This is a genomic window from Cupriavidus sp. D39, from assembly GCF_026627925.1.
Classification (GTDB): Bacteria; Pseudomonadota; Gammaproteobacteria; order Burkholderiales; family Burkholderiaceae; genus Cupriavidus; species Cupriavidus ulmosensis.
The window spans coordinates 1,252,095-1,480,278 of sequence record NZ_JAPNLE010000009.1; the positions used below are offsets into that span (position 1 = coordinate 1,252,095).

Annotated in this window: 191 protein-coding genes and 30 pseudogenes (1 of these 221 running past the window's edge); 72 read left to right on the plus strand and 149 right to left on the minus strand. The window is 64.4% G+C overall.

The window, feature by feature from the left end:
- From tadA to OMK73_RS17690, 4 genes are all read right to left on the minus strand, one after another.
- Positions 1-434 carry the 5' portion of a tRNA adenosine(34) deaminase TadA gene (gene tadA / locus OMK73_RS17675; protein WP_267603189.1) on the minus strand. It extends 172 nt beyond the left edge of the window, so the window shows 434 of its 606 coding nt (coding positions 1-434); its start codon is at positions 432-434; its stop codon lies beyond the left edge, outside the window.
- A gap of 77 nt (positions 435-511) precedes the next feature.
- Positions 512-988, minus strand: a complete 477-nt coding sequence (queD, locus tag OMK73_RS17680; protein WP_267603190.1) for a 6-carboxytetrahydropterin synthase QueD — start codon at positions 986-988, stop codon at positions 512-514.
- 67 nt (positions 989-1,055) lie between these two features.
- Positions 1,056-1,703 (minus strand): 7-carboxy-7-deazaguanine synthase, encoded by a 648-nt coding sequence (queE, locus tag OMK73_RS17685; protein ID WP_267603191.1) that lies wholly within the window; start codon positions 1,701-1,703, stop codon positions 1,056-1,058.
- A gap of 299 nt (positions 1,704-2,002) precedes the next feature.
- Entirely contained in the window at positions 2,003-2,953 is a 951-nt protein-coding gene (locus tag OMK73_RS17690; protein WP_267603193.1) for a LysR substrate-binding domain-containing protein, read from the minus strand.
- 214 nt (positions 2,954-3,167) lie between these two features.
- Here OMK73_RS17690 and OMK73_RS17695 point away from each other — a divergent pair, with 214 nt between their 5' ends.
- The gene (locus OMK73_RS17695; RefSeq protein WP_267603195.1) at positions 3,168-4,370 is read left to right on the plus strand and encodes an MFS transporter; all 1,203 of its coding nucleotides are present in this window, start codon (positions 3,168-3,170) and stop codon (positions 4,368-4,370) included.
- A gap of 31 nt (positions 4,371-4,401) precedes the next feature.
- Here OMK73_RS17695 and OMK73_RS17700 read toward each other — a convergent pair whose 3' ends face one another.
- Positions 4,402-4,890 carry an MFS transporter gene (locus tag OMK73_RS17700; RefSeq protein ID WP_420715544.1) on the minus strand — a complete coding sequence of 163 codons (489 nt, stop codon included), beginning with the start codon at positions 4,888-4,890 and terminating at the stop codon, positions 4,402-4,404.
- 386 nt (positions 4,891-5,276) lie between these two features.
- Positions 5,277-5,783 (minus strand): DUF1993 domain-containing protein, encoded by a 507-nt coding sequence (locus OMK73_RS17705; protein WP_267603199.1) that lies wholly within the window; start codon positions 5,781-5,783, stop codon positions 5,277-5,279.
- 414 nt (positions 5,784-6,197) lie between these two features.
- On the opposite strand from OMK73_RS17705, the gene OMK73_RS17710 reads away from it, so the two are divergent.
- Positions 6,198-6,950 carry a response regulator transcription factor gene (locus OMK73_RS17710; RefSeq protein ID WP_267603201.1) on the plus strand — a complete coding sequence of 251 codons (753 nt, stop codon included), beginning with the start codon at positions 6,198-6,200 and terminating at the stop codon, positions 6,948-6,950.
- Positions 6,951-6,960: 10 nt separating this feature from the next.
- Here the strand turns inward: OMK73_RS17710 and OMK73_RS17715 are convergent, their stop codons facing one another.
- Together OMK73_RS17715 and OMK73_RS17720 are read right to left on the minus strand one after the other, a co-directional pair.
- Positions 6,961-7,116 carry a hypothetical protein gene (locus OMK73_RS17715; RefSeq protein WP_267603203.1) on the minus strand — a complete coding sequence of 52 codons (156 nt, stop codon included), beginning with the start codon at positions 7,114-7,116 and terminating at the stop codon, positions 6,961-6,963.
- A complete protein-coding gene (locus OMK73_RS17720) occupies positions 7,103-7,699 on the minus strand; it encodes a nitroreductase family protein (protein ID WP_267603205.1) in 597 nt (198 codons plus the stop codon). The genes OMK73_RS17715 and OMK73_RS17720 overlap by 14 nt, the downstream gene beginning before the upstream one ends.
- Before the next feature lie 326 nt (positions 7,700-8,025).
- On the opposite strand from OMK73_RS17720, the gene OMK73_RS17725 reads away from it, so the two are divergent.
- The 3 genes from OMK73_RS17725 (at position 8,026) to OMK73_RS17735 (ending at position 9,535) form a co-directional block, all read left to right on the plus strand.
- A complete protein-coding gene (locus tag OMK73_RS17725; RefSeq protein WP_267603207.1) occupies positions 8,026-8,382 on the plus strand; it encodes a type II toxin-antitoxin system Phd/YefM family antitoxin in 357 nt (118 codons plus the stop codon).
- On the plus strand, positions 8,382-9,008 hold the full coding sequence (locus tag OMK73_RS17730; protein WP_267603209.1) for a zeta toxin family protein: 627 nt from the start codon (positions 8,382-8,384) through the stop codon (positions 9,006-9,008). Before OMK73_RS17725 ends, OMK73_RS17730 begins: the two co-directional genes overlap by 1 nt.
- Before the next feature lie 125 nt (positions 9,009-9,133).
- On the plus strand, positions 9,134-9,535 hold the full coding sequence (locus OMK73_RS17735) for a hypothetical protein (protein ID WP_267603210.1): 402 nt from the start codon (positions 9,134-9,136) through the stop codon (positions 9,533-9,535).
- A gap of 16 nt (positions 9,536-9,551) precedes the next feature.
- Here OMK73_RS17735 and OMK73_RS17740 read toward each other — a convergent pair whose 3' ends face one another.
- From OMK73_RS17740 to OMK73_RS17755, 4 genes are all read right to left on the minus strand, one after another.
- On the minus strand, positions 9,552-10,523 hold the full coding sequence (locus OMK73_RS17740; protein WP_267603211.1) for a tripartite tricarboxylate transporter substrate binding protein: 972 nt from the start codon (positions 10,521-10,523) through the stop codon (positions 9,552-9,554).
- Between the two features lie 96 nt (positions 10,524-10,619).
- Positions 10,620-10,946 carry a DUF4387 domain-containing protein gene (locus OMK73_RS17745; protein ID WP_267603213.1) on the minus strand — a complete coding sequence of 109 codons (327 nt, stop codon included), beginning with the start codon at positions 10,944-10,946 and terminating at the stop codon, positions 10,620-10,622.
- Between the two features lie 56 nt (positions 10,947-11,002).
- Positions 11,003-12,364, minus strand: a complete 1,362-nt coding sequence (locus OMK73_RS17750) for an acyclic terpene utilization AtuA family protein (RefSeq protein ID WP_267603215.1) — start codon at positions 12,362-12,364, stop codon at positions 11,003-11,005.
- 172 nt (positions 12,365-12,536) lie between these two features.
- A complete protein-coding gene (locus tag OMK73_RS17755) occupies positions 12,537-13,580 on the minus strand; it encodes a sigma-54 interaction domain-containing protein (RefSeq protein ID WP_267603216.1) in 1,044 nt (347 codons plus the stop codon).
- On the opposite strand from OMK73_RS17755, the gene OMK73_RS17760 reads away from it, so the two are divergent.
- Genes OMK73_RS17760 through OMK73_RS17775 form a run of 4 tightly spaced genes read left to right on the plus strand, consistent with a single transcriptional unit; the run spans position 13,579 to position 15,176 of the window.
- Positions 13,579-13,938, plus strand: a complete 360-nt coding sequence (locus OMK73_RS17760; protein WP_267603217.1) for a hypothetical protein — start codon at positions 13,579-13,581, stop codon at positions 13,936-13,938. The genes OMK73_RS17755 and OMK73_RS17760 overlap by 2 nt on opposite strands.
- Before the next feature lie 46 nt (positions 13,939-13,984).
- On the plus strand, positions 13,985-14,701 hold the full coding sequence (locus OMK73_RS17765) for an ABC transporter transmembrane domain-containing protein (RefSeq protein WP_267603218.1): 717 nt from the start codon (positions 13,985-13,987) through the stop codon (positions 14,699-14,701).
- Positions 14,698-14,853, plus strand: a complete 156-nt coding sequence (locus OMK73_RS17770) for a hypothetical protein (protein ID WP_267603219.1) — start codon at positions 14,698-14,700, stop codon at positions 14,851-14,853. Before OMK73_RS17765 ends, OMK73_RS17770 begins: the two co-directional genes overlap by 4 nt.
- A gap of 17 nt (positions 14,854-14,870) precedes the next feature.
- Positions 14,871-15,176, plus strand: coding sequence for an ATP-binding cassette domain-containing protein (locus OMK73_RS17775; RefSeq protein WP_267603220.1), 306 nt, complete (start codon positions 14,871-14,873; stop codon positions 15,174-15,176).
- Between the two features lie 88 nt (positions 15,177-15,264).
- Here OMK73_RS17775 and OMK73_RS17780 read toward each other — a convergent pair whose 3' ends face one another.
- From OMK73_RS17780 to OMK73_RS17825, 10 genes are all read right to left on the minus strand, one after another.
- Positions 15,265-15,759: a cupin domain-containing protein gene (locus OMK73_RS17780; protein ID WP_267603221.1), complete on the minus strand. Its 495-nt coding sequence runs from the start codon at positions 15,757-15,759 to the stop codon at positions 15,265-15,267.
- 301 nt (positions 15,760-16,060) lie between these two features.
- Positions 16,061-16,555 carry an OmpA family protein gene (locus OMK73_RS17785; RefSeq protein ID WP_267603224.1) on the minus strand — a complete coding sequence of 165 codons (495 nt, stop codon included), beginning with the start codon at positions 16,553-16,555 and terminating at the stop codon, positions 16,061-16,063.
- 109 nt (positions 16,556-16,664) lie between these two features.
- Positions 16,665-17,444: a S1 family peptidase gene (locus tag OMK73_RS17790; RefSeq protein WP_267603226.1), complete on the minus strand. Its 780-nt coding sequence runs from the start codon at positions 17,442-17,444 to the stop codon at positions 16,665-16,667.
- 22 nt (positions 17,445-17,466) lie between these two features.
- Positions 17,467-17,952: an RT0821/Lpp0805 family surface protein gene (locus OMK73_RS17795; RefSeq protein ID WP_267603229.1), complete on the minus strand. Its 486-nt coding sequence runs from the start codon at positions 17,950-17,952 to the stop codon at positions 17,467-17,469.
- 311 nt (positions 17,953-18,263) lie between these two features.
- Positions 18,264-19,724, minus strand: a complete 1,461-nt coding sequence (locus tag OMK73_RS17800; protein WP_267603231.1) for a serine/threonine protein kinase — start codon at positions 19,722-19,724, stop codon at positions 18,264-18,266.
- 10 nt (positions 19,725-19,734) lie between these two features.
- Complete coding sequence (locus tag OMK73_RS17805; RefSeq protein ID WP_267603233.1) at positions 19,735-20,535, minus strand: protein phosphatase 2C domain-containing protein; 801 nt, start codon at positions 20,533-20,535, stop codon at positions 19,735-19,737.
- Positions 20,536-20,605: 70 nt separating this feature from the next.
- Positions 20,606-22,324, minus strand: coding sequence for a trypsin-like peptidase domain-containing protein (locus OMK73_RS17810; RefSeq protein ID WP_267603236.1), 1,719 nt, complete (start codon positions 22,322-22,324; stop codon positions 20,606-20,608).
- A gap of 577 nt (positions 22,325-22,901) precedes the next feature.
- The gene (locus OMK73_RS17815) at positions 22,902-23,312 is read right to left on the minus strand and encodes a putative toxin-antitoxin system toxin component, PIN family (RefSeq protein ID WP_267603239.1); all 411 of its coding nucleotides are present in this window, start codon (positions 23,310-23,312) and stop codon (positions 22,902-22,904) included.
- On the minus strand, positions 23,305-23,556 hold the full coding sequence (locus tag OMK73_RS17820; RefSeq protein WP_267603240.1) for a type II toxin-antitoxin system Phd/YefM family antitoxin: 252 nt from the start codon (positions 23,554-23,556) through the stop codon (positions 23,305-23,307). The genes OMK73_RS17815 and OMK73_RS17820 overlap by 8 nt, the downstream gene beginning before the upstream one ends.
- Positions 23,557-23,731: 175 nt before the next feature.
- Positions 23,732-24,205: a MerR family transcriptional regulator gene (locus OMK73_RS17825; protein ID WP_267603241.1), complete on the minus strand. Its 474-nt coding sequence runs from the start codon at positions 24,203-24,205 to the stop codon at positions 23,732-23,734.
- A 68-nt stretch (positions 24,206-24,273) separates the two neighbouring features.
- On the opposite strand from OMK73_RS17825, the gene OMK73_RS17830 reads away from it, so the two are divergent.
- Positions 24,274-25,509 (plus strand): NADH:flavin oxidoreductase/NADH oxidase family protein, encoded by a 1,236-nt coding sequence (locus tag OMK73_RS17830; RefSeq protein ID WP_267603242.1) that lies wholly within the window; start codon positions 24,274-24,276, stop codon positions 25,507-25,509.
- A gap of 504 nt (positions 25,510-26,013) precedes the next feature.
- Here the strand turns inward: OMK73_RS17830 and OMK73_RS17835 are convergent.
- Positions 26,014-27,024 carry a CBASS cGAMP-activated phospholipase gene (locus OMK73_RS17835; protein WP_267603243.1) on the minus strand — a complete coding sequence of 337 codons (1,011 nt, stop codon included), beginning with the start codon at positions 27,022-27,024 and terminating at the stop codon, positions 26,014-26,016.
- A 354-nt stretch (positions 27,025-27,378) separates the two neighbouring features.
- Here OMK73_RS17835 and OMK73_RS17840 point away from each other — a divergent pair.
- The 3 genes and pseudogenes from OMK73_RS17840 to OMK73_RS17850 all read left to right on the plus strand — a co-directional run.
- A pseudogene (locus OMK73_RS17840) lies at positions 27,379-28,576 on the plus strand (GGDEF domain-containing protein); the annotation flags it as partial.
- 166 nt (positions 28,577-28,742) lie between these two features.
- Positions 28,743-30,028: pseudogene (locus tag OMK73_RS17845) on the plus strand (IS4 family transposase).
- A 38-nt stretch (positions 30,029-30,066) separates the two neighbouring features.
- Complete coding sequence (locus OMK73_RS17850) at positions 30,067-30,264, plus strand: diguanylate cyclase (RefSeq protein WP_324291816.1); 198 nt, start codon at positions 30,067-30,069, stop codon at positions 30,262-30,264.
- 81 nt (positions 30,265-30,345) lie between these two features.
- On the opposite strand, the gene ftrA is transcribed toward OMK73_RS17850, so the two are convergent.
- Entirely contained in the window at positions 30,346-31,335 is a 990-nt protein-coding gene (ftrA, locus tag OMK73_RS17855) for a transcriptional regulator FtrA (RefSeq protein WP_267603246.1), read from the minus strand.
- Between the two features lie 265 nt (positions 31,336-31,600).
- Between ftrA and OMK73_RS17860 the strand changes: the two are divergent.
- From OMK73_RS17860 to metC, 5 genes and pseudogenes are all read left to right on the plus strand, one after another.
- Positions 31,601-31,947 (plus strand): annotated as a pseudogene (locus OMK73_RS17860) (DUF3088 domain-containing protein).
- A gap of 194 nt (positions 31,948-32,141) precedes the next feature.
- The gene (trxB, locus tag OMK73_RS17865; protein WP_267603248.1) at positions 32,142-33,143 is read left to right on the plus strand and encodes a thioredoxin-disulfide reductase; all 1,002 of its coding nucleotides are present in this window, start codon (positions 32,142-32,144) and stop codon (positions 33,141-33,143) included.
- 130 nt (positions 33,144-33,273) lie between these two features.
- On the plus strand, positions 33,274-33,405 hold the full coding sequence (locus OMK73_RS17870; RefSeq protein WP_267603249.1) for a DUF6356 family protein: 132 nt from the start codon (positions 33,274-33,276) through the stop codon (positions 33,403-33,405).
- 67 nt (positions 33,406-33,472) lie between these two features.
- Positions 33,473-34,699 (plus strand): pyridoxal phosphate-dependent aminotransferase, encoded by a 1,227-nt coding sequence (locus OMK73_RS17875; RefSeq protein WP_267603251.1) that lies wholly within the window; start codon positions 33,473-33,475, stop codon positions 34,697-34,699.
- A gap of 5 nt (positions 34,700-34,704) precedes the next feature.
- Positions 34,705-35,883: a cystathionine beta-lyase gene (metC, locus tag OMK73_RS17880; RefSeq protein ID WP_267603253.1), complete on the plus strand. Its 1,179-nt coding sequence runs from the start codon at positions 34,705-34,707 to the stop codon at positions 35,881-35,883.
- 151 nt (positions 35,884-36,034) lie between these two features.
- Here metC and OMK73_RS17885 read toward each other — a convergent pair whose 3' ends face one another.
- Positions 36,035-37,321, minus strand: coding sequence for a transposase (locus tag OMK73_RS17885; protein ID WP_267600424.1), 1,287 nt, complete (start codon positions 37,319-37,321; stop codon positions 36,035-36,037).
- A gap of 191 nt (positions 37,322-37,512) precedes the next feature.
- Between OMK73_RS17885 and OMK73_RS17890 the strand changes: the two genes are divergently transcribed.
- The 4 genes and pseudogenes from OMK73_RS17890 (at position 37,513) to OMK73_RS17905 (ending at position 40,987) form a co-directional block, all read left to right on the plus strand.
- Positions 37,513-38,313 carry a transporter substrate-binding domain-containing protein gene (locus OMK73_RS17890; RefSeq protein WP_267603256.1) on the plus strand — a complete coding sequence of 267 codons (801 nt, stop codon included), beginning with the start codon at positions 37,513-37,515 and terminating at the stop codon, positions 38,311-38,313.
- An 81-nt stretch (positions 38,314-38,394) separates the two neighbouring features.
- Positions 38,395-39,054: an amino acid ABC transporter permease gene (locus tag OMK73_RS17895; protein WP_267603258.1), complete on the plus strand. Its 660-nt coding sequence runs from the start codon at positions 38,395-38,397 to the stop codon at positions 39,052-39,054.
- A 52-nt stretch (positions 39,055-39,106) separates the two neighbouring features.
- Positions 39,107-39,832 carry an amino acid ABC transporter ATP-binding protein gene (locus OMK73_RS17900; protein WP_267603260.1) on the plus strand — a complete coding sequence of 242 codons (726 nt, stop codon included), beginning with the start codon at positions 39,107-39,109 and terminating at the stop codon, positions 39,830-39,832.
- Between the two features lie 106 nt (positions 39,833-39,938).
- A pseudogene (locus OMK73_RS17905) lies at positions 39,939-40,987 on the plus strand (D-cysteine desulfhydrase).
- Between the two features lie 132 nt (positions 40,988-41,119).
- Here the strand turns inward: OMK73_RS17905 and OMK73_RS17910 are convergent.
- The 6 genes and pseudogenes from OMK73_RS17910 to OMK73_RS17935 all read right to left on the minus strand — a co-directional run bounded on the left by OMK73_RS17910 (position 41,120) and on the right by OMK73_RS17935 (position 46,645).
- The gene (locus tag OMK73_RS17910; RefSeq protein WP_267603262.1) at positions 41,120-41,491 is read right to left on the minus strand and encodes a type II toxin-antitoxin system VapC family toxin; all 372 of its coding nucleotides are present in this window, start codon (positions 41,489-41,491) and stop codon (positions 41,120-41,122) included.
- Positions 41,488-41,684, minus strand: a pseudogene (locus OMK73_RS17915) (type II toxin-antitoxin system VapB family antitoxin). The gene OMK73_RS17910 and the pseudogene OMK73_RS17915 overlap by 4 nt, the downstream one beginning before the upstream one ends.
- Before the next feature lie 420 nt (positions 41,685-42,104).
- A complete protein-coding gene (locus OMK73_RS17920; RefSeq protein ID WP_267603263.1) occupies positions 42,105-43,700 on the minus strand; it encodes an AMP-binding protein in 1,596 nt (531 codons plus the stop codon).
- Positions 43,701-43,834: 134 nt separating this feature from the next.
- On the minus strand, positions 43,835-44,737 hold the full coding sequence (locus OMK73_RS17925; RefSeq protein WP_267603264.1) for a bile acid:sodium symporter family protein: 903 nt from the start codon (positions 44,735-44,737) through the stop codon (positions 43,835-43,837).
- Between the two features lie 118 nt (positions 44,738-44,855).
- Positions 44,856-45,611, minus strand: coding sequence for a class II aldolase/adducin family protein (locus tag OMK73_RS17930; protein ID WP_267603266.1), 756 nt, complete (start codon positions 45,609-45,611; stop codon positions 44,856-44,858).
- 32 nt (positions 45,612-45,643) lie between these two features.
- Positions 45,644-46,645, minus strand: a complete 1,002-nt coding sequence (locus OMK73_RS17935) for a 2-hydroxyacid dehydrogenase (protein ID WP_267603268.1) — start codon at positions 46,643-46,645, stop codon at positions 45,644-45,646.
- 173 nt (positions 46,646-46,818) lie between these two features.
- Here OMK73_RS17935 and OMK73_RS17940 point away from each other — a divergent pair, with 173 nt between their 5' ends.
- The 4 genes and pseudogenes from OMK73_RS17940 to OMK73_RS39290 form a co-directional block, all read left to right on the plus strand.
- The gene (locus tag OMK73_RS17940; RefSeq protein ID WP_267603270.1) at positions 46,819-47,829 is read left to right on the plus strand and encodes an AraC family transcriptional regulator; all 1,011 of its coding nucleotides are present in this window, start codon (positions 46,819-46,821) and stop codon (positions 47,827-47,829) included.
- A gap of 728 nt (positions 47,830-48,557) precedes the next feature.
- Positions 48,558-48,989 (plus strand): annotated as a pseudogene (locus tag OMK73_RS17945) (IS1634 family transposase); the annotation flags it as partial.
- 177 nt (positions 48,990-49,166) lie between these two features.
- A protein-coding gene (locus tag OMK73_RS17955) for an IS3 family transposase (RefSeq protein ID WP_420715652.1) occupies positions 49,167-50,610 on the plus strand; the annotation gives its coding sequence in 2 pieces (ribosomal slippage) (positions 49,167-49,504 and positions 49,503-50,610; 1,446 coding nt in all).
- Positions 50,607-50,741, plus strand: a pseudogene (locus OMK73_RS39290) (integrase); the annotation flags it as partial. The gene OMK73_RS17955 and the pseudogene OMK73_RS39290, both read left to right, overlap by 4 nt.
- Before the next feature lie 614 nt (positions 50,742-51,355).
- Here OMK73_RS39290 and OMK73_RS17960 read toward each other — a convergent pair.
- Both OMK73_RS17960 and OMK73_RS17965 read right to left on the minus strand, forming a co-directional pair.
- Positions 51,356-51,766 carry an alpha/beta hydrolase family protein gene (locus OMK73_RS17960; protein ID WP_267606654.1) on the minus strand — a complete coding sequence of 137 codons (411 nt, stop codon included), beginning with the start codon at positions 51,764-51,766 and terminating at the stop codon, positions 51,356-51,358.
- 104 nt (positions 51,767-51,870) lie between these two features.
- Positions 51,871-52,515 (minus strand): annotated as a pseudogene (locus tag OMK73_RS17965) (alpha/beta hydrolase); the annotation flags it as partial.
- 214 nt (positions 52,516-52,729) lie between these two features.
- On the opposite strand from OMK73_RS17965, the gene OMK73_RS17970 reads away from it, so the two are divergent.
- On the plus strand, positions 52,730-53,584 hold the full coding sequence (locus tag OMK73_RS17970; protein WP_267603274.1) for a helix-turn-helix transcriptional regulator: 855 nt from the start codon (positions 52,730-52,732) through the stop codon (positions 53,582-53,584).
- 27 nt (positions 53,585-53,611) lie between these two features.
- Here OMK73_RS17970 and OMK73_RS17975 read toward each other — a convergent pair whose 3' ends face one another.
- The 3 genes from OMK73_RS17975 to OMK73_RS17985 all read right to left on the minus strand — a co-directional run bounded on the left by OMK73_RS17975 (position 53,612) and on the right by OMK73_RS17985 (position 56,453).
- Positions 53,612-54,760: an acetamidase/formamidase family protein gene (locus OMK73_RS17975; RefSeq protein ID WP_267603276.1), complete on the minus strand. Its 1,149-nt coding sequence runs from the start codon at positions 54,758-54,760 to the stop codon at positions 53,612-53,614.
- Positions 54,754-55,422: a c-type cytochrome gene (locus OMK73_RS17980; RefSeq protein ID WP_267606421.1), complete on the minus strand. Its 669-nt coding sequence runs from the start codon at positions 55,420-55,422 to the stop codon at positions 54,754-54,756. Before OMK73_RS17980 ends, OMK73_RS17975 begins: the two co-directional genes overlap by 7 nt.
- An 83-nt stretch (positions 55,423-55,505) precedes the next feature.
- Positions 55,506-56,453 (minus strand): Bug family tripartite tricarboxylate transporter substrate binding protein, encoded by a 948-nt coding sequence (locus OMK73_RS17985; protein ID WP_267603278.1) that lies wholly within the window; start codon positions 56,451-56,453, stop codon positions 55,506-55,508.
- A 318-nt stretch (positions 56,454-56,771) separates the two neighbouring features.
- Between OMK73_RS17985 and OMK73_RS17990 the strand changes: the two genes are divergently transcribed.
- Positions 56,772-57,545 (plus strand): alpha/beta fold hydrolase, encoded by a 774-nt coding sequence (locus OMK73_RS17990; RefSeq protein WP_267603280.1) that lies wholly within the window; start codon positions 56,772-56,774, stop codon positions 57,543-57,545.
- Between the two features lie 192 nt (positions 57,546-57,737).
- Here OMK73_RS17990 and OMK73_RS17995 read toward each other — a convergent pair.
- The 4 genes and pseudogenes from OMK73_RS17995 to OMK73_RS18010 all read right to left on the minus strand — a co-directional run.
- Positions 57,738-58,121, minus strand: a pseudogene (locus OMK73_RS17995) (heme-binding protein); the annotation flags it as partial.
- A gap of 168 nt (positions 58,122-58,289) precedes the next feature.
- Positions 58,290-59,359 (minus strand): annotated as a pseudogene (locus OMK73_RS18000) (porin).
- Between the two features lie 310 nt (positions 59,360-59,669).
- Positions 59,670-59,810, minus strand: a complete 141-nt coding sequence (locus OMK73_RS18005) for a hypothetical protein (protein WP_267603282.1) — start codon at positions 59,808-59,810, stop codon at positions 59,670-59,672.
- A 664-nt stretch (positions 59,811-60,474) separates the two neighbouring features.
- Positions 60,475-60,654, minus strand: coding sequence for a hypothetical protein (locus OMK73_RS18010; RefSeq protein WP_267603284.1), 180 nt, complete (start codon positions 60,652-60,654; stop codon positions 60,475-60,477).
- A gap of 200 nt (positions 60,655-60,854) precedes the next feature.
- On the opposite strand from OMK73_RS18010, the gene OMK73_RS18015 reads away from it, so the two are divergent.
- The gene (locus OMK73_RS18015) at positions 60,855-61,349 is read left to right on the plus strand and encodes a helix-turn-helix domain-containing protein (protein WP_267603286.1); all 495 of its coding nucleotides are present in this window, start codon (positions 60,855-60,857) and stop codon (positions 61,347-61,349) included.
- A gap of 382 nt (positions 61,350-61,731) precedes the next feature.
- Positions 61,732-67,240: pseudogene (locus OMK73_RS39295) on the plus strand (trifunctional serine/threonine-protein kinase/ATP-binding protein/sensor histidine kinase).
- A 41-nt stretch (positions 67,241-67,281) separates the two neighbouring features.
- On the opposite strand, the gene katG reads toward OMK73_RS39295, so the two are convergent.
- The 3 genes and pseudogenes from katG to OMK73_RS18035 all read right to left on the minus strand — a co-directional run.
- Positions 67,282-69,486 carry a catalase/peroxidase HPI gene (gene katG / locus OMK73_RS18025; RefSeq protein ID WP_267603288.1) on the minus strand — a complete coding sequence of 735 codons (2,205 nt, stop codon included), beginning with the start codon at positions 69,484-69,486 and terminating at the stop codon, positions 67,282-67,284.
- Positions 69,487-69,690: 204 nt separating this feature from the next.
- Positions 69,691-70,080 (minus strand): response regulator transcription factor, encoded by a 390-nt coding sequence (locus OMK73_RS18030; RefSeq protein ID WP_267603290.1) that lies wholly within the window; start codon positions 70,078-70,080, stop codon positions 69,691-69,693.
- A 226-nt stretch (positions 70,081-70,306) separates the two neighbouring features.
- Positions 70,307-70,468 (minus strand): annotated as a pseudogene (locus tag OMK73_RS18035) (porin); the annotation flags it as partial.
- A 5-nt stretch (positions 70,469-70,473) separates the two neighbouring features.
- On the opposite strand from OMK73_RS18035, the pseudogene OMK73_RS18040 reads away from it, so the two are divergent.
- Positions 70,474-70,884, plus strand: a pseudogene (locus OMK73_RS18040) (cytochrome d ubiquinol oxidase subunit II); the annotation flags it as partial.
- 162 nt (positions 70,885-71,046) lie between these two features.
- On the opposite strand, the gene OMK73_RS18045 reads toward OMK73_RS18040, so the two are convergent.
- Entirely contained in the window at positions 71,047-71,523 is a 477-nt protein-coding gene (locus tag OMK73_RS18045) for a Dps family protein (protein WP_267606422.1), read from the minus strand.
- A gap of 217 nt (positions 71,524-71,740) precedes the next feature.
- Between OMK73_RS18045 and OMK73_RS18050 the strand changes: the two genes are divergently transcribed.
- The 4 genes from OMK73_RS18050 to OMK73_RS18065 all read left to right on the plus strand — a co-directional run bounded on the left by OMK73_RS18050 (position 71,741) and on the right by OMK73_RS18065 (position 75,732).
- On the plus strand, positions 71,741-72,343 hold the full coding sequence (locus tag OMK73_RS18050) for a hypothetical protein (RefSeq protein WP_267603292.1): 603 nt from the start codon (positions 71,741-71,743) through the stop codon (positions 72,341-72,343).
- A 64-nt stretch (positions 72,344-72,407) separates the two neighbouring features.
- Positions 72,408-73,610, plus strand: a complete 1,203-nt coding sequence (locus OMK73_RS18055) for an MFS transporter (protein WP_267603294.1) — start codon at positions 72,408-72,410, stop codon at positions 73,608-73,610.
- 40 nt (positions 73,611-73,650) lie between these two features.
- Positions 73,651-74,763: an alkene reductase gene (locus tag OMK73_RS18060; RefSeq protein ID WP_267603297.1), complete on the plus strand. Its 1,113-nt coding sequence runs from the start codon at positions 73,651-73,653 to the stop codon at positions 74,761-74,763.
- A gap of 270 nt (positions 74,764-75,033) precedes the next feature.
- Positions 75,034-75,732 carry a hydrolase gene (locus OMK73_RS18065; protein ID WP_267603299.1) on the plus strand — a complete coding sequence of 233 codons (699 nt, stop codon included), beginning with the start codon at positions 75,034-75,036 and terminating at the stop codon, positions 75,730-75,732.
- Between the two features lie 221 nt (positions 75,733-75,953).
- Here the strand turns inward: OMK73_RS18065 and OMK73_RS18070 are convergent, their stop codons facing one another.
- Both OMK73_RS18070 and OMK73_RS18075 read right to left on the minus strand, forming a co-directional pair.
- Positions 75,954-76,127: a zinc-binding dehydrogenase gene (locus OMK73_RS18070; RefSeq protein ID WP_267603300.1), complete on the minus strand. Its 174-nt coding sequence runs from the start codon at positions 76,125-76,127 to the stop codon at positions 75,954-75,956.
- Between the two features lie 112 nt (positions 76,128-76,239).
- Entirely contained in the window at positions 76,240-76,962 is a 723-nt protein-coding gene (locus tag OMK73_RS18075) for an alpha/beta fold hydrolase (protein WP_267603302.1), read from the minus strand.
- Between the two features lie 61 nt (positions 76,963-77,023).
- Here OMK73_RS18075 and OMK73_RS18080 point away from each other — a divergent pair, with 61 nt between their 5' ends.
- Entirely contained in the window at positions 77,024-77,503 is a 480-nt protein-coding gene (locus OMK73_RS18080) for an MFS transporter (protein WP_267603304.1), read from the plus strand.
- 170 nt (positions 77,504-77,673) lie between these two features.
- On the opposite strand, the gene OMK73_RS18085 is transcribed toward OMK73_RS18080, so the two are convergent.
- The 10 genes and pseudogenes from OMK73_RS18085 to guaB form a co-directional block, all read right to left on the minus strand.
- Positions 77,674-78,192 carry a TMEM175 family protein gene (locus OMK73_RS18085; protein ID WP_267603305.1) on the minus strand — a complete coding sequence of 173 codons (519 nt, stop codon included), beginning with the start codon at positions 78,190-78,192 and terminating at the stop codon, positions 77,674-77,676.
- Between the two features lie 8 nt (positions 78,193-78,200).
- Complete coding sequence (locus tag OMK73_RS18090; RefSeq protein ID WP_267603307.1) at positions 78,201-78,914, minus strand: YoaK family protein; 714 nt, start codon at positions 78,912-78,914, stop codon at positions 78,201-78,203.
- 47 nt (positions 78,915-78,961) lie between these two features.
- A complete protein-coding gene (locus tag OMK73_RS18095; RefSeq protein ID WP_267603309.1) occupies positions 78,962-79,588 on the minus strand; it encodes a hydrolase in 627 nt (208 codons plus the stop codon).
- Positions 79,589-79,875: 287 nt separating this feature from the next.
- The gene (locus tag OMK73_RS18100) at positions 79,876-80,178 is read right to left on the minus strand and encodes a UBP-type zinc finger domain-containing protein (RefSeq protein WP_267603311.1); all 303 of its coding nucleotides are present in this window, start codon (positions 80,176-80,178) and stop codon (positions 79,876-79,878) included.
- The gene (locus OMK73_RS18105) at positions 80,175-81,827 is read right to left on the minus strand and encodes an FAD-dependent oxidoreductase (protein ID WP_267603313.1); all 1,653 of its coding nucleotides are present in this window, start codon (positions 81,825-81,827) and stop codon (positions 80,175-80,177) included. Before OMK73_RS18105 ends, OMK73_RS18100 begins: the two co-directional genes overlap by 4 nt.
- Before the next feature lie 99 nt (positions 81,828-81,926).
- Positions 81,927-82,307 (minus strand): OsmC family protein, encoded by a 381-nt coding sequence (locus OMK73_RS18110; protein ID WP_267603315.1) that lies wholly within the window; start codon positions 82,305-82,307, stop codon positions 81,927-81,929.
- A 565-nt stretch (positions 82,308-82,872) separates the two neighbouring features.
- Positions 82,873-85,077: an OsmC domain/YcaO domain-containing protein gene (locus OMK73_RS18115; protein ID WP_267603317.1), complete on the minus strand. Its 2,205-nt coding sequence runs from the start codon at positions 85,075-85,077 to the stop codon at positions 82,873-82,875.
- Positions 85,078-85,422: 345 nt separating this feature from the next.
- Entirely contained in the window at positions 85,423-87,042 is a 1,620-nt protein-coding gene (guaA, locus tag OMK73_RS18120; protein WP_267603318.1) for a glutamine-hydrolyzing GMP synthase, read from the minus strand.
- Positions 87,017-87,627: pseudogene (locus OMK73_RS18125) on the minus strand (hypothetical protein). Before OMK73_RS18125 ends, guaA begins: the two are co-directional and overlap by 26 nt.
- Before the next feature lie 149 nt (positions 87,628-87,776).
- The gene (guaB, locus tag OMK73_RS18130) at positions 87,777-89,240 is read right to left on the minus strand and encodes an IMP dehydrogenase (protein WP_267603323.1); all 1,464 of its coding nucleotides are present in this window, start codon (positions 89,238-89,240) and stop codon (positions 87,777-87,779) included.
- Between the two features lie 122 nt (positions 89,241-89,362).
- Here guaB and OMK73_RS18135 point away from each other — a divergent pair, with 122 nt between their 5' ends.
- Positions 89,363-90,331, plus strand: a complete 969-nt coding sequence (locus tag OMK73_RS18135; RefSeq protein WP_267603324.1) for a DMT family transporter — start codon at positions 89,363-89,365, stop codon at positions 90,329-90,331.
- A gap of 117 nt (positions 90,332-90,448) precedes the next feature.
- A complete protein-coding gene (locus OMK73_RS18140; RefSeq protein WP_267603326.1) occupies positions 90,449-90,955 on the plus strand; it encodes a DUF4124 domain-containing protein in 507 nt (168 codons plus the stop codon).
- 101 nt (positions 90,956-91,056) lie between these two features.
- Here the strand turns inward: OMK73_RS18140 and OMK73_RS18145 are convergent.
- Together OMK73_RS18145 and OMK73_RS18150 are read right to left on the minus strand one after the other, a co-directional pair.
- A pseudogene (locus OMK73_RS18145) lies at positions 91,057-91,409 on the minus strand (RnfH family protein).
- On the minus strand, positions 91,402-91,839 hold the full coding sequence (locus tag OMK73_RS18150; RefSeq protein ID WP_267606423.1) for a type II toxin-antitoxin system RatA family toxin: 438 nt from the start codon (positions 91,837-91,839) through the stop codon (positions 91,402-91,404). The pseudogene OMK73_RS18145 and the gene OMK73_RS18150 overlap by 8 nt, the downstream one beginning before the upstream one ends.
- Positions 91,840-92,089: 250 nt before the next feature.
- Here OMK73_RS18150 and smpB point away from each other — a divergent pair, with 250 nt between their 5' ends.
- Positions 92,090-92,542 (plus strand): SsrA-binding protein SmpB, encoded by a 453-nt coding sequence (gene smpB / locus OMK73_RS18155; protein WP_267603329.1) that lies wholly within the window; start codon positions 92,090-92,092, stop codon positions 92,540-92,542.
- 59 nt (positions 92,543-92,601) lie between these two features.
- Here smpB and OMK73_RS18160 read toward each other — a convergent pair whose 3' ends face one another.
- From OMK73_RS18160 to ppsA, 3 genes are all read right to left on the minus strand, one after another.
- On the minus strand, positions 92,602-93,534 hold the full coding sequence (locus OMK73_RS18160; protein ID WP_267603330.1) for an SPFH domain-containing protein: 933 nt from the start codon (positions 93,532-93,534) through the stop codon (positions 92,602-92,604).
- Between the two features lie 65 nt (positions 93,535-93,599).
- Positions 93,600-94,025: an NfeD family protein gene (locus OMK73_RS18165; protein ID WP_267603333.1), complete on the minus strand. Its 426-nt coding sequence runs from the start codon at positions 94,023-94,025 to the stop codon at positions 93,600-93,602.
- A gap of 140 nt (positions 94,026-94,165) precedes the next feature.
- Complete coding sequence (gene ppsA, locus OMK73_RS18170; protein ID WP_267603334.1) at positions 94,166-96,550, minus strand: phosphoenolpyruvate synthase; 2,385 nt, start codon at positions 96,548-96,550, stop codon at positions 94,166-94,168.
- 268 nt (positions 96,551-96,818) lie between these two features.
- On the opposite strand from ppsA, the gene ppsR reads away from it, so the two are divergent.
- The gene (gene ppsR / locus OMK73_RS18175; protein ID WP_400091293.1) at positions 96,819-97,727 is read left to right on the plus strand and encodes a pyruvate, water dikinase regulatory protein; all 909 of its coding nucleotides are present in this window, start codon (positions 96,819-96,821) and stop codon (positions 97,725-97,727) included.
- Positions 97,728-98,387: 660 nt separating this feature from the next.
- Here ppsR and OMK73_RS18180 read toward each other — a convergent pair.
- From OMK73_RS18180 to rpsB, 16 genes and pseudogenes are all read right to left on the minus strand, one after another.
- Entirely contained in the window at positions 98,388-99,170 is a 783-nt protein-coding gene (locus tag OMK73_RS18180; RefSeq protein WP_267603335.1) for a TrmH family RNA methyltransferase, read from the minus strand.
- Positions 99,167-99,877 (minus strand): ribonuclease HII, encoded by a 711-nt coding sequence (rnhB, locus tag OMK73_RS18185; protein WP_267603336.1) that lies wholly within the window; start codon positions 99,875-99,877, stop codon positions 99,167-99,169. The genes OMK73_RS18180 and rnhB overlap by 4 nt, the downstream gene beginning before the upstream one ends.
- Positions 99,877-101,081 (minus strand): annotated as a pseudogene (gene lpxB / locus OMK73_RS18190) (lipid-A-disaccharide synthase). Before lpxB ends, rnhB begins: the two are co-directional and overlap by 1 nt.
- Positions 101,082-101,095: 14 nt before the next feature.
- Positions 101,096-101,899 (minus strand): acyl-ACP--UDP-N-acetylglucosamine O-acyltransferase, encoded by an 804-nt coding sequence (gene lpxA, locus OMK73_RS18195; protein WP_267603338.1) that lies wholly within the window; start codon positions 101,897-101,899, stop codon positions 101,096-101,098.
- Between the two features lie 102 nt (positions 101,900-102,001).
- Complete coding sequence (fabZ, locus tag OMK73_RS18200; RefSeq protein WP_043346934.1) at positions 102,002-102,451, minus strand: 3-hydroxyacyl-ACP dehydratase FabZ; 450 nt, start codon at positions 102,449-102,451, stop codon at positions 102,002-102,004.
- Positions 102,366-103,553, minus strand: a complete 1,188-nt coding sequence (gene lpxD / locus OMK73_RS18205) for a UDP-3-O-(3-hydroxymyristoyl)glucosamine N-acyltransferase (protein ID WP_267603342.1) — start codon at positions 103,551-103,553, stop codon at positions 102,366-102,368. The genes fabZ and lpxD overlap by 86 nt, the downstream gene beginning before the upstream one ends.
- 34 nt (positions 103,554-103,587) lie before the next feature.
- Entirely contained in the window at positions 103,588-104,115 is a 528-nt protein-coding gene (locus OMK73_RS18210; RefSeq protein ID WP_267603343.1) for an OmpH family outer membrane protein, read from the minus strand.
- A 37-nt stretch (positions 104,116-104,152) separates the two neighbouring features.
- Entirely contained in the window at positions 104,153-106,486 is a 2,334-nt protein-coding gene (gene bamA / locus OMK73_RS18215; RefSeq protein ID WP_267603345.1) for an outer membrane protein assembly factor BamA, read from the minus strand.
- Positions 106,487-106,584: 98 nt separating this feature from the next.
- Positions 106,585-107,975: pseudogene (gene rseP, locus OMK73_RS18220) on the minus strand (RIP metalloprotease RseP).
- A 140-nt stretch (positions 107,976-108,115) separates the two neighbouring features.
- The gene (gene ispC / locus OMK73_RS18225; RefSeq protein WP_267603346.1) at positions 108,116-109,291 is read right to left on the minus strand and encodes a 1-deoxy-D-xylulose-5-phosphate reductoisomerase; all 1,176 of its coding nucleotides are present in this window, start codon (positions 109,289-109,291) and stop codon (positions 108,116-108,118) included.
- Between the two features lie 11 nt (positions 109,292-109,302).
- Positions 109,303-110,124: a phosphatidate cytidylyltransferase gene (locus tag OMK73_RS18230; RefSeq protein ID WP_267603347.1), complete on the minus strand. Its 822-nt coding sequence runs from the start codon at positions 110,122-110,124 to the stop codon at positions 109,303-109,305.
- Positions 110,125-110,161: 37 nt separating this feature from the next.
- Entirely contained in the window at positions 110,162-110,935 is a 774-nt protein-coding gene (locus tag OMK73_RS18235) for an isoprenyl transferase (RefSeq protein ID WP_267603348.1), read from the minus strand.
- 53 nt (positions 110,936-110,988) lie between these two features.
- The gene (frr, locus tag OMK73_RS18240; RefSeq protein WP_043346946.1) at positions 110,989-111,549 is read right to left on the minus strand and encodes a ribosome recycling factor; all 561 of its coding nucleotides are present in this window, start codon (positions 111,547-111,549) and stop codon (positions 110,989-110,991) included.
- 120 nt (positions 111,550-111,669) lie between these two features.
- Positions 111,670-112,380: a UMP kinase gene (gene pyrH / locus OMK73_RS18245; protein ID WP_267603350.1), complete on the minus strand. Its 711-nt coding sequence runs from the start codon at positions 112,378-112,380 to the stop codon at positions 111,670-111,672.
- A 305-nt stretch (positions 112,381-112,685) separates the two neighbouring features.
- Complete coding sequence (tsf, locus tag OMK73_RS18250) at positions 112,686-113,564, minus strand: translation elongation factor Ts (RefSeq protein ID WP_267603351.1); 879 nt, start codon at positions 113,562-113,564, stop codon at positions 112,686-112,688.
- Between the two features lie 263 nt (positions 113,565-113,827).
- A complete protein-coding gene (rpsB, locus tag OMK73_RS18255) occupies positions 113,828-114,571 on the minus strand; it encodes a 30S ribosomal protein S2 (RefSeq protein WP_043346950.1) in 744 nt (247 codons plus the stop codon).
- Positions 114,572-114,965: 394 nt separating this feature from the next.
- Here rpsB and map point away from each other — a divergent pair.
- From map to OMK73_RS18270, 3 genes and pseudogenes are all read left to right on the plus strand, one after another.
- A pseudogene (map, locus tag OMK73_RS18260) lies at positions 114,966-115,782 on the plus strand (type I methionyl aminopeptidase).
- A gap of 67 nt (positions 115,783-115,849) precedes the next feature.
- Positions 115,850-118,435 carry a [protein-PII] uridylyltransferase gene (locus tag OMK73_RS18265; protein WP_267606424.1) on the plus strand — a complete coding sequence of 862 codons (2,586 nt, stop codon included), beginning with the start codon at positions 115,850-115,852 and terminating at the stop codon, positions 118,433-118,435.
- A gap of 23 nt (positions 118,436-118,458) precedes the next feature.
- Entirely contained in the window at positions 118,459-120,396 is a 1,938-nt protein-coding gene (locus OMK73_RS18270) for a pseudouridine synthase (RefSeq protein ID WP_267603354.1), read from the plus strand.
- 82 nt (positions 120,397-120,478) lie between these two features.
- Here OMK73_RS18270 and OMK73_RS18275 read toward each other — a convergent pair whose 3' ends face one another.
- Positions 120,479-121,600 carry a hypothetical protein gene (locus OMK73_RS18275; protein ID WP_420715545.1) on the minus strand — a complete coding sequence of 374 codons (1,122 nt, stop codon included), beginning with the start codon at positions 121,598-121,600 and terminating at the stop codon, positions 120,479-120,481.
- Positions 121,601-121,792: 192 nt separating this feature from the next.
- Between OMK73_RS18275 and OMK73_RS18280 the strand changes: the two genes are divergently transcribed.
- The gene (locus tag OMK73_RS18280) at positions 121,793-122,737 is read left to right on the plus strand and encodes a LysR family transcriptional regulator (protein WP_267603356.1); all 945 of its coding nucleotides are present in this window, start codon (positions 121,793-121,795) and stop codon (positions 122,735-122,737) included.
- Positions 122,738-122,765: 28 nt separating this feature from the next.
- Here the strand turns inward: OMK73_RS18280 and def are convergent, their stop codons facing one another.
- Genes def through smc form a run of 4 tightly spaced genes read right to left on the minus strand, consistent with a single transcriptional unit; the run spans position 122,766 to position 130,357 of the window.
- Positions 122,766-123,299, minus strand: coding sequence for a peptide deformylase (def, locus tag OMK73_RS18285; protein ID WP_267603357.1), 534 nt, complete (start codon positions 123,297-123,299; stop codon positions 122,766-122,768).
- Entirely contained in the window at positions 123,296-125,437 is a 2,142-nt protein-coding gene (gene ligA, locus OMK73_RS18290; protein WP_267606425.1) for an NAD-dependent DNA ligase LigA, read from the minus strand. The genes def and ligA overlap by 4 nt, the downstream gene beginning before the upstream one ends.
- A gap of 46 nt (positions 125,438-125,483) precedes the next feature.
- Positions 125,484-126,845 (minus strand): cell division protein ZipA C-terminal FtsZ-binding domain-containing protein, encoded by a 1,362-nt coding sequence (locus OMK73_RS18295; protein WP_267603358.1) that lies wholly within the window; start codon positions 126,843-126,845, stop codon positions 125,484-125,486.
- The gene (smc, locus tag OMK73_RS18300) at positions 126,842-130,357 is read right to left on the minus strand and encodes a chromosome segregation protein SMC (protein ID WP_267603359.1); all 3,516 of its coding nucleotides are present in this window, start codon (positions 130,355-130,357) and stop codon (positions 126,842-126,844) included. The genes OMK73_RS18295 and smc overlap by 4 nt, the downstream gene beginning before the upstream one ends.
- A 532-nt stretch (positions 130,358-130,889) precedes the next feature.
- On the opposite strand from smc, the pseudogene OMK73_RS18305 reads away from it, so the two are divergent.
- A pseudogene (locus OMK73_RS18305) lies at positions 130,890-131,680 on the plus strand (ferritin-like domain-containing protein).
- Between the two features lie 33 nt (positions 131,681-131,713).
- Here the strand turns inward: OMK73_RS18305 and OMK73_RS18310 are convergent.
- Positions 131,714-132,691, minus strand: a complete 978-nt coding sequence (locus tag OMK73_RS18310; RefSeq protein ID WP_267603360.1) for a DMT family transporter — start codon at positions 132,689-132,691, stop codon at positions 131,714-131,716.
- A 202-nt stretch (positions 132,692-132,893) separates the two neighbouring features.
- On the opposite strand from OMK73_RS18310, the pseudogene dapC reads away from it, so the two are divergent.
- From dapC to prmB, 6 genes and pseudogenes are all read left to right on the plus strand, one after another.
- A pseudogene (dapC, locus tag OMK73_RS18315) lies at positions 132,894-134,110 on the plus strand (succinyldiaminopimelate transaminase).
- A 78-nt stretch (positions 134,111-134,188) separates the two neighbouring features.
- The gene (dapD, locus tag OMK73_RS18320; RefSeq protein ID WP_267603361.1) at positions 134,189-135,016 is read left to right on the plus strand and encodes a 2,3,4,5-tetrahydropyridine-2,6-dicarboxylate N-succinyltransferase; all 828 of its coding nucleotides are present in this window, start codon (positions 134,189-134,191) and stop codon (positions 135,014-135,016) included.
- A gap of 176 nt (positions 135,017-135,192) precedes the next feature.
- Entirely contained in the window at positions 135,193-135,552 is a 360-nt protein-coding gene (locus OMK73_RS18325; protein WP_267606426.1) for a hypothetical protein, read from the plus strand.
- Between the two features lie 38 nt (positions 135,553-135,590).
- Entirely contained in the window at positions 135,591-135,938 is a 348-nt protein-coding gene (locus tag OMK73_RS18330) for an arsenate reductase (RefSeq protein ID WP_267603363.1), read from the plus strand.
- Positions 135,939-136,179: 241 nt separating this feature from the next.
- Positions 136,180-137,331 (plus strand): succinyl-diaminopimelate desuccinylase, encoded by a 1,152-nt coding sequence (gene dapE / locus OMK73_RS18335; RefSeq protein WP_267603365.1) that lies wholly within the window; start codon positions 136,180-136,182, stop codon positions 137,329-137,331.
- A gap of 25 nt (positions 137,332-137,356) precedes the next feature.
- Complete coding sequence (prmB, locus tag OMK73_RS18340) at positions 137,357-138,250, plus strand: 50S ribosomal protein L3 N(5)-glutamine methyltransferase (protein WP_267603366.1); 894 nt, start codon at positions 137,357-137,359, stop codon at positions 138,248-138,250.
- 92 nt (positions 138,251-138,342) lie between these two features.
- Here prmB and OMK73_RS18345 read toward each other — a convergent pair whose 3' ends face one another.
- Both OMK73_RS18345 and OMK73_RS18350 read right to left on the minus strand, forming a co-directional pair.
- Entirely contained in the window at positions 138,343-139,422 is a 1,080-nt protein-coding gene (locus tag OMK73_RS18345; RefSeq protein WP_267603367.1) for a M14 family metallopeptidase, read from the minus strand.
- Positions 139,423-139,517: 95 nt separating this feature from the next.
- Positions 139,518-140,330: a hypothetical protein gene (locus tag OMK73_RS18350; protein ID WP_267603368.1), complete on the minus strand. Its 813-nt coding sequence runs from the start codon at positions 140,328-140,330 to the stop codon at positions 139,518-139,520.
- A gap of 256 nt (positions 140,331-140,586) precedes the next feature.
- Here OMK73_RS18350 and OMK73_RS18355 point away from each other — a divergent pair, with 256 nt between their 5' ends.
- Complete coding sequence (locus tag OMK73_RS18355) at positions 140,587-141,744, plus strand: Bcr/CflA family efflux MFS transporter (protein ID WP_267603369.1); 1,158 nt, start codon at positions 140,587-140,589, stop codon at positions 141,742-141,744.
- 74 nt (positions 141,745-141,818) lie between these two features.
- On the opposite strand, the pseudogene OMK73_RS18360 reads toward OMK73_RS18355, so the two are convergent.
- From OMK73_RS18360 to OMK73_RS18395, 8 genes and pseudogenes are all read right to left on the minus strand, one after another.
- Positions 141,819-142,630: pseudogene (locus tag OMK73_RS18360) on the minus strand (M55 family metallopeptidase).
- Between the two features lie 11 nt (positions 142,631-142,641).
- Entirely contained in the window at positions 142,642-143,718 is a 1,077-nt protein-coding gene (locus OMK73_RS18365; protein ID WP_267603371.1) for a P1 family peptidase, read from the minus strand.
- 25 nt (positions 143,719-143,743) lie between these two features.
- Positions 143,744-144,661, minus strand: coding sequence for a glutathione ABC transporter permease GsiD (gene gsiD, locus OMK73_RS18370; protein ID WP_267603372.1), 918 nt, complete (start codon positions 144,659-144,661; stop codon positions 143,744-143,746).
- 11 nt (positions 144,662-144,672) lie between these two features.
- The gene (gene gsiC / locus OMK73_RS18375) at positions 144,673-145,593 is read right to left on the minus strand and encodes a glutathione ABC transporter permease GsiC (protein ID WP_267603375.1); all 921 of its coding nucleotides are present in this window, start codon (positions 145,591-145,593) and stop codon (positions 144,673-144,675) included.
- A gap of 154 nt (positions 145,594-145,747) precedes the next feature.
- On the minus strand, positions 145,748-147,301 hold the full coding sequence (gsiB, locus tag OMK73_RS18380) for a glutathione ABC transporter substrate-binding protein GsiB (protein ID WP_267603377.1): 1,554 nt from the start codon (positions 147,299-147,301) through the stop codon (positions 145,748-145,750).
- Positions 147,302-147,363: 62 nt separating this feature from the next.
- A complete protein-coding gene (locus tag OMK73_RS18385) occupies positions 147,364-149,253 on the minus strand; it encodes a dipeptide ABC transporter ATP-binding protein (protein ID WP_267603379.1) in 1,890 nt (629 codons plus the stop codon).
- A gap of 92 nt (positions 149,254-149,345) precedes the next feature.
- Positions 149,346-150,299 (minus strand): isoaspartyl peptidase/L-asparaginase family protein, encoded by a 954-nt coding sequence (locus tag OMK73_RS18390; protein ID WP_267603380.1) that lies wholly within the window; start codon positions 150,297-150,299, stop codon positions 149,346-149,348.
- A 5-nt stretch (positions 150,300-150,304) separates the two neighbouring features.
- Entirely contained in the window at positions 150,305-151,303 is a 999-nt protein-coding gene (locus OMK73_RS18395) for a MurR/RpiR family transcriptional regulator (RefSeq protein WP_267603381.1), read from the minus strand.
- Between the two features lie 303 nt (positions 151,304-151,606).
- Between OMK73_RS18395 and OMK73_RS18400 the strand changes: the two genes are divergently transcribed.
- Positions 151,607-153,553: an ATP-binding cassette domain-containing protein gene (locus OMK73_RS18400; RefSeq protein WP_267603383.1), complete on the plus strand. Its 1,947-nt coding sequence runs from the start codon at positions 151,607-151,609 to the stop codon at positions 153,551-153,553.
- A 97-nt stretch (positions 153,554-153,650) separates the two neighbouring features.
- Here OMK73_RS18400 and OMK73_RS18405 read toward each other — a convergent pair whose 3' ends face one another.
- From OMK73_RS18405 to alr, 6 genes are all read right to left on the minus strand, one after another.
- A complete protein-coding gene (locus tag OMK73_RS18405; RefSeq protein WP_183031231.1) occupies positions 153,651-154,136 on the minus strand; it encodes a disulfide bond formation protein B in 486 nt (161 codons plus the stop codon).
- A 164-nt stretch (positions 154,137-154,300) separates the two neighbouring features.
- Entirely contained in the window at positions 154,301-154,837 is a 537-nt protein-coding gene (locus OMK73_RS18410) for a DUF2867 domain-containing protein (RefSeq protein ID WP_267603386.1), read from the minus strand.
- Positions 154,838-154,909: 72 nt separating this feature from the next.
- A complete protein-coding gene (locus OMK73_RS18415) occupies positions 154,910-155,521 on the minus strand; it encodes a GNAT family N-acetyltransferase (protein WP_267603388.1) in 612 nt (203 codons plus the stop codon).
- A 24-nt stretch (positions 155,522-155,545) separates the two neighbouring features.
- The gene (locus OMK73_RS18420; RefSeq protein WP_267603391.1) at positions 155,546-156,127 is read right to left on the minus strand and encodes a hypothetical protein; all 582 of its coding nucleotides are present in this window, start codon (positions 156,125-156,127) and stop codon (positions 155,546-155,548) included.
- Between the two features lie 77 nt (positions 156,128-156,204).
- Positions 156,205-157,566: a DNA repair protein RadA gene (gene radA, locus OMK73_RS18425; protein ID WP_267603393.1), complete on the minus strand. Its 1,362-nt coding sequence runs from the start codon at positions 157,564-157,566 to the stop codon at positions 156,205-156,207.
- 130 nt (positions 157,567-157,696) lie between these two features.
- Entirely contained in the window at positions 157,697-158,812 is a 1,116-nt protein-coding gene (alr, locus tag OMK73_RS18430; protein WP_267603395.1) for an alanine racemase, read from the minus strand.
- A 450-nt stretch (positions 158,813-159,262) separates the two neighbouring features.
- Here alr and lplT point away from each other — a divergent pair, with 450 nt between their 5' ends.
- Entirely contained in the window at positions 159,263-160,582 is a 1,320-nt protein-coding gene (lplT, locus tag OMK73_RS18435) for a lysophospholipid transporter LplT (protein WP_267603397.1), read from the plus strand.
- Between the two features lie 24 nt (positions 160,583-160,606).
- On the opposite strand, the gene OMK73_RS18440 is transcribed toward lplT, so the two are convergent.
- The 4 genes and pseudogenes from OMK73_RS18440 to tsaB all read right to left on the minus strand — a co-directional run bounded on the left by OMK73_RS18440 (position 160,607) and on the right by tsaB (position 164,039).
- Positions 160,607-161,773, minus strand: a complete 1,167-nt coding sequence (locus tag OMK73_RS18440) for a DUF1853 family protein (RefSeq protein ID WP_267603399.1) — start codon at positions 161,771-161,773, stop codon at positions 160,607-160,609.
- A complete protein-coding gene (locus OMK73_RS18445) occupies positions 161,748-162,689 on the minus strand; it encodes a uracil-DNA glycosylase (RefSeq protein ID WP_267603401.1) in 942 nt (313 codons plus the stop codon). Before OMK73_RS18445 ends, OMK73_RS18440 begins: the two co-directional genes overlap by 26 nt.
- On the minus strand, positions 162,686-163,171 hold the full coding sequence (gene rimI, locus OMK73_RS18450) for a ribosomal protein S18-alanine N-acetyltransferase (RefSeq protein ID WP_267606427.1): 486 nt from the start codon (positions 163,169-163,171) through the stop codon (positions 162,686-162,688). The genes OMK73_RS18445 and rimI overlap by 4 nt, the downstream gene beginning before the upstream one ends.
- 101 nt (positions 163,172-163,272) lie before the next feature.
- Positions 163,273-164,039, minus strand: a pseudogene (gene tsaB, locus OMK73_RS18455) (tRNA (adenosine(37)-N6)-threonylcarbamoyltransferase complex dimerization subunit type 1 TsaB).
- A 195-nt stretch (positions 164,040-164,234) separates the two neighbouring features.
- Between tsaB and OMK73_RS18460 the strand changes: the two are divergent.
- A complete protein-coding gene (locus OMK73_RS18460; RefSeq protein ID WP_267603403.1) occupies positions 164,235-164,504 on the plus strand; it encodes an acyl-CoA-binding protein in 270 nt (89 codons plus the stop codon).
- A 39-nt stretch (positions 164,505-164,543) separates the two neighbouring features.
- Here the strand turns inward: OMK73_RS18460 and OMK73_RS18465 are convergent.
- Together OMK73_RS18465 and OMK73_RS18470 are read right to left on the minus strand one after the other, a co-directional pair.
- Positions 164,544-166,012: pseudogene (locus tag OMK73_RS18465) on the minus strand (DHA2 family efflux MFS transporter permease subunit).
- Positions 166,009-166,479, minus strand: coding sequence for an SRPBCC family protein (locus tag OMK73_RS18470; RefSeq protein WP_267603406.1), 471 nt, complete (start codon positions 166,477-166,479; stop codon positions 166,009-166,011). The pseudogene OMK73_RS18465 and the gene OMK73_RS18470 overlap by 4 nt, the downstream one beginning before the upstream one ends.
- Before the next feature lie 81 nt (positions 166,480-166,560).
- Here OMK73_RS18470 and OMK73_RS18475 point away from each other — a divergent pair, with 81 nt between their 5' ends.
- Both OMK73_RS18475 and OMK73_RS18480 read left to right on the plus strand, forming a co-directional pair.
- Complete coding sequence (locus tag OMK73_RS18475; RefSeq protein ID WP_267603408.1) at positions 166,561-167,277, plus strand: SGNH/GDSL hydrolase family protein; 717 nt, start codon at positions 166,561-166,563, stop codon at positions 167,275-167,277.
- A gap of 153 nt (positions 167,278-167,430) precedes the next feature.
- Positions 167,431-167,874, plus strand: a complete 444-nt coding sequence (locus tag OMK73_RS18480; protein WP_267603410.1) for a VOC family protein — start codon at positions 167,431-167,433, stop codon at positions 167,872-167,874.
- Positions 167,875-167,930: 56 nt separating this feature from the next.
- Here the strand turns inward: OMK73_RS18480 and OMK73_RS18485 are convergent, their stop codons facing one another.
- Together OMK73_RS18485 and OMK73_RS18490 are read right to left on the minus strand one after the other, a co-directional pair.
- Positions 167,931-168,266: a helix-turn-helix domain-containing protein gene (locus OMK73_RS18485; RefSeq protein ID WP_267603412.1), complete on the minus strand. Its 336-nt coding sequence runs from the start codon at positions 168,264-168,266 to the stop codon at positions 167,931-167,933.
- Positions 168,267-168,271: 5 nt separating this feature from the next.
- A pseudogene (locus OMK73_RS18490) lies at positions 168,272-168,628 on the minus strand (type II toxin-antitoxin system RelE/ParE family toxin); the annotation flags it as partial.
- Between the two features lie 320 nt (positions 168,629-168,948).
- Here OMK73_RS18490 and OMK73_RS18495 point away from each other — a divergent pair.
- Genes OMK73_RS18495 through OMK73_RS18515 form a run of 5 tightly spaced genes read left to right on the plus strand, consistent with a single transcriptional unit; the run spans position 168,949 to position 175,709 of the window.
- On the plus strand, positions 168,949-170,217 hold the full coding sequence (locus OMK73_RS18495) for an acyl-CoA dehydrogenase family protein (RefSeq protein ID WP_267603414.1): 1,269 nt from the start codon (positions 168,949-168,951) through the stop codon (positions 170,215-170,217).
- Positions 170,214-171,461, plus strand: a complete 1,248-nt coding sequence (locus OMK73_RS18500) for an acyl-CoA dehydrogenase family protein (protein WP_267603416.1) — start codon at positions 170,214-170,216, stop codon at positions 171,459-171,461. The genes OMK73_RS18495 and OMK73_RS18500 overlap by 4 nt, the downstream gene beginning before the upstream one ends.
- A complete protein-coding gene (locus OMK73_RS18505) occupies positions 171,458-172,810 on the plus strand; it encodes an LLM class flavin-dependent oxidoreductase (RefSeq protein ID WP_267603417.1) in 1,353 nt (450 codons plus the stop codon). Before OMK73_RS18500 ends, OMK73_RS18505 begins: the two co-directional genes overlap by 4 nt.
- 53 nt (positions 172,811-172,863) lie before the next feature.
- Positions 172,864-174,240 (plus strand): LLM class flavin-dependent oxidoreductase, encoded by a 1,377-nt coding sequence (locus OMK73_RS18510; RefSeq protein ID WP_267603419.1) that lies wholly within the window; start codon positions 172,864-172,866, stop codon positions 174,238-174,240.
- Positions 174,237-175,709 (plus strand): flavin-containing monooxygenase, encoded by a 1,473-nt coding sequence (locus tag OMK73_RS18515; protein ID WP_267603421.1) that lies wholly within the window; start codon positions 174,237-174,239, stop codon positions 175,707-175,709. The genes OMK73_RS18510 and OMK73_RS18515 overlap by 4 nt, the downstream gene beginning before the upstream one ends.
- A gap of 121 nt (positions 175,710-175,830) precedes the next feature.
- Here OMK73_RS18515 and OMK73_RS18520 read toward each other — a convergent pair whose 3' ends face one another.
- The 3 genes from OMK73_RS18520 to OMK73_RS18530 all read right to left on the minus strand — a co-directional run bounded on the left by OMK73_RS18520 (position 175,831) and on the right by OMK73_RS18530 (position 178,836).
- Positions 175,831-176,271, minus strand: coding sequence for a DUF1772 domain-containing protein (locus OMK73_RS18520; RefSeq protein WP_267603422.1), 441 nt, complete (start codon positions 176,269-176,271; stop codon positions 175,831-175,833).
- Positions 176,272-176,504: 233 nt separating this feature from the next.
- Positions 176,505-178,091, minus strand: coding sequence for a malate synthase A (gene aceB, locus OMK73_RS18525; RefSeq protein WP_267603423.1), 1,587 nt, complete (start codon positions 178,089-178,091; stop codon positions 176,505-176,507).
- Between the two features lie 43 nt (positions 178,092-178,134).
- A complete protein-coding gene (locus OMK73_RS18530; RefSeq protein WP_267603424.1) occupies positions 178,135-178,836 on the minus strand; it encodes a haloacid dehalogenase type II in 702 nt (233 codons plus the stop codon).
- Positions 178,837-179,098: 262 nt separating this feature from the next.
- On the opposite strand from OMK73_RS18530, the gene OMK73_RS18535 reads away from it, so the two are divergent.
- Positions 179,099-180,052 (plus strand): LysR family transcriptional regulator, encoded by a 954-nt coding sequence (locus OMK73_RS18535; protein ID WP_267603425.1) that lies wholly within the window; start codon positions 179,099-179,101, stop codon positions 180,050-180,052.
- Positions 180,053-180,184: 132 nt separating this feature from the next.
- Positions 180,185-180,619 carry a universal stress protein gene (locus OMK73_RS18540; protein WP_006161942.1) on the plus strand — a complete coding sequence of 145 codons (435 nt, stop codon included), beginning with the start codon at positions 180,185-180,187 and terminating at the stop codon, positions 180,617-180,619.
- A 107-nt stretch (positions 180,620-180,726) separates the two neighbouring features.
- On the opposite strand, the gene OMK73_RS18545 is transcribed toward OMK73_RS18540, so the two are convergent.
- The 22 genes and pseudogenes from OMK73_RS18545 to OMK73_RS18650 form a co-directional block, all read right to left on the minus strand.
- Complete coding sequence (locus OMK73_RS18545) at positions 180,727-181,476, minus strand: M48 family metalloprotease (RefSeq protein WP_267603426.1); 750 nt, start codon at positions 181,474-181,476, stop codon at positions 180,727-180,729.
- A gap of 359 nt (positions 181,477-181,835) precedes the next feature.
- Positions 181,836-183,131, minus strand: a complete 1,296-nt coding sequence (aceA, locus tag OMK73_RS18550) for an isocitrate lyase (RefSeq protein WP_267603427.1) — start codon at positions 183,129-183,131, stop codon at positions 181,836-181,838.
- A gap of 351 nt (positions 183,132-183,482) precedes the next feature.
- On the minus strand, positions 183,483-184,430 hold the full coding sequence (locus OMK73_RS18555; RefSeq protein WP_267603428.1) for an alpha/beta fold hydrolase: 948 nt from the start codon (positions 184,428-184,430) through the stop codon (positions 183,483-183,485).
- 96 nt (positions 184,431-184,526) lie between these two features.
- The gene (locus OMK73_RS18560) at positions 184,527-184,928 is read right to left on the minus strand and encodes a gamma-glutamylcyclotransferase family protein (RefSeq protein WP_267603429.1); all 402 of its coding nucleotides are present in this window, start codon (positions 184,926-184,928) and stop codon (positions 184,527-184,529) included.
- A 2-nt stretch (positions 184,929-184,930) separates the two neighbouring features.
- Positions 184,931-185,592: pseudogene (gene rraA / locus OMK73_RS18565) on the minus strand (ribonuclease E activity regulator RraA).
- Positions 185,540-186,804: pseudogene (locus OMK73_RS18570) on the minus strand (MFS transporter). Before OMK73_RS18570 ends, rraA begins: the two co-directional pseudogenes overlap by 53 nt.
- 118 nt (positions 186,805-186,922) lie before the next feature.
- Positions 186,923-187,753, minus strand: coding sequence for a LytR/AlgR family response regulator transcription factor (locus OMK73_RS18575; protein ID WP_267603430.1), 831 nt, complete (start codon positions 187,751-187,753; stop codon positions 186,923-186,925).
- A 73-nt stretch (positions 187,754-187,826) separates the two neighbouring features.
- The gene (locus OMK73_RS18580) at positions 187,827-189,017 is read right to left on the minus strand and encodes a sensor histidine kinase (RefSeq protein ID WP_267603431.1); all 1,191 of its coding nucleotides are present in this window, start codon (positions 189,015-189,017) and stop codon (positions 187,827-187,829) included.
- A gap of 43 nt (positions 189,018-189,060) precedes the next feature.
- Positions 189,061-189,486 (minus strand): terminase, encoded by a 426-nt coding sequence (locus OMK73_RS18585; protein ID WP_267603432.1) that lies wholly within the window; start codon positions 189,484-189,486, stop codon positions 189,061-189,063.
- A complete protein-coding gene (locus OMK73_RS18590) occupies positions 189,483-189,689 on the minus strand; it encodes a LiaI-LiaF-like domain-containing protein (protein ID WP_267603433.1) in 207 nt (68 codons plus the stop codon). Before OMK73_RS18590 ends, OMK73_RS18585 begins: the two co-directional genes overlap by 4 nt.
- A 229-nt stretch (positions 189,690-189,918) precedes the next feature.
- Positions 189,919-190,865: pseudogene (locus tag OMK73_RS18595) on the minus strand (CysB family HTH-type transcriptional regulator).
- Positions 190,862-191,986, minus strand: coding sequence for a sulfate/molybdate ABC transporter ATP-binding protein (locus OMK73_RS18600; RefSeq protein WP_267603434.1), 1,125 nt, complete (start codon positions 191,984-191,986; stop codon positions 190,862-190,864). Before OMK73_RS18600 ends, OMK73_RS18595 begins: the two are co-directional and overlap by 4 nt.
- Positions 191,983-192,921: a sulfate ABC transporter permease subunit CysW gene (cysW, locus tag OMK73_RS18605; RefSeq protein WP_267603435.1), complete on the minus strand. Its 939-nt coding sequence runs from the start codon at positions 192,919-192,921 to the stop codon at positions 191,983-191,985. The genes OMK73_RS18600 and cysW overlap by 4 nt, the downstream gene beginning before the upstream one ends.
- A gap of 1 nt (position 192,922) precedes the next feature.
- A complete protein-coding gene (gene cysT / locus OMK73_RS18610) occupies positions 192,923-193,867 on the minus strand; it encodes a sulfate ABC transporter permease subunit CysT (protein WP_267603436.1) in 945 nt (314 codons plus the stop codon).
- Positions 193,868-194,051: 184 nt separating this feature from the next.
- Positions 194,052-194,762, minus strand: a complete 711-nt coding sequence (locus tag OMK73_RS18615; RefSeq protein ID WP_267603437.1) for an RBBP9/YdeN family alpha/beta hydrolase — start codon at positions 194,760-194,762, stop codon at positions 194,052-194,054.
- Positions 194,763-194,830: 68 nt separating this feature from the next.
- A complete protein-coding gene (locus OMK73_RS18620; protein WP_267603438.1) occupies positions 194,831-195,661 on the minus strand; it encodes an EAL domain-containing protein in 831 nt (276 codons plus the stop codon).
- 41 nt (positions 195,662-195,702) lie between these two features.
- Positions 195,703-195,918 (minus strand): TOBE domain-containing protein, encoded by a 216-nt coding sequence (locus tag OMK73_RS18625; RefSeq protein ID WP_006161487.1) that lies wholly within the window; start codon positions 195,916-195,918, stop codon positions 195,703-195,705.
- Positions 195,919-196,132: 214 nt separating this feature from the next.
- A complete protein-coding gene (locus OMK73_RS18630) occupies positions 196,133-197,008 on the minus strand; it encodes an ATP-binding cassette domain-containing protein (protein WP_267603439.1) in 876 nt (291 codons plus the stop codon).
- A gap of 26 nt (positions 197,009-197,034) precedes the next feature.
- On the minus strand, positions 197,035-197,844 hold the full coding sequence (ssuC, locus tag OMK73_RS18635; protein ID WP_267603440.1) for an aliphatic sulfonate ABC transporter permease SsuC: 810 nt from the start codon (positions 197,842-197,844) through the stop codon (positions 197,035-197,037).
- 9 nt (positions 197,845-197,853) lie between these two features.
- Positions 197,854-199,017: an FMNH2-dependent alkanesulfonate monooxygenase gene (gene ssuD / locus OMK73_RS18640; RefSeq protein WP_267603441.1), complete on the minus strand. Its 1,164-nt coding sequence runs from the start codon at positions 199,015-199,017 to the stop codon at positions 197,854-197,856.
- Between the two features lie 12 nt (positions 199,018-199,029).
- On the minus strand, positions 199,030-199,170 hold the full coding sequence (locus OMK73_RS18645; protein ID WP_267603442.1) for a hypothetical protein: 141 nt from the start codon (positions 199,168-199,170) through the stop codon (positions 199,030-199,032).
- Positions 199,171-199,237: 67 nt separating this feature from the next.
- Positions 199,238-200,245, minus strand: coding sequence for a sulfate ABC transporter substrate-binding protein (locus tag OMK73_RS18650; RefSeq protein WP_043347114.1), 1,008 nt, complete (start codon positions 200,243-200,245; stop codon positions 199,238-199,240).
- Positions 200,246-200,763: 518 nt separating this feature from the next.
- On the opposite strand from OMK73_RS18650, the gene mchS3 reads away from it, so the two are divergent.
- The gene (mchS3, locus tag OMK73_RS18655; RefSeq protein ID WP_267603443.1) at positions 200,764-201,204 is read left to right on the plus strand and encodes an MchS3 family protein; all 441 of its coding nucleotides are present in this window, start codon (positions 200,764-200,766) and stop codon (positions 201,202-201,204) included.
- Between the two features lie 86 nt (positions 201,205-201,290).
- Here the strand turns inward: mchS3 and OMK73_RS18660 are convergent, their stop codons facing one another.
- Positions 201,291-202,250 (minus strand): LysR family transcriptional regulator, encoded by a 960-nt coding sequence (locus OMK73_RS18660; RefSeq protein WP_267603444.1) that lies wholly within the window; start codon positions 202,248-202,250, stop codon positions 201,291-201,293.
- Positions 202,251-202,441: 191 nt separating this feature from the next.
- Here OMK73_RS18660 and OMK73_RS18665 point away from each other — a divergent pair, with 191 nt between their 5' ends.
- From OMK73_RS18665 to OMK73_RS18675, 3 genes are all read left to right on the plus strand, one after another.
- Entirely contained in the window at positions 202,442-203,416 is a 975-nt protein-coding gene (locus OMK73_RS18665; protein ID WP_267603445.1) for a Bug family tripartite tricarboxylate transporter substrate binding protein, read from the plus strand.
- Between the two features lie 92 nt (positions 203,417-203,508).
- Positions 203,509-204,735: a CaiB/BaiF CoA transferase family protein gene (locus OMK73_RS18670; protein WP_267603446.1), complete on the plus strand. Its 1,227-nt coding sequence runs from the start codon at positions 203,509-203,511 to the stop codon at positions 204,733-204,735.
- Positions 204,736-204,749: 14 nt separating this feature from the next.
- Positions 204,750-205,520: an enoyl-CoA hydratase/isomerase family protein gene (locus OMK73_RS18675; protein WP_267603447.1), complete on the plus strand. Its 771-nt coding sequence runs from the start codon at positions 204,750-204,752 to the stop codon at positions 205,518-205,520.
- A 433-nt stretch (positions 205,521-205,953) separates the two neighbouring features.
- On the opposite strand, the gene OMK73_RS18680 is transcribed toward OMK73_RS18675, so the two are convergent.
- Complete coding sequence (locus OMK73_RS18680) at positions 205,954-206,652, minus strand: peroxiredoxin-like family protein (protein WP_267603448.1); 699 nt, start codon at positions 206,650-206,652, stop codon at positions 205,954-205,956.
- Between the two features lie 162 nt (positions 206,653-206,814).
- Between OMK73_RS18680 and OMK73_RS18685 the strand changes: the two genes are divergently transcribed.
- Positions 206,815-207,708 (plus strand): LysR family transcriptional regulator, encoded by an 894-nt coding sequence (locus OMK73_RS18685; protein WP_267603449.1) that lies wholly within the window; start codon positions 206,815-206,817, stop codon positions 207,706-207,708.
- A gap of 13 nt (positions 207,709-207,721) precedes the next feature.
- On the opposite strand, the gene OMK73_RS18690 is transcribed toward OMK73_RS18685, so the two are convergent.
- From OMK73_RS18690 to OMK73_RS18715, 6 genes and pseudogenes are all read right to left on the minus strand, one after another.
- A complete protein-coding gene (locus OMK73_RS18690) occupies positions 207,722-208,687 on the minus strand; it encodes an LLM class oxidoreductase (protein ID WP_267603450.1) in 966 nt (321 codons plus the stop codon).
- A 365-nt stretch (positions 208,688-209,052) separates the two neighbouring features.
- Complete coding sequence (locus tag OMK73_RS18695; protein ID WP_267603451.1) at positions 209,053-209,688, minus strand: glutathione S-transferase family protein; 636 nt, start codon at positions 209,686-209,688, stop codon at positions 209,053-209,055.
- Between the two features lie 31 nt (positions 209,689-209,719).
- Entirely contained in the window at positions 209,720-210,349 is a 630-nt protein-coding gene (locus OMK73_RS18700; protein WP_267603452.1) for a glutathione S-transferase family protein, read from the minus strand.
- Positions 210,350-210,445: 96 nt separating this feature from the next.
- Positions 210,446-211,746, minus strand: a pseudogene (locus tag OMK73_RS18705) (sulfatase).
- The gene (locus OMK73_RS18710) at positions 211,743-211,988 is read right to left on the minus strand and encodes a tripartite tricarboxylate transporter substrate-binding protein (RefSeq protein ID WP_267603453.1); all 246 of its coding nucleotides are present in this window, start codon (positions 211,986-211,988) and stop codon (positions 211,743-211,745) included. The pseudogene OMK73_RS18705 and the gene OMK73_RS18710 overlap by 4 nt, the downstream one beginning before the upstream one ends.
- Complete coding sequence (locus tag OMK73_RS18715; RefSeq protein WP_267603454.1) at positions 211,969-212,721, minus strand: Bug family tripartite tricarboxylate transporter substrate binding protein; 753 nt, start codon at positions 212,719-212,721, stop codon at positions 211,969-211,971. Before OMK73_RS18715 ends, OMK73_RS18710 begins: the two co-directional genes overlap by 20 nt.
- A 299-nt stretch (positions 212,722-213,020) precedes the next feature.
- Between OMK73_RS18715 and OMK73_RS18720 the strand changes: the two are divergent.
- Positions 213,021-216,469, plus strand: a pseudogene (locus OMK73_RS18720) (pyruvate carboxylase).
- 28 nt (positions 216,470-216,497) lie between these two features.
- Here the strand turns inward: OMK73_RS18720 and OMK73_RS18725 are convergent.
- From OMK73_RS18725 to OMK73_RS18740, 4 genes are all read right to left on the minus strand, one after another.
- Entirely contained in the window at positions 216,498-217,658 is a 1,161-nt protein-coding gene (locus OMK73_RS18725; protein WP_420715546.1) for an acyl-CoA dehydrogenase family protein, read from the minus strand.
- Positions 217,659-217,752: 94 nt separating this feature from the next.
- A complete protein-coding gene (locus tag OMK73_RS18730) occupies positions 217,753-218,601 on the minus strand; it encodes an FAS1-like dehydratase domain-containing protein (RefSeq protein WP_267603455.1) in 849 nt (282 codons plus the stop codon).
- Positions 218,602-218,644: 43 nt separating this feature from the next.
- Complete coding sequence (locus tag OMK73_RS18735) at positions 218,645-219,463, minus strand: HpcH/HpaI aldolase/citrate lyase family protein (RefSeq protein ID WP_267603456.1); 819 nt, start codon at positions 219,461-219,463, stop codon at positions 218,645-218,647.
- A gap of 41 nt (positions 219,464-219,504) precedes the next feature.
- Entirely contained in the window at positions 219,505-220,683 is a 1,179-nt protein-coding gene (locus OMK73_RS18740; protein WP_267603457.1) for a CaiB/BaiF CoA transferase family protein, read from the minus strand.
- A 283-nt stretch (positions 220,684-220,966) separates the two neighbouring features.
- On the opposite strand from OMK73_RS18740, the gene OMK73_RS18745 reads away from it, so the two are divergent.
- Entirely contained in the window at positions 220,967-221,890 is a 924-nt protein-coding gene (locus OMK73_RS18745; RefSeq protein WP_267603458.1) for a LysR family transcriptional regulator, read from the plus strand.
- A 40-nt stretch (positions 221,891-221,930) separates the two neighbouring features.
- Here OMK73_RS18745 and OMK73_RS18750 read toward each other — a convergent pair whose 3' ends face one another.
- From OMK73_RS18750 to OMK73_RS18760, 3 genes are all read right to left on the minus strand, one after another.
- Positions 221,931-223,400 carry an aldehyde dehydrogenase gene (locus OMK73_RS18750; protein WP_267603459.1) on the minus strand — a complete coding sequence of 490 codons (1,470 nt, stop codon included), beginning with the start codon at positions 223,398-223,400 and terminating at the stop codon, positions 221,931-221,933.
- A gap of 79 nt (positions 223,401-223,479) precedes the next feature.
- The gene (locus OMK73_RS18755; RefSeq protein ID WP_267603460.1) at positions 223,480-224,076 is read right to left on the minus strand and encodes a thiamine pyrophosphate-dependent enzyme; all 597 of its coding nucleotides are present in this window, start codon (positions 224,074-224,076) and stop codon (positions 223,480-223,482) included.
- A 4-nt stretch (positions 224,077-224,080) separates the two neighbouring features.
- On the minus strand, positions 224,081-224,614 hold the full coding sequence (locus OMK73_RS18760) for a thiamine pyrophosphate-binding protein (RefSeq protein ID WP_267603461.1): 534 nt from the start codon (positions 224,612-224,614) through the stop codon (positions 224,081-224,083).
- Between the two features lie 145 nt (positions 224,615-224,759).
- Here OMK73_RS18760 and OMK73_RS18765 point away from each other — a divergent pair.
- Positions 224,760-225,688: pseudogene (locus OMK73_RS18765) on the plus strand (LysR family transcriptional regulator).
- Between the two features lie 28 nt (positions 225,689-225,716).
- Here OMK73_RS18765 and OMK73_RS18770 read toward each other — a convergent pair.
- Together OMK73_RS18770 and OMK73_RS18775 are read right to left on the minus strand one after the other, a co-directional pair.
- Complete coding sequence (locus tag OMK73_RS18770; RefSeq protein ID WP_267603462.1) at positions 225,717-226,679, minus strand: Bug family tripartite tricarboxylate transporter substrate binding protein; 963 nt, start codon at positions 226,677-226,679, stop codon at positions 225,717-225,719.
- A gap of 266 nt (positions 226,680-226,945) precedes the next feature.
- Positions 226,946-227,944: a tripartite tricarboxylate transporter substrate-binding protein gene (locus OMK73_RS18775; protein WP_420715547.1), complete on the minus strand. Its 999-nt coding sequence runs from the start codon at positions 227,942-227,944 to the stop codon at positions 226,946-226,948.
- Between the last annotated feature and the right edge of the window lie 240 nt (positions 227,945-228,184).

The window sequence follows — 228,184 nt, forward strand, 5'->3', positions numbered from 1 at the left end:
AGCATGCGCGAGCACTCGTCGGCCATCACGCCGCCGGCTATGGTGGTCTGGTGATTGAGCTGCGCCTGCTCGAACAGGTTGAGCACGCTGCCCGCGGCGCCGGTCTTGGGGTCGGTGGCGCCAAACACCACGTGACGAATCCGCGCGTGCAGGATCGCGCCGCTGCACATCACGCAAGGTTCCAGCGTCACATAGAGCTCGCACTCCGGCATGCGGTAGTTGCCGATCACGCGGGCAGCGGCGCGCAGCGCCTGCATTTCAGCATGAGCGGAAGGATCGACCGAGCGGATCGGCAGGTTGTGGCCGCGCGCGATGATGGTGTCGTTCCACACCACGACCGCGCCCACCGGGACTTCGCCGGCGGCTTCGGCCAGGCGCGCTTCGTCCAGCGCGGCCTGCATATAGCGGCGCTCGCGCTCCAGCGCAGGATCCATGGAAGGATCCGGCCTTTCCAGGCTTGCCTCGGACGGGAGGGTCGGCGCGGTCATCGCGGCTGCATCATCCCGGCGGGTCAGTCCTGCGCCGGCAGGCTGAAGGCGGCGCTGACCTCGGCCCAGCAGTTCGGGGTCTCGAACAGCACCAGGCGGGTGAGCTGCAACTGGTGGCCAAAGCAATCCTTGAACACCGGGGCGAGCATGTCGAAGGCGATCTGCGCCAGGTTCTCCACGGTCGGGATGGCATCGAGCACCACCGTCTTGTGCCCGTCCATGGTCTGCAGGAAGTTCAGCAGCGCGGTATCGCCGCGGTAGATCAGGAAGGCGTGGTCCCACTTGGACACCAGGTGTTCCGTGGCCAGCGCCTTGATGTCGCTGAAGTCCAGGATCATGCCCTCGTCCGAGGCGCCGGCGCGATGCAGCACCTCGCCCGACAGCGTCAGGTCCAGGCGATAGCGATGGCCATGGATGTTGCGGCACTGGCCGCCATGGTTGGGGATGCGGTGGCCGGAGTCGAACTCCAGCCGGCGGGTAATGGAAACTTGCTTGTTCATGTGGACCAATGGGTGCCCAGGTGTGCCGGTGCGTACCGGCGCGATTTGCACGATTTGCGCGATTTGCCTACCGGATGCCGAGCAGCTTGTGGGTCTGCAGCGAAAGGCGCCAGAGCGGACGGCGCTGGCAGAACTCCACCGCCAGCGCGGTATTTTGCCGTGCCAGCGGGCCATCCATGGCCTGCACCAGGAAATAGCGGAAATCAAGGCGCTCGTATGCGGCGAAATCCTGCCCATCCTGCGGGATCACCACCTTGAGCTCGTCGCCGCGCGTGACCACCAGCTCGGCGCCCATCTTGGGGCTCACGCAAACCCAGTCGATGCCGTCCGGCACCGGCAACGTGCCATTGGTTTCGATGGCGATCTCGAAGCCGCGCGCATGCAGCGCGTCGATCAGGGGCGCATCCAGCTGCAGCAGCGGCTCGCCGCCCGTGCAGACCACCAGCGGGCGCCCGGCGGCGCTGCTCTCCACGCCTTGCGGCCACTGGGCCGCCACCTTGTCGGCGAGCGCCTCGGCGGTGCGGTACTTGCCGCCCTCGGTGCCGTCGGTGCCGACAAAGTCGGTGTCGCAGAACTGGCAGACCGCGCCGGCACGGTCTTCCTCGCGCCCGCTCCAGAGATTGCACCCGGAGAAGCGGCAGAACACGGCTGCGCGGCCCGCGTTGGCGCCTTCGCCCTGCAGTGTGTAGAAGATTTCCTTGACGGCGTAAGTCATGCTGGCTGGTAAAGCTGTAGTTAGCTCTTGTAGGTGGTGCTGTGGGTGGTGCGGTGATGCAGTCATCATGCGGCGCGGCATGCCGGCCTTGCCGTGTGGCAGCCAGCGCATACAGGCCTCGGCCGGCCGGTACACGGCGCGCGGCGAATGCCGGACGGGCAACTGGCGACGAGTGGCAACTTAATGGCCGCGACTTAATGGCCGCGACTTGATGGCCAAAAAACAGCGCAAAAACCTGCGGCTAACTCGCTATTTTCGCACAGGAGTGCAATCCGCTCCAGCCACCTCCTTGATTTCCCCTATTGCCAAGGCCCAGCCCAAGCGCTGGCCTTTGCCCGCGCCGGCCTAAAGTTGTGCCCAGGCCGCCTCGCGCAGCTTCCCCCGACAAAATCCAGGAAGCTCGCGATACGCGCCGAAAGCTGGGTGTTGAGGTAGTAGACCGCGTTGATCGATTGCCGTTCGTCGATGGTGTACCCCATCAGCACCTGCACCAGGTCGCCACGGCGCCGGTCCGCATCGGTCATGAAGTCCGACAAGCAGACCAGGCCCTCGCCCGCCAGCGCCAGTTGGCGCAGGGTTTCGCCGCTCGATGCCGACAGATGCGGCGCGATCTGCACCTCTTCGCCCACGGCGCCGCGCAAGGGCCAGCGATTGAGCGATTCGGGCTGGGTGAAGCCGATCAGGCTGTGGCCGGCAAGGTCCGCCACGCTTTCCGGCCGACCCCGCGCCTTGAGATAGGCGGGGCTGGCCAGCACGCGCATGCGGCTGCTGGCCAGCGGGCGGGCATGCAGCGTGGAGTCCCGCAGCGCGCCGATGCGGATTGCCACGTCGGTGCGATGCTCGAGCAGGTCGATGATCTGATCGTTGGTATTGAGCTCCAGCTCGATTTCCGGATACGCCCGGCGGAATTCCCCGATCAGCGGCACGATCACATGCAGCATGAAGGGTGACGCCGCATTCACCCGCAGCCGCCCCGCCGGCCGCTGGCGGCGCACGGCCATCTGCTCTTCCGCCAGTTCCACCGAGGCCAGGATGGCGCGCGCGTGGGCCAGCAGGGCGTCGCCCTCCTCGCTCAGCGCCAGCCGGCGCGTGGTCCGGTGCAGCAAGGTGGTGCCCACCTTGTCTTCCAGGCGACTGAGCGCGCGGCTGATGCCGGAGACGGTCTGCCCCAGTTGCTCGGCCGCGGCTGTGATGGAGCCGCTGTCCACCACGGTGGCGAAGGCCTGCAGTTCTTCGAGTGTGATCTTCATTGTTGAATATTAAGCAAACACTCGCTGGAAATCACCCTATTTTCTGCAATAAAGCTTGGCCGACGACTTGAGCGCCCCGCCGGCGCGAATGGCCAAGCACCCGAACCGTTCTTGAGTATTTATCAAGTATCTTATCCAGATACCCCACTTAATCAGCAAGAAAGACAGCGGCAAACTGCGCCCATTCCATTACCGGACGCACCTGGAGCCCACCATGCCCATTGCCCTGTTCTCACTGACCATCAGCGCGTTTGCCATCGGGACCACCGAATTCGTCATCGTCGGCCTGATCCCCACCATCGCCGCCGATCTACACATCACGCTGCCCTCGGCCGGCCTGCTGGTCAGCCTCTATGCGCTCGGCGTGGCCATCGGCGCCCCCGTGCTGACCGCCCTCACCGGCCGCCTGCCGCGCAAGGCGCTGCTGCTGTCGCTGATGGCCCTGTTCACGCTGGGCAACCTGCTGGCCTGGAAGGCGCCGGGCTATGAATCGCTGATCCTGGCGCGCATCCTGACCGGCCTGGCTCACGGCGTGTTCTTCTCGATCGGCTCCACCATCGCCACCAGCCTGGTGCCGAAGGAAAAGGCCGCGAGCGCCATCGCCATCATGTTCACCGGCCTGACCGTGGCGCTCGTCACCGGCGTGCCGCTGGGCACCTTTATCGGCCAGCATTTCGGCTGGCGTGAGACCTTCCTCGCGGTATCGGCGCTCGGCCTGGTCGCCTTTGTCGGCAGCCTGATGTTTGTCCCGGCCAATATCCGCCACGGCGCCCCTGCCTCGTTGCTGCAACAGGCCAAGGTGCTGGCCGAGCCGCGCCTGCTGCTGGTCTATGCCAAGACCGCGATCGGCTATGGCGGCTCGTTCATTCCCTTCACCTTCCTCGCACCCATCCTGCAAGACGTCTCGGGCTTCAGCGCCGGCGCGGTCGGGCTTGTCATGGTGGTGTACGGCGTATCGGTCGCCGCGGGCAACATCTGGGGCGGCCGCCTGGCCGATCGCCACGGCCCCATCGCCGCGCTCAAGATCGTGTTCCTGCTGCTGTCCATCGTGCTGTTCGCGCTGTGCTTCACCGCACCGCACCGCTGGCTGGTGGTAGCGACCGTGCTGGCCTGGGGCGCGTTCGCCTTCGGCAATGTGCCGGCGCTGCAGGTCTATGTGGTCAAGCAGGCGGAGCGCTATACGCCGGGCGCCGTCGATGTGGCATCGGGCCTGAATATCGCCGCCTTCAACCTGGGGATTGCCGGCGCGGCCTGGGCCGGCGGCCTGATCGTGACCCACATGGGCCTGATGCATACGCCGTGGATCGGCGCGCTGGTGGTGCTGGTGGCGCTGGGCCTGACCGCATGGAGCGGCCGCCTGGACAGGCTTGAAGCGCAACCCACGGCTGGTGGCAAGCTAGCCGCTGGCGGGGCCTGAGCCCTCATCGCTAGCCTCAGGCCGGCCGGGATCACGTCTTTGCCCGTACGTAGCCCGCCCCGATGCCAAGCCCGCCCATCCAGAAACCCACCGCCAGCCCGATATTGATGACCGACGTATGCACGGTATTGACCAGCGGACCGGGATGGGCGGCCCGCATGGCGCGGGCCGCCATCGCCGGGTTCATTGGCACGCCGGCCAGGCCGATCAGGATCAGTCCGGCCACGCTGACGACCTTGTTGTCGGCAAAGCCCGCAAAAACGGCCAGGGTGATCGCCAGAACAATCAGGCCGCCCAGCAGGATGGGCCTCGTGTACCTGTCGGCAAATCGCCCCACGATGGCGTTGCCGACCACGTTGGCGATGCCATAGACAACCAGCAAAGCGCTCACGGCGCCGGCCGAAAAGCCCGCCAGCTCCGTGAGCGCCCGCCCTCTCCCACAAGTGGGAGAGGGGAGCAACCCGGCGGTAAAGTAAAAGCATCCGTCGGTGTAGCCGTGATTTCCGCCCCCAGGCGGCAATCACCTGCCCGCGATGCGCAGCGAGCCGTCAAGGTTTTCATCTCCCGTTATGGGGCGCCTCGTCGGCAGGCAAAAAGAGCGGAAAAGAGGGACCCATGTTTGAACATCGCCTTAAGGCGATGTGAGTTTGGGTCCCGGCCGCTCTTTTTGCCTGACGACGAGGAGTCTTTCGCCCCATCCGGGTCGCCTTCTTTGCCTACATTCTTGGCGAGACAAGAAAGTAGGTCGCCTCCCCGCAGGGGAGGTGAAACTGCCTTTGACGTTAAGCTTTTGACGTTAAGCAGTTGAATTTGCAGTGAAGCAGCGCAGATGGTGAACAAGTAAGCGCTCGAGGGCCAACGCCACATCCAACGGCCGCAAGCGGCCACCCTTCCGATCAGTGTCGATCAGGACAGGCCGAGATAGTCGCGCTTGCCGATCGGCACACCCTTGTGGCGCAGGATGTCGTAAGCGGTGGTCACGTGGAAATAGAAGTTCGGCAGCGCAAAGCCCAGCAGATAGGACTTGCCGTCGAACGTGACGGGCTCGGGGCGCAGCTTGAGCTCAATGGTGCGCGCCTCGCTGCCCTCGAGCTGGGCGGGCTGGATGGTCTTCAGGAAGGCCACCGTCTTGGCGATGCGCTCCTGCAACTCCGGGAAGGTGGTTTCGGTGTCGGCAAACGACGGCATCTCGATGCCAGCCAGCCGCGCCGCGCAACCCTTTGCGCTGTCGCTGGCGCGCTGCACCTGCGCCCGCAGCGGGTCCATGTCCGCCACCAGGCGGGTCTGGATCAGGTCGGCGGGGTCCATGCCCTGCGCCTGCGCGAATGCGGCGCCCTTGTCCAGGATGGCCGACAAGCTGCCGAAGGCCCGGATAAAGGCCGGGATCGATACTTCATACATCGAGAGTGACATGGGGGTGTCCTTGGAGTGGTGATTGCCAGACGCGGCGTCCCGCCACCCCGCAAACTGGGCCTGGGCGGGATGCGCGACACGGCGAGGATAAACCTTCCGGCGGTTTCTCGCCGGCCGGCTGCTGGCGGCCCCGGACATGCACAGCCCCGCGAGCAGGATTGAAGTCGCCGGATACATCTCCATGTGATATTTACAAATGCCTCGTGCACGCTTTACAAGGGCGGTGCGGATTTGTGGCCGTGGCGACCCTCCCCGCCGGGATCGCAAGCGCAGCCTGCCGGTGCTGCAAGACGCCTTCGGCGCAACCTGCAGCAAATGGCACGCTCTTTGCGGTGCAGGTGTTGGCGTGAAACAAATAAAGCGGCGCAACAGCAGCCGCATCATCACCACGTAGCACGTAGGGGAGCGTTGCACATGCACACCAGCCTAGAACCGGTCCGACAGCGCCGGTCGTTCGATGTCGTCCTGATCGATACCAACCCACTTGTCCAGCTAGCGTTAAGACAGATTCTCATCAGCATCCCCGGCATCGACCGAGTGGATTGCATGTATCCCGATGCACTGGCGAACTTCCACGCCCACGGCAGCCTCCTCGTGCCAACCGACCTGCTGGTGCTCGGCCTTAGCCACGACAGCGACGGCGGCCTTGGCCTGCTGATGGACGCATGCCGGTTCATCCGGCCGCGCGGCATGCTCATGCTCACGGAAGACACGCCGCTGGGCTGGGTGGACCAGGCGGCCGGCGACATCCCCTTCGCCTGGCTACCGAAGTCGGCATCGCTTGCCTGCCTCGACACAACCGTTCATCGCCTGCTCCAGGCAGGCGCGCAGCCACCCGCAGCCATTGCGCCTCGCGTGCTGCCGATGCCTTTACACCGCGCGGCCCTGCCCCCACCACTCATGCTGCAGGCGCCGGCCGACAACCCGGAGCATGAAGAAGCGCGCCAGCTCGGGCTCACGCTGCGGCAATACCAGATCCTGGTGCAGCTGGCACAAGGCTATCCATTCAAGACCATCGCGCGGGCGCTGCACCTTTCCGAATCCACGGTCAAGACGCATGCCCAGACCATCTACAAGCGCCTGGGCGCCACCAGCCGGAGCGGCGCGGTGTATGCTGCCCGCCAGCAAGGCGCTACCTTGCAAGTGCTTGAACGCGCGAGCGCCTGAACCAGCCATCTCAACCGCGCGCGCCCTCCCCGGCGTGCCGCCCGCTCACGATGCCGGCAATGCGTAGCCGCTGGCGCAGCGCCAGCAACGTTACCAGCGCCATGGCCATCGCCAGCGCGAGCAGGATGCCGCGAAGGTCGCGCCTGGAAGCCTCAGGCCGGCCCATGCCACTCGCGTACAAACCCCTCGGGCGCCGGCCGGCTGGCCGGGCGCACGGCTTCCTTGGGTGTACCGACATACAGGAAGCCAACCAGCGTTTCCTCGTCGCCAAGGCCTAGTGCCTGCCGGACGCCTTCGTCATAGCTGTTCAGGCCGGTCGCCCAGAAGCCGCCGTAACCCAGGATATGCAGAGCGTTAAGCATGTTCATGGTGGCCGCGGCCGTCGCCAGCAACTGCTCGATTTCTGGCACCTTGTGCCCGCGCTCGAGATGCACGCCCAGCGCGATCAGCATCGGCGCGGCCATGGCCTTGACCCGGAAGCGCTCGCCATCGCTTTGCGGATCGCGAGCCTGCGCCGCCCGCACGAACACCTCGCCGAGCGCGGCGCGCGCCTCATCGCGGATCACGATAAAGCGCCACGGCTGGAGCTGGCCATGATCCGGCGCCCGCAAGGCCGCCTCGAACACCAGGTCCAGTTCCTTCGGCGATGGCGCGGGCGCGCCCAGCGGCCACGGCGACTGCCGCGACAGCAGGAATTCAAAGGCCATCTTCTGCGGGCCGGAAAGCGCCAGATCGATATCGGCCGACATGACATCCTCTCTATTGGGTTCTGGCACGCTCGGCGCGCCAGTCATTCCTGGACGCTCGCTTGCGCCTACAGGGTTTCCGCGCTGCGCACAAAATGCATGGCCTGCGGCTGCTCGACCAGCACGCACTGCTTGCCCGTGCGCGTCGGGCATAGCGGTCAGGAGCGCGTAGCCAAGGTCCTGATATTGCCGATCGATAGATTATAAATACGAATCATTGCCAATACGTGTGCTTTGTCGGGCATGCGGCGTGTCGCTGAACCATGACCATGTATCCAAATTTCCCAATTTGGGTAAAATGGTCCATATGGACTATCAAGGAGATGGTTATGGCCCTACCCGTCACTACCGATCTGCTCGGCGAGTTGCCGCGTACACCGGCCTCCGAGGTCAAGAAGCATGGCTGGCGTGGCGTCATGCGAACAGTATCCCATCACGGCAAGGTGCTCATCACCAACCACAACGACCCCGAAGCCGTCATCCTTTCCACCCGCGAGTACACCGCCATGGTGGAGGCGGTTCGGGCCGCCCAGGCCAATGCCCCGGCCACGCTTGAGGCGCTGCGCAAACGTTTTGACGAGCGCCTTGCGTCTCTGGACGCCAACGACGCCGGCGACCGTTTGCGCGCCCTGGCCGGCCAACCTGCCCGGCTTGATGGAAAGGTGAAAGCCGGAACCGGATACTGATGGCGCGGCCGGTCCTCTACGTGCTGGCCGGCGTCAACGGCGCAGGCAAAAGCTCGATAGGCGGTTACCTCCTCGCTCGCGCCGGCCTTGCCTCGTTCAATCCCGACACCTTCGCACGTGAATTGCGGGCTGCCACGGGATGCGCGCAGGAGGACGCCAATGCCGCGGCCTGGCACGAAGGCGTGCGCCGCCTGGATCAGGCCGTCTCCGAGGAACGTACCTATGCGTTCGAAACAACCCTTGGGGGTAACTCGGTCCCGGCAAGAATCAGAGCCGCCACGCAGTCGCACGACGTGATCATCTGGTTCTGCGGGCTCGCCTCTGCCGATCAGCACGTCGCGCGTGTCAAGGCGCGTGTGACGATGGGCGGGCACGACATCCCCGAAGACAAGATACGTGAACGCTGCACTACCTCACTGGCCAACCTGATCGCGCTGATGCCCCACCTGGCGCATCTCCAGGTCTACGACAACAGCATCGACGCCGCGCCCGGCGACGCCGTGCCCGACCCCCGCCTGCTGCTGGAAATGTCCTACGGCAAGCTATCGTGGCCAACCTCGCCGCAGGACCTGAGGCGAACGCCCGAATGGGCCAAGCCTGTCGTCGAAGCGGCGCTCGCACTTTGATCATCCTGGCTGGATAGCCTGCCCCGCCTGCCTCGACCATCGATAGAGCCAGCGTTCGGTGGGCCTCATGATTTAAGATAACCCCTATCCCCTCCGGATGAGGCGCGCATCGCCTCGACGACGACATGAACGTTCCCTTCCCGATTCGCAAGGAGTGTCCGCCAGGCGCCTGCACATGCGGTCGCGAAGCGCTGCTGGACGACCCGCAATCCGACATGCGGATCCTCAGGCTCACCCAGGAAGAGGAAAAGCGGCTGATCGCCCGCCTTGAAAGCCTGTCGAGCCTGTCCGACCTGAAGGACATGGAAAGGCGCATGCATGCGCAACTGGGCATCGTGCTGACGATCGCGCCCAGCATCCACGAAGTGCGCACCGTGCGCGGCATCAGCATCCAGGTGGAGGAGCAAGCCGGGCTGTGCCGCAAGACCAAGCAGGCGATTCCCGCGGCTATCCGCCGTTGCCTGGAGACAAACCCGGATATCGCGTACGCGATCCTGAACTCCCACGACTTGCTGGACGGCGCCTAGGGCTTCTCCCCACCTATCATTCCGCCACGATCTTCCTGTCGCTGGCGATGCGCTTCCACTGCGCAAGATCCTGCCGCATGCGCGCGCCGAATTCGGATGGACTCATTGCCTTGGGCACTGAGCCGTCCGGTTCGAGCACGACACGCACATCCTGCGACGCGGCGATCTCGTTGATCTCCCGGTTCAACCTCTGCACCAGCGGCGCGGGCGTGCCGGCCGGTGCAAGGACACCAACCCAGATCTCGATCCCGTAGCCTGGCACCGATGCGGCCAGCGGCGGCAAGTCGGGAAAGGCCGCATTCGGCCGCTGCGAGGTTACCGCCAGCGCCCGTACCTTGCCGGACTTCAGCTGGGTCACGAGCGAGCTGTAGTTGGACATCATGACATCGATCTGCCCCGCCGCCAGGTCGATCAGCGCATTGGAAGCCCCCTTGTACGGGACATGCATCATCTGGACTTTCGAGATGTCGCACAGCAACTCCGTGGCCAGTTGCGCCAGGGAGCCTATCCCCGCCGAGCCATAGGTCAGCGCGCCCGGTTTCGCGCGCGCCGCCGCGATCAGCTCGGCCGGCGACCTGACCTGGGTCGAGGACGAGACTGCCAGCAACAACGGCCCCTCGGCGACCATGGACACCGGCGTGAACGCGGCTAGCGGATCATAGGGCGAGCGAGGCTGGGTGGCGGCAGCGGTCAGGAAGGTCGACGACGTCAGAAGCAGCACCGACCCGTCCCGTGGCGCCTTGGCCACCGAGTCGGCACCAACGACGCCTGCGGCCCCGGGCTTGTTTTCCACGATGACCGTAGTCCCCAGGCGCTTTGCCAGCCCCGGCGCGATCGCACGCGCGATCACGTCGTTGCTCGCCCCCGCCGAAAACGGCACGACAATTCTCATCAAAGGCGGCAATTTGGCCTCGGTCTGTGCCACCACCGTGGTTACCGCGGACATCGCGGCAAATAACAGCGCAATGCGGGCTAACGTATTTCTCATTCGGCGCACCTATCTCAGTGGGTAGAGCAGCATGGATGTCAGGAGCCGGACGCCGGGTGCCAGCCCCGGGTCCCGTGGAATCCGCCAATATCCGGCCTAGGCAGGAATATCAAGGTCCAGCAGCGGCGCGTACTGCTGGGCACCGAAGATGTCGCCATCGCCGGCGCTGCCGCTGGGCCGGGTGCGATAGATCGTGAACTTGATGGCGTACGCGGGATCGTACTCGACGAAATCCGAGATCCGTTCGACCGGAATCCCATATAGCGCGGCCATGCTTTCCCGGCTCAGCACGCGCGAGCGCTTGACGCGTTCGTACTCGGCCGCCTCGCGAAAGATGATGTCGAAGGTGATCTTGTTGACCCCTGCGTTCTTGCTGCGGATCGTCTTGGCGAGTTGATGCAGTTTCTGCGTTGTCTTTTGCATTGTCTTTTGCATTGTCTTTTGCGTTGTCATATGCGTTGTCATATGCGGCTCCAGGCTCAGACGCCAACTTCAATGAGATGGGTGGGGAACAGCGCCATGGGGTCTTGCACTTCCACCGTGTGGTTCAGCGTCCAACGGTAGGCCGCGCTGGCGTGCAGGACTTCATCCAGCGGGAACGACACCGAACCGGCCGTGCCTTTCACGTCGGGCAAGCGCGCATAGAACATCTGGCGCAAGCCGATCATCGTCACCTCCTCGGCCATCTCACGGGTCGGGGCGACCCCCTGCACCAGCACGCAAAGCTCGTGCCCCGGCCGGTCGCGCAGCGGCTCCAGCTCGCCCATCACGCCATCGCGGCCGTACACGTTGTAGTGCAGTTGATAGCCGCCGTCGCCGAAACGCGCGCGCACCTGCTCGCGCGCCCATGCAATCACCCGGTCCACGTTGGCAATGGTGTAGGGGTCGCGGATGCCGCACAGGCCAACGAAGCGCTCGCCCACCTTCCCCGCCCCCTCCAGCTTGACCCGGACCGTTTCCGCCTCGATAAAGCGCGAACCCGTGATGCGCGTGGCGCGTTCGCCGGCCTGCTCGTACCGGCAATGCGTCATGTCCAGCTTGCCCCCGGCGACAAACTCCTCGTACGGATTGGAGCGCTCGTACATCGCATGGCCGGATACCGAGGCTACGGTGCAGCGCTGCTCGGGATGCATCGCCGTGACACGGACATCCTCGAACGAGATTTCGCCCATCACGGTTTCCTTGCCGCCATAGGGCTCGGCGCAGAACGACGCGCACTCGAGCACCTTGCCCAGGTAATAGGAATGATCGGCGGAAAAGCCGTGGTGCAGCGCCGGCGCGGCAAAGACCGCGGCATCCGAACTGCGCCCGCCGATGATCACGTCGGCGCCCTGGCGCAGCAGTTCCACATAAGGATGGACACCGGCCATGGCGACGATACGGTCGGTCGCGTCGAGCTCGCTTTCGGTCAGGTCGGCAAAGCCGTCAAGCCCGCGCACCTCGCTTCCCCGCCGCATCGTCTCGCGCAGGAAAGCCTTGTCCACCTCGGAATAGAAGTAGCCGACCCGGAACTTCTTCAGGCCATGCCTGGCCGCCAGTTCGCTGATGATCCGCACGAACAGGTCCACGCGGCTGTTCGAGCCAGTATCTCCGGCCGAGCCGATAATCATCGGCACGCCGAGTCGGCGCGACGCCAGCAACATTTGCTCCAGGTCGTGGCGTTGCCACGCTTCGGGACTCGTCGAGGTGTCCGATCCGAGCGGCACGGGACCCACGTCATCGCTTCCCGAATCGGCCGCGATGTAGTCGAGGCCCGCCTCCACCCCCAACCCAAAGCTCTCGGTACGCAACGGCGCGAAGCCGAGATGGCCATTAGGGCAAATGATCTTCAGGGACTGCATGCAGGGTTCTCCAGATGGTGTCTTCCCCAAGCCGGGCTTGACAGATCACTTAGAGCAGGTTGCATGCCATCCTGCAGCGCAAAGAAATACCTTTATTTTTCAATAAGTTAGAACATGACAATCCACATACCGCGTGATTTACACGCATTTCGCGGCACAACTTGCGCGAGTCTCACGCGCCCTCCTCGCCGCTTCCAGCGGGCGGGGCCAGCAAGCCCAGCTTCATCATCTGGTGCCGCAGCGCGTGTCGGCTCAGCCCCAGCCTCTCGGCCGTCGAACCGAAGTTCTGCCGGCATGAGGCCAGCGTCTGCTCGATCAGGGCGCGCTGGAAGCGCGCAGTGGCTACGTGATAATCCTGCGCCGGCTCGGACGCCCCATGGCCATTGAATGCAACTGGCAGCGCCGCCGGATCGTCCAGCGCACCGGTGGGCCGCGCCACGTCCCGCAGGATTCGCGCCGGCAAATGATCCGGCCGGATGCAATCGCCTTCTTCGAGCAGGCAGATGCGTTCCAGCAGGTTCTCTAGTTCACGCACATTCCCCGGCCACCGGTACGCCCGAAAAATACGCTCCACCTCCGGATCCAGCCGCCGGAAGTGGCTGCCGTACTGCGCGTTGTACTTCGCCAGCGCGTTGCTCACGAGCAGGAAGATGTCATCGCCGCGCTCACGCAGCGGCGGGATATTGATGGCGATCACCTGCAGCCGGTAGTACAAATCCTCGCGAAACTTGCCGGCCTTGACCTCGCTCAACAGGATCTTGTTGGTCGCGGCGATAAAGCGGGCGTCCACGCTGATGGGACGCACCGCGCCGACCCGGCGGAAACGCCGCGTGTCCAGCAGCGTCAGGATCTTGGACTGCATCACCGGATCCAGCTCGCGGACTTCGTCCAGGAAGACCGTGCCGCCATTTGCCGCCTCGATCAGCCCCTCCTTCCTGCTGACCGCGCCAGTGAACGAACCACGCTCATGGCCAAACAGCTCGGACTCGAGCAACTGGGCAGGAATCGCCGCGCAATTGATGTCGATGAACTCGCGCCCAGCCCGGTTGGACTGCGCGTGGAGCATGCGCGCCACCAGGCTCTTCCCCGTTCCGGTCTCGCCATAGATCAGCACGGTGCTAGCCTGGCTGCGCCCAACGCGGGCGACCAGTTCACGCAGGGCGACGATGGAGGGGTGCTCCCCAACGAGCTGCGGGCGAGAAGGTTCGTTCATCATGGGGTTCGAGAGCCGGCGCCGGGGGCGGGGACGTCCCAGCGGCCGGCACGTTGAGGTTGGTGATCTGCGCGGAAGATTAACCTATTCCGGCGAAACGCCAGGCCGCCGTCAGAGGTTCTTTCACGCGCGCGCCGCTGGCCGCCGGCAGGCAATAGGGATAGTTTCTGTCACCATCCTGGCGCTGCACGATTTCGACCTTGATGCCGAACCTTTGGCGAACCAGCTCGAATCCCCCGAAAACACCGTTGCGCGGCCCGAGAAATCGACGCGGGTGAAACAAATTTTCCCGATCCGGCCACTAGCACTACCGTTGCGGGGAGCGGGCCTGCAGCGGCTGGCCCAGACTGACCGGCATTGATCCTGCAAGCCCAACAGGCCTGCCTGCGCCTATCGCGAGAACACAAATGCCGACCTCCGCAGCTCCCCTCCGCCGGCTGCTTTGCCTGGCGGGTACAGAAAAGAAACGATTGCTCGCCGCCCTGCCGCTCACGGTAGCCGCCGCCGTCCTGGAGCTGCTGCCCTACTGGATACTGTACCGCGCCATCGCGCTGACACTGCTGGCCGACGACGCGCCGGCGGCCAGCGCGCTGTACCGGTTGGCGGCCTGGCTAGCGCTGGCGCTGCTCGGCAAATATCTGTGCTACACCGCCGCCTACGCCCTGAGCCACCAAGCCGCCTACCAGTTGCTAGCCTACCTGCGGCAGCAGTTGGCGCGACGCCTGTCGTGGTTGCCGCTGCGTGACTTGCAGAGCTTTCGCTCTGGCGAGCTCAAGCGCATTCTGCTGCAGGATGTCGAACAGCTGGAATCCTTCATTGCCCACCATACGGTCGAATTGCTGGCCGCGCTGGTCACGCCGCTGTGCGTCGCACTGCTGCTGTTCCGGACCGACTGGCGGCTAGCGCTAGCTGCTCTGGCCACAGTGCCGCTGGCGGCGCTGGCCTCGGCGCTGCCGCTGCGCCGGATGAACGCACACTTCGAACGCTACACCCGTGCCGAAGCAGCGCTCAATGCCACCCTGGTCGAGTATGTGCGCAATATGCCTGTAATGAAGGCCTTCAATCAGGACGTCATGCGCTTTGAGCAGCTGCGTCAACAGTTGCACGACTATTACGCGCGATGATGCTGGGCGCCGGCATGCTCAAGCCGCTGCTCAAGCTGACCCAGTTTTTCTCGGACTTCCAAGCGGTGCGAACCAGCCTGGGGCGCATCCTGCCGCTGCTGGATGCGGCAACCGTGCCCCCGGCCCAGAGGAGGAGCTGCCGGCGCCGCTGAATGTCGAACTGCGCGCCGTGTCCTGCGCCTATGGCGCGCGCCAGGTGCTGCACACGGTCGATCTACAGTTGCCGGCGGGCAGCGTCACGGCGCTGGTCGGCCCCTCGGGCGCCGGCAAATCCACGCTGGTGCATCTGCTGGGCGGGCTGCTGCAGCCGTCGCAGGGCACGATCACGCTCAATGGCATCGCGCTCGACACGCTGTCCGATGCGCAACGCTGCCGACTGATCGGCGTCGCCACCCAGGAGGCCTTTCTGTTCCAGGGCACTTTGCTGGAAGAAGCGGGGCTTGTCGAGGCCATCGGTGATGCCCAACGTGCTTGAATGCTCGCTCATGGCAGCGCGCCAGGCACCCAGTTGCTAATCGCGTTGCCCGGGCGCAGCGAAGCCGCCGGCGCAGCGCCCGGGGCGTTCACCGCTTAGCTGCAGGATCATCCTTAGGGTCGATGTAGTTGATGTCGAGCGGGCCCGAACCGTGGATCTGGATGACGGTCGGCGTCTTGGAAAACGCGTAGTGGTGGGCCTTGCCCGGCAAATAGTGGAAGCCGCCCGTCTTCAGCGCATGTCCTTGAGCAACGTCCATCTTGTCGCCTGCGCCAAGATAGAGCGTCCCCGAGATAACAGTCAGATACTCGGATTGGGTGTGCCAGTGCGGCGGCACCTTGTAACCCGCCGGCGTCTTGAGCCGAATCACGAACGGGCCTTCCTTGCCGGGGTCGCCATAGAGCACCGCGAGCTTGGCACCCTTGGGCAGCGATTCGGGTGCATCGCCCCATTTCATCGCGGATGGATTGACCATCTCCATCCCGGCCATGGCAGGCTCTTCGGCGCATGCCAGCATGGCGGTGCCCAACGAAAGCAGCAGGCCCGCCGCCAGCGGCGCAAGCTGCAGGGAACACGTCTTCATGTGTCTTCTCCTTCTTGTCTCGGCGCCTGCCCGGGGGCGGCAGATAGCGGCCGCCACATCGCTTCCGAGGGTGCCTTGCAATCATCGTAGTCAAGCGCGCCGCGCTTACAAGCAAACCACGACATAGAGCGGCAAATCCACCGATGCCGGGAGCCGGCTTCAGCCGATGCATTCCGATCGCTGAGGCGCCGATGAATCCCTCGCGATCAATCCTTCACGGTGACGATGGTCACGCGACGATTCTCGGGCGCAGCGGGGTTGTGCAGATTCAGCGGCTCGGTAGAGCCTTTGCCGACCGGCGTCAGACGGTCGGAGGCAACGCCCCCTCCAGGGTGAGGTACTCCACCACTGCCGCGGCACGGCTCTCGGAGAGCTTCAGGTTGGCATTTGCCGAGCCGCGTGGGTCCGCATGCCCTTCGATTCGAAACTTGTATGGCGAGAGCTTTACCGACTGCAACCCGCGAGCGACCTTGCCAAGCGCGGCCCGCGCACCTTCGGTCAGTTTCGACGAATTGCTGTTGAATGTGATCAGCAAATGCGTGGATGGATCTTTTGTCGGGCTACCGGCCTCCTGCGCCGCATAGACATCGCGGTGCATGATGCCGAGCGTCTCATTCCTGTCGGCTGCGTCTTGCGGGGTCAAGGCATTGGTGATCGCTTCCTCGCTGATATCCTGTTCCCGCATGATGTTATCGCCGGCGCGAGCGGCAGGCCAGGCAGCCACGATGCAGAGCGCCGCGATCGACATGCGTAGCAAGCGGTGCACACCAAAAGTGACATGGGTGATCTTTGCCATGTTGGATCTCCAGGTATTTGGGCGTTTCCACGCCAGTGCGACGCGCCATCACGATCGGCGCCAATCATTATCGGTTTCCAATAGCATGCTCCAGGTCCGTCAAGGACTCCTATTCCAGGCATTGAACGAGAGCCGAAATCTGGCGAAGCCTTGCGCCTGGCTTCATTTCCGGAGCCTGAAGGATGGGAGGCGTCGGCGCGCCTGGCCTCGCGTCGAGGAACCGTGCAAGGTCCTGAGCGCGAACCGCGACGCTGAGTTCAGGGTTGTTCGTGTATCGGCCCACGATCATGCCAAGCAGTGCCCCCTGTGCGTCGACGACCGGGCCTCCGCTGTTGCCTTCATGCAAGGCGGCGCGCAGTACCAGAAGGCGATGGCCCTTGGGCTGAGCGGTGCCGTGCACGTATCCACGCGTCATGACAGGCACAAGAGGCGACGACGGCGTGAGACCAAAGCCAATCGTATAGACCGACATGCCCTGATGGACCGATATGGCGAGAGGTCGTGCAGCCGTCTTCACGGCGCGGTTCGTCGCGAGTAGCGCCACGTCCAGTTGCTCGTCGATTGCCACCAGGGATGCAGGTATGCTCGTCATGTCGCGTGGCCAGACGTTGATCCGCTCGCAACCGCGAACGACGTGCGCGCTGGTGAGCATTTCGCCTGACTGGGTCACGAAGAACGCCGTGCCACTGCGAAACATCCCTTCGTGGCTTTTGTCCTTTCCGGCGGCGCGGCTTGCATGCGTTCGGGCGCCCGCAGCTTTCATGTCGCCGCCGAGATGCCCGATATCGAAGACCTCGGTACGCTCCGCTCCCCAGCACGCAGGCCAGATGCCGATCGTCCCCATTGCCAATAGCAGGCACAACAGTGAGGAGCGTTCGCGTCGGTACATGGACAGATTCGGGAAATCGCTATTAGCTGGCAAGCTCCCACTCACCGTTTGCGTTGCGACACGCCCGTGAAGTCTGTTCGTACGACTTTCCTTCCTTCACATAGGTCTCGGTAAATTTCCGGCACGTCTGGGCAGTTGGAGACTTCGTATATCCGCTGAGCGGTTTGATGGTGCCGGAATTCCCCGTCTTCGCGTTATGCCAGGTCCTTGGCTGGTTGTTCTCGGCAGTCTGCAACGCATGTTTTAACGCGGCCTGGCGCGCTTCGCGGTCGCGTTCATCCATCTCCCTGCCGATGATGCCGCCAAGCAGCGCACCGGCCATGCCGCCCGCGACAATGGCGCCCGCATTGCCATGGCTGAAGAGACCACCGAGCGCAGCGCCAGCCCCAGCGCCAATCAGTGCGCCCGACGTGGTCTTGTTCATGCCTGTCGAATCGCCTTGCGCACACCCTACAAGAATCGCGCTGGTCGCCGCGGCGCAGCCAATTGCTACAGTCAATTTGTTCATTGCATTCTTCCTTCGACAATCAGGCGAGATCGCTCCCAATAACTACATTGCCCAGACACCGGCTCGAGCGCGTCGTGCCTCCTGCTCGGCAGTGGCATATCGCGCCGGCGCACCGTCCCTTGTGCGAGCCCAGCCGTTTCTAAGGGCGTGCTCACCAATGTCTTCTCCATCCGCGAAGCACTGGAAAGCCTTGTCTTTTGCAAAACACTGAAGCTGGTTGCCCTTGCCCTTGAGGTAACGCTGCATAGCCTGGGCTGGCTTTCCGTCTTCACCGTGTATGGAGGAAAGGTTGACAATCTTTCCCGAGACGATCAGCGCTCCCGAATCGAGCACTTGGGCGACATTTCCCTCAAGGTCTGGCTTGGCTTGCCGCGATGCCGGATTGCTACCGTTCGGTCCTGCCGGGGGGACGACGGATTCGCTGGGGCCGGAGGCGTTGGAATCAGAGCGATCGGTGGCAGGTTGATCGGCTGCTCCTGTACGGGTGGCTCGGGCACGGTAATCTGCTGCGGCACATTTGCAGTCGACGAGGGCGACGCGGGCGAGGGTTGCGGATGCCGCGTCAGTGCCATCAAGAGTATGCCCGCACCAATGACCAGGCCGGCGGCAGCCGCGCCGAGGCCGACAACGCGTGACCGCGGGCGCGCTAGCACCGGATCCGGCTTGATGTTCGTGTTGTAGGTTGGAGGATGCGCAACTGGTCGGGATTGCGATTCGTTTGCAGCCGGCGCAGATGCCGGGGGTGCCGCAGTGCTCGCAGTGCCCGCAGTGCTTTTAGCGGAATCCACATGGCTGCGCAGTCGGGCGCCTCTGTTCACGCTCGGGTTCGCCATCGTGTTCACGCTCGGGTTCGCGCTTGTGTTCAAGCCTGTGTTCACGCTCGCGACACGGGTCGCCTGAAGATCGAGCGCGCTGTACGTCTGAAGCACTCCTTCGCGCACGATATCGGGCGCGTCCGCAAGCAGCGGCGAAGCCCCCAATGCGCGGCCAAAGTCCTCTACCGTGTAGAACCGCTCCTCAGGCACCTTGGCAAGCGCCCGCATCAGTGCGTTTTCGACGCCGGGATCGAGGTCCGGACACAATGCGGCCAGAGGGGGCGGTACCGTCTCCACCTGCGCGCGGATCAGCTCATAGTCGCTGGTCGCGTTGAAAGGCAGTCGCCCGGATATCAGCTCGTACAGAACCGTCGCAAGGCTATACAGGTCACTGCGGCCGTCGCCCTCGTGGCCGCGCAATTGCTCCGGCGAGGCGTAAGCCAGTGTGCCGACGACATCGCCTTGTTGCGTGAGGCGTTGCGAGCCCTGAATGCGCGCAATGCCGAAATCCATGATTTTCAGCGTGCCGCTTTCCGTGAGCATCAGGTTAGACGGCTTGATATCCCGGTGAATCACGCCCATCTTGTGCGCGTAGCGCAAACCCATGACGGCCTGAATGATGACCGCGAGGCTATCCCGCACGGGAAACCTGCCAATGCGCTGCAGGATTGTCTCAAGCGTGTGGCCGTGAACAAGCTCCATCACCATGCACGTGGTGTCGCCATCCCTGAACAGCGCATACAGCGTCGTGATGTTCGGATGATTCAGCTTGGCAAGGCTGGTCGCCTCCGAGCGAAAGCGGTCCAGAAAGCCCTTGTCGAGGCTAAGTTCAGGCCGCAGGGTCTTGATGGCCACATCACGCTCGAGCTCGGTATCGAAGGCGCCATAGACTTCGCCGATCCCGCCACGCCCTAGCAGGGTGCGAATTTCGTAGTGGCCTATCTGCCTGACTGACATGGCGAATCCATCAACCCGTTACGTTCGGGGGGACGTTGGTCTCGCGCGTTGAGCGAACTGACGCGCCACGCCTCGTCGGTTGCCGCTGCAAACTGCAGATGGCGACCGACGCGTTATCCAGCCCTCCTGCCATGCGGGCGAGCTCAATCAGTTTTTGACAGGCGTCGACCGGCTCAAACTGCATGATCACCGACGCAATCGTCGCGTCATCGATCTGGTCGCTGATGCCGTCAGTGCATAGCATCAGGACATCGTCATGTTCGAGGGGAAACCCATCCGGTGAAACGGCTGGCTCATATTCCGGCGCTCCGAGTGCCCGCAGGAGTACATTCTTGTCGGGGTGTCTGTTTGCCTCTTCTGCTGTGAGCAGACCCTCGCGGAACATCTCGCCGACCAGGGAGTCGTCTTCAGTCAATTGCCGAAACTCGCGTTGGCGCAGCAGGTAGATCCGGCTATCGCCGATGTGGGCGATATAGGCCAGGTCGTTGACAATGGCAACCGCGCTACAGGTGGTTCCCATGCCATCGCAGCTCGGCTCGGCGGCGACATGTTCCCCAATAGCCTGATTGGCAACGAAAAATGCCTTCTTCAGCGCCTCCGTGGGCAGGCCCGGATCGCGGTAATACTCGTGAAGCACCGTGCGCAGCGCAATCCGGCTCGCCACTTCGCCTGCCGCATGCCCCCCATTCCATCCGCCACCACGGCCAGCGCGCCGGCATGCGCAAACGGATCGTCCTCGCGGGGAATCATGCAGCCAACCGCGTCCTCGTTCTGGCCGCGCACGCAACCTACGTCGCTTAGCATCGCGCACCTGACCATAAGGCGGGATTGATCTGCTTTACGAGCCTGGTCGGCGCACATGGCAAGCTTCCCCGTTGGACTCAGTTAAGGAGCAAATCAAGTCCGTACTTGATCGGGACCGCGAAAGTCACCCGTTCGTCGCCCATCGAGCGGGAATAGGTAAACAGCCCGATCACCTTGCCGTCGCCGTCGAACACGGGGCCGCCGCTATTGCCATGGCCTGTCGCGGTCACGGTAAGCTGGTAGACATCACCCAGGTCATCGTAAGTCTGGACATTCTTTTCAGACTTGACCGTGTCGCCGACCTTCGCGATGATGCCTTCCGTGACCGTAGGCTGAGGAATCAGTTCGACGAAATTGGTAATATTGCCGCCTTCACTCGATTGAACGAGCGCGTGCTTTTCCTCGGATATGCCTGGATAGCCGAGCACTGTCACCCGCTCGCCCACGCGCGGTCGTGTACCCACCGATGCAAGGTTGATCGTGGGGAGTTTGCGCGTAGCGTCAATCTTGATTTCCGCCACGTCCGCTTCGGCCGACGCCTTGACAAGACGCGCCTCGATGCTGTCCCGCGTATTGGGGAAGCGTACCGACAAGCTTTCGTTGCGCCCCTCGAGGAGGGCCAGGGACATGGTACCGAGCGCCATGCCTCCTGGTGCCGCGAAGTTCGGCCTGATCAACCTCACCGCGTGGTCGAAATCCCAGCCTTTAAGCTGTCGATAGGCCTTTGGGTTGATTCGCGCCATGGTGATTTCACCCTGGCCGCCCGTCGAGATACGAATCAGTATGCCGCCATTCGAGTCGAAGTCCATCCAGCCCGGCACCTTCCATCCTTGCGCGACGTGCTTGTTCGTCAGAATGAAGCCCTGGTCCTTGACCACAAAGCCACTGCCACGTCCCCCTACCTCGATCGGAATGCCGCGATGATCGTCGTCGTCGGTCGTCAGCCAGCGCTGGACCGGATTGTTGTCGATCTGGAGATAGCAGGGAAGTCGCAGGTTCTCGACGATGCAAATACGCTGATAAATGGGGCGGCCCGTATTCTTGTCAACGATGTGCCAGCGGGCCTCCACGACCACCGTTGCCTCGCCGAATTCTGCGACGATTGCCTCAGGACTCCTGCCAAACAGAATGCCGAAATGCGCAAATGCGCCGACGACGATGGCTGCAAGCACGGCTGCGACGCCCGCGCCGATGATCAGCCTGCGCCCGGTGGAGCGCCTTTCCTGATTCATCATCCGCAGCACGGTCTCTTTGCCCACGCGATCATCCGTGGCCGGAGTCGGCTCCGCGCGGACTGTGTCCGCCGGCGGCTGGCCGCCCCGGGTTTCCTGCATTGCCCCCGTGTGCGCGCTGGCCCGCCCTGTCGCGGGAACAGCGGAGGCAGGCACAGCCGTGGGAGAGCCCACGCGCGTTTCAGCTAACGCTTTCGCGCTCAAGCGTGTCGGTGCGGGAGCAGGAACGGGCCGAGGTTCCAGATCGAACGTCAGACGCGGTCCGCCTTCGCCCAGTTCGATGGTGTCACCCGGCTCCAGTAGCGTCTCATCATCGACCCGGCGGCCGTTAAGGAATGTGCCGTTGCTGCTGCCCAGGTCGACCAGCATGTAGCGGGCCGGATCGTCTTTCTTGATTTGAATGGCAGCATGCTGACGACTCACCAGATCGTCGCGTTGCGGGTCAAAGACGACGGTGGCGGTCGGATCGCGACCCAGAATCAGTTTATCGAACCGGTCTACCTCGAATTGCTCGATTTGATGGGCCTTCGAGCCGGATAGATGCGTGATGATGATGCGTCTCATCCCGGTCTCCCTTATGGTTGCCGGGTGGCTTTTTTAAAGCCATCGATATCGCAGGGCTTGTCGCGGCCGATGCTGCCCCTTGTCTTTCTTGTCTTATGCGCAAGCGTGGGAACGATCCTCTGTTCAGCAGCCGAAACGCTGTCGCGGGATTGCGCCCGTGCCGACATGACGTGAAGCGACAAAGCCTCGCCCCGTCCCATCGCAATGGAACGCAGGCGTAACACGGACAAACGCGAGGACCGCCAACGCATTGCGCGCCCCTGAACAGTGCCGGCAGGCGTCTCGTCTGAGAGCACTGTTGGCAGCCTTCCCCCGGGCACTCGAAATGCGCTTTTTGGCGCTAGATGTGACGCTAAAGTGGTTCTTCTCGAATGAGTATAGGTAATGCGGAATAGGTTCGCAAAAGTGCGAACCACCCTGGAAAATTACTGCTCGCGAGGTGTAATGGAAGTCTCTTGGCCGTGCTCGGCTATCTTCAGTACGGACATTTGGCCGACCTGCTAACGTCCTTGAACCGTGCTCGACGAACACGCAGGTGAGCTCGTCGCCAATGTATAGCACCGCCGCTCCTGCATTTTTACGGCCGCAGGAGAAACACTGCCGGACTCACGATATCGACGCCATGGAAAGGATGCAGGACCAGCAAATCCGCATCCCCCGTTACGATGACTTCGGCCTCGCCGTTGAGCGCTACGTGGAGGAACTTGTCATCCTTGGGGTCGCGGCATGCCGCGACCCGATGGCTGATCGGGACAATTCGCGCAACCCCTCCCAGCAACCGCAGGAAATGCTGGCGATCCGCGATAGAGACATAGCGGTCGAACTTGGGCCTGGCCAGGACTTCAGCCAACTCGCCCAGCGTCTCCTCGGACAACAACAAAACGCCTGATGCCAGCGCATGGTCCACCGCCTTTGCCGCCACGCCAGTGGGAACGAGCAATCGGCTGATCAGCGCGTTGGTATCCAGTACCAATCGGCGATCATTCATCACTGGCCAGCAGCTCCGCCAGTTTCTCCTCCGTCACGCCTGCCGCGGCAGCCGAGGCCCCGACCACATCGCAAAACCTTTGGAACTCTGCCACATTCAGCTGCGTCAAGCGCTGATATTCCTGCATGGACATGACCACGGCAACGTCTCGCTTCTGTCGCTGAATCACGATCGGTTCGCGAGCTGCCGCTTCGATCACACTAGCAAGGGCCTGCTTGGCTTCGCTCGCTGTTACGGTTCGCATGGGCACCTCCAATCTGTACGTTTTGTACAAATTGTACTCTCAACTACCATCGCTACCGATCAAAATCAACAGGTATGAAAAAAGCCTGCGGACTCGTGGCTTAGCGCTTTCAGCCCTGAGGGCGCCCTGAACACTTGAAAATGCCTTAAAAGTTACTCACAAGCGCTTCGGGCATTTAAGCGTGGCTCGCCGGCCGCTTCCGCCCGGCAAAATCATGTGTCGGAGCCGTTCGCTTCGAGCGACGGCTCTTTGCTGCGACAGGCGCCGACGATTCGAATTGGTCGACCTTGAAGCACCGCCCCGCCGCCCATTCAGCCTGAAGCGCGTCGCGTATCTGGTGCAGTTCCGCGCACTGCCCGTCCAGCTTCGCGCGAAGTTCGTCGATCTCGCGCAAGCGTTGGTCGATTCGCTCCAGCAGCCCCTCCTTCGAGAAGCCTTTCATTGCCTCGACCGCAGCGCGCATCTCCTCAAGCGAGAAACCGAGCCGCCGCGCCAGTTGAATCTGCCTCAGCCGTTCCGCTGCGGCGTCGTCGTAGATACGGTAGCCATTCGGGCCACGGCCTGCCTTGGGAAACAGCCCGCTCTGTTCGTAAAAGCGGATCGCGGACGTCGTCATGCCGGTGCGCGCCGCGAGTTCGCCGATCTTCATCGTGCTTGACCTTAAAGTGGGCTTGAAAGTTAGTATAGGCGCATCGTACCCGCCGAACAGGTTATCCGATGACAACTACGCTTTTCACTCCGCTGACGCTGCCCAACGGCAGCGCCCTGCCCAACCGCATCGCGAAAGCCGCGATGGAGGAAAACCTCGCCGACGCAGGTCAATTGCCCGGCGCGGCACTGTGGCGTCTCTATGCCGCCTGGGGTGCCGGCGGTGCGGGTCTGCTGATCACCGGCAACGTGATGATCGACGGAAGAGCGCTGACCGGTCCCGGCGGCGTCGTGCTGGAGCGGAACACGCCACTCGAACCGTTCAAGCGGTGGGCGGCCGCCGCTCGCCAGCATGGCGCCCGGATATGGATGCAGATCAATCATCCGGGCCGCCAGGTTCTTGCAGCGCTGGGTCACCAGGCGTGGGCACCGTCCGCCGTTGCGCTCGACCTCGGCCGGCACAGCAAATTGTTCGCCGAACCGCGCGCGATGACGACGGCCAAGATTCACGAGGTCATCGAGCGCTTCGCCGACACGGCCGCGGCGGCCGAAACGGCCGGATTCGACGGGGTGCAGATCCACGCGGCACACGGCTACCTGATTTCGCAGTTCCTGTCGCCGCTGACCAATCGGCGCAACGACGAATGGGGCGGCTCGCTGGAAAACCGGGCCAGACTTCTGCTGTCCGTCGTGCGTGCGGTACGTGCGCGAGTTCGGTCCGGATTCTGCGTCGCGGTCAAACTCAATTCCGCCGACTTCCAGCGGGGCGGATTCTCCGAGGACGAAGCCCGGCAAATCGTGCTGTGGCTCAACGACCAGGCCGTTGACCTCGTCGAACTGTCCGGCGGAAGCTACGAGAGCCCGGCGATGCAAGGCCGCACCGCGGACGGCCGCTCGCTGGCCCGCGAAGCGTATTTCCTGACGTTCGCCAGCGACGTTGCCGCCATCGCGGCGATGCCGGTGATGACGACAGGCGGCATTCGCCGGCAGTCGATCGCGGAAGCGGTACTGCACGAAGGTGTCGACGTCGCCGGGATGGCGAGCGCGCTGGCGTCCGTACCGGACCTACCGAATCGCTGGCGCGACGGTCAGGCTGTAGACGCATCGATCATCCAGGTCCGATGGCAGGACAAGGCAGCTGCCGGACTCGCGACGATGGCGCTCGTCAAGCGTCGCTTGCGCGCGATCGCCGCAGGCGGGCACCCGCGGCGCTGTTACTCGCCGGTCTACAGTCTCGTGCTCGACCAGATCCGGACGCGCAAATTGACGCGGCGTTACCGTGAGTGGAACGACACTCGTATCTGAGCATCGCATTGGCGGCGAAACTCGAACTCGCTCAACCATCGACCCGCGCCGAGCAATGTCACCCTCGCCCACCATTCAAGTCATCAAATGGGATGCCACCTCAGCGGCGTCCCGCTCGTTTCCGGCTCACCGCTGTCACCAGGCCATGGTGAACAGGTGCAGAAGAATCAGCCATGCAGATTCCAGCTTCGTGGGCGCGTAAAGCGCATTTGGGATGCCGAAGGGGTAGCGCTGCGGACCCAGCGCCGTTCACGCTGCGGCAGGCTCGAAAAAGCTCGCCTTTGGCTAGATGGCCCACTGGAGCCCGAGGGGCGTGTCATGGGGCCAGGCTCGCCAGTTATTCCTCGACATTTGAAGCGCACGGTTACCCCAAACTGGAAGAAAACACGCCGCTCAACAAATAGCCTCCGCGTAGCATGAATCGGCGATCATCATCTAACGGCCCACCCCGGGCCCGCTCCTGCGCCACCGCGCCTGCGGGCGCGACGTATTTGCTGTGGCGGCTTAGCTTGTTTGATTGGTACGTTCTCCGTAGTAGAACATTGGTAGCCGAGCTATATGGGTGAGGAAGGATCGGCAGTCTTCGTTTCCGATGCAGATCTTGGAGCGTTCAGTCGCGGCGCCAAGCAATACTTCCTTCGCAGCGCCGTCAGCCCTATCAAGCGCGACCGCACGCGCGCGCTGGTCGGTGAGATCGTCATCGACGAGGAAATAGCGCTTGGAGAGCAGATGCGCAAGCATAAAATCGCTCAGCGCCTCCTGCACCGATATCGACAATCCAAACACTCTCTTTGGCATATTTGCCGGATTGACGCCTCCCCAGTCATATGTCCCACCCTCCCGGTTTCGACGTGGGTTGACGGTGAATTTCGATGACATGGTACCGACTGCCATCACGTGAATGCGGTCTGTCGATTGTCCCAAGGAAGACTGCGCTTCGTGAACCGCCAGCATGCCAGGCGCATTGGCGTAAAGACCGCCGTCAACGTATTGATTGTTGTTGAACGTATATCGTGGAAAGTATGCGGGCGCCGCGCTTGTCGCCATGGCCACATCTACCAGCCGGCATTTGTGATCTCGCTTGAAATCCGGATGATGCGGGGTCTTGAAGATCTGCGGCCTGCCAGTCGAGTAATTGATTACCGGTATGATGACCGGATGCCTGCATGCTCCGAGGACCTGGTCGCCAAATATCTTGCTGTCGCAAAGCAGCGACTGTAACGGCGCGGAAGAAAATGGTGCGCGCCAGATTCCCGCCAGGGACCAGCGTCGCTTGAAGATCGTTCCCCCATGGTTGGCGAGAAGTTCGACAATGCGCTGCGCAGGGATTTCCATCGCGATGGCCAATGCCAGAATGCCACCGATCGATGTGCCCGTTACAAGATCGAACCGAGTGGCGATTGGCGCGCCAATCTCGTCCTCGAAGTCAGCCAGCAACTTGGCCGTATACAGGCCGCGAAAGCCTCCGCCTGACAGCGCCAAGATCTGAAACCGTTCTGAGCCTGCAGTTGTCATTCGGGACCTCCTCGCTGGGATTTCGACGACACGTCTCAATCACGTCACGGGACTGTGCAGTAAGAAGCATATAGTCATTCATGGACGACAGCGGTAGACGACACTGGAACGGCTCAGGATCTTTACGTCGAGACAGGGGCGTCGACTGACGCTGGCTTTTTGAACAAGCCTTGGCATTCCTCCTTTGGAAACGTAATCGAGATGAGGCTTTCGTTAATATCTGATGTTACGTTAATTTAACGCTCGGTCACCGAGGAATTGCAAGTATATATTGTCAAGCATGCGCGTACCGTTCCCTGGAGGCGGATCGCCATGAGCCATACAAGACCAGCCGATCCTCCCTGGAGAAGGTCCATGAACGTGAGCGCAACAATCGATGAACAAGGCGCAACTATCCGCCTGGTGACCAAGACCTACGCACGGTTTCTCGTCCTTATATTTGCACTAGTTCCAGCGTATCTGGTTGCCTACCTTTTCTTCTTTCAAGATCCTACGCTGAAGTTAGAAAACCACCTGTTTCACGAAGTCGCAATCGCTGCAGCAACACTCGAGGGCCTGTTCGTCACGTACGTGACATGGCGCTGTTACATGTCCTCGGGGAGTCCTTGTTGCGCTGGATGACCTTGGGCTTTCTCGGCTTTGTGCTGATCTACACTCTGCATGGGGCGTTCACCGGATTGGCTCACCACAATATCTGGCTGTTCCTGCTCTATGGACCAGCTTCACGTCTCGTCATGTCCATACTGTTATTTATCGGCCTGATTTCATTCGGACGATCGCCAGATGCCGTCGAGAAACGCTCTAACTTAAAGTACTGGTGCACGTGGATTGGTGCGTTTCTTTTGATTGACATAGCGGTCGCTTACCTGGCTAATACAGCCATTGCGGGCAGCCTGTGGGTGCGACTGTCCATGGAAGGGGCGCGCTAGTCTGTTCCGTCTTGAACGTCGCGGTCCTGCTGATTCGCCGAATCCGCTCGCCACTCATGCTGATTTTTGGCATTGCGATTACTGCATTTGCGCTATCTTCGCTCGCATTTATCCTCGGTCGCCCCTGGAATCACATGTGGTGGCTTGCTCACGCGATCTTTGCCGGCGGCTTCTTCTTTCTGAGCTATGGGATCATCCAGGCGTTCCACACAACGCGCTCGTTCGCGACGATCTACAGTCAGGAGGAAATGATGGCTCGCCTGGCGGTTGCCATGGCACGAACAGAAGGCGCGCTTCAAGAGCTGCAACGAACGAATCAAAAGTTGGAGCATCTGGCCGCCACTGATCCGCTCACTGGCGCAGTGAACCGACGCCAATTCATCAAGCTTGTCGAAACTGAGATTGCGCGCGCAAAGCGGGACGGGGCGCCGTTCTCCGTCCTTGCGCTCGATCTGGACCATTTCAAATCCATCAATGACCACTACGGGCATCAAGTCGGCGATGAGGTACTACAAGGGTTCGTGCACAAATGCCTCGAAGCAATTCGCCCCTATGACGGCGTAGCGCGAGTTGGGGGAGAGGAATTCATGGTCTTGCTTCCCAAGGCCCCGCTTGATGCATCTCCTTATACAAAAGTCCAGCGTCCTGACCGGGCGCAGTGCGACCAGAATTTGATGGGACTTGGGCGGGAGGGGTTGTAAACTCGTGCGGATTCGCGTTTACTCCTGGCTTTTTTGAGCGCGAATGAACAACGAGTCGGGGGCATGGGTGGACGAAGAATTTGAGGCGCTGGATCTTGGCGATCCAAGGCGGGACCGACGGGCGAAGGGGCTGCTGAAGCGACTGGCTGCGAGGCCGACTGCGAGCATTCCTGGCGCATGCGAAGACTGGGCAGAGACCATCGCTGCCTATCGATTTCTCGGCAACGAGGAAGTCGAGTGGACAGACATGATGCAGCCGCATTGGGAGCGCACGGCAGGGCGGGCGCGGCAATTCCCGGTGGTGCTGTGCATTGCAGACACAACCGAGTTGAATTTTAACGGCCAGGAGATCGATGGGCTCGGGCCCTTGAGCTACGAAGCGCAGAGGGGATGTATCTGCATCCGACCTACGCTGTGACGCCGGATCGGGAACCACTCGGTGTGATCGACGCCTGGATGTGGGCCCGGGAGCCGCTGGATGCAAACGGGCAGCGGGTTGGTATTACAGAGAGCGTACGGTGGACTGAAAGCTACGAACGCGTTGCAGAACAGGCCGCGATGTTGCCTGAGACTCGCCTGGTCTACGTGGCGGATCGGGAAGGCGATATCGCTGCGATGATGGAGCGTGCTAATGAGCTCGGCAATCCTGCAGACTGGCTGATACGTTCCCAACACAACCGCAGCCTTGGTGAGGCAGGCAAGCTGTGGGACACGGTAGACGCCAGCGAAGCTCTGGGAGAGATCGGCTTCATCCTGCCGGGGCGCGCAGGCCAAAAGGCGCGCGAGGTCAAGCAGGAGTTACGTGCGCAACGCGTGAAGCTGCCGGGTAAGACGGGGCCAGCCGTCACCTGCATAGTGGCCCAGGAGATCGGCGCTCCGGCAGGCGTTACCCCTGTCGTGTGGCGACTGCTGACCAACCGGGAGGCTCAAGATACAGATGCCGTCGTCGAGCTGATCGATTGGTATCGAGCCCGGTGGGAGATTGAGATGTTCTTCAATGTCCTGAAGAACGGGTGCAAGGTGGAAGCTTTACAGTTATCCCACATGGACCGCGTGGAACGGGCCCTGGTGTTTTACATGGTGGTGGCGTGGCGCATTGCCCGACTGATGCGTTTGGGCAGAACCTGCCCTGACCTGGACGCGTCGCTATTCTTTGATGCCGATGAGATACGAGGCGCGTATCTACTCGCGAAGAAGGCGCGCCCAAAGACGCCCGTCACGCTCAATCAAATGATCCGCTTGATCGCGTCACTGGGTGGTTTCCTGGGCCGCAAGTGTGATGGCGAGCCCGGCGCCAAAACGATCTGGATCGGCATGCAGCGAACCATGGATGCTGCGTTCATGATCCTGGCGCTACGGGCTGAGGACTCATGACTTCTGTATAAGGAGATGCGCTTGATGTAGGCCTTTCAATCGGCGAGCGAATTCGGTCAACCATAGAGAACGCTGTGTTTGACAGCGAGCTTGGGCGTAGTGTTGGCATCACGGTCAGCATTGGGGTGTCCCAATTTGGGCGCGACGGCAATACGATCGACACGATCTTTCGCGCGGCCGACGAGCGGCTTTACCGCGCGAAAGACGAGGGTCGCAACTGCGTGATTGCCCTATAGAAATTGTTTGAAAGCCGCTGTTGGCGAGGAAAATCGTGCTGCGCTCCGCTCACGATCTCTCGCTACAACTCGGATAGGTAATCAGTGTGCCTCGGATGCGCTGAACCGTCGCCTGTAGTAACCCGGACTGGTTCCAAGCCGAGTCCTGAAATGATTGCGCAAGGTGGCTGCAGCACCAAAACCGACTTGCACGGCGATTTCATCCACGGATAAGCCGGTCTCTTCGAGCAATGCCCTGGCCCGGCCCAGGCGCTCGGAAAGCAGCCACTCCCCTGGCGGCATCCCCATCGTACTGACAAAGTGCCGCTGAAAGGTTCGGGCACTCATCGCCGTTTGCTTTGCCATTCTGACAATCGACCAGCCCTCGTCCAATGTTGCGCGCACCGCGTCCACCAAGGGTGCCAGCGAAGAGCCGCTACGCTTTGAGACCGGCTCGTCGATGTATTGGGCCTGCCCGCCTTCGCGGTGGGGTGGCATGACTAGTCGGCGTGCGACCTGGTTGGCTGCGCGCGGGCCAAGGTCCCGGCGAATCAGGTGGAGGCACAAGTCGATTCCCGCCGCACTGCCGGCAGACGTGAGGACATCGCCGGCATCGACGTAGAGCACGTCCGCTTCCACGTGGACGTCCGGATATCGCGCCGCGAGTGCTGCGGCATGACGCCAGTGCGTAGTCGCACGCTTTCCGTCGAGCAATCCTGCTGCCGCCAAGACAAAGGCGCCCGTGCAGATTGACATGACGCGCGCCCCGCGTTTGTTCGCCTTCCTCAACGCGCGGCAAAGTTCCGGCGGGACGTCCGCTTCGATACCGCGCCACCCCGGGATGATGATGGTCTTCGCTTTGGCCAGGAGTTCGAGGCCACCGTCAGCCTGTACCTGGATGCCACCCGAACCGCGCAAGCTCCCCGATTCGGCGGAACAGGTCATGAAGCGATACCAGCTCTCGCCCATTTCAGGTCTTGGCAGACCGAACACTTCAACGGCGCAGCCGTATTCAAAGAGGCTCAGGCCGTCATACACGACGACGGCGACCAGTCCTGCGTTGACAGACGAATGTGATTTGGTCTTTGGCATGATAGGGACGGAAATTGGCTTTGATGCCACTAGCGATTGATTTTGCCCCATCTGCTCCACGTCTCGCAAGACTCTCCCCCGTGTCTGTTGCGTGTGCTGCGGTCCTGATCGCCACCGCTCCTCTCAGGTTGGCACGATCTTTACGCAAATTGTCGCTCGCGCCACTAGTGGGTTCAATTTGCGCCGCTTATCCTGTGGTCGGTGGTTCGCGGTACGGCAAGCGACGCGCGTCCGCCAGCAATTTCAACCCGCAGAGAGAGTGAAAGTGAAAGACAAACTATTCATGCTTCGCCCCGGCTTTTTTCAGGCTCGGAAGGTCCGTTCTATTGTGGAGATTCCGTTGCCGTTGAAGGCCTGCTCGGTTTCTTCCCGCAGTTGCGCAATGAAGTTGATGTCGAATACATCGATGCGCCCCGCCCTCGCATGGCAATTGTCGAACTGATCGGCGAGGCGAACCAGTCTGCCCCGGTCCTGGTGCTCGGCCCCGGGCGGGCGCCGGTCGATGACAGTGTGGAGATTCACGTACACGGTCAGACGCGTTTTATCGATTCGCCCGACCATATCCGTCGATACCTGTCGTCGCAGTATGGTGTGGCGCGTCCCGCCTCCTGACTACAGGCCAACCCGGTTCATGCGTGAAGAGGCCTTCCATGCAGCCCCGGCGCGCCATCGCAACCATTGCGATCGGCGGCATCGTCTACCGCAACAATGCGGTACCCATGCGTGGCGGGCCTCGACTTCGACCCTGTTCGGTAATCGGTTCAGGCAATCGCCTGAAGTCTCTTGAATAAGCTACGGATTCTCCAATGTCTTCGCCCAAGCATGCCAAGGTCCTGATTCTCGGTTCCGGCCCTGCCGGCTATACCGCCGCCGTCTATGCAGCGCGCGCCAACTTGTCGCCGGTGCTCGTCACTGGCTTGGCGCAAGGCGGCCAGCTGATGACCACGACCGATGTCGAAAATTGGCCGGCGGACGCAACGGGGGTGCAGGGCCCCGAGCTGATGCAGCGCTTTCTCGACCACGCGGAACGCTTCAACACCGAGATCGTGTTCGACCACATCCACACGGCAAAGCTCGACGCGAAGCCGATCCGCCTGATCGGTGAATCCGGCGAGTACACCTGCGATGCGCTGATCATCGCGACCGGCGCATCCGCACAGTATCTTGGCCTGCCGTCCGAGGAATCCTTCATGGGCCGCGGCGTGTCCGCCTGCGCGACCTGCGATGGCTTCTTCTACCAGCAACAGCATGTGGCCGTGGTTGGCGGCGGCAATACGGCAGTCGAGGAAGCGCTGTATCTGGCTGGCATCGCGAAGAAGGTCACGGTGATCCATCGCCGCGACAAGTTCCGCGCCGAGCCGATCCTCGTCGATCGCCTGCTCGAGAAGGAGAGGCAAGGCGCCATCGAGATCAAATGGAACCACGTGCTCGACGAAGTGAATGGCGACGCGGCCGGCGTGACCGGCCTGCGCCTCAGGCATGCGCAAACCGGCGAGATCGCTGACCTCGCGGTGCAAGGCGTCTTCATCGCCATCGGCCACAAGCCGAACACCGATCTCTTCAAGGGCCAGCTCGAGATGACGAACGGCTACATCATCACCAACGGCGGCCTCTGCGGCAACGCCACGGGCACGAGTGTGCCGGGCGTGTTCGCGGCAGGCGACGTGCAGGACCACATCTACCGGCAGGCGATCACCAGCGCCGGCACGGGCTGCATGGCAGCGCTCGATGCGCAGCGATATCTGGAAAGTACGCCGGGGCCTGCATTTCTTCATGGCTCCATCCCAGTAGAAAATTCGTCTAATTAGAAGCGCGATGGCGGGAGTAATTGGAAGCCTTTTGCGGGAGTCGAACACTATGATTTCTCTCACAAACAGCGCGAAACCGGCTTGCCAATCCAGGACCAGACAACGCGCAATACCAGATCACGCCCCCACCATGAGAACAATATTCCGGCTCTCCAAGGCGCATCCCGCATCGGTAGGCGAGCGCTATCCGCGGCATATGTCGTCGCCGCTTTCGTTTGGCGCGTCGCTGCTGTTCGCTTCGATGGCGTCGCGTCACCGATAAGCAATCCCCCTTCGACAACAACATGACAAGCTCACTAGCGTCTTCCCTGCTACGCCCGGTCCCCTATATGGGCGTGATCCACGTCGTTCACGAAGCCGTCAAGCTCGGCTTCCGGAACGGTCATCCCGACTGGTGCAACCTCGGCCAGGGGCAGCCTGAAATCGGGCCCATGGCAGGCGCGCCGGAACGGCTGGCTTCACTGCAGTTCGACGTGGCCGATTGCGCCTACGGGCCGGTCGGCGGCATCGATGCCCTGCGTCAGGCGGTCGCGGACGATTACAACCGTCGCTATCGTCGCGGCAACGCATCGCAGTACACGAAGGACAATGTCGCGATCGCGTCCGGTGGGCGGCTTGCGCTGTCGCGCCTGCTCGCCACTCTTGGAGAAATTCGTCTGGGCCATGTCGTGCCCGACTACACCGCCTACGAAGATCTGATCGCTTACCACCGCCATCGCTTCACGCCGGTCACGCTGCCGGTGGGGCCCGAAGACGGCTTTGCCATCCCGGCGCAGGCGCTCGAGGGAATGATCGCCAGGGAAAAACTGGACGCGCTGCTGTGGAGCAATCCCAACAACCCCACGGGCGCCGTGGTGCGAGGTGAAGCGCTGGCGCAGTATGTGGCGGCGGCGCGCGACACGGGCTGCTGGATGCTGCTCGACGAATTCTATTCGCACTTCGTGTTCGAAGATGACCACGCCCCCGCGGACCAGCCGGTGTCTGCCGCCGAGTTCGTCGAGGACGTGGAGACGGACCCGGTCGTCATCGTCGACGGCCTGACGAAGAATCATCGTTACCCCGGCCTGCGCGTAGGCTGGGTGGTGGGGCCGACAGACGTGATCGACATGATCAGCCGAGCGGCAAGCGCCATCGACGGCAGCCCGCCGACGATCGTGCAACGGCTTGCCGTGCAGGCGCTGCAACGCGACCGTGCGGATCAGGAGACGTCCGCATTGCGGGAAATGTTCGCCAGGAAGCGCCGCATCATGCTCGACGCGCTGACCGAAATGGGTGTCGAAATCCCCTGCCCCGGCAACGGCACGTTCTATCTGTGGGGCCGAGTGCATCGGCTGCCCGCACCGCTGAACACCGCGGACACCTTCTTTACCGAGGGTCTCAAGCGCAAGGTCATGACCGTGCCCGGCAGGTTCTTCGACGTCAATCCGGGCAAGCAGCGAGCGACCGAGTATATCGACGCAAGCTGGGTGCGCTTCTCGTTCGGCCCGCCCGAGTCCAATCTCCGCATGGGACTGGAGCGCTTGGGCGACATGGTCAACAGCGCCAGGCAAGGGTAATCCGGATGTCCCCCGATACCTACCTCTCGCACGGCGTCATCGATCCGGACGATTTCGGCGGCGTCGTCAATCCGCCGGTTTTCCATGCGTCGACCGTGACGTTTCGCAATCTCTACGACATGGAAGCGCGCGGGCGCGCCATGTCGGGCGCCGACACGGATGTCATGTGGTACGGCCGCAAAGGCACGCCGACCACCTTCGCGTTGCAGAATGCCTTGGCGCAACTCGAAGGCGGGCACCGTTCGCTGCTGGTGTCGTCGGGCCTGGCGGCGTGTACGAGCGCGATCATGGCGTTCGTCAAAGCCGGCGATCACATCCTGGTGAGCGACAGCGTCTATGGCCCGACGCGCCACTATGTCGAAACGGTACTGGGCCGCTGCAACGTGTCCGCGACGTTCTACGACCCCACGCTTGGGTCCGACATCGCGGCCTTGTTCCGTCCGGCCACGACCCTCGTGTTCGCCGAGTCACCGGGTTCGCAGACGTTCGAAATGCAGGACATTCCTGCCATTGCGAAGGTCGCGCACCGGCATGGCGCGGTCGTCGTCATCGACAACACGTGGGCCACGCCCTTGTTCTTCAAGCCATTCGAGCACGGCGTGGATGTCTCCGTGCATGCGGGGACGAAATACATCGTTGGGCATTCGGACGCTTTGATGGGTGTGATCACGGCCAACCGTGAGTCATGGAACACGGTGCGCGACTATGTCTTCGCCACTGGTCAGCACGCAGGCCCGGACGACGTTTATCTCGCGCAGCGGGGCTTGCGGACGATGGCCGTGCGCCTTGAGCGGCATCAGCGTAGCGGACTGGCCATTGCCGATTGGCTGGCGGGCCGCCCGGAGGTGGCCCAGGTGTTGCACCCTGGGCTCCCTGGTGCGCCGGGCCACGCACTCTGGCGTCGGGATTTCACGGGGGCTTCAGGATTGTTCAGCGTCGTACTCAAGCCCGGATATGGGCGTGAGGGGTTCCGCGCCTTCATCGACCACCTGAAGCTGTTCCGCCTGGGCTTTTCCTGGGGCGGATTCGAGAGTCTGGTGATGCCCTTCGATCCCAAGGAGGAGCGCCTCGCAGCCGCCTGGCCGTATGCCGGCCAGGCATTTCGATTGCACGTGGGCCTTGAGGCCAAGGAGGATTTGATCGCCGATCTGGAAGCCGCGTTCCACCGACTTGTCGGGCAATAGCGTTGCCCTTCAAAAAAATATCTATTCCTATATTGGACTCAACATTAGACATGCGAATGGCTGCCTCACCGGCTGCGAAGGTGGTCGTCAACGAGGCGATTTGGCAATGGAAACAGCGATGAGACGCCGTCAGAAGCGCGCGCGGGCAATCCTACGAGGTCGGTCGCGTGTCGTTGCGTGGCGTTGGCCACTGGAATTTCTGGGACTTGCGATTCAGGCCATCGCGAAACGCAAGTCCGGTAAATTCCATGCGCAGCCACTGCGTGACCAGACCGGCCGTGACGGGCTGATTCATGCGCCATGGTGCGACCGCGTTCATCGGGAAGGTCTCGACAAGCACCAGACTCAGCAGTTGGTTCAAAGTCCAGGCCATCGAGCGAATTTGCATCCACAACTCCAGCACGGTGCGCGATTGCTGCCAGAGATTGCTCACGCCGAACCAGCGCTTGAGATTGTGAAACAGCGGTTCTATGCCCCAGCGGCGCGCGTACAACTGCACGATCTCCTGGGCGCTCAAGTCCGTTTCGCTCGCGAGCAGCAGACGGGGCTTGGTCCAGGCCTGTTTCTTCGCATCGAAGAACTGGCACCAGACGGCACGCACCAACGCGCCCTTGAGGAAGCGCGCGCGAGCCTCGGCAGAGCGCAGGCGAACCTGCTGGTCTTTGCCATAGAGCGGCATGCGCAGTTCGATCGCGGGCAGTGCTTCGATGGCCTCGGCGTTCAGGCGCTCGCCATAGATGCGCTTGCGACCACGTCTGGGTGTGGTTGGCGGTGGCGGCACGAGAAACAGCGCGGTGTCGATGCGCGCCTGTCCAATCACGTGCATTTGTCTGCGCAGCAAAGGCAATACCAGGCGGGCGCGCATGAACCACGAATCGAACAGTACGCGCACCGGCTTGTTGGCCACGCCCGCCAGAGAGCGGACCAGCACCAGCGCGATTTTCAGCTTGTTGCGGTTGCCGGTGTTTGGCACCAGCCGCGAGAGAATTGGCAGCACCAGGTTGACCCCGCCGTTGCCCAGCGCGCTCACGCCCAGCGTAACCCAGCACTGGGCCCGTATGAATTGCGGCCGATTGATCTTGCGGCTGTGGTCGTGGCGATACGCGCAACCGGGCGCCTGCTCCGAGGAGCGCGGCACCAGCGTATCGTCGATGACCAGTGTCAGCACATCGCATGGCAGCACTGTGAGCACCAGCAAGAACAATTGGCGGGCCAAACGCACGGTGCGCAAGCTGCCGCGCCCGAGAAGCTTGTAGTAGGTCGTCCAGTGCCTGCGTCGCGCGATGGCGCTGATAGCGCGCGTCACCCAGCCTTCTGGCGAAACCATACAGCCGCACAGCAGCTCGACAAAGCTCCCGCGAGAGCGAATTGGCACGGCCAGAAGCAGAAGGTTGATCCATTCGGACAGACACAGTCGTACACGGTTGGACAAAGACATGGGCAATCGCAAGAGGACCGAAAACGATCCTCATTGGCCGCCGCGCTGCTTGCGCTAAAACCCGCGCAAGCAGCGCGGCGGCCACACGATCATTGCCCCATGTCAAGCATTTTTCGATTTCTTGAATCCGTTTCCAACCCGCTCGTTGAGCGGGCCTGAATGTCTAAAGTTGAGTATATTGGAGACAAGGCATGAAATCCCTGAAGTTGCTGTTGCAAAGCGCGTGCATCGCGACCCTCCTGAATGTCACGGCGCCCGCCGTGCACGCTGAAGATCTGCTGGATTCGGTCAAAGTCAGCGGTGTCCTGAAAGTCGGCATGGAGGGCACTTACCCACCCTTTGGCTATCGCAATGCCGACGGTCAGCTCGACGGCTTTGACGTGGCCGTGGCCAAAGCCGTGGCTGACAAGATGGGGCTCAAGGTCCAGTTCATCACCACCGAGTGGAGTGGCATCATTGCCGGCCTGCAAGCCGGCAAGTTCGACGTCATCGTCAACCAGGTGGGCATCACGCCGGCGCGCCGCCAGGCCCTGGATTTTACCCAGCCATACGTCTTTTCCGCGGTCCAGGTACTTCAGCGCAGCAATGACAAGCGCGAGTTCAATTCGCTTGAAGAACTGAAGGGAAAATCCGTCGGCGTCACCCTGGGCAGCAATTATGCCGAACTGGCGAAATCCGTGCCGGGTATCCTGGTGCAAACCTATCCGGGTACGTCGGAAAACCTGCGTGACCTAGCGGTCGGGCGCATCGATGCAGCCCTCAATGACCGCCTGATTCTGCCGTACCTGATCAAGAACTCCAAGATGCCGCTACGCACTGGCGCGCTGCTCGCTGGCACGAAGCTTGAGATGGGCATCCCGTTCCGCAAGGGCAATCCCAAGTTTGCCAAAGCCATTGACGACGCACTGTACGCGTTGCAGCAGGATGGCACATTACGCAAGCTGTCCATCGAGTGGTTGGCTACCGACGCCAGCAGACCCATCGCCCAGTAATCGCTGCCACTCCGGCCGGCTCGTTCCATCGCTGCAGGCATGGGCCCGGCCGGCCACGCGGCCTCTGCTACGGATTGAATCATGGAATCTCTTGATCTAGTTATTCATGCATCGCCTGTACTCCTGCACGGAGCGGCGATCACCGTGAAATTTGCCTTGGCGTCGATGGTGTTCGGCCTGCTGGTCGGGATCGTGGTCGCCATCATGGGTATCAGCACCAGTCCAATCCTTGGCGGCATTGCCCGCACCTATGTCAGTGTCATGCGCGGCACTCCGCTGCTGGTGCAGATGTTTGTCGTCTACTATGGCCTGCCAGACCTCGGCATTTCCCTGGATCCCACCAGCGCCGGCATTCTTACCCTCACGGCCAATGCCGGCGCGTACCTGTCGGAAAGCATGCGCGGCGCGATTCTCGGTATCGGCAGAGGGCAATGGAGCGCAGCGCACAGCCTCGGACTGAGCCATCTGCAGACGCTGCGTTACATCGTCTGCCCGCAGGCCTTGCGGCTTGCCGTGCCAAGCCTCGGCAACACGCTAATCAGCCTGATCAAGGATACGTCGCTGGTGTCTGTCATCACCGTGACAGAGTTGCTCAGGTCGTCCCAGGAAATCATCGCATCAACGTTCCAGCCGCTTCCCTTGTATCTGTCGGTAGCAGCGATCTACTGGCTGTTCAGCACCGGATTGTCATGGGTACAGCGTCGCCTCGAGGCGCGTCTGACACTGCCTGTGACGCGTTGACTTAACGGGTCGGAACCCCGAAGAAAGCAATCTGCAAGTAGGAGACAAAACAATGATCGCGCTCGAAGGCGTATCGAAGTGGTACGGTCAGTTCAAGGTGCTTGATGCGTGCAGCACCCAGGTAGAAAAAGGCGAGGTCGTGGTCATCTGCGGCCCGTCCGGATCAGGAAAATCCACGCTGATAAAAACGGTCAACGGCCTCGAGCCGTTTCAGCAGGGCCGGATCAGTGTGGACGGTGTGATGGTCGGCGATCCGAAGATCAAGCTCGCCCAGTTGCGTGCGCGGGTTGGCATGGTGTTTCAGCATTTTGAGCTGTTCCCGCATCTGTCCATTCTCGACAACCTGTCCCTGGCGCAGGTCAAAGTGTTGAAACGCCGCAAAGAGGAGGCACAGGAGAACGGCATGCGGCTGCTCGAGCGCGTCGGCCTGAAAGCGCATGCGCGGAAATACCCCGGGCAGCTTTCGGGCGGGCAACAACAACGCGTTGCGATTGCGCGCGCGCTGTCGATGGATCCGATCGCCATGCTGTTCGATGAACCGACATCGGCGCTCGATCCCGAAATGATCAATGAGGTGCTGGACGTCATGGTCGAACTCGCACGCGAGGGCATGACGATGATCTGCGTCACCCATGAAATGGGGTTCGCGAAAAACGTCGCCAGCCGCGTGATTTTCATGGATGGCGGCGCCATCGTCGAAGATACCGGCAAGGAGGCCTTCTTCGGCGACCCGAAGTCGGCCCGTGCGAAGGAATTCCTCGCAAAGATTCTGCATTGACTCACACCACCTTGCATGAAGGCGGGGAAGTCGAGGGCCATCAAGGTCCCCGCTGACAACGCCCGCCGCCGCCCCGTCTTGGTCCACCTCCCCCAAAGTCGAAACCATGAAGATCTCGGATCACCTTGCCTCCTTCTCCCGCCTCGATCTGGTCGGCGCGGCCACGCCCTGCAAAAGCTTGATCGCCTGTCCGGGATGCTCGGGCGCGATATCTACATCAAGCGGGATGACACCACGCCACTTGCGTTTGGCGGAAACAAACTGCGCAAGCTTGAGTTCCTGGCGGCAGACGCCTTGCGCCAGGGCGCCGATACGCTGGTAACGGCCGGAGCCATACAGTCGAATCATGTCCGGCAGACGGCCGCGCTGGCGGCCCGTCTTGGGCTACGCTGCAGCGCTTTGCTGGAAAACCCGACCGGCACGGCAGATGGCGACTACCTGCACAGCGGCAACCGCCTGCTGCTCGATCTGTTCGACGCGCAGGCCGAGCCAGTTGCCAGTCTCGACAACGCCGACGCACAGTTGCAAGCCCTTGCGGAACGGCTGCGTAGCGAGGGCCGCAAGCCTTATGTCATCCCAATCGGCGGGTCCAATCCGCTGGGGGCATTGGGGTATGTACGCGCCGGCCTGGAGCTGGCCCAGCAAGCCGAAGCGATGGGTCTTGCATTCTCGGCGGTCGTGCTGGCGTCCGGCAGTGCCGGAACCCATGGCGGGCTTGCGTTAGCGCTCGCACACGCGATGCCGGATACACCGGTCGTCGGCGTTACCGTGTCGCGCAGCGTCGCGGCGCAAACGCCGAAGGTGGCTGGGCTGATCGAAGGTACTGCTACGCTGCTCGATGTCGAGGTGCCGGCAGGGCTGAAAGTCGAGCTGTGGGACGAGTACTTCGCACCTTGCTATGGTGAACCCAACCAGGCTGGGCTGGAGGCCATCCGCATCCTGGCCGGTACCGAAGGGGTGTTGCTCGATCCCGTTTATACGGGGAAGGCGATGGCCGGCCTGCTCGATGGTGTCGCGCGCCGGCGCTTTACCGGCTATGGCCCGGTGTTGTTCCTGCATACCGGAGGTGCGCCGGCGTTGTTTGCGTATCGCAATGCAATCGACATGGAAATACGGACAGCGGCTACGACGATCCCAACGACGTCTGCGTTCTGACCGATGGCACACTAGATCTCGATATAACGAGTCTTTCTCAGTTGAAGCTGATATTTGCCTTCCGCATAACATCGCGCCAACGAGCGATATCCGCCTCCAAGGTTGCCTGAAACTGCGCTGGTGTATCGAGTACTAGTGCGCGAGCACCGCACCGAGATTGAATTCATCGGCAACTTTCTTCAATCGCCTGTCGCGCGTCCAGATGGTGATGCCGGGTTGTAGCCGCGCGGACGCCAACAGTGACGTGTCGACATATCCGATTTCACGATTGAACAAACCTTCGCGCTCGATCAGATAGAACGTCTCCTCCGGCGTTGCAACTGGCGCGCGCGGCAGATCGAGCAACGCGCCAAGCACGACATCACGGTCACGCAGACTACCGAGCGAAATCTCGCCTATGACATATGGATGAGCCAGCACACGCTCCTTGGTAAGCAGGCTAATCAGCATTGGCTCAGAAGCGTTGATGTGGTCAATCCAGACCGACGTGTCGACAAGAATCATTCGACGTCCTGCCGGCGACGCGGTGGCCCCTTGATGCCCGGTTGGCTACCGCCAAGATTCGCAAGTCGTTTCGCGGCTTCACGCTGGATCAAGGCCTTTAGCGCTTCGCGCACGAGTGCCGTTTTTCCTCCAGGCCTGTATAGGCTTGAGCCTTGGCGATCAAATCGTCATCAAGCGCAATAGTCGTACGCATGGAAGCCTCCGTAGGTGTAAGCACCAGTTATAGCATCGTTTGATGCTTACAGTAGTGCGCTTTGTCATGTCGTAATGAGCGCATTTTGCCGCAACATTCCGATGCAGTTGCACGCGAGAACTGCGAAAACCGCCAGCGAACACAGACGAGATATCGCGTACTCGGAAAGATGAGCGTGCCATTCAGTGGGTGGGGCGCAGGCCTTCACCACATCTTTCTCGACGAGAGCGGCAATTTCTTCCGGCTGCTGGGCGTTCGTCTGGGCAAAGACAGCGACGCTGCGTGACGCGCGCGCGGCGGCCTCGTCGGTGGAGGGGCGCCCAGTGTCGACGCAAACGCGCCGCCACGATCAGTGCCCGGGTAAGATGGATGGCCCTCTGACGGGTTTCCAGTCCGCGACGATACTTCACCGGCTCGACGTCAGTTCCGCAGTTCGCGGCGCAACACCTTGCCGACGTTGGACTTGGGCAGGCTGTCGACAAATTCGATCAGCTTCGGCACTTTGTATGCCGTCAGCCGATCGCGACAGTACGCGGCGAGCGTGTCGGCATCCAGCGCTGCATTCGCGGTCTTCACCACGTAGATCTTGACGGCCTCGCCGGTCTTGCCGTCGACGACCCCGACGCAGGCGCATTCCGCCACACCGTCGCACCCGCTCACGATCGCCTCGATTTCATTCGGAAAGACGTTGAACCCCGATACGATGATCATGTCCTTCTTGCGATCGACGATCTTCAGGTAGCCCGCCGCATCGATCACGCCTACATCACCCGTGCGGAAGTAGCCGTCGCTGGTAAAGGCAGCGGCATTCTCTGCCGGCTTGTTCCAGTAGCCACGCATCACCTGCGGGCCCTTCACGCACACTTCGCCCGCCTCGCCGTCCGTGGCTTCCGTGCCGTCGTCACGCAGCAGGCGGACATCCGTCGAAGGCACCGGCAAACCCGTGGTGCCGTTGAAGGCATTGATGGTTGGCGGATTGAAGCTGACGACCGGGCTGGTTTCCGATAAACCGTATCCCTCGCGGATGACGACGCCGGTCAGCGCCTTCCAGCGCTGGGACGTGGCCGGCACGATGGCCGCGCCGCCACCGGCCGCCAGGCGCAGCGCGGAAAAGTCGACCTCGCCGATGCGCGGATGCAGGGTCAGGCTGGCAAACAGGGTGTTGACGCCGGTAAAGACCGTGCAGCGCGCGGCCTTGAGGACGTCAATGAAGGCATCCATGTCGCGCGGATTGGGCACGAGCCAGTTGTGGGCGCCGATCGAAAAGCAAGTGAGGAAGTTCACCGTTAGCGCGAAGATGTGGTACAGCGGAATCGCCGTCACCACGACCTCGCCACCCGGGACAAGGTTGTCCGGCGAGATCGCCTTGAACTGCATGACGTTCGCGATCAGGTTGCGGTGCGAGAGCGCCGCGCCCTTGGACAGGCCGGTGGTTCCACCCGTGTACTGCAGGAAGATCAGGTCGTCGCCGGTCACTGCCACACGCTCCAGCGGCAGGTTCGCGCCTTGCGCCAGCGCCGCTTCGAATCCGACTGCGCCGTCGATACCGCCCTGCCCGGCTGCGCCGACGAGAATGACTTGCCGGATCGCCGTGCGCGGCATCACTTGCGCCACCGTGGCCGCACCGCCACCGAACACGATGATGGTCTTTGCCCCGGCATCACTGAGTTGATGCCCCAGTTCGCGCGCCGTATAGAGCGGGTTGACGTTGACCTGGATCGCGCCTATCCGCGCGATCGCGATCAGAGCGATCGGGAATGCGATCAGGTTCGGCAACATCACGGCAACGCGGTCGCCCTTGCGCACCCCTAACTCCGACTGCAGGTAGGCCGCCAGTGCCCGCGACTGCTGATCGACATCGCGATAGGTCAGCGTCCGCCCGAGGCAGGTAAATGCAGGGCGCGCGGCATGCTCGCGCATGCCCTCGTCGAACAGCGCCACTAGCGATGGGCAGGCGTCGGGATTGATCTCGTGCGGAATGGCGCCATAGCTGGCGAGCCACGGTTTTTGCTTCATGTTGTTTTCAGTCTCCTGTTTGGGTGATGGCCAGGTAGATGCCTTGCCGCGTTGCCAAAGCATGCCCATAACGCCCACAATCCCGTTGTTACATCACGTCAGAGTTTTGTCATTTGCCGACAGCCGTGCGATTTTCACCTTTGACTTGCCGAAGAAGCGCACTTCGCGATCACAGCGCTACCGGCGCCCTTACGCACCACCCACCAGCCGAACGCCGTCGCGGTGAAATACATCAACAGGCTGTAGACCGCGGCCGGGAGCGACATCGTGCCGTTCTTGAGCACGACCAGCGCCAGGTAGATTGCCAGCGCGCCGTTGTGGACGCCAATCTCGAACGCGATGGCGCGGTTCTGCCCTTCGGTCAGGCGGACGGTCTTGCCGATAAGGTAGCCGACCAGCAGGCTCGCCAGGTTGAAGACCAGGCACGCCGCGCCCACGATCTGGAAGTTGGTGGAGATCACGACCCATTCCTTCACCACGATCGACACGATCAGCAGCACCAGAATCAGCGACGACGCGATCTTGACCGGCTTGTCCATCGTTTTCGAGAAGCTCGGCAGCTTCGCATGGATGAACATGCCGATGGCCACCGGCGCGAGCACCAGCGCGATGACTTCCATCGTCTTCTGGAACTGCAGCGGGATGTAGGCCTGACCGCCCATGAACTGGCTGAGGGCGAAGTTGACGATGGTCGGGATCGTCACGATGGCCAGCACGCTGTTGATGGCGGTTAGCGAGATGTTCAGCGCAACGTCGCCCTTGAACAGGTGCGAGAACAGGTTGGCCGTGGTGCCGCCTGGCGATGCGGCCAGCAGCATCAGGCCCACCGACAGTTCGGCCGAAACGCCGAAGGCCTTGCAGATGAAGAAGCACAGTGCGGGCAGCAACAGCGCTTGCGCCAGCAACCCCATGGCGATGGCCTTGGGCTGGAAGAGGATGCGCTTGAAGTCTTCAAGGCGCAGGTGCAGGCCCAAGCCCAGCATGATGATGGCCAAGGCCACCGGGAGTGCGATCGTGGACAGCGCGCTTTCTTGCATGAGTGTCTCCTGGTTATCGTTATGTAGCCGGGCCTTGCGTTATCGAGCGCAGCAGACTTTGCGTGGGGTTCGCGCTCATCGTTGTCTGCGCATCGTTGCCGCAATTCCATGCAAATGCTTAGTTCTTGTAGCTGGGGTCGATCCGGTCCAGCTTGCGCAGCACTGCCGGCCAGGCGATCTGCGCACCCTGCCCGGAGGTTCCCGTGCGGACCACTTCCTTTACGTTGCGCTGAATGTTCGGGTCAACGCGAATCAGCTCTCCGCCGGCCTGTGCCGAGATCTGGATCTGGCAGCAGGTCTCGAGGAAGTACATGGACACGAATGCCTCCGCCACGCTAGCGCCCACCGTCAGCAGGCCGTGGTTGCGCAGGATGAGATAGTTGTTGTCGCCGAGATCGGCCTGGAGCCTGGGCTGCTCGTCGGGGCGCAGCGCAATGCCTTCATAGTCGTGGTACCCAAGGCTGTGCAGCACCAACGTGGATTGCTGGGAGATCGGCAGCAGGCCTTCGCGCTGTGCGCTCACTGCGACGCCGGCGCGGGTGTGCGTATGCATCACGCATTGCACGTCGTGGCGCGCCTCGTGGATGCAACTGTGGATCGTGAACCCGGCGGGGTTGACCGGGAACGGCGACTCGTGGAGTTTGTTGCATTGCGCATCCACCTTGATCAGCGACGACGCGGTGATCTCGTCGAACATCAGCCCGTAGGGATTGATTAGAAAGTGATGGTCCTTGCCTGGAACCCGCGCACTGATGTGGGTGAAGACCAGATCCGTCCAGCCGTAGAGGGCTGTCGCGCGGTAGAGCGCGGCGAGTTCGACGCGCAGTTGCCACTCTTCGGGGCTGGTGTGGGCTTGGAGGGAAGGGGTGTTCATGCCGGGTCCAAATAGTTGATGAGCAGTAAAAGTCAGGATTGAGCCGGCGCCTGTGCCTCGGGGTTGAGGCAATTGGCCAACGGCGCGCCGCGCAGCGCGCCCACCAGGTTCTGGAAAGCCTCGCGCGTCATTTGCTGGTGTGTCTCGTGCGTGGCCGCGCCGAGGTGAGGTGTCAGCACGACGTTGGGTAACGTCAGTAATTCGGGGTGCACTTTCGGCTCCCCCTCGGTCACGTCGAGCCCGGCGGCGGCAATGCGGCCCTCGCGCAGTGCGGCGGCCAGGGCCGCGTCGTCGACGACGCCGCCGCGTGCGGTGTTGACCAGCACGGCGGTCTTTTTCATCAACGACAGTTCGCGAGTGCCGACGAGGTGGTGGGTGGCGGGTCCATAGGGCACCTGCACCATCACCGCGTCGCTTTGGGCGAGCAGTTCGTCAAGCGGCAGCCAGCGCACGCCGAGCGCTGCTTCCTCCTGCTCGCTCACGCGGCGCCGGCTGTGGTAGAACACGTCCATGTCGAAGCCCCGGCCGCGCCGGGCCAGCAGCGCGCCGATGCGGCCGAGGCCGATGATGCCCATGCGCCTGTGGTGAACGTCCTGGCCGGGCAGCGGCGAGAGTTGTCCGACCCAGCGGCCGGCACGCACGAAAGCGTCGGCCTCCACGATGCGGCGCGAAGCTGCAAGCAGCAGGCCGAAGGCCATGTCGGCAGTGGCGGCGCACACCGCGCCGGGCGTGTGGGCCACCCGGATACCGCGCGCGGTGCAGGCCTGCAGGTCGATGTGGTCGAAGCCCGCGCTGATCGTGATGACGAGCCGCAGCCGCGTGCACGCCGCGAGCAGCTTGGCATCGATGCGATCGCCGGGGATCACGAGCACGCAGTCGGCATGCTCGAACAGCGGGGCCAGGTCGCCACCCTCCTCGCGCTCGGCGGGCATACGGACCTCGCCGAGTTCGCGCAGGATCGCCAGCGAGGCGTCAGGGAAACGCCGCGACAGGGCGATGAGGGGCTTGTGCGCGGTGGTCGTGCCAGCGTTCATTTCAAGTCCTTTCTCGGGCGGGCCTTTTGAGGCTGGGTGGCGGTGGCTTCGGCATGCATCGTTGTCTCCTTCAGGTAGTGGGTAGCGCTGAATGCAGGCCAACGATAGGCGCATTCCCGATTGCGGGCTTGATTCTGAGTGACAAATTCTTGATCCCATGCGACACTTCGCGGATGACGGTTCACCACAACCTCGTTCGCGCCGCGGCATTGGAGCGTTACTCGTCCCTGGTGCAGTCGCTCGGCGGAGAACCGCACGCGTTGCTCGCCAAAGCAGGCCTCGACGAAAGCTCGCTCAACGACCCGGATCGGTACCTGCCCTATCGAAACGTGCTGCAGGCCATCGAGATCGGCGCCATGGAGTTGGGCGTGCCCGACTTCGGACTGCGCCTTTCCGATGCGAAGGACCCCAGCTTTCTGGGGGTGCTGTGGCTGGCCATCCAGTCGGCCCGCAGCGTTCGGGACGGCATGCTGATGGCAGGCCGGCACATGCACTACCATGCGCCGGGTATTGCCATTGAGGTGCGCGAGGCCCATGGGTCGTCGCACGAGCAGGTCGGACTGCGCTTCCTGCTGCCGGACCTGCCGCTGCTGCCGCAGGCAACCGAGCACGCAGTGAGTCACATCTGCAAGGTAGTTCGCGTACTGTCGGACGGGAAGGTAGGCCCTGCGGAGGTTCACTTCCGCCACGCGCCAGCGGGCAGCAAGCGCCAGTACCGGGAACACTTGGGGCTGGTCCCCTGCTTCCGGTCAACGTTCGACGGCATCCTGGTGGAATCGGTCGCGTGGCGCAGACAGCTTCCCCGACAGAACGATCAGCTCCAGGCCTTCGTGGAGCGCTACCTCGTCGCGGCGGCGCCGCGGGCAAAGACTTCGCTGATCGACCAGGTGCTCCAGGTCTTGCGCACCCAGATGAGGCTGGGACCGGTCAACCTCGTGGTCGTCGCGCGCGTGCTGCACCTGCATCCGCGCACCCTGCAACGACGGCTCCAGGAGGACGGGCAGACCTTCGAGAAGCTGAAGGACACGGCGCGACGCGAACTCGCCGGCCAACTGCTCGCGCAATCGGACATCGGCCTTTCGCAGGTGGCGCAGTTGCTGGACTTCGCGGACCAGTCCGTGCTGACCCGAGCCTGTCAGCGCTGGTTCGGGAAGCCACCGTCGGTTGTTCGTCGGGACTGTTAGAGAAGACGCTCACGGCGAGTACCTACGAAGATATCGTGTCCAGAACCGGTTCAAGGTCTGCCCTGTTTGGCGATCGGCGTTGACACAGCAAGTTTTCTTAAGGAATCTATTCAAGGAGCCACATGACCGCAACAAAAGCGTGCCCGATTGTTTTGCGCAGTCGTCACGGTATCGTACATATCCTCGCATTCAAGCATCCGGCCGCAGGCTACCAGTTGGCAAAGGGCACTATTGAGCAGGGCTCCGCCGGAGGCGGCAATTCGCGAGCTCTGTGAAGAGTCAGGGATCTGCGACGCTCACGTGGTTTCAGATCTCGGTCTTTGGAACGCTTCCTATTGGGAACAAATCTGGTCTTTCCAATTGTGCGAGTCAGTGGCGAAATTGCGCGACGAGTGGACCTTCGAGACTAGCGACGACGGCGGCCACATGTTTGAATTTTATTGGCACCCGCTGCAGCGGGACTTGCCCGAACAATGCCACCCCTCTTTCAATCGGCTTTACGCGAGATTCGTATTCGAATCGGAACACTAACTAGGTCGGCGTTGTCCTCGATTCCGCAGTTGTAAATAACCTCTACTAATCCGAAGTTTGAGGGCCTGAAACGCAGCTAAGCAAGAGATGGCGCGCCTTTGCGCCATTTTTTGCGTCCTATTTGTTCCCATGTAAATCGTTCAATGTTTGGTGAGATTTACCTTGAATTGCAGGCCTCGTTGGCTATGCTTTAGCCCATGTATATCGAGACCGTCCCCAATCGCAAATCCCCGCCCGCGATCCTTCTGCGTGAGGGCTATCGTGAGGGCGGCAAGGTCGTCAAACGCACCCTCGCCAATCTGTCGCACTGGGATCCGCAACTCATCGAACACTTGCGCATCTTGCTCAAGGGCGGCATCGCCGTTGCGTCAACCCAGGCGCTGATGAGCATCGAGCGGTCGCTGCCGCATGGCCATGTGGCCGCCGTGCTGGGCATCGCCCGGCGCTGCGGCCTGGCCAAGCTGCTTGACCCGGCACCCGCCCCGGTGCGCTCACTGGTGCTGGCCTTGGTGGTGGCGCGCGTGTTGGCGCCGGGCTCCAAGCTCGCCACCTGGCGCATGTTGCAGCCGGAGTGTGCAACCCATTCGCTGTCGCAGGTGCTGGGACTTGGCGCGTTCGAGGTCGAGCGGCCCCCCGTGCCAATATGACGTGCGTCACTTATCCCTGATAGATTAGTGAGCAACGAGGTAGGTATGACCGTCAACAATTCATCCAAGGCAACGATGGCCGCCGTCAGAAATGTGTCCGATCCGGGCGCAACGCAAGGAGCCCGTAGGGCGACTGAAGAGGCGCCCGGATCGGCGACGCTGGCGTCAGCGTCCGGCACCGATTCAGAGGTCGTTGCTCGCGCTCGGCGCAGGCAATTTTCCAACGCCGACAAGCGCCGCATACTGGAGGCGGCTGACCGCTGCACCAAGCCCGGAGAGATCGGCGCGCTGATGCGCCATGAAGGCGTGTACTCGTCATCCTTGAGCACGTGGCGGCGCCAGCGCGAGGCTGCCGAACTGGCTGCCCTTGCCCCACAAAAGCGCGGACCCAAATTCGACGAGACTCGGGCCGAGGCGCGGCACATCGCGCAGCTCACGCGCGAGCGCGATAATCTCAGGAGGCGACTCGACAAGGCGCTGCTGGTGATCGACGTCCAAAAAAACTTGCAGCCTTGCTGGGCAATCCGATCGACGACGACACCGACAAGCCGTAATGGCGGCTGTGCAAGAGCTCACTCCGGCCCTGGGCGCGAGCGCGGCCTGCCATGCCCTGGGCGTGCCGCGCGGCACGCCTGCCCGGCAGCGGGCCCACCTGCGTCGCATGGCCTTCATCGGTCCACTGCCACGGTCCACTGCCAGGCCCCGGCCACCGTTGGCTCTGGATGCCCTGGAAAACCAGGTGCTGCTGGACACCCTTAACAGCGAGCGCTTCGCCGACACCGCGCCGGCGGCGATACACGCCACGTTGCTCGACGAAGGCCGCTACCTGGGCTCGGTGCGCACCATGTACCGGTTGCTGGCAACCAATGGCGGCTCGCGCGAGCGACGCAACCAGCTTGTCCATCCGGCCTACGTCAGGCCTGAGTTGCTGGCGCGCGCGCCTAACCAGGTGTGGTCGTGGGACATCACCAAACTCAAAGGGCCAGCCAGGTGGACGTGCTTCCACCTCTACGTCATCCTGGACATCTTCAGCCGCCATGTCGTGGGCTGGTTGATCGCCGGGCGCGAGAGCGCGGAGCTCGCTGAACAGCTCATCGCCGACAGCGTGGCACGCCACGATATCGCCCCCGGCGTGCTCACGCTTCATGCCGATCGCGGTGCCAGCATGCGCTCTAAACCGGTGGCCGCGTTGCTGGTCGACCTGGACATTACTAAAAGCCACAGCCGGCCTCACGTATCTGACGATAATCCCTTCTCGGAGTCGCAGTTCAAGACGATGAAGTACCGTCCGGACTTCCCCGCGCGCTTCGGCTGCATTGAGGATGCGCGCGCCCACTGCCAGGCATTCTTCGCCTGGTACAACACCGTGCATCGGCACTCGGGCATCGGATTCATGACGCCGCACAGCGTTCATTATGGGCTCGCCCAGGAGTTGCACCTCACCCGTCAGGCAGCACTCGACACAGCATTCAGGGCGTCCCCAAACAGGTTTAAAGGGCATCGCCCTGAACCACCGCGGCTGCCCACAGCAGTCTGGATCAACCCGCCGCCATCGGAGGCCATTACCCCAAACACACCACAGCCCGGCACAGTAAATTCATGAGGCCAGGTGACGCAAAGTCATTGACACGTTCCGGCCCGTCGCCTTGGAACAAGGGAAAACTTTCCGGGCAGAAGCCGCCACTGAAACTCAAGGAGGTTCGGGCGATCCGCACCAGGCTGCATATCGCGGCATGGCAAGGTTATGAGGCAGCCAGGGTACGCGAATACCTGAGCGGCACGGCGGACGAAGCGGAGGTCGTAGCGCAGGAACTGCAGGTCAGTCGGACCGCATCCACTCGGTGCCTTCGTTCGTCATTGGCAAGCATCGCGTGAGCGGCGGTCAACCACCTGAGTATTTAAGCGGGGTGATGCAGGCCGCGGCCGCCAAAGCCGGGAATGTGTGAATGGCTGCCGGGGTCTCCTACCTGCGCCAAACATGGCCGATGCAGCACCTCCGTAGCCGGAGAGTTGCAGCCAATCCCGCCAATGCGCCGGGACAACGCTCCAGAAGCTGGTCGGCGGAGTGTCGACGAATCCACAAATGTACCCGCAACTAGTGCTTACCCCAGAACACTCCAGCGAATCCGAAGGTATCATGGCCTCTTTGCAAACGTTTGCAATACTAAGGTAACCGCCTCATGAGTGAGTCCTCATACATAGCGCATCCGTGGCCACCCGCCAGCCCTGCCGCGCATTGGCATCGCAGGTGCGTGCGGTCCGCTCCAGGCGCTTGGAGCCGACATACATGGCCTGTATGCCGGCTCGTGAGGCTTGCTAGGCGAGGGGTGCCGAAGCGCGGATCGCGCTCAAAGCCGCTCGATAAACCAGTCGCAGATCAAGCTCAGGGCAGGTTCTGGCCGGTCGAGCTGGACATGCGCGGCGCCGCCTTCTGCTTCGGTATAGACGCGCAGCTCCTTGTGGCGGGAGCTCGCCTCGGCAAACAATTCCTGCGCCTCGATGAGTGGCGTTTGCCGGTCGTGTTCGCCATGAACGATCAGGAAGTCGCAAGTAATGTTGGAGGCGACCCCCTTCAGGCGGAACTTCTCAAGCTTCTCGAAGGCCTGGTCCCAGGTCTGCACGCCCATGATCCGGAGGAAATGCTTCCCGGTGGTGCCCAGCGCGGCATTGGCATCGAGTTGCTGGATGCCGGCGCCCTTTTCATATCCGACACGGCGCTGCCAGCAAGCGTAGTAGTCATAGATGGCCGCCCATGCCACGCAAGCCTTGATCCGCTTCTCGAAGCAAACGGCGCGCGGAGCGTAGTAGCCCCCATCGAGGCCGCCATCAACCCGATGCGATCCGCGTCCACATCGTCCCTGCCCGATACATAGTCGACCACTGCCGACAGGGCCACTTCGGAGTCATGCCGCGCTACGAGACCCTTCACCCGAAGGGTGGCGCCCTGACCCGGGCCGTCAAAGCCAAGGCAATTGATGCCGCGCGCAGCGAGCGCACGTGCAACGTAGAACATTTCCTCCTTGGTGCCGTCGAGGCCGTCGTGCAACAACACCGTGGGCGCCCGACCGGTCACGTTCTGGGCTTTGACGAAGTATGCCGTGATAGCCGAATTCTCGAACGGAATATCAAGAATCTCGACCTGCGGGGAACTAAGCTCGGCAAATTCCCTGAAACAGTCAAGATGCTTGCCATAATAAATTGGCGCGCGTGCATCGTCCGGATCCAGGAACGCTTCCGTCCATTGGTAGTACTGCGCGGCGCGGAAATAAGCCTCCCGCGCGGTGACCGAGTGCCCCTTGCCCGCCGCATCCCGCGCTACGCCTTCGACTTGTTCGGAAAGCGTGTGCCACGCCTTGTGCCACGCCTCGGTATCACCCGCGGCACCGGCTTTCGAAGCTTCGTGCAGATTGCGGCAGACCCAATCTATCTCTCCAAAGATGCCACCGCCCGCCATGCAGCGCAGCACCGAGAGCGACCACATATAGTTGCCGGGAAAATACTGAAACATAGTTCCTCCAATTAATAACTCATTTTTAAATACCGCACAATCCGTAATGCTCTATCTATTTAACAACCTTACTATTTCCGTCTTGCCCAGGAATCGCTTCGACGGTTAAACTTTAAACGAACACTAAATTATCAGCATAACCAAAGCATCCCCCGGTTACCCAATCGTCCCAAGATGGCGAAGGCACACCAACGAGGATTCAGGAGACACATCAATGGCCAAGGACCGGCTCATTCGCATCGTTCATGGCAGTTTCGGACGCGCCACGCTTCATCTGATCGAAGGGGCGCTTGTCGCACACGCTCACGCCGAGTTTCATCTGATTTTCAAGCTGGGCGGCTCGGACGCTCTCTTCAAGGTGGACGACAGCACGGTCACGGTGTCTGAGGACCGCGCACTGCTGATCAATCCATGGTCGACACACGCCAAACTGGATCAAGGCCCCGAACGGTCCCTCCTGCTGGCGCTCCTGCTCGACCCCGGCTGGCTTGGAACCACCCTGGATATTGAGAACGCAGCAACCGGTCTGCAGTTCAGGGAGCTCGCCGCTGGAGTGGATGGCGAGATAGCGACGGCACTCGCCGCGCTCAGCGGCTGCCTCGCGCACGGTGAAACCAATGCGACCACAAGCTGCGAGGAGGCCGTGGCCCAACTGGTAAGAGCAATCTCGGCACGATATGCCAAGCTTCGTTCCATGACCGAGGTCCTGGCCACATCAAAGCCGCTTGACTATCGAATCAAACGCGCGGCGGAGTTCATTCGGAACCATGCATGGGAGAACCCGAATGTAGAAACCGTGGCGAATGCAGTGGGCATGTCGCGAAGCCGTCTTTTTGATCAGTTCAAGGCTTGCATGGGGATCTCGCCCCAGCAGTACCTCGACTGGGTTCGCGTGGGCCTTGCCACCCGGCTGCTGACAGAGCGTCACACGAGCATCGGCGAAGTTTCGCACCAGTTGGGCTTTAGCGCACAAAGCCACTTCACGCGCTTCTTCGTCCAGCATCTGGGGATCAGCCCGTCGGAATTCCGTCGTACGGGCATTGTCGCTGGCGTGCAGTCCGGGCAGTAGTGCGCGCCAGCCATCTGCAACAGGCTGTCAGGATCGCAGTGAATCCGAGATCTTCTGCCTGATTCGGGGTTCGAACACGGATTTCGGAAGCATCCCATGCACGGTTTTGGCCGGGATGGAAGTGTAATTGCTAGCCGTCTGGTTCGAATACTGGGTAATCCGGAAGTTCGCGGCGATACTGGCGAGCGAGTAGACATCCTGCGTGTCCATGCCGGAAGCTTCGCTCAACCAGCTGATCATGTGTCGCAAACACGCCGTCAGGGCACCATCCAGGTTCTTGCCGAATCCCAGCGCAATCCAATGTGAAGGCGTCTCTGCCATTGGCAGGGCGAGGGCATTTCGCTTGTGCAGAAAGTATTGGATCTGCATGTCCTCCATCGCGGTTTCAATCGCAGTCTGATTGACGACGCCATCGCCTTGCGCCGCATGAGAGTCTCCTGTCCAGACCATCCCGCCCGGGCGCTGCACCGGCAAAAACAGCGAGGTTCCCTCGACGAGTTCTCGCAACACCAGGTTGCCGCCATACGGTCCGCTGAGGATACCGCTGACGGGCTCGTCTGAAGCGGGCTGGACTGCCATGACGCCTTGAAACGGGGCGAGCCTGATACGAATGCCCGGCGCGAATTCTGTGTACTTGCGCGACTCGTCAAACTCAAAGTAGCGCAGGTATGGTTTGCTAAAGTCGTTCGGCAGCGCGCCTACCCCTTTGGGCGCCGAGTTCCAGCCCCACCCAATCGGGCGCAACCGGACCATGTGACATTCAATCACGTCTCCAGGCATGGCCCCCTTGACTTCGACCGGACCAATGTTCGAGTAGGGTCCTTGCGGAAACCGCTTGCGCACGGGTTCCCGCTCCTCAAAGCTCATGCCGTACCTGGCGCCATTGGCCCAGTTCACCCAGGTATTCGGGTATGCGACCAGATCACCCGATTCGACCGTTGCTACTGGCGCGACCTTCGGATCCAGTATGCCGACTCTCACGGTCTCCGATGTCGAGACGATACGATGAATCCTGCCTGGCTTGCGTACCGGAAGTGGGGAACCAACCGCATTGTCCGCCAACGCATTTCCCTCGGGCGACGCTGTGACGGATGCCTGAGCCATTGTCTTTGCCGATCCCACACCGATTCCTGCGACGGCTGCCGCCTTCAGTAGTTGCCTTCTGTCGATCAACATCTTTTGTGCTCCTCCTTCTGAGAATCTGAATCTCTGGCTTTCACCTGATCGCCGGCTTTCCGGCTCATTGAAGTTGCGCGACGTACTGAGCAACAGCCTCGATCTCTCCATCGCTCATCAATGGCACGATCAGGCTCATCAAGCTTCCCCGGTCCGCCTCGCATGCCCGTCCTCCATGCGTGCAGTTGCTTCTCCACGTACTCGGATTGCTGGCCACCGATCCTCGGAAAATCGGGAGCAATACCCTCACCGCCGGGCCGATGGCAAGAGACACACGCCGGCAATCCATTTGCTGGATTACCCTTCCAATAGATCACGCGACCAGGTTCGACCAGGTCCGCCGAGACTGGTTGACTTCGTGCTGGCGGCCGATGACTGAAATAGCGGGCGAGATTCTGCATTTCATTGTCATTAAAGGGTTCCATCACCACGCGCATCACTTCGTTGTTACGTAGCGGCTTCTCACCAGCGGTCCCCTTGAATTGCCGCATCTGCTTAAGCAGATAGTCCGCATTCTGTCCCGCGAGGCTGGGATACGCCCCTTGGTGGCTTTGACCGCCGACGCCGTGGCACGCCGCACATACCTGCTCTGCAACACGCCGTGCATCCGACAGGTCCCATGCTCCGGATTCAGGTTCACCCCGGGCCTGTGAGATGAGCACAAGCAAGGCCGCGATCAAGGCAGCGTGGGTTCGGCGTGTCGGACGGCGTCTCACAATGATGTCCCCTCGGAAGATTGACTGGCTCAATTCAGATAGGCGCCTGTTTTGGCGACAATTCCCCTGGCACGCTCGGTCTCGCTGGACAAGCGACTGGATAAGGCGTTGGAGCCAGACTGGCTGAAAGTGATATCCACACTCAGTTCAGCCATGTGTTTGCGAACTTCAGGATCATTCATGATGTTCCTGGTTGCTTCGCGCAACCGGTCTATGACCGGCCCGGGAGTACCCTTGGGCGCGAACAATCCATACCAGACCGTGATGTCGTAACCCGGGATGGCTTCGGCAATCGTCGGCACATCGGGCATGGACTTCAGGCGACTTGGTGTCCCGACTGCGAGCAGCCGCAACTTGCCGGACTTCACATGCGGCATGTACTCCAGCAATGGGCCGGTTGCCAGATCAATGTGGCCTGCAATCATGTCATTGATGGTTGGACCGCTACCCTTGTACGGAATATTGGTGATGTCAACGCCAGCCATCGTCTTGATCATCTCGAGCGGGTAGCTCGTGGGTCCTCCGTAATTCACCTTGCCTGGATTTGCCTTGGCAAATGCAATCAGGTCGGGAACAGACTTGTATGGCGTGTGTGGATTGGTCACCAGTACCAGCGGAGATTCCCCAAGCGGGGCCACGGGTGTCAGATCTCGCGTGACGCTATATGGAAGCTTCCTGTAGAAGGCAGCGTTGACCGCATGAATGCTGTTGAGAATTCCAATCGTCTGCCCGTCTGGTGCGGCTCGCACAATTGCCTCGGCACCGATGTTTCCACTTGCGCCGGGCCTGTTCTCAACCACGACGGGTTGGCCGAGCACATTCGACAACCGCTGCGCCAGCGTTCTGGCCAGCACGTCATTGATGCCGGCTGGAGGGAAGGGAACGATGAAGGTAACGGGCTTTGCAGGCTTCCAGCTTGCCGACGCAGGTTCGGCCGCCGATGCCGCGCTCTCACTGCCAGGCAGGACTCCGAGCATTGCGGCGGCCAGACTTGCGAGTATGGCTAGCCTGGCTGATGCCACCCGAAGCGCCGGGGTATTTAGACTCAACATATGATCGTGTCTCCTTGATTTCGTGATGCCAGCACGCACCGGTTACGTCTTGCTCCCTACTTTACCGATCCGACGGAATGGCGTTTTCCTTACCGACTAGCCATTTACCAGGAAGTCCATCATTTTTGCCTGGCAGGCTTTCCCGGACATTTACCGAATCCTCCGCAAAATGCGTCGGGTGCGATCGCATGCAACGACTCCTGGTGCAGGATTGAGATCCGTCCATCAAGAAAGGGAAGATAAATGGATACGAAAGACCTCGTTTTAGTTGGCCATGGACCCATACATGTCATCGCCTTGCATGGCTGGTTTGGTCATGCGCGAAGCTGGGGACATTTTCCAGGTGAAATCGATGTGGAGACCTTCACCTATGCTTTCATCGACTATCGGGGCTATGGATCCCGTCGCGATCGGGAAGGTACCTTCAGCATTGGCGAAATTGCCAAGGACACGTTGGCCCTTGCAGATGGGCTTGGATGGGACCGCTTCGCATTGCTCGGCCATTCGATGGGTGGGAAGGCCATGCAGGCCGTCTCCGTCCTTGCCCCCGAGCGCATTACGGCAATGGTGGGTATCACACCTGTTCCACCGACGCCTGTCGAGTTCGATGCTTCCACGCGAACGTTGTTCGAGAGCGCCGCCCGCAGCGTGGAAGCCAGAATCGGGATTATCGATACCACCACGGGTAACCGGCTTGGGCGGGCATGGCTCGCGCGAATGGCACAGGATTCCATCGCGCACTCCGAGGTCGCGGCGTTTGCCGCCTACTTTCAGGCATGGGCAGACACCGACCTGTCGGGGCGCATTGCGGGCATCGAAATTCCCACACTGGTGCTGGTCGGGGAACATGATCCGTCGCTGACCGCGGCGTTCATGGAAGAGACCTACGGCAGGTTGTTTCTGAATGTGGAAATCGAGGTCATTGGTAATGCGGGTCACTACCCCATGAACGAAGCGCCAGTCGATTTGGCCACGCGAGTCGAGAGCTTTCTTGCCGGCTTGGCTGGTAGGATCTGAGGCGACAAGCGCCGGCCGCATACTGAACGGCCGGCGACGTACCCGAAGGCGGGATTCGCAACGTCTGCCCCTATGGGGTTTCCGTTGCACCGATCGCGGCGATGCCACGCCTGCCCGCCTCCTCGTCCATGTCTGACGCCCCCCGCTGACGCCAACAGCACCAGCCAATTGACCGCCGATATAGATCCCGAGCGAGCCTTGCGACGGTAAAAGAGGACCACCATAGACGAGGGAACTCATCTGCCCGAAGACAATAGGATTGGCTCGATAGCGCTGCGCCAGTTCGGCACCAGATGCTCCGCCGGTGGCCGCTGTCGCCAACGCCTTGCCGCGAGCGACATCGAATGTCGCAAACGGGGCTCCGTCCATCCGCACGCCAGTCACAAAGTGGCCTGCTGCATCCACGACGACAATGCTGACGGGTGTCTTCTTCTGCCCGGCGAACTGCGCCGCGGCACTAACGAGATGACTTGCTGTTTCCAGGCCAAGTCCCTTTCCTTGTACTGCTTGCTCTGCGCAAGCCGGAAGGGAGCCGCACAACTGCAATGCAGCCGCCGCCAGCACTAGGTATCGCATCGTTCGTCCTCCCCAACGGGCAAGGCTGCAGAAGGGAGCAGCCGATCAGCATAAGAACTCGCAAAGGCCGAATGGGCGGCTGCAGGAGGTATCGCCCAGTCGGCCACGCCAGGGCAAACTATCGCCCCAGTTGCAAAAGGTGTTTTATCAGATCGTCCAATCTTTGCATCAGAACAGTTGGCGCATGCCAAACATCACGCCCTGCGGGTTGGATGCACCAGCGGGTGACACGTCATTGGGGAAGTTTGAGAACGTGTAGTTGGCCTGACCCTTGTTCCAGATCTTGCTGGCATTTGCGTATAGTGTCGTGCGCTTGGACAGATTATGTTGGTAGCCCAGGGATGCCTGGTCGCCCCGGTTCGACGTACCAACCGTGCGCTGCATGCCATACGCCAGCAGCACCAGCCCGCTTGGACCCACAGGTACGGAAACGCCGACATGGTAGCCGCGGTCCTTGATCGTAGCCTGCCCCGGATTCCAACGTGTTGCCTGACGCCCGTTGACGAATACCTTCAACCACGGGAACTCATACGTTCCCCCGATTGCGCGCTCGTCCCGATCGGCATTCGCGACGCCGCCAATGCTGTAGGTTCTCTCATAGGCCAGGCCGAGCCAGAGCGGCCCTCTGCCATAGGTAAGTCCGACCGCCTTCAGCCAGTCAGCGTCGCGCGGTGGCGCGGTGCGCTCGGCCCCGAGCGAATAAATCAGACTAGCTTGAAAGCCCGCCAGCTCGGGGCTCTCATACCGGATGGAATTGTCGGCGCGGGCAGTAAGGCTACTGCCCGCGGGGCCGCTGTTCTGCAAACGCCCAAGCGGGCCATACGGCGAGAAGCCAAAGGCTGACGCCTGCCCCTCGATGTAGTAGATAGGGGTATTCTGCCGGCCCAATGTCACCGCCCCCACTGCGTGCTGCTCAGGCCTACCCAGGCCTGCCGGCCAAACAGCCGGCCACCTTGTTGCACGGTACCCGAGTCCAACGCGAGCCCGGTCTCCAGCGTAAACACGGCAGACACGCCGGAACCCAGATCCTCCTTGCCACGCAAGCCCCAGCGGGATTGGTAAAGGCCGCCGTCCTCCACGCGCGTGGCGTGCTTATCGCCAGACTTGACGTACTCAATGTACTGATCGGCCACGCCATAGAGCGTGACTCCACTCTGTGCGCTTGCCAAACCCGGCGTGACAGCTGCTCCCGCCAACAAAAATGCTCCCAGCTTCTTCATGCTCTCTCCTTGTCCCATCCACCGTGCGCAGCGGTGTGGTAGTTCGCGCGGTCAATTGCCGCGCTGCAAGGGTACGAGCAAGAAGAAAGGAGGTATTAACCCAATCGTCCCGCCAATTGCAGTCAAGTCCGGAAAGGCGCTGGGGCAGGCAAGAAGCCCAGCGAAGACGTTAGTTGCGTTTTTCGCAGGCAGTGTGACACCGGTAGGTGAACGGCCAATCTCGACTTCGGCTCTGCGGCGGCGCCCGGCACTTTTTGGCAAGCAAATCCCTCCCGCAGACCGCAAGGACCCGCGAAGAGCAAGCAGGTGCGGCCTTCAGGGCCGCACGCTAGAGATTTTTGCTCAGCTCATAGTTATACGGATCGCTCGAGAATCGTTGCGATTGTTCGGCGCTTACAACATGACTTGCACAGCCCAGCACGCCAAGAGTCAGTGCGCTGAGAATCGCTGCCGCGAGAATTCTTGTCATGATTTTCCTCGGCCGGGAGTGCCCTTGCGGGCGGGAATTCCGAACTTAATTCTAGTCGTTGCCGTTCCTGATGCGACGCCGCCTGCTGGGCCTGCGCAACGCACTGCCACGCCGCATGCATCGCTTGCACCGGTGTATGCGCCGGTCATCGAGTGCTGATCCAAGCGCACCGCTGGGCGTTCTACACCAAAGCACCAGATTTCTGCATACAGCAGCCAGGGCTGTCATTGATCAGCCTTGCAGATGCCAATTGGGTGATTGGATTTCGTCGCGATGACGCTGCACACGCTCGGTTACTTCCCAGATTTGCGCCGATTGGCAGAATTGTTGCCGGATTCCCGCAAGCCACACCAATAAATTGCGTCAAACCCGAATTACCCCAGTTGGGTACAGACATCCTTGTACGCTGCGGCCCGGATGCCTGCCCGCCCTGCCGCATCGCCCCGGTGACAATGTATGCAGACCAAGCATGCCGGTGATAGTATCCACGTCCAGAGCGTTTCCTGATGGCAGACGACCCACAAATCGATAGCCAGCCGGCATCATGCATTGTTAGTAAAGCCAGACGCCTTGTCGTGTCTGACTTGGTGCAATGACCTGGACTCTCCGCATGCGATTGCCCATTTCCAACCAAGAAGCTGCCGAGCGGGCCATACAGCGCGACTCATTGGGCTGCATGGCGCAAGCATTGCTCCTCGATCAGGCGCTCGCTGCCGGAGATCTTTGCTTTTTTCGCAAAAGCTCGGCGGTCGAGCACGTAAGTCAGGTGGTGACGCCAGCTTCCGGACGTGGATTTCTGGCAGGCGTGTCGCTGGTGGATGGGCATCGCCGACGCATCTTCCATCAGAATCGCGCAAGCACGCATGCGTTTGAAGCAGGCTCCGTTTACTTGCGCAACTTCCAGGATGACTACAAGGCCGATCTCTCCGGCACCTTCGATTTCGTACTGATCGAACTCCCTCCCTGTTCATCGAGCGGACAGCCCTGGAATTGGGCTGCCCCGCAAGTCTCGAGTTGCGTCACGCCGCGGCGCTGCGCGACCCTGTGCTGGCGCATCTCGCCCAGGCACTCCTGCCGGCTCTCGACGGTGCCCACGGTGCAAGCCGATTGTTTATCGATCAACTCGGACACGCGATCGGGACACATCTGGTCGAGCATTATGGAGCCGTCAACCCCGGGCGCATTCGTCCAATGGGCCGGCTTTCTTCCCGCATACTGGCGCGGGCGCAAGAGTATCTCGCCGCACGGCTGGACGACAGCACCGTGTCCATTGCCGAAGTCGCCGATGCCTGTCAATTATCCCGAAGCCATTTTTCGCGGGCGTTTCGCCAGAGTACTGGCAAGACGCCGCATGAATGGCTGCTGGAGCGTCGCCTCGAGCGCGCGGCGGCGCTCCTTAGCACCACGGAGCTTCCGATCGCAGGTGTCGCCGCTTCATGTGGCTTTGCCGATCAAAGTCATCTCACGCGCAGCTTTTCCAAAAGTCTTGGCCAGACTCCGGGTAACTGGCGACGCACGCAGCAGGACCTCATGCCCTGATTTTCCCCTCTGGACTCCATTACCGCTGTCTTGCGCACAATAGAACAAGGAAGAGCACAGAAATTCAAGCCAGCGGGCAGGCACCCCACGTACATTGCCGTTGACGCGGCGTTCCTCCGGCACTGAGTAGATTCGGCTGGCGCGCGTCACGCACGCCAAGGGGAGGGCCGAGCATGACTGCGATGCTAGCGACGTTCGCCCGGGTCCTCGCCATTGCTGGAAGCATGGGGGCACGAGCCGCACGAGAGTGCCACATCCATTCCGTCTGCAACCATCTGTTCAGCGCCGCCCGCCTCGAAAGCGAGCCTTCTGCCGCCGGCTATCCGGCGCACCGTGGCGGCATGCCCGCATCTACCACCGAACCAAAGGTGGGGCACGGCAGATGAAGCCATCGTTCCGCTTCTGCGTCGAGGGGGATGTCCGTTCCCGGGTCCTGTGGAAGGATAGCGACCGTGTTCTCGGCCGCTGGATCATCGAACTCGACGGCCGGCAAACGCCTGTTCTGGCGGTCTGGCCCGCTACCGAGCGCCCGACTTCCTCCAATCTCTCCCGCCTCACGCACGAATATGGGCTGAAGGAGGAGTTGGATGGGACATGGGCGGCCCGACCGCTGGAGCTTGTGCGCGAAAACGGTCACACAGCACTGCTGCTCGAGGACCTTGGTGGCGAGCCGCTAGCCGGGCTGCTGGGTTCTCCCATGGAGTTGGGCCGCTTCCTGCGCCTGGCCATCAGCATCGCCGCGGCCCTGAGCCAGCTCCATCGGCGACGCCTGATTCACAAGGACCTCAAGCCAGCCCACATCCTGGTGAACGATAACCTTGGGTCGGCCCGGCTCACCGGCTTCGGCGTTGCCTCGCGCCTGGCACGCGAGCGCCACGCGCCAGGTCCGGCCGAGGAGATTACCGGCACGCTGGCCTATATGGCCCCCGAGCAAACCGGGCGCATGAACCGGCCGATCGATGCCCGCAGCGACCTTTATGCATTCGGCGTCACCCTTTATCAAATGCTGACTGGCGTATTGCCATTCGCTACCGACGACCCGATGGGCCTGGTGCACTGCCACCTGGCCCGGCAACCGATGCCGCCAGCGCAGCGGATCCCGGGTATCCCGGAATTGCTCTCCGACCTGGTGCTGAGGCTGCTTGCCAAACCAGCAGAGGAACGCTACCAGACGGCGGCAGGGCTGGAAGCTGACCTGCGGCGCTGTCAGGTCGAATGGGAGAACCGGAGCCGCATTGATGCGTTCCCGCTTGGCGCGCATGATGTGCCCGAGCGGCCGATGACCCCGTCGCGGCTCCATGGACGTGAGCGCGAAATGCAGGCGCTACTTGCTGCCTATGATCGGGTAATGGCAGACAGCGCGCCGGAGCTTGTGCTGGTTTCGGGGTATTCCGGGATCGGCAAGACTTCGGTCGTACATGAATTGCGCCAGGCCGTGGTCTCCCGTTATGGACTTTTTGCATCGGGCAAGTTCGATCAATTCAAGCGAGACATCCCCTATGCCACGCTGGCACAGGTGCTGCAGAGCCTGATTCGCCCACTGCTGGGCAAGAGCGAGGCAGAGCTCGAGCCGTGGCGCCAGGCACTGGACACGGCGCTGGGGCCGAATGGCGCACTACTGGCGCCCCTCATTCCAGACCTCGAGTTGATCCTGGGGCCGCAGCCGCCTGTAGCAGCCTTGCCGCCAAGGGACACGCAACATCGCCTCCATCAGGTATTCCAGTGCCTGCTCGGCGTCTTTGCCCGGGCCGAGCACCCCTGGTGCTCTTTCTCGACGATCTGCAGTGGCTGGATACGGGAACGCTCGATCTGCTCGCATACCTTGCGACTCAATCAGAGATGCGCCATCTGCTGCTCGTCGGCGCCTATCGTAGCAATGAGGTAAAGGCCAGCCATCCGTTGCTACAGCGATTGTCGGCCATACGCCAGGCCGGTGGGCAGGTGCGTGACATCAAGCTTGCCCCGCTTGGGGTGACCGACGTCGGCCGGCTAATCGCCGATGCCCTCCGCTGCCCGCCGGCGCGCGTTGCTGCCCTGGCTGGTCTCGTACAGGCCAAGACCGCTGGCAATCCGTTCTTCGCCGTACAGTTCCTCACGGCCTTGGCGGACGAGGAGTTGCTCGCCTTCGATCAACGGGTCGCGGGCTGGTCCTGGGACCTTGAGCAGATTCTGGCCAAGGGGTTCACCGAAAATGTGGCGGACCTCATGCTCAGCAAACTGGGGCGCCTTCCAGAGGGGACGCGGGATGCACTGCAGCTGTTGGCCTGTCTTGGCAACGACGCCACGACCGCGCTGCTGACGATAGTTCATGGCGGAGACCAGACTCTCCTTGAGGAAGCGCTTTGGCCGGCGATTCACGCTGGGCTCGTGGTGCGCCAGGAGGATACTTGCCGCTTCCAGCACGACCGCATCCAGGAGGCCGCCTACCGGCTGATCCCCGAGGGTGCGCGGCCGGCGGCACACCTTGAAATCGGCCGGCGACTGGCCGCGGGCACGCCGCCAGAGGCAGTCCCGGACCGCATCTTCGAGATCGTCGGCCAACTCAATCGCGGCGCCGCCCTGATTCACACTACCAGGGAGCGCGAGCAAGTGGCCGAGCTGAACCTGCTCGCTGGCGAACGCGCCAAGGCCGCAACAGCCTACGCCTCGGCGCTGAGCTGCCTTGCCGCCGGAACTGCCCTCCTGCGGGGAGACGCCTGGAAGCGCCGACCCGAGCTGGCTTTCGCGCTCGATCTCCACCGCGCCGAATGTGAGTTCCTGACCGGCGCCTTGCCCGTGGCGCAAGCGCGCCTTGCCGACCTCGCGGATCGAGCCCGCAGCCTTCCTGACCTGGCTCACGTCACCCAGCTTCAACTGGAGCTGTTCCTGGCCTGCGGCCAGCGCGCGCGCGCCGTCGAGGTGGGCCTCGACTACCTGCGCCGTGCCGATATCCACTGTCCGGCACAACCGAGCAAGGAAGACGTGCAGCGTGAATACGGCCGGATGTGGCAGCTGATTGGCAACCGCCCCATCGAGGCGCTGCGCGACCTGCCACTGATGACGGATGCGGTCTCCAGGGGCACGATGGATGTCCTGACGGCGCTCATGCTGCCAGCCTGGTACACGAACGTTGACCTGGGCTCCCTCATCATCGGCCGGATGACCAACCTCAGCCTTGAACATGGCAACTGCGACGCATCGTGCCTGAACTATGCCTGGCTCGGCCTGCTCCTGGGACCGCAATCCGGCGACTACGATGCCGCATTCCGCTTCGGCCGTTTAGGCGTGGACCTGGTGGAGCAGCACGGACTGGACCGCTTCAAGGCCCGCGTCTACCAGGCGTTCGGGGGCCACGTCATGCAGTGGACTCGCCCGATTCGGACCGCGCGCAGCCTGGTGCAACGTGCTTTCGACGTGGCGAGCAAGCTCGGCGACCTCACCTATGCGTCCTTCGCGCGCAACAATCACATTACCCAGATGCTCGCCATTGGCGAGCCGCTCGCCGAGGTGCAGCGCGAAGCCGAGGCCATGATCGACTTCGCGTACAAGGCGAGGTTCAGCCTGGCTGTAGACAGGGTCACGCCCCAGCTCCAGTTGGCCCGCTCGCTGCTCGGACGAACTCCGGTCTTCGGTACATTGAGTGATGCCGGCTTCCATGAGGAGTCATACGAGCGATATCTTGATGAGCCTCCGGGTCCCACGCTCGCCACCTGCTGGTACTGGGTCCGCAAGCTGCAGGCTCGCTGTCTTGCAGGCGATTATGCAACCGCATTGGCGGCGGCAGATCGGGCGGAGCAGCTGCTGTGGACGTGTCCATCGTTCTTCGAGCAAGCGGAGTACCACTTCTACGCCGCGCTGGCGCGCGCCGCTCACGACATCTCGCTCGCGGAGCCAGAAAGGATCCGGCATATCAGGATCATCAGCGACCACCATCGCCAACTCCTGCTCTGGGCGGAACATTGTCCGGAGAATTTCCAGACCCGCGCCGCATTGGTGGGTGCCGAGCTCGCACGCCTCGAAGATCGCGAAACCGATGCGATGAACCTCTACGAACAGGCGATCCGCAGCGCGCGAGACAGTGATTTCATCCATAACGAGGCGCTCGCTAACGAACTGGCGGCGCGCTTCTACGCTGCGCGGGGCTTTGAGAAGATCGCCAGGGTCTACCTGCAGGATGCCCGCCACGGCTATCTACGTTGGGGCGCCGACGGCAAGGTTCAGCAACTTGACGGGCTCTATCCACACCTTTGCGGCGAAGAGAGCGCGCCTGCGCCGACTGCGACGATTGGCCTGCCGCTGGAACGCCTGGACCTTGCCACGGTAATTGCCGTGTCCCAGGCGATCTCGGGCGAAGTGGTGCTGGACAAACTGCTCGACACGCTCATGCGCAGGGCGCTCGAACAGGCAGGCGCCGAGCGCGGAGTGCTGGTCCTTTCCCGAAGAACCGATCTGCGCGTCGTTGCCGAAGCCACAACCCGCGGCGATGCAGTCACCGTTCAACTGCTCGACGAGAGCGTTTCCGCGGCGGTGCTGCCTGTATCGATGCTTCACTATGTGCTGCGCGCCCGGGAAAACATCATCCTTGACAATGCGACTACCCAGAACGCGTTCGCTGACGATCCGTACATCCAGCGGCGACACGCCCGTTCGATCCTGTGCCTGCCATTGCTGACTCAGGCCAAGCTGATTGGCGTACTCTACCTCGAGAACAACCTTGCCCCGCGCGTCTTTGCGCCGGCCCGGACCGCGGTACTGAAACTGCTCGCATCGCAAGCTGCAACCGCGATCGAAAACGCCCATCTGTATCGCGATCTCGCACAACGCGAAGCGAAGATCCAACGCCTGTTGGAGGCCAACTTCATAGGCATCTTCATCTGGCACCTCGACGGCCGCATTCTTGAGGCCAACGACGCGTTCCTTCACATGCTGGGCTACCACCGCGACCATCTCGTATCGGCCAGCCTCAATTGGGCGGACCTGACGCCTCCGGAATGGCATGAGCGCGACGCCAGGCTGGCGCAGGAGTTCAGGCTGACCGGGAGCGTGCCGCCGCCGTTCGAGAAGGAGTTCTACCGCAAGGATGGCAGCCGCGTACCCGTGCTGATTGGGTCCGCAAGCTTCGAAGAGAGCGAGGATCAGGGTGTCTCCTTCGTGCTCAACCTGACTGAACGCAGGCGCGCCGAAGAAGCGCTGCATCATGCGCAGGCCCAGCTTGCTCACGTCACGCGGGTAACAACGTTGAGCGCACTGACAGCATCGATCGCCCACGAGGTCAACCAGCCACTGGCCACCATCATCACCAACGCCAATTCGGCTCTGCGCTGGCTCGCCCGCCAGCCTCCCGATCTTGGGGAAGTGCACGATGCGGTGGAGAGCATTGTCCAGGCCGGGCATCGCGCCGGCTCGGTGATCGGGGGATGCGTGCACTGTTCAGGAAGACGACTGCTGTCAGTGTGGCGCTGGACTTGAACCGACTCATCGAAGAGACCAGAACCCTCGTCCACTGCGAGGTGATCCGTCATCAAATCCTGGTCCAGACCGATCTGGCCGCCGACCTCCCGCAGGTCGTGGGAGATCGGGTGCAGTTGCAGCAAGTATTGCTAAACCTCTTGATGAACGGCATCGAGGCGATGAAGGACGTGACCGACCGCCCCAGGGTGCTGCTGATTCAGTCCCGGTGCGACGCGGCCGGAGCCGCCCTGGTCGCGGTTCACGATACAGGCATCGGGCTGGAACCACAGGCTGAGGAGCGAATCTTCGACGGCTTTTATACAACGAAGACGGAAGGCCTGGGCATGGGTCTCACGATCTGCCGAATGATCGTCGAAGCGCACGTAGGCCGACTGTGGGCAAGCGCGGTTGCGCCTTTCGGCTCCGTCTTTCAGTTCACCCTGCCACCCGCGCACAATTAGAGCGCCTGCGCGAGTGACAGGGATGACGAATCTTGCAATCGTCAAGCCAAGTCGAACCGATCAAGATTCATCACTTTGACCCATGCGGCGACAAAATCACGAATGAACTTCTCCGCGGCATCGTCGCTTGCGTAAACTTCCGCAAGCGCACGAAGCTGTGCATGCGAACCGAAGATCAGATCGACGCGCGTACCCGTCCATTTCCGCTCACCGGTCTTGCGGTCATATCCGTCGAACACCTCGCGGGAAGGCGAAAAGGGCCTCCATTCCGTCCGCATGTCGAGCAGGTTTCGATAGAAGTCATTGGTCAATGTTTCCGGCCGATCAGTCAGGACCCCGTGAGCCCCCTCCCCCGCGTGAACGTTCAGGACGCGCAGCCCACCGATGAGAGCGGTCACCTCGGGCGCGGTCAGCGTCAGCAATTGCGCCTTGTCGATCAGTAGTGCCTCGGCAGGAATGCTGTTCTTCCCCTTGAGGTAGTTGCGGAATCCATCGGCAACCGGCTCGAGCGCATCGAAGGATTGCACGTCGGTCTGTTCCTGCGACGCGTCCATGCGTCCCGGCGAGAATGGCACCGTCACCCGATGGCCAGCCCGTTCCGCCGCGAGCTCGATGCCCGTGCCACCGGCCAGCACGATCAGATCCGCCAAGGAGATCTTCCTGCTCCCCGACTGGGCGTCGTTGAATTCGGACTGGATGCCTTCCAGGACCTTCAGCACGTTCGCCAATTGCGAAGGCTGGTTGGCAGCCCATGCCTTTTGCGGCGCCAGACGGATGCGGGCACCGTTGGCCCCGCCCCGTTTGTCCGAGCCACGGAAGGTCGATGCCGATGCCCAGGCCGTCGACACCAGTTCGGCGACCGACAGACCCGACGTTCGGATCTTCTGCTTGAGCGCCTCGATGTCGTTCGCGTCGACCAACGGGTGATCGACTGCCGGGATCGGGTCTTGCCAGATCAGCGCTTGCGCTGGCACTTCCAGGCCAAGGTAACGGGCGCGTGGTCCCATGTCGCGATGGGTCAGCTTGAACCAGGCACGCGCGAAAGCTTCCGCAAACTGTTCAGGATTCTCCAGGAAGCGCCGCGAGATTTTCTCGTAAGCCGGATCGAAGCGCAGCGACAGGTCGGTCGTCAGCATCGTGGGCCGCAGCTTCTTCGATGCATCATGCGCGTGCGGAATCGTCTCGTCAGCGCCCTTGGCTACCCACTGATGTGCACCGGCCGGGCTCTTGGTCAACTCCCAGTCGTAGCGAAACAGGTTCTCGAAGAACCCCATGCCCCATTTCGTCGGTGTCGTGGTCCATGTCACTTCCAGACCGCTGGTGATGGTGTCGGCGCCCTTGCCGGTGCCGAATGCGTTCTTCCAACCCAGCCCTTGCAGATCCAGATCCGCGGCCTCCGGTTCCGGCCCGACGTTGGTGGCAGGCCCTGCTCCGTGCGTCTTGCCAAACGTATGCCCTCCGGCGATCAGTGCGACGGTTTCCTCGTCGTCCATTGCCATGCGACCGAAGGTCTCGCGAATATCGTGTGCGGCTGTAATCGGATCGGGCTTCCCGTCCGGGCCTTCCGGGTTCACGTAGATCAGACCCATCTGTACGGCTGCCAGCGGGTTCTCAAGGTTGCGCCCGTTATCGGCGTGGCCGCTTGCGGCATCGCGACCGTAGCGGGCATCGCCGCCAAGCCAGGTTCGCTCATTGCCCCAGTAGACGTCCTGATCCGGCTCCCAGGTATCCTCACGGCCACCGGCGAAGCCGAAGGTCTTGAATCCCATGGTCTCAAGCGCCACGTTACCGGTGAGGATCAGCAGGTCTGCCCAGGATATCTGATTGCCATACTTCTGCTTGATTGGCCAGAGCAGGCGACGGGCCTTGTCCAGGCTGACGTTGTCAGGCCAGCTATTGAGCGGTGCGAAGCGCTGTTGCCCGCGTCCAGCTCCTCCCCGGCCGTCACCGATGCGATAGGTGCCCGCACTATGCCACGCCATGCGGATGAAGAGTGGGCCGTAGTGTCCGAAATCCGCCGGCCACCAGTCCTGCGAGTCGGTCATCAATGCCGCCAGGTCCTTCTTCACCGCAGTGAGGTCGAGACTCTTGAAAGCCTTGGCGTAGCTGAAGTCCTCGTCCATCGGGTTGGACTTGCCGGAATGCTGGCTTAACAAGTCCAATCGCAACTGACTCGGCCACCAGTCGCGATTCGTCGTACCGCCGCCTGCGGCATGGTTGAACGGGCACTTCGCTTCGTGAGACATGCGGGATTCTCCTATGTCGGAGGCACCAGACTCTCGATCTGAACACGAGAGATCAGGCACCTGTCTGCTGGGAACTGTCACCACGCCGTTGCGGCGGGCTCGGCTAATGAACCCGGGAGGTTCAATAAACTGGAATGTGAAACGGGACCCGCGTAGCCGCGATGGACGCTCCGGATGGAATCTGGGGCCTGCCTCTATGCCTGCCTAAGGGGCAGACTCGCCATGGCGTACCTGCAAGACCTGCTCGATGCACCGGATGATGTCTGTATCCTGAAACGGCTTTTTTAGAAAGCAAGCCGCGCCGGCTGCCATGGCACGTTCCTCGGATCCCTCTTCGGCAAAGCCCGTCATGAAAATGACCGGCTTGTCGAAGCCGCGCGCACGCAATCCGTCATAGAGAGCAAAGCCATTCATTCCGGGCATCACCACATCCGTGATCACGCACGCGATCCGGTCAAGCGCGGCGAACTGCAAGAGATCCAGGCCTCCTGCGAATAGCTCCGCTGAGAAGTCATAGGAGCGAATCAGCCTTCCCATGGCATCTCTGACAGAAGCGTCGTCGTCAACGATAGCGATCACCGCAGTGGCAGTCACACTGAATCCTCGCGTGGTCTTTGCGGTGACCGGACATGGCCGAAGCTTTGTGCACCGCTCGCATTCAGCATAACCGCGTCCGGCGCGACGCCAAATAGTACTGAAGTATTGCCCAGGCTTCTCTGACGCCACTCTTGATCTACCGAACCCATCCATTCGTCTCGCGAGCCGGATCGCCCAAGTGCACGAAACGCGGCAGCCGAGGGCTTCGATCGCCGCTACCAGCCTAGAAGTTGTGCCGCATGCCTAGCGCAAAAGTCTGCGGATCGGCGCCGGCGCGAATGCCTAGCTGATTGATCGCAAAATCATAGATCGCATTTTTCTTGTTCTCGATCCGGCTGTAGTACGTGAACAGTGCCGTGCGTTTTGACAACGGATACTCGTACCCTCGGTGTGGCCGCGGGATATGCGCTGCTGCGTTCGACCTATCTGCTCAAGAAGGCAATCGACCCTGTCGATGCCATCGCGCGCCGATGGACCCTGATTGCATTGCCCGTGACCGTCATCTGCGGGCTGGTCCTTTCCGCGGCTACGCTGCATCTGAGCCTGATCGGCACCGAACGCTGGCACCAGCATAGCGTGCTGGCCCCGCTCTGCGTGCTCGGGCTGATTGGGGCGCTGGCGGTATCCTGCATCGCCGGCACGACCTGGACAGGCGGCCGGCGCGGTCCGTCCCGTGGCGCGGTGTTGCTATTCCTGGTGTCGTTCGGCGGGCTCGCCATCAGCCTGTTTCCGTACATCGTGCCAGGCAAGCTGCTGCTGACCGATGCGGCATCCGATAGTCAGACACTTGTATTCATGCTGATCGGCATCGGCATGCTGCTGCCCGTGATGCTTGGCTACAACCTCTATCAGTACCATGTGTCTCGCGGGAAGGTCTCAGCCTCAACGGGCCAGCCTCCCTGCTCGCGACGGGCTGGCCGCAAGGCCAGCCCGTTTGCTTTCCCGCATCGCAATAGACGATGCCTATTTCACCGCTTCCGCGAGGAACCAGGCGCGACGCTGCGCCTGGTCGATCCAGGTTTCAAGCAAACCGGCGGTAGCCACGTCGGCGTGTTCGTCGCAAGCATGGTGTGCCTCGAGCATTGCCGCCACCAGCTTCAGGTTATCGGCATGCAGCTCGCGCAGCATCGCGTGCGGCGACACCGACTCCTCATCGTTGTCACGCAGCCGCTGCAGGCGCGCAATACCGCCAATCGAACGCAGCGTGGTGCCGCCGATCTTTCGCACACGTTCGGCGATGTCGTCGGTAGCGGCGAAGATCTGCGCCGCCTGTTCGTCAAGCAGCAGATGGTAATCGCGGAAATGCGGGCCGGACATATGCCAATGAAAATTCTTGGTCTTCAGATAGAGCGCGAAGACGTCCGCCAGCAGTCCGTTCAGATGGTCGGAGAGCTCGGTGACGGCAAGTCCAGGGTCAGAATCGGTAGAAGCGCGTTGCATGGTGACTCCTGCAGAAGGATAGAGGCGGGCAAACGGAGGCCCGGCTAGAGCATAGCCCAGGAGATCCTCGCGGGTCTTGTCAGTAAGCCGATGGCTTTCGCAAATGCATTGCGCGTTGGCGCCAGTACTCATACTTTGATCTGATACCGCCCCCGACTGCATTCCCCTAGGATCAGGCTCGGCCCATGGTCCACATGCAAGACGAGGCCCACACCGCATGCGTAGCGAAACGAGTCGCCGGTTGCTGAATATTGCCGCCTGTACATTGGCGATGATCATCTTCGTGATCGATGCATTCACGCCGCTTGATATTGCCGTGGCGGTGCTCTATGTGCTGGTCATCCTGATGGTGGCGCTGACCGGATCGGAGCTGGCCACGCGCGTCGCCTCGGCTGCGTCTCTGTTGCTCACCATGGCTGCGTATCTTCTGTCGCCAAGCCATGGCGCAGGACATGGCCAGGAAATGCGTAGCTTCTTTGCGCTGCTGGTCATTGGCGCGACCACGCTGCTGGCGCTGCGAAACCTTGAGGACATGAGCGAGCTGCAGCGCGCCAAGGCAGCTCTGGCGCGCAGCGAGGCCTTTCTGGCCGAAGCCCAGCAACTCAGCAAAGCAATGCGCAGCCGTACGCCAGGATCGGACTTGCAGGCTCTTCGTCGATGCTTCCCATCCTTTGGTTTGCCTGTCGCCATCCCACCCACATGGAATGGCAAAGCGATCGACCCACGGCGTGGCGAGTGCTGCATTTATCGATCGAAAATCAAGCCTAATCGGGACGGAGGCGTTGCGTGGCGTGCAACGCTGACTTGCATCCCGTTGTGATTCAACTTGCGCTTTCCAGCGCCTAAGCTTCGGACATCGCAACCTGACACCCAAAGCCATAGCCATGGAAACCACAACCTCCCCCGTCTTCAACAAGGTCGGCCATGCCGCGGCGCCGATGTCCAGTGCGTTGATCGCGCTTTTCTCGCTGTGCGCCGGCGTGCTGGTCGCCAACCTCTACTACGCCCAGCCGATCATCGAGCTGATTGCACCGGCCGTTGGCCTGTCCGCGCAAAGCGCCAGCGTGATCGTGTCGCTGACCCAGATCGGCTATGCCGTCGGCCTGTTCTTCCTGGTGCCGCTGGCCGACCTCCTCGAAAACCGTCGCCTGCTGACGATCAGCGGCGTAGCCGCAGCCATCAGTCTCGCGGGAGCCGCCACCTCGTCGCAGCCAGGCGTGTTCCTGCTGGTGTCGCTGCTGCTGGGCCTGAGCTCGGTCAGCGTGCAGATCCTGATTCCGCTCGCGGCACACCTTGCACCCGAATCGCTCCGCGGGCGTACCGTGGGAACGATCATGGGCGGCCTGCTGTCCGGCATCCTGCTGTCGCGCCCCCTGTCGAGCATGCTGGCCCAGTACTTCGGGTGGCGCGCGGTGTTCTACATCGCCTCCGCCATGACGCTGGCCACGGTGGCGATCATCACCACGACGCTGCCGCGCCGGGTGCCGGAGCATCGCACTACCTACGCCAACCTGCTGGCCTCGTTGTGGCATCTGTTCACGCGCTACCCGGTACTGCGTCAGAGGGCGCTGTACCAGGGGCTGCTGTTCGCCGCATTCAGCCTGTTCTGGACTGCAGTGCCGATGGAGCTGACGAGCCACTACGGCCTGTCGCAATCACAGATCGGCATCTTCGCGCTGGTCGGGGCACTCGGCGCGGTGGCGGCTCCGATCGCTGGCCGGCTGGCTGACGCGGGGCACACACGCATCGCCTCATACGTTGCGATGATCGCGGCAGCCGTTAGTTTTATCCCGGGAATTGTCGGTGGCGCTGGCGGTCTGTATCTGCTCGCACTGACCGGCATCGTGCTCGACTTTGCCGTGCAGATGAACATGGTGCTGGGTCAACGTGCGATCTACGCACTCGATGCCAACAGCCGCGGCCGTCTGAACGCCCTGTACATGACGGCCATCTTTGCCGGTGGTGCGGTGGGGTCGGCAGTTGCCAGCGCGCTCTACACGCATATGGGCTGGGCCGGCGTCGTCGCGACTGGCAGTGGTCTCGCCCTGGCGTCGCTGGCAGCCCTGGCGCTGGCTTCCCGACGCTAAGACCGTTCCTTATCGAAATCCGTCAACAGGAGTCCTTGTCATGACATCCCAACTGTTTGCTCCCATCAAGATCGGGCAATTGCATCTGAACCACCGGGTGGGCATGGCGCCGCTGACACGGTCGCGCGCAGGCCAGCCGGGCAATGTGCCCACCGCCATGAACGTGGAGTACTACCGGCAACGCGCCTCGGCCGCGCTGATCATTACCGAGGCCACACAGATCTCCCAACAAGGTCAGGGCTATGCGTGGACGCCCGGCATCCATACGACGGAGCAGATCGATGGCTGGCGCGCCGTGGCCGACGCCGTGCATGCCGAAGGCGGCAGGATCTTCCTGCAACTGTGGCACGTGGGTCGCGTCTCGCACCCATCGTTCCAGCCCGGCGGCGCGCTGCCGGTGGCGCCCAGCGCGCTGCCGGTGCCCGGCAAGACGTTCATTGTCGACGCGGACGGCAACGGCGTGTGGGGCGAAATCCCGACGCCGCAGGCACTGACCGTCGAGGGCATCGCGCAGATCGTGCAGGACTACCGTCAGGCCGCGCGCAATGCCATCGACGCGGGCATGGACGGCGTGGAGATACATGCGGGGAATGGCTACCTGCTGGATCAATTCATCAACTCGGAAAGCAACCATCGCTCCGACGCCTACGGCGGCAGCATCGAGAACCGCGCGCGCCTGCTGCTCGAGGTAGTCGATGCCGTGACGGCGGAGATCGGCGCCGATCGCGTGGCCGTACGGCTTACGCCGATGGGCCGCTTCATGGGTATGGGCGATGACACCCCAGAAGCCACGTTCGGCTACATCGCGCTTCGTCTCAGCGACAGGTCGCTGGCGTATCTGCACCTGGTGGAGCCCGCGATGGTCGGCACGGTCAAGGACGAAGTCGCCGATCCGCGCTGGGACAGCATGATCCGCACGATGCGTGCGGCATTCCAGGGTGTGCTGATGCTGGCGGGCGGCTACGACGGCGCATCCGCGGAAAAGGCGATTGCCGACGGGCGTGCCGACATCATCGCATTCGGACGGCCGTTCATCGCCAATCCCGACCTGCCTCATCGAATCAGGACCTCGGCTGCGCTCAACACGCCGAATCCGGCCACGTTCTTCGGCGGAACAACCGTTGGCTACACCGATTATCCGGCGCTTGTCTGAGCGCGGTGGGCGGCGGGAGCACGGATCATGCAGATGGTCCTTGTCACGCAGCGCCTGGCAGCGGTCATGCTCCATGCCGGTCTCCCGCCCGTATCCTCACCTCCGAAACATCAATTTTTTTGAACAACACTGACAATCATGACTGGCTTGTCGCGCACTTCCGATCGCTATAGTTCTGCACATGGACAGCGCGACAACGCCACCGAGCAAACAAAGCGCCGCCATTCCAAAACGCAATATCATTGAATTATTTTCATCCGAGAGAGCACCATGTCGAACGCCAAGCTTGAAGTCCTGACCCCGCGCAACAGCCAATTGATCATCATCGACCACCAGCCCCAGATGGCCTTCGGTGTGCAGTCGATGGACCGCCAGACCATGAAGAACAACGTCGTGGGCCTGGCCAAGGCGGCGAAGATCTTCGAGGTGCCGACCACCATCACCACGGTCGAGTCTGAATCGTTCTCGGGTTACACCTACCCCGAACTGCTCGACGTCTTCCCCGGCAAACAAACGCTGGAGCGTACCTCGATGAACTCCTGGGACGACCAGAAGGTGCGCGACGCGCTGGCCGCCAATGGCCGCAAGAAAGTGGTGGTGGCCGGCCTGTGGACCGAGGTCTGCAACACCACGTTCGCGCTGTGCGCGATGCTGGAAGGTGACTACGAGATCTACATGGTGGTCGACGCTTCTGGCGGCACGACCAAGGAAGCGCATGACTACGCCATGCAGCGCATGGTCCAGGCAGGCGTGGTGCCAGTGACCTGGCAACAGGTCATGCTGGAGTGGCAACGCGACTGGAAGAACCGCGAAACGTACGACGAGGTAATGGCCGTGGCCAAGGAGCACTCGGGCGCATATGGCATGGGCGTCGATTACGCCTACACGATGGTCCACAAGACCGCGCAACGCACGGCAACCCCGCACGAATCGCTGGCGCCCGTGCACGCGCCGGTCATCGAACGCTGATTCAGGCGCGCCGTCAGTCAATCCCGGGAGCACACAACATGAAACCAGCTCGAAGCGTGGTCAATGGCGCCCTGCTGCTTGGATGCTGGCTGGCGATCAGCACCTCAAGCGTAGCGGTGGCGGCGATCGTCGCACAGACGCTAATCACTTGATCGTACGGTCAGCGGGGGAAGCCCTCCCCGCTGATATCCCCTTGCACCTGACCTGGCTCGTGCTTGGGATCAATCGACTACCGAGTCCATCGTCAGAATGATCCAGCCGACATTGACCGCCGACTCCATTCGACGATGTGCATCCGCTGCGCGGGCCAAAGGACATGCGCTATCCACAACCGGAACCAGGCGCCCGTCTCCTTCGAGCCGCTCGCTCCAGTGTTCGCGAAAACGTCGCACCATTGCATGCTTCGAATGGTGTGATGCAATTTTGCATCAGTCGCGATGTCATGTTTTCCGCCTCACGGCCGGCTCGTAGAAATCCTCGGGCGCTGTACACCCGTATCGGAAGCGATCAGGTCTTCAGGAAACCGAGGATATCGGCATTGATCTCATGAACATGGGTCATGACGATGCCATGCGAGCCGCCCGGGTACACCTTCAGCGTTGCGTTCGGAATGAGCTTCACTGACTGCTGCGCGGAGATCTCGATTGGCACATTCTGGTCGTCGTCGCCGTGGAGAATCAGTGTCGGCACAGAAATCCTCTTCATGTCCCCGGTATAGTCGACCTCGGAGAATGCCCGAATGCAGTCGATCTGCCCCAGGATGCCGCCAGACATGCCCTGCAACCAGAATGCGTCAACTGTGCCTTGGGGAACACTGGCGTTCGGACGATTGATACCAAGGAACGGGCCAGCGAGATCTTTGAAGAACTGCCCGCGGTTGTCAGCCAATGCCTTCCGGATTCCGTCAAATATTTCCTTGGGCACGCCAGCGGTTGTGGGGGCTACCGAGCCGACCAGAATCACCTTCGCGACACGTCCGCTGCCATGACGACTGACGTAGCGTGCGATCTCGCCACCGCCGATCGAGTGCCCGACCAACGTTGCGTCCCGTGCTGCGGCGTGCCGTGATTGTCCAGATACGAAGGCGCGGAGCAAAAGAGGCGTCGCACAGGGAACAAACGCCGTTCGATCAGCGAATTCCGCCAGCGCGGCACCAAAGTGCCCGAGCGCAAAGCCGGGCAGCATCTGGATGCGCAGCCTTCCCGTGGGTGTGGCGCGAAGTTCGCGCATCTGGTCGGTCAGATCGTTGACGCGTCCGACGACTTGCGCGCATTCGCGATGGAACGGCGCGTTGATCGCTTCGCTGATGCCCCTTGGTGGTGTGCTCGGCAACCTGTGCGCTGGCTGGCTGATGGACCGATGGACGGCCCGGCGCACCATCACCCTCGCCTTCCTGCTGACTGGTGTCCTTGTGCTCATTGCGGGTCAATGTGCCGGCCACCCCATGCTGCTGGGCATCCTGTTGTTTGCCTCCGGTACTGTCGTGACGGCGCCTGTAACGTCCATGGCCTCGTACGCAGCAGTGCTCTACCCCACCGAAGGCCGCGGCACGGGGGTCGCCTGGATGTTTGGCGTCGGGCGATTCGGCGGCGTCGCAAGCGCTTTCGTGGGCGCCACTCTGCTGGGGCTCGGCTGGACCATCGGCGCTGTCTTCAGCTTGCTGATTGTTCCATCGCTGATCGCGGCATTCGCCTTATGGGCCATTGGGCACAGTCGATCCAGTCGCGCCGAACATGGAGAAATGAGCCATGAGACGGCAAATCAACGCTGACAGCTAGTCGCGCATGTGATGGGTGCGGAGTTCTTCTCCTGAACTACTGCAAGTGGAGTAGACAGGTTCAAAGAACTACAAAACGCTCACTTATGGCTTCTTGCCCTCTTTCCCCAAAAGATACCTTTCGATTCGCGAATCGGGAAGAAACCAAAATGCAGCCATCGCAATTAGAATAAGTGTTGCTGCAATGCTGCTAAAAAACTTACCACGATCGCCAGTGCGTAGACAACCAGAGATAATCTCCCCTTCAGATCTTTGCCAATCGCACCTGCGAGGGAGGAGCCCTTCCCCTCCAATGCCATGATGACACGTTGCAATACCCAATAGGATACGGCACACATGAACAGCACAAAGGCATACAACGCGGTTGGAACTTCCGAGAATTCTGACTTTCCAGTCCAGGTGGTGGTTATGGGAATCATCGTCAACCAGAACAACAGATTGAGATTGGCCCACATGACCTTTCCATTGATGCCGCGCACCATCTGGAACAAGTGATGGTGATTATTCCAATAAATTCCGACGTAAATAAAACTGAGCACATATCCGAAGAAATGATGGGCCTCCGCTTGCACTCCGTTCCAGTTAAATTCGGCGGGAAGCTGAATCTGATACAGCATCAGCGTCAGGCTCACCGATATGACACCATCACTGAAGGATTCCAGTCGGCTTTTGTTTATGACCATGGCCTCCCTCAGATTAATTGTTTACGAAAGGACAGGCTGGCCAGATACAAAATTACCAGCGCGAAAGGCAGCACGCTCCAGAATCCAACACGCATGTAAAGCACGGCACCAAGAAACGCGCCCAGGACGAAACCAACTACGATGCTCCCGCTTTTCAGCACGGCCACCCCATGCTCTCGGCTGAGCGTGCGTACGAAATTCGATAAATCGATACCGAACTGAGTGGTATTGCCAGTCATCATGGTGCTGGGGCTGATGTGCTTGATCAACGTCTTGCTCGCCGTATTGCGGATTGCCAAGGCCATCAGGCCCAGGCCGCCGGTCAGCGCCAGTTCGCCCGCGTCGGGGTCGCGAAGCGGATCGAAGTACAGGCCCACCAGCATGAAGCCCAACAGGAACACAGCCTCCGCCACGAACAGCCAGCCCAGGGTCTTGTGGGACTGGCTACAGCGGTCAATCCACATTTTGGCAAACATGACCGTGGCGATAAATAACGGAATGGCCCCCAGTTTGATCCACATGCCCGCCCCTCCCTTCACGAAGGCCGCGCCGGCCAGCACCAGGTTGCCGGTCACATGGGCGGTGAAAAAACCGAGCAAAGCGATGAAGCCTATGGTGTCGATGGCCCCTCCCACGACGGTGAGCAGCACTGCCGTGCGGCATTGCGCCCACAAGCTGATGGCAGAGTTGTCGTGGGGCTGCGAATCGCTGATGGCTGTCATGTCGTATACATCCTGCAAATAGCGTTAATCGCCTGAATTGAGGGCAATCATGTCGGTTTGATCATGTCACGCGCATAGGCGAGGCCCGTGCCATACCCACCACCATGCTCAACCACGATCGAGCGCGCCTTCTCATATGTGTCATGACGAGTCCAGTCCCTCTGGAATTCGAGAAGGAGTTGGAGCCAGGAAGTCATCACTGCGCCAGCGGAAGCCATCCGTCGCAACGCAAGGTCATGGCTTGTTGGTGTCAGTCCACCGCAAGCATCGGCAACGACGTGCACTTGATATCCCTCGGACAGCGCAGAAAGAACCGGGAAGCTCACGCAGGCCTCCGTCAGCATGCCCGCGATGATCAGCGTACGCTTTCCGGTAGCCGTAATCGCGTCGCGCACCGCATCATCTTCCCAAAGGTTCATGTTGCGGCGTTCAATCGGCGTGACGTTTGGCAGCACTTCCCGAAAAGCCGGCATCAATGGGCCGCTGTACACCTTCGACGCCGAAGTGGAGACCACAACCGGCAAGTCAAAGGCGACCGCCGTCTTCGCGACGGCAAGGCCATTACTGCGCAGAATCTGGGGGTCTTGAGAACCCGCAGCGAACGCAAGGCCTGCCTGTTCATCAACGAGGATCAATGCGCAATCGGCGGGTTCGAGCAACGGTAGTTTGGACATGGGAGTTCTCCTGTTCATTTGAGACTGCGATCCTGTGACAATCCGCAGCCTTCGCCACGAGTTAATTCAATTAGATTGACGTTGTTTGACGGCGTTTTTTGTCATTTCGACGCCATGGGGCTAACTACAGCAGCGAGAGCTTCGCCAAAAGTGATTGATTCGCGCACACATTATTCAAATATTTTGAATTTCGAAGTTCGTGAAACGGACGCTTCGGAGTGCGGTGAGGGATGCGACTGCGCACCTGCCAGACCCTACGCGTTCATACAAGCCCGATTAGCGCTCCGTCAGACGAACCGTGGGATGGGTCCTCGCTGCGGCGTCTGGCCCGGGAGCACGATCTCTTCCCGATCAATGTAGCACCACCCCCATCCCTCAGGGGGGTCATATCCCTCAATGATTGGATGTCCGGTTTTTTCGAAATGCGCGCGGGCATGCTTGAGAGGAGAGTTATCGCAGCAGCCAACGTGACCGCAGGTTCGGCACAACCGAAGATGCACCCACGGGCTGCCCACCTTGAGGCATTCTTCATAACCCAGGGCGCTTGGCACGACATCACGGATCGTATCCGCATGGTCACAGGTCTTCATGCCACCTCCTTTGTCAGTTTGCTGAGGTAACTGTGGATCTGGGAGATGGCAGCGGCACCATCGCCGACCGCAGCGGCAACTCGCTTGGTCGAGCCAGCGCGGACGTCGCCGATTGCAAAGACTCCAGGCATGCTGGCCTCGAGAGATAAGGTCGATGCGCCAGTAAGAATGAAGCCCTTGTCATCCGTCGCAATCGAGTCGTTGAGCCAGCAGGTATGCGGCGTCGCGCCGATGAACAGGAACAGGTGGCAGATATCGTAGTGCGTCGAGGTGCCGCTGGCGCGATCGCGAACGGTGGCGCTGGCGAGCGTGTCGCCAGTGGGGGCGAGTCCGGTCAGATCCGTACCGACATGAATCTCCACGTTGGACAGTGCCGAGATGCGGTCGATGAGGTAGCGGGACATCGTCTCCGACAGGTCTCGCCGGACGAACACGTGAAGCCGCTTCACGTGTGGCGCGAGAAACACGATCGCCTGGCCCGCCGAGTTGCCGCCGCCGACAAGAGCGATTTCCTTGCCAGCACACAAGCGGGCTTCGATCGGGGATGCCCAATAGGAAACTCCGGAGCCCTCGAAATGCGCGAGACCGGCAATGTCGGGGTGTCGGTAGGCGGCACCTGAGGCAATCACGATAGTACGCGCGGCCACTGTCGAGTCGCCGGATAGCTTGAGCGTCAGCCGATCCTCGTGGCGATCGAGCCGCCCAACGCTCACAGGGATGGCCACCTCAGCCCCGAATTTGAGGGCCTGGGTGAATGCGCGGCCAGCCAGCGCCTGTCCTGAGATGCCTGTAGGAAAGCCAAGATAATTTTCGATTCGCGCCGACGCGCCGGCCTGGCCGCCCATGGCGCGCTCGTCCAGAACGATCACCGAGAGGCCCTCCGAAGCGCCATAGACCGCTGCGGCCAACCCGGCCGGTCCCGCGCCGACGATGGCGACGTCGTAGGTCTTCTGCTGCTCGATCTTGGGGATGATGCCGAGACAGGCCGCCAGCTCCCGCTCATCGGGCCGCTTCAGCACGTTGCCGCTAGGGCAGACCACCAGCGGCAGGTCGGTGGGGAGAAGCGCCATCCGCTCAATAAAGCTGCGCCCGCCGCCATCGACTTTGGGATCCATGACGTGGTTGGGATAGCCGCAGCGGGTCAGGAAGCCCTGGAGGCGCAGAAGATGCGCATCGTCTGGCGCACCAATCAGGATCGTGCCCGAGCCGCCGTGTTCGATCAGCCTGACACGGCGCAAGATCAGCGCGCGCATGACGATCTCACCGACCTCCGCCGATCCGATCATCAGGGCTCGCAAATGCGGCGGATTGAACGGAAGCAGCGTAGCGCCATCAGGACCGGCTCGCGCCGAGGCGATCGACGCACGGCCGTCAATCTGGCTGACCTCTCCCGTGAACTGCCCTGCTCGATGGGTGGTGATTGGCGTTTCCTCGTCAAGACCATCCCGGCGCTGAACGTCGATCGAGCCATCCAGCACGAGCCAGACGGGCACATTCCTCTCCCCCGTGGCGAAGACAATCTCACCCGACGCAAAATACCGCGGCGGACCGCTTGCGAACCGGCGCGCCGCCTCAACCTGGATCGGTGTCAGGACGGGGAATATCTGGTGCCTGCGCTCTCCGACACCGTCTGTCTGCTGCTGGATCATATGAGCGTTCTCCTCTCGAGAGCGGCGTCTTGAGGGTTCATTGCCACGAGCCGTCAGCTTCGGGAAGGTCGGCGGTTGTCTGCGTGAACCAGATCAGCGTCACGCGAGGTGAGTTTCGATCGGCAACCCGGCTCTCAACGTCTTCGTGACGGGCGTGCGCTCGGCAATCTCCGCCAGACGCGTTTTCTGGCTGTCCTCCAGCCCCTTGATCACAAGCGTCCGCTCGATGCGGAGCTCGTCTGCCCCAAGAAGCCGCAGGGAAACTTCGAGCGACTCAAGGACCCAACCTTTGCGTTCGGCATACATCTTGAGCGTGATGGCGGTGCACGCTCCCAAGCTTGCAAGCAATAAATCGTAGGGGGCCGGTCCAGCCCCTTGTCCGCCGAGCGCGTGGGGTTCATCGGCCGTGATTGCGTGGCCCGATACGACGATGTTCGTGCGATAGGGCGTCGATCCAATCTGCGCGGTGCCGTGTGTCATGGTTCCTGTCTCCACTGCACGATGGGGATGTGGGATGAGCTTGTTTTGCTAGAGTATTCTCGCAACGCGTCTGATATATCAATCAACCTTTAGTATGGTCGATCGGCTCCGCGGCATCTCGGGATACTCAAATTCAAGAAGCGCGGCGTTGCTGGGATCGAAGCTGGCATCACTCATGGCCACTACACCTTTGGCGCATTGAATCAGGCGTTCCAGAGCGACGTGCTGTCGCTGGCAGCCGGGATTGCACGGGAAGCGCAGGTCATGAGCGAGCTGGCGGCAGGCCATAGGGAAGAGGCAGGCTGAAGCGGGGGCTACCGGCAAGAAGACCGATCCCGAGCGCCGTTCGGCGCATTCAATTCGGGCTGGCCAGGCGTGCGCGGCTTCCTGGCCGGCTCCATAAACGCTTCATAAGACAAGCAGACCTTGTCAGTAGGCGCCCCTCAGAGATACGGGTGTAGATTGAGACCGCCGTACACGTTGCTTGTTGGAAGCCGTCCTCTGTCACCGCGATCCAACGCCGCCCCCTGAACGGCATCATCGCATCCAGCCATGACTCGTAACCCTAGCTGGCTGTAGCCGCCACATTGGCCCGCGCCTTATGCAATTTTTTGTAACTGTCGATCAGGCGGTGGTGCCTATCGAAACCCTTCAGTTTCATACTCGTTGGCGTTAATCCGAAGAAGCGCACGCTGCCGTCCACTGACCCCATTACCGCGTCCATCCGAGCGTTGCCAAACATCCGACGGAAGTTGACCGCGTAGTCGTCTAGTTCCAGGTCGTCATCGAGCAGCACCTCCAGCACCACATTCAAGGCCTGGTAAAACAATCCGCGCTCGACCGTGTTGTCGTTGTACTGCAGGAAGGCTCCTACCAGCTCTTGCGCCTCCTCCAACTGCTGCAGGGCGAGATGAATCAGCAGCTTCAACTCGAGAACTGTCAGCTGCCCCCAGTCCGTATTCTCGTCAAATTCGATGCCGATCAAAGTGGCAATATCGGAGTACTCATCCAGCTCACTGTTATCCAACCGCTCAAGCAGATCCTCCAGGCCGGCATCGTCCAGGCGATGCAAGTTCAAAATGTCGGCGCGGAACAACAGCGCCTTGTTTGTGTTATCCCAGATCAAATCCTCTACCGGGTAAACTTCCGAATAACCAGGCACCAAAATCCGGCAGGCTACGGCACCCAGCTGGTCATACACCGCCATGTAAGTCTCTTTGCCCATGTCTTCGAGAATGCCGAACAACGTTGCGGCTTCCTCGGCATTGGAGTTTTCACCCTGGCCAGAAAAATCCCACTCAACAAACTCGAAATTCGCTTTGGCGCTGAAAAAGCGCCACGACACCACACCGCTGGAATCGATGAAGTGCTCAACAAAGTTGTTTGATTCCGTCACGGCGTTACTGACAAAGGTGGGCTGAGGTAAATCGTTCAGGCCTTCAAAACTGCGCCCCTGCAGCAATTCCGTCAGACTCCGTTCCAGCGCCACTTCGAAGCTTGGGTGCGCGCCGAACGAGGCAAAGACACCGCCTGTCCGCGGGTTCATCAAGGTGACGCACATCACCGGATAGGTCCCGCCCAGCGACGCGTCCTTTACCAGCACCGGAAAGCCCTGCTCTTCCAACCCCTGAATTCCGGCCAGAATGCCGGGGTATTTCGCCAGCACTTCGTGCGGCACATCAGGCAATGCGATTTCACCTTCCAGAATTTCGCGCTTTATCGCCCGTTCGAAAATTTCGGAAAGGCATTGCACCTGCGCTTCAGCCAGCGTATTACCGGCACTCATGCCATTGCTGACGAATAGGTTTTCGATCAGGTTGGATGGAAAATACACCACTTCGCCGTCCGACTGCCGCACATACGGCAGCGAACAGATACCGCGCTGTACATTGCCGGAGTTGGTGTCGTACAGATGCGAGCCATGCAACTCGCCATCGGAATTATAAATTTGCAGGCAGTATGCATCCAGAATTTCAGCCGGCAGCGCATCCTCCGGGCCAGGCATGAACCAGCGCTCGTTCGGGTAATGAACAAACGCCGCATTGGCGATGTCCTCGCCCCAAAACGTACCGCCATAGAAATGGTTGCAGTTCAGGCGCTCGATAAACTCCCCTAACGCCGACGCCAACGCGCTTTCTTTGGTCGCTCCCTTGCCATTGGTAAAACACATCGGCGAGTGCGCATCGCGGATATGCAGCGACCACACATTGGGAACGATATTGCGCCACGAAGCGATTTCAATCTTCATGCCCAGATCCGCCAAAACGCCCGACATATTGGCGATGGTTTGCTCCAACGGCAGATCCTTGCCCACAATATAGGTGCTGGCGTCAGAAGCCGGCTTCAACGCCAGCAACGACTGAGCATCGGCATCCAAGTTCTCTACCTCTTCAATGACAAACTCGGGTCCGGCTTGCACCACTTTTTTCACCGTACAACGCTCGATAGAGCGCAAAATACCTCGGCGGTCCATGTCCGAGATATCCGGCGGCAACTCAACCTGAATCTTGAAAATCTGTTGGTAACGGTTTTCCGGATCAACAATATTATTCTGCGACAGGCGGATATTTTCGGTAGGAATATTGCGGGTTACGCAGTACAACTTCACAAAGTAAGCGGCACACAAGGCCGATGAGGCCAGAAAATAATCGAAGGGACCAGGCGCCGAGCCATCGCCCTTATAACGGATAGGCTGGTCGGCCACTACCGTGAAGTCATCGAACTTGGCTTCAAGACGTAGTTTATCGAGAAAGTTGACTTTAATTTCCACGGGAGAATTCCAAAAATGGTGCTAAAAATGATGTAGCCGCTACTATCTGCCGCCACGCCGGTGCCGTGCAATGCATCGATGCTTTCCACAAACGCTGCCGCATACGGATAATTTGACAGGGGAACGCCACGGCGCAAGACATGGCTGGAACCGGCGAGCTTCCATGTGCCATGGCGATATCCACGGCAACGCCAAGTGCAGTTGTACCAAACTGAATCGCCACGAGTTCCTCCAACACTCTCCAGAATGCGAGAACTACCAGGCGACAATCCGAAATATAAAGCCCTGTAAAAACAGGGCTTTAATAGTCAATCAACTAGCGAATAATGTTTCCCAACGGGAATTTCACTCCCACTCGATCGTCGCCGGCGGCTTGCCCGACACGTCATACACCACGCGATTCAAACCACGCACCTCATTGATGATGCGGTTCGAGCACCGCCCCAGCAGCGCGTACGGCAAATGCGCCCAATGCGCCGTCATGAAGTCCGTGGTCTGCACCGCACGCAGCGCCACCACGTAGTCATAGGTGCGGCCGTCGCCCATCACGCCAACGGACTTGACCGGCAGGAACACCGCAAACGCCTGGCTGGTCAGGTCATACCAGCTCTTGCCCACTTGCGAGGGCTCGCACATGCCGGCGGCGGCGTCTTGCTCGGTGGCCACCGTGCCACGCAGCTCTTCGATGAAGATCGCATCTGCGCGGCGCAGCAGCTCGGCGTAGTCGCGCTTGACTTCGCCCAGGATACGCACGCCCAGGCCCGGGCCCGGGAACGGATGGCGGTAGACCATTTCCGGCGGCAGGCCGAGCGCCACGCCGAGTTCGCGGACTTCGTCCTTGAACAGGTCGCGCAGCGGCTCAAGCAGCTTGAGGCCCAGCGTTTCCGGCAGGCCGCCCACATTGTGGTGGCTCTTGATGGTGGTGGCCTTCTTGGTCTTGGTGCCACCGGATTCCACCACGTCGGGGTAGATCGTGCCTTGGGCCAGCCACTTCGCGTTGGTCAGCTTCTTGGCTTCGGCCTGGAACACTTCGACGAACTCGCGACCGATGATCTTGCGCTTTTGCTCGGGATCGGTCACGCCGGCCAGGTGGCCGAGGAACTGCTCGGAGGCGTCGATGGCGATGACCTTGGCGTGCAGGCGGCCGGCGAACATGTCCATCACCATCTTGCCTTCGTTCAGGCGCAGCAGGCCGTGGTCGACGAACACGCAGGTGAGCTGGTCGCCGATGGCGCGATGGATCAGGGCCGCGGCCACCGACGAATCGACGCCGCCGGACAGGCCGAGGATCACTTCTTCGTCGCCCACCTGTTCGCGGATCTTGGCGACGGCTTCGGCGATATGGTCGTGCATGACCCAGTCAGGCTTGGCGCCGGCGATCTTCAGCACGAAGCGCTCGAGCATGTCGCGGCCCTTGGCCGTGTGCGTGACTTCCGGGTGGAACTGCACTGCATAGTAGCCGCGCGCTTCGTCGGCCATGCCGGCGATCGGGCAGCTCGGCGTGGAGGCCATCAGCTTGAAGCCGGGCGGCAGCTCGGCAACCTTGTCGCCGTGGCTCATCCAGACCTTGAGCATGCCGTGGCCTTCGGGCGTGGAGAAGTCCTCCAGGTCCTTGAGCAGCGCGGTGTGGCCATGCGCGCGCATCTCGGCGTAGCCGAACTCGCGATGGTCGCTCCATTCCACCTTGCCGCCCAGCTGCACGGCCATGGTCTGCATGCCGTAGCAGATGCCCAGCACCGGCACGCCGAGGTCCCACACGGCCTGCGGCGCGCGCAGCTGGTGGTCTTCGTAGGTGCTGGCGTGGCTGCCGGACAGGATGATGCCCTTGGGCGCGAACTCGCGCACGAATTCGTCCGTGACGTCGTTCGGGTGGATCTCGCAGTAGACGTGCGCTTCGCGCACGCGGCGGGCGATCAGCTGCGTAACTTGCGAGCCGAAATCAAGGATGAGGACTTTGTCGTGCATGATGGGCGGATGGCGTTTCGTCCGGTGCGGGCTCGGTCATCACTTCGGTGCCCGGACCATAGCCGGGCGGTGGCGTGACACTCGGCTCGCGCCGGTATTCGGGTGATTGCGGCCGGCGTGCCACGGGGCGGCGCCGGCATCCTTGTTTTGCGTTTCTTTTTGCAGCTCCCGTTGTTCACGTTGCTCGCGTTCGCGCACGCGTACGCGCTTGGCGGCCGGGATCTGCACCGCGGCGAAGAAGGCCAGCATCGCGGCCAGCACCGGCAGCCAGATCTTTCCGGCGCCCTGCACGGGCAGGTCGAACATGAGCATCCACGCCACGATCAGCACCGCGCTGGCCAGGTTGACCTGCCCGACTGTTCGCGCCACCGCCACCGTGAGCTGCCCGTTGACGGTCGCCTGCCACAGGAGCAAGGCCAGGCCGATCAGGGCCACGCCGAGCAACTGCCCGTACATGGCGGGCTGCGGCTGCGGCAATTGCAGCGCGCTGTAGAAGGTCGTGAAAGGCGACAGCAGCATGACGATGCCGAGCAGCAGATTCAGCAATGCGTCCAGGAACAGCACGGCACGCAGCAATACTTTCATAAGAACTCCTCCGGCCTGGCGCGGGGCCTGGCTTGGGGGCGGCGCCGGTCGGCGCAGCCGGCGCGCGGCTGGCAGGACATCCGGGTCCCGCGCAGCCGCCAGTTCATAGAGACCTGCCTGGTCGACGCACTTGTTCGACTCAGCCCGACTTAGTCGATGTAGTAGTTCGGCGCTTCCTTGGTGATCTGCACGTCGTGCACATGCGACTCGCGCATGCCCGCGGCGGTGATCTGCACGAACTCGGACGTCTCGTGCCAGTCGGCGATCGAGCTGCTGCCGCAGTAACCCATGGAGGCACGCACGCCGCCGCACATCTGGTGGATGATGGCGGTGACCGAGCCCTTGTAGGCCACGCGGCCTTCAATGCCTTCGGGGACCAGCTTGTCGACGTTGGCGGTGTTGTCTTCCTGGAAGTAACGATCTGCCGCGCCGTCTTTCATCGCGCCGACCGAACCCATGCCGCGGTAGCTCTTGAAAGAACGCCCTTGGTACAGGAACACTTCGCCCGGTGCCTCTTCGGTACCGGAGAACATGCCGCCCATCATGACCACATGCGCGCCGGCAGCCAGTGCCTTGGCGATGTCGCCCGAGTAGCGGATGCCGCCGTCGGCCACCAGCGGCACGCCGGTGCCCTTGAGGGCTTCGGCCACGTTGGAGACCGCGGTGATCTGCGGCACGCCCACGCCAGCGACGATACGGGTGGTGCAGATCGAACCCGGGCCGATGCCAACCTTGACGCCGTCGGCGCCATGATCGACCAGCGCCCGCGCGGCCGAGCCGGTGGCGATGTTGCCGCCGATCACCTGCACCTGCGGATAGTTCTGCTTGACCCAGCGCACGCGGTCCAGCACGCCCTGGCTGTGGCCGTGGGCGGTGTCTACCACGATCACGTCCACGCCGGCCTTGACCAGCAGGTCGACGCGTTCATCGTTGTCAGGGCCCACGCCGACTGCGGCGCCTACGCGCAGCTGGCCGCGGTCATCCTTGCTGGCGAGCGGATGCTCCACTGCCTTCTGGATGTCCTTGACGGTGATCAGGCCGTTCAGCTCGAAATCCTTGTTGACCACCAGCACGCGCTCGAGGCGGTGGCGGTTCATCAGGCGCTTGGCGTCCTCCAGCGAGGCGTCTTCGCCCACCGTGACGAGCTTTTCGCGCGGGGTCATCTTGGCGCGCGCGGGCGCGTCGAGTTCTTCCTCGAAACGCAGGTCGCGGTTGGTGATGATGCCGACGACCGTCTTGCCTTCCACCACCGGGAAACCGGAGATGCCGTATTGATGTGATAATGCAATCACATCACGGATCTTCATGTCTGGGGGAATCGTGATGGGGTCACGCAGCACGCCGGATTCGTAGCGCTTCACGCGCGCCACTTCCCGGGCCTGGTCGGCCGGCTTCAGGTTCTTGTGGACGATGCCGATACCACCGGCCTGCGCCATGGCAATCGCCAGGCGGGCTTCCGTGACGGTATCCATGGCGGCGGATACCAGCGGAATGTTCAATTCGATCGAACGGGTCAGGCGGGTACGGAGCGAAACATCCCGGGGCAGTACCGACGAATAGGCCGGCACGAGGAGCACGTCATCGAATGTGAGTGCTTTCTGGACAAGACGCATAGCAATTCCTCTAGGCGCAAAACCGAATTATACAGGAATGGCACGTTTCTTGACGCGCCTGCGAGTGCCCTTGTTCAAGTCTGCTATGCTCTTTGTCTTTTTTCAGGGATAGGCAAGCAACAATGGGTATCGGCGTACTGTGCGGCCTGCTGGCCGGCGCCTTCTGGGGCATGGTGTTCATTGCCCCCAAGCTGCTGCCCGTATTCTCCCCCTGGGAACTCGCGATCGGCCGCTACCTGGCCTACGGGCTGGTCGCTTTCATCGCCGCGGTGCCGCTGATGAAGCGCATTGCGCGCAAGCTCACGCGCGCGGATTGCCTTGCACTGCTACGCCAGGCCTTCACCGGCAACCTGCTGTACTACGTGCTGCTGGCGTTTGGCGTACAGCTTGCCGGCGTGGGCCCCACCTCGCTGATCATCGGCATCCTGCCCATCTCCGTCACCATCATGGGCCGGCGCGACCATGGCGCCGTGCCGCTGTCGCGCCTGATCTGGCCGTTGCTGGTGGTGGCCGCCGGCATCGCCTGCATCAATATCGACCTGTTCTCCGGCGCAGGGCACGCGCATGGCGCTGCCGCGGGCGAGGCGGTGCGCAGCGTCTGGCAACGCCTGGCCGGCGTGATGTGCGCGGCCGGCGCGCTGGTGTGCTGGACGCTCTACGCGGTCGATAACGCACGCTACCTGCAGCGCAACCCGCAGTACAGCGGCAATGAATGGTCCGCGCTCTATGGCATCTCCACCGGCGTGGTGTCGGTGGTGCTGGCGCTGCTGGCATTGCTGGGCTGGCTGGTGGCCGGCGACAGCCTCGCCGCGGCCAGCGGCGGGCGCGACTGGCAATGGTTCTGGATGGTTAACGCGGCCGTGGCGCTCGGCGCGTCGCTGATCGGCAACAACCTGTGGAATATCTCCAGCCGCCGCCTGCCGCTCACCTTGTCGGGCCAGATGATCGTGTTCGAGACGTTGTTCGCGCTGGCGTATGGCTTTGTCTTCGACCATCGGCTGCCACGCCCGCTGGAAATCGCGGCCATTGTGTTGCTGATGATTGGCGTGGCCTGGTCGGTGCGCTTGCACGCTGTCGACAAGTCTGCCTAAACTAGCGGCCAATCCCGGCAGCCAAGGGCGCGCGAGTCACTCGCGCAGTGGGGTTCCAGCCCTGCGCGCCCTGCTGCCGCACTTGTCACCGCAGGCTGCCTCCCTACACGCCAAGCCATGAAACGATCGACCGCGCTCTTCAATCTCGCCACGCTGGCCGCCCTCGCCTGCCTGTGCCAGGCTGCCACCGCCCAGACGGATTCGCAATGGCAGTGGCGCGACGGCAATGGCCGCATGGTCTACAGCGACGTGCCGCCGCCGCCCTCGGTGCCTGCCGCCAGTGTGATCAAGGCCCCCGGACGCTTTGCCGGCAGCTTGCGCCCGATCGAGCCTGGCGGCTCGCCAGCGGCGGGAGCTGGCCCAGCAGGCGTTGTTGCAGGCACCCAGCCCGCGCCGGCCGCGAAGGGCGATGGCAAGGTAAAAGCGGAGTCCATGGCAAGTGCCGAGGAGGCCTTCCAAAAGCGCCGTGCCGCGCAGTCGAAGCGGAAGCGGACCAGGCCGCCAAGGACCTGGCCGCGCAGGAACGCCAGGTGCGCTGCGCGCAATCGCGCAACTATGCGACTTCGCTGCAGCAGAACCGCCGCATTGCCGTGCCAGCGCCAGACGGCACGCCGCGTCATCTGAACGATGACGAGCGGCAGGCCGAATTGCAACGCGTCAACGCCAGTCTCGAGCAAAACTGCGCCTGAGCGCCTGAGCGCCTGCGTACTCCGTGCCGGCGCCAGTCAGCCGCCACGTAGCCATTTCAGCCCTTCGCGCGTGCCGCCCTTGCGGGTCTTCTGCACGCGCCGGTTGCGCGCCGACTTGGGATCGGCCACCAGCGGGCGATAGACCTCGATGCGGTCGCCGGCCCGCACCAGGGTGTCCGGTGTCTTGAGCTTGCTGAAAATGCCGACCCGCATGGTGGCGGGATCCACCTCCGGACAAGCCTGCAGCAAGCCTGAAGCGGCAATCGCGGCGACAATGGTGGTGCCGGGGGCACCTCGAGTTCCTTCAGGAAGGCGTCGCCAGGACGGGCGTAGCAAACCGAGATACGCACCGCAGGTGCAGTGCCGGGGATGCCGGCCTCGTCAGCCATTGCCATAGACCACTTCGGCACGCTTGACGAACGCGTCGACAAACGTATTGGCGATCATGTTGAACACCGGCCCGATGATTTTCTCCAGCAGGAAGCTGGAGAACTCGTAGTGCAGGTGGAATTCGATCTTGCAGGCATCCTCGCGCAGGGGCGTGAAGCGCCAGGAACCGCTGAAGGTCTTGAAGGGCCCGTCCTCGAACACCATATCGATCTTGGTGGGCCGCTCCTGCGTATTGCGGGTGTGGAAGTACTGCTTGATGCCGTTGAAGTGGATGTAGATCTTGGCGTCGAGCATTGTCTCGGTCTGCTCGAACACCTCCACGCCACCGCACCAGGGGAGGAACTTGGGATAGTCCTCGACTTGCGTGACCAGGTTGTACATCTGCTCGGCGGAATGGCCGAGCAGCACGGATTTATGGACGTCTGCCATGTAGTGGGGAATCATGGCCCGCGCGAAGCGCCGCCAGCGCCATGACGCACTGCGGAATCCACCGGAGCGGGCCGGTTTGCTAGAATCCCGATTTTAGCCCACGCGCGCGCCGACGGCACCCCGGACGCGCACGATAGCGCTCAAACCACGGCCTTATGGCCTTGCGTGGCCCTGCAGCGTCGCCGCAGCGGCTTTCCCCTTCGTTTTTGGTGTTTGTTTTACTTATCTCCATTTCCACTATCCGGACCGCATGACCATCGCAGACAACAAGAAAGCCTTTTTCGACTACTTCATCGAAGAGCGATATGAGGCGGGGATCGTGCTCGAGGGCTGGGAAGTCAAGGCGATCCGCGCGGGACGCGTGCAGATCAAGGAAGGCTACGTGGTCATTCGCGACGCCGAGCTGTTCCTGATCGGCGCCCATATCAGCGCGCTGAACAGCGCCTCCACCCATATCTCGCCCGATGCGGTGCGCACTCGCAAGCTGCTGCTCAAGGCCGAAGAGATCAAACGCCTGATCGGCAAGGTGGAGCAGCGCGGCTTCACGATCGTGCCGCTCAACCTGCATTACACGCGCGGACGCGTCAAATGCGAGATCGGCCTGGCCAAGGGCAAGAAGATGTTCGACAAGCGCGAAACCGAGAAGAACCGCGACTGGCAGCGGGAGAAAGCGCGGATCATGAAGGGCGCCGGAAAAGAGTAATAGACCGAGGCAGCCTGGCAGCACGCCGCAAGACTGCCGCCTCGCTTCATCGCCCTTCTTCAAGCCCCCTTCTGCTGGCCTTTGACGATCTGCAGCGCCGACGCAATCATGGTGCTCATGTCACCAAGGTTGCCCGGCACGATCAGCGTGTTGCCCTGCTTGGCCAGACTGCCGAAGGCGCTCACGTACTCCTCCGCCACCTTCAGGTTCACCGCCTCCATGCCGCCGTCCGTGCGGATGGCATGTCCGATCTTCTCGATGGCCTGCGCGTTGGCCTCCGCCACCGCCAGGATCGCAGAGGCCTCGCCCTGCGCCCGGTTGATGGCCGCCTGCCGCTCGCCTTCGGACTTCTGGATGGCGGCCTCGCGCGCGCCCGTGGCCAGGTTGATCTGCTCCTGGCGCTTGCCTTCCGACGCGGCGATCAGCGCCCGCTTTTCACGCTCGGCGGTAATCTGCGCCTGCATCGCGTGCAGGATTTCCTTGGGCGGAGTGAGATCCTTGATCTCGTAGCGCAGCACCTTCACGCCCCAGCTCGCGGCGGCCTCGTCCAGCGCATTGACCACGCTGTGGTTGATGTACTCGCGCTCCTCGAAGGTCTTGTCCAGCTCCAGCTTGCCGATCACCGAGCGCAGCGTGGTCTGCGACAGCTGAGTGATGGCCACCACGAAATTGCTGGATCCGTAGGACGCTTTCATCGGGTCGGTGACCTGGAAGTACAGCACGCCGTCCACCTGCAATTGCGTGTTGTCCTTGGTAATGCAGATCTGGCTCGGCACATCGAGCGGGATTTCCTTCAGGACATGCTTGTAGGCCACGCGGTCGATGAAGGGCAGCACGACGGTCAGCCCCGGCGTCAGCGTGGCGCGGTACTTGCCGAGGCGTTCCAGCACCCAGGCATGCTGCTGCGGCACGATCTTGAAGCTTTGCGCCACCAGCACGATGACGGCGACCAGGATCAGCAGGGGCAGCAGGCTGCCGAAGAATTCGAACATGGGACCTCCGTGACGGGGTTGAAAAAAACGAACGGCGAGAAACCGGTGGAAATCGAGGCTGCGCCCTACCGCGGGCTGACGAAGAGCGTATTGCCGCGTACCTCGACGATGCGAAAACGCCCAGGCGCTGCCGGGCCGGCCGCCTGGAGCTCCACGTCCCAGTCGGTGCCGCGGTAACGCACCCGCGCCCGCCCGGCCTCGCCCCAGGCCGGCACCTCAAGCTCCTGGCCGATATCCGGGTTGACGTTGGGGTCTCGTTCCGCCGCGTCGCGCTTGACGCGCCCGTAGCGGGACCGCCGCAGCGCGACAAAGCCGGCTAGCGCCACCAGCGCCGCCATCAGGGTCTGGGCGGCTGCGCCAAGCCCGGCCAGCGCACCCAGGCCGCCCACGGTGGCGCCCAGCGCCACCATCAGCAAATACAAGGTGCCGAGCCCCAGTTCCGCGATCACCAGCACCGCGGCCAGCGCAAACCAGATGTAGTACGGCGCCATATTTCCCCTCCTTGCTTACCTGCTCACCTGCCTTTGTCCTGGCCACGGCCAAGACAAAAAACCCCGCAGCGCCAGAGCGCCTGCGGGGTTCGGAACACCTGGCGCAGGGCCGGTGTACCGCTATTGTGACGTCAAATGCCTCAGGAAGCCAGTTGCTTCCAGGTATCGACCACCGAGTCGGGGTTCAGCGAGATCGATTTGATGCCTTCCTTGGCCAGCCACAGCGCAAAGTCCGGGTGGTCCGAGGGGCCCTGGCCGCAGATGCCGACGTACTTGTCCAGGCGCAGCGCAGTGGAGATGGCACGCGACAACATGAACTTGACGGCCGGGTCGCGTTCGTCGAAGTCCTTGGCCAGCAGCTCCATGCCGGAGTCGCGGTCCAGGCCCAGCGTGAGCTGGGTCAGGTCGTTCGAGCCGATCGAGAAGCCGTCGAAGAACTGCAGGAACTCCTCAGCCAGGATCGCGTTGGACGGCACTTCGCACATCATGATGACGCGCAGGCCGTTCTCGCCGCGCTTCAGGCCGTGCTTGGCCAGCAGGCCGATGACCTTCTCGGCCTGGCCAAGCGTGCGCACGAACGGCACCATGATCTCGACGTTGGTCAGGCCCATGTCGTCGCGCACGCGCTTCATGGCCTTGCATTCCATCTCGAAGGCTTCGGCGAAGTCTTCGGAGATGTAGCGCGAGGCGCCGCGGAAACCCAGCATGGGGTTTTCTTCGTCCGGCTCGTAGCGCGAGCCACCGATCAGCTTCTTGTACTCGTTGGACTTGAAGTCCGACAGGCGCACGATGACGGGCTTCGGGTAGAACGCCGCGCCGATGGTGGCGATGCCTTCGGCCAGCTTGTCCACATAGAACGCACGCGGGCTGGCATGGCCGCGGGCCACGCTTTCCACGGCCTTCTTCAGGTCGGCATCGACTTGCGGGTAGTCAAGGATGGCCTTCGGGTGGACACCGATGTTGTTGTTGATGATGAACTCGAGGCGGGCCAGGCCAACACCCTGGTTCGGGATCTGGCAGAAGTCGAAGGCCAGTTGCGGGTTACCGACGTTCATCATGATCTTGACGTCGATTTCCGGCATTTCGCCGCGCTGCACTTCAGTGACCTCGGTTTCGAGCAGGCCGTCGTACACACGGCCTTCATCGCCCTCGGCGCACGACACCGTCACCAGCGTGCCGTCCTTGAGCAGGTCGGTGGCGTCGCCGCAGCCGACCACGGCCGGCACGCCGAGCTCGCGCGCGATGATGGCCGCGTGGCAGGTACGGCCACCGCGGTTGGTCACGATGGCGGCGGCGCGCTTCATCACCGGTTCCCAGTTGGGATCGGTCATGTCGGCGACCAGCACGTCACCGGGCTGCACGCGTTCCATTTCGGACGGGTCATTGATCACACGGACGCGGCCGGTGCCGATCTTCTGGCCAATGGCGCGGCCGCTGGTCAGCACGGGCGCGGTGCCCTTGAGCTTGAAGCGCTGCTCTGCCTTGCCCGCGGACTGGCTCTTCACCGTTTCCGGGCGCGCCTGCAGGATGTAGATCTTGCCGTCGCGGCCGTCCTTGCCCCACTCGATGTCCATCGGGCGGCCGTAATGCTTCTCGATGATCATCGCGTACTTGGCCAGCTCCGACACATCGGCGTCGGTGATGGAGTAGCGGTTGCGCAGTTCGATGGGCACGTCGACGGTCTTGACGCGGCCGGCTTCGCCCGGCGCGGTGAATTCCATCTTGATCAGCTTGGAGCCGATCGAGCGGCGGATGATGGGGTACTTGCCCGCTTGCAGCGTGGGCTTGAAGACGTAGAACTCGTCCGGGTTGACCGCGCCCTGCACCACCGTTTCGCCCAGGCCGTAGCTGGAGGTGATGAAGACGACGTCGGGGAAGCCGGATTCGGTGTCGATGGTGAACATCACGCCCGCGGCGCCCACGTCCGAGCGCACCATGCGCTGCACGCCGGCGGACAGCGCGACGATGTCGTGCGCGAAGCCCTTGTGCACGCGATAGGAAATGGCACGGTCGTTGTACAGCGAGGCGAACACGTGACGGATCTTGTCCAGCACGTCGTCGATGCCGCTGACGTTGAGGTACGACTCCTGCTGGCCGGCGAACGACGCGTCCGGCAGGTCTTCGGCCGTGGCCGAGGAACGCACGGCGAACGAAGCCTCGGCGCCTTCGCGCTCTTCGGCGCGGGCATAGAACTCGCGGATTTCCTTTTCCAGGCGGGGCTGGAACGGCGCTTCGACGACCCAGCCGCGGATCTCGGCACCGGCTTCGGCCAGGGCCTTGACGTCGTCGACGTTAAGGGCCTTCAGGCGATCGGAAATGCGTTGGGTCAGGTTGCTGTGGGCGAGGAAGTCGCGAAAAGCCAGCGAAGTGGTGGCAAAGCCGCCGGGCACCCGCACGCCAGCCTCGGCCAGCTGCGAGATCATCTCGCCGAGCGACGAATTCTTGCCGCCCACGGTTTCCACATCTTCCTTGCGCAACTGCTCGAACGGCAGCACGTAGGCGCCGTCAATTGCCGGGTTGTTCATAAAAGCCTCAAAACAAAGTAAGAAACCTGTTGCTGACGCCCGGAATATTGTTGGAGTTCTGCTACCGGACGGATCGCTTGGCTAAACAGTCCCAGCGGCTCACAATCGGTATGCGATCGTGATTGCTGCAGCGCACATTGTTGACAATTCGTGGCCGAATCGTTGTGCCAACAGCGCTGACGGAATTGCTTAGCGAAAAGATCGCCGCTATTCTACCGTGCCGCACCGCACTTTCGCGGAGCGCGGATTCAAAAATAATTGTCCATACATGTCCCTGCCCGACGCTCCCCAGCCCGATGCTCCCGCTGCGCCCCTTGCGCCGCAGCAACCCCAGGAACCGAGTAAAGAGGAGCGCCCCGCCATCCGCACGGTCTTTATCGTCTCCGATGGCACCGGCATTACCGCCGAGACCTTCAGCCACTCGATCCTGGCCCAGTTCGAGATGCGTTTCCGCAAAGTGCGCATGCCATTCGTCGACACGCCCGAAAAGGCGCACATCGCGGTGGGCAAGATCAATGAGGCCTTCTACGCGGAAGGCGTGCAGCCCATCGTCTTCACCACCCTGGTCAACCAGGAGTCGAACAAGGCGATCCGCCGCGCCAAGGCCATGATCCTGGATATGTTCCAGACCTTCATCGAGCCGCTGGAGAAGGAGCTCGGGCTGAAGTCCACCCATGCGATCGGCCGTTTTCACCAGAACGCGGACACCGAGGCCTACCAGAACCGTATCGAGGCGATCAACTTCTCGCTCGCGCATGACGACGGCCAGTCGCACAAGAACCTGGCCGAGGCCGACATCATCCTGGTGGGCGTGTCGCGCAGCGGCAAGACCCCGACCAGCCTTTACCTTGCCATGCAGTATGGGCTGAAGGCGGCCAATTACCCGCTGATTCCCGACGACTTCGAGCGCGGCAAGCTGCCCACCGCGCTCTACGCGTTCAAGAGCAAGATCTTCGGGCTGTCGATCAATCCGCAGCGCCTGGCCGAGATCCGCAACGAGCGGCGCCCGGGCAGCAAGTACGCAGCGCCGGAGAACTGCCGCTACGAGGTCAACGAGGCCGAGGCCATGATGCGCCGCGAGGGCATCAAATGGCTGTCGTCCACGCACAAGTCGATCGAAGAGATCGCCACCACGATCCTGCAGGAGATCAAGGTGGACCGCGACAGCAATTATTGAGGAAGCATCGAGCCGCGGATGAAGCCAGCGGGGCAGAGGGCGGGCGTTGGATGTGGCGTTGGTCCTCGAATGCCTAGTTGTTCGCCATCCACGATGCTTAACGTCAAAAGCTCAAAAGCTTAAAATCAAAGGCAGTTTCACCTCCCCTGCGGGGAGGCGACCTACTTTCTTGTCTCGCCAAGAAAGTAGGCAAAGAAGGCGACCCGGATGGGGCGAAAGACTCCTCGTCGGCAGGCAAAAAGAGCGGCCGGGGGCCAAACTCACATCGCCTTAAGGCGATGCTCAGACATGGCCCCCTCTTTTCCGCTCTTTTTGCCTGCCGACGAGGCGCCCCATAACGGGAGATGAAAACCTTGACGGCTCGCTTCGCGTCGCGGGCAGGTGATTGCCGCCTGGGGGCGGAAATCACGGCTACCACAATTGGTTGATCTTTCCGCCGGTTTGCTCCCCTCTCCCACTTGTGGGAGAGGGGCCGAGGGAGAGGGCGGGCGCTCGACAGCGCTGTCATGCGCTCAATTGCTGATTCCAATGGCAATCGCCACGGGCCAGGCGCGAGATCGCGTCCTTGACGAATGCCCGCCCTCTCCCCCGCCCCTCATCCGCCGCGCGGCAGAGGGGAAAAACCTCGGGCCAATCCTTCCACGCACCTGGCACCTGGTATCAGCCCTGCCGCCGCTGCCGCACCGCCTCGAACAGGCAGATCGCCGTGGCCGCGGCCACGTTCAGCGATTCCAGCCCGCCCGGCTGGGGAATGCCAACCGTGCGGCTGATCTTGTCCATCCACTCCGGGCTCACGCCCGCGCCTTCATTGCCCACCACCCAGCCGACCGGACCACGCAGGTCGGTGTCGAACACGGCTGCCTGCGCGTGCGAGGACGTGGCCAGCAGCGGCACTGCCAGACGCGGCGCCAGCATGTCGAGCGTGCAGTGCTCGACGATGTTCAGGTGGAAATTGGCGCCCATGGCGGCGCGCAGGGTCTTGGTCGACCAGGCGAAGGCGCTGCCGGTGACAAGAAAGGCGTGCTGGATGCCCGCGGCCGCGGCGCTGCGCAGGATCGAGCCGACGTTGCCGGCATCCTGGACGCCGTCCAGGATGATGCAATCGGTGTCGATATGCGACGGCAGGTGGCCGGTGGGCGTGTCGATGACCAGCATCAGGTCGATGCCGTTGACCACGCCGGCGATCTGGTCAAACAAGGCATCCGCCAGCAGCACCACGCGCTCGGGCTCGATCTGCCTGAGCAGCGCCGCCACTTCGGCATGATCGTAGTGCCGCTCGGACACCACGCACTGCACCGGCTGGCCCAGCGCGTCCAGATAGGCTTGCGCCAGGTGCACGCCATCGAGCACCGAATGCCCCGCCTTGCGGCGCGCATGCGTGGAGCCGGTCAGCGCCTTGAGGTGCTTGAACAGCGCGTTCTCGCGCGAAGTGACGTGCTTCACAATTGCGGCTCCGGGAATGCTGGCACCGGGGCGGCGGCAACGGGTGCGATGCGCCCCAGCGCGATGGCTTCACGCACGGGCGCAAACGAGCGCCGGTGGTGCGGTGTGGCGCCGAACTCGGCCAGCGCTGCCAGGTGCTGCGGCGTACCGTAGCCGGCGTGGGCATCGAAGCCGTACTGCGGGTACGTGGCGTGCAGCATCAGCAGTTCGCGGTCGCGCGCCACCTTGGCCAGGATGGAGGCCGCCGAGATGGCCTGCACCTTGGCATCGCCCTTGACGATGGCCTCGACTGCAAAACGCACCTGCGGGCGGCGGTTGCCGTCCACCTGCACCAGGTCCGGCTCCAGGCCGGAATCGGCCAGGCCATGCACGGCACGCTGCATGGCCAGCATGGTGGCATGCAGGATGTTGATGGTGTCGATCTCTTCCACCGACGCCTGGGCGATATGCCAGCCCAAGGCGCGCTCGCAGATCTCGTCGAACAGCGCCTCGCGACGGCGCGCGGTCAGCACCTTGGAGTCCGCCAGGCCCTGGATTGGACGAGCCGGGTCCAGCACCACGGCGGCGGCATAGACCGGGCCGGCCAACGGGCCCCTGCCCGCTTCGTCCACGCCGCACAGGTGGCGGACCTGCGCGCCGGCGCCGGTCAGGTCGAAACCGAGCTGGGCCGAATCGCCCTTGGCGGTGGCTGTGGGTCGGCGCGCCATTACACGCCCCTCCGCTGCCGGATCAGGTCGGCGACCACGGCCGAAGCGATCTCGGCGGTATTGCGTTTAAGCGTCTGGTGCATCTGGGTGAAATGGTCGCGCAGGAACGCGGTGTTGCCTTCGTCGTTCAGCTGCAGCAGCGTCTCGCGCGCCAATGCCTCGGGCGTGGCGTCGTCCTGCAACAATTCGGGCACGACAAAACGCCCCGACAGGATGTTGGGCAGGCCCACATAGGGCAGGTAACCCTGCCGCTTCATGATCTGCGCGGTCAGCCAGGGCACCTTGTACGAGATCACCATGGGCTTCTTGTACAGCGCCGCCTCCAGCGTGGCGGTGCCGCTAGCCAGCAGGATCACGTCGGCGGCTTCCATGGCCAGGTGCGACTGCCCGTCGATGACGGTCAGCGGGATCTGCGGGTACTGCTGGTGCAGGCCCGCGACGATCTCGCGCAGCGGTGCGCTGGCAACCGGCAGCACGAAGGCGAGATTGCCGTCCATGCTGTGCATGCGTGCCATCGCCGCGAAGAACGTCGCGCCCAGGTTGCGCACCTCGGACTGCCGGCTGCCGGGCAGCACGGCCACCACGCGAGGCCCGGCCGGCAGGCCGAGCTTCTCGCGGGCGCCCTGCGTGTCCGGCACCATCGGGATCACGTCGGCCAGCGGATGGCCCACATAGGTGGCGGGAATCCCGGCGCGGGCGTAGATCTCAGGCTCGAACGGGAACAGGCACAGGATGTGGTCGACCGCGCGCGCGATGGTGCGGATACGCCCCCGCGCCAGGCCCAGATCGACGGGCTGACGAAGTGCACCACCGGAATGCCGGCACGGCGCAGCGGTACCTCGAGCCCGAAGTTGAAATCCGGCGCATCCACGCCGATAAAGCACAGCGGCGGCTGCGCCAGCAGCTTTTCCTTGATGGCGCGGCGCGTGGCGAGGATCTCGCGCAGCGAGCCCAGCACCTCCACGTAGCCGTTGACCGAGAGGGTGTCCATCGGCCATTGCGACTCGAACCCCTGCGCCATCATGCGGGGCCCGCCGATGCCGGCATAGCTGACTTCGCCGAGGCGGGCCTTGAGCCCGCCCATCAGCAAGGAGGCAAGCAGGTCGCCTGAGTTCTCGCCAGCCACCATGGCGATGGTGCCGCGATTGCCCGCGCCCGCCGCGACCGGCGTGGCCTCCATGGCCGGTAGGACACCGTCGACCATGGCTGTATCCGGCTTCAGCGCACAATGCCGCGCTGCGTGGCGGCAATGAAGTCTAGGAAACCCTGCAGCGCTGCCGTGGCGGTGCCTTCGGCCTGCGCGATCAGTTGCGCGATCTCGTTGCGGGCGGCTTCAAAGCTCAGGTCGGACTTGTACAGCACCTTGTAAGCCTGGCGCAGGGCCGCGATCTGCGCGGCGTCAAAACCGCGGCGGCGCATGCCTTCCACGTTGATGCCGTGCGGCGTGGCCTTGTTGCCGCCCTTGTCGCCAGCGGCGATCACGAACGGCGGCAGGTCCTGCACCAGTGCCGAGGCGCCACCCAGCATGGCGTGCGCGCCGATGCGCACGAACTGGTGCACCCCGCTCATCCCGCCAAGAATGGCCCAGTCGCCCACCTGCACGTGGCCGGCGATCTGCGCGTTGCTGGAGAACACCGTGTGGTTGCCCACCTGGCAATCGTGCGCGATGTGCACGTAGGCCATGATCCAGTTGTCGTCGCCGATGCTGGTCACACCCAGGTCCTGTACCGTGCCGGTGTGGATGGTGGTGAATTCGCGAATGGTATTGCGATCGCCGATCACGAGCCGGGTCGGCTCGTTGCGGTACTTCATGTCCTGCGGCGTGCCACCCACCGAAGCGTACGGCCCGATGCGGTTATCCGCGCCAACGGTGGTATGCCCTTCGATGGTGGTATGCGCACCCACCTGGGTACCGCTGCCAAGGCGCACGTGGGGACCCACGATGGAAAACGGCCCGACCGTCACGTCGGCTGCAAGCTCGGCCTTCGGGTCGACCAGTGCGCTGGGATGGATTTGCGTCATGCGTCCTGTCCTATGGTCTGAGATGAAAAGATTGAACGGTCAATACAGTGAGCCAATACGTCCAGGACCTGCCTTCAGGGCGTAGCCCTGATGACTGGCTTGTTAGTCGGCTTGTTTGACGGTGCACATCAACTCAGCTTCGCAAGCCACCTTGTCGTCGACGGTGGCAAATGCCTTGAACTTCCAGATGCCGCGAATATAGCGTTCAACCGATACGGTCATGTGCAGCTGGTCGCCCGGCGTCACAACCTGCTTGAAACGTGCGCCGTCGATGCCGACGAAGTAATACAGCGAGTTCTCCTTGCGCTCCATGTCGGCGCCAAAGGTCAGCAGGCCGGCCGACTGCGCCAGCGCTTCGAGGATCATCACGCCCGGCATCACGGGGTGACCCGGGAAATGGCCCTGGAAGTACGGCTCGTTCATGGTGACGTTCTTCAGCGTTTTGATACGCTTTTGCGGCTCCAGTTCAAGCACGCGGTCTACCATCAGGAACGGGTAACGATGCGGCAGCAGCTTGAGGATCTTGCGGATGTCGATATCGACGGCGTTCATGATTTTTCTCTTCGGTATGCGGGATAGAATTGCCGGCGTCTTGCCCTTGCAAGCGCTTCTCAAGCTGAATCACGCGGTCGCGCAATTTGCTCAGGCCTCGCAAGGTGGCTGCGGTGCGCTCCCACTCGCCATGCGGCTGAACCGGGAATACGCTCGTGAAATGCCCGCCGGGCTTGGGAATGGATTTAGTGATCGAAGTGCCACCGGAAACCGTGGTGCGGTCGGCGATGTTCAGGTGGCCGGCAAAGTTGGCCGAGCCCCCGATCACGCAGAAGCGCCCGACCTTGGTACTGCCGGCAATCGCCGCGCAGCCTGCGATCACAGTATGCGCGCCGACCCGCACGTTATGCGCGATCTGTACCTGGTTGTCGAGCTTGCAGCCGTCCTCGATGACCGTGTCTGCCATGGCACCGCGATCGATCGCGGTATTGGCGCCGACCTCGACGTCATTGCCCAGCACGGCGCGGCCGGTCTGGGGAATCTTGACGTACTCGACGCCGCCCGGGCCGATATCCGGCGCAAAGCCGAAGCCATCCGCACCCAGCACCACACCGCTGTGCAGTATGCATCTCATGCCCACCACGCATTGGTGATAGACCGAGACATTGGCGTAGATCAGCGTGTCATCGCCGATCTGCGCCCCCGCGCCGACAAAGCCGTTGGCCAGGATGCGCACCCGCTCGCCGAGCCGGGCCCTGCTTTCGATCACCACGTTGGGGCCGATAAAGCAGGACGGCGGCACCACGGCGTCGGGCGCCACGCTGGCGCGCGGGTCGATGCCGGTACGGTGGTCGGTGTTGGCGCGGCGCTCGAACCCTTGCGCAATACGGGCAAAGCACACGTAAGGGTTACGTGCCACCAGCCAGTTGCGGCCGTCGGCCTGCCCTTCGGCCCGGATGCGCTCCAGGTCGGGCGCCGACACGATGACGGCGCCGGCGCCGGAGGCCAGCGCCTGCGGCAGGTACAGGGGATTCGAGAGGAACGAGAGCTGGTCGGGACCGGCCTGGTCGAGCGGCGCGAGGCCGCGCACGGCGAGGTCGGGATCACCCACAACCTGCGCGCCGGTATCGGTGGCGAGCTGACCCAGTGTGGGTGTTTGCATGGCAGTACTTCCTTGGACGGCGAAAACTGGCAGCTTACTTGCTGCCGGCGTTCAACGCTTTCATCACATCGTCGGTAATGTCGATGCGAGGATTGACGTACACGGCCTCTTGCACGATCAGGTCGTACTTGCGCTGCTCGGCAAGCTGGCGGATCACGCGGTTGGCGCGCTCGAGCACCTGGGCCAGTTCCTCGTTGCGGCGCTGGTTCAGGTCCTCGCGAAATTCACGTTGCTTGCGCTGGAATTCGCGATCCAGATCGGCCACTTCGCGCTGGCGGCGTTGACGGTCGGCATCGGCCAGCACGGCCGTGTCCTTGTCGAGCTTGTCGGCCATGCCCTTGATCTTCTGGGCCATGTCCTGCAACTCGCGGTCACGCTTGGAGAATTCCTGCTCCAGCTTGACCTGGGCCTGCTTGGCGGGCACCGAATCGCGCAGGATACGCTCGGAATTGACCGCGGCGATGCGTGCTTCCTGCGCCGTGGCGGGCGCGGCAGCCAGCAGCGCGCCGGCCGTCAGCGCGGCGGCGGCCAGGCTCTTGATCAGTGGGAATGTTGTTTTCATGAATCCGTTCCTCAATCCTTCTTTTCTCTATTCTCGCTCAGAACGCAGTACCGATCTGGAACTGGAAGCGCTGTACCTTGTCGGTCTCGTCCTTCTTCAGCGGGAAGCCCACGCTGATCTTGAGCGGACCGATCGGCGACAGCCAGGACATGCCCAGGCCCGTCGAATACTTGAGCTGGCTGAACACTATCGGGGCCCCTTCCTCGTACACGTTACCAAAGTCGAAGAAGGTGAACAGGCGCAGGGTCCGGTCCACGCCCGAGCCCGGCAGCGGGAAGATGAATTCGACATTACCGATCATCTTGGAGGCGCCGCCGATCGGGTTGCCGTTCTGGTCCTTCTTGCCCAGCGTGCTGGTCTGGTAGCCGCGAACCGAACCGATACCACCGGCGTAGAAGTTCTTGAACACAGGGAACGGCGTGTTGCCATAGCCGTGACCGTAAGCCACTTCACCGTTGAAGGCCAGCGTGAAGGCCTTGGACAGCGGATAGAAATATTGCTGCTGGGCACTGGCGCGATAGTACTGCGTATCGCCGCCGGGCACGCCCACTTCAAGGTTGACCTGCGTGTAGGGTCCCTTGGTCGGGACCAGCGCGCTGTCGCGACGGTCACGGGCCCAGCCGATCGTGAACGGGAAGTTGTTGATCGGGTCGCCGCTGGACTTGCCGATCTTGGTCAGCCACTGGCCGTACTGGAGCGGGGTGTTCGGCGAGATGGTCACCTGGGTGCGCTCGTAGCCGATACCGAAGAACACGGTATCGGTTTCCGTAAACGGCACGCCGAACTTGACGTTGCCGCCTTCCGATACGATCTTGTAGTCCTGGTCACCGGTGTAGTACAGCGGCCGCGACGTACGGTAGTAGATATCGGTCGAGCGGCTGATGCCGTCCACCGTGAAGTACGGATCGTATTGCGTCAGCGAGATGGTACGGAAGGACTTCGCCGTGTTCACGTCCAGGCCCAGGCTGGTACCCGAACCGAACACGTTGTCCTGGCGCAGGCCGGCCTGCAGCACCAGCTTGTCCGTGGAGGAGAAGCCCAGGCCCAGGCTGATCTGGCCGGTCGGCTTTTCGGTCACGTTGACATTCACATCGACCTGGTCGGGCGCGCCGGGCACGTCTTCGGTGGTGATGTTGGTGTCGGTGAAGTAGCCGGTACGGTTGATACGGGCCTGCGATTGCGTCAGCTTTTCGCTGTCGAACCACGAGCTTTCCATCTGGCGCATTTCGCGGCGCACCACTTCATCGCGGGTCTTGCTGTTGCCCACCACGTTGACACGGCGGACATAGACGCGACGGCCCGGGTCGACCATCAGGGTCAGCGCGACTTCACGCTTTTCCTTGTCGATCTGCGGCTGCGGGTTGATGGTGGTGAACGCGTAGCCGTAGGTGCCCAGCAGGTCGGTGATGGCCTTGGTGCTCTGGGTCAGCTTCTCGGACGAGAAGACCTCGCCCTTCTGCAGCTTGAGCAGCTTTTCCATCTCGGCCTGCTTGCCGAGCAGCTCGCCCGCCAGGTGGATGTCCGACACCTTGTACTGGTCGCCTTCCTTGATGTTCAGCGTCAGGAAGATGTCCTTCTTATCCGGCGTGATCGACACCTGCGTCGATTCGATGGCGAACTCGAGGTAGCCGCGGTTCAGGTAGTACGAACGCAGTGCCTCCAGGTCGGCGGTGAGCTTTTGCTTGGAATACAGGTCGTTCTTGGTGTACCAGGACAGCCAGTTCGGGGTCGACAGCTGCATTTCATCGCGCAGCGTGCTTTCCTTGAAGGCCTTGTTGCCGACGATATTGATCTGGCGGATCTTGGCCACCGGACCTTCGTCGACATTGAACACCACCGATACGCGGTTGCGGTCGACCGGGGTGATCGTGGTCTGGACGTCGGCCGCGTAGTAGCCACGCGCCACGTACTGGCGCTTGAGCTCCTGCTCTGCCTTGTCGATCAGGGCCTTGTCGTAGTACCGGGCCTCGGCCACGCCCACCGCGCGCAACGAGCGGCGCAGGGTGTCCTTGTCGAATTCCTTGATGCCGACGAATTCGAGCTGGGAGATGGCGGGACGCTCTTCCACCTGGACCACCAGCACACCGTCCTCGGAACGGATCTGGACATCCTTGAAGAACCCGGTGTTATACAGGGCACGAATGGCGTCCGCGCCCTTGTCGTCGCTGAAGGTTTCGCCGACCTTGACCGGCAGGTAGCCGAACACCGTACCCGGCTCGACCCGCTGCAGGCCCTCGACACGAATGTCCTTGACGACGAATGGCTCCGCGGCCCAACTCACTGGGGTCCAGGCCGCGATGATGGCACTCGCCAGCACGCCCAGCGAGATGCGCTTATGTCTGATCAATCTTGATCCCCTCTTTGATTCCATGCAGGATTGGGCTCCGATGCTTCACGGGGCTGCGCCTTGGCTCGGCAGCCGGCGCGGGGTGTCAGTGACACCCGCACGCCGCAGCCGGCAACCTATGTCTAGCCGCGCGCTAAAAACAGCCGGCTGACATCGTTGAACAAGGCGAGCGAAGTCAGGAGCAAGACGCAGGCGATGCCGACCTTCTGCAGCACAGCCTGCCAGCGGTCTGGTACGGGCCTGCCAGTCAAAAATTCAACGCAATAATACAGCAAATGCCCCCATCCAATACCGGAATAGGTAACAAATTCAATACACCGAGGCTAACACTGACCAACGCCAGGAAGCCGACAAAGGGCTGCCAGCCGAGGTGGGCGGCACGCCCCGCGTAGTCCGCCACGGTCAGCGGGCCGCTCAGGTTCTGCAGCGACGCCTGCCCCACCAGCATCTTTCCGAGCAGCTTGAGCGAGAGCGCGCTCGTGCTCCAGACCTGCCCGACCGCGCGGCTCAGCGCCTCGACCGGCTGGTAGCGCACGGTCTCCATCTCGACCGCCTGGCTCAGCGCGGCGCCGAGCTTGCCGGTGGCGGCGGCTGCCGCGCTGGCGCCCTGCGCAGCAGGGACCGTATCCAGCTTAACGGGCACATCCAGGCGCCGGCCCTCGCGCTCGATGCCAAGCGTGACCTCGGCGCCGGGCTGCGCCCTGACCCCGCGGATCAGCTCCCCGGCCTGGGTCAGCGGGCGTCCCTGCCAGGCCACCACGCGATCGCCCTGGCGCAGGCCGGCGCGTTGCGCGGCGGAGTCCGGCAGGACTTCGGTAATCGTGACCGGGCCGCCCTTGAGGGCCAGCCCCAGCGTGGCAAGCGGGTCTTGTTCGGGATTGCCGCCGGTATTCGGCAGCCGCGGCAGCTTCACATCGCGCTCGGCGCCATCGGCCGCGCGCACGTGCAGCACCGCGCTGGCGTCGCCAAAGCCCTGGGCGAACACGGCCATGCGCAGGTCGTTCCAGGAACGCACCTGCTCGGTCTGGCCATTGGCCTGCAGCGCCAGCACGCGATCGCCCTCGCGCAAGCCCGCCTCGGCCGCGGGCGTGCCGGCAGGCGGCGCCGCGACGATGGGCACGGCCTCGCGCATGCCACCGGCAAACAACACGAAATACAGCACAATAGCCAGGGCAAAATTGGCCAGCGGCCCGGCTGCCACGATGGCGAAGCGCTTGGCCACCGGCTGCCGGTTGAAGGCGCGTGGCAGGTCGGCGGGATCGACCGGCGCATCATGGCCCGGATCGCCCTCCCGCTCGTCGAGCATCTTGACGTAGCCACCCAGCGGAATCGCGGCGATGGTCCATTCGGTGCGGTCCCGCCCCTTGGACACCCAGCGCACCAGCGGCCGCCCGAAGCCGATCGAGAAGCGCAGCACCTTGACCCCGCACAGGCGCGCGGCCACGTAGTGACCCATTTCATGGAAATAGATCAGGATGCAAAGGGCAGCGACGAAAGCAATTACGGTTTGCATGGCAGGCAGCTTGTCGTCAGGGGCTTAACGCCTCGATAGCACAAAGGAGACGCCGGGCACGAGCCCCGGCAACCGGTGCGCCGGCATCGGCCGGTGCGCCGCTATTGTCGCCGATCCCGGCCGCGCCTCCACCGGCGTCATCACGAATGCCCGCTTTCCAGCAAGGCGCCGGCGCGGCGGCGCGCCTCCTGGTCGGCGTCCATCACGCCTTCCAGCGTGTCGACGCTGCCGGGCGAGGCCTGCGCCAACACCTGCGCCACGATGCGCGCGATGTCGGTGAAACGGATCCGGCCTTGCAGGAACGCCTCGACGGCAACCTCGTTCGCGGCGTTCAGGATGACCGGGGCCACCCCGCCTGCCCGCAAGGCGTCGAACGCCAGGCCCAGGCAGGGAAAGCGCGCCAGATCCGGGGTTTCGAAGGTCAGCGCGCCGGCACGGGTAAGGTCCAGCGGGGAAACGCCCGCGTGCATGCGCTCGGGATAGGCCAGCCCGTAGGCGATCGGCGTGCGCATGTCAGGGTTGCCGAGTTGGGCCAGCACCGAGCCGTCGGCGTAGGACACCATCGAATGCACGATGCTCTGCGGGTGGATCAGCACCTCGATGCGGTCCGCCGGCGCGGCAAACAGCCAGTGCGCCTCGATCACCTCCAGCCCCTTGTTCATCATGGTGGCGGAGTCGACCGAGATCTTGCGGCCCATCACCCAGTTCGGATGGGCGCAGGCCTCGTCCGGCGAGATATCGTGCAAGGTGGCCGGATCCCGGGTCCGGAACGGGCCGCCGGAAGCCGTCAGCAGGATCTTGGAGACGCCCGCGCCCAGGCGCGGATCGTCCGCCGGCAGACACTGGAAAATGGCATTGTGCTCGCTGTCGATCGGCAGCAGCGTGGCGCCGTGCTCGCGCACGGCATCCATGAAGAGCCGGCCGGACATCACCAGCGCTTCCTTGTTGGCCAGCAGCACGCGCTTGCCAGCCCGCGCCGCGGCCAGCGTGGGACGCAGCCCGGCTGCGCCGACGATGGCTGCCATGACCGAATCGGCTGCGGGATCGACCGCCACCGCTTCCAGCGCTGCCTCGCCATAGTCAACCTCGGTCTTCACGCCGGCCGTGCGCAGCAGCGCCTCCAGCTCGCTCGCTGCCTGGGCGGTGCCGACCACGGCGTGGGCCGGGCGGAATTCCCGGCATAGCGCAGCCAGCTTGTCGACCTGCCGATGTGCCGTCAGCGCATGGACCGCATAGCGCTCGGGGTGGCGCTTGACCACATCAAGCGTACTTTCCCCGATCGAGCCGGTGGCACCCAGGACGGTAATACGACGCATATCAGATCAACTCAAAGATAGATGGCCAGCAAGGCGGCCAGCGGAAACACGGGCAAGAGGGCATCGATCCGGTCGAGCACGCCACCATGGCCTGGCAACAGCCTGCTGCTGTCCTTCATGCCAACCTGGCGCTTGAGCAGCGACTCGAAGAGATCCCCCACGACGCTGGCGACCACCAGCAGGGTAGACAGCAGCGCCACGACGGCCAGGCCGTTATGGTCGGCCATGCCAGAGAACCAGGTCGGGGAAAAAGCTTGGGTAGCGGCAAGCCCGAGAGCGATCAGCAGCACCACCAGCCAGCCGCCGATGGCGCCTTCCCAGGACTTGCCCGGGCTGATGGTGGGGGCAAGCTTGCGCCGCCCGATGGCCTTGCCGACAAAGTAGGCGCCGATATCGGCCGCCCAGACCAGCACCGCCACCGACAGCAGCACCCCGATGCCCAGCTCGCGCAGGATCAAGGTGGCGTGGCCGAACGCGGGCAGCATGAACAAGCCGAGAATGGCGCCCAGCAAGGTAAAGGACGGGCTGGCCTGGCGCACGCCGCGCGCCAGCAGCACCACGGCGACGCCCCAGCAGGCCACGCCGACCTGCAGCAGGCGGGTCAGCGCCTGGCGGTCGGCAGCATCATGCCAGCCGACCAGGGCGACCAGGCAGGCCACCGCATAGACATAGGGCCAGACGCCGCGCAGCCCGATCAAGCGACCGAATTCCCAGCCCGCCAGGACGACGATCACCGCCACCAGGCCGGCCAGCGCCGACGGGGGTGCCAGGAACAGGATCGGCAGGATCAGCAGCAACAGGCATACGGCGGTGATGACACGGGTAAGAAGCATGCGCTGCGGGATTCCGGTGAAAAAATGGAAAACGGCTTCAGGCGGTGCCGGAAAGGCCGGGTGGTGCCACCACTTGCGCGCTGGTACGGCCGAAGCGGCGCTCGCGCTGCCGGTACGAGGCAAATGCCTTGTCGAGCTCTGCGGCGCTGAAATCCGGCCAGAACACGTCGGTGAAATAGAGCTCGGAGTACGCCAGCTGCCACAGCAAGAAATTGCTGATGCGCTGCTCGCCCCCGGTGCGGATGAACAGGTCGGGCTCGGGCGCGTAGGCCATGGCCAGGTGCGGCGCGAGCATGGATTCGTCCACGGATTCCGGATCGAGCATGGGCGAGCGCGCCAGCATCTTGCGCATGGCCTGGAGCAGGTCCCAGCGGCCGCCGTAATTGGCGGCGATGGTCACCGTCAGGCCGGTGTTGCCGTCGGTGCGGGCCTCGGCGTCGGTGATCAGCTGCTGGATGCGAGGGCTGAAGCGGCTCAGGTCGCCAACCACCCTCACCCGGATATTGTTGGCGTGCATCTTGACCACCTCGCGGCGCAACGCGGTCATGAACAGCCGCATCAGGAACGAGACTTCGTCCGCCGGGCGGCGCCAGTTCTCGGAACTGAACGCGAACAGGGTCAGGTACTGCACGCCACGCGCGGCGCAGGCTTCCACCACGGCCCGGACGGCATCCAGGCCACGGCTGTGGCCGGCAACGCGTGGCAGGTGCCGCTTGGTCGCCCAGCGGCCGTTGCCATCCATGATGATGGCAACGTGGCGGGGCACATAGGTGGAGTCGGGGACGCTGAGCGTGGAACTGATGTGATGCATGATGGGAAACGGTACCGGACACAGCGGCGGCTGGCAAGCCACCGCATTATGCGTCACACCGTCATGATCTCCTTGTCCTTCTCGGCAACCATCCTGTCGATCTCGGCGACGAACTTGTCGGTCAGCTTCTGGACATCGTCCTGTCCGCGGCGCTCGTCGTCCTCGGAAATGGCTTTGTCCTTGACCAGCTTCTTGAACTGCTCGTTGGCATCGCGGCGCAGGTTGCGCACGGCGATCTTGGCGCCCTCGGCCTCACCCTTGACGACCTTGGCGAGTTCCTTGCGGCGCTCTTCGGTCAGCATGGGCATTGGCACGCGGATGGTCTCGCCCATGGTCGACGGGTTCAGGCCCAGGTCCGCGTCGCGGATGGCCTTCTCGATGGCGCTGACCATCTTCTTTTCCCACGGCTGCACGCTGATGGTGCGCGAATCGGCCAGGCCGACGTTGGCCACCTGGCTGATCGGCACCGGGGAGCCGTAGTAATCCACTTGTACGTGGTCGAGCAGACCTGTGTGTGCACGACCAGTGCGAATCTTGGCCAGGTCGGCCTTGAACGCTTCAATGGTCTTTTGCATTTTCTGCTCGACGCTCTTCTTGGTGTCGGCGACGCTCATTTTTACCTCCGAAAACGGGTAACCATGATCCCGGACGGCGGGATCGAAAATGAATCATTCTACTCTTTGCCGGCACGCGCGCCACCTTCGGCGGCAGCGCACCAGCGCCTGGTGCAGCACTTATACGTGCACCAGCGTACCTTCGTCTTCGCCCAGGATCACGCGTCTGAGCGCGCCCGGCTTGACGATGGAGAACACCTTGATCGGCAGCTTCTGGTCGCGGCACAAGGCGAACGCCGTGGCATCCATCACCTGCAGGTTGCGCGAGATCGCCTCATCGAAGGAGATGGTGGTGTAGCGCGTGGCGCTGGGGTCCTTCTTCGGGTCGGCGGTGTAGACGCCGTCCACCTTGGTCGCCTTGAGCACGATTTCCGCGCCGATTTCCGCGCCACGCAGGGCGGCAGCGGTATCGGTCGTGAAGAAGGGGTTGCCGGTGCCGGCGGCGAAGATCACCACCTTACCCTCCTCCAGCTGGCGGATGGCGCGCGGGCGGATGTAAGGCTCGACCACCTGGTCCATGCGCAGGGCCGACTGCACGCGGCCAACGATGTCGGCGTGACGCATGGCATCCTGCAGGGCTAGCGCATTCATCATGGTGGCCAGCATGCCCATGTAGTCGGCCGTGGCGCGGTCCATGCCCGCTGCCCCGCCGGCCACGCCGCGGAAGATGTTGCCACCGCCGATCACCACCGCGACCTGGACGCCCAGCCTCACGATCTCGGCGATGTCATTGACCATGCTCTCGATGGTCGAGCGATTGATGCCGAAGGCATCATCACCCATCAGGGCTTCGCCGGACAATTTCAGTAGGACGCGCTTATAAGCTGGCATATTGATCCCCGGGGCTGGTTCGGCTCGTTCTGTTGAGTCGGATATTTGAAGGCAAGCGGCACGGATCGGCGTGCCGCCGCTATAAAAGCCGGTTTTCGGGGTGGCCTGGTTGCTGCACGGCAAACGCAGAACAAACATGCGCTTGAAGCACGGCAGGTCAGACGACTGCGGAAACGGGCTACTTCGCCCGCGCCGCACGGGTAAGCGCGGCGCGGTCATTTGTGCCGAGGGGCACCTTGCGGTGCCCCTCGGCATTATACGGCGACCGGTGGGGCACCCTACCGGGCACCCTGGTCGCCAGGACTTCAGGCCTTTTGGGCGGCTGCCACCTGGGCGGCCACTTCAGCGGCAAAGTCGTCCTGCTTCTTCTCGATGCCTTCACCGACCACGTACAGGGTGAAACCCTTGACCGTGGTGTTGGCGGCCTTGAGCATCTGCTCGACGGTCTGCTTGTCGTTCTTCACGAAGGTCTGGTTGAACAGCGACACTTCCTTCAGATACTTCTGCACCGAGCCGTCGACCATCTTGGCGACGATTTCGGCCGGCTTGCCCGATTCGGCAGCCTTTTGCTCCGCAATGCTGCGCTCCTTGGCGATCAGCTCGGCGGGCACGTCGGCGGACGACAGCGACACCGGCTTCATCGCGGCAACGTGCATGGCCACGTCCTTGGCGGCGGTTTCGTCGCCGTCGAACTCGACCATCACGCCGATGCGGGTGCCGTGCAGGTAGGCAGCCAGCTTGCCGCCATTGGCGTAGCGGGCAAAGCGGCGGATCGCCAGGTTTTCGCCGATCTTGCCGATCAGGGCGGTACGGGTGGCTTCAACGGTCACGCCGTCGATTTCCAGCGCCGACAGCGCAGCCACGTCGGCCGGGTTCTGCTTGGCGACCAGTTCGGCGACCTTGTTCGAGAACGCCATGAAGTCGTCGTTCTTCGACACGAAGTCGGTTTCGCAGTTCAGTTCCACCAGCGCGCCGGTGGTACCCTCGATGAAGGACACGACCACGCCTTCGGCGGTCACGCGCGAGGCGGCCTTGCTGGCCTTGTTGCCCAGCTTGACGCGCAGCAGCTCTTCAGCCTTTTCCATGTTGCCGTCGGCCTCGGTCAGGGCCTTCTTGCACTCCATCATCGGCGCGTCGGTCTTCGCGCGCAGTTCTGCCACCATGCTTGCGGTAATTGCCGCCATTTGTCACTCCTTGAATGGTTCGCCCCGCCCTATCCCGCCGTCGGTGCGGCAGGATCCGGGATCCGGAGGTATGTTCAACTTCACCCGCGCCAGATCATGCCAGGGGCGGATGACAACAATTCGAAAAAAGGGGCGTAAGATTCGCCCCCTCGATTGCCGGAAAGCCCCGGCTGCGCGCAGCGCCCGGCCCTGGGGCCGGTCGGCTAGCGGTGATGTGTCAGCTTGCGATGCGCGCGGTATGGGGTCCTTACGGCAGCAAGCCTTTAGGCTTCTTCGACTTCGACGAAATCGTCACCGCCGCGGGCGGCTTCAACCACGTCCTGCACGGCGTTTGCACGGCCTTCCAGGATCGCGTCGGCCACGCCGCGCACGTACAGGGCAACTGCCTTGCTCGAGTCGTCGTTACCCGGGATCACGTAGTCGATGCCTTCCGGCGAGTGGTTGGTATCGACCACGCCGATGACGGGCACGCCCAGCTTCTTGGCTTCGGTCACGGCAATCTTGTGGTAGCCGACGTCGACCACGAAGATGGCGTCAGGCACGCCGCCCATGTCCTTGATGCCGCCGATGGACTTTTGCAGCTTGTCCATTTCGCGCTCGAACATCAGGGCTTCCTTCTTGCTCATGGTTTCCAGCGCGCCGGCTTCCTTGGCGGCTTCCATGTCCTTCAGGCGCTTGATCGAGATCTTGACGGTCTTGAAATTGGTCATCATGCCGCCGAGCCAGCGGGCGTCGACGTAGGGCATGCCAGCGCGGCCTGCTTCTTCAGCCAGGATTTCGCGCGATTGACGCTTGGTGCCCACGAACAGCACGGTGCCGCGATTTGCTGCCAGTTGACGCACGTACTTCAGCGCGTCCTGGAACATCGGCAACGTCTTTTCGAGGTTGATAATATGGATCTTGTTGCGGTGGCCGAAGATGTACGGAGCCATCTTGGGGTTCCAGAAGCGGGTTTGGTGGCCAAAGTGGCAACCGGCTTCCAGCATTTCGCGCATGGTAACGGACATGAAAAATCTCCAAAAGGGTTAGGTCTGAAGTCCGCCCCGACATTCCTGAAAAGGAACACCCCGGATGGACGGACTCGCAATTTCAAAAACTTTGTATATTTAGTAAGCGCAAGGCGCCCACCAAATACAGCGGCCACAAGTTAGTAGCTGCCCCGGCCTGCGAGCTGCTGCCGGCATGTCACATCGACACGCCAGGAAGCCGCAAGAAAGCCAGCCAGAGATTGTAGCAACAAAACAGGACTTCGCTCAAGAGGCCAATCGCCATGGAAAGGAGGCGCCCATAGCCGGCGAAGCCCGTTTTCGGCTGCGGTTGGTGGCCGATGGTGCGATAATCCCACTTTCAGATTCGATTTGAGGCGCAGCCCGTGGCTTCGCCGCCACTTTTGCGAGCAGCATGAGCATCCATATCAAGAACGCCGACGACATCGCCCAAATGCGGGTAGCCTGCCGGCTGGCCTCCGAGGTCCTCGACTACATCACGCCCTTCGTCAAGCCGGGAGTCACCACCGGCGAACTCGACCGGCTGTGCCACGCCTATATGCGCGAAGTGCAGGGCACGGTACCCGCGCCCCTGAATTATGCGCCGCCGGGCTACCCCCTTCCCCGGCGCCATCTGCACGTCGGTCAACGACGTCATCTGCCACGGCATCCCGGGCGAGCGCGTGCTGAAGTCCGGCGACGCGGTGAACCTCGACATCACCGTGATCACCAAGGAAGGCTACTACGGCGACACCAGCCGCATGTTCATCGCCGGAGAGGGCTCGATCCTGGCCAAGCGCCTGGCTCAGATCACCTTCGAATGCATGTGGAAGGGCATCGCCCAGGTGCGCCCCGGCGCCCGCCTCGGCGATATCGGCCATGTGATCCAGGTCCATGCGGAAAGCGCCGGCTATACCGTGGTGCGCGAGTACTGCGGCCACGGCATCGGCAAGAACTTCCACGAAGACCCGCAGATCCTGCACTACGGCCGCCCCGGCACCGGCATGGAAATCCAGCCCGGCATGATCTTCACGATCGAGCCGATGGTCAACGCAGGCAAGCGCGATATCCGCACCATGCCCGACCATTGGACCGTCAAGACGCGTGACCGCAGCCTGTCCGCGCAGTGGGAGCACACCATCCTGGTGACCGAGACCGGCTACGACGTGCTCACCGTCTCCGCGGGCACGCAGGCGCCGCCGTCGTTCGTCACTGATTCTGTTGCAGCCTGACGCTACGGGCGCCAAAGTTGGCGCCCTTCTTATTTCAGCCGTCCCTTCGATGCCCCAAGCCCTAGCCATGGACGCCACGCCGGAAATCATCCTCGCCACCCGTGTTCGCGATCAGCTGAAAGCCGACAAGCAAGCCGTGTTCGCGGACTTCAACGCGCACGGCCATGTCGGCCACCTGCTGACGCGCCTGCGGCGCGCGGTCGATACCGCGCTGGTCGAAGCCTGGCGCGGGCTGGGCCTGCCGGACGACAGCGCGCTGGTGGCGGTGGGCGGCTACGGGCGCGGCGAGCTGTTCCCGTTTTCCGATGTGGATGTGCTGCTGTTGCTGCCATCGGAGCCCGACGAGGACACCACCTCCAGGCTGGAGAAGTTCATCGGCCTGTGCTGGGACCTGGGGCTTGAAATCGGCTCCGCCGTGCGCACCGTGGACGACTGCATCCGCGAATCGCGCCAGGACGTGACGATCCAGACGTCCTTGCTGGAAGCGCGCCTGCTGACGGGCAACCGCAAGCTGTTTTCCGAGCTGCAGACGCGCTACCAGGCCGACCTGGACCCGCGCGCCTTCTTCCAGGCCAAGCTGCTGGAAATGCGCCAGCGCCACGCCAAGTACCAGGACACGCCCTACTCGCTCGAGCCCAACAGCAAGGAAAGCCCCGGCGGCCTGCGCGACCTGCAGGTGATCCTGTGGATGACCAAGGCGGCCGGCCTGGGCGACAGCTGGAAGGAACTGTTCGAGCGCGGGCTGCTGAGCGAGCGCGAAGCGCAGGAGCTCGCCCGCAACGAGCGCCTGCTCAAGACCATCCGTGCGCGCCTGCACCTGGTGGCCGGACGCCGCCAGGACGTGCTGGTGTTCGACCTGCAGACCGCGCTGGCCGAGTCCTTCGGCTATCGGCAGAACAATAACAAGCGCGCCAGCGAGCAGCTGATGCGCCGTTATTACTGGGCGGCCAAGGCGGTCACGCAGCTCAATATCGTGCTGCTGCTCAATATCGAGGCCATGCTGTTCCCGAGCGAATCCAAGGTGACGCGTGTCATCAACGAGCGCTTCGTGGAACGCCAGGGCATGCTCGAGATCACCAGCGACGATCTCTACGAGCGCGAGCCCCACGCCATCCTGGAAACGTTCCTGGTGTACGAGCGCACGCCGGGCGTCAAGGGCTTGTCGCCACGTACGCTGCGCGGCCTGTACAACGCCCGCACGGTGATGGACGCGAGCTGGCGCAACGATCCGGTAAACCGCCGCCTGTTCCTCGCCATCGTGCAGGAGCCGCAGGGCATCACCCACGCGCTGCGCCTGATGAACCAGACCAGCGTGCTGGGCCGTTACCTGATCAATTTCCGCCGCATCGTCGGGCAGATGCAGCACGACCTGTTCCACGTCTACACGGTGGACCAGCACATCCTGATGGTGGTGCGCAACATGCGCCGCTTCGCCATCGTCGAGCACACGCACGAATTCCCCTTCTGCAGCCAGCTGATGGCCACCTTCGACCGCCCCTGGGTGCTGTGGGTGGCGGCGCTGTTCCACGACATCGCCAAGGGCCGCGGCGGCGATCACTCCAAGCTTGGCACGGCCGACGCGCGCCGGTTCTGCAAGCAGCACGGCATCGAGCGCGAAGATGCCGACCTGATCGCCTGGCTGGTCGAGCATCACCTGACCATGAGCCATGTCGCGCAGAAGCAGGACCTGACCGATGCGGACGTGATCCATGCCTTCGCCCGCGTGGTCGGCACCGAGCGCTACCTGACCGCGCTCTACCTGCTGACGGTGGCCGATATCCGCGGCACCAGCCCCAAGGTGTGGAACGCGTGGAAGGGCAAGCTGCTGGAAGACCTCTACCGCATCACGCTGCGCGTGCTGGGCGGCGCGCGCGTGGACCCGCATTCGCTGTGGGCGCAGCGCAAGGACGACACCATTGCGCAGCTGCGGCTCAAGGCGTTCGACCCGGAACTGGGCAAGCCATTGTGGGCCCAGCTCGACGTGGCCTTCTTCCTGCGTCACGATGCGCGCGACATCGCCTGGCTCACGCGGCACCTGTACAACAAGGTGGACAGCCCGGTGCCGGTGGTCAAGGCGCGCCTGTCGCCCGCGGGCGAAGGCCTGCAGGTGGCGGTCTACGTCAAGGACCAGCCCGACGTGTTCGCGCGCATCTGCGGCTATTTCGAGCGCAAGAGCTTCTCCATTCAGGAGGCCAAGATCCACACCACGCGCCACGGCTATGCGCTGGATACCTTCCAGGTGACCGACCCGGGCATCAGCAGCGATGCCAGCGGCAACTACCGCGACATCATCGCGCTGGTGGAGCACGAACTGGCAGAGCGCCTGCAGCAGCAAGGCACGCTGCCGGAACCCGCCCAGGGGCGGCTGTCGCGCCAGTCGCGCAGCTTCCCGATCAAGCCGCGCGTTGACCTGCGCCCCGACGAACGCGGCCAGTACTACCTGCTTTCTTTGTCGGCCAACGACCGCACCGGCCTGCTGTACGCGATCTCGCGCGTACTGGCCAAACATCGCACCTCGGTGCATACCGCCCGCATCAATACGCTCGGCGAGCGGGTGGAAGACGTTTTCCTGGTCGATGGCAGCCGCCTCGGCTCGGATAACAAACTGCAGTTACAGCTTGAACAGGACCTGCTGGCGGCGCTGGCCATCTAGGCCGGACGCCCCACATAGAAGATATGACCGATAGCAATTCGCCCAAGCGCAAGACGCTGGGCATCAAGACCGCCGCGCCCGAGGGCAACGCCCGCAAACCCGCCGCCACCCGGCCGGTGCGGGTGTCCGACCTGAACCGTGGACGCGTGCGCGCCGTGGTCGACGGCATCAAGCAGGCACAGGAACGCGCCGGCGGCCGCAAGAAGGCGGAAGACGCTGGCCAGCGCCCGCCGCGCGGCCCGCGTACGGGCGAGGGGCAGGACCGGCCGCGCCGCTTCGGTCCAGGCGAGGGGCAGGACCGTCCGCGCCGCTTTGCCGGCGAAGGCAACGATCGCCCGCGCCGTTTCGACTCCGGCGAAGGGCAGGACCGTCCGCGCCGTTTCACCCCGGGTGAAGGCCAGGATCGGCCCCGCCGCTTTGGCGGCGACAGCAATGACCGCCCGCGCAACTTCGGCCCCGGCGAAGGCCAGGACCGTCCGCGTCGCTTTGCCCCGGGCGAAGGGCAGGACCGTCCCCGCCGCTTTGCTGGCGAAGGCAATGACCGCCCGCGCAACTTCGGCTCCGGCGAAGGCCAGGACCGCCCGCGTCGCTTCGCCCCGGGCGAAGGCCAGGATCGTCCGCGTCGCTTCGCGCCCGGCGAAGGGCAAGACCGTCCGCGCCGCTTCACCCCGGGCGAAGGCCAGGACCGCCCGCGCCGTTTTGCGCCCGGCGAAGGCCAGGACCGCCCGCGTCGCTTCGCCCCGGGCGAAGGCCAGGATCGTCCGCGTCGCTTCGCGCCCGGCGAAGGGCAAGACCGTCCGCGCCGCTTCGCCCCGGGCGAAGGCCAGGATCGTCCGCGTCGCTTCGCGCCCGGCGAAGGGCAAGACCGTCCGCGCCGCTTCACCCCGGGCGAGGGCCAGGACCGCCCTCGCCGCTTTGCCGGAGAAGGCAACGATCGCCCGCGCAATTTCGGTCCCGGCGAAGGCCAGGACCGTCCGCGCCGCTTTGCCGGCCAGGGCGACGACCGCCCTCGCCGTCCCGCTCCCGGTGGCGACAATGACCGTGCGCGCCGCTTCGGCCCGGGCGAAGGACAAGACCGTCCGCACCGCTCCGGCGATGCCGGCCGGCGCGACTACCAGGGCGCCCGTCCCGAACGTACGGAACGTGCGGAACGTGCGGCCCCCGTGCAAAACGCGCCCCAACCTAGCTCCGATGGCCTGGTGCGCCTGTCCAAGCGGATGTCGGAACTCGGCCTGTGTTCGCGCCGCGAAGCCGATGAATGGATTCCGCGCGGCTGGGTACTGGTCGACGGCCAGCCCGTCACCGAGCTCGGCTCGCGCATCAGCCCGGACGCCAACATCGAGATCCACCAGGCTGCGCGCTCCGAGCAAGGCGAACGCGTGACCGTGCTGCTGCACAAGCCGGTCGGTTACGTGTCGGGCCAGGCCGAAGATGGCTACGAGCCCGCCGCCGTGCTGTTCGCGCCGGAAAACCAGTGGGAGCTGGACCCCACACGCAAGCGCTTTGCCCCGTGGCAACGCAAGAGCCTGGCGCCTGCCGGCCGGCTCGACATCGACTCCACCGGCCTGCTGGTGCTGACCCAGGACGGCCGCGTTGCGCGCCACCTGATCGGCGAGGACTCGACCGTCGAGAAGGAATACCTGGTGCGGGTGAGCTGGGATTCGCCGGAAGGCCTGGTCGAGCGCGACATCTCGCACGTGTTCCCGGTGGAACTGATCGAGAAGCTGCGCCACGGCCTGTCGCTGGATGGTGAGGCGCTCAAGCCGGCCAAGGTGAGCTGGCAGAACGAGGAGCAGTTGCGCTTCGTCCTGCGCGAGGGCAAGAAGCGCCAGATCCGCCGCATGTGCGAACAGGTTGGCCTGCGGGTCGTGGGCCTGAAGCGCGTGCGCATGGGCCGCATCGTGCTGGGCGACCTGCCGGTGGGCCAGTGGCGCTTCCTTGGCGCCTTCGAGAAGTTCTAAGCACCAGCCGAAGCAAGCTGGCGGCCGCCATGGCCGCCCTGCAAGTCCACCATGGCGCGCGCGCTGCCCTGCGCCAATCGCTTCACAGCTGCGGCGCGCGGCAAGCGGCGCCGTGCGCATTGGCCGTCTCCGCCAGCCCGAACACCGCCTTGGCGCCGCATTGCGAGCCGAGCATCCGCTCCTGGTTGTGCCCCACGCCAACCACCTCGAACGCCTGGTGGCGCACCGGTGGGCGCTGGCTGCCCAACGGCACGGCAAGGTATTGCTGGTAGCGCAGGTAGCCGCGCGCGCGCTCCAGCCGGGTCGGCCCCTCGGCCTCGGCGCCGCAGGCCTTGTCGAGCACGCGGTGGTTGGGGTCGTTGTCTTCCGAGCCCACCAGGTAGGTCACCTGGCGCTGCTGATAGCGGCGGAACAGCGCATCGCCCGTCGCGCCGCGCGCATAGGGCACCATGTCGCGCATGCCATAGCGGTATTTGTCGTAGTCCGCGCAAATGGCCGTGTCATAGGGCGCAAAGTCCTTGCCGCGCGGGCGCTCCGGCGTGAAATACAGATACGACGAAGGATTCGCCACCACGTAGCGCAGATCGATGTCGCCCGCACGGATGCGCTCGTCGACGTTGTTCAGCACCGCATAGCGATGCACCAGCTGCGCGCCGCCCGAGTGGCCGGCCACCGTCACGCGGGTCACCGCGGGAAAACGGGCCTTGTTGGTCACCATGCCGACGAGGTCGTCCAGCACCTGCAGCGAGCTGACCGAGAACGGCGGGTTGACCGCGTCCTCCCCGCCCATCCAGCCCTGCACGCTCCACATCGGCATGCCGTCGAAATGCTTGCCCTTGGCCGCATCCGGCGTGCCGGGGAAGTTCGGCGCGAGCAGCAGCACCTCGTCGGGATTACGCCCGGTTTGCTTGAGCAGCGCCGCGCCGGCCGTGAAGTAGTCGTCGCCATTGCGCTGCAGCCCGTGCTGGACGAAGATCACCTCGCGGATGCCGCGCAGGTCGCCGTCCAGCGGATGGTTGGCGTAGACCGGGAAATCGTAGGCGCTCGCGCCCGTGCCGAGCCTGATCCGTTGCCATTGGGGGCAGCGGCTTGCGGCGCCGTGCCGCCCGCCGGCGCGGCCTGCTTCGCGGCACTGTCCGCGCCTGGGGCGGCGCAGCCGAACTGGGCCGCCGCGGCCAGCGCAATCAGTGCGATCGACGCGCAACGCGCAAGCCGAATTGTCTTCATGTCCTGTCTCCTGATGCTCGATGTGGCGCGCCGCTTGGCGCGCGCCAGTGTTTTCGTTCGTAAAGCCGCATCATCCTAGGCCGCCGCAACCTGGATGTAAAATATATGCCACAGTGGAGATACATATCTAAAAGATATGTATCCTGCAGCGCCGGCCCGGAAACAAATCATGGAACTGAGACACCTTCGCTACTTCCTCGCGGTAGCCGAAACCGGCCACATCACGCGCGCCGCCGAGCAGCTCGGCATCCAGCAGCCCCCGCTGTCGCAACAGTTGAAGGCGCTCGAGGCCGAGCTTGGGGTGATCCTGTTCGAGCGTCAGCCACGCGGCGTGATCCTCACCGCCGCCGGGCGCGCGCTGCGTACCGACGCGCTGGACATCTTTGCCCGCCTGGACCAGGCGCGCCAGCGCATGCAGCGCATGGCGCGCGGCGAGGAAGGCATGCTATCGGTCGGCTTCACCAGCTCGGCCGCCGCGCACAAGCTGACGCCGGAGGTGCTGCGCGCCTGTCGCCGCCGGTTTCCCGGCATCGCGCTCAAGCTCAGCGAGAACAACGCCGCCGAGGTCATCGAGCAACTCGCCGCGGGCACGCTCGATGTCGCGCTGTTGCGCGCGCCGGTGGGTCGCCCCGAAGGCCTGCGCTTCGAGCTGCTGCTGGAAGAGGAAATGGTGATCGCGCTGCCGCTGGACCATCCGCTGCTGCGCAAGCGTGCTGAGTCGGCCCACACGTCGGCCCAGGAAGCCATCTCGCTGCGCGCGCTGGCAGACGACGCGTTCATCCTGGTGCGGCGCCCAGGCGCGCCGGGCATGTATGGCGATCTGCTGAAGGTGTGCGAGCGGCTGGGCTTCACGCCCCGCGTGGGCGCGGAAGTCGAGCGGATGCTGAGCAACCTTAACCTGGTAGCCGCCGGCGCCGGCGTGACGGTGGTGCCGGCCTCGATGGCCGGGCTCAACCCGCACGGCGTGGCTTACCGCCGCATGAAAGAAGCCGACCAGCTGCGCGCGCCGCTGACCCTGGCTTACCGGGAGCGCGACGACAACCCTGCCTGCGCGGCGCTGGTCGCCCTGACCCACCGCATCGCGGCACGCCATCGCCGCCAGGGCAATCGCTGAGCAGTCGTCGCCGCTCAGTCGTCGCCGCTCAGTCGTCGCTATTGGGAGGCAGGTCGGGGAACAGCACCTCGGTAAAGCCGAAGCGCGTGAAGTCCGTCACCCGCATGGGATAGAGGATGCCCTGTAGGTGATCGCATTCATGCTGCACCACGCGCGCGTGGAAATCCTCGGCCACGCGCTCGATGCGCCCGCCCATCATGTCATAGCCGGTGTACTTCAGGCGCGTGAAACGCGACACCACCCCGCGCAGCCCCGGCACCGACAGGCAGCCTTCCCAGGCTTCATCCTGCTCCTCGCCAAGCGGCGTCAGCTCGGGATTGATCAGCACCGTCTTGGGCACGGTGGGTGCGTCGGGATAGCGCGGATTGCGGTCGAAGCCAAAGATCACCACCTGCAGGTCCACGCCGATCTGCGGCGCGGCCAGGCCAGCGCCGTTGGCGTGATCCATGGTGTCGAACATATCGTCGATCAGGAGGCGCAGCTCCGGCGTGTTGAAGCGCGTGACAGGGCGCGCGACCTGCAGCAGGCGCGGGTCGCCCATCTTGAGAATGTCACGGATCATGCTTGATCTCCGGTTTTAAGCTCGGCCAGCAACGCCAGCATGGCGGCCTCGTCCAGCACGGGCACGCCGAGCGCCTCGGCCTTTTCCAGTTTACTACCGGCTTCCGCGCCAGCCACCACATAGTCGGTCTTCTTCGACACCGAGCCGGCCACCTTGGCGCCGGCGGCTTCCAGCATTTCCTTGGCGTCCTCGCGCGAGAGCGTGGGCAGCGTGCCGGTCAGCACGAACGTCTTGCCAGCCAGCGCAGCGGGCGCGGCGCGTGCCGCCGGCTCGCTCTCCGGCCAGTGCACGCCGGCGGCGCGCAATTGCTCGATGACTTCCACATTGTGTGGCTCGGCCAGGAAGCTGGCGATGGACTGCGCCACCACCGGCCCCACGTCGTTGACCTCCAGCAAGGCGGCCTCATCGGCTGCCAGCAGCCCGTCGAGCTTGCCGAAATGCTTGGCCAGGTCCTTGGCCGTCGCTTCGCCCACATGGCGGATGCCAAGCGAGAAGATAAAACGGTTGAGCGTGGTCTCGCGCGAGGCCTCGATCGCTGCCACCAGGTTGGTGGCCGACTTGTCGGCCATCCGGTCCAGCGCGGCCAGCTTGGCGACGCCAAGCTTGTAGAGATCGGCCGGCGTGTGCACGATAGCCATATCGACCAGCTGCTCGACCACCTTGTCGCCCAGGCCTTCGATATCCATGGCGCGGCGCTGCGCGAAATGCAGCAGCGCCTGCTTGCGCTGGGCCGGGCAGATCAGCCCGCCGGTGCAGCGTGCGATCACCTCACCTTCCAGCTTCTCGATATGCGATCCGCACACCGGGCATGCGGTGGGCATGACAAAGGCCCGCGCGTGGGCAGGCCGGCGCTCCGGCACCACCGCCACCACTTCGGGAATCACGTCGCCGGCACGCCGCACGATCACGGTATCGCCGATGTGCACATCCTTGCGACGGATCTCGTCCTCGTTGTGCAGCGTGGCATTGGTCACCGTCACGCCGCCCACGAACACCGGCGCCAGCCGCGCCACCGGCGTGATAGCGCCGGTGCGGCCAACCTGCACCTCGATGTCCTCGACCACCGTGGTCATTTCCTGGGCCGGGAACTTGTGCGCCAGCGCGAAGCGCGGCGCGCGCGACACGAAGCCAAGGCGCTCCTGCTCGGCCAGCGCGTTGACCTTGTACACGACGCCGTCGATATCGTAGGGCAAGGCCGCGCGCCGCTCGCCCACGCCGCGGTAGAAGTCCAGCAAGCCCTCGGCGCCCAGCACTACCGCGCGCTCCGCGCAGACCGGCATGCCGATCTCGGCGAACCAGTCGAGCATGGCGCTGTGCGTCTGCGGACGCGGCGCACCTTGCAGATCGCCCAAGCCGTAGGCAAAGAACGACAAGGGGCGCTTCGCGGTGATGCGCGGATCCAGCTGGCGCAGGCTGCCGGCGGCGGCATTGCGCGGATTGACGAAGGTCTTTTCTCCGGCCTCGGCCTGCCGCGCATTGAGCTTGTCGAATTCGCGGCGGTACATGAAGACTTCCCCGCGCACTTCCAGCACCGCCGGCAAGTCCGCGGCGTCGCCGCGTAGCCGCAGCGGAATTGCCTTGATGGTGCGCACGTTGACGGTCACGTCCTCGCCGGTCTCGCCGTCGCCACGGGTGGCGGCCTGCACCAGCCGGCCGCCCTCGTAGCGCAAGGACATGGCCAGGCCGTCGAACTTCAGCTCGCAGGCATATTCCACCGCCTCGGCGGCGCTGAACAGGTCGGCCGCGCCCTCGGCGGGCGCGGCGCGCCCCAGCCCCTGTGCGCAACGCCGGTCGAAGGACACCACGTCCTCATCCTCGAAGCCGTTGTTGAGCGACAGCATCGGGATGGCGTGGCGCACCGTATCGAAGGCGGACAGCGGCTGCCCGCCCACGCGCTGCGTGGGCGACTCCGGGGTCAGCAAGTCGGGATGGACGGCCTCGATGTCCTGCAACTCGCGGAACAGCGCGTCGTATTCCGCATCGGGCACCGACGGCGCATCGAGGACGTAGTACTGGTAATTGTGGCGCTCCAGCTCGGCGCGCAGCCAGTCGGCGCGCGCGGCGGGAAAATCGCTGACAGGCGCGGGGCTTGCGCCGCCGCACCTTCTGGTTTGGTGCTCATGCTGGAGGGACTGAATCCGTTGTCGTCGTTGTCGTCGATATCGTCGATGCCGAACTGGCGTTTCAGAGACTGAACAAACGCAGCGTCACCGGCGAGCCCGCAGGCATGCCGCGCGCCTCGAGCTTGTCGTAGAGCGTCTGAAGCTGGCCGAAGATGGCGACGAAGGACGATTCGCTCAGCGGCCGCATATTGTCGTCGACCAGCTGCGCGCCCATGCGCTGCGCCAGGCTGTAGCCGTACTCGCAAACAGTCTTGAACGGCTTGGTCGCCTGCGCCGCGGACGGCACATCGAGCAGCAGCGTGATCTGGCGGCCAGCCTTGGCCGTGAGGTCATCGCGCAGGAAGTTGGTGTCGCCGAACTGCAGCGTGAACAAGGCCCGCTGCACGCCCTCGGCGTTGGCCTGATAGCGCGTGAAGCGCGTGCCATCGCGCGACAGCACCAGCCCGTCCTGGGTCGCCACGGTCTGCACATAGGCGGCCGACCATGGCGCGCCGTCGGAGATCACGTTGACGCCAAGCTGCACGTCACAACTGGCGGCAAACGCATCCAGCTCGCGGCCATTGGCCACCGTCTCGGTCATGTCCGGCAGCTCGGCGGAGGCGTCGAGCGCTTCGGCCAGCGCTTCCACCGCATTGACGAACTCGGAAAACTCGAGCGCATTGAGCGCGCCGCCGCGGTTGGCGAGCTGCACCGCGACCTGCAGGTCTTCGTACTGATGGCCGGCGGTGACCGGCTCCCAGGCATTGGCTTCGCTGCGCAGGCCTTCGATATGCACCTGCTTGGTCCCCGCGCGGCGCAGGCGGCCGGTGAGCGGCAGGATGCGATCGCCCGAGCTCTTGCGCTCCAGGTGCAGCGGCACGATGCAGTCGATCAGCGGATCGATGACGGCCGGCGTGGGCTGGCCATCCAGTGCAACGGGCTCGGGCTGCGGTTCTTTGGCAGGCGCAGGCTCCTGCTTGGGCTTGACCTGTTCGGCGTGTTCTTCATGGTCCGCAGCGTCATGCGGCTCAGCGGACCCGGCAGGCTGTCCCGACTCCTCGGCATGCCCGGGCTTGCCGGCAGCCGCATGGGGCGCATGAGTCGATGAGGGCGCCGCGGCAACGGCGACTTCGTCCGCCAGGGCGTCGTCGGCATCGGCCGAGCTGGCGGCCATGCGAGCCGCCACGGCGGCGGCGTCCAGCGGCGAGGCCGACAGCGTTGGCTCGCGGCGCTCGACCTGATGCTCGGGCGACGGCTCGTGCAGCTTGGCGCTGACTTCCGGCTTGATCACCGGGCTGACCACCGGCTCGCGCATCGGCGGCAGGTCGTCTTCGGGCTGCAGCGCGCGCGGGCGGCGCGCCTTGCGGATCTGCCACTGGTTGTAGGCTACGACCAGCAGCAGCAGGACAATACCGGCAACGATCAGGGCTGTCTGGAGCGTCATGCTGCCTCCGCCATCGAGATCGCTGCGTCCATATCCACGGCGACGATACGCGATACCCCTTGCTCCTGCATCGTCACGCCAATCAACTGGTGTGCCATTTCCATTGCGATTTTATTGTGGGAAATGAAGACGAACTGGGTCTTGTCCGACATGCGCGCCACCATATTGGCGTAGCGCTCCGTATTGGCATCGTCCAGCGGCGCGTCCACCTCGTCGAGCAAGCAGAACGGCGCCGGATTGAGCTGGAACATGGCGAACACCAGCGCGATGGCCGTCAGGGCCTTCTCGCCGCCCGACAGCAGGTGAATGGTCGAGTTCTTCTTGCCCGGCGGCTGCGCCATCACCTGCACGCCCGCGTCGAGGATTTCGTCACCGGTCATGATCAGCTTGGCTTGCCCGCCACCGAACAGCAACGGGAACAGCTCGCCGAAGTGGTGGTTGACCTGGTCGAAGGTCCCCTGCAGCATCGCGCGGGTTTCCTGGTCGATCTTGTGGATCGCGTCTTCCAGCGTGGTGATGGCGTCGACCAGGTCGGCCGACTGCGCATCGAGGAAGGTCTTGCGCTCGCGCGCCGCCGCCAGTTCGTCCAGCGCGGCCATGTTCACCGGCCCGAGCGCATTGATGGCGTTGTTCAGGCGCGTGACCTCGCCCTGCAGGTAGGAGGGCTTGAGATCGGGCGTGAGCTTCTCGGCCAGCGCGGCCTCGTCCACCTCGGCGGTGGTCAGTTGCTCGCTGAACTGCTCCTGGTTCAGGCGCGCGGCCTGTTCCTTCAACTGGTACTCGGTGATGCGGTCGCGCAGCGGCTGCAGGCTGCGCTCGGCGGCCAGGCGCTGGTCGTCGTACTGGCGCAGTTGCGCCGACAGCGCGTCCAGCTCGGTGCGGGCGAGCTGGAGCTTTTCTTCCTTCACGGCACGCCGCTCCAGCGCATCCTGCAGGCCGGTGTGGGCGGTCTGCTCGTTGATGGTTTCCAGCTCGACGCGGGCGTCTTCCAGCGATTGCGCAAGACGCTCCGACTGGTCGCCGGCGGTCTGGATATTGCGGCGCAGCTCGTCGATGCGGTTAGCCAGGTTGCGCTCGGCAAACAGGGCTTCCTGCGCCGCGCGCTCGAAGTCGCGCAGCTGGTGCCGTGCCGATGACAGCTTGCTGTCCAGCGCTTCGAAGGCCATCTGGTGGTCTTCGTGGGTAGACTGCATCTCCGCCAGGGCGGCGTCATGCTGCTCGAAGCTGGCTTCGGATTCCGCGCGGATGGCGCGCTGCTCTTCGATCTGCGCGGCGATTTCCGCCAGTTCCTCGCGAATCTGGCCGCTGCGCGCGGCGTAGCGCTCCATGGCCTGCGACAGCTTGAGCACGTCCATCTGCAGCGCGTGCACGCGGCGGGTGGCTTGCTCGCTGCGCCCGCGCGCCTCGGTGAGCGCCGCGCTGGCCTGCGTGTAGGCTGCTTCGGCGCGGACCGCCTGGCTCTTGGCCTCGTCGGACAGCAGCAGCTGGGCGCGCGCCTGCTTCTGCAGGTTTTCGATTTCCTGCTCGCGGGCCAGCATGCCGGCCTGCTCGGAATCGGCCGCATAGAGGTGGACCGAGTTGCGGCCCACCAGGTGGCCCTCGGCCACCACGAACGACGCGCCTTCCGGCAGCGTGGCGCGCTGGGCCAGCGCCGACGCCATGTCGGCAGCGGTGTAGATGTCGGCCAGCCAGTCCTGCATCACGGCCCGGATGCCGGGCTCGGTGATCTGCACCAGCGCCATCAGCGGGCGCAGGCCGGCAGGGGCTTCCTGCGGGCGCGCGGCCGGCGGCGGCGAGTAGAAGGCCAGCTTGGCAGGCGGCGCGTCGGACAGGAAGGACTTGATCCAGTCCAGGTTGGAGACTTCGAGCGCGCCGAGCTTTTCGCGCAGCACGGATTCCAGCGCGCTTTCCCAGCCCGGCTCGATATGGAGCTTCTTCCACAGGCGCGGCAACTCGGCCAGGCCGTGCTTGGCCAGCCACGGCTGCACCTTGCCTTCGGTCTGCACGTTTTCCTGCAACTGCCTGAGCGCGGCCAGGCGCGCTTCCAGCGACCCGATCGCGGCGGCCTCGCGCTGCACGCGCTCCTGCGCGCTGCGGCGCTCACTGTCCAGGCGCGGCACGCTATCGGCGGAGTCAGCCAGGATGGCCTGCGCCTCTTCCAGCACGGCATCCTGCTCGGCCAGCTCGGCGCGCTGCTCTTCCAGGCGGATCTCATCGGGACGGTCCAGCCCCTTTTCTTCGCCGGACAAGCGCTCGCGGCGCTGCTCGAGCTGCTGCAGCATCTGGTCGGCGCTGCGCTGCTGCGCGGCCTCCAGCTTGAGTGCCTGCTCGGCCTGCATGATGCTGGCGCGCTGCTCGTTGGACAGCACCTGGGCATCGCGCCATTGGGCTTCCAGCGTGGGCAGCTCGTCGGTCTTGTGCGCGACGGCCTCCTGGGCCTCGATGGTGCGGCCTTCGGCCACCGCCAGTTCTTCCTCGGCCTGCGCCAGGGCATCGGTAGCCTGCTCGGCCTTGCCCTGCCACTGCTCGCGCTGCGCCGTCAGTGCGGCGATCTGGGCCTGCACGCGGTTGCGCGACTCCACCACATAGCGGATCTCGGCTTCGAGCTTGCTGACTTCGGCATTGGCCTCGTACAAGCCGCCCTGCGCGGTGTGCATATTGTCCGAGGCCGCGTAATGCGCGGCGCGCATGGTCTCGAGCTCGGCCTCGACGTGGCGCAGTTGCGCGGTTTGCGCTTCCAGGTCGATCTGGGCCTGCTCGATGGCGCGCGTGTGCCGCTCCTGCTCGGCCTGGGCCTCGCGCTTGCGCAGCAACCACAACAGGTGCTGCTTTTCCTCGCCGTCGGACTGCAAGGTCTTGAAGCGCTGGGCCACTTCGGCCTGCCCTTCAAGCTTGTCCAGGTTGGTGCCAAGCTCGCGCAGGATGTCTTCGACGCGGGTCAGGTTCTCGCGCGTGTCCGACAGGCGGTTTTCGGTTTCGCGGCGGCGTTCCTTGTACTTGGACACGCCTGCGGCTTCTTCCAGGAAGATCCGCATGTCGTCGGGCTTGGCCTCGATGATGCGCGAGATCATGCCCTGCCCGATGATGGCGTAGGCGCGCGGCCCCAGGCCGGTGCCCAGGAAGATGTCCTGGATGTCGCGGCGGCGCACGGCCTGGTTGTTGATGTAGTAGGAGGACGTGCCGTCGCGGGTCAGCACCCGCTTGACGGCGATCTCGGCATATTGGCTCCATTGCCCGCCAGCGCGCCCCTCGGGGTTGTCGAACACCAGTTCGACGCTAGCGCGCCCCGCCTGCTTGCGCGCGGTGGAGCCATTGAAGATCACGTCCTGCATGGACTCGCCGCGCAGCTCGGAGGCACGCGACTCGCCCAGCACCCAGCGCACCGCATCGATGATGTTCGATTTGCCGCAGCCGTTGGGACCGACGATGCCGACCAGTTGGCCGGGCACTTGAAAATTGGTGGGATCGACGAAGGACTTGAAGCCCGCCAGCTTGATCGAGGACAGTCGCACGGTTGGTCGTGGGGTATCTAGCGTAATGCAGCGTTCAGGAGAGCCGGGCCCCAACGAGAAGCGGGGCCGACGCGTGCCGGTTGCGCCCCATGCCTTCTCTCTTGTGCCCGATAGATGGCGCTAATCATACCATCGCGCCTTCGGCGTCCGGGCGCTTTCCGGGCTAAGCGCAAGGCATTTCCCTGGGGGATTTGGGCCGCTTCCCATACACCTTGTGCGGTTCGCGCCCCACACTCCGGCAATGCGGCCATGCGGCGAAGACCACCACCCTGCGCTGATTGACGTCGTTTGCTCGGCACCGGCGGGAAACTTCCGAGGGTTAGTGCTAGTCTCTTCATTGTCAGCGTGATCCTTGAGGCCCATTGCGCCCGCCGTCCCGTTACCGGCGCAATGGCTGCCTCCGGCCAACGCGGAGCCCGGCTTCGCGACCCTTCTGGGAGTGTTCAGCATGACCGCCTTCACCCCGGCGATATCAGACGGCAGATCATCCGGCCAGGATGCCGGCTTTGTAATCAAAGCGCCACCCTGGTCCCTGAGCGACATCGATTTCCAGGCCATCGACACCGCCCGGGTGCGACCCGATCGCGAGTTGTTCTACCTGCTGGTGTCGGCGTCCTTCGTCGAAAGCGGCTCGGACACGTATGCCGGCAACCTGGCCCACTACTACGCCGCCAACCCCGAGGCTTCCAGCTGGCTGTCCGAACACTGGGAGGCGGAGGAGCTGCAGCACGGCCTGGCCCTGCGGCGCTATGTGGAACATGTCTGGCCCGAATTCGACTGGGAGCGCGGCTACGCGCGGTTCTTCGAGGAATACCGCCATACCTGCTCGATCGACAAATTCGAGCCCACTGAAGCCCTTGAGATGGCCGCGCGCTGCGTGGTCGAGACCGGCACCGCGGCCCTCTACCGCTCCCTGGAGCAAGCCAGCGACGAGCCGGTGCTGCGCAACCTGACGCGGCGCATCGCCGATGACGAGGTGCGCCACTACAAGCATTTCTACCGCTACTTCAACACCTTCAACGGCGTGGAACGGCTCGGCCGCCTGCGCGTGCTGGGCGCTTTGGTGCGCCGCCTGCTGGAAATCAAGAACGAAGACGCGGAGATCGCGCTGCGCAATGTGCTGCGCATCGAGCGCGGCACCGAGGATATCCCGCAAAAGGACGTGCGCAAGCTCAACTCCGGGTCAGCGCCGTGATCCGGCGCAACCTGCCGATCGAGATGACGGTCAAGATGCTGCTGCGCCCGCTGCGCCTGCATGCCGGCGTGGAGCGCGCCATCCGCAAGCCGCTGGTGGCGGTGGTCTCGCGGGCGATGCTTTATTGAGGCCGAGTAAGGCCGAGTAAGGGCGAGCGCCAGCTATTGCGGCTGCAGCGCCTGGTCCGCACCGGCGGCGGCGTCGGCACGACGTGCCTTGGTGCGGTGCACCAGCCCCGATAAGGCGCCAGCCGCCACGATGCAAAGGCCGCCGGCGGCCTCTTTCCAGCTCAGCGTCTCGGTCGCCAGCCACCACGACGACACCGCCGCAATCACGATCTCGAACAGCATCAGCAGCGATACCCGGTTGGCCGGCAACCGCTGCAGCCCGTACTGGACCACCGAATTGCTCAACACCAACGTGGCGGCGAGACCCAGCATCAGCGCCAGGCCGCCCCAGCCGGTCAGCGGCGCCAGCGCCACGCCGCCCGGCTCCAGCAACAGCGCGCACGGCAGGCCGACCGCCGTGCAGCCCAGGTAGACCATCACGGTGCGCAGGCGCGCATCCATCTCCGGATAAAGTTGCCCGGCCCGGCGCGACAGCACATTGTTGACGGCAAACCCCATGCCGCCGATCAGGCCGGACCATTCCGCCGCGCGCGTGGGCAACGGCAGGCCCACTTCCGGCGTCCACAGCATCAGCCCCGCGCCAAACAGCGCAAGCACCACCAGCAGCAAGCCGGGCGCCGACAGCTTCTCGCCCAGGAAGACGCGGGCGAACAAGGCCGTCCAGACCGGCGTCAGGTAGAACAGCAGCAACACTCGCATCACGTGGCCGTTGACGCTGCCCCACACAAAGCCGGCGTTGGTCACGCCGGCCGCCAGCCCGATCGCCACGAACAGCCACGACCAGCGCAGGCCGCCCAGGTGGCGGGCGAAGGCCACCAAGGCAATCAGCGCGGCCATGGCGCTCACCAGCGCGGCCGCCGTCATGCCGCCCAGGCCCCAGCCGGCCAGCACCCGGTAGGGAAACCAGGCGATGCCCCAGACTGAAGCACCCAGCAGGATGGACAAAGTGGATTTAAAGGCATGCGGGTCGGCCGCGGCCGACGCGGTGGAAGCTGGAGGCAGATGGCTCATGGGAAAACGGTTAAGGCTGCCGGTCGGGCAGCCAGTCAGTATTGGGTATCGGAAAATCACCGCGGGACACTCGGGGGCAATCGGGGACAATCGGGCACAGCCGGGGCGGCGCTCCACCAGGGCCTTACCGGCACGCGGGAATGCCCGGCAATCCTTTATAATGACCGGCTTTGAGCTTGGCCCTTGCGGCCTGAACCTGATCGTGAATCCCCGCCTCGACCTGCTCCAGCCCTATCCGTTCGAGAAACTGCGCGTGCTGCTGGCTGACGTCAAACCGAACGGCGCGCTGCCCGCGATCAGCTTCGGCATTGGCGAACCCAAGCACCCCACGCCCGAGTTCATCAAGACGGCGCTGTCGAATGCACTGCAGGGACTGGCGAATTATCCCACAACGGCCGGATCCGATGCACTACGACAGTGCATGGCCGCGTGGCTCCAGCGCCGCTACAACCTGCCAGCTGTCAACGCCGCCACCCAGGTGCTGCCGGTGACCGGCTCGCGCGAGGCGCTGTTCGCCTTCGCCCAGACCGTGGTCGACGCCAGCCAGCCTGGCGCGCTGGTGCTGTGCCCCAACCCGTTCTACCAGATCTACGAAGGCGCGGCCCTCCTGGCCGGCGCCACCCCGGTGTTCGCTAACAGCGACCCGGCGCGCAACTTGCGCCCGCCTTCGATCGCATCCCTGCCGAGACCTGGGCCAAGGTGCAACTGGTTTTCGTGTGCTCTCCGGGCAACCCGACCGGCGCCGTGCTGTCGCTGGAAGACTGGCGCGAACTGTTCGCGCTGTCCGACCGCCATGGCTTCGTGATCGCCTCGGACGAGTGCTACTCGGAGATTTACTTCAAGGAAGGCGAGCCGCCGCTGGGCGCGCTGGAAGCGGCGCACAAGCTGGGCCGCGCCGAGGGCGCCCATCCCTTCGAGCGCCTGGTGATGTTCTCCAGCCTGTCCAAGCGCTCCAATGTGCCGGGCCTGCGCTCGGGCTTCGTGGCTGGAGACGCCGCCCTGCTGAAGAAATTCCTGCTATACCGTACCTATCACGGCGGCGCCATGAACCCGGCGGTGCAGACCGCCAGCGTGGCGGCCTGGAACGACGAGGCCCATGTGCGCGACAATCGCGCCGCCTACGTGCGCAAGTTTGCCGAGGTCACGCCGATGCTGGCCGAGGTGCTGGGCGTGGCGCTGCCCGATGCCGGCTTCTACCTGTGGGCGGATGTCTCGCGCACCGGCCTGTCGGACACCGAGTTTGCCGCGCGGCTGCTGGCCGAGCAGAACGTCACCGTGCTGCCGGGCAGCTACCTGGCGCGCGAGGCCGACGGCATCAACCCGGGCGCCAACCGCGTGCGCATGGCGCTGGTGGCCACGCCCGAGGAATGCCTGGAAGGCGCGCGCCGCATCGTCGCCTTCTGCAAATCGCTGGGCTGAAACCAGAGGACGCGGGCGACGCGCACCGCACACACCGTATTTTGTTGTAGACAACGATCAACCACTGAAAAGACGCATATGACGCAAGCACTGCAAGCCCTGATCGACCAGGCATGGGAAGACCGCGCAAGCCTCTCGCCCAAGTCCGCCCCCAACGACATCCGCGAAGCCGTGGCCAACGTGATCGGCCAACTCGACACCGGCGCCCTGCGCGTGGCCCAGAAGCAAGGCAAGGAATGGATCGTCAACCAGTGGATCAAGAAGGCCGTGCTGCTGTCGTTCCGCCTGGAAGACAATGCGCCGATGTCCGCTGGCGGCTTCGCCCAGTTCTACGACAAGGTGCCGACCAAGTTCGCCAACTGGACCGCTGACGACTTCGCCAAGGGCGGCTTCCGCGTGGTGCCCCCGGCGGTAGCCCGCCGCGGCTCGTTCATCGCCAAGAACGCCGTGCTGATGCCCTCGTACGTCAACATCGGCGCCTACGTCGATGAAGGCACCATGGTCGACACCTGGGCCACCGTCGGCTCGTGCGCCCAGATCGGCAAGAACGTCCACCTGTCCGGCGGCGTCGGCATTGGCGGCGTGCTCGAGCCGCTGCAGGCCAACCCGGTCATCATCGAAGACAACTGCTTCATCGGCGCGCGCTCGGAAGTGGTCGAAGGCGTGATCGTGGAAGAAAACTCGGTGATCTCGATGGGCGTGTACCTCGGCCAGTCGACCAAGATCTATGACCGCGAAACCGGCGAGATCCACTACGGCCGCGTGCCGGCTGGCTCGGTGGTGGTGGCGGGCAACCTGCCCTCCAAGGATGGCAAGTACAGCCTGTACTGCGCCGTGATCGTCAAGAAGGTGGACGCGCAAACCCGCGCCAAGACCAGCCTGAACGACCTGCTGCGCGGCGACTGATCTCGCCCGCCGCATCGAGGGGAGCGCCCCTGGCCCGGAACCGCGCGCGTGCGCGGCCGGTCTGAACCGGAATGCCGGATCAGAACGCTAACGCTCCCCTTTCCCCGCTCTCCAACGGTTCCCGCTCAATGGATACCGCCGCCGGCCGCCGCTGGCCCGCCCTTCGCAAGCGACTCATGGCCCTGGACCCGACCACTGTCACCACCGTTCTCTCGCTGCTGCCCACGATCCTCGAACAGGCCAACAAGACCATCGAGAAGATCAAGAAGGGCAAGCGCCGCGATGGCAGCACGGACATGCCAGGCCCGGACACGCGCGACCCTGCCGCACGCATCGCGGATCTCGAAAACGCCGCCATGCAGCAGGCCGAAGCCGTCAAGCTGCTGGCCGAGCAACACGCCATCACCATCGAGGCCCTGCGCCGCGAGGCCGCACGGCTGGATCGCCGGTTGCGCCTGATGACGGGCGTGGCCATGGCCGGTTTCGCGCTTGGCCTCGCCGGCCTGGTGGTCGCCCTCAACCTTTTGCTGCGCTAGCCAGACCGGCCGGCCCTCTCGTTCCTCCGCTCATCGCCATGACTGTCCTGCTCTACGGCATTCCCAACTGCGATACCGTCAAGAAAGCCCGTACCTGGCTCGAATCCAACGGTGTGGACTACACCTTCCACGACTTCAAGAAGCAAGGCGTGGACGAAGCCATGCTGCGCGGCTGGCTCGCGCATGTGCCGCTCACCACCCTGCTTAACCGCAAGGGCACCACCTGGCGCGCGCTGTCCGATGCGGACAAGGCGCTTGCGGAACAGGATGCCGGCGCGATTCTCCTGATGCAGCAAAGCCCTTCGCTGATCAAGCGGCCGGTGCTGGCCCACAAGGGCAGCGTCAGCGTGGGGTTTTCGCCGGATAATTACGCCAGTTTGTTTTAGAGCCCTGAAGCGCTGGCCGAAGCCGGCAGGATGCGCCAGCGCCGCTTGCGGTGCCCGAGGGTTGTTACTCCCTCTCCCCGGCCCCTCTCCCGCTCTCGCGGGAGAGGGGAGCAAACCAGCGGATGTCCCGAGCGACACAGGCGTCCCGGCGAACGGCAGAAAACCGGGCAGCTCTTCGACAGGCCGAAGCCCGCATGCAACTGCCCCATAGCTAAGTCCCTTGGACCTATTGATTCCTCTCATGACCGCCACCCTCGCCCTCACCGAAGACCTGATCCGCCGCCGCTCCGTCACGCCCGCCGATGAAGGCTGCCAGGCCGTGCTGGAAACCCGCCTGAAGGCGCTCGGCTTCGCCTGCGAAGCCATCGTCAGCGGCCCGGACGATTTCCGCGTGACCAACCTGTGGGCCGTCAAGCGCGGCACGCGCGGCCAGGAGGGCAAGCTGCTGGCCTTTGCCGGCCATACCGACGTGGTGCCCACCGGCCCACTGGAGCAATGGGGCTCCGACCCCTTCCTGCCCAGCCACCGCGACGGCAAGCTGTATGGCCGTGGCGCCGCCGACATGAAGACCTCGATCGCCGGCTTCGTGGTGGCGGTGGAAGAATTCGTCAAGGCTCACCCGGACCACGCCGGCTCGATCGCCTTCCTGATCACCAGCGACGAAGAAGGTCCCGCGCATGACGGCACCGTCAAGGTGGTCGAAGCGCTCAAGGCACGCGGCGAACGGCTCGACTACTGCGTGGTGGGCGAGCCCACCTCGGTCGACACGCTGGGCGACATGGTCAAGAACGGCCGCCGCGGCTCGCTCTCCGGCAAGCTCACCGTGAAGGGCGTGCAGGGCCATATCGCCTACCCGCACCTGGCCAAGAACCCCATCCACCTGGCAGCGCCCGCGCTGACCGACCTGGTGAACGAACGCTGGGACGAAGGCAACGAGTATTTCCCCGCCACCAGCTGGCAGATGTCGAATATCCACGGCGGCACCGGCGCCACCAACGTGATCCCGGGCCATGTCACCATCGATTTCAATTTCCGCTTCTCCACCGCCAGCACGCCCGACGGCCTGAAGGCGCGCGTGCATGCCATCCTGGACCGCCACCAGCTCAACTACGACCTGGACTGGACCCTGGGCGGCGAGCCCTTCCTGACCGCGCGCGGCGACCTGTCCGAAGCGCTGGCCGGCGCCATCGCAGCGCAGACGGGCGTCAAGACCGAGCTGTCCACCACCGGCGGCACCTCCGATGGCCGCTTCATCGCCAAGATCTGCCCGCAAGTGATCGAGTTCGGGCCGCCCAACGCGAGCATCCACAAGATCGACGAGCACGTGGAAGTGCGCTTTATCGAACCCCTCAAAAACATCTACCGCGGCGTGCTGGAACGCCTGATCGCCTGATCGCCGCGGACAAAAGAAAGACCACATGACCACCTCCTCCCCTCTGCGCACCGTGCGCGACCTGCTGCGCTTCGCGGTCTCGCGCTTCACCCAAGCCAAGCTGTCCTTTGGCCACGGCAGCGCCAATGCCTACGACGAAGCCGCGTACCTGACGCTGCATACGCTGCACCTGCCGCTGGACACGCTCGACCCGTTCCTCGACGCCCGCCTGCTGCCCGAAGAAGTGGACGCCGTGCTGCAGGTCATCGAGCGCCGCGTCACCGAGCGCGTGCCCGCGGCCTACATCACCAACGAGGCCTTCATGCACGGCCTGCGCTTCTACGTGGACTCGCGCGTGATCGTGCCGCGCAGCTTCGTTGGCGAACTGCTGCATGAAGGGCTGGAACCCTGGGTAGGCGACAGCGCCGAGATCGGCCCGGTGCTGGAGTTGTGCACCGGCTCCGGCTGCTTGCCGATCATCGCCGCGCACGTCTGGCCGAAGGCCCGTATCGACGCAGTCGATATTTCGCCGGACGCACTGGCCGTGGCTCGCCGTAATGTGGCGGACTACAAGATGGAAGACCGCATCAGCCTGTACGAGGGCGATCTGTACGCACCGCTGCCCGCCGGCGCCAAATACGATGTGATCCTCACCAACCCGCCTTACGTCAACGAAACCTCCATGCAAGCGCTGCCGGCCGAATACCAGGCCGAGCCGCGCATCGCACTGGCCGGTGGCGATGACGGCATGGACGTGGTCCGCCGCATCATTGCCGGCGCCAAGGCACACCTGAATCCGGGCGGCGCGCTGGTGGTGGAGATCGGCAACGAGCACGCCAATGTGCAAGCCGCGTTCCCCGATCTGGAGATCGTCTGGTTGCCGGTCAGCGCCGGGGAGGAGCAGGTGTTCCTGCTGACGTACGAGGCACTCCCAGGCTGAAGCCATCAGCCTGGCTTGCGAGCGTGACAAGGGCCGGAATCTCCGGCCCTTGTGCTTTCGTCCAGGATGATTGACGCCGGCCGCGGCTTGCTCTACCAGAGTGCCAGCGCCTTCACCGTCGCCTCGCGCACCTGCTCCACCACGCTCTCGCGCCAGTCATCGGCATCGCCGTAGAACGCATGCCACATCGCCTGCCGGATCAGGTTGCGCTGCCCTTCGTCCGCCTCGGGATGCAGATGCAGCCAGTGGTCGCCGCGCAGCGCATCCAGCACCTCCGTGACCGGCACCGTGCCGAACTCGAGCGCGATGCCGCTGTAGTCCAGCGCCGGCAAGGTTTCCGGCGCCGCCACCCACGCCATGCCATTGAGATTGGCCGAGGCAGACGAGCCGTCGTAGATCGACGTGACATTGCGGCCCCAGATGGCACGCACCCTGTCGATATGCTCCGCATGGTCCGGCCCCATGTAGATCGGCTCCCCATAGCCCCACGGCCCCAGGCCGGTGTGCACATCGATCCAGCGCAGGGCCTCGCGCCCGGCGCCGAAGCGCGCCAGGATGCGGCGCAGCGTGTAGTTGCTCCATGTCGCCTTGTTGCCACCGAAGAACAGCCCTTGCGGTGCCTGGTACTGGCCGGCGCTCACCGCCGCCTGATACCAGGGCAAGCCCTTCTCGGCCACCGTCTTCATCAGCGCGGCCTGGTCGGCCTCGGAAGGCGGCCAGTGCTCGGGCAGCAGCATGGGCGCCACCTCGGCGTACGGCGCGTTGTCGGGCAGCGGCTGGGTGAAATCCATGAAATTGCGGTTGAGGTCAACGTTGTCCTCGTTGACACGCCGCATATGCGAGAAGCCATAGGGATTGACCGCGTGCACCAGCAGCAGCGCCACGCCGGCGCCGGCGCACGCCTGCAGCAGTTCCGTGTCGCCCAGCATGGCAACCTGCGCCCCGGAGCCGCAGAACCCTTCCACGCCGTGCATGCCGGAGGTCACCATGAGCATGCGCCTGGCCTCGGCATCGCCCACCCAGGCGACATCCATGGCGAGTTCCTCGTCGGCGCAGCCGCGCTTGGTGGGATGGGGGAAATCGGTCAGGGTGCCGCCGGCAGCCTGGGCCGCGTCACGGAATTTCTGCCGGGCTTCGGCATAACTGCGGGAAAAGCTGGTGTGCAAGGACATGACAGCAGATTTCGCGCTCGGCGAGGAGTAGGGGTGCCGCTATTAAACGCCAACTTGCCGGGTATTGCCATCCGAAGCCACCCGAAGCCGGCCAGCTAGCTTTTGCCGGCCTTGCCGCCCTTGGCATCCACCGGCGCCACCTCACGCAGCAACAGGGAGCGGAACGCATGCGGATGCATCTGGATGCCTGCCGCGGCGATCTGGGCGGCGGACAGCACCAGGTGGCGCGCCAGCCAGTCATGGATGCTGCGCAGGAAGCGGCGCTGCTCGACGCGGTTGGACTCCTGGATCACGCGCTCCAGCTTGACGTGCGCGGTATAGACATCGAGCAGGTTGATGGTCTTGAGCTTGGGCGGGGTGGTTGCGCTGCGCTCGATGGCGAGGATGCGCTTGACCTGGGCATCCGGCAGCTCGCCGGTTTCCAGGTAGGACTGATACACCTCTTCGAGGGCAGGAAAACGCACGGTGGGCTGGACGCGCGGCACGCTAGCCACCTTCTCCATGCGCAGCACCAGGTAGCGGATGGCCGACGCGCGCCGCAGCGCGGCGTCGCTGGCCTTGCTTTGGCGGCCGCCGCCCGCCGCGCCGCGGGCACGCGGCGCGGCGGGGCCGGTGGCCTCGAACGCCTCGTTGTCCGGCGCGGTCGCCTCGGGCACGGGCACGGGCTGGCCGGCGTCCCGCTCGGTGTAGTCCGGCACCAGGTACAACAGGTCCGGCTCAGCGAGCACGGCCCGCGCGCAGGCCTCGCCAAAGGGGTGCTCGTGGCCTTGTCCGTCGCGCAGGATAAAGGCCTGGCCGTTGCCAAAGCCGTGGTGGCGGCCACGGCCGACCTTCTGCCGGCAGCGTGTTCCGGGTTCGACAAAATCCTTGCGTACGGGAGTCCAGCTTTCGTCCACTGTTTGAATCATGAGTCCGGGTGTGACTGAGTGAAGCGGTGAACGCCGTAATGCGGCGGGCCACCGTACCGCCATTGTCCCATGCCGGGACTTAGCGCCCCCTCGGCCAGGCAAAACTGACCGGCCCTTGATCTTCCGCCTGAATCAACCGCTGAACTTTGGGAATTTTCCCAGCTCACCGAGAGGGAAAGGATGCCAGCATTTGATCACCCGAGTGCTTCCCAGATATCAAATGATATTCAAGCCGCCGCCTGGCGCCGCGCGACCAGTGATCCTGCTCAACCTCCTGATCCTGCTGAGTGCCATACCGCTCGATGTCATGTTGCCATCGTACCCGGACCTGGCCAGCTACTTCCGTGCCAATATCACAGATATCGTAGCGTCCATTGGCATCTTCGCCATTGGATTCTCAATTGCGCAATTGTTCGTCGGCCCGCTTTCGGACCGCTTCGGACGCAAGAAGCTCTTAGTGGCCGGACTGATTTGCGCCATTGCCGGTGCAACAGGCTGCCTTCTTGCGCCGGACTATCAGGCGTTCATCGTTTGCCGCATTCTTCAATCCGCCGGCTGTGCTTGTTTTATCCTCGCGCAAGCCATTGTGCAGGATGTATTCAAAGGGCAAGACGGCGTAAGCATTCGAATCATCACGACTACGCTCGGCGGAATCTACATTGCGTGCGCGCCGCTACTGGGCTCGCTACTGCAATCGATCCTGGGATGGCGGGGCAGCTTCCTACTGTTCGTAACAATCGCCGTCGTCATACTGCTATATGCTACAAACCACTTCAATGAGACCGCCACAGTGCGCCGCGGAGGATTTTTCTTCTACGGCAGAGAATATTCGAGAATTCTCAGAAACCGCATCTTCCTTGCCTACTCCCTGATTGGAGCGCTGGCATTCTCCTGCCACCTTGCCTTCGTCATCGTTTCGCCAATCCTGTTTCTCGAGACACTGAAGATGGACAACTACCAGTACTCCCTGGTGTTGCTGATCTATGGTCTTGCCTACTTGACCGGCGGCTTTGCCGCGACATACGCCGCAAAGCGGATGGAGACACACGATCAGATCAGGCTCGGCCTGATGTTCATGGCGATATCAGGTGGAGTGATGTGGCTAATGCTGCTATGCGAAATTCCCCTCGCGCTTACAGTGCTGCTTCCCATGTTGCTATGTACGGCCGGAGCGGTGCTCGTCCGCCCCGCAACGGCTACCGAAGCGATGACACTGTTCGATGAGATTGCTGGAACAGCGGCGGCAGTGGGCGGCACTATCAGATTTGCTGCTGCGGGAGTCGCGGGCGGCATCGTGAGCAAGTTCGGCGAGAACACAGCCCAGAGCCTGTCCCTGACCATCCTATCGTCCGGCGTCGCGGGCATGCTCGCCTTCCGGCTGCTCAAAGGAACCACTCCCTCCAAAGCGACATGAGTCAGTGGTTCGGATTGATCAGTCCTCTATGCATGCCTGCCACCATCCACTAGGCGCAAATTGATTATCGCGCCCTACTTCAGCATGAACGACATCGCCGACAGGCAGTTCAGCATGCGCACGGCCGCCTGCACCGAGGCGGCATCGAATGCCAGCGTCACGCCATCCACTCGCTCCAGCGCGGGCCACTGGCAGAACAGGTCGGCATAGGCCGGGCCCTGGGTCTGCAGTTGGCAGCGGATCGGGCCGCTGATGTTCAAGGCTTGCCCACCCTGCTCGCGCACGGCCTGCTCGGCCGCCGCGGCAATTGCCTCGCGCGCCGCGGCGGGCGACAGCGTGGTGCCGCTGCCCTGACCGCCCGCTTCCTTGGTCTGGACGTAGCGCGCCCAGGGCATCAACGGGCGGGTTTCATCCACGAAGACATCGTCGCCGCTGGCCATCAGCACCGGCACGCCGAATTCCCCGCCAGCGCGCCGTAGATCCCGGCCTCGCCCAATTCCTGGCCGTTGAGCCAGATGCGGGCGAACGCGCCGCTGTTGATGGTGTGGGCCAGGATGCCGCGGCTCTGCGCGCGGCCGTGGTAGCCGACCATGAAAACGCCGTCGCAGCCGGGCACGCCGGCCATCATGCCGAGGTAGCGCGGCTTGCCGAGTACCAGGCGCGCGCGCGGATCGAGCAGGTCGGGCAACAGGTTGCGGAAGCCGCCGTGCGAGTCGTTGACCAGCACGTCGGTGGCGCCGCCGGCGAAGGCGCCCTGCACCGCGGCGTTGGCCTCGGCCGTCATCCAGGCGCGGGCGCGTTCGTACTCGCCGTTGCCTGCGCGGGTCTGCTCGGCGTGGAAGACGCCGGCCACGCCTTCGATGTCGGTGGAAATCAGGATCTTCATGCGGTGGGGAGTCAGTTCGTCTGGGGCAACGGTTGACGCGCGAGCCGCTGCGGCAGCTCGGGCATCAGCTCGCGCAGTGCAACGCGCTGGTGGCCATTGCGGCCTTGCACGGTCTCGGCCTGCCACAGCGCATGCAGAATGGCCTGCTCGACGCTGTCGGCGGCGGCGTGGAAGAGCGCGTCGAGGCGCGTTTCGTGGAGCATCGCCAGCGCCGGCATGGGCGCGTCGGCCAGCTGCGGCACGGTGTAAGCGGTAGAAAAAGCGAGCGCGATATCGCCCGAGCCGTGGCCGAACACCGAGCCGGTGCGCGCCAGGCCCGCGCCCGCGCGCAGCGACAGCCGGCGCAACTGGCGCGCGTCGAGCGGCGCGTCGGTGGCAACGATCATGATGATCGAGCCCTTCTCCGGGCCGGACTCCAACTGCGGCGCCTGCGCCTGCGCCTGCAGCCGCTCGGCCAGCAAGCCACCAACGCGCGTGCCGGCCGCGGTGAAGGTGGGCAAGGTGCCAAGCTTGGACTGCACCAGCACGCCCACATGGTATTCGCCCACCTGGCGCGAGGCGGAGCCGATGCCGCCTTTCAGCCCGAACGACGACATCCCGCGCCCCGCCCCGACCGCGCCCTGCGCGAACGCCGTGCCGGCCGCGGCGCAGGCATCCGCGTAATGCGCTTGCTGCACGGCCATCGCCTGGATGTCGTTCAGGTAGCCGTCATTGCACTCGAACACCAATGGATTGACGGTGGGCCAGGCGCGGCCGATCTCCGGGTTGGCCGCAATGGCCTGCCGGATCTGCGCCTGCGCCAGCGCCCCCACGGCAAAGGTGTTGCTCAGCGCGATGGGCGTCTCCAGCACGCCGAGCTCTTCCACCTGCACCAGGCCCACGCTCTTGCCAAAGCCGTTGAGCACCGTGGCAGCGGCTGGCACCTTGTCGGTGAACAGGTTGCCGGCGTGCGGCAGCACCACCGTCACGCCGGTCTGGCAGGCGCCCTCGGCCAGCGTGCAGTGGCCCACCGCAACGCCGGGCACGTCGGTGATGCTGTTGCGCGCGCCGGCCGGCAGCGCGCCGATATGCGGCATGGCTTCAGACATGTGATGCGACATGTGATGCCGCCCCTTAGCGCCGGTCGATCTTCGGATCGAGCGCGTCGCGCAGGCCGTCGCCCAGCAGGTTGAAGGCCAGCACGGTGAGGAAGATCGCCAGGCTAGGGAAGATCGCCACATGCGGCGCGGTCACCATGTCGGCGCGCGCCTCGTTGAGCATCGCGCCCCACTCCGGCGTGGGCGGCTGCGCGCCCAGGCCCAGGAAGGACAAGCTGGCGGCGGTGATGATCGAGGTGCCGATGCGCATCGAGAAGTACACCACGATGGACGAGATGGTGCCTGGCAGGATGTGGCGCATCAGGATGGTGAAGTCGGACGCGCCGATGCTGCGCGCGGCTTCCACATAGGTCAGGCGCTTGAGCATCAGCGTATTGCCGCGCACCAGGCGGGCAAAGGCCGGGATGCTGAACACCGCTACCGCGAAGATCACGTTGGTCATGCCGTTGCCGAGGATGGCCACGATGCCGATCGCCAGCAGGATGCCGGGGAAGGCAAACAGCACGTCGGAGATGCGCATCACGATGCGGTCCCACCAGCCTTCGTAGTAGCCGGCCAGCAGGCCGAGCACGGTGCCGACGATGGCGCCGATGATCACCGAGAAGAAGCCTGCCGCCAGCGAGATGCGGGCACCGGCCAGGATTCGGCTGAAGATATCGCGCCCGAGCGAATCGACGCCGAACCAGTGCGCGGCGGAGGGGCCGGCATTGAGCGCGTCGTAGTCGAAGAAGTTCTCCGGATCGTAAGGCACCAGGTGCGGGGCGAGGACCGCCACCGCCACCAGCAGCAGCACGAACACGCCGGCGCCCAGCGCCAGGTGCTGCTTGCGGAATTTGCGCCAGAACTCGGTCCAGGGCGTGCGCACGGCTTCTTGCGCGGCGGCTGCGGCGGCAACGGCGGGCTCGCCATTGGCGGGCGTGGATAGCTGGGTCATGCCGGCCTCACTTACTTGTAACGAATGGCGGGGTTGATGACGGTGTACAGCACGTCGACCACCAGGTTGATCAGGATGAACTCGAGCGAGAACAGCAGCACCTCGGCCTGGATGACCGGGTAGTCGCGCATCTCGACCGCGTCCACCAGCAGGCGTCCGAGGCCAGGCCAGTTGAATACCTTTTCCACCACGATCGAGCCGCCCAGCAGGAAGCCGAACTGCAGGCCCATCATGGTCACCACCGGAATCATGGCGTTGCGCAGGCAGTGCTTGGCCACCACCAGGAATTCGCCCACGCCTTTGGCGCGCGCGGTCCGCACGAAATCTTCATTCAGCACCTCGACGAAGGAGGCGCGGGTAAAACGCGCCATCACGGCGGCCACCGCGGCGCCCAGCGTGATCGACGGCAGGATGTAGTGCTTCCAGGTATCGGCGCCGATCGACGGCAGCCAGCCCAGCTGCACCGAGAACACTTCCATCAGCAGCATGCCGAGCGCAAAGGCGGGAAACGAAATGCCGGACACCGCCAGCGTCATGCCGAAGCGATCGGGCCAGCGGTTGCGCCACACGGCCGAGCTGATCCCGATCACCATGCCGAAAATGACCGCCCACACCATCGAGGCCAGCGTCAGGTACAGGGTCGGCATGAAGCGGTCGCCGATTTCCTCGCTGACTGGACGCTTGGTGCGCAGCGAATTGCCAAACTCCCAGCGCAAGGCGTTCGAGAAGAAACGCACGAACTGCTCGGGCAGCGGCTTGTCCAGGCCGAGATCGCGGCGCACCAGCTCCACCGTGGTCTGGTCGGCCTCGGGGCCGGCCGCGAGCCGGGCGGGGTCGCCCGGCAACAGGTGGACGAACAGGAACACCAGCACTGCCACGATCAGCAATGTGGGGATCACGCCCAGGAATCGTTTGAGAAAGTAATTCAGCATGAAGCACCGGATGATTAAAGACCGCGGGCCGCCCGCCCTGCCCCCGCGACTGTGGGCAGGCGGCCGTGCACGGCTTACTGCGCTGTACCGCTAAGCGATGACTGACCGCGTGGCACCGCTCTGATGGGACGTGCCTCGCGTCAAGCCAATGCGCTTACTGCTTGATGTCGATGTCGTCGAAGCTGAACGAGCCGTCGGGCATCACGTAGGCGCCGGTCAGGCGCTTGGCGCGCGCGAACAGCACCTTCTCGGTCACCAGGAACGCCCAGGGTGCATCCTTCCAGATCTGCTCCTGCGCATCCTTGTACAAACGTGCCTTCTCGCCACGGTCGGTGGTGCGCAAGGCACCGGCGATGTCGGCATCGACCTGGTCGTTCTTGTAGTACGCCGTGTTCAGCAGCTTGGGCGGCATCGATTCGGAGGCCAGCAGCGGACGCAGCGCCCAGTCGGACTCGCCGGTCGACGACGACCAGCCCACGTAGTACATGCGCACGCCGGCGTCTTCCGGCTTCTGCACGCTCTCGACCTTCTCGACGCGCTGGCCGGCTTCGAGCGCTTGCACGGTCGCCTTGATGCCGACCTGCTGCAGCTGCTGCTGCACGAACTGGATCACCTTCTGCGCGGTGGTGTGGTTGTACGCGGACCACAGCGTGGTCTCGAAGCCATTCGGGTAGCCGGCTTCCTTGAGCAGCGCGCGCGCCTTGGCCGGGTCATACGGCCACGGGCCCAGCTTCTCGGCGTAGTCCACGCCCGCGGGCACCACGCCGTCCATCGGCGTGGCATAGGTGGCGAACGCCACCTTGGCCAGCGCTTCCTTGTTGATGGCGTAGTTGATGGCCTGGCGCACCTTGGGGTCGTTGAACGGCTTGACCATGGTGTTCATGCTCAGGTAGCGCTGGATGATCGACGGCGAGGCGATCAGGTCCACCTTGGCATTGCCCTTGAGCACGGCCGCCTGCTCGAACGGAATGCTGAAGGCGAAGTCCGCTTCGCCGGTCTGCATGATGGCGGCGCGGGTGTTGTTGTCCACCACCGGCTTCCAGGTGATGGTGTCGATCTTGGGATAGCCGGTCTTCCAGAAACCGGCAAACTTCTTGCCCTTCAGGTGATCGGGCTGCTTCCACTCCACGAACTCGAACGGGCCGGTGCCGACCGGATGGAAGGCGATGTCCTTGCCATATTTCTGCAGCGCGGCGGGCGAGATCATCACGGCGGACGGGTGGGCCAGCACGTTGATGAAGGGCGAGAACGGCTCCTTCAGCGTGACCTTGACGGTGTTGGCGTCGATCACGTCGGTCTTGGCCACGCGGTTGAACAGCGTGTAGCGCTTGAGCTTGTTGGCCGGGTTGGTCACGCGGTCGAAGTTGGCCTTGACGGCGGCGGCATCGAAGGTGGTGCCGTCGTGGAACTTCACGTTCTTCTTCAGCTTGATGGTGTACGTCAGGCCATCCTTGCTGGCTTCATAGCTCTCGGCCAGCACGTTGACCAGCTTCATGTCCTTGTCGAAGCCGAACAGGCCTTGGTAGAAGGACTTGGCGGCGGCTTGCGACAGCGTGTCGTTGGCGTCGTACGGGTCGAGCGTGGTGAAGGTGGAGTACACCGCCATCACGGCGTCCTTGGCGGCAAAGGCGGGACCTGCGCCGAGCGCGGCCAGGGCCAGGCCACCGGCGATCAGCTTGGAAGGGGCCAGACGAAAACGGGTCATCATCGATTCTCCTTGGGGTTGCGTCGGTTCATTACGTCGGTTCATGCGTCGGCTCATGCGTCGGCTCAGTAGGCGCCGCCGATGGCGTGCCGGGCTACAAAATGATGGGAAGCGGCGTTGCCGCCGACCGCCACCAGGGGCTGCACCAGCGGCTCGTCGCCAAGTGCGCGGATCGGGCTGGGCATCTCCTCCAGGAGCGGCTCGCGCTTGAGGTGGCGGCGCGCCGGATCGGCGATCGGCACCGCCGACATCAGCTTTTTGGTGTACGGGTGCTGCGGGTTTTCAAAGATGGCGCGGCGCGGGCCGATCTCGACGATCTGGCCCAGGTACATCACCGCCACGCGGTGGCTCACGCGCTCCACCACCGCCATGTCGTGCGAGATGAACAGGAATGCAATGCCCATCTCGCGCTGCAGGTCCAGCATCAGGTTGACGATCTGCGCCTGGATGGAAACGTCGAGCGCGGAAACCGATTCATCGGCAACCACCACCTTCGGGTTCAGGGCGAGGGCGCGCGCGATGCAGATGCGCTGGCGCTGGCCGCCCGAGAACTCATGCGGGTAGCGCGACGCGTGTGCGGCCGACAAGCCCACCTTTTCCAGCAGCCAGGCCACGCGCTGCTCGGCCTCCTTGCCGCTGGCCACCTTGTGCACCAGCAACGGCTCCATGATCGAGTAGCCCACCGGCACGCGCGGGTCTAGCGAGGCGAACGGGTCCTGGAAGATGAACTGGATATTGCGGCGCAGGGTCTGCAGCGCACTGCCGTGCATGTGGCTGATGTCCTGGCCATTGAACTCGATGCTCCCGCTCTGGCTGTCGACCAGGCGCAGCAGCGAGCGGCCGGTGGTGGATTTGCCGCAGCCGGATTCGCCCACCAGCGCCAGCGTCTCGCCGGGGTATAGGTCAAAGCTCACGCGCTCCACCGCATGCACGCGGCGCGCCACGCGGCCCAGCAGGCCGCCGGGCACGTCGAAGCGGGTCACCAGGTCGCGCACGCGCAGGATCGGCGAGGCGTCCACCGCCACCGTGTCCTGCGGCACCGGCGCCACCGGCTCGCCCTGGTCCAGCTGCACCAGCGGGAACTTGGCCGGCCAGTCGGTGCCGCGCATGGCGCCCAGCTTGGGCACCGCGGACAGCAGCGCGCGGGTGTAGGGATGCGCGGGCTTGCCGAAAACTTGCTCGGAGGTGCCCTCCTCGACCTTCTCGCCGCGGTACATCACCAGCACGCGGTCGGCCACTTCGGCCACCACGCCCATGTCGTGGGTGATGAACACCACGGCCATGTCCATCTCGGACTGCAGGTTGCGGATCAGTTGCAGGATCTCGGCCTGGATGGTGACGTCGAGCGCCGTGGTGGGCTCGTCGGCAATCAGCAGCGCCGGCTTGCACGACAGCGCCATGGCGATCATCACGCGCTGGCGCATGCCGCCGGAGAGCTGGTGCGGGAAGCGGTCCAGCACGCGGCGCGCCTCGGGAATGCGCACGATCTCCAGCATGCGCAGCGCTTCGGCGCGCGCCTGGGCGCGGCTCTTGCCCTGGTGCAGGCGGATCGATTCGGCAATCTGCTCACCCACCGGGAATACCGGGTTGAGCGAGGTCATCGGCTCCTGGAAGATCATCGCCACGTCGCTGCCGCGCACGCGGCGCATGGCGGCGCCATCGGCGGTGGCGAGATCGAGCACCTGGCCATTGCGCCTACGCAGCGCCATGCTGCCGGTGGCGATCTTGCCGCCGCCGTGTTCCACCAGGCGCATCAGCGCGAGCGAGGTCACCGACTTGCCCGAGCCCGATTCGCCCACCACGGCCAGCGTCTCGCCACGATCGACGTGGAAGGACAGGTTACGCACGGCTTCCACCGTGCGCTCCGAGGTGGAGAAACGCACGGTGAGATCGTTGACGGCTACCACGCGTTGCGGTGGCAGGACGATGGTCGACTGGGAAGAGGATGCAGCCACTGGGCCCCCTTAGTGCCTAGGTTGATGCTTTGCTTGATGCTTTGCTTGATGCGTGCTTGCTGTGCGGATGCCGCCGTCGTGCTCGCGCGCGCTCAGCCGTAGATCCACACATTGACCGGCTCGCCCACCCGGGCGAAACCGCGGTACATGCCTTCGGTATTGAACGGCAGCGTGACGTTGCCCTCGCGGTCCACGGCGATCAGGCCGCCGCGGCCTTCGATGGCGGGCAGCTTTTCCATCACCACGCGGCGTGCGGCTTCTTCCAGCGGCACGCCCGCATAGCGCATCTGCGCCGCCACGTCGTACGCGGCCACGGTGCGGATGAACATTTCGCCGGTGCCGGTGGCGGACACCGCCGCCACGTCGTCGGCAAAGCAGCCGGCGCCGACGATGGGCGTATCGCCCACGCGGCCTACCTGCTTGTTGGTCACGCCGCCGGTGGAGGTCGCCGCAGCCAGGCGCCCCTGCGCATCGACCGCCACCGCGCCTACCGTGCCGAACTTGGTGTCGGGATCGATGGGCTCGGCGGCCAGCGTGGCGGCGTCGTGGTCCAGCAGGGTCATGCTGCTGGCGGCGCGCGCGCGTTCCCACTGATCGGTGCGCGCCTGCGTGAAGTAATAGTCGGGCGTCACCAGTTCCAGGCCCTGGGCCTCGGCAAAGGCTTCCGCGCCCTCGCCGGCGAACAGCACGTGCTGGCTTTTCTCCATCACCGCGCGCGCAGCCAGCACCGGGTTGCGCAGGCGCTTGACGCAGGCCACCGCGCCGGCGCCCAGCGTGGCGCCGTCCATGATCGCGGCGTCCAGCTCGTAGGTGCCGGCGTGGGTCAGCACCGAGCCGCGGCCGGCGTTGAACAGCGGGCAATCCTCCAGCAGGCGCACAGCCTCGGTGACGGCATCGAGCGCGCTGCCGCCGTCGGCCAGCACGCGCTGGCCGGCTTCAAGCACGGCGCTCAGCGCGGCGGTGTATTCGGCTTCCTTGGCGGCGTTCATGGCGGCACGGGTGATGGTGCCGGCGCCGCCGTGGATAGCAATGACTGGGGTGTTCATGAGGTTCACGATGCGTTCGGGGAAGATTTCTTGCGGCGTGGCGAGGCCGCCTTGGGGCGGCCATTGGCCGCTTCGTCGTGGCGCTGCTCACGCCCTTGTCCCGGCGGCACGCCGTGCAGCCACGGCAGCAGGAAGTCGGTCATCTCGGCGGCGGCCTTGACGGCATGCGCGGCGCGATACGCCACCGCGCCGCACAGCGCCTCGATAAAGGCCAGCACGGCCGCATCCGAATTGGCCGAGAGCTGGCGCCCGGTGTGGGCGTACAGCGCGATATCGGCCAGCGGCACCAGCGGCGAAGTGGGCCCGTCGGTCAGCGCCAGGATGCGGGCGCCATGCGAGCGGGCACGCTTGGCGATGGTCACGGTGTCAAACACATAGCGCGGGAAGCCGATCACGATCAGCAGGTCGCGCGGCTGCAGCTTGAACAACTGGCGCGCCGCGGTGGACGCGCCGCCCGCGCCCGAGACCGAGATCACGGTGCGGCAAGACATGTCCAGCCCATGCTGCAGCAGCCCGGCCAGGAAGCCGCTGGCGCCGAAACCCACCACAAAGATGCGTTCGGCCGCCAGGATGGCCTCCACCGCGCGCTCGCAGGTCTCGGCATCGAGCGCGCGGCGCGAGGCTTCGAGGTTGCGCACGTCCTCTTCCAGCGACGCGGCAAACACCTCGGCCACCGTGGCAGGACGCGCCAGTTCGGTGCGTAATTTCTCAACTGGTGCAAGCGTGGCCTCGAAGCCGCGCACCAGTTCGGCGCGGAACTGCGGGAAGCCTTCGAAGCCCAGCGCATGCGCGAAGCGGTTCGCGGTGGCGACCGACACCGCCGCGGCATCGGCGAATTCGTCGATGCGCATGGTGGCGGCGCGGAACGGATTGCCCAGCACGTACTCTGCCATGCGCTGGTGCGCCGGCGTGAGCGTGGGCAAGGCGCGGGCGATGCGCTCCGAGATTGAAGCGCTGCCGTTGTTGCCGTTGTTGCCGGAGGAGCCGTTGGTACCGTTGGTCATGGCGCGGGGGGTGGGTTGGTCGGAGACGCGCGCGGCGGGAAACATCGTTTTCATCCGGCGCGCATCCATGTAAATAAATTTACACGCAAAGCGCATGCCATGAAAATAGAGTTTTACCAGCCCAAGGGTTTTCACCTAGCAACGGAGGCAACGAAGACGGCCATGCGCCATGCGCCGCGCGTTCCGGAGGCGCTGCCATGCGAAGCGGCTACAATGCCGGGTTGCCCCGTGCCATGCCGGGGCCGGTTAGAGCAACAAAGCAACCGCCCCAGACCCGCAGCCTTCTTCAGCCTTTCCCCTCCCGTGATCCGAATCGACCAGCTAGTCCTCCAGCGCGGCACCAAGGTGCTGTTCGACCACACCAGCGTGACGCTGAACCCCGGCGAGCGCGTCGGCCTTGTCGGCGCCAACGGCAGCGGCAAGTCGACCCTGTTCGCCATGCTGCGCGGCGAGTTGCAGGCGGACGGCGGCGACGTGGCCATCCCGCCGCAGTGGCGTACTGCCCACGTGGCGCAGGAAACCCCCGCGGTGATGCGCAGCGCGGTGGAGTACACCATCGACGGCGATACCCGGCTGCGCGACATCGAAGCGCGCATTGCGGCCGCCCAGGCCAGCGGCGACGGCAGTGCCGAGGGCGAAGCCCACGCTGCCTTTGCCGATGCCGACGGCTACACGGCGCCGGCGCGCGCGGAGGCCCTGCTGCTGGGGCTGGGCTTTACGCTGGCGCAGGTGTCGCAGCCGGTGGCCTCGTTCTCCGGCGGCTGGCGCATGCGGCTGAACCTGGCGCAGGCGCTGATGTGCCCATCCGACCTGCTGCTGCTCGATGAGCCCACCAACCACTTGGACCTGGACGCCATCGTCTGGCTGGAAGACTGGCTGGCGCGCTATCCGGGCACGCTGGTGATGATTTCCCACGATCGCGAATTCCTCGACGCGATCTGCAATGTCACTGTGCATATCGAGAACCAGCAGCTGCGCCGCTACGGCGGCAACTACAGCCAGTTCGAGACGCTGCGCCTGCAGCAGATGGCCCTGCAGCAGTCCGCCTACTCGCGCCAGCAGAAGGAGATCGCCCACCTCGAGTCCTTCATCACCCGCTTCAAGGCCAAGGCCAGCAAGGCACGCCAGGCACAGAGCCGGGTCAAGGCGCTGGAGAAGATGGAACGGCTGGCACCGGTGCATATCGCCGCGGGCTTTGCCTTCGAATTCCGCGAGCCGGATTCGGCGCCCAACCCGATGATGGTGCTCGAAGGCGTGGACTGCGGCTATCCTGCTCCCGCGCCGGACGCGCCGCCCGTGACCATCCTGCACAACCTCACGCTGTCGATCCAGACCGGCCAGCGCATCGGCCTGCTGGGCGCCAATGGCCAGGGCAAGTCAACGCTGGTCAAGACGCTGGCCGCCTCGCAGGAAGCGCTGGCCGGCACGCTGCGCCAGGGCAAGGGCCTGCAGATCGGCTACTTTGCCCAGCACCAGCTGGAAACGCTGCGCGACCACGAGTCCCCGCTGCAGCACCTGGCCCGGCTCGCGCCGGACACCCGTGAGCAGGAGCTGCGCGACTTCCTCGGCAGCTTCAACTTCCGCGGCGAAATGGCCACCGCACCGATCGAGCCGTTCTCCGGCGGCGAGAAGGCCCGCCTGGCGCTATCGCTGATCGTCTGGCAGAAGCCCAACCTGCTGCTGCTGGATGAGCCGACCAACCACCTGGACCTCGACACCCGCGAGGCCCTCACCATGGCGCTGGCGCAGTTCGAAGGCACGCTGATTGTGGTCTCGCACGACCGGCACCTGCTGCGCGCCACCACCGACCAGTTCCTGCTGGTGGCCGACGGCACCATCCAGCCGTTCGACGGCGACCTGGACGACTACCGCGACTGGCTGCTCAAGCAAGCCGCGGCCAAGCGCAACGCCGCGAGTGCGACCCACGCGCAGGAAGACGGCGACACGCCGGCCGCCGCCACCGCCAACCGGCGCGACCAGCGCCGCGCCGAGGCCGACGAGCGCCAGCGCCTGACGCAGTCGCGCAAGCCGCTGACCAAGGAACTGGAAAAGGTGGAAAAGCGCATGGCCGTGCTGCAGCAGGCCAAGAGCGAGATCGACACGTTCATGGCCGACGAGGCCAGCTACGCGGAGGCCAACAAGGCCAAGCTAATGGAGATGCTCAAGCGCCAGGGCGAGGTCGGCGGCGAGCTGGACAGGCTGGAGGAGCGCTGGCTGGAACTGCAGGAGCAGATCGAGCTGATCGTCTGATTGGTCTGATCGTGTAATCGCGTGAAGGGTGCCGGGGGCGCCAGCCCCGGGATGCACGTGCCGGCAGCAGCCGGCAGCGGCAGGCAGGCCAGGCAGATCAGCGGTAGTTCTTCTCGCGCCGGATCATGCCCACCGCCAGCGTGGCGGTCAGGATGAACAGCCAGATCAGCGACCAGGCCGGGATCGACAGGCCGAAGATCGGGGGCAGCGGCGTGGTGCACATGCCGTCCGAGTAGAACACCTGAGGCAGGATCTTGGCCGTGGGCAACTGGTTGACCCAGTTCTCCAGCGGATCGATGCCGCAGCTGGCCTTGGGGTTGAGCAGCAGCGAGACGTGATAGCCCGCCACCGCGATGCCGGCCACGCCGGACAACATGCCCAGGCCCTGCCACAGGCTGCGCGTGTTCTGCGCAATGGCGGCCAGCAGCGAGAACAGGCCGATGCCGACGAAGGCAAAGCGCTGCATCACGCAGAGCGGGCAAGGCTGGTAGCCCTCCACATGCTGCAGGTAGAGGGCGTAGCCGACCAGGCCGAATGAAATCGCGGCGATCAGCAAGAAGAAACTACGGGAATTGGCTTGCATGGCTCACTAGCAAAAAGGGCCGGACGACATTCGCCGACGCGCAATACAAGGCACATTATTACCGATTTTGCGAAAGATGCCCGCGCAATCCCGCGCGATGGGCTCGCCGCCGCTTGCGGCGGATTGACGCAGGCCGCCATACCGCCGCCGCGCGCTGCCCTGGCTCAGGCGCCCGCGCCTATGCCGCCCATCGTGGCAGGCACGATGCGCCGGTGCAAGGGCGCCACGAACAACATGTACACGCGCCCCAGCGCATTGCGGTTGTGCACTACCGTGGACACCGCCACCGAGGCCTGGCCGCCGGCCGCCGGCTCGGGCGGATCCAGCTTGCATACGGACAGCTTCACCTCCAGGTGCTTGTCCGCGTCGCCGAGCACCACCTCGCGCTCGGACAGCGCGAGCAGCGAGAAGATGCCTACGCGATCGCCCACGCGGTAGGCGCTGGCCGGCTTGCCGGCATCGACGTCGCCGAGGTTGCCCAGGTCCTTCAGCCCTAGCAACGCCACCACGCGGTTGCGCAGCGTCATCAGGCAAGTCACCCACGCCGGCGTGCGCGAGACCATGTCCAGATAGATTTCCAGCGCGGATTGCCCCGCATCGGCCAGGCCCACGCGATAGGCGTCGAAAAAGTCGGCGCTGGCCAGGCTGGGCGCGAGCAAACTGGAGGCGGGTACGTCGATGACGGTGACAGGCTGGCGCATGGCTCGCGTGGCGTGGACGGATGACGGGGCCCAGTATAGCTAGCGGCCAGCCAGGCACCAAGCGCGTGGCGTTCAGGGTGTGCACACGTCGCCGGGCAAGTCGCGCCAGCGCTGCGCCGGCAACCGGTACAGCCAGTGCTGGCGCAGCGGGCTGTCCGGCGCAACGGCCGGGTGCTCGAAGGTGCCGTCCGCCACCATGCCCAGCCGCTCCATCACGGCCCGCGAACGGGCGTTGGGCAGCGCGGTGAACGAGACGATTTCCGCCAGCGCCAGTTGCTCGAAGCCAAAGCGCAGCGCGGCCCGCGCCGCCTCCAACGCATAGCCCTGCCCCCAGTACGCCTGCGCCAGGCGCCAGCCGATTTCCACGCAGGGGGAGAACGGCAAGGCCCACGCGGGTTCGTTGAGGCCGACCATACCGACAAATGCCTCATCGTCCTTGCGCTCGACCGCCCACAGGCCCCAGCCGCGGCCGGCGATCAGCGCCTGGCAGCGCAGCGCCATGGCGTCGCTGGCCGCGCGGTCCAGCGGCGCGGGGAAACACGCCATCACCACCGGATCGGCGTTGAGCGCGGCAAAGGACGCGAAATCCGCCGCACGCCACTGGCGCAGGCGCAGCCGCGCGGTTTCCAGCACGACCGGCTCATGGCCAGCCGCACCTGCCGCCGAAGTGCGTTGATCGCGCATGGTGACGTTTCTCCTGGGCCAGTGTCAGCGCACAGCGGCGCCCTGCTCCGCCCGGCTGCGCTCGTAGGCTTTGAGTGCCTGCGCATCCGTGTGGCTGACAAATTCGCAGATCAGCAGCGTCTTGCCCGGCAGCGCAGCACTTTCGCGCGCCACGATGGATACCGTGCCGAGATCCCGCTTGGGCTGCTGGCCGGCCGGCAGTGCACGGGCGAAGCCCTTGGTGGCGGTGCCCAGCAACGTGGAAGCCTCCGGCTTGAGCTGGTAGCGCGCGGCCAACGCATCGGCCTGCTGGCCCTGCACCAGCACGCCCACCGACGTCCCCGCGAATACCACCTCATCGCTATCGAAGCCGTCCTGCCCGATGGGCCGCGGCAGCTTGTAGATGGCGGCGCCTAACCTGGACATGTCCGCCTTGGCGAGCTTCTCGGCGGCGTCGTAGATCGCGGTGGCGGATTTGGTCGTATAGGGCGGCTTGCACAGCGCCGCGTCAAAGAACGCCTTGGTGGCATCGGCGGGAGCAGCGGCGGCGGACAGCGACAGCAGCGTGGCGCCGCAGCCGATCGCGGCTAGCACGCCGGCGTGACGGCGGACGTTGAAAGTGCGCATGGATGAACTCCGATTAAAAAAGTGCTTCGGAATATACCCAAAATTGCATCGAAAGGGGCAGGAATGGGCTGAAAGCCTCACTCCATATGCCGAACCCGGTCAATCGCCTGCTCCAGGCGCTCCACCGCTATCACTTCCAGCCCGTCGATCTTCTGCTTGGGCGCATTGGCCTTGGGAATCACGGCTATCGAGAAGCCCAGCTTGGCCGCCTCGCGCAAGCGATCCTGCCCACGCGGGCTGGGACGGATCTCCCCGGCCAGGCCGATCTCGCCAAACACCACCAGGCCGCGTGGCAGCGGCTTGTTGCGCATGGAGGAGTGAATGGCCAGCAGCACCGCCAGGTCGGCCGCCGGCTCGGTGATCTTGACCCCGCCCACGGCGTTGAGGAAGACGTCCTGGTCGAAGCAGGCAATGCCGGCATGGCGGTGCAGCACCGCCAGCAGCATGGCCAACCGGTTCTGCTCCAGCCCCACCGCCAAGCGCCGCGGGTTCGGCACGTTCGCGGTATCCACCAGCGCCTGCACCTCCACCAGCAGCGGCCGCGTGCCCTCCTGCGTCACCAGCACGCAGGAACCGGCCACCACCTGCTCATGCTGCGACAGAAACAGCGCGGACGGGTTGCTGACCCCGCGCAGGCCGCGCTCGGTCATGGCAAACACGCCCAACTCGTTGACCGCGCCAAAACGGTTCTTGAAGGCGCGGATGAGGCGGTGCGAGGAATGTGTGTCGCCCTCGAAATACAGCACGGTATCGACGATGTGTTCCAGCACGCGCGGGCCTGCCAGGCTGCCGTCCTTGGTCACGTGGCCCACCAGGATGATGGTGGTGCCGGTGCTCTTGGCGATCCGGGTCAGCTGGGCCGCGCATTCGCGCACCTGCGCTACCGAGCCCGGCGCCGAGGTCAATGCATCCGAGAACAAGGTCTGGATCGAGTCGATCACCGCCACCTCGGGCTTCTCCACCTCCAGCGTGGCCTGGATCTTCTCGAGCTGGATCTCGGCCAGCAGCGCCAGGTGCGGGCTGTCCACACCCAGGCGCTGCGCCCGCAGCGCGATCTGCGCGCCGGACTCCTCGCCGCTGACGTACAGCACACGGCGCTGCGCCGAGAGGTTGGCCAAGGCCTGCAGCAGCAAGGTGGACTTGCCGATGCCGGGATCGCCACCGATCAGCACCACCCCGCCCGACACCAGGCCGCCGCCGAGCACGCGGTCGAACTCCTCGATGCCGCTGGAAAAGCGCGGCACGTCGGCGGCGTCGATCTCGGACAGGCGCTGCACCATGGCGGAGGCCGCCAGCGGCTGGAAGCGCTTGGTCGAAGGGGTTTCCGCCACGCTCTCCACCAGCGTGTTCCATTGCTGGCACTGCGGGCACTGGCCTTGCCAGCGCGGCGAGGTGCCGCCGCATTCGGTGCAGGTATAGACGTTCTTGGGCTTGGCCAACTGAGGTCCTAGGGGATGCCAAAGGGAATGCTGAGGGGAATGCCGAGGGGAATGCCGAGGGGAATGGCGGGGCTCGGAATCGGTCGCCTGGGCCGGGACGAACGTCCCGGCTCTTGCCTTGCACGGCCGCTCAGGCCAGCGCAGGCTGCTCCGGCGCGGTCAGGGTCGCCACGGTGACGGGCACCCGGGGCGCCAGCGCGCACATCAGCTCATAGCCCACGGTGCCGCTGGCCATGGCGACGTCGTCGATCGGCAAGCCCTGGCCCCACAGGGTCACGGCGCTGCCCACCTTGGCCTTCGGGCAAGGCGTCAGGTCGACGCAGATCATGTCCATGGAGACCCGGCCCACCAGCTGGGTGCGCACGCCATCGACCAGCACCGGTGCCGGCTTGTCGCCCCAGCCAGCGGCGTGGCGCGGATAGCCATCGGCATAGCCGCAAGCCACCACGCCAATGCGCATCGGCCGCTCGGCCTTGAACAGCGAGCCATAGCCGACGGTATCGCCCGGCTGCAGGTCCTGCACCGAAATCAGCTCGCTGTGCAGCGACATGGCCGGCTGCAGCCCGAAGCTGGCCACATCGGCCGCGACGCCCGAGGGCGAGGCACCGTACAGCACCACCCCGGGACGAACCCAGGCGCGGTGGGCCTGGGGATGCCACAGCGTGGCGGCCGAGTTGGACAAGCTGGCCTCGCCCGGCAAGTTGGCGGTGGCGGCGTCGAACACTTCCAGCTGGTGCGCGATGCCGCGCGCGCTGTCGGCGTCCGAGAAATGGGTCATATGCACGATGCTGCCCACGCATGGCAGGGTCCGCGCGCGCTCCCACGCCGTGCGGTACTGCTCCGGGCGGAAGCCCAGCCGGTTCATGCCGGTGTTGAGCTTGAGCTGGATGCCCAGCGGCCCCTTGGGGCGCGCCACTTCCAGCATGCGCAGCTGTTCTTCACAATGCACCGCGGTGGTGAGACGGTACTGCTCCAGCAAAGGGACGTCCTGCGGCTGGAAGAAACCTTCTAGCAGCAGGATCGGCCCCTGCCAGCCCAGCTCGCGCAGCAGCACGGCTTCGTTCAGGTCGAGCAGGCCAAAGCCATCGGTGGCGCGCAGGCCGGCGAATGCACGGCGGATGCCGTGGCCATAGGCGTTGGCCTTGATCACGGCCCAGACGCGCGACTGGGGTGCGCAACGGCGCACTACGTCCAGGTTGTTGGCCAGGGCCGGTTGGTGAATGACGGCGTGAATGGGTCTTGGCATGAGATCGCTTCTAGTGCTTCTAGTGCTTCGAGGGGCTTGCGGCGCGGCGGATCGGCGGGGGTCCTGGCTGGCTGGCCTGACCACTCCCGCCGCCTGGATGCACCATATCCGGGAAGACCCGGTACGCGCAGCGCGTCGCGCAGACGTTATTTGAACACATTAGGCCAAACATTTAGGGAATCGCTGCGCGCTTGCGCTGTCCAACCGGCGGCCCGTGAAGGCTCGGAATCGCCTTATTTTCGTGTTATAAAGCCGGACGTTCCGGCCATGTTTTAAAAGTGATGCAATATGTCGAACACAGTCAGGCAGGCTGCACAGCGATCCGACGGCTGGTCCGGGCATCATTTTGACAACGACGCGGGCCCAGGTTCCCTTCAGGCAATAACAGCGCCCAGCGACGCGCTGCTGCCAGACATGTACGGTGATAGCGATGGAGTCAGAGTCCAAAGTATGAAGAAGGGTTTTTATACCATCATGGCCGCGCAGTTCTTCTCTTCGCTGGCCGACAATGCGCTACTCATCGCCGCTATCGCCCTTCTGACCGAGCTGCACTCCCCACAGTGGATGACGCCGCTGCTCAAATTGTTCTTCGTGCTGTCCTATGTCGTGCTGGCCGCCTTTGTGGGCGCCTTCGCCGACTCGATGCCCAAGGGCAAGGTGATGTTCATCACCAACACCATCAAGATAGCGGGGTGCGCCATCATGATGTTCGGGTTGCACCCGCTGCTGGCCTACGGCATCGTCGGGTTCGGCGCAGCGGCGTACTCGCCCGCCAAGTACGGCATCCTCACCGAGCTGCTGCCGCCCGAGAGACTGGTCGCCGCCAATGGCTGGATCGAAGGCCTGACGGTGTGCTCGATCATTCTGGGCACCGTTGTGGGCGGCGCGTTGATCTCGGTGCACATTTCAAAGCTTCTGCTCGGCATCGATGTTCCCTACATCGACACGGGCATCAACACCCCGGCCGAGGCAGCCATGGTGGTGATCATGCTGTTCTACGTGATCGCGGCCGTGTTCAACCTGTTCATCCCCGAGACGGGGGCCCGCTACCCGCAGCAGGAAAAGAACCCGATCAAGCTGATCGCCGAGTTCGCGGATTGCTTTACCGCGCTGTGGCGCGACAAGCTCGGCCAGATTTCGCTGGCCGTGACCACGCTGTTCTGGGGCGCCGGCGCCACCTTGCAGTTCATCGTGCTGAAGTGGGCGGAAAAATCGCTCGGCCTGAACCTGTCGCAAGGCGCCCTGCTGCAAGCGGTGGTGGCGGTCGGCGTGGCGGTAGGCGCGATGATGGCGGCCATGCGCATCCCGCTGCGCAAGTCGCTGTCGGTGCTGCCGTATGGCGTGGCGATGGGTGTGGTGGTGATGCTGATGGCCTTCTACACCAAGAACAGCCTGCCCGACATTTCGCTGGATGTGCTCGGCATGCACATGCCGCTGTACATGGCGATCGCCTACGTCTTCCTGATGCTGGTGGGAGGCATGTCCGGCTACTTCGTGGTGCCGATGAACGCGCTGCTGCAACACCGCGGGCACGTCCTGCTGTCGGCCGGCCATTCGATCGCCGTGCAGAACTTCAACGAGAATGTCTCGGTGCTGCTGATGCTGTGCCTGTACGCGCTGCTGATCAAGCTCAATGTGCCGATCGGGATCGTCATCGTCGCCTTCGGCATCTTCGTGTGCGTCACCATGCTGCTGGTGATGCGCCAGCACCGCTACAACGTGCGCAACTTCAATTCGCTCGCCATGATCGGCGAGGACAAGCACCACTAAGCGTCGCTTGACCCGCAGACCGGGTCAGGCCACCGGCCTGGCGATGCGCTCGCGCGCCCGCTCCTCCCAGCCCGGCGGCACCACAAACCCGCGGGTACGCTCCCGCCACACGCCGGGCTGCCCCGCCGGCTCCACCTCGCACAGCATCACCGGCGCTTCCCGGCGCCAGTTCTTCTCGTGATGCGTCTCCGCAAAACGCAGTGCCAGTGCTTCATGGATCGCTTCGGCGGTTTCCGTGTGCGCCTGGGCCACCCTGGCCGGCGCCATCCACGCCGAGCGCGGCAGCCGGTACCAGCGCGAGCCCTCGCGCTTGCCAGCCCAGGCCAGCCAGTCGGGCAAGGTGGACCACCATCCGTGCAGGTGATCCGGGGCGATGCCCAGGCTGCCGATGGCGGCCGGCACCACGCCGTCCCGATAGAACAGCCAGCCGAGCAGGTAGACCTCGCTGCGGTCAACCGGGCGACCCAGCAGCGCCAGGGCCTCGGGGGTGCGTGACAGCGGCAGCTGCCTGCGCACGATATGTTCGAGCTTGTCGCCCAGGCGGTCCACCAGGTTGGGGCCGACGAAGCAATGGCGGTCCAGCACGGCAGCGCCCGCCCCGCCGCCGCGCGGCGCGCCATCCGCCGCGGGTTCGACCAGCAGGTAGAACTTGGCCGCCATCTCCCAGTGCACGGTCGCGCCGCTGTCCACGTCGCGCCAGACAAAATCGAGCTCGCCCAGCGTCTGCACGCCGTGCGCGCCGGCACGGCGCACCGGCAGGTTCGCCGCGAGCAGCTCCAGCCCCTCGGTGTGTTCCAGCGTGAATTGCAGCAGGCGCTCCGCATGCCGGCCCAGCCGCAGGCTGGGCGCTGGCGACGGGCCGCGCACGCGTTGCTGCTCCAGCCCTGCGGCGAGCTCGGCAATGGTGGGGGGCAGCGCGGCGGGGTCGGCAGCGGGCAGCCAACGCTGCCAGGCGGCCAGCGCCCCTTCAGGCCAGCGCGCGAGCGCCGCTTGCGAACGCCCGGGGGCGTTGCCATTGATGATGGGATTGCCTGCCTCGCCCGTCGGCAGGAATGCCAGCAACGGGGGCGACAGCGAGCACCAGGCGAGCTCGCGCAGGCGCTGCGAGGCGGCATGGCGCCAGAGCGGCGCCATCTCGATGGCGCCGCCGGGGCTTAGCGTGAACTCAGGCCTTGGCTCCCGCACGGGCATGTACCTCGCGGGCCAGGCACAGGTCTTCCCAGGCACGCGCCTTGTCGGACAAGGTGCGCAACAGGTAGGCCGGGTGGTAGGTCACCACCACCGGAATGCCTTCGTAGCTATGGACGGTGCCGCGCAGCTTGCCGATCGGCGTGGTGGTGCGCAGCAGTGACCGAGCCGCAAAGCGCCCCAGCACCACGATCAGCTTGGGCTGGATCAGCGCGATCTGCCTGCGCAGGTAAGGCTCGCACTGCGCGACCTCCTCCGGCTCGGGATTGCGGTTGCCGGGCGGGCGGCACTTCAGCACGTTGGCGATAAACACGTTGCGCCCGCGTGCCAGGCCGACGGCGGCCAGCATATTGTCGAGCAGCTTGCCGGCCTGGCCCACGAAGGGTTCGCCCTGCTTGTCCTCGTTTTCGCCCGGGGCTTCGCCGACCAGCATCCATTCGGCCTGGCGGTCGCCCACGCCGAACACGGTCTGCGTGCGGCCATCGCACAACTGGCAATCGGTGCAGCCGGAGATCCGCTGTTCGAGCGCGGCCCAGTCCAGACGGGCAATCACGGCCTCGCGCGTGCTGGTATCCGCCGCCACAGGCTCTGGCGGCATGCGCGCGACGGCGACTTCGGCCGGGGCCGGGGCCGGGGCCGACGCTGCCGCGTCCATATCGGCTTGCGCCGACCACGCGGACGGCGCTGCTTCGGCCTTGGCCTCATCCACGCGAGCGTCGGCCACGGCGGCAAGCGCCACCGCGGCCTGGGCCGCTTCGCGCGAAGCCGTGTCTTCGTGGACGGCGGTATCTTCCGCGCTCGGGTCGGCGAGCCCCGCCATCGCGGATGGCTCGACGGCCTCCGGCAGGGCCGGCGCGCGGCGCAGCACCCATTCATCGGCAATGCCGAGCACTTCGAGGAACCTGGCGCGGCGGCTCATGGCATGGCCTCCGTGGGCGCCCACGCGCGGCGCAGCACAAGCGCATCCTCACGCGTCTGGCCGGCTGCGGGGTAATAGCCCTTGCGCCGGCCGATCTCGGCAAAGCCTGCCTGCCGGTACAGCTCGATGGCGCCCACGTTGGAAGGCCGCACTTCGAGCAGCATGGTGTGGAGATGGTGCGCGTGCGAGGTAGCCATGGCAGCGGCCAGCAGCAGCCGGCCAAGGCCGCCGCGCTGGCGCTCCGGGTCCACCGTGATATTGAGCAGGTGCATCTCGTCGACGACCGGCATCAGCACCGTGTAGGCGATCAGCACGCTCCCGTTATCCCGCAAGGTCAGGCCGATGTGCCCGGCCTTGACGGAATTCTCGAAGTTGCCGCGCGTCCATGGGTGGCTGTAGGCCCGGGCCTCGATCTGCGCCACGGCTTCCACATCCAGCGCCGTCATGCGGCCGAGGCTCCAGCCTGCCGGCAAGCTTGGCATCACCGGCACTTCAGGCCATTCGTATCCGGCGCCGGACGCGGCATCCGCGCCGCGGCCGGAACTGGCCGCGCTGCTTCCCGGTGGCTGGTTGCGCTCGACGCTCACGGCTGCTCTCCCGCGGCCAGCGCAGCACGCTGCGCCGCCACGGCCTGGCGCTCGGCGATGGTCTGGGCCACCTTGTCGCGCAGGTAGATCGGCCTGGCATCGGCCGCCGCGACGGTTTCATTGCGGGCCAGCGCGCGCAGGGCAATCGATACCAGGGCCGGCGCCGCGGGCAAGGCCTCGGGCACGCTGTGCAATGCCAGCGCCGTGGCCTTGAGGCGCTCGCCAAACACGGCAGCGGCACTGCCCGCCAGCCAGAACGGCCCGGGGGCAGGCTGACGGCCTCCGGCGGGCACACCTGCATGTCGGTCGCCGCCTGCCACTCCTGCGCGGCGCCGTCCCAGCGGAACGCGCCTGCATAGGCTTCGTCCATGCGGGCGTCCAGCGCTACCAGCACCGATACGTCAGGTGGCAACGCGGGCATGCCTTCCCCGCCCAGGCGCACGCGTTCGGCGCAGGCCATCAGCGAATTGACGGGAATGACCGGCAGGTCGGCGCCAAAGGCCAGGCCCTGGGCGACGCCGCAGGCGGTGCGCAGGCCCGTGAAGGAGCCCGGCCCCGCGCCAAAGGCGATGGCGGCACAGTCCGACAGGGCAATGCCGGCCTCGGCGAGCAACTCGCCGGCGGCCGGCAGCACGCGGGAGGACGAGCGCGGGCCGGTATGTTCATGACGAACCAGGCACTCCAGGGCGCCGCCATCGGCAATGCGCCCGAGCGCCACGGAACACCACTCGGTGGAGGTTTCAACTGCAAGAATCCAGGACATGGAGAGATTGTATCCGGAGCGACCTCAAAAGCTGAACTAGCGCGGTGCGCACGCCCCGCCCCGGCGCGCCGGACTGAAGCGTTCTTCGGTTTCTTCCGGCTCAAACGCGCGGTCGCGGGCGCTATCATCGCGGCTGCCGGGTTTTTCCCGAACACCGAATCCAGAACGCTTCCCCCATCCAGCCAGGAGAACCCCATGAGCGACCTGCAGGCACGCTTCGCCCAAGCCCAGATCGACGTCAAGCAACTGACCGAGCGCCCCAGCAACATGACCCTGCTGCGCCTCTACGCGCTGTTCAAGCAAGGCAGCGAGGGCGACGCCCATGGCGACAAGCCGGGCATGACCGATTTCGTCGGCCGCTACAAGTTCGAAGCCTGGGAAACGCTCAAGGGCACCGCCCAGGAAGAGGCGCAGGAAAAATACATCGCGCTGGTGGAAGAGCTGCGCAGCGGCGCCACCGCCTGAAGCCAAATCGGGTAGCCGGCTCTGCGCCGGCCCCCGGATTTACGCTTCGGCCAGCGGCCTGGGCCGGATCCGCCAGGCCGCCAGGATGGCGGTAGCAATGACGAGGCCGACCGCCAGGAAGGTCTCGTCGAAAGCGCGAATGCGCGCGGCCGGATCGCCGTCGGTGCCCAGCACCGCGCCCTGCGCGGCCAGCCGCCATTGCAGGCCCACACCCGCCAGGCTCACTCCGATCGCGCCCCCAGTTGCCGGATGAAGTTGATGCAGCTGGAACCCTGCGCGATCAGCGAATAATCCACGCCACGCATCGAGCCCAGCGTCAGCGAAGGCAGGATGCAGCCCAGCCCGATCCGCCCCAGCACCGCAATCCCCACCAGCAGCAGGTAAGGCGTGGCCTGGGACCCCATCGCCAACAGCAGGAACGAGGCCGACAGCAGCGCGAGCCCGAAGGACACCTGCAGGTGCGCGGAGATGCGATTGGTCAACCGCCCCGCCGCCGCTATGGTCAGGGCCAGCGCGATGCCGGCCGGCAGCAGCACCAGCCCGGCGCGCGACGGCGTATAGGCCAGCGCCATCTGCATGTAGACGGGCAGCAGGTAGGTCGATCCGAACAGCCCGGCGCCATAGATGAACGCCACCACCGCCCCGGCCGAAAACTGCCGGTAGCTGTACAGGCGCATGTTCATCAGCGGATGCGCTGCGCGCAACTGCCACAGCACGAACGCCACCAGCATCAGCACGCCAAAGCCAGCCAGTGCCATCCCGGCGGGCACGCTCTCGCGCATCTGCACCAGCCCGTTGAGCAGGCTCACGGTGGCAATGCCGGCCAGTCCCAGGCCCTGCCAGTCGAGCGGCTTGCGCTCGCCCATCATGGCCGAGTCCACCGCCATGAAGCGGCGCGCCATCCACAGCCCGATCAGCGTCAGCGGCACCACCACGAAGAAGATCGAGCGCCAGCCGAAGGCCTCCACCAGGAAGCCGCCCACGCTGGGCCCCAGCGCCGGCGCCAGCACCACGCCAAAGCCGAACATGCTGATCGCCTTGCCCTGCTCGCGCTCCTCGAACACCCGCAGGATCAGGATATTGGGCAGCGGCTGCAGGATCCCCGCCGCAATGCCCTCGGCCACCCGCATGGCGATCATCACGCCATAGGTCGGCGAGAATCCGCCGACCATCCCGCCCGTGCCCAGCAGCAGCAGGCTGCCCATGAACGTGCGGCGCAGGCCGTAACGGTTAAGCAGCCACGGCGTGAGCAGCATCGACAGCGTCATGGCGATCATGAAGCTGGCCGCCACCCATTGCGCGCTGTCCTGCCCCAGCACGAAATGCCGGCTCAGGTCGGGAATGGCCACGTTGACGATGGTCGACGACACGATCGAGGAGACCGTGCCCAGCATCAGCGTCAGCAGCACCAGCCAGCGATGACGGCTGCCATAGCGCGCCCGCAGCGACTCACGGGTCGGGCCGCCCGGCTGCTCGCCGGCGGCAGGCGACGAGGGCTGCCCGCTCACCCCAGCCGTCCGAGGGCGGCCAGTTCGCGGATCTTGCGCACGGTGTCGAGGTCGGCCTCGTGATAGGCCGACTTGACGATTTCGGCGAAGCGGTCATCGCCGCTGTCGTCCACCGTGGGCATGGTGGTTTCGTAGACAAAGCGTAGCAGCAACGCGCCCGGTCCCGGCGTCTCGATCGCCATGGTCAGGGTGCCGCCGGCGTGCTCGTCGGTGGGGGCGGTTTCATAGCGCACGACACGGCGTTGCTCGAAAACGACGCGGTCGCGGATCGTGGCCTTGCCGAAATGCAGCTTGCGCTCGACCCAGTCGTCGCCCTGCTCCACGATCTCCGCGCGGTCCAGCCCCATCACAAACAGCTCGGGCTCGGCACTGCGCAGCACCAGCCCTTGCCAGAGCTGCTCCGGCGTGAGCGGGTCCAACTGGATATTTTGTGGATCGTTGATCTCCACCAGGTGCTCGAAACGCAACTTAACTCTCCCGATCTATTGTTAGCCGATATTATGAAGGTCTGTGCCAAGGTCCGCAGCAAACTTTCCCGGAGCCCGCCCATGAACGCCCTGCCGTCTCCCGACACCCGATCCGACACCCTTTGCGCCGTCGACCCGCTGCAGGTACTGGTCTACGCCGACTCGTTGTCCTGGGGCATCGTGCCGGGCACGCGACAGCGCCTTCCCTGGCCCGTGCGCTGGCCCGGCCGCCTGGAACTCGCCCTGAACGGCGCGATCGCCAAAGGGCAACGCCCGGTGCGCATACTGGAAGACTGCCTCAACGGCCGCCGCACGGTCTGGGACGATCCCTTCAAGCCGGGCCGCAACGGCATCCAGGGCCTGGCGCAGCGCATCGAGATGCACTCGCCGCTGGCGCTGGTGATCCTGATGCTCGGCAGCAACGATTTCCAGTCCATGCACCCGCATCACGCCTGGCACGCCGCGCAAGGCATCGGCGCCCTGCTCGACACCATCCGCGGCGCGCCGATCGAGCCCGGCATGCCCGTACCGCCGGTGCTGGTGCTGGTGCCCCCGCCCATCACCACGCCGCGCGGGCCGCTGGCGCCGAAATTTGCCGGTGGCGAGCACAAATGCGTGGGGCTGGCGCAAGCCTTCCAGGAAGTCTGCCGCGCGCGCGGATGCGACTGTTTCGACACCGGGACGGTGATCCACAGCAGCGAAGTCGACGGCGTGCACCTGGACGCCGCCGACCATATCGCCCTGGGCGATGCGCTGGTGCCCGTGGTCAATGCCTTGCTGGTGCCCATGCGCGCCTGAAGCCCTCGCCGGCACCGCTTTCAGCCTTGCGCGTCACAGGCGCCGAGTACAACACTCCTGACAGTACTTGTCAGGAGGGCCGGCGCACAATCCCGTTCTTCGGGCGGGATGCTTCCATGCGGGCTCCGCCCCCATTTCAAGCAGGAGACTGCGATGCAATTGCTGATCAATATCGACGTCGACGACCTCGCGCACGGCGTCGGCTTCTACCAGCACGGCCTCGGGCTGCGCCTGGCGCGCAAGCTGTTCGACGGCTCCGTGGCGGAAATGCTGGGCGGCAGCGCGCCGATCTACCTGCTGGCCAAGGCACAGGGCACCAGGCCCAGCACGCGCGCCGATGGACGGCGCGACTATCGCCGGCACTGGACGCCGGTGCATCTCGACTTTGTGGTGGAGGACCTGGAAATCGCAGTGGAACGCGCGCTGGAAGCCGGTGCCGAGTTGGAGGACTGGCCGCAGGATTTCGCCTGGGGGCGGCAGGCGATGCTGTCCGACCCTTTTGGCCATGGGCTGTGCTTTATCGAGTGGAAAGGTGATGGCTATGGCCCGGCCGAGGCGGGAGAGCAAGCCAGGGAGGCCGTGTTGCAGGACCGGTAGCCTGACGTGCGCCGGGCATTGCCGCTCAGGCAACGCGAGTGCCTTATGCGAGAGCCTTATGCGAGTGCAAGCGTCAAATGCCCTACCGGCTCTGCCGCAAGCGTGACTTTGATTTCGATGTCGTAACCCAGCCGGGTCAGGCACTCCATCAATTTGCGTTCGGACAAGTTGGCAAAGTCACCTCGCAGCATGCTCGACACCTTCGGCTGCGCAATGCCCATCCGGCGCCCCGCTTCTTCCTGGGTCAGCCCGAGGCGACGCACGGCGCGCGCGATCTCGATCACGAGGCCGGATTTGATCTTGAGCTTCTCGGCATCGGGCAGGCCCAGGTCGGCAAAGACATTGCCGGAGCCCGTTTCGATCTCGATGCCGTCAATCGTGCGCTTTGCCATGCCTCTAGCTCCTTTGCGTGCGCCTCTGCCACATTCAGCCTGGCGCGAATGATGTCCATCTCTTCTTTCGGTGTCTCGATCCCGCGCTTGCTCTTCTTCTGGAAGCAGTGCAGAACGAATACCACCTGCGGGAACCTCACGGTATAGACAGCGCGGTAAGTCCCGCCTACATCATCTTCGACAACCTCCAGAACACCTGCCCCACCGAACCCCCTTAGCACCTTTGCCGCATCGTGCTGGCCGCCTCGTTGCGCGAAATCCAAGGCATGGCCGAAGAATCTCCGCACATCGATTGGCAGCGCCATCAGGTCCTTCTTGCTGCTTCCAACCCAGACCAGCAATTTTTCGTCGCATGGAATCATCGAATTATATCTGAAAAGGTATAAATAGCCAGCATTCGGCTGCCCCCCGGCGCCAGTGAGCCGCCGCCGGTTGCCCTTCCGGGGCCCGGATTCAATGTTTGCAAAATCAGGTCGTGGGAGTAGAGACGGATGCATTGTTCCGTGGGACCGCGGCACAGGGCGTAGGCGCCGTCTGAATTGGCGCAGGGAAATTTCTGCGCGCAGTGATGCGGCGAACGGCCATCCATAAAAGTGGATATGCAAGCGCGGTTTGCTTCGTTGGTGGCGCGACAACCTTGTTCTATCGTGTCTCGGGTGCAACATTGAGAAGACAACCCGGCATGCCCAACTTCGGTCCGGATCTGAGCGATCCCTTCGTCGCCCGCGCAGTGGTGCTGCGCGAGGCCTTCCATACCGATGCCGTCGCCCGCGACAAGGCTGGCGGCCGGCCCATCGAACCAATCCGCTTGCTCAAGGAAAGCGGCCTGCTCTCAGCCGGCATTCCCACGGGGTACGGCGGGGGCGGTGCCTCGTGGCTGTCACTGCTGCGCGTGGTGCGGGAATTCGCGCGTACCGATGGCTCGTTGGCCCACCTGTTCGGCTACCACCATCTGCCCGTGCACGCCGTGCAGGCGCGCGGCACGCCCGCGCAGCAGGAGCGCTGGCTGCGCGCCGCTGCCCAGGAGCAATGGCTGTGGAGCAACTCGGGCAATGCGCTGTCGAAAACGTCCAGCGCGCAGCGCGCGCCCGGCAACGATGGCTGGCTGGTCACCGGATTCCGGCCCTTCTCCAGCGGCAGCCATGTGGCGGACGTGATCCAGCTTGCCTGGGAGAATGCGCTCGGCCAGCGCCTGATGGGCGTGGTGCCGGCGGATCGCGCGGGCATCGTGATCGAGGATGACTGGGACGGCATCGGCCAGCGCCAGACCGGCAGCGGCACCGTGACGTTCAACGGCGTGCTGGTGCGCGACGACGAGCTGCTTGGCAAGCCTGACGATCCGCTCACCCCTTTCGCATCGCTGACCACCCTGTTGCAGCAAAGCGTGCTGCTCAATGTCTTCGTCGGCACGGCACAGGGCGCGCTGGACGAAGGCCGCGCCTACACCGCCACGCAATCGCGTCCGTGGATCCACGCGGGCGTGGAGCGCCATGTCGATGATCCGTGGGTCCAGCGCAAATACGGTGAGCTCGCCATCCGCACCTTGGCGGCGACCGAGCTGGCCGACCAGGCGGCGCGCAGCCTGGATGCGATCTATGGCTACGGACAGGCGCTGACGCTGGCGCAGCGCGGGCCGGTAGCCATCGAGCTGGCTACCGCCAACCTGTACGCCGGGGAGACCGGACTGGCCGTATCGAACGAGATCTTCGAGGTGATGGGCGCGCGTTCTGCCACCAACGCCAATGGCTTCGACCGCTTCTGGCGCAACGTGCGCACCCACACGCTGCACAACCCGGCCGAGTACAAGAAACGCACGGTGGGCACATGGTTGCTCACGGGCGAATTCCCTCGCCTGCCATCTATCGCTGAACCCGCCGAACACCATGAGCCGCGACTGCTGGCCTGCGCGCCCAACATTCGATTACGGCTACCGACCGAGACCCCATCATGACCGCCAACGTCGCCTATCTCCGCGCACAGGCTGAACCAGCGCCCACGCTGTTCGAGCCCGACACCAGCAACCCATTCATCGCCCGCGCCGTCGCACTGCGCGATCGCTTCGCCGAAGACGCCATCGCCCGCGACCAGGCCGGCGGGAAACCGGCGGAGCAGATTCGCTTGCTCAAGGAGCACGGCCTGCTTGCGCTGCTGCTGCCACGCGAAATCGGCGGCCAGGGCGAAACCTGGTCGACCGTGCTGCGCATCACGCGCCTGTTCGCGCAGGTGGATGGCTCGCTCGGCCATCTGTTCGGCTATCACTACAGCAGCCTGCTGAGCCCGCGCTTGCGCAACGCGCCGCAGAAGGCTTTGAGCCTGTGGCGCCGCTCGGCCGAGGGCAACTGGTTCTGGGGCAACACGGCGAACAGCTTTTCCAAGAGCCTGTTTGGCCGGCGCGAAGGCGAATGGTTCGTGCTGGACGGCTATCGCCCCTTCACTTCCGGCTCGCATGTGGCCGACTTCCTGGCGATTGCCTGGGAAGACGCCGACAGCGGCGAGCGCCGCTTTGCCGCGATTCCCGCGGACCGCCAAGGCATCTTGATCGAGGACGACTGGGACGGCATCGGCCAGCGCCAGACCGGCAGCGGCCGCGTCACCTACCGGGGCGTGCGCGTGCACGAGAGCGAAGTGCTCGGCCAGCCGGTGCCGTTGAACCCCACCGGCGCGCCGGCCGAGCCCTACCGCACGGTCACGCCGCTGCAGCAGCAAAGCGTGCTGCTCAATGTGTTTATCGGCACGGCGCAGGGCGCGCTGCGCGCAGGGCGTGAATACACGGTGCATCAGTCGCGCCCGTGGATCCACTCGGGCGTGGAGCGCCATGTCGACGACCCGTGGGTGCGCCGGCAATACGGCGAGCTCTGGGTCAAGACCCAGGCCGCCACCGCGCTGGCCGACCGCGCGCTGCTTGCGCTCGACGGCGTGATTGCGCGCGGAGAAGCGCTCGCCGCCGAGGAACGCGGCGCAGCGGCCGTGGCCATCGCGGCGGCCAACGTGCTGGCTGGCGAGGTCGCGCTGCAGGTCTCCAGCGAGATCTTCGAGGTCACCGGCGCGCGCTCGGCGGTGCGCAAGACCGGCCTGGACCGCTTCTGGCGCAACGTGCGCATCCATACCCTGCACAACCCGTCCGAGTACAAGACCCGCAATGTCGGCCGCTGGGTGCTGGGCGAAGGCCATCCCGAACCGGGGACCTACCAATGAGTGCATCGAACCGAGCGCGCCAGCGCCAGCTCCACCTCAATATCAATATCCTGCACTCGGGCTTCGTGCCGTCGGCCTGGCGGCTGCCCGAGAGCGATCCCGCCGCCTTTGCCGACGTGCGGCACTACATCCGCGTGGCGCAGATTGCCGAAGCCGGCAAGCTCGACGCGGTGTTCCTGGCGGACAACGCCGCCATCGTCGACCAGATCCATTTCCGCCCGATCCCCGCGCTGGAGCCGACGGTGCTGCTGGCCTGCATCGCGGCGGCGACCACGCATATCGGCCTGGTCGGCACGGCGTCCACCAGCTACAACGAGCCCTACAACATCGCGCGGCGCTTCGCCACGCTGGACCATGTGAGCGCGGGGCGTGCCGGCTGGAACGTGGTCACCACGGCCGATGCGCCCTCGGCGCGCAACTTCGGGCGCGATGCGGCACCGGACCACGCGCAGCGGTATGCGCGCGCATCCGAGTTCACCACGGTCGTCAAGGCGCTGTGGGACAGCTGGGAGGACGACGCCTTTATCGGCGACAAGGCATCGGGCCGCTTCGTCGACACCGCCAAGGTGCAGCCGATCGCGCACCATGGCGAGCATTTCAGCGTGCAGGGGCCGCTCAACCTGCCGCGCTCGCCGCAAGGCCATCCGGTGCTGGTGCAGGCCGGCGGCTCCGCCGACGGGCGCGAGCTGGCCGCACGCCATGCCGAGGCCGTGTTCTCGGCGTCGCAATCCTTCGAGGAATCGCTGGCCTACGGGCGCGAGCTGAAAGCGCGCGCGCAGGCGCTCGGGCGCGGGCCCGACGCCGTGCGGGTGCTGGCGGGCCTGACCACCATCATCGGCGCCACCGAAGCGCAGGCACGCCAGCGGCGCGACGCGCTGATCGACCTGATTCCCTGGGACTACAGCCTGGCGCGGCTGGCCGGCACGCTAGGCATCACGCCGGACCGCCTGAAGCTGGACGAGCGGCTGCCGGACCACCTTGTCCTGCCCGCCAACGGCAATGGCAACCACACCTTCTTCAACGCCACGCTGGCGCTGGCGCGGCGCCATGGCTACACCGTGCGCGAACTGATCCGCGAGCTGGCGGGCGGCGGCGGGCATCGCGTGATCGTGGGCACGCCTGAGCAAATCGCCGACGACATCGAGCACTGGTTCCGGCATGGCGCGGCGGATGGCTTCAACCTGATGCCGGATGCGCTGCCTGACGGGCTGCAGGACTTTGTCGACGGCGTGGTGCCGATCCTGCAACGGCGCGGCATCTTCCGCACGGAGTACGAAGGCAGCACGCTGCGCGAGCACCTGGGGCTGGCACGGCCACAGGGCCGGCAAAGCGCTCGCAAGGCCGCCTGATATCCCCTGATCCAAGCAAACAACAGACACAAGCAAATAACCGACAAGCAATCATGGCTCAACGTAGCGGTTTCCTCAGCCTGGGCGCCTTCCTTTACCCCAGCGGCCACCATATCGCCGCCTGGCGCCATCCCGATGCCAAGGCCGACGCGGGCATCGACTTCAAGCACTACGTCGCGCTCGCCCAGGCCGCCGAGGCGGCGAAGTTCGACCTGGTCTTCCTGGCCGACGGCGTAGGCACGCGCGGCGACGATGTCGAGTTCCTCAGCCGCACCGCGCACAGCTACCAGGCGCAGTTCGAGCCCATCACGCTGCTATCCGCGCTGGCCGCGGTGACCGATCGCATCGGCCTGGTCGGCACCGCCTCGACGAGCTTCAACGAGCCCTATCACGTGGCGCGCAAGTTCGCCTCGCTGGACCATATCTCGGGCGGGCGCGCCGGCTGGAACCTGGTCACCTCGTCCAACGAGCACGAAGCCCGCAACTTCAACCGCGACCACCACTTCGCCCATGCCGACCGCTACGAGCGCGCCGCCGAGTTCGCCGACGTGGTCACCGGGCTGTGGAACAGCTGGGAAGACGATGCCTTCCTGCGTGACAAGGCCAGCGGCCGCTACTACGAGCCCGCCAGGCGCCATGTGCTGCGCCACAAGGGCAAGCATTTCTCGGTGCAGGGGCCGCTCAACGTATCGCGCACGCCGCAGGGCCATCCGGTCGTGGTACAGGCCGGCTCCTCCGAAGCCGGCAAGGAACTGGCAGCACGCACGGGCGAAGCCGTGTTCACGGCGCAGCAGACCGTGGAGGATGCCGTGGCCTTCTACGCCGACGTCAAAGGCCGGCTCGCGAAATATGGGCGCGAGCCGGACGACCTGAAGATCCTGCCCGGCGTATTTCCCGTGGTGGGCCAGAGCGAAAGCGAAGCCAAGGAGAAATTCGAGCAGCTGCAAGCGCTGATCGACCCCGTGGTCGGCCTGGCGCTGGTGTCCGGCCTGACCGGCGGCTTCGACCTGTCGGGCTATGCGCTCGATGGCCCGATTCCCGAGCTGCCCGAGACCAATGCCAGCAAGAGCCGCCAGCGGCTGGTGATCGACCTGGCGCGGCGCGAGAACCTGACCATCCGCCAGCTTTACCAGCGCGTTGCGGGTGCCCGCGGCCACTGGCAGGTGATCGGCACGCCAGAGCAGATCGTCGACCAGCTCGAAGAGCGCTTCCGCAAATACGGCGCCGACGGCTACAACATCATGTCGCCGGTGCTGCCGGGCGGGCTCACCGATTTCATCGCACTGGTGCTGCCGGAGCTGCGCCGCCGCGGCCTGTTCCGCGCGGAGTACGACGGCAGCACGCTGCGCGAGCACCTTGGGCTCAAGCGTCCCGCGCACCCAGCCGCTTCCTCCAGATCCGCCGCCCAAACCCTTGCCGCTGCCGCATGACTACCACCTCTTCCCTCCCCGCTTCCGACCCCGATTTCCTCGCGCGTGAAACGCTGCGCCTGCTCGGTCCCGCGCCAGACAACTGGGTGCCGGACCACGCCGGCATCGACCACAACGTGGCCATCGTCGGCGGCGGCCAGAGCGGCAGCGCCTACGCCTTCGCGCTGCGCCGCGCGGGCATCGGCCGCGTGACAATGCTGGACGCCGCGCCCGACGGCGCGCTGGCCGGCGTCTGGCGCACGCGCGCCCGCATGCAGAAGCTGCGCACGCCCAAGAACCTGGTCGGGCCGGAGCTTGGCCTGCCCACGCTGGGCTTCCAGGCCTGGTATGAAGCGCGGCACGGGGCTGAGGCCTATGCCGTCATCGACCGCATTCCTCGCCTGGCCTGGGCCGATTACCTGGACTGGTACCGGAGCTTCCTCGGCGTGCAGGTGCGCTATGCCACGCGGGTGGTACGCATCGAACCCGTAACCGGCGCCGCGGTGCAGCACTTCCGGCTGCATCTGGAAGTGAATGGGCAGCCGCGCATCGAGACGGCGCGCAAGGTCATCCTGGCCAATGGCGTGGCCGGCAATGGCGCACCGTTCGTGCCAGCCGTGCTGTCGCGGGCCGTGGCCGCCGGGCTGGCCGCGCATACGGCCGATGCCATCGACTTCGACGCGCTGCGCGGCAAGACGGTCGCCGTGCTGGGCGCGGCGGCATCCGCCTTCGACGCCGCCGCCGTGGCGCTGGAATCCGGCGCGGCTGCCGTGCACCTGTTCGCGCGCCGCGACCATATCGCCGCCACGCCGGTATCGCGCGTGCGCGCCTACCCCGGCCTTTACGACAACTACCACGCCCTGCCCGACGCCACGCGCTGGGAGCAAGCCATCCGCTATCGCCGCGCCGGCTCCACGCCACCGGCCGATTCCGTTGAGCGGGTGCTCAAATTCCCGCAATTCCATTTGCACCTGGGCACGTCGCTGTCCGGCGCCGAGGTGGAATCCGGCCGCATCGTCACCCAGGTGCAAGGCGAGAACCTGCGCTTCGACTTCGCGATTGCCGGCACGGGCTATCTGGTGGATCCGTCGGCTCGTCCGGAACTGGCCGACATCGCGCCGCATATCCTGCGCTGGCGCGACCGCTATGCAGCCCCGGCCGACGCACGCGACGACGACCTCGCCGCGTCGCCCTATCTGGGCAGCGGCCTTGAGTACCTTGAGAAAACACCAGGCGCCGCGCCGTGGCTGCGCGATCTCCACGTGCACAACCCTGCTGGCTTCGCCAGCGTCGGCGTGCCGCTGGGCGATGTGCCCAGCATGCGGCGCGATATCCCGGGCTCTGTCGCCCGCATCAGCCGCGATCTGCTGCTGGCGGACCTGGCGCTGCATGAACAGCGGATTCGCGGCGACGTGCCGGCGGATTTTGGTGCGGCGCTTTATGCGGGTGCGCTGTGGAAACCGGCTGATGCCACGCTAGCTGCGGCGTGAGGCGAGGACGCGTGACAGGGAGGCCGTGGCCGGCATGTCCGGCACCGGCTGCCTTCGGCTATCGGGTCACGTTGACCCGGTAGCATCGGCGCGGTCCGCCTGATCTGCCTGATCCGCCTGATCAGTGATGAAGCAAGAGAACCAGGAAGAGAACGGAGGCGAGAAGACTCAGCACGGACCGGACCGCATGTAGCCTTCCCCATTTGTCCAGCAGGATCCGCGTTTCAGCCGAAGCGAGATCGCGCTTGCCCTCAAGCAGTTGCGCGTTGACATGCTTGATCACGAGCAAGGTGAACGGCACAACGCTGCCGATGAGCACCGCGCCAATCAGCCACATCGTGCCGCCCCCGAGCAGCCCTGAGGCCACACCCGCAAGACAGCTCAGGATTGCCAGCGGCGCCTGCATCAGCGTCGCGCGCTTGTAGCTTGGCGCCCAGACCGTTGCCGCCGTTTTCGTGTCACATCCCATCCGCGCGGGATGCTCGACAAACGTAATGTAGACCGCTGCGCCCGAGAACAGGGTGCAGCAAAAGGTAGCGATAAACTGGGCAGCCTGAAGCATCTTTGCCTCTCCTGCTGGAATGAGCATTCCAAGCCTTATCGGTCGGCGTGAGCAGATCGCGGAAAAATTCCGGCAAGAGCAAGCCTGGTCCGGATCATGTTACGCCAGATGGCATGGGCGCGAATCGCGTCGGCTTACCTGGAGCCTGGAAATAAAAAACCCGCAGCACCAGGCTGCGGGTTGTTTAACGCCGAGGCAGGCGCCCCGGCAAGGCCAGTGTACGGCCAGCCCGATCAGATCTCTTCGTACAGCGGCAGCGTCAGGAACTCAGCAAAGTCTTCCGACGTGGACATCTGCTCGAAGATCTCGCCGGCGCGGTCATACGTCTTGGTGTCGCCACCGACGAATGCCTTGACCTTGGCCAGCTCTTCCGGGATCAGCGCGCGCACCATCTCGGCGGTCACCTTGCGGCCATCTTCCAGCTTGCCCTTGGGCGAGCGGATCCACTGCCACACCTGCGAGCGCGAGATCTCGGCGGTGGCGGCGTCTTCCATCAGGTTGTGGATGGGCACGCAGCCGTTGCCGGCTAGCCAGGAGCCGAGGTAGTGGATGCCGACGTTGATGTTCATGCGCAGGCCGGCTTCCGTGATCGGCGTTTCCGGCTGGAAGTCCAGCAGGTCCTTGGCCGCCACGTTGACGTCGTCGCGTTGCTTGTCGAACTGGTTGGGCTTGTCGCCCAGCACTGCCACGAATTCCTTCATGGCCGGCTCGACCAGGCCCGGGTGCGCCACCCAGCCGCCGTCGTAGCCGTCGGTGGCATCGCGCTTCTTGTCGTTGATGATGCCTTGCATGGCGATGGCGTTCTTTTCCGGATCGTTCTTGATCGGGATCAGGGCGCTCATGCCGCCGATGGCGGGCGCGCCGCGCTTGTGGCAGGTCTTGAGCAGCAGCAGCGCGTACGAGCGCATGAACGGCGCGGTCATGGTGACCTTGGCGCGGTCGGCCAGGCAGAAGTTCTTGTCGACCTTGAACTTCTTGATGCACGAGAAGATGTAGTCCCAGCGGCCGGCGTTCAGGCCAGCGCTGTGCTCGCGCAGCTCATACAGGATTTCTTCCATCTCGAAGGCGGCCAGGATCGTTTCGATCAGCACGGTTGCCTTGACGGTGCCTTGCGGCAGGCCGATTTCGTTCTGGGCCATGACGAAGACGTCGTTCCACAGGCGAGCTTCGAGGTGGCTTTCCATCTTCGGCAAGTAGAAGAAGGGGCCGGCGCCGCGTGCGATCTGTTCCTTGGCGTTATGGAACAGGAACAGCGCAAAGTCGAAGATGCCGCCGGAGACGCGCTGGCCGTCGATGGTGACGTGCTTTTCGTCCAGGTGCCAGCCGCGGGGGCGCACCTGCAGCGTGGCGATCTTGTCGGCCAGCTTGTAGTGCTTGTCGTTGGAGTCCAGCGTGAGGGTGCGGCGCACGGCGGCCTTGAGGTTGACCTGGCCCTGCAACTGGTTGTGCCAGTTGGGGGTGTTGGAGTCCTCGAAGTCGGTCATGTAGCTGTCCGCGCCGGAGTTGAACGCGTTGATGACCATCTTGGCTTCGACCGGGCCGGTGATTTCCACGCGGCGGCAATGCAGTGCCGGCGGCACCGGCGCGACCTTCCAGTCGCCTTCGCGCACGCTCTTGGTTTCCGGCAGGAAGTCGGGCAGCTCGCCGGCGTCCAGGCGCTTGGTGCGCTCGACGCGGGCGGCCAGCAGTTCCTGGCGGCGCGGCTCGAAGGCGCGATGCAGTTTGTCCACCAGGGCCAGTGCGGCCGGCGAGAGGATGTCTTCGTAGGCCGGCAGGATTTCGCCGGTAATCTTCATGCCCGCAGGCAGCGTGATGGCCATCAGTGTTCTCCTGTGATCGATGGTTGAGTTGGGGTGCCCGCCGTCAAACCGCCGCACCTTGGGTGCGCACGAATTCGAGCAGGTCGTTCATGTCGTGCCCGGTGCCGGAAGGGCTCACATCGAGCCGCTCCGCCGGATGACCGGCACGATTGATCCAGAACGTGGTGTAGCCGTACCAGGTGGCGCCGCAAGCGTCCCAGCCATTGGACGAGACGAAGAGGATCTCCCCGGCCGGCACGCCAAATGCCTTGGGGCCCAGCGCGTAGGCCTCGGGCGCGGTCTTGTACATGCGCACCGCATCGACCGACAGCACGTGGTCGAACAGCCCGTGCATGCCGGCGCTCTTGACCGAGATGTCCAGCATCTCGGGGTTGCCGTTGGAAAGAATGCCCAGCGGCAGCCCGGCGGCCCGCAGGCGCTTGAGCGCCCCGAGGTTTTCCGGGAAGGCCGACAGGCACGCGTACTCCTTGAGCAGCTGCGCCTCCAAGGCCGGGTCCAGCACCAGTTGCAGGCGCTCGGCCGCATAGCGCAGCGCATCCACCGTAAGCGCCCAGAACGGCTTGTAGTATGCGCCGTCGGGGGCGGCCATCGAGCGAATGCGGGTGTAGTCGATCTGCCGCTCGCGCCACAGCAATGCCAGCGCCTCGCCCTTGCCCGGAAACAATTGCTCCGCGCGCGCGGTGACGGAATACACGTCGAACAGCGTGCCGTAGGCATCAAAGACGACTGCGCGGATCTTTTGCATGAGCTGGAGCGGTTCCTTTGGACAAACCCGGCAAACCCGGCAAAGCCGGCAAGCCAACACCACTGCGTGGGCCTGTACACCAATGAATGCATAGCATTGTAGGGAGACGTTGCAGTGCGGCAAAGTCGGTCAGGGTCACTTGATCTTTTACTTTTACCCCACTAATCTTCGCTAACGGTATAAAGATAAGGCACCAAATCCACCCCATTGCCTCACCCACCTCGTTTTTTGGGCGGTATGAGGCACAAAACTGGCGAGCTTCGTGGATCATTTCAAACAATTGGAGACCTTCGTCTCGGTAGCCGCTCGGGGCAGCCTTTCGGCGGCCGCGGCGGCTGAAGGCGTGGCGCCCGCCATCATCGGCCGGCGCATCGATGCGCTGGAAGAGCGCCTGGGGGTCAAGCTGCTGCTGCGCACCACCCGCAAGATCAGCCTCACCTTCGAGGGCTCGGCCTTCCTGGAAGACTGCCAGCGCATCCTCAACGACCTGCACAACGCCGAGGCCAGCGTCTCGGCAGGCGGCGTCAAGGCCAGCGGCCACCTGCGCGTGACCGCGCCGGCTGGCTACGGGCGCAAGCACGTGGCGCCCCTGGTGCCGCTGTTCATCGAGTCGCACCCGGACGTGACCATCACGCTGGACCTGTCGGACCGCGTGGTGGATCTCGTCAACGAGGGCTTCGACTGCGCCATCCGCCTGGGCGACCTGCCCGACTCCAGCCTGGTGTCGATCCGCCTGGCGGAGAACCGCCGCGTGGTGGTGGCGTCTCCCGAATACCTGGCGCGCCATGGCGTGCCCGCCCTGCCCGAGGATCTCACCCGCCACAACTGCCTGGCCTTCGGCGCCAGCGCCAACGTGCAGCGCGGCTGGGCCTTCCAGCAGGAGGGCCGCCAGGTGACGGTCAAGGTGGGCGGCACCATGGAATGCACCGATGGCGCGGTGCTCCACGCGTGGTGCCTGCATGGCCACGGGCTGGCATGGCGCTCCTGGTGGGAGGTCGGGCAGGAAATTGCCAGTGGCCGGCTGGTCACGGTGCTCGACGAATTCCAGGCGCCGCCGATCGGCATCCACGCTGTCTTTCCGCAGCGCAAGCACCTGCCGCTGCGGGTGCGGCTGTTCATCGACCACCTGAAGAACACTTATGGGAATCCGGCCTACTGGCGCCGCGCGGAACAGGCATCCGCCGCCAGCAAGCCGCAACTGGCGGTCAATTCGTAGTTCGATTTGATTTAGGGCAATGCTGCATGCGCCACCCCTGCCTACAATGAAACCTGACAGGTGCCATGCGGCCTGCCTCCGTCCACACGTCAATTCGGTCCACGCGGTCCATTCGCCCCAAAGGAGTCCAGCATGTTCAAGCACATCCTGCTACCCACCGACGGTTCGGAACTGTCCAAGAAGGCCATCGACGGCGCGCTGGAGCTGGCCAAGACAATCAACGCGCGGGTCACCGCCTATGTCTGCCTGGAGGAATATCCCTACACGCCGTTCAGCGAGATCGTGGTGGAGGCACCCCAGGCCTTCCGGGACCGAATCGAAAGCCAGGCCAAGCTGTACCTGAAAGAAGTGGAAACCGCCGCCAGGGCCGACGGCATCAGCTTCGACGCCGATATGTCCACCTTTGCCGTGCCCTACCTGGGCATCATCGACGCGGCCGAGCGCCATGGCTGCGACGTGATCTTCATGGCCTCGCACGGCAGGCGCGGCTTGTCGGGCCTGCTGCTGGGCAGCGAAACCCAGAAGGTGCTGACGCACACCGACATCCCGGTGATCGTGTATCGCTAAGTGCGCCCTGGCGCCGGGCGCCAGTCAACAAAAAGGCTGGCCACCCCGAGCGGGGCAGCCAGCCTTTTTGCTTGATCGGCCCGCCGATGCGGCCAGGCCGGCCAGGATCAGCTGCTCTTCTTGATGCGGTCCTCGATGTGCTTGGCGCGGTCTTCCGAGCCCGGATGCGACGAGAACATGCTGGACTTGCCGCCATCGAGCTTGGCCAGCTTCTGGAACGCCGTGACCAGGCCGCGGGTGTTGGCCTTGTTCTTGGTCAGCACGTCGAACGAGTAGTCGTCCGCGGCGCTTTCCTGCGTTTGCGAGAATTGCGCGTTGATCAGCTGCTCGCCCATTTCGCCCAGTTGCGAGGCCGACAACGCGGCCACGGTGCCGCCGGCGGCGGCCAGCGCGCCGCGCGCGGCCATGGCGGCGTACGCCACCTGCATCTTGTTCTTGGTGTGGCCCAGCGCCACGTGGCCCAGCTCATGCCCCACCACGCCGCGCACTTCGTCGTCGGTCATCATGTCCATCAGGCCGCTGTACACGCGCACGCAACCGTTGGCCATGGCCCAGGCGTTGACGTCCTTGGTCAGGTAGACCTTGGCGTTGACGCTGGGCAGGTCGCCCGATTGCAGGCCCGACATGATCTTGGTCAGGCGCTTGCTGTAGGTGCTGTTGGCGGCCGCGATCTTGTTGGTCTTGTCGAGCTCTGCGCAAGACTGGTCGGACATGGTCTTGACGTCGCCGTCGCTCAGCGAGGCCGCCTTGAACATCGACGTGCCGGCGCCCAACATGCCGTCAACATTGGTGCCGGCGCAGCCGACCACAAAGGCGGATAGAGCAACGATGGCCGCCAGGGAGAGTTTGTGCTTCATGATTGATCTTCTTCTTGGGATGTGCACCGACCGGGTTGCCTGCCAGTGACTTATATGGACATGTGCCGGTGGCTCACCGGCGACCTGCTGCGCGCCTCTTCTGGCACACGGCGGAATCATATCGCTGAAATCGTCCCAAGTGAACCTGAAATGTCTGAATCGATACAGACACAATATTTGACATTTCCGCGCGTACCGGCCTCGGCTCTCCCTTTCCGGGCCGGGCGCCTGCCTGCCTGGCGCCAAAAGCAAAAAACCGCGCCGTCCCTGAGAGGGAGACGGCGCGGCGCCTAATTGAGGGGCGTGATGGTCGCACGCCCTTCAGGTGACCAGCTCTATTGATCTGAAGATCTGAAGCCTCAGGCCACTTTCTTGTCGTCGAAGAATTGTTCGTCTTCGGTCGAACCCTTGAGGGCGGTCGTGGACGACTGGCCGCCTTCGATGGTCTGGGTCACGGCGTCGAAGTAACCCGTGCCGACTTCGCGCTGGTGCTTGACGGCGGTGAAGCCCTTCTCGGCTGCCTTGAACTCGTTTTCCTGCAGTTCGACGAAGGCGCTCATCTGGTTGCGGGCATAGCCGTAGGCCAGGTTGAACATCGAGTAGTTCAGCGAGTGGAAGCCGGCCAGCGTGATGAACTGGAACTTGTAGCCCATGGCGCCCAGTTCCTTCTGGAACTTGGCGATGGTGGCGTCGTCCAGGTTCTTCTTCCAGTTGAACGACGGCGAGCAGTTGTAGGCCAGCATCTTGCCCGGGAACTTGGCGTGGACGGCTTCGGCAAACTTCTTGGCGAACTCCAGGTCCGGCTTGCCGGTTTCGCACCACACCAGGTCGGCCACTTCCGCGTAGGCCAGGGCACGGGCGATCGATTGCTCGATACCCGGCTTGGTGCGGTAGAAGCCTTCCACCGTGCGCTCGCCGGTGCAGAACGGGCGATCGCGCTCATCCACGTCCGAGGTCAGCAGGTCGGCGGCTTCCGCGTCGGTACGGGCGATCACCAGGGTCGGCACGCCGGACACGTCGGCGGCCAGGCGCGCGGCGGTCAGCTTGGCAACGGCTTCACGCGTCGGCACCAGCACCTTGCCACCCATGTGGCCGCACTTCTTGACCGAAGCCAGCTGGTCTTCGAAGTGAACGCCGGCAGCGCCCGCGTCGATCATCGACTTCATCAGCTCGAAGGCGTTCAGCACGCCGCCGAAACCGGCTTCGGCATCAGCCACGATCGGTGCGAAGAAATCGGTGTCGCCCTTGCCTTCGCTCCACTGGATCTGGTCGGCGCGCTGGAAGGTGTTGTTGATGCGGCGAACCACTTGCGGCACCGAGTTGGCCGGGTACAGCGACTGGTCGGGGTACATTTCGCCGGCCAGGTTAGCGTCGCCCGCGACTTGCCAGCCCGACAGGTAGATGGCCTTGAGGCCAGCCTTGACCTGTTGCATGGCCTGGTTGCCGGTCAGCGCGCCCAGCGTGTTGACGAACGGCTCGGTGTTCAGCAGGTGCCACAGCTTCTCGGCACCGCGGCGGGCCAAGGTGTGCTCGATCTGCACGGAGCCGCGCAGGCGCACGACGTCATCGGCGGTGTAGTGACGCGCGACGCCCTTCCAGCGGGGATTGGTATCCCATTCTTTTTGCAGGTTCTTTGCTTCGGTTTCGTGGGACATTTCACTCTCCTAGTGTTTAAGACGGGGATGGCATTGGAAACTTGCGACAGGCTAGGCGGACCGTGGTGCCGACTTGCCGACCAGGGCACTTTCGGGGGTGTTCAGGCGGCGCTGATTTGCTGGCCTCGCCACCCCTGTTTTTTGCCGTTCAGGTCATGTGTCTTATATAAGAGTGTAGGGAAACGTCCCGCGTCGCAACAGGTCGGAATGCAGTCCTTGCTTAGTTTTTTCTTATTTATAATCAATGGCTTGCGATATACTTTTCACGATGTGGCAGGCAATCTTCCATCATGAGAAATGCCCGTTGTGCTTCGCATCTACATTTTTTGCCGCGCAAAACATCATTCCGCATTATGAAATTTCGGAATTTGGCGCCATCCGTGCCTGCCGCAATGCCAGCGGTTCCGGGCCGCCATCGATATGCCCGGCCAGGTCGCGCACCATCGCGGCCATGGCGGCGGGGTCCGCCAGCGGCAGCCAGTGCCGCGCGCTGACCTCCCGGCGCCACCAGCGCCCCACCCAGCGCGACAGATCCTCGGAGAGCGCCGGCCTGACATAGCGATCCAGCAGCGGCACGATCACCTGCACCGGCGCGTGGGCGTGGCGCTCGCCCGGAGAAAGCAGGCGCGGCAGCATATTGGCGCGGTACAGCGCCAGCCCAAAGCAGCCGTCCGCGATCTGGGTGGGATTCCGATCCGCCTCGATGCGCTCGGTCCGCTTCAGGTAAAGCGGCCAGGCGCGGCCCATCCAGAGCCGCCAGCTGAGTTCCGGCAGCCACGGCAGGTGGAAGAGATAGATGTACCAGGACGAGGCCATCTGCCGCAGCGAGCGTGAAAGCGCCGTGAACGACAGGCGCCGGTTTCCCCGCATCCAGTGGCCGACATGGTCCAGGCAAGGCCCGGAGCACGACGTGAACGAGGCGATGCGGCCGCGCAGACGTGGCTCGGTGACAAACTCCCAGCACTGGATCGAGCCCCAGTCATGGCCGACCAGGTGGACGGGCGCATGCGGCGAGACGGCATCGATCACCGCGCTGAAGTCTTGCGCCAGCCGCTCCAGGCGGTAGGCCGCCACCCCTTTGGGCGCCGTAGAGCCGCCGGCGCCCCGCACGTCATAGGCAACTACGTAATAGTCATTGGCCAGCAGCGGCGCCACGCCATGCCAGACGGCGCTGTTGTCCGGATAGCCGTGCACCAGCACGATGGCCGGGCGCGCGGGATCGCCCCAGGTCTTGACGGCAAGCCGCACGTCGCCGGACTGGACGAAGCGCTGGTTGGGAAGGGAGTTGGAAGCTTGCATGCTTGACCATGACATCGGACGATGGAATGGTTGCCGATGCTACGCCAAGACCCGCCGCGCGGCGAGCGCGCGGCGTGGCGTTTCAAACGCGAGGGGCTAGCGGGCGCGCCGGTAGGCTACCCAGTCGCCGGAATCGATGCGCGGCAGGCCCGCGACCGCCTCCTCGCCCACCGGATAAAGCAGGCAGCTGACGGCTTGTTCGCCAACCGCCACCACGCGCTCCTCGCGCACAAACAACGAGGCCTGGCCCGGATAGACTTCTTCGATCTCGTCGAGCACAGGCACCAGCGCGGCATCGACCTCGTACAAGTCGCCCGCCACGCCGGGCGCGGCGGCGTCCAGCACCAGGCCGGGATACGTGCCGAAGTCATAGAGCCGCCCCGGCACGGTCGCGCTGCCGATCAGGCGCGGCGCGGCAATGCCGTGCTTGCGCGCGGCCGCGTTGAGGTCGTTGACTTCGCCCGCGCGCAGCGTGCCATAGACAAAGACCACCGGCATGCTCAGCCCTCCAGCTTGGTGTCCGCCACCAGCACGCCATCGGCGTCGGCATAGACCCAGTTGCCCGGCCGCACCACGGCGCCGGGCATCTGCACGGTGACCTCGCGCTCGCCCACATTGCGCTTCTGGCTCTTCTGCGGATGCAGGGCCAGGGCGCGCAGGCCGATATCGCACACCGCAAGCTCCCCGCTGTCACGCACGCAGCCATTGACGATGATGCCGACCCAGCCGTTCTTCTCGGCCAGCACGCCAAGGTTGCCCCCACCAGCGCGCAGCGCAGCGAGCCGCCGCCATCGACCACCAGCACGCGGCCGTTGCCGGGCGACTCGACCGCCTCGCGCACCAGCGAGTTATCCTCGAACACTTTCAGCGTGGCCGCCGGGCCGGAGAACGCGGCGCGCTTGCCGAACTGCTGGAATACCGGCGACAGCACGCGCAGCGAGCCGTCGGCCAGGCGTGCCTCATTGGCGTCGCACAGGTCAGTGGTAGCAAAGCTCATGAAGGACTCCCGAATCAGGAAAGTGGAAATTGGAAATTGAAGGCTGCATGCGGAACCATGGGGCCTAGGGACCGCCCGGATCGCGCTAGCGCGATCCGGGCGGGTGCCGGCGTCAGCCGGCGGCCGCCCGCTTGCCCGCCACCTCGCGGCGGGAGCGGTTGCCATTGCCCACGGTGACGGCGGTGAAGATCGCCAGCATCTGGAAGGCGCCGATCATGAAGAAGACCCAGCTCGGCCAATGCGCATCCATCAGCATGCCGAAGAACAGCGGCCCGCTGGCCAGGCCGATATCCAGGCCGGAGTAGACCACGCCATAAACCCGGCCCGTGGCGCCAGCGGGGCTGCCGCACGCACCAGCAGGTCGCGCGAAGGCCCGGCCGTGCCCGCACCGAAGCCGATCACGCCCATCAGCACCGGCACCATCACGGCCGGCAGCACGCCCAGCCCCACCACGATGGCGACCAAGCCGGACAGCGTGAAGCTCATCGCGATCAGGCGGTCGTGGTTGCTGGTGCGTCCCGCGGCAAAGCCGCCCACGATCATGCCGCCCGCGCTGCACAGCATGTAGACGGTGTACGACGCCGTGGCGAGCGTCAGCGGCATGCCGTAGAGCTGGGTCAGCGCGGTCGGCGCGAAGCTCTGGATGCCGGAGAACGAAAAGGTGGTGACGAGGAAGAAGGCCCAGCAGATCCACACTTGCGGCAGCTTGAGGAACGCCAGCATGCTGCCGCCCGCCTTGGGTGCAGCGCTGGCCGGCCTGGGCGCCGCACCGGCGGCGGCGCGGGGATCCAGCACATGGCGAAAGGCCAGCAGCACGGCCAGCACGCCAAAGGCCACCGCCGAGGCACAGGCAAGCGCGGTGCGCCAACTGCCGAGCTCGGCAATGGTCACCAGGAAGATCGGCGCCGCAGCCCAGCCGAGGTTGCCCGAGATGCCATGCACGGAGAACGCATGGCCCAGCCGCGGCTGGGAAACATGCTTGTTGAGCAAGGTGAAATCGGCGGGATGGAACACCCCGTTGCCGATCCCGGCCACGCCCGCGCCAAGCAGCAGCATCGCGTAGCTCGGGCTGATGGACAGCAGCAAGGCCGCCGCGCCCAGCAGCCCGAGGCCGCCAAACAGCACCGGCTTTGCGCCAAAGCGGTCCACCACGAAGCCTGACGCGGTCTGCACCACGGCCGACACGGCAAAGAACACCGTCATCAGCAAACCCAGCTCGGCATAGCTCAGGCCGAACTCGGCCTTGATCCACGGGAAGAGAGGCGCCAGGAGCAGGTGAAAGAAGTGGGAAACGCCGTGGGCCAGCCCGACCAGACCGATGACCTGGGCGTCGTGGCGCAGCGGATTGCGAACGGGATCGAGGGTGGCAGCAGTCATTGGGCGGCTATCGGGCTGGGCTTGGCATGGCGCGCCGGCCATGCTGCCAGGCACAAGAAGCGCGCTGCGAATACCGCATCATAGAGTAAAAGCACCCCTGGCAGGGGTGCTCTGCGCGCTACATCTGCTTGAACAGATAGGCGTACTGGCGTGCCACCGGCAAGGTTTCCGAGCGATTGCGCAGCTTGAGCGCGAGCCGCCCCAGCGACTGGTTCACGGCGCTGGCCACGCAGTCGATGTTGACCACCGTGCCGCGATGGATCTGCCAGAAGCGCTCGGGGTCGAGTTGCTGCGACAGCTCGCGCAGGCTGGTGCGGATCAGCGCTTCGCCGCTGGCGGAAACCACGTTGACATACTTGTCCGTCGCCTCCAGGTAGATCACCTCGTCCACCGGAATGATGCGGACCTCCTGGCCGACCAGTGCCTTGATAAAGCGCAAGTAGCCATGTTGCGGCGCGCCCGCCGCCTGTTGCGCGGGCCCGCCGCCGCCCGGCTCCAGCGTCTCGAGGCGCGCCAGCAATTGCGCCAGGCGATCGGTATCGATGGCGGCGCCGCCCTCCTCGCTGGCCTGCGCCTGGGCCGCCAGCCTCGCCTTGAGGCGGTGCACGGTGGCCTCCAGCCGCTCGGGCTGCACCGGCTTGAGCACGTAGTCGACCGCCTCGCGCTCGAAGGCTTCCAGCGCGAACTGGTCATATGCCGTGACGAACACCACCAGCGGCGGCGGATCGAACGCCATGAGCTCGCGCGCCACGTCCATGCCGCTCATGCCAGGCATGCGGATATCGAGAAACGCTACCTGGGGCTCGTGCTGGCGGGCCGCCTCCAGCGCGGACACGCCGTCATGCACCACGGCGACGATCTGCGCTTCGGGCCAGAGGCTGGACAATTCGGCATGCAAGGCGCGCGCGAGCAGCGGCTCGTCGTCGGCAATCAACAGGGTCGGGGCCATGGAAACGGGAGTAAGGGGCGGATCGGTCGAAGCAGTCCAAGCGGCGGTCTAAGCGCCTAAGCGGCGAGGCGCCTCAAGAATGGGAAATGCCTTGCGTGGCGGCGCTCACAGGGGTGATTGCGCGCGCGCCTGCGGCCTTGGCCGCGGGCACCGGCAGCGGTGCGTGGGCTGCGACAGGCGCCGCCGTGCGCACAACCGGCAACGTCAGCCGGACGATCACGCCGCGCGGCGTGTTTTCTTCCATCTGCATGCTGGCCGCCGCCCCGAAAATCCGCGCCAGCCGCTCGCGCACATGGGTCAGCCCGAGGCCGGAGCCCTTGGTCACGGCATGCCCGAAACCCACCCCGGTATCGGTGATCACCACCTGCACGGCGCTGTCGCCCTGCGCCCGGGCCGACAGCACGATCTTGCCGCCACGCATGCACGGCTCGATGCCGTGGCTGACCGCGTTCTCCACCAGCGGCTGGATCAGCATGGGCGGGATCTCCACCTCCGCCAGCTCGGGCGGGAGCTCGATCTCATAGGCCAGGCGCGTGCCGAAGCGCAGCGCCTGGATGTCCAGGTAGCTGCGCAGCAGCTCGAACTCCTGGCGCAGCGTGCATTGCTCGGCGCGCGTGTGGGACAGCGACATGCGCAGGAAGCCGATCAGCCGCTGCAGCAGGCGCCTTGCGGCCTGCTGGTCGGTGGCAATCAGGCAATCCAGGTTGGCCAGGGAGTTGAACAGGAAATGCGGCTCGATCTGCGCCTGCAGGGCCATCAGTTGCGCGCGCACCAGCTGCTTCTCGGCTTCTTCGCGCTGCAGCGCATCGAGCGCGGCCTGCCGCTCGAGATGCGCGAGCTTCTCCCGTGACCAGTAGAAGTAAATCATGCTGGCCGACGCAAGCATGCCCACTACCAGGCACATGCGCAGCATATCGGTAGCTTCCTCGAAGGACTTGGCCGGCTCGTTCAGGACCACGCGCGTGGTCCAGCTGCCCATGATCACGCCCAGCGGCACGGCCACTGCGGTCAGGCACAGGAAAGGCCAGCGCCGCGGCCTGTCGTTCCACCAGATCAGCACGCGGGCAATGTCGATCAGCAGCCAGATCGACAGGCCGATCAGCTGGCTGTAGACGAAGTTGTGCCACAGCGAGCCGCCGGTGCGGAAACCGTAGTTCAGGCTGACGGCGATGATGGTGTTCGCGCACAGCACGAACACCAGGTCGCGCGCGAGGATCGAGATCCGGGAGGGAATGGCGGCAGGACAGCGATCCAGCGATTTCATAGGGGCAAGGTCGGGGACAACTGATCGTTATTGTAGGGGCCGTTCACGGGCGCTGCCGTCCTTTGCCCGGCTTATGCGCATCTTGTGCCTCATTTTCGTGGGCGGTTTCGTCCGTGATGCGGCCATGCAAAGCGGCCCACCACCGCCCCGACAGCACATAGCGAGGAAAGGTGATCCATTGCTCGGCCAGGATGCGGCGGACAATATCGAGCGGGCCATCGAACGGCTCGGGCCGTACCGCTTCGAGCCGGTGCCCGCGTCCTTGCAGCATCATCGACAAGCCCATGCATATCATGCCCAGCCCGATTGCCTGAGCGGACAGCGAGAGCACGCCATAGACGAGCAGCACATTGCCGGCCATGAACATCGGCACCGCGACAATGTGCAGCAACAGGCTGAGAGGGTGATTGTGATTGCGGGCGTAGCCTTGCCATTGCCAGCGCAGCAGCCCTTGGGGGCGTGCGCTCATGGCTTCTGCCCTCCCTGGCTGGCGCGGCGCCAGGCCAGGCGGCGCACGAGCACGATGGCGCCCAGGGCGATCAGCAGCACGGGCCAGCCCTCGCGTAGCAGATAGGCCGGCAGGATGCCGCCATTCTGCGCGAGGAGCACCGCGCCCAGTGCAATCAGGATGATCGGGGCGATCAGCCCCTTGCCGCCACGGCCTTGCTTCATCGCGCTCTCCTCGCGTGCGGACCCGCGCACCGTCGATATTGCAGTGCATCAAGCCATGTGGCGGCAGCAATCTATGCCACCACGGACAGTGGTGACTTTACGCGGACACCGGCCGGGACGAAAGTGGCGTGCGACGAATGGAAAGCGGATGGCGCGAAAGGCGAGGATGCGGCGCGATCGGCACCGCGGCCTCTGCGGGCCAATGAGACCCATGAGGCCCAGGAAGCCGTCAGGCCTCGACCACCTGCCCGCCCGCTGGCTCGGACAGCGCGCTGCTGACCGTGTCGCGCGAGAGATGCGGCGCGAACATGTTGATGAAGGCATGCGCGTAGCCGCGCAGGTAGGCGCCGCGGCGCACGGCCACGCTAGTGGTGTTGGGCTCGAACAGGTGGTCGGCCGCGATCCGCACCAGCCCGGCGTCCTTGCGTTCGTCGTAGGCCATCGAGGCGATGATGCCCACGCCCAGTTCCAGCTCGGCGTACGTCTTGATGACGTCCGCGTCCATGGCGGTCAGCACGATTTCCGGCTGCAGCCCGGCGGCGGCGAAGGCGCCATCGATCTTGCGGCGCCCGGTGAAGCCGGCGTCGTAGGTAATGATCGGGAAGCCGGCGATGTCTTCCAGCGTCGGCTCCGGTAGGAGCGTCAGGGGTGCTCGGGCGAGACCACCAGCACGTGGCGCCAGGTGTAGGCCTCGAACGAGGTCAGCCCGGCCTCGCTGGCCACCGCCTCGGTCGCGATGCCGATATCGGCCTGGCCGCACAGCACCAGCTCCACGATATGCGCGGGCGAGGCTTCCTGTAACGCCAGCGTCACATGGGGGTAGGCGCGGCGGAAGCTCTGCACCACCTTGGGCAAGGCATAGCGGGCCTGGGTGTGGGTGGTGGCCACCGTGAGGCGGCCGGTATGGCGCCCGGCGAATTCGTCGCCCGCCTGGCGCAGGTTCTCGGCCTCGAGCAGCAGGCGTTCGACGATGCGCACGATTTCACGCCCGGGCTCGGTCAGGCCGGTCAGGCGCTTGCCGTAACGCTCGAAGATCTCGACGCCAAGCTCCTCCTCCAGCTCGCGGATCTGGCGCGACACGCCGGGCTGCGAGGTGTAGAGCGCATTGGCCACCTCGGTCAGGTTGAATTGGCGGCGCACCGCCTCGCGGATGGAACGTAGTTGCTGGAAGTTCATTGTGCGGCTCCTGCCGGCGTGCCCCTGGCGCTAGCCGGGGCGGATGAATGGGGTTGGACGAAGACACGCAGCCGGCGCGGCCGCACGGCGAGCAGTTCGCCCTCGCGGAAGCCCTGGTGGCGGAAGCGCTCGAGCGGCAGCGCCACCTCGATGACTTCCTGGGTGTCTTCACGTTCCAGTTCGAGCTGGGCCACGGGGCCCAGGGTGAGCGCGCGGCGCAGCGTCACGGCAATGCCGTCGGTGCCGGGCGAATAGCGCTCGAGATCGAGATCGTGCGGGCGGACATAGGCCACGGCATCGCCGGCGGTTTCATGGCCGCTGCCGATCACCGGCAGGATCGAGTCGCCGGTGTGCAGCAGGCCGCCCCGCTCCCCAACCTCGAGCCGGCCGTGGAACAGGTTGACGTTGCCGAGAAAGCCGAACACGAACGGCGTGGCCGGATGGTTGTACACCGCCTCCGGCGTGCCCGCCTGCTCGACATGGCCGCGGTTCATCAGCACCACCTGGTCGGCCACTTCGAGCGCTTCTTCCTGGTCGTGGGTGACGAACACGCTGGTGACATGGAGCTCGTCGTGCAGGCGCCGCAGCCAGCGGCGCAGTTCCTTGCGCACCTTGGCATCGAGCGCGCCGAACGGCTCGTCGAGCAGCAGCACGCGCGGCTCCACCGCCAGCGCGCGGGCCAGCGCAATGCGCTGGCGCTGCCCGCCGGACAACTGCGGCGGATAGCGCTCGGCCAGCCAGTCGAGCTGCACCAGCTCCAGCAGCGCGCGCACCTTGTCGCGGATCTGCGCCTCGCTGGGGCGCTCGGCACGCGGCTTGACGCGCAGGCCGAAGGCCACGTTCTCGAACACCGTCATGTGCTTGAACAGCGCGTAGTGCTGAAACACAAAGCCAACCTGGCGCTGGCGCACGTGCTGGTGCGAGGCGTCGCGCCCTTCCAGCAGGATCTGGCCAGCGTCCGCGCGTTCCAGGCCGGCAATGATCCGCAGCAGCGTGGTCTTGCCGCAGCCCGAGGGGCCCAGCAGCGCCGTCAGCTGGCCTTCGTCGAAATCGAGGGTGACGTCGTCGAGCGCAACGAAATTGCCAAAGCGCTTCCGCACATTCTTGACCTGGATGCTCATGATGCCTGTCCTTGCAATTTGCCAGCGCTCGGGTTCTCCGGCGCAAAGTTCTCGTCTTCCCTGTGCTCGCGGCTCGCCCGGTATTCCACCAGCGTCTTGATGCCGAGCGTGACCAGGGCCAGCAGTGTGAGCAGCGACGCCACCGCGAAGGCTGCGGCGAAGTTGTATTCGTTGTAGAGAATTTCCACGTGCAGTGGCATGGTGTTGGTGAGGCCGCGGATATGGCCCGACACCACCGAGACCGCGCCGAACTCGCCCATTGCCCGCGCGTTACACAGGATCACGCCATACAGCAGGCCCCAGCGGATATTGGGTAGCGTGATGCGGCGGAAGGTCTGCCAGCCCGAGGCACCCAGCACGATGGCGGCCTCCTCTTCCTCGCTGCCTTGCGCCTGCATCAGCGGGATCAGCTCGCGCGCCACAAAGGGAAAGGTGACGAAGATGGTGGCCAGTACGATGCCCGGCACCGCGAACATGATCTTGATGTCGTGCGCCTCCAGCCACGGTCCCAGCCAGCCCTGCGCGCCGAACAGCAGCACATAGACCAGGCCGGAGATCACCGGCGACACCGAGAACGGCAGGTCGATCAGCGTGGTCAGCAGGCTCTTGCCGCGAAAATCGAACTTGGCGATGGCCCAGGACGCCGCCACGCCGAACACCACATTGAGCGGCACCGCGATGGCGGCCACCAGCAATGTGAGCTGGATCGCGGCCACGGCATCGGGCTCGACCAGCGAATCAAGATAAGTCTGCACGCCTTTGCGCAGCGCTTCATAAAAGACCGAAGCCAGCGGGATGAACAGGAACAGCGCCAGGAACAGCACCGCGATGGCGATCAGGGTGTAGCGCACCCACGGCGCTTCACCCGTGGCATCCCGGAAACGCGCGGCGGGGGCAGCACGGCCGCCCAGGCCCTTGGTAGCGACGCCGGCCATTTCAGCTCTCCTTGTCCGGCGCCACGGAAGCGCGCACTGCCTGGTGGTGACGGCGCGTCCACGCTTGCAGCAGGTTGATCAGCAGCAACAGCGCGAAGGAGATCACCAGCATCACCACCGCTACCGCGGTAGCGCCCGCGTAGTCGTATTGCTCCAGCTTGGAATAGATCATCAGCGGGGCGATCTCGGAGACCATCGGCATATTGCCGGAGATGAACACCACCGAGCCGTACTCGCCGGTGCCCCGTGCGAACGACAGCGCAAACCCCGTCAGCAGCGCCGGCAGGATGGTCGGCAGGATCACGCGGACAAAGGTCTGCAGGCGCGTGGCGCCCAGGCTGGCCGCGGCTTCTTCCAGCTCCTGCTCCGCGTCTTCGAGCACCGGCTGCACCGTGCGCACCACGAACGGCAGCCCGATAAAGGTCAGCGCCACCACCACGCCCAGCGGGGTGAAAGCCACCTTGACGCCCAGCGGCTCCAGGTAGCGGCCGATCCAGCCGTTGCCGGCGAACAGCGCGGTCAGGGCAATGCCGGCCACCGCGGTGGGCAGGGCAAAGGGCAGGTCGACCAGCGCATCGATCAGGCGCTTGCCGGGAAAGCGGTAGCGCACCAGCACCCAGGCAACGATCAGCCCGAACACCGTGTTCACGATGGCGGCGATCAGCGAGGCGCCGAAGCTCAGTTGCAGGGAGGCGACCACCCGGGGCGAGCTCACCGCGGTCCAGAAGGCCTCCCAGGTCATGGTGAAGGTCTTGAGGAAGGTGGCCGACAGCGGGATCAGGACGACCAGCGTCAGGTAGAACAGCGTGAAGCCCAGCGAGAGGCCGAAGCCTGGCAGCACGGTAAAGCGCTGCTTGCCTGGCTTGGCGGGCGCGCTTTTGCGCGCTTGGCGGTCATCCGGCCGCGCCGGGGGCGGATTGTCCGCCAAGGAAATCGAGGGTGGCATGTTGTCTCGTCTGTGCCGTCGTATCCGCCTCCGGAGAAGGGCTTCCGAGCGGGATTCGCTGGAAACCGAAGCAGCGGGGGCGGCTTCTTTATGACGCCGGCGCATAACGCTCCGGCCTACGAGACAAATTCTGCAGATGCCGCCTTATAAACAGAACGAATCTTTACGTATGTTCTTAGGCGTTTTAGATATAAGGAAACGTAGACGACACTTCCATCCCGCCTTCCCAAGGCCCGGCGCGGTCGCCGGACGGGCCGGCGCTGCCGTCCGCCTCGATCCGCTGGATCAAGGTATCGAGCAAGGCGAGCCCCTCAGGCCACTGGTCAAGGCCAGAATCGGCGTTAATGTGACCTAGCATGCCTGCATCATGGAGCTCGCTGCCCCATAGCGTGCCCCAACTGAACGCGGTGCGCTGTTGCATCCAGGGATCGTTGCGGCTGGCCACCAGGATGGTGGGAAACGGCAGCCGGTACGCGGGCAGCAGCCCGGCCACGCCAAATTTGTCGGGATCGGCGGGGGCCACCAGCACTGCGCCCGCAATGCCCTCGGGATCAAGCGCCGCCTGGCGCAGAGTGGCCAGGCAGCCGAAGCTGTGCGCCACCAGGATGGCCCCGCGCGGGGCCACGCGTTGCGCTCGCATGACGCTCTCGGACACGCGCTCTGCCCACAGCGGCAGGCTCGGGCGCGACCAGTCGTGCTGCTCTACGCGCTGCCAGTCGGGAAAGCGCTGCTCCCAGCGGCTTTGCCAGTGGCCCGGGCCACTGCCATGCAACCCTGGCACCGTCAGGATCTGCAAACCCTTGGGCACCTTCAACCGTACGTCGGCGGGTCGCCCGCTTGCGCCCGCCTGCCCGCCGCGCTGCTCCCGCGCGGCCGGCCTCTTCGTCTGCGTCATTTCGGCTCCTTGGTCAACGCCATCGGGACGCCGCCGGATCCGTTCCGGGGCACCCCGCCCTCGAACTCCTAAATGCGAACCTCGCCGGCCACTTCATGCAGGTGGCGCGCGCTCACCGCCGCGCCGGTGAAGCTGCCCTGCCCCAGCACGATGCCGGCTGCCTGCAGCCGCTCGGCATTCTCGGCGTTCTCCAGCCGGCGCCCGATCAGCGTCACGCCGGCACTGTCGGCACTGGCCTGCAGCCCGGCCAGCTGGCGGTCGGTCCAGTTGCGGCGCATGTCCAGCTTGAGCCAGTCGGGCAGCGCGTGCGCCATCAGCGCGCCGGCCTCCGCCGGGTCCGATGCCTGCAGGCTCACGGCAAAGCCGTTGCGGCGGTAGTTGCCCACCACATGCAGCAGCAGCGGCAGGTCGTCGTTGGCGCTGGCCGGCACCTGGATCACGAACCGGTCAAGCGGCAAGCCCAGCGACTGAAGCGCGCGCCGGAAGGCCGAGCCGTGATCGTCGGCCACGGCAGCCAGCAGCCGGTTGTGCACGTTGAGCACCAGCTTGCGATCGCCGTCGGCCGCAAAATAGTTGATGGCATGCACCAGGCGCGAGAGCCGGTCGAGCGAGACCAGGGAGGCATCGTCCGCCGCCATCGCAAACAGCTTCCATGCACTCAGGCCAACGCCGTCGCCCGCGTACGTGCGCAGCGTGCCTTCGTGCGCCACCACATCGCGACTGGACAAGGTGATGAGCGGCTCGAACGCGCTGGTCAGCGAGCAGTTATAGAACTGGCCCTGCACCTGCCCACGCTCGTCGCGCCACAGTTGACGATCGTTTTCTGGCCGGCGCGGCAGCGCTTCCAGGTAGTGGGTGAGCGCCGTCAGTGCCGCGCCTCTTTCGTTCGCGCTTGCCATTGCGATTTCCTTTGCGTTGCGCTTGCGCCTCGGGCGAGGCTTCAAAGCTTGGCCAGGGATACCTCGGTAGCCTTGACCAGGGCAACGACTTCGCTGCCGATGGTAAGGCCGAGATCCTTGACCGAGCGGGTGGTGATGACCGAGGTGACGATGCCGGCCGGCGTCTCGACGTCGACCTCCGAGACCACAGGGCCTTCGATGATGGCAGCAACCTTGCCGCGGAACTGGTTACGTACGTTGATCGCCTGAATGCTCATGATAGAAGTTCCTTTGCGTGAGTGAAAATGAGAAATGCGTAAAACTTTGGTTCAGCGGATGGCGGCCGCGCGGGTGAGTGACGTTGCCCGCTCACCCGTGGCTGCCGCCGCTTAAGCGGGTTGCGCCGGCTTCGCTCAAGGCTGGCTGCGCGACCCTTGTTTCATACTTGTTTGCCTTCTCGCTGGCGTCCTTGCTTGCGGCAGGGTTTGCGCGCTAGATCGCCCAGCGCACTGAATCGACCGTGCGCGCCACCGACCAGTCCACTGCAGACAACAATGCTTGCCCGTGCTGGCTCTCATTGACCGGCGATGTGCCATCACGTTGCATCACCCGGCGCAGCACCGCGTCCTCCAGTTGCGCGAACGCCGCCGAGCCACGCTGGCGCGGACGCGGCAGCGCCACCCGCTGGTCCAGCGCGATGCGGCCGTCTTCGATCAACACCACGCGGTCGGCCAGCGCTACCGCTTCCGACACATCGTGGGTGACCAGCAGCGCCGTGAAGCCCAGGCGCTGCCACAAGGCCTCGATCAAGCCCTGCATCTCGATGCGGGTCAGCGCATCCAGCGCGCCGAGCGGCTCGTCCAGCAGCAGCAAGCGCGGGTGATGCACCAACGCACGCGCCAGTGCCACGCGCTGGCGCTGCCCGCCCGACAGGCGCGCCGGCCACTCGCCCGCGCGCTCGGCCAGGCCGACCTGGCCCAGCACCCTGGCCGCATCGGCCAGCCGCGCGCGCGGCAGCCCCAGCGCCACGTTGTCCAGCACCTTCTTCCATGGCAGCAGGCGCGCGTCCTGGAACATCACCCGGACCGCCTCGCGCTGCTTGTTGCCAGGCACGCCGTCCAGCGTTACGCCACCGCCATCACTGTCTTCCAGGCCGGCCACCAGCCGCAGCAAGGTGCTCTTGCCGCAACCGCTGCGGCCCACGATGGCGAGGAACTCGCCCGGCGCGGCCTGCAGGTGGATGCCGTGCAGCACCTCGCGCCCGCCGTATCGCTTCACCACCTGCTGCACGCGCAGCGCGAGGCCCTTGCCATCCTGGCTGGCGGGCACATCGGCCAGCGCGGCTTGCTCGATCGGGTTGCTTTGCATATCGGGTTCTCCTTGGCCGGCGGCGCTCAGTGCGCCTGGTAGCCGGGGTGCCAGCGCAGCCAGAATCGCTCCAGCCCGCGTGACAGCAAATCAGCCAGCTTGCCCAGCAGCGCGTAGAGCAGGATGCCCACCAGCACTACGTCGGTCTGCAGGAACTCGCGCGCATTCATGGTCATGTAGCCGATGCCCGACTGCGCCGAGATGGTCTCGGCCACGATCAGGATCACCCACATCAGGCCGAGCGAGAAACGCACGCCGACCAGGATGTTGGGCAAGGCGCCTGGCAGGATCACCTCGCGGTAAAGGCGCCAGCCCGACAGGCCGTAGCTCTTCGCCATCTCGATCAGCCCGGGGTCGACCGCGCGGATGCCGTGATACGTGTTCAGGTAGATCGGGAAGAACACGCCCAGCGATACCAGGAACAGCTTGGCGGTCTCGTCGATGCCGAACCACAGGATCACCAGCGGGATCAAAGCCAGCGGCGGAATATTGCGCACCATCTGCAAGGTGCTGTCGAGCAGGGTCGCGGCCGGGCGGAAGGTGCCGGTCAGCAGGCCCAGCGCCAGCCCGAAGCCGCCGCCAATGGTGAAGCCGAGCACGGCGCGCCAGGTGCTTACCCACACGTGGCGCCACAGTTCGCCCGTCACGGCCAGGCCCCAGGCGGCCTTCACCACATCGAGCGGCGCCGGCAGGATGCGGTTGGACAGCCAGCCCAGCTGCGAGGCCAGTTGCCACGCCACCACCAGCAGCACCGGCACGATCCACGGCGCGGCCGAGCGAGACGCATGGCGCAGCCAGTCAGGGTTGCGTGCAGGCAGGGTCAAGGGAGCGGACATGGTTGCCTCCTACCCGCGCGCCGCGCGCGGCACGATGCCGGTTGCCATGACTTCGCCAAAAGGGCCGGACAGCACCTTGCCCTGCAGCTTGTCGCGTACGGAGCGCGGCAGCAGCGGAAAAACCAGCTCGGCGAAGCGATAGGCTTCTTCCAGATGCGGGTAGCCGGAAAGCACAAAGGTATCGATGCCCAGCGCTGCGTACTCCTTGATGCGCGCCGCCACGATGTGCGGGTCGCCCACCAGTGCCGTGCCCGCGCCGCTGCGCACCAGGCCTACGCCGGCCCACAGGTTGGGGCTGATCTCCAATTCCGCGCGGCTGCGTGCGCCGCCACCGGCATGCAGCGCAGCCATGCGGCGCTGCCCTTCGGAATCCATCCTGCCGATCACCGCCTGCGCGCGCTCCACCGTCGCATCGTCGAGCTTGCTGATCAGCTGATCGGCCGCGGCCCATGCCTCGTCCTCGGTCTCGCGCACGATCACGTGCAGGCGGATGCCGAACTTCACGGTACGCCCATGGCGCGCCGCGCGCTGGCGCACGTCGGCGAGTTTCTTCGCTACCTCGGCCGGCGGCTCGCCCCAGGTCAGGTAGGTATCCACCTGCTCGGCCGCCAGCTCGTGCGCGGCAGCCGAGGAGCCGCCGAAGTACACCGGCGGATGCGGCCGCTGCAGCGGCGGGAACAACACCTTCGCGCCCTTGACCTTGAGGTGCTTGCCCTCGTAGTCGAGCTCAGCGCTTTCATGGCTGGCGGCCAGCACCTCGCGCCAGATACGGATGAACTCGGCCGAGGCTTCGTAGCGCTCGGCATGATCCAGGAACAGGCCATCGCCCTCCAGCTCCGACACATCGCCGCCGGTCACCAGGTTCACCAGCAGGCGTCCGCCCGACAGGCGGTCAAACGTCGCCGCCATGCGCGCCGCCAGCGTGGGCGCCATCAGCCCGGGGCGCACCGCCACCAGGAAGCGCAGCCGGCTGGTGACCGCGGCGAGCGTGGAGGCGACCACCCACGGATCCTCGCAGGAGCGGCCGGTGGGAATCAGCACGCCTTCGTAGCCAAGCGTATCGGCCGCGGTGGCGATCTGCTTCAGGTAATCGATATTGACCTCGCGCGCGCCCACCGAGGTGCCGAGGTAGCGGCTGTCGCCGTGCGTGGGGATAAACCAGAAGACCTGCATGTCCGTGCCTCTTCAGCTCTGTTTGTGGATCTTGGCCGCCCGGCCCTCGCCGGACGCGCCCAGGCCGATCGCCAGCAAGGCAGCGCCCAGTGCGCCGGTGACTAGCGCCACCAGCAATACGTGGCGCAGCGGCGCGCCGGCTTGGATCGGCATCGGGATAGGAATCAGGGATCGGGCACGGCAGATGCGCGGCGGGCGCGCGCCCGCCGCAGGCTGCGTCTTACTTCTTGCCAGGCTGGTAGACCTGGTCGAACGAGCCACCGTCGGCGAAGTGCGCCTTCTGCGCTTTCTGCCAGCCGCCAAAGGCCTCATCGATGGTGAACAGCTTGACCTTGGGGAAGTTGCTCGCATACTTGGCGGCAATCTTCTCCGAGATCGGGCGGTAGTAATTCTTGGCCGCGATTTCCTGGCCCTCGTCGGTGTACAGGAACTGCAGGTAGGCTTCCGCCACCTTGCGCGTGCCCTTCTTGTCCACCACCTTGTCCACCACCGCCACCGGCGGCTCGGCCAGGATGGAGATCGACGGCGCAACGATGTCGAACTTGTCCGGGCCCAGCTCCTTGATCGCCAGGATGGCCTCGTTTTCCCAGGCAATCAGCACATCGCCCAGGCCGCGCTCGACAAAGGTCGTAGTGGCGCCGCGGGCGCCGGAATCCAGCACCGGCACGTTCTTCAGCAGCTGGCCGACGAACTCCTTGGCCTTCTGCTCGTTGCCGCCCGGCTGGCGCAGCGCGTAGCCCCAGGCCGCCAGGTAGTTCCAGCGCGCGCCGCCCGAGGTCTTCGGGTTAGGCGTGATCACCTGCACGCCCGGCTTGACCAGGTCGTTCCAGTCCTTGATGCCCTTGGGGTTGCCCTTGCGCACCAGGAACACGATGGTCGAGGTATAGGGCGACGCATTGTGCGGCAGGCGCTTTTGCCAGTCCGGCTTGAGCAAGCCCTTCTCGGCGATGGCGTCGATGTCATAGCCCAGCGCCAGCGTGACCACATCCGCATCCAGCCCATCGATCACCGAACGCGCCTGCTTGCCCGAGCCGCCGTGCGACTGGCGGATGGTCAGCGCGTCGCCGCCCTTGGCCTTCCACGCCTTGGCGAAGGCCGCATTCACGTCCACATACAGCTCCCGCGTGGGATCGTACGAAACGTTCAAGAGGGCGGTGTTGGCCCACGCGGTCTGGGTGGAACCGATGACGGCCAGTGCCGCGAGTCCGATGGCCAGCTTGCGAATCATGTGTCTTGCTCCCGTATTCTCGTCGTGAAATGGCGCGCTCGCGCCGCGTTTCATGGCCCTCCTTGCGTGGGAAGGCTTGTGTCAGGGAGGAAGACTACCGAGGGGGCTATGTGAAAGGAACGAATGGTTTCGCCGATCCTTGCACGTTTTCCGCATAAGAATTTGCGGAAATATGGGCATGCCGTAGGGGGATGGTCGAAGGTGCAGTCCTGCCGCGAATGATGTCCCAAAGACTGCTGCCGCACAGCGTAGGGCATCCGGGGCCTGCATGCGTCGCGTTCCCGCGATCCCGGCAGGCGCAGCATCGCCCCGTTCAACGTCACAGGCCCATCTGGCCCGCTCCCGGCAACAAGGAGAGGGTGCATGGGGGCCCGCGTGCTACGGATAGCGCCGACGATTGGTCTTCAGGGAACCAATGCGTATAATTCTCATTTGCAATTGCCGTGTTGGCGAGAGCGCATCTCACCGTACCCCGGTGGGGCTGATCGTTTTAGCGACGGATTTCAAACCTACACGACATGAAGAACTTGATCATTTATCTGACATTACTATCCGCTATCGGCGGCGCCCAATCATTTGCCAGCACAGATGTCGATCAAATTGACCGTGACAAGGAGAAACTGGCGAATGCCAGTACTTTCTCGCTTGGCATGGTGGGATTCACTGGACATATCAGCGAAAGCGAGAAGATCTATAGAAAGATACTAAAAAACAGGGAGGCGAATGAGATCTTCAAGGAAATAATAAGATCCAAAGAATCTACAAATGAAGCAAAACTCTATGCCGCGTGCGGACTCCGCACGTTATCCCCGTCCCTATTCAAGAAGGAAGCATCCGACATTCTTCCAAATGGCGGTTCAGCCAGCGTATTGAGAGCAGACATTCTCAACAAGGAGAAAATGACCGACCTGATCGAATCAATCGGCAAAAACGGCTGCAATCAACTTGGCAAACAATAAAATCACAAAATATGTAAACCACCGAAATTTGCAGCCTCCATTTGTCGTTCACCATGGAGGCCCGTTTGTGTCAGCCTGCAAGACTATCAACCTGCGCCCTTCACGCGGGCAGGCCACTGGCCATCGGCGATCAGCGAGCGCACCGTATCCATCAGCAGGTCCAGCACGGCCGAGACGGCGATTGACAGCGGCATGGTGGCGGACCGGCACAGATAGACGGGGCGCGACATGCTCGGTTGGGTGATCCGCGCCGCGGACAGCAAGCCATTGCGCAACTCGGCGCAGACCGATGCGTAGGAAAGGATCGTGCACCCCACGCCTTGCGCGGCGAGATTGATGAGCTGCGGAATGGCATTCACCTCCGCCAGCACCGAGAGCTCGACATGATGAGCACGCAGATAGCCATCGATCAATGCGCGCAGGCCATGCTCGGCCGCAGGCAGGATCATGGGGAAGCGCTGAAGGTCCTTGAACCGGACTGCTTTGGTCAGTTCTGCTCCGGTCTTGCGGGCATCGGCGAACTGGCCCGGAGGCGCCAGCAAGACGAGATCCTCGTCGACAACGTGCTCGAACAGCAGGCCGGAGCCGGCATCCGCCTGGAAGGTCAGGCCAAGATCGATGCGCCCGCTCAGCAGGTGATCGGGGATATACCCGGTGCTTAGCTCGACCACCTGCAACTGGACCTTAGGCCAGCGCCGGATGGTTTCGCGCACCAGCGGCACGGTCAGTATCTTCGCCATGGATTGAGGCAGGCCGATTGCGACCCTGCCGGCCGGATCGGTCATCAGGTCACGTACGTCCTCGCACGCGACGTCGAGCCGCTTGAGGATATCCCTGGCGTGGCTCTCGAATCTCAGCCCCGCGGCGGTCTGGACAACGCCCTTGTGGCTGCGCATGAAGAGAGCCACGCCCAGATCCTGTTCGATGTGCTTGATCTGCAGGCTCAGCGCCGGCTGCGCCAGATGCATGTTCTCCGCGGCCCGGGAAATCGATCCCGCCGATACCACGGCCAGAAAGCACCTGAGTCCACGTATATCGATCGACATAAGCCAGTCTCCGCATGCCGCGCCACGGGGCCCGCCGGTCGGCGGCACGGTGGCAAGATGGCTGGGTATAGCACAGATATATAGTCACTATCAAATATCTATCTTGGACATATAGCCTGCTGCCGGCCATAGTGACGCCAGCTTCCGCGCACCGCACGCGGATTCCAAGACAGATGATCCACGGAGACACCATGGCACTCAGCCGCCGTACATTCCTGACGGGCGCAGCCGCATCCTTGCTCACCCGCCCGCTCCTTGCGGAGCAATGGCCGTCGCGACCGGTCAAGCTTGTCGTCCCGTTCGCCGCGGGTGGCCCCGGGGACTTCGTGGCACGCCTGATTGCCATACCGCTGGGCAATCGGCTCGGCCAGCCCGTGGTGGTCGAGAACAAGCCCGGCGCCGGCGGCAATCTCGGCACGCAGACTGTGCTCGACGCCAATGCCGACGGCTATACGCTGCTGCTGAACACGGTCGGCATGCACGCCGTCAATCCGCTGCTGTTCCCCGACTTGCGCTTCCGCCCGCAACGCGACCTGGTGGCCATCGGCGTGGTGGCGACGGTGCCGAACGTGCTGGTGGTGCACCCGAGCAAGCTGGGCGTCAACACCCTTGCGGACCTGGTGCGCATCGGCAAGCAGCGGCCGAACAATCTCACCTACGCCACCTTCGGCGCCGGCAGCTCGCCGCATATCTATGGCGCGCTGCTGCAGAAGGAGGCGGGCTTCAGCGCGGTGGCCGTGCCCTACAAGGGCAGCGCGCCGGCAAGCACCGATGTCATGGCCGGGAATGTGGATTTCCTCTTCGACAGCATGACCACCTCCATCGGCCAGATACAGGGCGGCAAGCTCAAGGCGCTGGCGATCACCGCCGCGGCGCGCTCGCCCCTGCTGCCGGATGTGCCGACGCTGCAGGAAGCCGGCTATCCCGCGCTGGACCTGAAGTTCTGGCTGTCCCTGCAGGCCAGCGCGAAGACGCCGCCCGCCCTTGTCGAGAAGCTGCGCCAGGCCGTGGCGCAAAGCGCAAGCGATCCGGGCTATGGCAGTGCGCTGATTGCACGTGGGGCGGAGCCGTTTCACATGGCGCCCGCCGATTTGCAGGCCTATGTGAATCGCGACGCTGCGCGATGGACGGCCCTGGCCCGGTCCATCGACATCAAGCCCGAGTAGCCGCCCGGCTTCCCATTGCGACAACACGACGGCGGACTTGCACCCGCAAGCCTGGGCGGAGTCCGCCGTCGACCTGTTTCGGAGACACATTCATGATCGCATTGCAGGGCATTCGCGTCCTCGATCTGAGCAAGGTGCTGGCCGGCCCCTTGTGCGGGCAGTACCTGGGCGAACTGGGCGCCGAGGTCATCAAGGTCGAACCGGTCGGTAGCGGCGACGATACGCGCGCCTGGCTGCCGCAGGATCGCGGGCAGTCCGCCACCTTCCTGGCCGTCAACCACAACAAGCGCAGCCTCGCCGTCGACCTCAAGACCAGCGAAGGCAGGCAGATCGTGCAAGCGCTGGCGGCCAAGGCGGACGTCGTGCTGCAGGGCTTCGGCGGCGGCGCCGCCGCCAGGCTCGGCGTGGACTACGACACGCTGTCCGCCCTGAACCCGGCGCTGATCTACTGCGAGATTTCCGGCTACGGCCGCTCGGGGCCCCTGGGCCAGGAGCCCGGCTACGACGTCATGCTGCAGGCATTCAGCGGCATGATCAGCACCATGGGCCAGCCCGGCGGGCAGCATGCACGCGCCAGCTTCTCTCCGGTCGACCTTGGCACCGGCATGCATGCGTTCAGCGGCATCCTGGCCGCGCTGATCGAGCGGCAGAAGACCGGCCGCGGCATGCACCTGGAGGTGTCCCTGCTGGATACGGCCATGGGTTTCATGGGCTATCTCGCCCAGAACTACTGGCTCAGCGGCAAGGTGCCGCGGCCTATGGGCACCGCGCATCCGGCCATGGCGCCCTACCAGGTGTTCGACGCAGCCGACGGGCCGGTGATGATCGGCGTGGGCAACGACGCGCAGTGGCGGCGCTTCTGCCCGGTCGCCGGGCTGCAGGATGTCGTCGACGCGCCGCGCTTCGCCACCAACGCGGCCCGCGTCGCGCACTTCGCCGAGACGGTCGAGATGGTCCAGGCGCGCATCCGTACCCAGCCGGTGGCCTACTGGCTGGACGCGCTGCGCAAGGCGGGCGTGGCCTGCTCCCCGATTCACACGCTGGACCAGGCGCTGGCACACCCGCAAGTGGCCGAGCGCGCGCTGATCGCCGAATCCGAGCATCCGGTGCTGGGCAAGGTGCGGAATATGGGCTTGCCCGTTCGCTTTCGCGGCGGCAGCCGGCAAGCGCACCGCGCGCCGCCTTTGCTGGGCCAGCACACGGACGAGATCCTGTTGCAGGCGGGCTACACGCCCGAGTCCATCGAACAATTCAAGGCGCGCGGCGTGGTTGCCTGCGCCGAAGCCAATGACACCCACGGCCTGTCCACGGCCGCATGAATCCAGGAATAGCCATGCCGTCAGTCAAGTATGAAGTACGCGACAGGGTCGCCGAGATCCTCCTCGATAGCGCGCCCGTCAATGCCCTGAACGAGGCCATGATCGACGATTTGCTGCTCGCGCTGCGGCGCGCGGCCCAGGATGATTCGGTCAGGGCCGTCATACTGGGCAGCGCCCTGCCCCGGCGCTTCTGCGCCGGCCTGAGGCTGGATGCGCTGCATGGCGCGCCGCCGGCGCGGGTCCACGGCCTGGTCGACAAGCTGTACAACGATCTGTGCGACGCGCAATTCCACCTCGGCAAGCCGTCCATTGCCGCCGTGAACGGCACCGCCCGCGGCGGCGGCATGACGCTGGCAATCTCCTGCGACATGATCGTCGCCGCCGACACGGCCACCTTCGGCTACCCGGAAATCGACGTCGGGCTGACTCCCGCCATCCACTACACACACCTGCCACGCGTGATTGGCCGCCACCGCGCGTTCGACCTGCTTTTCACCGGACGCGCGTTCGACGCCGCCGAGGCCATGTCCCTCGGGCTGGTCAGCCGCGTGGTGCCCGAGCAGGACGTCATGCGCGAGGCCAGGGCGCTTGCCCAGACGCTGTGCGCGAAATCGCCCGTCGTCGTCAGGATGGGACGCAAGGCCTTCATGCACGCCAATGACAACGGCTACCGGCGCGGCGTGGCCTCGGCAGTGGAAAGCTTCGGCAATGTAGTGGCGACGGACGACGCGAGGGAAGGCATCGCCGCGTTCGTGGAGAAGCGCAAGCCATCCTGGCAAGCCTGATCGTCCCGATCTCAACGAAAGCGGAGTGCACGCATGCGATTTCCAGGAACCCTGCGCCGGAGCACCCCAATCTTCCTTGCCCTCCTCGCGGCCCAGCCGACCGGCACCGACGGCGCACTGACGGGACTCGCGCAGGTGCGCGCGGGGACGGTACGGCTCAACGCCGGAAGTCAGCGAACTCGCGCCGAACCGGAGCACCTGCGTGCTGGCCATGCGTACAACGGTGCATAACCAGTCCGCGGTGCTTGTGCTGGAAGGCACGCAGCGCTACCTGTTGAAGAAGCGCCAGCCGGACTAGGTTCCTGCCGCAACCTGGAGTCCAGGGCCAGCGGTGCTCTCCTTGCGGCACCAGGGGAGGCAGCCACACCTGCCGCCCGCTCCCTGGGCCGCCGTGGCTACCCGGCGGTACAATTCCGCCGGTCTTGCTCACCCATCACACCGACACGGGATTGTGCTGCCCTTGCCTGCCGCCTTTGGCGTGGCGCAGTGCCGGCAACATCTCGGAAGGCTCCGGCCGGTGCGTGTAGTCAGGATTGACCTCGGCATAGAGGATGGTCCCATCCTGCCCGATCACGTAGCGCGCCGGCATCGGCAGCGTCCAGCTCGCGTCGCCGTTGAACGCCGGCAGGTCGTTCTTCAGTTGCTTGTACAGATCCACCAGATAGTCCGGCAGTGCGAAGCGCAAGCCAAACGCGGCAGCCACGTCGTTATGCGTGTCGCTGAGGATGGGGAAGCTCAGCTTGTTGGTGCGCACGGACTTGCGGCTATTGACTGCGTTCTGCGGCGAAATGGCCACCACGCTGGCGCCGGCTTGCCTGAACGCCGGCACGGCCTCTTCCAGCGCCTGCAGTTCCATATTGCAATACGGGCACCACACCCCGCGGTAGAAGCTGACGATGAGAGGCCCTTGCGCCAGCAGTGCCTCCGAGGAAACCGGTGCGCCCTCCGGGTCCGTCAGCGTGAAGACGGGCGCCTTGTCCCCCGCCTTCAGCGCGCGGCCTGCTTGTCCCGAGGCAATCAGTTCAGCGGTGGCCCGCTCCATGATGGGATGGATTTCCGGTGGTGCGAAATACGGCGCCTTGCCGGCCTTGAAGTCCGCCTTGAAGGCGTCGAGTTTTTGCTGCAGTGACATGATGACTACTCCATCTGATCCAAGTAAGCTGCTCGATGCGAAGGTGCACGTTGCTGGAATCATGTTCGGTCAAGCCGCTTCACGGCGGTAGGCGAGCCGCGGGAATATGATTCATTCTTTTGAGGCATAACCCGGCGGCAATCCAATGAGAGGAAACACATCGTGGACAGGATGACTGCCATGGAAACATTCGTTGCCGTCATCGAGGCAGGCTCTTTCTCGGGCGCCGCGCGGCTGCTGAAGGTCGGGCAGCCCTCCGTATCGAAGTCGGTCGCACAGCTGGAAGACCAGCTTGGCGTGCGGCTGCTCGTGCGGTCCACCCGCGGCCTGTCGCCGACCGAAGCAGGAAAGAATTTCTACGAGCACGCCAAGCGCGCGATCGAGGAAGCGGATGCGGCGGAGCATGCGGCCAGGGGCTCGGGCGCAAGCCTCTCCGGCCGCCTGCGCGTGACCGCGGCCGTCACCTTCGCGCGGCTGCATATCGTCCCGCACCTCAAAGCCTTCCTGGCCGAGCATCCGCAACTGGTGGTGGACGTGCTGCTGGAGGATGGCAATATCGACCTGCTCGAGCATGGGGTGGATGTCGCCCTGCGCATGGGCGCGCTGCGAGATTCGGCCATGACCGCCAGGAAGATCGCGCAAAGCCGGCGGGTCGTGGTCGGCACGCCGCGCTACTTCGCCGCTGCCGGCGAGCCAAAGGTGCCCGCCGACTTGCTCGCGCATGAGGCCATCGTCTACGACCGCGAGGGCGGCGGCGATGCCTGGGCATTCCACCGGGGCGGCGCCGAGGTATCCGTCGAGGTGTCCGGCCGCTTGCGGGTCACGGCCGCCGAGGGCGTACGCGCCGCGGTGCTCGCGGATATCGGCGTGGCGATCGGCTCCGAATGGATGTTCGCGCCGGAACTGGCCAGCGGCGAAGTCAGGCAGGTGCTCGCCGAATGGACGCTGGCGCCGGTCGACCTCTGGGCGGTATTTCCGACCGGCCGCATGGCCAGCGCCAAGGTCAAGGCTTTTGTCGCGTTCGTGGAAGCGGCACTGCGCCTGGACATCGCTTAGCGAAGAGAAAAAACTAGTCCGCGTGAAATGCCGGCAGGACTTCGGCGGCCAATTCTTCAATCACCTCGCGCGGCGCACGTTCGGATGCCTGCAGGTTGAGCGAAACATGATGCGTGCCGCTGCCGCGCATGTCCCGCAGCAACTCCCTCAGCCCATTTCGCCCGGTGCGATAGCCAAGCGAGATTGCGGTAGGCGGCTCGCCGGCATCGGCGCTCAGGTCCAGTTGCATCGCCACGCCAAAGGCGCGGAACTGCCCGGGCGCGGCACGCTCAACCGCCGTGCGCCACATGCGATAGCGCTCCCGCTGCACCGCGGGCTCGCGGTGATAGGTCATCCAGCCGATGGCATGGCGCGCGATCCAGTCGACGCTCTGCCCGCCCGAGCCCACGGCCAGCAAGGGAATGGCCGCGGGGAGCCTGGGGAGCAGGAAAAACTCGGGCGTGTCGTCATGGACCTGATCCGGGATCACCCGGGAAGGCGCTCCCACCGCCGCCGCCACCGTCTCCCAGTGACGCAGGTACAAATCGCGCCGTGCGGCCGTAGCCTGCCCAAACGCAGCGTACTCGGCAGGACGGTCGCCAGAACCCAGGCCGAGCACAAAGCGGCCCTGCGACAACGCGCTGACTGAAATCGCCCCTTTGGCGACATGCAGCGGATGCCGCAGCGTCAGCACGATGGCGCCGCTCACCAGCGCGATGCGCTCGGTCTGGCTGGCCAGCGCGCCAAGGAACACCCAGGGATCGAGATGCCCGACCGGGTCCGGGTAGTCGGCGCTGTTCAGCGGCACGTCGCGCACCCACAATGCGCGGAAGCCGAGTGCGTCGGCGAGCTTGGCCAGCGCCACCTGCTCGCGGAAGTCCGCGACGACCTGGCCGGATTGCAGCATCGGCAAGGTCAGGCCGAGCGAGAGGCGGCCTTCCTGGAACACGCGGTCTTGCACGGCAGCGTTGTGCGGCGAAGGGGCTTGTGTCTGAGGCATTCGAGTCCTCCGGAGGGACTTGCGGGTCGCTGGCCCGTTTGCGGGGACCGTCCGGCATATTAGCAGTCGCCACGCGCTGGCCGCTGCGCACAACCGGGTGAGCCGGGCGGATAGGAACCCATAGCGCCGGGCGGACAAGCGGCAAAGAAAAAGCCCGCCCCACTTGCGTGGCGCGGGCCAAGTTTCCGTATGCTGGAAACGGGTAGACAAGTCATGAAGAGCGCCCCCGCATCTCCATGACGGAAACCATCTTAGCGGGGCGCACCATTCTGGTTCTTGACCCATGTCAAATGGGCGCCCGGTTTGTGCAAAGGAGGTACGGCGGATGTATGGAGCTTGTATGGATTCGCCAGCTTCAGGTCAGGTCAAGCCAGGTCATCGAGCTTGACCGCAAAGCCGCGCTGCACGCCGGGACGCGCAAACAGGGCGTCATACCACCGCTTGACATTGGGGAACGCCTCCAGCGGGACCTGATGGCGCTCGTGGCGCCACGCCCAGCCCAGAATCGCGAAATCCGCCACGGACAGGTCGCCGGCCACGTATTCCACTTCCGCCAGGCGCCGGTCCAGCACGCCGTAGAGGCGCCGCGTTTCTTCCGAATAGCGCTTAAGCCCATAGTGCCGGTCGGCCTCCGGCTCGACCGTGCGGAAGTGATGCACCTGGCCCGGCATGGGCCCGAAGCCGCCCATCTGCCACATCAGCCACTCCAGCACCGGCACGCGCTCACGCAGGCTCGCGGGCAGGAACTTGCCGGTCTTCTCGGCAAGGTAAAGCAGGATCGCGCCGGATTCGAAGACGCTGATCGGTTGTCCATCGGGGCCATCGGCATCGACGATGGCCGGGATCCGGTTGTTGGGGCTGATGCGCAGGAAATCCGGCTGGTGCTGCTCGCCCTTGGTGATGTTCACCGTCTTGACGGTATAAGGCAGCGCCATTTCCTCGAGCGCGACGCTGATCTTGCGTCCGTTCGGCGTGTTCCAGGTGTGCAGGGTGATAGTCATGGGAATCGGTCCGTGATGAAGGTATCCAGGCTCAGCTTAGCGGCGCCGCGACGTACTGGCGGAAGCCGGCACGCTCGGCAACGCGCGCATACCAGCGCTCGATATGGCGCAGTGCGGGACGGTCGATCTGGCCGTCCAGGCCGAACCAGCGGCGCGCGTAGGCGCCCAGCACCAGGTCGGCGAGCGTGAAGACGCCGCCTTCCATATAGTCGCGCCCTTCCAGGTGCTGGTCGAGCATCCGCCACAGTCCCGCCACCACGCCGGCTTCGGCGGTGAGGCGAGCCACATCGCGCTCGGCGGCGGGCGTGCGCACAAAGCCCCAGAAGACCGGCCGTTCCGCCGGCTGCAAGGTCGACAGCGACCAGTCCAGCCAGCGGTCCACGCTGGCGCGCACCTTGGGCGCGGCCGGGTACAGCGCGCCTGCCTTGCCATATTCCATGGCGAGGTAGCGCAGGATGGAATTCGACTCCCACAGCACAAAATCGCCATCGATGATGGTCGGGACGCGCCCGTTAGGATTCATGGCGAGATAGTCGGGCTCGTTGTTGCCGCCGAATTGCATGCCGGCGTCGATCCGCTGGAACGGCAAGCCAAGTTCTTCGCAAGCCCACAGTACTTTCTGCACATTGACCGAATTCGCACGGCCCCAGATCGTCAGCATTCGATGCGTCCCCGTTGAAGATTCCCGCGTTTCGCGGAAGCCTTCAACGATACACCAAGGCGCGGATCGGGGCCTCGGCGTCGCTCGGCCGGATCACTACCGCTGCGGCATGTCCGCGGCCGAGTAACCCAGGCTGACCGTGGCGTCCTGCGGAATCGGCGGCATGCCCGCATTCCACGCTAGCCACGCCTCGCGCATCGCCGCCAGCCGCTGGGGCTCGCGTTTTGCCAGGTTGGCGCGCTCGCGCTCATCGCGGCTGAGATCGAACAGGTACTCGTGTCCGTCCACCTGCAGGTACTTCCAGTCGCCGTCGCGCAGCGCGCGCTGGTCGCGGTGGTTCATGCGCCAGTGCAGCGGACGGTGGAAGCGGTGCGCCGCATCGCGCAGCAACGGCATCAGCGACACGCCGTCGAGCGGGTAGCCGGCATCGGCCTGCACGCCCGCCGCGTCCAGCATCGTGGCCGACCAGTCCATCGTCATGCAGTGCTGCGCGCTGGCGCCGCCCGGCGCGATCACCGCGGGCCAGTGCGCGATCCACGGCACGCGGATGCCCCCTCGGTCAGGTCCATCTTGCCGCCCACCAGCGGCCAGTTGTCCGAGAAGCGCTCGCCGCCGTTGTCACTGGTAAAGACGATCAGCGTGTTGTCGAGCTGGCCGAGCTGGCGCAGCGCCCGCACCAGCCAGCCGATGCCCTCATCCATGTGGCCGATCATGCGCCGGTAAGTGTGGATGTTGCCGCCGTCGAGATGGAAGAGGTTGTTGCTGACCTGCGGCGCCAGCGCGGCGTCGTCGCGGGTTTCCCACGGCCAGTGCGGCGCGGTGTAGTGCAGGCTCAGGAAAAACGGTGCGCCCTGCGCGCTCATGCGCGTCACGTAATCCACCGCGCGCCGCGACAGCAGATCGGTCAGGTAGCCGGCCTCCTGGTGCGCCGCGTCGTTGTGCCACAGGTCGTGGCGGCCGCTGGAATCGCAGTGCGTGAAGTAATCGACACCGCCCGCCATGGGCCCGAAAAACTCCTGGTAGCCCGACAGCAGCGGCCCGAACGCCGGTGCAAAGCCCAGGTGCCATTTGCCGATCAGCGCCGTGCGGTAGCCCTGCGCCTGCAGCAGCGAGGGCAAGGTGGGATGCGCCGGCGGCAGGCCCAGCGTGTTGTTGCCGCGGCTCTTGCTGTTGATCGGCTCCTCCGCCGCGCCGCGCAGCCGGTACTGATAGCGCGCCGTCATCAGCGCAAAGCGCGTGGGAGAGCACACCGGCGAGTTGGCATAGCCCTGCGTGAGCATCAGGCCGTTGGCGGCCAGGCTGTCGAGCACCGGAGACACCGGCACGCGCCCGCCATAGCAGCCCAGGTCCGCATAGCCGAGGTCGTCGGCGACGATATAGATCAGGTTCGGTTTCATTCGACCTTCATGCCGGTAGCGACGATGAGTTGACGATAACGATCGGACAGTTCCGACAAGCGCCGCGCGGCGGCCGCGCCCGTGACGCCTTCGGGCTGCAGGTCCAGCGCCTGCATGCGTGCCTGCACATCCGGCCGCGCCAGCGCATCGCCGATGGCACGCTCAAGCACGCGCACCACCGGCTCGGGCGTGGCCGCCGGCACCATCGCCACATACAGTACCTCATGCTCCAGGTCCTTCATGCCCAGCTCCGCCACGGTGGCGATGCCCGGCGCCAGCCGCGAGGCGCTGGCGGCTGGTCACCGCCAGCGCCGTCACCTTGCCCGCCTTGACGAAGGGCAGCATGCTGGGCGTGGCCAGGAAGCCGCCATCCACCTCGCTGCCCACCACAGCGGTCACCGCCGGCGTGCTGCCCTTGTAAGGCACATGGTTCAGCCTGAGGCCGGTGGCGCGCTGGAACTCCTCGATGGCCAGGTGGCCCGGGCTGCCGCTGCCGCCGGAGCTGAAGTTCAAGCGCTTCGCCTTGGCCTGCTTGACCAGGTCCGGCAAGGAGGCGATGCCCGACGACGGGGACGTGCCTACCAGCAAACCCGAACTGGCCAGGATCATCAAGGGCTTGAGCTCGCCGGGCCGGAACGGCATGGTGCTGTAGATATGCGGGTTGACGGTAAAGGTGGTATCGATGCCGAACAGCACCGCGTAGCCATCGGCCGGGCTCTTGGCCACCGCGCCCGCGCCCAGGTTACCGCCCGCCCCCGGCTTGTTCTCGACCACAAAGGCCTGCTTGAGCTCGCCCTGCAGCACCTCGGCCACCGAGCGGGCCAGCAGGTCGGACGGGCCGCCCGGCGGGAACGCGTTGACGAAGCGCACCGGCTTGGCCGGATAGCGCTCCTGGGCGTGCGCCGCGAGTCCCGGCGCGCAGAGCAGCAGCGCAAGGGTTGCGGCCCGCAGCGGGGCGGAAAGGCGATGGAACATGGCGTGGTCTCCGTTGTTATGATGGCGCCGGCTGGCACCAGCTTGCTGGCGCCTACGTGCCGCACAACTGTACGTGCCATGCCATCGATTGTTCTAATCAATCATTCCCAGACCCATCGCCAGTCCATCGCGGCTAGCCGGCCACGCCCGGATGGACAGGTTGCACGCGATGTCGCGTGCAACGCTCCGCTGCAGCCGAAGCGTCGGGCCTGAATCGCAAGTGCCTTGCGCTGCCCAAGCCAGGCACTATCCTTATCGATACAGCCCGTGGCGGGCCTGTTCGATGAGCGTCACCCCACATGAAACAGATCAAGAGCATCCTGGTAGCCAATCGCGGCGAGATCGCCATCCGCATCATGCGGGCGGCCAGCGAGCTGGGCATTCGTACCATCGCCATCTACTCGAACGAGGACCGCTTCGCGCTGCATCGCTTCAAGGCGGACGAAAGCTACCTGGTCGGCAAGGCGATGAAGCCCACCCAGGCCTATCTGTCCGTGCCCGAGATCCTGCGGGTGGCCAAGCATGCGGGGGTCGATGCAATTCACCCCGGCTACGGCTTCCTGAGCGAGAACCCGGACTTTGCCCAGGCCTGCGCCGCCCAGGGCATCGTCTTCATCGGGCCGGAGCCGGAAGTCATGCGCACGCTGGGCAACAAGATCGCCGCCAGGCAGGCGGCGCAGCGCGCCGGCGTGCCCGTGATGCCTGCCACGCCTGCACTCACGGGCAGCCTGGACGATGCACTCGCCGCTGCCGAGGCGATCGGCTATCCCGTGATGCTCAAGGCAAGCTGGGGTGGCGGCGGGCGCGGCATGCGCGTGATCGAGAGCGCGGACGACCTGCGCGCCCAGCTCGACGTGGCACGCCGCGAAGCGCTGACGGCCTTCGGCAACGACGAGGTGTACCTCGAGAAGCTGGTGCGCCAGGCGCGCCACGTTGAAGTCCAGCTGCTGGGCGACACCCATGGCAACCTCGTCCACCTGTTCGAGCGCGACTGCTCGATCCAGCGCCGGCACCAGAAGGTGGTGGAGCGCGCGCCGGCGCCCTATCTCGATCCGGCCCAGCGCGAGGCGCTGTGCCAGGCCGCGCTGCGCCTGGGGCGCGAGGTATCCTACACGCACGCAGGCACCGTCGAGTTCCTGATGGATGTGGAGACCTCGGCGTTCTACTTCATCGAGGTGAATCCCCGGATCCAGGTGGAGCACACGGTGACGGAGCAAGTGACCGGCATCGACCTGATCAAGGCGCAGATCAAGGTGTCGGAAGGCGCGCGCATCGGCGACGCTGCGTCCGGCGTGCCGCTGCAGGCCGGCATCGAGGTGCGCGGCCACGCGCTGCAGTGCCGCGTCACCACCGAGGACCCGGAGAACGGCTTCAACCCCGACTATGGCCGGCTGACCGCCTACCGCACCGGCGCCGGCTTCGGCATCCGCCTGGATAGCGGCACCGCTTATGCCGGCGCGGTCATCACGCCCTACTACGACTCCTTGCTGACCAAGGTGACCGCATGGGCGCCAACGGCCGATGAAGCGGCCCAGCGCATGCTCCGTGCCCTGCGCGAGTTCCGTGTGCGCGGCGTCTCGACCAACCTGCGCTTTCTGGAGAATGTGGTCTCCCACCCGAAGTTCGCCGCTGGCGACTACACCACCCGCTTCATCGACACCGAAGCCAAGCTGTTCCGCTTCACGGCGCGCAAGGACACCGCGACCAAGCTGCTGCAGTTCATCGGCGAGACCACCGTGCACGGCAGCCCCGAGATGCGCGGCCGCACCGCGCCGGCCGGCACGTTCGGGCCGCCGCGCCTGCCGGTGGAGGCCGGTACCCCGCCCGTCCAGGCCGGATTGCGCCCTTGCTCAAGCAGCTTGGCCCGGAAAAGTTCGCGGCGTGGATGCGCGAGCAGAAAGCCGTCCTGCTGACCGACACCAGCATGCGCGACGCGCACCAGTCGCTGTTTGCAACCCGCATGCGCACCCGCGACATGGCGCAGATCGCGCCGCACTACGCGGCCAAGCTCCCGGGGCTGTTCTCGGTGGAGTGCTGGGGCGGCGCGACCTTCGACGTCGCCATGCGCTTTCTCAAGGAGGATCCGTGGCAGCGGCTCGAGAAGCTGCGCAGCGCCATGCCGGACATGTTGCTGCAGATGCTGCTGCGCGCGAGCAACGCCGTGGGCTACACCAACTATCCGGACAACGTGGTCCGTCATTTCGTGCAGCAGGCCGCGGCCACCGGCATCGACCTGTTCCGGGTCTTCGACTCGCTCAACAGCGTCGACAACATGCGCGTCGCCATGGAGGCCGTGCGCGAATCCGGCGCCCTGTGCGAAGCGGCGATCTGCTATACGGGCGACCTGTTCGACGCGTCACGCCGGTACACACTTCCCTACTATCTCAAGATGGCGAAGGAACTGGAAAGCGCGGGCGCGCACATCATCGCCATCAAGGACATGGCCGGGCTATGCCGGCCGGCAGCGGCGAAAGCGCTGGTCAGCGCGCTGAAACAGGAGACCGGCCTGCCGATCCACTTCCATACGCACGACACCAGCGGCATTGCCGCCGCCAGCGTGCTCGCCGCGATCGACGCCGGCGTGGATGCGGTGGACGGCGCCATCGACGCCCTGAGCGGCCTGACCTCGCAGCCCAACCTGGGTTCGATCGTCAGCGCGCTGCAGGGCACCGAGCGCGCCCCGGCGGTCTCGCCCGCGGCCATCCAGGAAATCTCCCGCTATTGGGAAGACGTGCGGGCGTACTACACGCCTTTCGAATCCGAGATGCGTGCCGGCACGTCCGACGTCTATCTGCACGAAATGCCCGGGGGCCAGTACACCAACCTGCGCGAACAGGCCCGGGCCATGGGCCTGGAGCCACAATGGGCCCGCGTGGCGACGACCTATGCCGAGGTCAACCAGCTCTTCGGGGATATCGTCAAGGTCACGCCCACCTCCAAGGTCGTGGGCGACATGGCGCTCTATATGGTGGCCAACAACCTCAGCGCCGACATGGTGCTGGCGCCGGACAGCAACATCCAGTTCCCCGACTCCGTCGTCTCCCTGTTTCGCGGTGACCTGGGCTTCCCCGAGCAGGGCTTTCCGCGGGCGCTGCAGGACAAGGTGCTCAATGGCATGGCGCCGCTCACGGCACGCCCCGGCGCCGTCATGCCGCCGGCCGACATGGAAGCCGCGCACGCGGCGGTACAGGCGCTGCTCGGCCACGCGCCGACGGAGAACGACATCTCCGCCTACCTGATGTACCCAAAGGTGTTCGCCGACTTTGCGCATGCGCGCAAGACTTATGAGGACGTATCGGTGCTGCCCACCCCGGTGTTCTTCTACGGCATGCAGGAAGGCGAGGAAGTCGCCGTCGATATCGCCCAGGGAAAGACGCTGATCGTCCGCCTGCTGGGCAAGTCCGTGGCGGACGACGACGGGCAGGTAAAGCTGTTCTTCGAGCTCAACGGCCAGCCCAGGCTGGTGCGCGTGGACGCCACCCGGGACGGCGGCGGCAAGCGGCGGCGCGCGCCCGCCGAGGAAGGCAATCCCCTGCATGTGCCGGCCCCCATGCCCGGCGCGGTCGCCTCGGTCTGCGTCAAGGCCGGCGACATCGTCAAGGCAGGCGCCACACTGCTCTCGCTCGAAGCCATGAAGATGGAAATGACCATCCAGGCCGAAGCCGACGGCGTGGTCGAGATGGTCCATGTCAAGCCGGGAGACCTGGTGGAAGCCAAGGACCTGCTGGTGGCGATGAAGCCGGCTTAGGCCGCCGCAACTACCTGCAAGCCGATCCTCAGAAAGACCGCGGCATGCCAAGGATGTGCTCCCCGACATACGACAGGATGAGGTTGGTCGAGATCGGCGCGACCTGGTACAGGCGGGTTTCGCGGAACTTGCGCTCCACGTCGTATTCCGCGGCGAAGCCAAACCCACCGTGATACTGCAGGCAGGCGTTGGCGGCCTCCCAGGAGGCATCCGCCGCCAGCAGCTTGGCCATGTTGGCCTGCGCGCCGCACGGCTGGTGCTCGTCGAACAGCTTGGCAGCCTGGAAGCGCATCAGGCTCGCCGCTTCCACGTTGACGAACGCCCGCGCGATAGGGAACTGCACGCCCTGGTTCTGGCCGATGGGCCGGCCGAACACCACGCGCTCGTTGACGTACTTGGTCACCTTGTCGATGAACCAGTAGCCGTCGCCGATGCATTCCGCTGCAATGAGCGTGCGCTCGGCATTCAGGCCATCCAGGATGTACTTGAAGCCCTTGCCCTCCTCGCCGATCAGGTTCTCGGCCGGGATCTCCAGGTTGTCGAAAAAGAGCTCGTTGGTCTCGTGATTGACCATGTTGATGATCGGCTGGACCGTCAGGCCCTTGCCGATGGCCTCGCGCAGGTCCACGAGGAAGATGGACATACCTTCCGACTTCTTCTTGCACTCCGCCAGCGGCGTGGTCCGCGCCAGCAGGATCATGAGATCCGAGTGCTGCACGCGCGAGATCCAGACCTTCTGGCCGTTGACGACATACTTGTCGCCCTTGCGCACCGCGGTGGTCTTGATCTTGGTGGTATCCGTCCCGGTGCTCGGCTCGGTGACCGCCATGGATTGCAGGCGCAGCTCGCCGCTCGCGATCTTCGGGAGGTACTCCCGCTTTTGCTCGAGGGAGCCGTGGCGCAGCAGCGTGCCCATGTTGTACATCTGGCCATGGCAAGCGCCCGAGTTGCCGCCGGCACGGTTGATCTCTTCCATGATGACCGAGGCCTGCGTCAGGCTCAGCCCCGATCCGCCGTACTCCTCGGGGATCAGGGCGGCCAGCCAGCCGGCGGCGGTCAGTGCATTGACGAATTCCTCGGGATAGCCCCGGACCTCGTCGATCTTGCGGAAATACTCCGACGAGAACTGCCCGCACAGGTCGCGGATGGCTTCGCGGATTTCTTGATGTTCATCGACTATGTTCAGCACGGGATGTCTCCGTAAGCGTTTTGCTTTGTCTGGTTCGGTTTGATTCGGATTGATTCCGATTGATTCCAATTGATTCCGATTGGGTGAGCCTGGCTTAGCCAAGCTCGGCGGTAGCGGTCATGGCGAGGGCGCCGTCCGCCTGGCGAATCCACAGCGCGACCGTCTTGCCGTCCTCGCTCACTTTCCCGCAGGCCTGGAAGCGCTGGGGAACATGGGTGGGCCGCACGCCCTTGAAGGAGAAGCTGCTGACGGTGGCATCCGGCAGATTCCTGCGTACCAGGTCGAGCAGCAGCACGGCCAGCAACGGGCCGTGGACGATCAGGTCCGGATAGTGCTCGACGGTGGTCACGTACTCGTGGTCGTAGTGGATCCGGTGGCCATTGAACGTCAGCGCGGAGAAGCGGAACAGCAGCACCGGGTCGGGCACGATGTCGCGGGACCAGTCTTCGTCCGTGCGCGCGGCAACCGGCTCCGGCGCCGCGGCGCCCGGAGCGGCTTGCTCGCGGTAGACGATGTCGTGCTCTTCCGTCACGGTCAGGCCCTGCGGCCCCGAATATCTGTGCTCCACGGTCACGAAGGCCAGCGAGCCGGTGCGGCCCGTCTTGGCGTTCACGTCGAGGATGGTGGAGGTCTTCGACACCGCGTCGCCAACGCGCAGCGGCTGGTGAAAGCGCAGGCGCCCGCCGGCCCACATGCGGCGCGGCAGCGGCACGGGCGGCAGGAAGCCACCGCGATTGGCGTGGCCGTCGACGCCCAGCTCGGACTGCCGGTGCAGCGGCAGGAAATACAGCCAGTGCCAGAGCGGCGGCAAGGCATCGCCACGCACGGGGGCCGGGTCTTCACGGTCCAGGGTCGCGCAAAGCGCCTTGACCGGGAACGCGGTGATTTCGTCCTGGGACTCGGTTGACTTACCGATCCACTCCTTCAGTTTGGCAGTGTCCATCAATCTCTCTGTGGTTATGCTCGGGGTCAGTCGTTGATGTTGATCAGGCCGGCGCCCGGCCCGCGCGCTCAAGCAGGCTCACGGCGCGCGCAATGACGGGCGCGTCGATCATTTCGCCGTCCAGCTGGAATGCGCCCGGGCCTGACCTTGCCTGCTCGACCACTCTCGCGGCCCAGGCCAGTTGCGCTTCGGTTGGCCGGTAGGCACCGTTGACTTCGGCCACCTGCGCGGGATGAATGCAGAGCTTTGCCCCGAAGCCCAGGCGCCGCCCGCGTTCGGTGGCGTTGCGGAGTTCGTCGACATCGGCAATGGCAACCGTCACCCCGTCCACCGGCGCCGCAATGCGCGCGACCCGGGACGCAAGGACGAGCATGGAGCGGAAAAACAGCAGTTCCTGGTCGTCGCCTTCGATGCCCATCTCCGTGCGGAAGTCCACGGTCCCGAATACCAGGCGGTCAACGCCCGGCGCGCCGGCCACCTCGTTGATATTGGCCATGCCCCTGGCGGTCTCGATGAGCGGGAGCACCTTCACGCCGGGGCGAAGGTGTTTTGCCACCAGCGCGACATCCGCCGCGCTTTCCGCCTTGGGCAGGACGACGCCCGTCACGCCTGCCTCGCCGCAAAGGCACAGGTCATGCTCAAACCATTGCGTCTGCGTGGCATTGATGCGCACCATGCCGGCCCCACCGCCAGCCAGGTACGCCTCCAGCAGCCCCCTTGCCCGGTCCTTGTCCTCGTCGGACACCGCGTCCTCGAGGTCGAGAATGACCGCGTCCGCGCCTGACGCGTTGGCTTTGGCGAAGCGTTCGGGACGATTGGCGGGCACGAAGAGATAGGAACGAGCGAAAGCGGCGGTTGCCATGAGGTCTTTATCCGGATAGCGGGCAATAGCGGGCAATAGGTTCAGATCGCGCCTTCGGCGCTGAGGCGGGCTACATCGTCCGCGGTGTAGCCAAGCTCGCGCAGGATGCGCTCGCTGTGCTGGCCAAGCGCGGGAATCGCGTCCATGCGTGGCTCGAACGACTGCGGCGTGCCGGGCGGCAGTAGCGCCGGAATGACGCCGACGGGCGACTGCACCGAGGTCCAGCGCTCGCGCGCCTTGAGCTGCGGATGGTCCCAGACGTCGCGCATGTCGTTCATGCGGGCATTGGCGATCTGCGCGCGCTCGAGCCGCTCGATCACCGCCTCGATCGTCAGGGCGGAGAACACCGTCGTGATGATCTCCGTCAGTTCAGCGCGGCTCTGTGTGCGCAGGGAGTTCGTGACAAAGCGCGCGTCGGCCGTCAGCTCCGTCCGCTCCAGCACGACGCGGCAAAAGGCCTCCCACTCGCGCTCGTTCTGCAGGCCCAGGATGATGGTCTTGCCGTCGCCGGCGGTAAAAGGGCCGTACGGGAAGATGGTCGCGTGCGAGGCGCCGGCACGCGGCGGCGGCGTTGCGCCATCGAAGGCGTAATAGAGCGGGTAGCTCATCCACTCGACCATGCTCTCCAGCATCGACACGTCGATATGCGCGCCCTTTCCGGTCTTGCCGCGCTGCAGCAGCGCGGCCAGGATGTTGGTATAGGCGTACATGCCGGCGGCGATGTCGGCAATGGAGCAGCCTGCCTTGGCGGGGCTATCTGGGGCGCCGGTGATGGAGACGAAGCCGGACTCCGCCTGGATCAGCAGGTCATAGGCCTTCTTGTCCCGGTAGGGACCGTCGTTGCCGTAGCCTGAGATATCGCAAACGACCATGCCGGGGTAGCGCTGCGACAACGCCGCATAGGAAAGGCCGAGCCGGTCCGCCGCGCCCGGCGCCAGGTTCTGCACCAGCACGTCGGCCTTGTCGAGGATCTTGTCCAGGATGGTGGATGCCTCGCTGTGCTTGAGGTCCAGCGCCAGGCTTTCCTTGGAACGGTTGGTCCAGGCGAAATGCGAGGACAGGCCATCCACCCGTTCATCGTAGCCACGCGCGAAATCGCCCACCTTGGGCCGCTCGACCTTGATGACCCGGGCACCAAGGTCCGCCAGCTGCCGGGTACAGAACGGCGCGGCAATGGCGTGTTCGAGGGAAACGACGGTGATGCCATCCAGGGGGCGCATAGCAGCCTTATCCGGTCAGGGTCCCGCCTGCCCTGCGCAGCGCAGCGGCAAACGGGAGAAATGGGTCCACGGCGCCCCGTCCCAGCCGGAAGTCGCCACGCTTGGGCGGCACGCCTGGTGCAGCGTCCGCCGGAGCTAGTCTCTCAAAGTGAGGGGTATCGGTATATCTTGTTTTATCGAAGCAGCCATTCGCTTTAGTGGAAACCATCGCCTTGCCAGCGCGGCCGCCGCATGAATTGCGGCGCCAGCGACCCCTTGGTACAGTGGCGGCGAAGGAGTATCCATGCACTTTGACTTTGCCGACCTCAGGCTCTTTGCCCGCATCGCCGAGGAAGAAAACCTCTCTCGCGGTGCGAGAAAAGCATTTTTGTCCCCAGCTGCTGCCAGCGCGCGCCTCAAGTCCCTGGAAGACCAGTTGGGCACCCGGCTGTTCTACCGGGAGAGCAAAGGACTGGCGCTGACGCCCGCCGGAGAACGGTTGCTGCGCCACGCGCGGGTCATCGAGCGGCAGTTCGAACATGTGCGCAGCGATTTCGAGGAGTTTTCGAAGGATACCGTCGGTCACATCCGCATCTTCGCGAACACCACCGCGGTCACGGAGTTCATGCCGGAAGTGCTTTCCCGCTTCATGGCGGAGCGCCCTGCCGTGACCGTTGACCTGCAGGAGCGCCTGACGCGGGACATCATCCGGGGCGTGCTCGACGGCAGCGCGGACCTTGGCATCATCTCCGGGCCCCTGAACCCGGAAGGGCTTGAAGTGGTGCACTTCAGCACCGACAAGCTAGTGCTTGCCACGCCCATCGGCCATCCGCTCACGCAAAAGAGCAAGGTCTCGCTCGCCGACACCCTCGAGTACGAGCACGTGAGCCTGCACGAAGGCAGCACCCTGCATGCCTTCCTCACCGACCTGGTCCGCGAGCAACGGCGCAAGCTGCAGATCCGCATCCAGATTCGCAGCTTTGAAGCGATGTGCCGCATGATCGAAGCGGGCGTGGGCATCGGCGTGGTGCCGCTCTCCGCGGCGCTGCGGCACCGCCAGACCATGAAGCTCGCCATCGTCGAGCTGGACGACCCGTGGGTGATCCGCGAGCGCGCGGTCATCGTGCGCGAACTGCAGGGGCTGCCCGGCTGCGCGCGCGCCCTCATCGACGAGCTGATCAACGTGGCGCAAGCTGCCGGCGGAAGCCCGGCAAAGCTCATCGGCTGACGACGCGAACGCTGCACCGAGGCATCTCGCCAAGGCACCGCTACCGCATGGTGAACGGATTGCCGGAGCCCGCGCCGGTATTGATCCAGACGCTCTTGGTCTGCAGATAAGCCCGGATCGCGTCGATGCCGTTCTCCCGCCCCAGGCCGGAGTCCTTGTAGCCACCGAATGGCGACATGACACTGACCGCCCGGTACGTATTCACCCAAACGGTGCCGGCCTGGATCTGCTCGGACATGCGGAACGCCCTGCCGATATCGCTGGTCCATACGCCCGCCCCGAGGCCGTAGCAGCTATCGTTGGCGATCGCTATCGCTTCGCGTTCGTCCTTGAACTTCAGGATGGACAACACCGGGCCAAAGACTTCCTCCCGCGCGATGCGCATCTGCGGGGTAACGCCGGTGAAGATGGTCGGCTCGACGAACCACCCGTCCCCGCACGACGCGGGCTGGCCGCCCAGCACCAAGTTGGCGCCCTCGTCCTTGGCAATCTGGATGTAGGAAAGCACCTTGTCATACTGCGCCGGCGTGGTAATGGGGCCGACCTGCGTCGAGGCGTTCATCGGGTTGCCAAGCTTTGCCGTCCTGGCCAGCGCCACCAGCTTGTCCACGAATGCATCGTGGATGTCTTCCTGCAGCAGCAAGCGGGAACCGGCAATGCAGGTTTGTCCGCTGGCCGCGAAGATGCCCGAGACGGCGCCATTGACGGCATCCTCCATGTTGGCATCGTTGAACACGATGTTGGGCGACTTGCCGCCAAGCTCCAGGCTGACATGCTTGAACTGCGCCGCGCACTGCTGGTTGATCACGCGGCCGGTGGCATCGGACCCCGTGAACGTGACCTTCCTGACCAGCGGATGCGTGACGAGCGGCGAGCCGACCTCCGCGCCGAAACCCGTCACGACGTTGAAGACGCCCGGCGCAAAGCCTGCCTCCTGGAACAGCAGCGCCAGCTCCAGCGCGGAAACGGAAGTGAATTCCGACGGCTTGACCACCACCGTGCACCCGGCGGCCAGCGCCGGCGCGATCTTCCACGCCAGCAGCATCAGCGGGGAATTCCAGGGCGTGATGGCGGCCACCACGCCCAAGGGCTCGCTGCGCGTGTAGTTGAAGTAGCCCTTCTTGTCGAGCGGGATGACCGTGCCCTCGATCTTGTCGGCCAGGCCGCCAAAATAGTAGAACCACTGCGGCAGGTACTTCACCTGCCCGCTCATCTCGGCGAGCAGCTTGCCGTTGTCCTGCACTTCGAACTCGGCCAGGCGCTCGGCGTCCCTGGCGATCAGGTCGCCGAGCCTGCGCAGCAACGCGCCACGCTGGGTGGCCGTCAGCTCCGCCCACGGTCCCACGCGGAATGCGCGATCGGCTGCGCTGGCCGCGCGGTCCACGTCGGCCGCCGTGCCGCGGGCAACCTCTGCCCAGGCTTTGCCGGTGAAGGGATTTTGGGTTTCGAACCAGCGACCGTCGCTTGCATTCACGAAGGTCCCGTCGATGAACATTTGATACTGCTTCATGGCGCAATGCTGTCCGGTTAGGTTGGAAGTGCAGGATGGATGCGCAGGATGGCAAGCTGCCGCGGCACGGCTGGGACGGCTAGAACGGCTCGAAGCCCAGATGCTGGCGGAACCGGTTCTTGACGAATACGCCGTCGCGCGGCGGCAAGGCGCGCTGGTGCTCCTCGGCGCCGATGCTCACCCGGGCCACGGTCATCCCGCCGGCGTTGCGGATCGCGTGCGCCAGCGTCTCGACTTCGTCGATGTCGAAGATCTCGAGCGTCGAAGCCACGCCGCAACCCTTGGCCACCTGCGCGAGGTTGGTGCCCAGGCTGGTGTGGCTTTGCTGCATGCCGGTCTCGCCAAAGTGCCCGTTATCCAGGATCACCACCGCGAGGTTCCTCGGGTTCTGCGCAGCGGCGGTCGCCAGGCTGCCGATGCCCATTAGTTGCTCGCCGTCGCCCGTGATGGCGATGACCTGCTTGTGCGGCTGTGCCACGGCCAGCCCGAGCGCCACCGAGGTGGATCCGCCCATGGCGCCCCACAGGTAGAAATTGCTCGGCCGGTCGCCGGCGGCAAGGACGTCGTACGAGGGCGAGCCGAGACCGGTCACGACGAGCGCATCGGGAAACTGCCTGAGCAGCGCGGCAACGAAATCGCGGCGGTTGATCGCCGGCTTGGAGGTCGAGGTAGTCATAGGTTCAGCGCACCCACTTTTTGCGGCCGATGAGGCTTTGAGAGAGAAGAATCGCGACGCGTTGCCCGGCGTCGAATGCGGAAGACAGCCCCGCATCGACCAGTTCCGCAGCGTCCTGCGGCGAGTCCACGCGGTACACCGTGATGCCCATCAGCTTGAGCGCCCCCTCGGTAGCCAGGCCCATCGGCCCCTGCCAGGGATTGAACTCGGCGTACTCGCCGCGCATGGTCACGATGGTGAAGAACGGGAAACGGCAGCTTTCCAGCAGCGAGAACATGTTCACGCAGTTGCCCACGCCGCTGCTCTGCATGAGCAGCACCGCGCGCTCGCCGCCCAGCCACGCGCCGCTGACCACGCCGACGCCCTCTTCCTCGGTGGTGAGGACGATGTCGCGGATCTCCGGGTCGGCCTTGGCCCGCTGGATGACATGCGAGTGGCCGGCGTCCGGCACGTAGGCAACTTGGCGGACCCCGGCTTGCTTGATGACTCGGAAGATGTCTTCTTGCCAGGCAAGGGGCTCAGGATTTGGATTTGTCATGGGAAGTGATCCAGGTAGGGGAACAACGCTGTTATCATAAAATTGAATGGAATCATTTATGAAATACAATAATTTGATTCCTCCATCAGTAATTTGGATAGCCGGGCATCACCGGCCAACCATCAGGATCTCGCACCCCACGCCCATGGACATCAAGCAACTTCGCGCCCTCCTGGCCATCGCCGAGACCGGCAGCGCCACCAAGGCCGCCGAGCTTCTTCGCATCGTGCAGCCGGCCGTCTCCCGGCATGTACGGCTGCTTGAAGAGGAGTTCGGCGTAGAGCTGTTCGAGCGCGAACGGCATGGCATGGTCCTGACCGACGCGGGCCGGACCCTGGTTGAGTACGGCCGCCGCGCACTGCGCGAGCTTGACCGGGCCAAGGCGGAGATCCAGCCGGTGGCTGGGACGATCTCCGGCACGGCGGCGCTCGGCCTGCTCCCCAGCACGTGCGAGCTGCTGGCCGCGGCGCTGGTCGCCACCGTGAAGGACAAGCACCCGCAACTGGTCATGCGGCTCAACGTGGGCTACGCGGGCAACCTCATGCAATGGCTTGAGTCGGGCGAGGTCGAGATCGCGCTGCTGTACGACATCAAGGCTTCCCCGGCCTGCAGGTCGAGGCGCTGCTCGACGAACAGCTCTGCCTGATCGGCCTGCCCGGCACCGTGCCCGCGGGCGCCGCGCACACCATCGAGAGCCTGCGGGACCTGCCGCTGGTGCTGCCCAATGCGCCGCACGGCCTGCGCACGGTGGTCGAGCATGCGTGTGCGGTAGCCGGGGTCTCGCTCACGGTCGCCGTCGAGACCAACTCCCTGAGCGTGCAGAAATCCCTGGTTGCCAAGGGCTTTGGCTATACGGTCCTGCCCAGCTCGGCGGTCTCCGAAGAACTGGAAAGAGGCACGTTGGCCGCAGCGCCGATCACCTCTCCCAACCTTTCCCGGCGCATCGTGCTGGCGCATCCGGCCACGCGCCGGATGTCGCCTGCCGCCAGCTTCGCCTCGGCGGAACTGGTCACGCTGATCAAGCGCCTGGTGCTGGGTGGCGCCTGGCCAGGGGCCACCTGGATTGGCGCGTAGCGCGGCCGGGCGCCGCCGAGGGCTGCACTCAGTCCGCCTGGATGTTGCCCGCCTTGATGACCTCCGCCCAGCGGCGCGTCTCCGCCTGCACGAACCTGGCGGCCTGGTCCGGGCTGGAATCCACCACGGGTTCCACGCCGATCTTTTCCATCCGCTCCCGTACTTCAGGGTCCTTGACGGCCTGTTGCAGGGCCGCGCTCAGCTTTTCGATCACGGGCGCGGGGGTGCCGCGGGGCACCATCACCATGTTCCAGATCGAGGTTTCATAGCTGGGAAAACCCGCCTCCTTCATCGTCGGGACCTTCGGCAGCACGCTCGAACGCGTCCCGGTCGTGACCGCGAGCGCCTTCAGGCGCCCGGCCTTGATCATGGGCGCGGAAGTGGAAACGGCATCGGTGATGAACTGCAGGTCGCCGGACATCACGGACTGGATCGCCTGGCTCGCACCCCGGTAAGGCGCGTGGACGATGTCCAGGTGTTCCTGGTACTTCAGCAGTTCTACGGCCATATGCAGCGCGCTGCCCTTGCCCGCGGAGCCGTAGCTGTACTTGCCGGGGTGCTTCCTGATGTCGTCGACCAGTTCCTTTGCGGTGTTGGCTTTCACCGATGGGTTCACCGAGAGCACCATCGGCACGGCGGCCACGATCGACACGGGCACGACCGCGCCGCTGTCATAGGGAAGCGTCTTGTATAGCGACGCGTTGATGGCGTGCGAGCTGGTGCCGAACAGCAGCGTGTAGCCATCGGCCTTGCTCTTGGCGACGGCGTCGGTGGCAATGCTGCCGCCCGCGCCTGCCCGGTTCTCGACCACGATCGACTGGCCCAGCAGCATGCCGACCTTGTTGGCGACGATACGCGCCACCAGGTCCGTGCTGCCGCCGGCGGCAAAGCCGACCACCATGCGGATGGGATGGTCGGGGTACACCGGCTGGGCGTGCGCGCCAAAGGCGACGAGCGCACCGATCCCGACTTGCACAATCAAGCGTTTCATGTCTCTTCCAGATTGTTATAGTGCGGGCCCGGCGGCAATCGCCAGACCCGTGGAGACGATGGTAGCCAGCGGGCAAGACAATGGTGAAATAGAAAATTACGCTGCTGCCATCAGCGAACTAGATGCCTGCAGTGCTGGCCCGGGCGCGCGCTGCTACCGCCCTGCCGCAGGCAAACGCAAAAACGCCGCGCTGCGGCTGCAGGCGGCGTTCTTGCGATGACGGCGGGCCCTGGCCGGCCCGCGCTGGCACCCGTCATGCCATCTCGTTAGTCCGCTTCCACCTTCATCGTTCTCAGTAGCGGTTGCCATTTGTCGCTCTCCGCCTTGAGCCAGGTGTGCAGCCCTTCCGGCGTCTGCTTGTCGACTGGCACGACCTCGGCGCCGAGATCATCGAGCCGCTTCGCTACCAACGGGTCCTGCAGGCCCTTCTGCAGGGCTTTGGTCAAGCGCGCGGTGACGGCTGGCGGCGTGCCCTTGGGCGCGTAGACCCCATGCCAGACCTTCATGTCGAAACCCTTGAGACCGCCCTCCTGCAGCGTCGGCGCATTGGGTAGCGCCTTGATGCGCTTGGGCGTGGTCACGCCATAGAACCTGAGCCGGTTGGCATTGATATGCGGCAACGTCGACGTGGTCTGGTCGCACAACAGGTCAACCTGCCCGCCAAGCAGCGCCGTAAGCGCCGGCCCGGTGCCCTGGTAGGGAATCGCGGTCATCTTCACATGCACCGCCTCCTCGAACAGCAGCCCGCACAGCTGGGATACCGCCCCCAGCCCAGCATTGGCCAGGGAGACCTTGTCCTTGTTCTGGGTGACGTACTTCACCAGGTCTTGCGCGGTGGCCGGGGGCAGGTCCTTGCGCCCGAGCAGCGTCATCGGGACATCCGCGACTTGCCCGATGTACTCGAAGTCTCTCAGCGGGCTGTACGACAGCTTCTTGTACAGCGCGGGCGCCGTCGCCATCCCGTTGTGGTGGATCAGGATGGTGTAGCCATCCGGCTGGGCCCGCGCGACATAGGCCGCCGCGACGGTGCCGCCGGCGCCGAGGCGGTTCTCCACGATCACGCTCTGGCCAAGATCCTTGGACATCGCCTGCGCGAGTGCTCGCGCCACGACATCCGTCGGGCCGCCCGCCGAAAAGGGAACCACCAGCGTGACCGGCTTGGACGGGAACCCATCCGCGGCCATCGCGCCCGAGGCAAGCGCTGCCGCAAGCGGCCCGAAAACCATCCACTTCAACCCAGTGCCTACGTGCTTTATCGCGGTCATGCCAATCATCGTTGTCTCCGAAACTCGTGCCGGCAAGCTGAGGCGCTTGCCTGTTCTAGGGTGCTGGCCGAAGGTTGCCGGATAAGCCCGCGCGAGAGAATCCGGATTATCTGAACGGGCCATACGACGTGGCCGAACGCGGGCCCGCCGCCGTGTAGCATTCGTCGCATTGATTGACGCCATGGCGCCGCTGGACTGTAATGCGGCTTCTCGCGTGAGAGCCTTGCCAGGCCACGCGAT

What these genes read in the sequence shown, in the direction of transcription:
- OMK73_RS17800 (WP_267603231.1), bottom strand. Translation starts at nt 19,724, where the DNA reads ATGTCAGTCAGGCAGATAGGCCACTACGAAATTCGCACCCTGCTAGGG.
- OMK73_RS18310 (WP_267603360.1), bottom strand. Translation starts at nt 132,691, where the DNA reads ATGAGCCATCTGCCTCCAGCTTCCACCGCGTCGGCCGCGGCCGACCCG.
- OMK73_RS18665 (WP_267603445.1), top strand. Translation starts at nt 202,442, where the DNA reads ATGGCACTCAGCCGCCGTACATTCCTGACGGGCGCAGCCGCATCCTTG.
- OMK73_RS18740 (WP_267603457.1), bottom strand. Translation starts at nt 220,683, where the DNA reads ATGCGCCCCCTGGATGGCATCACCGTCGTTTCCCTCGAACACGCCATT.
- guaB (WP_267603323.1), bottom strand. Translation starts at nt 89,240, where the DNA reads ATGCGTCTTGTCCAGAAAGCACTCACATTCGATGACGTGCTCCTCGTG.
- ppsA (WP_267603334.1), bottom strand. Translation starts at nt 96,550, where the DNA reads ATGAACAACCCGGCAATTGACGGCGCCTACGTGCTGCCGTTCGAGCAG.
- OMK73_RS17830 (WP_267603242.1), top strand. Translation starts at nt 24,274, where the DNA reads ATGACAACTACGCTTTTCACTCCGCTGACGCTGCCCAACGGCAGCGCC.
- OMK73_RS17820 (WP_267603240.1), bottom strand. Translation starts at nt 23,556, where the DNA reads ATGCGAACCGTAACAGCGAGCGAAGCCAAGCAGGCCCTTGCTAGTGTG.
- guaA (WP_267603318.1), bottom strand. Translation starts at nt 87,042, where the DNA reads ATGCACGACAAAGTCCTCATCCTTGATTTCGGCTCGCAAGTTACGCAG.
- OMK73_RS17940 (WP_267603270.1), top strand. Translation starts at nt 46,819, where the DNA reads ATGACGGTTCACCACAACCTCGTTCGCGCCGCGGCATTGGAGCGTTAC.
- OMK73_RS17690 (WP_267603193.1), bottom strand. Translation starts at nt 2,953, where the DNA reads ATGAAGATCACACTCGAAGAACTGCAGGCCTTCGCCACCGTGGTGGAC.
- OMK73_RS18135 (WP_267603324.1), top strand. Translation starts at nt 89,363, where the DNA reads ATGGGTATCGGCGTACTGTGCGGCCTGCTGGCCGGCGCCTTCTGGGGC.
- OMK73_RS17870 (WP_267603249.1), top strand. Translation starts at nt 33,274, where the DNA reads ATGAGAACAATATTCCGGCTCTCCAAGGCGCATCCCGCATCGGTAGGC.
- OMK73_RS17985 (WP_267603278.1), bottom strand. Translation starts at nt 56,453, where the DNA reads ATGCTCGGAGTCCTGCCTGGCAGTGAGAGCGCGGCATCGGCGGCCGAA.
- OMK73_RS18390 (WP_267603380.1), bottom strand. Translation starts at nt 150,299, where the DNA reads ATGAACACCCCAGTCATTGCTATCCACGGCGGCGCCGGCACCATCACC.
- OMK73_RS18295 (WP_267603358.1), bottom strand. Translation starts at nt 126,845, where the DNA reads ATGACGCTCCAGACAGCCCTGATCGTTGCCGGTATTGTCCTGCTGCTG.
- dapD (WP_267603361.1), top strand. Translation starts at nt 134,189, where the DNA reads ATGACGCAAGCACTGCAAGCCCTGATCGACCAGGCATGGGAAGACCGC.
- OMK73_RS17975 (WP_267603276.1), bottom strand. Translation starts at nt 54,760, where the DNA reads ATGTTGATCGACAGAAGGCAACTACTGAAGGCGGCAGCCGTCGCAGGA.
- OMK73_RS18325 (WP_267606426.1), top strand. Translation starts at nt 135,193, where the DNA reads ATGGCCCTGGACCCGACCACTGTCACCACCGTTCTCTCGCTGCTGCCC.
- OMK73_RS18505 (WP_267603417.1), top strand. Translation starts at nt 171,458, where the DNA reads ATGAGTGCATCGAACCGAGCGCGCCAGCGCCAGCTCCACCTCAATATC.
- OMK73_RS18165 (WP_267603333.1), bottom strand. Translation starts at nt 94,025, where the DNA reads ATGGCGCCGTACTACATCTGGTTTGCGCTGGCCGCGGTGCTGGTGATC.
- OMK73_RS18660 (WP_267603444.1), bottom strand. Translation starts at nt 202,250, where the DNA reads ATGTCGATCGATATACGTGGACTCAGGTGCTTTCTGGCCGTGGTATCG.
- OMK73_RS18280 (WP_267603356.1), top strand. Translation starts at nt 121,793, where the DNA reads ATGGAACTGAGACACCTTCGCTACTTCCTCGCGGTAGCCGAAACCGGC.
- OMK73_RS18405 (WP_183031231.1), bottom strand. Translation starts at nt 154,136, where the DNA reads ATGCAAGCCAATTCCCGTAGTTTCTTCTTGCTGATCGCCGCGATTTCA.
- OMK73_RS17910 (WP_267603262.1), bottom strand. Translation starts at nt 41,491, where the DNA reads ATGATTCTTGTCGACACGTCGGTCTGGATTGACCACATCAACGCTTCT.
- OMK73_RS18770 (WP_267603462.1), bottom strand. Translation starts at nt 226,679, where the DNA reads ATGAAACGCTTGATTGTGCAAGTCGGGATCGGTGCGCTCGTCGCCTTT.
- ssuD (WP_267603441.1), bottom strand. Translation starts at nt 199,017, where the DNA reads ATGCAGGTCTTCTGGTTTATCCCCACGCACGGCGACAGCCGCTACCTC.
- rnhB (WP_267603336.1), bottom strand. Translation starts at nt 99,877, where the DNA reads ATGGCGCGCCGACCCACAGCCACCGCCAAGGGCGATTCGGCCCAGCTC.
- OMK73_RS18690 (WP_267603450.1), bottom strand. Translation starts at nt 208,687, where the DNA reads ATGCCTCAGACACAAGCCCCTTCGCCGCACAACGCTGCCGTGCAAGAC.
- OMK73_RS17770 (WP_267603219.1), top strand. Translation starts at nt 14,698, where the DNA reads ATGATGCTGGGCGCCGGCATGCTCAAGCCGCTGCTCAAGCTGACCCAG.
- ssuC (WP_267603440.1), bottom strand. Translation starts at nt 197,844, where the DNA reads ATGTCCGCTCCCTTGACCCTGCCTGCACGCAACCCTGACTGGCTGCGC.
- OMK73_RS18085 (WP_267603305.1), bottom strand. Translation starts at nt 78,192, where the DNA reads ATGGTCATAAACAAAAGCCGACTGGAATCCTTCAGTGATGGTGTCATA.
- OMK73_RS18140 (WP_267603326.1), top strand. Translation starts at nt 90,449, where the DNA reads ATGAAACGATCGACCGCGCTCTTCAATCTCGCCACGCTGGCCGCCCTC.
- OMK73_RS18670 (WP_267603446.1), top strand. Translation starts at nt 203,509, where the DNA reads ATGATCGCATTGCAGGGCATTCGCGTCCTCGATCTGAGCAAGGTGCTG.
- fabZ (WP_043346934.1), bottom strand. Translation starts at nt 102,451, where the DNA reads ATGAACGCCGTCGATATCGACATCCGCAAGATCCTCAAGCTGCTGCCG.
- OMK73_RS18760 (WP_267603461.1), bottom strand. Translation starts at nt 224,614, where the DNA reads ATGACAAATCCAAATCCTGAGCCCCTTGCCTGGCAAGAAGACATCTTC.
- OMK73_RS17925 (WP_267603264.1), bottom strand. Translation starts at nt 44,737, where the DNA reads ATGCAAGAAAGCGCGCTGTCCACGATCGCACTCCCGGTGGCCTTGGCC.
- OMK73_RS18700 (WP_267603452.1), bottom strand. Translation starts at nt 210,349, where the DNA reads ATGCTGACGATCTGGGGCCGTGCGAATTCGGTCAATGTGCAGAAAGTA.
- OMK73_RS18050 (WP_267603292.1), top strand. Translation starts at nt 71,741, where the DNA reads ATGCGTAGCGAAACGAGTCGCCGGTTGCTGAATATTGCCGCCTGTACA.
- OMK73_RS18540 (WP_006161942.1), top strand. Translation starts at nt 180,185, where the DNA reads ATGTTCAAGCACATCCTGCTACCCACCGACGGTTCGGAACTGTCCAAG.
- OMK73_RS17740 (WP_267603211.1), bottom strand. Translation starts at nt 10,523, where the DNA reads ATGAGAAATACGTTAGCCCGCATTGCGCTGTTATTTGCCGCGATGTCC.
- OMK73_RS18480 (WP_267603410.1), top strand. Translation starts at nt 167,431, where the DNA reads ATGCAATTGCTGATCAATATCGACGTCGACGACCTCGCGCACGGCGTC.
- OMK73_RS17765 (WP_267603218.1), top strand. Translation starts at nt 13,985, where the DNA reads ATGCCGACCTCCGCAGCTCCCCTCCGCCGGCTGCTTTGCCTGGCGGGT.
- OMK73_RS18710 (WP_267603453.1), bottom strand. Translation starts at nt 211,988, where the DNA reads ATGAAGGACCTGGAGCATGAGGTACTGTATGTGGCGATGGTGCCGGCG.
- OMK73_RS18070 (WP_267603300.1), bottom strand. Translation starts at nt 76,127, where the DNA reads ATGGTGCGACGTTTTCGCGAACACTGGAGCGAGCGGCTCGAAGGAGAC.
- OMK73_RS18745 (WP_267603458.1), top strand. Translation starts at nt 220,967, where the DNA reads ATGCACTTTGACTTTGCCGACCTCAGGCTCTTTGCCCGCATCGCCGAG.
- OMK73_RS18755 (WP_267603460.1), bottom strand. Translation starts at nt 224,076, where the DNA reads ATGACTACCTCGACCTCCAAGCCGGCGATCAACCGCCGCGATTTCGTT.
- OMK73_RS18395 (WP_267603381.1), bottom strand. Translation starts at nt 151,303, where the DNA reads ATGACCAACGGTACCAACGGCTCCTCCGGCAACAACGGCAACAACGGC.
- OMK73_RS17755 (WP_267603216.1), bottom strand. Translation starts at nt 13,580, where the DNA reads ATGATGAACGAACCTTCTCGCCCGCAGCTCGTTGGGGAGCACCCCTCC.
- OMK73_RS18420 (WP_267603391.1), bottom strand. Translation starts at nt 156,127, where the DNA reads ATGCGCACTTTCAACGTCCGCCGTCACGCCGGCGTGCTAGCCGCGATC.
- cysT (WP_267603436.1), bottom strand. Translation starts at nt 193,867, where the DNA reads ATGCCACCCTCGATTTCCTTGGCGGACAATCCGCCCCCGGCGCGGCCG.
- OMK73_RS18160 (WP_267603330.1), bottom strand. Translation starts at nt 93,534, where the DNA reads ATGTTCGAATTCTTCGGCAGCCTGCTGCCCCTGCTGATCCTGGTCGCC.
- OMK73_RS18350 (WP_267603368.1), bottom strand. Translation starts at nt 140,330, where the DNA reads ATGATTCAAACAGTGGACGAAAGCTGGACTCCCGTACGCAAGGATTTT.
- OMK73_RS18150 (WP_267606423.1), bottom strand. Translation starts at nt 91,839, where the DNA reads ATGGCAGACGTCCATAAATCCGTGCTGCTCGGCCATTCCGCCGAGCAG.
- gsiB (WP_267603377.1), bottom strand. Translation starts at nt 147,301, where the DNA reads ATGATGACCCGTTTTCGTCTGGCCCCTTCCAAGCTGATCGCCGGTGGC.
- pyrH (WP_267603350.1), bottom strand. Translation starts at nt 112,380, where the DNA reads ATGCCAGCTTATAAGCGCGTCCTACTGAAATTGTCCGGCGAAGCCCTG.
- OMK73_RS18110 (WP_267603315.1), bottom strand. Translation starts at nt 82,307, where the DNA reads ATGACACACGGCACCGCGCAGATTGGATCGACGCCCTATCGCACGAAC.
- OMK73_RS17715 (WP_267603203.1), bottom strand. Translation starts at nt 7,116, where the DNA reads ATGGGCCGGCCTGAGGCTTCCAGGCGCGACCTTCGCGGCATCCTGCTC.
- OMK73_RS18580 (WP_267603431.1), bottom strand. Translation starts at nt 189,017, where the DNA reads ATGAAATCGCTGGATCGCTGTCCTGCCGCCATTCCCTCCCGGATCTCG.
- OMK73_RS18235 (WP_267603348.1), bottom strand. Translation starts at nt 110,935, where the DNA reads ATGCATCACATCAGTTCCACGCTCAGCGTCCCCGACTCCACCTATGTG.
- OMK73_RS18045 (WP_267606422.1), bottom strand. Translation starts at nt 71,523, where the DNA reads ATGCAACGCGCTTCTACCGATTCTGACCCTGGACTTGCCGTCACCGAG.
- OMK73_RS18330 (WP_267603363.1), top strand. Translation starts at nt 135,591, where the DNA reads ATGACTGTCCTGCTCTACGGCATTCCCAACTGCGATACCGTCAAGAAA.
- OMK73_RS17730 (WP_267603209.1), top strand. Translation starts at nt 8,382, where the DNA reads ATGGCGCGGCCGGTCCTCTACGTGCTGGCCGGCGTCAACGGCGCAGGC.
- OMK73_RS17705 (WP_267603199.1), bottom strand. Translation starts at nt 5,783, where the DNA reads ATGTCACTCTCGATGTATGAAGTATCGATCCCGGCCTTTATCCGGGCC.
- OMK73_RS18485 (WP_267603412.1), bottom strand. Translation starts at nt 168,266, where the DNA reads ATGGCAAAGCGCACGATTGACGGCATCGAGATCGAAACGGGCTCCGGC.
- cysW (WP_267603435.1), bottom strand. Translation starts at nt 192,921, where the DNA reads ATGGCCGGCGTCGCTACCAAGGGCCTGGGCGGCCGTGCTGCCCCCGCC.
- OMK73_RS18475 (WP_267603408.1), top strand. Translation starts at nt 166,561, where the DNA reads ATGAACGCCCTGCCGTCTCCCGACACCCGATCCGACACCCTTTGCGCC.
- mchS3 (WP_267603443.1), top strand. Translation starts at nt 200,764, where the DNA reads ATGAAGAACTTGATCATTTATCTGACATTACTATCCGCTATCGGCGGC.
- OMK73_RS17990 (WP_267603280.1), top strand. Translation starts at nt 56,772, where the DNA reads ATGGATACGAAAGACCTCGTTTTAGTTGGCCATGGACCCATACATGTC.
- OMK73_RS18545 (WP_267603426.1), bottom strand. Translation starts at nt 181,476, where the DNA reads ATGAAGCACAAACTCTCCCTGGCGGCCATCGTTGCTCTATCCGCCTTT.
- ppsR (WP_400091293.1), top strand. Translation starts at nt 96,819, where the DNA reads ATGTCCCTGCCCGACGCTCCCCAGCCCGATGCTCCCGCTGCGCCCCTT.
- OMK73_RS17695 (WP_267603195.1), top strand. Translation starts at nt 3,168, where the DNA reads ATGCCCATTGCCCTGTTCTCACTGACCATCAGCGCGTTTGCCATCGGG.
- OMK73_RS18495 (WP_267603414.1), top strand. Translation starts at nt 168,949, where the DNA reads ATGCCCAACTTCGGTCCGGATCTGAGCGATCCCTTCGTCGCCCGCGCA.
- OMK73_RS17790 (WP_267603226.1), bottom strand. Translation starts at nt 17,444, where the DNA reads ATGTACCGACGCGAACGCTCCTCACTGTTGTGCCTGCTATTGGCAATG.
- OMK73_RS18005 (WP_267603282.1), bottom strand. Translation starts at nt 59,810, where the DNA reads ATGACAAGAATTCTCGCGGCAGCGATTCTCAGCGCACTGACTCTTGGC.
- OMK73_RS17935 (WP_267603268.1), bottom strand. Translation starts at nt 46,645, where the DNA reads ATGAACGCTGGCACGACCACCGCGCACAAGCCCCTCATCGCCCTGTCG.
- OMK73_RS18265 (WP_267606424.1), top strand. Translation starts at nt 115,850, where the DNA reads ATGGACGCCACGCCGGAAATCATCCTCGCCACCCGTGTTCGCGATCAG.
- OMK73_RS18230 (WP_267603347.1), bottom strand. Translation starts at nt 110,124, where the DNA reads ATGCTTCTTACCCGTGTCATCACCGCCGTATGCCTGTTGCTGCTGATC.
- prmB (WP_267603366.1), top strand. Translation starts at nt 137,357, where the DNA reads ATGACCACCTCCTCCCCTCTGCGCACCGTGCGCGACCTGCTGCGCTTC.
- OMK73_RS17835 (WP_267603243.1), bottom strand. Translation starts at nt 27,024, where the DNA reads ATGACAACTGCAGGCTCAGAACGGTTTCAGATCTTGGCGCTGTCAGGC.
- OMK73_RS18055 (WP_267603294.1), top strand. Translation starts at nt 72,408, where the DNA reads ATGGAAACCACAACCTCCCCCGTCTTCAACAAGGTCGGCCATGCCGCG.
- OMK73_RS18530 (WP_267603424.1), bottom strand. Translation starts at nt 178,836, where the DNA reads ATGCAAAAGATCCGCGCAGTCGTCTTTGATGCCTACGGCACGCTGTTC.
- OMK73_RS18645 (WP_267603442.1), bottom strand. Translation starts at nt 199,170, where the DNA reads ATGCCGATCCAAGCCGGCGCGCCGCTGCGCCACGTATTGCTGGTGGCG.
- OMK73_RS17725 (WP_267603207.1), top strand. Translation starts at nt 8,026, where the DNA reads ATGGCCCTACCCGTCACTACCGATCTGCTCGGCGAGTTGCCGCGTACA.
- OMK73_RS18620 (WP_267603438.1), bottom strand. Translation starts at nt 195,661, where the DNA reads ATGGCAAGCGCGAACGAAAGAGGCGCGGCACTGACGGCGCTCACCCAC.
- OMK73_RS18555 (WP_267603428.1), bottom strand. Translation starts at nt 184,430, where the DNA reads ATGCAAGCTTCCAACTCCCTTCCCAACCAGCGCTTCGTCCAGTCCGGC.
- aceA (WP_267603427.1), bottom strand. Translation starts at nt 183,131, where the DNA reads ATGTCCCACGAAACCGAAGCAAAGAACCTGCAAAAAGAATGGGATACC.
- OMK73_RS18445 (WP_267603401.1), bottom strand. Translation starts at nt 162,689, where the DNA reads ATGAGCCGCCGCGCCAGGTTCCTCGAAGTGCTCGGCATTGCCGATGAA.
- OMK73_RS17885 (WP_267600424.1), bottom strand. Translation starts at nt 37,321, where the DNA reads ATGTCTTTGTCCAACCGTGTACGACTGTGTCTGTCCGAATGGATCAAC.
- OMK73_RS18090 (WP_267603307.1), bottom strand. Translation starts at nt 78,914, where the DNA reads ATGACAGCCATCAGCGATTCGCAGCCCCACGACAACTCTGCCATCAGC.
- OMK73_RS18345 (WP_267603367.1), bottom strand. Translation starts at nt 139,422, where the DNA reads ATGTCCTTGCACACCAGCTTTTCCCGCAGTTATGCCGAAGCCCGGCAG.
- OMK73_RS18615 (WP_267603437.1), bottom strand. Translation starts at nt 194,762, where the DNA reads ATGACGCAGACGAAGAGGCCGGCCGCGCGGGAGCAGCGCGGCGGGCAG.
- rimI (WP_267606427.1), bottom strand. Translation starts at nt 163,171, where the DNA reads ATGCCAAGCTTGCCGGCAGGCTGGAGCCTCGGCCGCATGACGGCGCTG.
- OMK73_RS18105 (WP_267603313.1), bottom strand. Translation starts at nt 81,827, where the DNA reads ATGATCCAGCAGCAGACAGACGGTGTCGGAGAGCGCAGGCACCAGATA.
- OMK73_RS18520 (WP_267603422.1), bottom strand. Translation starts at nt 176,271, where the DNA reads ATGCTTCAGGCTGCCCAGTTTATCGCTACCTTTTGCTGCACCCTGTTC.
- OMK73_RS18585 (WP_267603432.1), bottom strand. Translation starts at nt 189,486, where the DNA reads ATGAGCGCACGCCCCCAAGGGCTGCTGCGCTGGCAATGGCAAGGCTAC.
- OMK73_RS18010 (WP_267603284.1), bottom strand. Translation starts at nt 60,654, where the DNA reads ATGGAAGATGCGTCGGCGATGCCCATCCACCAGCGACACGCCTGCCAG.
- OMK73_RS18775 (WP_420715547.1), bottom strand. Translation starts at nt 227,944, where the DNA reads ATGACCGCGATAAAGCACGTAGGCACTGGGTTGAAGTGGATGGTTTTC.
- OMK73_RS18065 (WP_267603299.1), top strand. Translation starts at nt 75,034, where the DNA reads ATGTCGAACGCCAAGCTTGAAGTCCTGACCCCGCGCAACAGCCAATTG.
- OMK73_RS17895 (WP_267603258.1), top strand. Translation starts at nt 38,395, where the DNA reads ATGGAATCTCTTGATCTAGTTATTCATGCATCGCCTGTACTCCTGCAC.
- OMK73_RS17890 (WP_267603256.1), top strand. Translation starts at nt 37,513, where the DNA reads ATGAAATCCCTGAAGTTGCTGTTGCAAAGCGCGTGCATCGCGACCCTC.
- bamA (WP_267603345.1), bottom strand. Translation starts at nt 106,486, where the DNA reads ATGGAATCAAAGAGGGGATCAAGATTGATCAGACATAAGCGCATCTCG.
- lpxD (WP_267603342.1), bottom strand. Translation starts at nt 103,553, where the DNA reads ATGCAAACACCCACACTGGGTCAGCTCGCCACCGATACCGGCGCGCAG.
- OMK73_RS17720 (WP_267603205.1), bottom strand. Translation starts at nt 7,699, where the DNA reads ATGTCGGCCGATATCGATCTGGCGCTTTCCGGCCCGCAGAAGATGGCC.
- trxB (WP_267603248.1), top strand. Translation starts at nt 32,142, where the DNA reads ATGTCTTCGCCCAAGCATGCCAAGGTCCTGATTCTCGGTTCCGGCCCT.
- OMK73_RS17750 (WP_267603215.1), bottom strand. Translation starts at nt 12,364, where the DNA reads ATGCAGTCCCTGAAGATCATTTGCCCTAATGGCCATCTCGGCTTCGCG.
- lpxA (WP_267603338.1), bottom strand. Translation starts at nt 101,899, where the DNA reads ATGACGCAAATCCATCCCAGCGCACTGGTCGACCCGAAGGCCGAGCTT.
- def (WP_267603357.1), bottom strand. Translation starts at nt 123,299, where the DNA reads ATGATCCGTGACATTCTCAAGATGGGCGACCCGCGCCTGCTGCAGGTC.
- smpB (WP_267603329.1), top strand. Translation starts at nt 92,090, where the DNA reads ATGACCATCGCAGACAACAAGAAAGCCTTTTTCGACTACTTCATCGAA.
- OMK73_RS17825 (WP_267603241.1), bottom strand. Translation starts at nt 24,205, where the DNA reads ATGAAGATCGGCGAACTCGCGGCGCGCACCGGCATGACGACGTCCGCG.
- gsiC (WP_267603375.1), bottom strand. Translation starts at nt 145,593, where the DNA reads ATGCTGAATTACTTTCTCAAACGATTCCTGGGCGTGATCCCCACATTG.
- ispC (WP_267603346.1), bottom strand. Translation starts at nt 109,291, where the DNA reads ATGCGTCGTATTACCGTCCTGGGTGCCACCGGCTCGATCGGGGAAAGT.
- OMK73_RS17785 (WP_267603224.1), bottom strand. Translation starts at nt 16,555, where the DNA reads ATGGCAAAGATCACCCATGTCACTTTTGGTGTGCACCGCTTGCTACGC.
- OMK73_RS18365 (WP_267603371.1), bottom strand. Translation starts at nt 143,718, where the DNA reads ATGTCTGAAGCCATGCCGCATATCGGCGCGCTGCCGGCCGGCGCGCGC.
- rpsB (WP_043346950.1), bottom strand. Translation starts at nt 114,571, where the DNA reads ATGTCCGTTACCATGCGCGAAATGCTGGAAGCCGGTTGCCACTTTGGC.
- OMK73_RS18500 (WP_267603416.1), top strand. Translation starts at nt 170,214, where the DNA reads ATGACCGCCAACGTCGCCTATCTCCGCGCACAGGCTGAACCAGCGCCC.
- OMK73_RS18560 (WP_267603429.1), bottom strand. Translation starts at nt 184,928, where the DNA reads ATGCCGGTGGTCTTTGTCTATGGCACGCTGCGCGCGGGCGAAGTCAAC.
- OMK73_RS17760 (WP_267603217.1), top strand. Translation starts at nt 13,579, where the DNA reads ATGGGGTTCGAGAGCCGGCGCCGGGGGCGGGGACGTCCCAGCGGCCGG.
- queD (WP_267603190.1), bottom strand. Translation starts at nt 988, where the DNA reads ATGAACAAGCAAGTTTCCATTACCCGCCGGCTGGAGTTCGACTCCGGC.
- OMK73_RS18735 (WP_267603456.1), bottom strand. Translation starts at nt 219,463, where the DNA reads ATGGCAACCGCCGCTTTCGCTCGTTCCTATCTCTTCGTGCCCGCCAAT.
- OMK73_RS17710 (WP_267603201.1), top strand. Translation starts at nt 6,198, where the DNA reads ATGCACACCAGCCTAGAACCGGTCCGACAGCGCCGGTCGTTCGATGTC.
- OMK73_RS17735 (WP_267603210.1), top strand. Translation starts at nt 9,134, where the DNA reads ATGAACGTTCCCTTCCCGATTCGCAAGGAGTGTCCGCCAGGCGCCTGC.
- lplT (WP_267603397.1), top strand. Translation starts at nt 159,263, where the DNA reads ATGAAGAAGGGTTTTTATACCATCATGGCCGCGCAGTTCTTCTCTTCG.
- OMK73_RS17930 (WP_267603266.1), bottom strand. Translation starts at nt 45,611, where the DNA reads ATGAACACCCCTTCCCTCCAAGCCCACACCAGCCCCGAAGAGTGGCAA.
- OMK73_RS17920 (WP_267603263.1), bottom strand. Translation starts at nt 43,700, where the DNA reads ATGAAGCAAAAACCGTGGCTCGCCAGCTATGGCGCCATTCCGCACGAG.
- OMK73_RS18095 (WP_267603309.1), bottom strand. Translation starts at nt 79,588, where the DNA reads ATGTCCAAACTACCGTTGCTCGAACCCGCCGATTGCGCATTGATCCTC.
- OMK73_RS17815 (WP_267603239.1), bottom strand. Translation starts at nt 23,312, where the DNA reads ATGAATGATCGCCGATTGGTACTGGATACCAACGCGCTGATCAGCCGA.
- OMK73_RS18075 (WP_267603302.1), bottom strand. Translation starts at nt 76,962, where the DNA reads ATGCGCGAACTTCGCGCCACACCCACGGGAAGGCTGCGCATCCAGATG.
- OMK73_RS18270 (WP_267603354.1), top strand. Translation starts at nt 118,459, where the DNA reads ATGACCGATAGCAATTCGCCCAAGCGCAAGACGCTGGGCATCAAGACC.
- ftrA (WP_267603246.1), bottom strand. Translation starts at nt 31,335, where the DNA reads ATGCCAAAGACCAAATCACATTCGTCTGTCAACGCAGGACTGGTCGCC.
- OMK73_RS18695 (WP_267603451.1), bottom strand. Translation starts at nt 209,688, where the DNA reads ATGACTATCACCCTGCACACCTGGAACACGCCGAACGGACGCAAGATC.
- OMK73_RS18100 (WP_267603311.1), bottom strand. Translation starts at nt 80,178, where the DNA reads ATGAAGACCTGTGACCATGCGGATACGATCCGTGATGTCGTGCCAAGC.
- OMK73_RS18415 (WP_267603388.1), bottom strand. Translation starts at nt 155,521, where the DNA reads ATGCGCGATCAACGCACTTCGGCGGCAGGTGCGGCTGGCCATGAGCCG.
- OMK73_RS18630 (WP_267603439.1), bottom strand. Translation starts at nt 197,008, where the DNA reads ATGCAAAGCAACCCGATCGAGCAAGCCGCGCTGGCCGATGTGCCCGCC.
- frr (WP_043346946.1), bottom strand. Translation starts at nt 111,549, where the DNA reads ATGAGCGTCGCCGACACCAAGAAGAGCGTCGAGCAGAAAATGCAAAAG.
- OMK73_RS17810 (WP_267603236.1), bottom strand. Translation starts at nt 22,324, where the DNA reads ATGAGACGCATCATCATCACGCATCTATCCGGCTCGAAGGCCCATCAA.
- katG (WP_267603288.1), bottom strand. Translation starts at nt 69,486, where the DNA reads ATGTCTCACGAAGCGAAGTGCCCGTTCAACCATGCCGCAGGCGGCGGT.
- gsiD (WP_267603372.1), bottom strand. Translation starts at nt 144,661, where the DNA reads ATGACCCAGCTATCCACGCCCGCCAATGGCGAGCCCGCCGTTGCCGCC.
- OMK73_RS18060 (WP_267603297.1), top strand. Translation starts at nt 73,651, where the DNA reads ATGACATCCCAACTGTTTGCTCCCATCAAGATCGGGCAATTGCATCTG.
- OMK73_RS18675 (WP_267603447.1), top strand. Translation starts at nt 204,750, where the DNA reads ATGCCGTCAGTCAAGTATGAAGTACGCGACAGGGTCGCCGAGATCCTC.
- OMK73_RS18650 (WP_043347114.1), bottom strand. Translation starts at nt 200,245, where the DNA reads ATGATTCGCAAGCTGGCCATCGGACTCGCGGCACTGGCCGTCATCGGT.
- OMK73_RS18510 (WP_267603419.1), top strand. Translation starts at nt 172,864, where the DNA reads ATGGCTCAACGTAGCGGTTTCCTCAGCCTGGGCGCCTTCCTTTACCCC.
- OMK73_RS18750 (WP_267603459.1), bottom strand. Translation starts at nt 223,400, where the DNA reads ATGAAGCAGTATCAAATGTTCATCGACGGGACCTTCGTGAATGCAAGC.
- OMK73_RS17795 (WP_267603229.1), bottom strand. Translation starts at nt 17,952, where the DNA reads ATGAACAAATTGACTGTAGCAATTGGCTGCGCCGCGGCGACCAGCGCG.
- queE (WP_267603191.1), bottom strand. Translation starts at nt 1,703, where the DNA reads ATGACTTACGCCGTCAAGGAAATCTTCTACACACTGCAGGGCGAAGGC.
- OMK73_RS18440 (WP_267603399.1), bottom strand. Translation starts at nt 161,773, where the DNA reads ATGCCCGTGCGGGAGCCAAGGCCTGAGTTCACGCTAAGCCCCGGCGGC.
- OMK73_RS18210 (WP_267603343.1), bottom strand. Translation starts at nt 104,115, where the DNA reads ATGAAAACAACATTCCCACTGATCAAGAGCCTGGCCGCCGCCGCGCTG.
- OMK73_RS17780 (WP_267603221.1), bottom strand. Translation starts at nt 15,759, where the DNA reads ATGAAGACGTGTTCCCTGCAGCTTGCGCCGCTGGCGGCGGGCCTGCTG.
- OMK73_RS18575 (WP_267603430.1), bottom strand. Translation starts at nt 187,753, where the DNA reads ATGGCCCCGACCCTGTTGATTGCCGACGACGAGCCGCTGCTCGCGCGC.
- OMK73_RS18410 (WP_267603386.1), bottom strand. Translation starts at nt 154,837, where the DNA reads ATGCGCCAGCCTGTCACCGTCATCGACGTACCCGCCTCCAGTTTGCTC.
- OMK73_RS17900 (WP_267603260.1), top strand. Translation starts at nt 39,107, where the DNA reads ATGATCGCGCTCGAAGGCGTATCGAAGTGGTACGGTCAGTTCAAGGTG.
- OMK73_RS18590 (WP_267603433.1), bottom strand. Translation starts at nt 189,689, where the DNA reads ATGAAGCAAGGCCGTGGCGGCAAGGGGCTGATCGCCCCGATCATCCTG.
- OMK73_RS17745 (WP_267603213.1), bottom strand. Translation starts at nt 10,946, where the DNA reads ATGCAAAAGACAACGCAGAAACTGCATCAACTCGCCAAGACGATCCGC.
- metC (WP_267603253.1), top strand. Translation starts at nt 34,705, where the DNA reads ATGTCCCCCGATACCTACCTCTCGCACGGCGTCATCGATCCGGACGAT.
- OMK73_RS18680 (WP_267603448.1), bottom strand. Translation starts at nt 206,652, where the DNA reads ATGTCACTGCAGCAAAAACTCGACGCCTTCAAGGCGGACTTCAAGGCC.
- OMK73_RS18515 (WP_267603421.1), top strand. Translation starts at nt 174,237, where the DNA reads ATGACTACCACCTCTTCCCTCCCCGCTTCCGACCCCGATTTCCTCGCG.
- OMK73_RS17875 (WP_267603251.1), top strand. Translation starts at nt 33,473, where the DNA reads ATGGGCGTGATCCACGTCGTTCACGAAGCCGTCAAGCTCGGCTTCCGG.
- aceB (WP_267603423.1), bottom strand. Translation starts at nt 178,091, where the DNA reads ATGGCCATCACGCTGCCTGCGGGCATGAAGATTACCGGCGAAATCCTG.
- tsf (WP_267603351.1), bottom strand. Translation starts at nt 113,564, where the DNA reads ATGGCGGCAATTACCGCAAGCATGGTGGCAGAACTGCGCGCGAAGACC.
- OMK73_RS18600 (WP_267603434.1), bottom strand. Translation starts at nt 191,986, where the DNA reads ATGAGCATCCAGGTCAAGAATGTGCGGAAGCGCTTTGGCAATTTCGTT.
- OMK73_RS18715 (WP_267603454.1), bottom strand. Translation starts at nt 212,721, where the DNA reads ATGTTCCATCGCCTTTCCGCCCCGCTGCGGGCCGCAACCCTTGCGCTG.
- dapE (WP_267603365.1), top strand. Translation starts at nt 136,180, where the DNA reads ATGACCGCCACCCTCGCCCTCACCGAAGACCTGATCCGCCGCCGCTCC.
- alr (WP_267603395.1), bottom strand. Translation starts at nt 158,812, where the DNA reads ATGCCAAGACCCATTCACGCCGTCATTCACCAACCGGCCCTGGCCAAC.
- OMK73_RS17970 (WP_267603274.1), top strand. Translation starts at nt 52,730, where the DNA reads ATGGCCAAGGACCGGCTCATTCGCATCGTTCATGGCAGTTTCGGACGC.
- OMK73_RS18730 (WP_267603455.1), bottom strand. Translation starts at nt 218,601, where the DNA reads ATGGACACTGCCAAACTGAAGGAGTGGATCGGTAAGTCAACCGAGTCC.
- OMK73_RS18460 (WP_267603403.1), top strand. Translation starts at nt 164,235, where the DNA reads ATGAGCGACCTGCAGGCACGCTTCGCCCAAGCCCAGATCGACGTCAAG.
- OMK73_RS18625 (WP_006161487.1), bottom strand. Translation starts at nt 195,918, where the DNA reads ATGAGCATTCAGGCGATCAACGTACGTAACCAGTTCCGCGGCAAGGTT.